This is a genomic window from Arthrobacter sp. sptzw42 (genome assembly GCF_059089685.1).
Genome location: NZ_JBNHEX010000001.1, coordinates 114,419 through 345,104, shown reverse-complemented (window position 1 = coordinate 345,104; position 230,686 = coordinate 114,419). Strand labels below are relative to the sequence as shown.

Sequence of the window (230,686 nt, the reverse complement as noted above, 5' to 3'; positions counted from 1 at the left end):
GGCTTCGCTCACGGACTTGACCGAATCAACGATGACGGCGAGTTCTCCGGCCATCCTGTCCAGCTCTTGGGCACTCATCTCAATGTGAGCGAGCCGCGCGAGGTGCGCGACGTCGTCACGGTTGATCGCAGCCATGGATCTCCCCTGCAAAGTTTGAATTGATTTTCCGGTCCATTCTAGTGGGGAAACGATGATGCCCGTCTGACATCCCCCAGCGGGCGTCAGACGGGCACCTTCAGGCCGGGGCTTCCAGCCCCCTTGGGCAGGACCGCGGCAGCTACAGACTAACCGATTCCAATGGCTCCGGTCAGCACGCCGATTCCGAGCATGACCAGGGAGACTACAGCGCTGCGCCACAGGACTTTCTTGTGGTGGTCACCGAGGTCCACCTTGGCCAGCGAGACCAGGAGCAGGATGGCGGGCACCAGCGGGCTCTGCATGTGGAACGGCTGGCCGGTGATGGAGGCGCGGGCCATTTCAGCGGCGCTGATTCCGTAGTGGCCTGCCGTCTCGCTCAGGACAGGCAGGACGCCGAAGTAGAAGGCGTCATTGCTCATGAAAAACGTCATGGGGATGCTGAGGACGCCGGTGATGATCGCCATGAACGGGCCCATGCTGGACGGGATGATCTGTACCAGCCACGCAGACATTGCTTCCACCATGCCGGTGCCGGTGAGGACGCCGGTCAGGACAGCGGCGGCCATGACCATGCTGACCACGGCAACCACCGACGGCGCGTGGGCAACGATTTGTGCCGCCTGGTCTTTGACGTGGGGGAAGTTCACCAGCAGGGCGATGGCGGAACCCACCATAAAGACGTACGGCAGGGGCACGAGGTCGGCAATGAGCATGCCCATGACGGCAACGGTCAGACCCAGGTTGAACCACTGCAGCCTGGGACGCAGGGTGCTGCGGTTGGGATCCAGCGCGGTGTCAGCCATGGCGGTATCGCTGTCATCGACGAGGGTTTCAGGGCGTTCCAGGACTGCAACAGATGAACCGCCGACGGCGGGGGCTGCTCCGCCGGGGTTGTTCCCCTCGCGGCCCGAACCACTGCGGCCGGTTCCGGAGCCGCCGGCGGAGGTGCCGCCGTCGAACCCTCCTGCAGTAAAGGGCTCTGCGGTGGACGGCGCACCCCAGATCTCCGGCTGGGTGGTGCGGAGGCGGTTGCGCTCCTGCAGGCCGAGCAGCCAGGCGAAGGCCAGGACGACGGCGATGCCGGCGAGGAGGGACGGAAGCATGGGCACAAAGACGTCGTTGACATCGATGTTGAGGGCACTGGCGGCGCGGGCGGTGGGACCGCCCCACGGGACGATGTTCATGGTGCCGTTGGCGAGGCCGGCCACGCAGGTGAGGACCACGGGGCTCATCTTCAGGCGGAGGTAGATCGGCAGCATGGCGGCGGTGGTAAGGATGAAGGTGGTGGAGCCGTCACCGTCCAGGGACACAGCCGCGGCCAGGATGGCGGTTCCCAGCACCACCTTGGCGGGGTCGTTGCCCAGCTTACGAAGGATGAACCGGACCAGCGGGTCAAAAAGCCCCACGTCGATCATCAGTCCGAAGTAGATGATCGCGAACATCAGCAGGGCTGCTGTGGAGGTCATGGCCTTCATGGAGTCCATCACCATGTCGCCGATGCCAAGGCCGGCACCGGCAAAAAGACCAAAAACTGTGGGGACGATGATCAACGCCAGCACTGGCGTCAACTTCTTCGTCATGATCAGCACCATGAATACCGCGATCATTGCGAATCCAAGTATTACCAGCACGGCCGGCTCCTTCTTGTGAACAGCGGCACAGCGGTGTGACGCGTGCTACAGACTGTAGGGTGGCCGCCGTCACGGCCGTGCCTTTGGTTCAATTGATTGGCATACTGCTTGTTGCGAGCATTCTGCTCATTCTGCTCATCGCCCCGATGAGTGCCCGCCCATCCGGATCAAGGAGGACCGTGCCGCGTTCCAGCTCCCGTGCGCCGCTGCGGTTCTCCACCCAGACGCTCCTGCTGCAACTGGCAGTGGTACTTCTGGTGGTTCTGCTCAGCGCCGCCGTGCACGCCTGGCTGACGTACGACAGGGTGGGCCGCGAGGCGGAGAACCAGGCACTCACCCTCGCCCGGACCGTAGCCTCCGACCCCTCCGTGCGGGCGGATGTCCTGGCCATCAGCCAGCAGGCCGGTACTCCCCCGCCCGCCGAACTCGCCGCCGGGCCGCTGATGGCATCCGCGGAGGCTGTACGGGCCCGGACCGGCGCCCTGTTTGTGGTCATCACCGACGAAACAGGGCTTCGGCTGGCCCATCCCGATCCACAGCGTCTCGGGGAAAGGGTGAGCACTGATCCGTCAGAGGCCTTGTCCGGCCAGGAGGTCACCACCCGGAACACCGGAACACTAGGCCCGTCCGCCGGCGCAAAGGTCCCCGTCTACGCCCCGGGCAGCACCACCGTGGTGGGCGAGGTCAGCGTGGGCTATTCCATGGAGACCGTAGGCCAGAGCGTGGCACGCGACACCGGTCCCGTTGCCCTGACGGCCGCGTGCGCACTGCTCGCCGGCGTCCTGGGGTCCTTCCTGCTGCGCCGCCGCCTCCAGCGCCTCACGCTGGGCCTGGAGCCGGAGGAGATCAGCACCCTCGTCCACGACCAGGTGGCGGTCCTGCAGGGCGTGGACGACGGCGTTGTCGGCGTTTCGGCCGACGGACGGATCACTGTCTTTAACGCCTCAGCACAGCGGCTGCTGGGGTTGGCCGACCTGGCCGGAACCCGCTGGGAGGATGCACCCGTACCGGATCAGCTGAAGTCCCTGACCCGCCCCGGCTCGGCTCCCGCCGTTGAGCTGGTGGCCGGGGGCCGGGTCCTGGTTGCCAATGCGCGCAAGGCACTTCACCGGCGTGAGGATCTGGGCTGGGTGGTAATGCTTCGTGACCGCACGGAACTGCAGCAGCTCACCCGCCAGCTGGACGCCGTCGGGACCATGTCTACCGCCCTGCGGGCACAACGGCATGAGTTCGCCAACCAGCTGCACACCATCGCCGGCTTCATGAGTATCGGGCAGCACCACCAGGCCCGCGAGTACCTTGCCCGGCTGGCCGCGACGGGACCGCTGAAGTTCCCCGTGGACCAGGCCGAGCTGCTTCAGGACCCTTATCTCCAGGCGTTTGTGGGAGCCAAGGGCGTGGAGGCCGACGAGCGGGGCGTCGCCCTCCGCATCGGGCCGGAGACCCTGGTCCGCGGGCAGGTGACCGATGCCCAGGACGTCACCACCGTGCTGGGAAACCTGATCGACAATGCAGTTAACGCCGCGGTGGCCGGTTCGGCTCCTGACCGCTGGGTTGAAGTGGAAGTGATGGATGAGCCGGACAACGACGGCGGCACGCTCCATGTGGTGGTGGCTGATTCAGGTGACGGGCTGGCCGAGGGAGCGGACGCCGAGGCTGTTTTCGCCGAAGGTTTCACCACCGCGTCCGGTCCTGTCCGCGCCGGTGGCGGCCAGGGCTTTGGGCTTGCGCTTGCTCGCCAGCTGGCCAGGCGCCGCGGCGGTGACGTGACGTTGCTGGACCCCGGAACACGCGGCGGCCCGGGTGCCGTCTTTATGGCCACGCTTCCCGGCACCACCGCGGGCACCAGGAACTCCGGGAGTTCGGGAGCAGGGCTGAAGGACGCAGGGCTAAGGGATACAGGTGGAGAGGAAAAGGATGCCTGAGGACTTTCGGGTGCTGATCGTCGACGACGACTTCCACGTAGCGAAGCTGCACGCCGCCTATGTGGATTCGGTGGCGGGCTTTTTGGCTCTGGCGCCGGTGGGGTCGGCATCGCTCGCGCTGCAGGCCATCCACAGCCTTCGGCCGGATCTGGTGTTGCTGGACGTTTACCTGCCGGACGCCTCCGGGCTTGACCTGCTGCAGCAACTGGATGTGGACACCGTGATCCTCAGCGCCGCCTCCGACGCCGCGTCCATCCGTGTTGCTTTCCGCCGCGGCGCCCTGGGCTACCTGCTGAAGCCGTTTACCGCCGAGTCGCTCTCGCAGCAGCTCCGGTCCTACGCCCGGTACCGGCGCCTGTTGTCCCAGCCTGGCGCGCTGGACCAGGACAGCGTGGAGCGCGCCAAGCGGGCGCTGATCCCCGGCGATGTCACGCCGTCGTCGAAGCCCCGCTCGGCCACGGAGGCAGCAGTGCTGGAGTCACTGGTTCCCGGCGAACAGTATTCCGCCGCCGAGGTGGCGGGCCGGGTGGGTGTTTCGCGCGCCACCGCGCAGCGGTACCTTTCCTCGCTGGCCGACGACGGCGCCGTGGACATCCAGCTGCGCTACGGAACCACCGGCAGGCCGGAGCACCGCTACGGCCTGCCGGCGGGCCGGTAATCCGGTCGGGCCGCTAGCTGGCGCTTTTCCGCGCCACGAGCTCGATTTCGACCAGCATCTCCGGATCCAGGAAGGGCAGGACGTGCACCAGTGACAGGGTGGGCCGGATCTCGCCGAACACCTCGCCGTGGGCGCGGCCGGCTTCTTCCCATTTGCTGATGTCCGTCAGGTACAGCTTGGACTGGACCACGTCCTCAAAGCTGAAGCCGGCGTCCGCGAGGACTTTGCCGAGCTTTTGAAGGATGAACTGCGTCTGGGTGTAAAAGTCGTTACCGACCATGCCGTCCTCGCCGCTCGCGGCGGTGGCGGAAATGTAGAGGGTGTTGTCCACCTGGACGGCCCGGGAGTAGCCGAGGGTCTGTTCCCAGACGGAGCCGGTGCCGAAGGTTTTGCGCATGGTGGGCCTTTCAATGCTGGATTGGGTCGGCACCACTTTAGGGCGGCTACAGGTCCAGCCGGTAAACCAGCAGTTTTATGTCCGTTCCGGGCACCAGCCAGTCCCTCTCCGGAACCCTGGCGAAGCCGGTCTTGTTGTACAGCCCGCGCGCGCTAACCCAGGTGCTTCCGGTAGTCAGCGACACTGCGCTGACTCCGTCCAGGGCCTTAGCGTGCTGAAGGATGGCCGCCATCATCGCTTTGCCGGCGCCGCTGCGCTGCACGGCCGGGTCCACCACCAGCATGCGGAACTCCAGCTCATCGTGGAGGGCGATGTCTGCGTAGGGCTCCCCTGCCCGGGCCAGCGTCACCGACCCGATCACCTGTCCTGCCCGCTCGGCTACCCAGACGGTGGCCTCACCCGCCCGCACTGCTACGTCCTGGATCTTGCGCATATAGGGATGGTCGGCGTCATCAAAGTACCCGGCAGCAAGGTAGGAGTCCCTGGTGATGCGGGCAACGTCGTCGAAATCGGATTCGACGGCTGGACGGACTGTTATCTGGGAATGCACCCGTCAATGGTAGTGCTACCAGCCGGTAGCAGCGCCCAAAACCGGGGTTTCCGTGACTGAACTATCAGTCCTCCTTGGGCAGTTGGCCGGCACTAGGCCAGGAGCCAGGGTTAGAGCGGGAACTTGCCGGACAGTTCCAGGGACGCTGCGCAGGTCCAGGCATCCAGCCGTTCCTGGTCCGTCGGGCCGCCGTCTAGCGGGCTGGTGAGCCGGGGCCGGCGGACCCAGCAGCCGGCTTCCTCCGCAATCAAAGCCCCGGCCGAGAAATCGTGCTCGTTCAGCCCGCGCTCGCCGAAGGCGTCATGGGTGCCGTCCGCCACCAGGCACAGGTCCAGCGCAGCGGAGCCGAGCCGGCGGACATCAGCGAAGTCCTTAAGCAGTTCGGCGAACTGGGCGGCCTGCTCCGAGCGGACCCGGGGATCGTAGTTGAATCCCGTGGCAAGGATCTGCCCCTTGCGTCCCGGCACTGGCCCTTCAAGCCGGGTCAGCATTCCGTTCTCCTCCAGCCACGCGCCCTGGCCTCGAGCGGCGTAGTAGACGCGGCCCAGTGCAGGGGCGTTGACGACGCCGGCCAGCCACGCGCCGCCGGCATCGGCTACTGCCACGGAGGTGCCGTAGTAGACGATGTTGCGGATGAAGTTGGTGGTGCCGTCCAGCGGGTCGATGGACCACCGGTAGCCGGTAGGCTGTTCCGGCCTGGTGGTTCCGTGTTCCTCCCCGGTGATGGTGTCACCGGGCCGCGCTGCTGCGATGACGTCGCGGACCGCGTGCTCCGCGGCGACGTCGAACGCCGTGACCCAATCGCCGGCGTCGCCCTTGTTGCTGGCCTGAAGTCCCTCGGCACTCCGGCCGGAGAGCACCTTCGCCCCGGCCGCAGCTGCTTCCCTGGCCACCTCCAGCAATTCCTCAACAGAAACCTCGCTGGTCCTGTCGTCGCTGCTCACGCCGATACCTCCGCCGGTGCCGGCGGGCCCTCGGCCAGAAGCCTGCGGAAGCCGTCCTCATCCAGCACGGGAATTCCCAGCTGCTCGGCCTTGTCCAGCTTGGTTCCGGCGTTCTCGCCTGCCACCACGAAGCTGGTGTTTTTCGAGACTGAGCCGGAAGCCTTGCCGCCCCGCAGGAGGATGGCCTCCTTGGCCTCGTCGCGGCTGAAGTTCGGCAGCGAACCCGTGACCACCACGGTGAGCCCCTCAAGGGTCCGCGGCATGGACTCGTCCCGCTCGTCCTCCATCCTGACTCCCGCAGCAGCCCACCTGTCCACGATCTCCACGTGCCAGTCTTCGGCGAACCATTCCTTCAGTGCAGCGGCGATGGTGGGTCCCACCCCGTCCACGTGGGCCAGTTCATCCTCCGAGGCCTTCCGGATGGCATCCATGGTGCCGAAGGCCGTGGCCAGGGCGCGGGAAGCCCGTGGTCCGACGTGCCGGATGGACAGTGCCACCAGCACCCGCCACAGCGGCTGGGTTTTGGCCTTCTCCAGTTCGCGGAACAGTTTTTCAGTGGTGGCGGTGGGTTTCGAGGGCGACTTCGCGGTGCCCTTGCTGTAGAAGTACGGCACCAGTTCGAATTCCCCGGTAGCCACACCCTTCGTGCGTTTTTCACGACGGATTTTGACCTCTGACAGCAGTTCCGGCGTGAGATCGAACAGGGCAGCCTCGGTGGTGAGCGGCGGCACGTCGGGTTCCGCTGGCTGGGTGAGGGCAATGGCTGCTTCCCACCCGAGCGCTTCGATGTCGAACGCGCCGCGGCCTGCCAGGTGGAACACCCGTTCGCGCAGCTGGGACGGGCAGGATTTCGCGTTGGGGCAGCGGATGTCCACATCGCCCTCCTTGGCCGGGGCAAGGGGCGTGCCGCAGGAGGGGCACTCGGCGGGCATCACAAAGTCCCGGACCGGCGGATCCTGCTGGTCCCGCAGCGCCAGGACCGGGCCAACGATTTCGGGGATGACGTCGCCGGCCTTGCGCAGCACCACAATGTCGCCAATTTTCACCCCCTTGGCCTTGACGACTTCCTGGTTGTGCAGGGTGGCCATTTCCACCGTGGACCCAGCCACCTTCACCGGCTCCATCATCCCGAAAGGTGTGACCCGTCCGGTCCGGCCCACATTGACCTGGATGTCCAGGAGCTTGGTGTGGACTTCCTCGGGCGGATACTTGTAGGCCACTGCCCAGCGCGGTACACGGGTGGTGTAGCCGAGTGCCCGCTGGGTGGCGAAGTCATCGACCTTGACCACAATGCCGTCAATCTCATGGAGCAGCTTGTGCCGCTGGTCCCCGTACCGCTTGATGAAGTCCAGGACCTCATCCAGGCTCCCCAGCACCTCGGAGTAGGGGCTGACGGGCAATCCCCAGTCCTTTAGCAGGCCGTAGGTTTCGGACTGGCTGCGCGCCTGGAGCCCTTCGCGGGCGCCGATTCCGTGGACGAACATCTTGAGGGGGCGTTTGGCTGTTTCCGCCGGGTCCTTCTGCCGCAGGGAACCGGCGGCAGCGTTGCGGGGGTTGGCCAGGGGCGCCTTTCCGGCTTCGATGAGTGCTTCGTTGAATTCGGCGAAAGCCTTGGAAGGGATGAACACTTCCCCGCGGATTTCCACTTCTTCCGGAAACCCTTCGCCGCTGAGCTCCTGCGGGATCTCCTTGATGGTGAGGACATTGTGGGTGATGTCCTCACCGGTGGTGCCGTCGCCGCGGGTGGCCGCGCGTACGAGTTTCCCGTCGCGGTACAGCAGGTTGACCGCCAGACCGTCGATTTTGAGTTCGGTCAGCCACGCAGGCTGCTGAGTTCCGTCGCCAAGTTTTGCAATGCCCGCTGATGCTTTTGTCAGCCAGGCCTCGAGTTCCTCAAGGGAGAAGACATCCTCGAGACTGTACATCCGCTGCAGGTGCTCCACGGCGGCGAACGCGGCCGAAACTTCGCCGCCGACTTCCTGGGTCGGCGAATCGTTGGACACAAGCTCCGGATGGAGCGCCTCGATCTCCTCCAGCCGCCGGAAAAGTTCGTCGAATTCCGCGTCGGAGACCAGGGGTGTGTCTTCCTGGTAGTACGCAAACCTGTACTTCCGGACCAGGTCAACAAGGTTTTCGTATTCCTCGCGGACCGGGTCGGAAGGGGTGGTTTCCGGCTCGGCGGGTGCGGTGGTCCGGGTGGCGGTCTGTTCTGCGGGGCCTGGTCCTGTGCTCACAGACCTATCTTGCCTTACCGCTGGAGCCGGGCGCTGGCACATGTGCGGCCGGGGTAGGGGCTCCGTCAACGATCAGCCCCGGGAGCAGCCTATGGCGCCGTCATTGTTTGCTTTCCACGGCATCCACAACGATGACCGTGATGTTGTCCCGTCCACCGCTGCGCAGCGCGGCCTTGATAAGCTCATCCGCTGCCCGCTGGGGATGCTGCACCTTGCTGACGATCTGGTAGATGTCTTCGTCGGCGAGCTCCCCGGTAAGCCCATCGGAACAGACCAAAACGCGGTCACCGTCCCTGACCTGCAGCAACCAGTAATCCGCTTCGGTTTCGTCGCCGGTTCCGAGGGCGCGTGTGACCACGTGCCGCCGCGGATGGGTCCTTGCCTGCCCAGGCGTGATTTCTCCGGCGTCCACAAGCTCCTGGACCTCAGAGTGGTCCACGCTGATCTGTTCGAACTTTCCCTGGCTGAGGCGGTAGGTGCGGGAATCCCCGATGTTCACCACCAGCCAGTACGGCATGCCCAGGTGCTCGACGACAACCGCCCCCGCCAGCGTGGTACCGGCACGTGCACCGGTGGCCTCACGGATGGAGTAGTCGGCCTGGACTAAATACTGCTGGAGGATCGCAGCTGTCACGCTGCGTTCACCCGTTGCAAGCTGGGGTATCGCGGCAAGGGCACGGACGCACATGCCGCTGGCAACCTCGCCGGCCTCATGCCCACCCATACCGTCAGCCACAGCGAAAACCGGATCGGCCGCGATGTAGGAATCCTCGTTCAGCTCCCTGTGGAGTCCCCGGTCCGTCCCGCAGCCCACGACAAGGCCAAGCTTTGGCCTCGGTGCGACGCTGGAGGGAACGCTTGCGGGCTGCTGTTTCATGCTCTCCTAAAATTAGTGGCTCGGATGACGGGAACCATGAATTCCGGGCAGCAATCCCCTGCCCCCCACGCCAACGGTAAAGATGCTAGTCCAGGACCAGCCCCTTGCCGAGGCCCCGGGTCAGGCGCACCGGCCGGATTTCGCCAAAGCCGCGCACGTTCTCCGGAGGCTGGGGCAGCATCACGAAGCGTTCATCGTGCTCCAGCGCAGATGCCGTCATGGAGTCAATCAGCACGGTTCCCGGGTCGGCCAGGGTGGTCAGCCGGGCCGCGAGGTTCACGGTGGGACCGTAGATATCACCGAGCCGGGACAGGATCCTGCCCCAGACCATCGCCACCCTGGCCTCAGGCAGGATCTCGTCTTCGGTGAAGGCCTGGGCCAGCGCCAGGGAGATTTCCGCACCGGCCGCGGGGGTTTCCGCGATGTAAAGCACTTCGTCCCCCACGGTTTTGACCAGGCGGCCGCCGCCAACGGAGATGATTTCGGCGCACTTGTTTTCGAACCGCTGGACCAGCCGCGCCAGCGTTTTTTCGTTCATCCGCCTGGACAGGCTGGTGTAGGAGACAAGGTCGGCGAAGCCGACGGCGCGCGCCAGGGGCAGCGGGGCGTCGTCCTCGTCGCCTTCCCTGCCTTCTTCACTGGCCTGCAGTCCTGCTTCGGCACGGACCGCGAGCCGCTGGACACCTGCATTGAGCTGGCGGCGCCAGGAGTAGACCAGTACTTCCTCCAGCGCATCCACAAGTGCGGGAAGTTCGTTCACCAGGCGTTTGCGGGCAACGGCATCGGTGACGCCCTGTTCGTGGACCATGTCCTCCACGAGGGCTTCGATCTGCCAGACCACCATGCGGTCCGTCATCTGGCCGATGGAGCGGGTGACGGAGATGGCGGCTTCCTCCGTCAGCTTTCCGGACCTCACAAGGTCCACCACGGTGGAGAGGGCTGCCTGGTCGCGCTCGGTGAAGGCCACGTCCTCGTCACCAAAGTTCGGGAACCCGAGGGCACGCCAAAGTTTGCGCGCGGAGAGCAGGGAGAGGCCTGCGCCGGCGGCCACTTCACGACGGCGGAGCTTGCGTTCCCCACCCAACAGCCGGGACTCCAGGGCCTTCATTGCCAGCCTCTCGGCGGACATGGTGCCGGTGGCGGGATGGGCGTCGGCGGCCGGAGCGGGCGGCACGGTGGACTCGATACTTTCCTGCTGGTGCTCATCGTTCATTTGGTCCACCTTCTCTCATTTCCCACGGCAAAGCCCCGGCGGGGTAGTCCGCTGTTCGGTCCGGCTGGGCATCGTACCCGTCGGGCAGGTCCCCGATGGCGTCGAGGATGAAGTCCCGGAACGTGGCGACTTCGGGCACGTCGGGGAACGTGACCACTCCCTCATATCCGGTTTCCAAGGATATATTCCCGGAGCGGAAGAGACGTTGCAGGACCGACTCATGGACAGTCAGGTTACGGATGGAAGCGAGGTTGACCTGCTGGTCCTGCCGCCGCCATCTTCCGGACCTGGCCACCAGCCTCCGGCTGGTCAGCGTATAGCGGGTACCGTGCCAACGCAGCAGCCGGGGCAGGCAGTAACCCAGCCACACCGACGCAGCTGCGAGGACACACCCGGTCACGAGCCAGGGAGTCCAGCGGCCGGAGAGAGCCGGCACAGCCCGCCCCGCTTCTCCGCGGATTATCCAGGCGGAGCAATAGGCAGCAACGGCCGGGGCAAAAATGAAGGCAACCATCGCACCGGCAAGCTTCCTCGGCTGCGGACGGGTGGTGACAATCACCTGCTCCCCCGGAACAAGGCTCTTACGCATAACCGCCTTGGCCGGAGGCATCCGGAGCGGTCCACGGACGCAGGTGCACCACGTCTCCGGCGGTAACCACGTGCTCCCGGGAGTCGCGGTCCACCACCAGCAACGACCCGTAGTCATCAAGGCGGGACGCGTGGCCGATGATCTCGTGGTCCCCCGGAAGCTGTGCCCGCACCTGCTTGCCCAGGGTGACCATGACCGCCTCAACCCGCTTGTGCAGCGACGCCCCGCCCGCCATGCCTGCCGCCGGGTCGCCGTCGGCATTGCAGAAGCTGCGGTACAGCACGGAAAACTTCAAAAGATAGCTCTTCAGGAGCAGGGTACGGTCCGCCGTCCTGGCGTCCTCGAGCACCACCGAGGTGGCAGTGGGGACAGGCAGCTCCGCGGCCCCAAGGGTAACGTTCAGGCCGGTTCCCACAATGACAGGCGGCACGGAGCCGTCCGCCATGGGGCCCAGCTGGGCCAGGATGCCCGCAATTTTCTTTCCACGCACCAGGACGTCGTTGGGCCATTTCAGCTCGGCCGGTATTCCTGCGGTTTCGAGCAGGGTTTCCCTCAGGGCAAGCGCGGCAATCAGGGACAACCACGAATAGCTTTGCGTGGGCAGCGGGCGGCCTTCAGCGTTGGCCGGACGCAGGACCACCGAGACCGAGATCGAACTCAGCGGCGGAGCTTCCCAGTGCCGGTCCAGCCGCCCGCGCGCGGCTGTCTGGTACTCGGCAGTGAGCACGGACAGATCGGGCCAGGCGCGGGGGTCCACCGTGACGGACCGAAGGAGGTCGGCATTGGTGGATCCGGTGGAGTCCACCACTTCCAGCCGCGGGATGCCGGCGTCGGACAGAAAGTTCGAGTCCGCCAGGTCCCCCCGGTTCAAGGGCGTACCGGGGGTATGTGCGTCATCCATAACTAAATCCTACCGACCCGGGCAGGAGGTCCCGCCTACAGGAAGATGTCCGGAACCAGCCGGTCCTCCGGTGCTCCGAGGCTGTACGGACGAAAGTCGGCCACCCCGGCTGCGGTGAGGACTTCCTCATCCGTATGGAAGTTGCCGCTGGACGTACCCCCGGCACGACGGTTGGCTCCGGTGAGGATGGCATGCGCCGCATCGGCCATGATCCGGGGGCCGCGCGCTGCCTGCACTATCTGCTCGCCGTGGGGCATGTTCCGGATGGCTGCGGTGTCGATCAGGGTGCAGGGCCACAGCGAATTGACGCTGATTCCGTCCGCTTTCAGTTCCTCCGCGAGCCCCAGGGTTGTCAGGCTCATTCCGTACTTGGCCATGGTGTAGGCCAAATGCTTGCCGGCCCAGTACGGATCGAGGTTCAGCGGTGGTGAAAGGGTGAGGATGTGCCCGCCGGCGGAGGCGCGCAGCGCCGGCAGCGCCAGCTTGGACAGCAGGAAGGTTCCGCGGACATTGATGTCCTGCATCAGGTCGTACTTTTTCATGTCGACGGCGTCCGTGCCTGACAGGTCGATGGCGGAGGCGTTGTTGATGACGACGTCGATGCCTCCGAAGCGCTGCACCGCCGCCGAGACTGCCCGCTGCACGTCCTCGTCGCTGCGGACATCGCCGACCAGCGGAAGTGACTGGCCGCCGGCCGCCTCCAGCTGTTCGGCGGCGGTGTACACCGTGCCTTCCAGTTTCGGATGCGGCTCCCCGGTCTTCGCCATCAGCACCACGTTCGCACCGTCCTCGGCGGCCCGGACGGCTATTGCCAGCCCGATCCCGCGGCTTCCGCCGGACATGAGGACAGTGCGGCCGCGAAGGGAGCCAGTGGGCCGGTACGGGCTGGCAAAGGAGCCCGAAGCATCGTTGCTCGAAGTCATAAAAATCACTGTAACCCAATTATATTACTGACGAGTAACATCTGGTCTCTGGTTGTGGCACGGCAGAAAATTGTAGGTTCCCTACAGCGGTGGGCGCCAGAAGCGTCATTAGACTAGCCAGCAGGGCTGGTTCTTTGTGTGGATGCTACTTAACTCCCGCGGGAGACCTGCCGCCTAGGACAGCGCCACAGGACCAATCTGCTACAGAGCCGGAGATATTTGATGAGCCACGATCTGACAACGACAGCGGGAAAGATCGCCGATTTCCGCGACCGCCAGGCCCGTGCCGAACAGCCCTCCGGCCCCGAAGCGATCGAGAAGCAGCACGCGCGCGGCAAGAACACTGCCCGGGAGCGTATCGCCCTCCTGCTGGACGAAGACTCGTTCGTGGAATTCGACGCCCTGGCTGTCCACCGCTCCACCGCGTTCGGCATGGAGAAAAAGAAGCCGCTGGGCGACGGCCTGGTTTCCGGCTACGGCACCGTGGACGGGCGCCCCGTAGCCGTTTACAGCCAGGACTTTTCCGTGTACGGCGGCTCCCTGAGCCAGGTCAACGGCGAAAAAATTGTCAAGGTGCAGGAATTCGCGTTGCGCAACGGCTGTCCCGTCGTCGGCATCCTCGATGGCGGCGGGGCCCGCATCCAGGAGGGTGTGGCATCGCTGGCCATGTTCGCCGATATCTTTCGCAACAACGTCCACGCCTCAGGGGTGGTGCCGCAGATCTCCCTGATCATGGGTCCTTCCGCCGGCGGCGCCGCCTACTCCCCCGCGCTCACCGATTACGTGGTGATGGTGGACAAGACCTCACACATGTTCATTACCGGCCCGGACGTCATCAAGACTGTCACCGGCGAGGACGTGGACATGGAAACCCTGGGTGGTGCCCGCCAGCACAACGCCACCACCGGAACGTCCACGTATTTGGCTTCTGACGAAGCCGACGCCATCGAGTTTGTCCGCGAACTGCTGGACTTCCTGCCCTCGAACAACCTCTCGGAAGCTCCGGTGCTGGAGCACCAGCAGGAGCAGGAGGTCGACGACGACGACCTTGCCCTGGACACGCTGATCCCCGACTCGGCCAACCAGCCCTACGACATGCGCAGCGTTGTGGAGCAGATCGTGGACGACGGCCACTTCCTCGAAATGCAGGCCCTGTACGCCCCCAACGTGATGATCGGCTATGGCCGGGTGGAGGGCCACACGGTGGGCATCGTGGCTAACCAGCCCCTCCAGTTCGCCGGCACACTGGACATTGCCGCCTCCGAAAAGGCAGCGCGCTTTGTCCGCCACTGCGACGCGTTCAACATCCCCATCATCACCCTGGTGGACGTTCCGGGCTTCCTGCCGGGCAAGGACCAGGAGTTCCAGGGCATCATCCGCCGCGGCGCAAAACTCCTCTATGCCTACGCGGAAGCCACCGTTCCCAAACTCACCGTGATCACCCGCAAGGCCTACGGCGGCGCGTACATCGTGATGGGTTCCAAGAAGCTCGGTGCCGACCTGAACCTTGCCTGGCCCACGGCGCAGATCGGTGTGATGGGGGCACAGGGCGCCGTCAACATCCTGTACCGCCGGGACCTCGCAGCGGTGGCCGAGGCAGGTGGAGACGTCGAGGCGCGCCGGGCTGAAGTCATCCGCCAGTACGAGGAAGAGCTGCTGAACCCCTACCAGGCAGCCGAACTGGGTTACGTTGACGCCGTGATCGCGCCGTGCGAAACCAGGACCCAGATCATCAAGGGCCTGCGGGCGCTGCGCGACAAGCGGGCCAGCCTTCCCACCAAGAAGCATGGGAACATCCCGCTGTGAACCCCGCCCAGCCCGTCACGCCGCAAGCCCAGCCCGAAGAGCCGGCGGTTGATCCTGGCGCGGCGCCCGCAGACGGTGCGCCGTTGTTCTCTGTTGTCAAAGGCCAGCCGACGGCTGAGGAACTGGCTGCGCTGACCGCCGTCGTGCTCTCCCTGGGAGGCGCAGAACCGGCACTTACGGACAAGCCCCCGGTGCGTCACTGGGTTCGGCGGCAGCAGCTGCGCCTGGCGCCCGCGCCCGGGCCAGGGGCGTGGAAACGCAGCCGGGGTTAATCCTCCCCATCGGCTCCCAAATCTCGCTTCGCCCGACTTGGGCCCCTCGCCGGAATGGGCCCCCGTTCCGGCAGCCGTGCGGTTAGTCTCGGAGGGTGACTACAGAGACTGCTCCTGCCGCCCGCCCGAAAACCCGCATCGACGCCGTCGCGGACACCTACACGGATACGCTCATCAGGCTCAATCCGTCCTTCGCCACCACCCTGGGCGTTCCCGGACACGAGACCGAATACCAGGACTTCTCCCCCGCCGGCATCGCTGAGTTCGCGGAGGAGGCCCGGAAGGCCCTCACGGACCTTGAAGGGCTCGAACCTGAGGACGAGGTCGACGCCGTCACACTCGATGCCATGCAGGAGCGGCTTGGCCTGCAGTTGCTGATACACGCGTCCGGCTGGGATTATGCGGACCTGAACAATATCGCCTCCCCTGCCCAGGACATCCGCTCCATCTTCGACCTCATGCCCACGGAGACAGAGCAGGACTGGCAGCACATCGCCGGCCGGGCCCTGAACGTTCCGGCGGCCATCGGCGGCTACATCGAATCCCTGCGGCTGGCCCGTGACGCCGGCCGGGTTGCTGCTGCCCGGCAGGTGAACATCGTCGTTGAGCAAACCACGAAGTACGCCGCAGAGGACGGGTTCTTCGCGAAGCTTGCGGCAGGAGCCGCCACCGCCGCCGGGCCCCTGTCGGCCGCGGTGCAGGAAGAGCTCGACGCCGGCGCCGCCGCCGCGCGCAGGGCTTATGCAGGGCTGGCAGCATTCCTTCGGACGGAGCTGCTGCCGGCCGCGCCGGAAAAGGACGCGGTGGGCCGGGCCCGCTATGCACTCGCCTCCCGTTCCTTCCTCGGCGCCACCGTGGACCTGGAAGAGACTTATGCCTGGGGCGTGGAGGAACTCGACCGGCTGATCGCCCAGCAGGAAAAGGTGGCGGACACCATCAAGGCCGGTGCCACCATCGAAGAAGCCAAGGACATCCTGAACAGCGATCCCGCGCGCCAGCTAAAAGGCAAAGAGGCGCTGCGGGAGTGGATGCAGGAGCTTTCGGACAAAGCCGTTGCCGAACTTGCCGACGTCCACTTTGAGATCCCGGAGGTCATGAGGAAACTTGAGTGCCTCATCGCTCCCACTGACGAGGGCGGCATCTACTACACCGGCCCGTCCGATGACTTCAGCCGTCCCGGCCGCATGTGGTGGTCCGTCCCGGCCGGCGAGGACACGTTCACCACCTGGGCTGAAACCACCACGGTCTTCCACGAAGGAGTTCCGGGACACCACCTCCAGGTGGCCACTGCCACCTACCGCCGGGAACTGCTGAACAAGTGGCGCCGTAACGTGTGCTGGACCTCCGGCCACGGCGAAGGGTGGGCCCTTTATGCCGAGAAACTGATGCAGGAACTGGGCTACCTCAAGGATCCGGGCGACTACATGGGCATGCTGGACATGCAGCGGATGCGGGCCGCCCGCGTGGTGTTCGACATCGGCGTCCACCTCGAACTCGAGGTTCCCGAACGCTGGGGCTCCGGCACCTGGACCCCGGACAAGGGGTACGGGTTTCTGAAGCAGAACCTGCCCATCAGTGAGGGACAGCTCAGCTTCGAGTTCACCCGCTACCTCGGCTGGCCGGGACAGGCACCGTCCTACAAAGTCGGCCAGCGGCTCTGGGAACAGATCCGGGCCGAACTCCAGGCACGGCCCGGCTTCGACCTGAAGGAGTTCCACACCCGCGCCCTGAACATCGGCTCCGTCGGACTCGACACACTCCGGCGCGCGCTGCTCCGGTGATGGAGATGGCAGGTTGTGGTCAGACCCGTTCCGCTCATCCTTCGACTGCCACAGCCGTTGGAACGGGTCTGACGCTGCCCTCAACAGCCCACCGGGTTTCCTCTTCAATGAGGTCCGCGTTGATCCCCGCCCCAGCCATGACACCCTCGGCAGCTGCGGTGATTACCTGAGCCATCAGGTTGGAGACGTTGCCCGCTGCGTATACGCCCGGGACGCCTGTAGCACCCATGGGATCGGTCCCGATGAAACGGCCCGCGCCTGACGGGTGCACCTGGGTGGCCAGCCCCAGCGATTTCAGAAAGGTGGACCTGGCCTCCATCCGTGTGCCGACAGCCAGTGCTGCTACCTGGAACGAGGTACCTTCCCGTAGCGTGACTCCTTTGAGGACACCATCCGCAGCGTCAACGGAAGCCACGGGCCCGGGAACCACGGTGACGGACCGGGCAGCGAGCTTGACCCGTTCCGCGTCAGTTGGCTCCACCGCGTCATTCAGGAACAGGGTGACATCACTGGACCACTGCCGGAACAGCAGTGCCTGATGGACGGACAGCGGGCCAGTGCCCAGCACCCCAATGCGCTGCCCGCGGATTTCCCAACCGTGGCAGTAGGGGCAGTGCACAACGCCCTTTCCCCATTGCTCCCGCAGCCCCTGGATCGGAGGCAGTTCGTCCGTCAAGCCGGTGGTCACGAGGAGGCGCCTGCCGGTGAACCGGCGGGCATCTTCGGTGACCACCTCGAAGCCGTCGGCTGTTCTCCGTGCCGAAACAGCTTCCGCGTCAATGACGGTGCCGCCGTAGGAGAGCACTTCGGTGCGTCCCGTGGCCAGCAGGTCCGAGGGTTTCATTCCGTCCCTGGAAAGATAGCCGTGAATTCCGGCCGCAGGCGCGTTCCGCGGCATTCCGGAATCGATGACCAGCACCGTGCGCAGCGCGCGGGCCAATGTTGTCGCCGCGCTGAGCCCGGCGGCCCCGCCGCCAATAATTACAACGTCATACCGTGTGGTGTCCATGCCGCATTCGTCCTTCCCTGCGTTTTTCAGATCCGCCGCTAATGTCACCGGGCGGTGATAACAGCCTTCCCCGCATCTGGAGGCAGTGGCAAGTATCGTTGCTGATCTGGCAAAGTGGCAGTATGGACAGCGACTTGGACGACGTTCTCGGGGCGGTTGGCCCCCGGCTTCGCGCAATCCGTGCCGAGCGGAACTTCACCTTGGGGGAAGTTTCCACGGCCTCGGGCATATCGGTGAGCACCCTTTCCCGCCTGGAGTCCGGCCAGCGCAGGCCCAACCTCGACATCCTGCTGCCCCTCGCGCAGTTGTATGGCGTTCCCCTGGATGACCTCGTGGGTGCCCCGCCCACCGGAGATCCGCGGATCCACCTGCGCCCCATCACCCACGCAGGGATGACGGCTGTCCCGCTCACCCGCCGTCCGGGCGGGCTGCAGGCCTTCAAGATGGTGCTGGCCGGCGAGGCCCGCGGAGCGGAGCCTGACCCGCGGGTGCATGAAGGTTATGAATGGCTCTACATCCTCAACGGGCGGCTGCGCCTGGTGCTGGGCAACAAGGACTTTGAACTCCGGCCTGGCGAGGCCGCGGAATTCGACACCCGCACCCCGCACTGGTTTGCAAGTGCCGACGGCAAGCCCGTCGAGTTCATTAGCCTGTTCGGGCAGCAGGGGGAGCGGATGCACGTCCGGGCGCGGCCTAAGGCCGGCCAACGATGACCCAAAGAGCGAGACCTTAAGCACTACGGCGAAGGGAATAACTTCATAAAAGCGCGGAAAACCGCTGATTTATGGGCTTTTTCTAAGTCTGGTACTTCGCGGGACGCCGTAACATTTCTCAACATCCGTTCGTCGTGATATGGAAGCGCGCCCTAACGTAATCGGGTGAGCACATCAACCCGCCCCTCAGAATCCGCAGGAAAGACCGGCTTCCAGCTGCCCAAATGGGCTGGCTCGTTCGGCTTCCAGATTATCGCCGCCCTCATCGTCGGGCTTGGCCTCGGTCTCCTGGCCAAGTACACCGGCAGCACCAAAGCCAGCCCCAACGGTCTCGGCGCCACACTCCAGACCATCGGCTCCAGCTATGTATCGCTGCTGCAGACCGCCGTCGTACCGCTGATCTTCACGGCCGTCGTCAGCTCCATCTCCAACCTCCGCCAGGTGTCCAACGCCGCCAAACTGGCGTGGAACACCCTGCTGTGGTTCGCCATCACCTCCCTGATCTCGGTGCTGATCGGCATCGGCCTCGGCGTGCTCCTGCAGCCCGGCGCCAACACGGGCATCACCGAAGAGGCAAAGTACTCCGGCAAGTCCGGTGACTGGTGGTCCTTCCTCATTGGTCTCTTCCCCAAGAACTTCCTGGGCCTGGGCGCCAGCTCCACCGTTGCCGAATCCGGCGCCGTCACCACCTCCGTCAGCTTCAACGTGCTCCAGATCCTGGTGATCGCCATTGCCGTCGGTGTTGCCGCTCTCAAGGTGGGTAAAGCTGCCGAGCCGTTCCTTACCTTGAACGCCTCCGCGCTGGCCGTCATCCAAAAGGTTTTGTGGTGGATCATCCGCATCGCCCCGCTGGGTACCGTGGGCCTTATCGGCAACGCCGTCGCCGTCTACGGCTGGGACACCATCGGTTCCCTGGGCAAGTTCACCTTCGCCATCTACGTCGGCCTGGCACTTGTGCTCTTCGCCGTCTACCCCGTCCTGGTCCGTACCCACGGCCTGTCGGTCAAGCAGTACTTTTCCGGTGTATGGCCCGCCGTCCAGCTGGCCTTCGTTTCCCGCTCCTCGGTGGGCACCCTGCCCCTGACCCAGCGGGTTACCGAACGCAGCCTCGGCGTACCCCGCGGCTACGCCTCCTTCGCCGTACCGCTGGGCGCCACCACCAAAATGGACGGCTGCGCTGCCATCTATCCGGCCATCTCAGCTATTTTCGTGGCACAGTTCTTCGGCATCCAGCTCGACTTCAGCCAGTACCTGCTGATCGCACTGGTTTCCGTCCTGGGCTCCGCGGCAACCGCCGGCACCACCGGCGCCGTGGTGATGCTCACGCTGACGCTGTCCACGCTGGGTCTGCCGCTTGCCGGCGTCGGCCTGCTCCTGGCCATCGATCCCATCCTGGACATGGGACGCACCGCGGTGAATGTTGCCGGCCAGGCGCTCGTCCCCACCATCGTGGCCAAGCGCCAGGGCATCCTCGATGAGGCCCTGTACAACGCACCCCGCAACGGCACACCGTTTGTTGAGGACACTGTGGACGCCGCTGAGGCCCCGTCCGATGGAACCTCCACGGACACCACAACGCGCCAACTGGCGGACGTGAAGGCCTAAGGGTCCCTGCTCACCCCTGCTGTAAAAAGAAGTCCCCGGGAAGATTCCCGGGGACTTCTTTTCTTGCTCACTAGTAACCGTCATCGGCGGGAATTCCCGAAAACTTGCCCGCAGTGCAAAGTTGCACGTAGTGTAAGAGCGTGACAATTTCCGCAGGCCGAGCCCCCGCGCCCGTTTCAGCCGTCCCGTCGCGGCGTGAGCTGAACAAGGCCGCTACCCGCCTGGCCATCACTGATGCCGCTTTGGCACTCCTGCGCACCAAGGGTCCGGGAAACTTCACCGCCGAGGACATTGCAGAGGCGGCAGGGATCTCCCGCCGGACCTTCTTCAACTACTTCAGCAGCACTGATGCCGCCCTGGCATCCATCGTCCACAACTTCCTGGACAACGCCATTCAGCAGCTTCGGCTGCGGCCCGCTGACGAACCGATGCTGGAGTCGGCCCAGGCCGCACTGGTTGCCCTCGCCGACCCGAAAGCCGTAGCTCCGCTGGCAGAACTTTTTACCCTGACCCGCCAGAGTCCGCTGATGTCGCACACCGAACTTGAGGCCTGGGATCACTGCAGGGCCCAGGTCTTCGCCGTGGCACGCGAACGCATGGCGGGAACCGCCGGCGGGCAGGACGAACTGTACGTCCACGCCCTGGCCGGCTCAGTGATGTCCTGCGGCAAGGCTGCCATGGAGGTCTGGTTCAGCCGCCGCGGCCCCGATCTCTCACCGGATTCCCTCGCGGAGCTGCGTCAGCTGCTCATCGACTCGATGGCGCTGCTGGGCGCCGGTTTCAACGGCGCCGGCCGCTCCGCTGCTGCCCGGCACACCACCCCCTCTTCTTCAGACTCCCGTTCCTCCTGATCAGATCGGTTACCCTTCATGGCACTGCTCCTTTACCGCCTGGGCAAGTTTTCCTACCGCCGGCGCTGGCTGGTGATTTCGCTGTGGCTGGCTGCCCTGGTGGCCGTGGGCGGCTCTGCCGCCGCGTTCCACGGCACCCTGTCCAACAATTTCCAGATCCCGGGCACTGAAACACAGCGGATCGCGGACAAGCTGAGGGAAGAGCTTCCGTCAGCATCCGGCGGCACCGCCACCATTGTGTTCGAAGCGCCCGACGGCGGCTTCACGCCCGAGAGCCGCACCGCCGTCACCGATGCCCTCAAAAAGCTGGAATCCGTGTCCGATGTCCGGGGCACCATAGATCCGTTCGCCACGCAGGCGCAGGTGGACCAGGCCGGACAGGCCATCACCGATGGCGAGCAGCAGCTTGCCGCCGGCCAGGCACAACTTGAAGGATCCCGCGCCGAGCTGGAGGCCGGCGAGGCACGGCTCGCGGCGGCCGAACAGCAACTCTCAGCAGCCGGCGCGCCGGCGGCGCTTATCGAGGCCCAGCTCGGCCAGCAAAAAGCCGCCCTCGCGGAGGGCCAGGCGAAGCTCGACGCCGGCGCCCGGGAACTTGAAGCCAGCAAAGCCAAACTGGAACTGGGCAAGCGGCAGGCAGAGGCATCCTCAGCCATCCGCTTCGTCTCCGAAGACGGCCGCGCCGCCGTCGCACAGGTACAGTTCAGTACCTCCATCAACGGCCTCAGCCCCGAGGTCCGCCAGCAAGTCCAGGACATCGCCCACGAAACCTCCGCTGCCGGCGTCACCGCCTACGCAAGCAAGGAAATCACCGAGGACATCTCCGAACTCTTCGGCGCCGCCGAGGTCATCGGCATCGCAGTGGCCGCCCTGGTCCTGATCATCATGCTGGGCACACTCATCGCCGCCGGGCTGCCCCTGCTGATGGCAGTGATCGGCGTAGGTGTAGGCGTTGGCATCACCTTTGCCCTCTCCGGCCTCTTCGACATGAGCTCCATCTCCCCCATGCTCGCCCTGATGCTGGGCCTGGCCGTGGGAATCGACTACTCGCTGTTCATCGTCAACCGGCACCGGACACAGCTCCTTGCCGGCATGGACCACGAGGAATCGGTTGCCCGTGCCACCGGCACCTCCGGCAACGCAGTGGTTTTCGCCGGCCTGACCGTGATCATCGCCCTCGCCGCACTCGTGGTGCCGGGTCTGCCCTTCCTCGCCGTGATGGGCCTGGCCGCTGCAGGAACGGTGGCGGTGGCGGTGCTGGTGGCCATCACCCTCACCCCGGCCATGCTGTCCCTGATTGGACGGCGGATCATCTCGCGGCGTGCCTGGAAAAAGGCGGAGACCCACAACGCTGAACCCGGCCATGAAGCGGCTGACGAAGCGCAGGACCGCGAGCGCAGCACCCATGGCTGGGGCGGTCTGGTCACCCGGCACCCCGTACTGGCGCTCCTGGCCGGCGTGCTCCTCCTGGGCACCCTCGCGCTGCCCGCCACACAGCTGCAGCTTGCACTGCCCGACGGCGGGTCAGAACCAGTGGAATCCGAGGCCTACCAGGCCTACGATCTGACCGCCCGGAGCTTCGGCGAAGGGGTCACCGGCCCCATCGTGGCCGTGGGCGAATTCCCCGCCAACCTCGATGAGGCCCAGGCGCAGACCCTGCAGTACGACATCGCGGACAAGCTCCGCGATGTCGACAACGTGGTGGCCGCCGTGCCTGTTGCCCTCAGTGAGGACCGGCGCACCGCTGTCTTCCAGGTCATCCCCCGGGAAGGCCCGGCCAGCGCCAGCACCGTGCAGGTGGTTTCTGAACTCCGCGGCCTCAACGACGACATCCAGGCCGAATACGACGTCGCCATGGGCCTGACCGGCCAGACCGCCGGCAACATTGATGTCTCCACGAAGCTCGGCGACGCCCTGCCGCCTTACCTGGCGATCGTCGTCGGCCTCTCCCTCATCCTGCTGCTGCTGGTGTTCCGCTCCATCGTGGTGCCGCTGCTCGCAACCGGCGGGTTCCTGCTCTCGCTCGCCGCCGCGTTCGGGGCCGTGGTGGCCGTGTACCAGTGGGGCTGGCTGGGCGGCGTGTTCGACGTCGCCAACCCGGGCGCCGTCCTGAGCTTCCTGCCCATCATCCTGATCGGTGTGCTGTTCGGTCTGGCCATGGACTACCAGGTGTTCATCGCCTCCGGGATGCGCGAGGCGTACATGCACGGTTCCCCGGCAAAGCAGGCGGTCCGGGTGGGCTTCCGGCACGCCGCCGCAGTGGTGACCGCCGCGGCGATCATCATGGTCAGCGTCTTTGCCGGCTTCATCTTCAGCCACCTCACCATGGTGCGGCCGCTCGGATTCGCGATGGCCTTCGGTGTGCTGCTTGATGCCTTCGTGGTCCGGATGACCATCGTGCCTGCCGTGATGTACCTGTTGGGCGAAAAATCATGGTGGCTCCCCCGCTGGCTGGACCGGATCCTGCCGGACGTCGACGTGGAGGGCGCCAAGCTCAGCAGTCCTGAGGCGGCACCCGCACCAGGGGCGCTGGTGCACTGACACAGGTGTACCGCGGCCGGTCCTGCCCTTGGGCAGGACCGGCTAGGCTGGAGCCGTGGTCCGCCTGATTCTTGCCTCCCAGTCCCCCGCCCGCACCAAGCTCCTGGCCGAGGCCGGCATCCGGCACTCAGTCCTCGTATCGGACGTTGACGAGGATGCGGTCCAGGCACGGTACGGCGTTACCGACCCGCACGATACCGCCCTGCTGCTGGCACGGGCGAAGGCTGAGGCGGTGGCGGCGCTGCCGGAAGCGGAAGGTGCGCTGGTACTCGGGTGCGACTCCGTCTTCGAATTCGACGGCGAAGCGCACGGCAAACCGTACACCGCCGCCGTCGCCCGCGAGCGGATGCTGCGGATGAGCGGCAGCACCGGGGTGCTGCATACGGGACATTGGCTGGTGGACTGCCGGGACACAGACCCTGACGACGGCGCCGCCCCCGGCACGGGTGCCACCCTCGGGACTGTTGCCTCCGCGGAGGTCTCCTTCCTTGAAATGGAGCCGGAGGAGATTGACGCCTACATCGCCACCGGCGAGCCGCTGCACTGCGCCGGGTCCTTCACCATCGACGGCCTCGGTGGGGCCTTCATCCGCAAGGTCGACGGCGACCCGCACGCCGTCGTCGGCCTGTCCGTCTCCACGCTCCGCAGCCTGCTGGCTCAGGCGCAGGTACGCATCACCGACCTGTGGCCGGCGGCGTAAGCTGCCCGATTTCCACGAGTCTTGTAGCTTCCCTACAAAGCCTGGGCGCTTTACACGCGGAATCCGCAAGTAATATCGGCGGAACCTCCAAAACCGCGCTAGGCTCCCTGAAGGAAAGAAGGAGACGCCTTGTCAGCAAATTTGGAGCAGTCCGCACGTCCCACGCAGTCGACCCTCACAAAGGTGCTGATCGCCAATCGCGGTGAGATCGCTGTGCGCATCATCCGCGCCGCCCGTGATGAAGGCATCGCCTCCGTTGCTGTCTATGCCGACGCAGACCGCGACGCCCTGCACGTGCGCCTGGCTGACGAGGCCTACGCGCTCGGTGGCAGCACCGCCGCCGAGTCCTACCTCGTCATGGACAAGATCATCGAGGCAGCACGCCAGTCCGGCGCGGACGCCATTCACCCCGGCTACGGTTTCCTGGCTGAAAACGCCCAGTTCGCCGCCCGCGTGATCGAGGCCGGCATCACCTGGATCGGTCCGTCCCCGGAAGCCATTTCCGCCCTCGGCGACAAGGTCCAGGCCCGGCACATCGCCGAGAAGGTGGGCGCACCCCAGGTTCCCGGCACCGCCGACCCCGTCAAGACCGCCGACGAAATCCTGGACTTCGTGGACCAGTACGGGCTGCCCGTAGCCATCAAGGCCGCCTTCGGCGGTGGCGGACGCGGCATCAAGGTCGCCCGCAGCCGCGACGAAATCCCCGAACTTTTTGAATCCGCTGTCCGTGAAGCCACCGCTGCCTTCGGCCGCGGCGAGTGCTTCATCGAACGCTTCCTGGATGCACCCCGCCACGTTGAGACCCAGTGCCTGGCGGACGCATACGGCAACGTGGTGGTGGTTTCCACGCGAGACTGCTCGCTGCAGCGCCGCAACCAGAAGCTTGTGGAGGAAGCCCCTGCTCCGTTCCTGACCGAAGAACAGAACCGCCGGCTGTACGAGTCCTCCAAGGCCATCCTGAAAGAGGCCGGCTACCTGGGCGCCGGCACCTGTGAATTCCTGGTGGGCCAGGACGGCACCATCTCCTTCCTTGAGGTGAACACCCGCCTGCAGGTGGAGCACTGCGTCTCTGAAGAAGTCACCGGCATCGACCTGGTCCGCGAGCAGTTCCGGCTGGCCCGCGGCGAAGAACTGGGCTACGGCGATCCAGAGATCCGCGGCCACTCCTTCGAGTTCCGTATTACCGGCGAAGACCCGGGCCGGAACTTCCTGCCCGCCCCCGGCACCCTCCGGGTCCTGAAAAACCCCACCGGCCCCGGCATCCGCATTGATTCCGGCGTCGAAGAGGGCGACGTCATCAGCGGCAATTTCGATTCGATGCTGTCCAAGCTGATCGTGACAGGAGCCACCCGGCCGCAGGCCCTGCAGCGCGCCCGCCGCGCCCTCGAAGAGATGGTGGTCGAGGGCATCCCGACGGTGATCCCCTTCGATCTCGCCGTGGTTTCCGACCCCGCGTTTGCACCCGCGGAGGGCCCCTTCAGCGTCCACACCCGCTGGATCGAGACCGAGTTCGTCAACAACCTCCCGGCCTGGACCCCCGACGGCGGCGCCGGGACCGACGCTGACCCCGGGGAGCGGCAGCGCGTGGTGGTTGAAGTTGGCGGGAAACGGCTTGAGGTAGTACTGCCCGCTTCCCTCGGCACGCCGGGTACCGGTACGGCAGGCGCCGCGGCGAAGTCCGGCAAATCGAAGAAGCGCTCCCGCTCAGGAGGCACGGCAGCAGCCACCGGCAACGCCCTGACTTCCCCCATGCAGGGCACCATCGTCAAGGTGGCAGTGGTGGACGGCGACGTTGTAGCCGAAGGCGACCTCGTGGTGGTCCTCGAAGCGATGAAGATGGAGCAGCCGCTGACCGCGCACCGCTCCGGAACCATCACCGGCCTGAGCGCTGCACCAGGCGAAACGGTGTCAGCCGGCGCCGTCATCGCCACCATCGAAGACCAGTAAGCGCCGGAGGCTTCCATGCTCGCACCCAGTTTCGAAGAAGAAGTCCACCGCTACCACCTCGCCGTTCCAGAAATCACCCGGGGCAACCCTGGACCCGTCAAGGACCTCTATTCCCGGCTTGACGACGTCACGCTGGCCAATCCGTTCGGCGGCATCGCCCGCGGCTGGGCGCAGGTGGAAGCCCGGCTGGACCAGGCGGCACGGCAGTTCCAGGACGGCGAGATGCTGGGATTCGATACCATCACGTCCTACACGGCACGTGACACCGCTTTCCTGGTGGAGACCGAACACTTCCGCGCGCGGCTTGACGGGGCGGCCGTCGCCGAGGAGTTCGCGCTCCGCGTGACCAGCGTCTTCCGCCGCGAGGAAGGCTACTGGAAACTCCTGCACCGCCACGCCGATCCGGCCGCCCGGCCGCAGTCCCGCCGTTCCCTGAGCCAGCCCGCCACAAGCTGACACGCTGACAGTTTCCGCCGGAGAGGGCACACTTAGCAGATGTTGCCTTTCCTGCTCCTGGCGTCACGGGCCGAAGACGCAGCGGCCGAAGACGAGTATGCCGCCTACCTGCGGTACGGCGGACTGGAACCCGCAGAGCTCGTGCGCCTCAGGCTGGAGGCCGCTCCCCTGCCTGATCTAAACCTGGACAGCTACTCGGGCGTGATCGTGGGCGGCAGCCCGTTCACGTCCAGCGACCCGCCGGAACTGAAGACTGCGACGCAACTCCGCGTGGAGCGCGAGCTGTCGGGCCTCCTGGACCAGCTGGTGGCGCGGGATTTCCCGTTTCTTGGTGCCTGCTATGGCGTTGGCACCCTCGGTACGCATCAGGGCGCCGTGATCGACAGAACTTTCGGCGAACCGCTCGGTGCCGCGGAAATCCAGCTGACCGACGCAGGCCTGAAGGATCCCTTGCTCAGCGGAATGCCCAGGACCTTCACCGCCTATACGGGGCACAAGGAAGCGTGCACCGTCCTCCCCGCGCACGCCGTGCTGCTGGCGAGGTCCGCCGCCTGCCCGGTCCAGATGTTCCGGATTCAAAACAACCTCTACGCCACCCAGTTCCACCCCGAACTGGACACCGAAGGCCTCTGCACCCGCATCGACATCTACCGCAACGCCGGCTACTTTCCGCCGGAATCGGCCGGGCAACTGATGGACGACGCCCGTCGGTTTACAGTCACCGAACCCATGAACATCCTCAAGAACTTTGTGGCCCGCTACGCCTCGGGGACATAAAAATGCCCGGCTGGTCCGCAGACCAGCCGGGCATTCCGCTTAGCGATGCGGCGTCATCAGGCCACGTTGTTCTCGTAGTCCACGTCGCGGGTTTCCTTGCTGACAAACAGCGCGATCAGGGTCAGTACGGCCATGGCGGTCAGGTAGATCCCCACCAGTACCGGGCTGCCGTCTGCACGTTCCCACAGTGCCACGGCGATGAACGGAGCCACCGCTGCGCCCAGGATGCTGGAGAAGTTGTAGCTCACGGCCGACCCTGTGTAGCGGACGTTCGTGGGGAACAGTTCCGGCAGCAGCGCACCCATCGGACCGAAGGTCAGGCCCATCAGGGAGAACCCGATGATCAGCAGGGCCATGGTGCCAACGAAGCCGCCGCTGAACAGCGGAACAAAGAGCAGGCCGAAGATGAAGATTCCGCCGGTTACCGCGAGCAGCATCTTGCGGCGCCCGTACTTCTCGGCCAGCGGGCCGGAGACCAACGTGAAAATGCCGAAGAAAACGACACCGGCAATCAGCATCCACAGGAAGTCGTTGCGCGTGTAGCCCAGGCCGGGCACAAAGGCTGCGGCGGCGGCCTCGGACATCGGCTTTCCGGCCTTTTCGGCAGCAGCCCGGGCAGCGTCCAGGCTGGCGGGGCGGGTGCCGTAGGTCAGGGTGAAGGTGGTCATCAGGTAGAAAAGCACGTAGGTGGCAAGCATGATGAACGTTCCGAGGATCAGCTGGCGCCAGCTGGTCTTGAAGACCCGGCCCAGTGGCAGCTTGGCCACCTCGTTGGACTCGAGCACCTTGGTGAAGGCCGGGGTTTCGATCAGTTTGAGCCGGACATAGAGGCCGATGATGACCATGACGGCACTGAGCAGGAACGGCACACGCCAGCCCCAGGACTGGAAGTCAGCCGGCGACAGAGCGTAGCTGAAGGCCAGGAAGATCACGTTGGCGATGATGAAGCCGATAGGGGCGCCCAACTGGGGGAAAGTACCGTAGATGGCGCGCTTGTTGGCCGGAGCGTTCTCCGTGGCCAGCAGGGCGGCGCCGCTCCATTCGCCGCCCAGGGCCAGGCCCTGGGCAAAACGCATGACAACCAGCAGGGCCGGAGCCCAGAAGCCCCAGCCCGGGACCAGTGCGGTGGGCAGGCAGCCAATCAGGAACGTGGCGATACCCATGGTAAGCAGGGATGCCACCAGGGTGCCCTTGCGGCCGAACTTGTCGCCGAAGTGGCCGAAAACAATGGAGCCCAGCGGGCGGGCGACAAACGCCACGCCGAAAACGGCGAAGGAGCTCAGCAGCTGCGTCGTTTCGTTCTGGTTGGGGAAGAACAGCTGCGGGAAAACCAGAACGGCTGCGGTGGCGTAGACGTAGAAATCGTAAAACTCAACCGTCGTGCCGATCAGGCTGGCTACGATCACGCGGCCGCGTGAGTTCACCGGCTGCGGGGATCCCGGCACCTTGGAAGTATCAATGGAGGACATAGGTAAACGCTTTCATGAGAACCGGCCGGGCCGTGCGTTATCGCCAGGCTCGGAATAGTTAGAGTTCAATATTAGTTCCCGCGGTCCAGTCAATGGACGAAAGGTCCACTATCCGGACGTGTGTCGTACGTTCCATTCTTTGGCCCGCTGCCCGCGCCTCACGCCCCTTCAGGGCCAACGATAGGCAAATGTCACAGCGCGTTAACAAACCTCGTCGGTGCGTGAAACGCGGCGTCCCTACCTTGGGAGGACAACAACCCCCAAAGGAGGTACCCCGTGACTGTTGACCGCACCGCTGATGCCGGCCCCGGGAATTCCCTGGATCTGGACGAAGCCGCAAGGCCCGGAACCGCCGCATCCGCCAGCGCACAGCCCGGCCCTACCCGCACCACAGAAGCCCCTGCCCTCGAGTTCCGCCCCGGCCGCTGGATCGCCAACTGGGACGCCGAAAACAAGGAACAGTGGGAATCCGCCGGCCGCTCCATCGCCCGCCGCAACCTCAACTGGTCCATCTTCGCCGAATTCCTCGGGTTCGTTGTATGGCAGCTCTGGTCCATCGTGGTGGTCCAGCTGCCCGGCGCCGGCTTCAACTTCTCCACCTCCGAAATCTTCTGGCTGATCTCCATGCCGAGCCTCGTAGGTGCAACCCTGCGCATCCCCTACACCTTCATGGTCCCCCGCTTCGGCGGCCGCAACTGGACCATCGTGTCCGCCCTGCTGCTGCTGATCCCCTCCATCGGCCTGGCCTTGTGCGTCTCAAACCCGGGAACTCCGTTCGGTGTCATGCTGCTGGTGGCGGCCCTCGCAGGCTTCGGCGGCGGAAACTTTGCCAGCTCCATGGCCAACATCACCTTCTTTTACCCCGCCCGGGAGAAGGGATGGGCGCTCGGCCTGAACGCCGCGGGCGGCAACATGGGTGCCGCCGTCGCACAGCTCGCCGTCCCGATTGTGATCACCCTGCTCGCCGTGGGCACGGTCAACCTGCCCATGGCAGGCTGGATGTGGGTGCCGTTCATCCTTGTAGCCGCCTTCGGCGCCTGGAAGTTCATGGACAACCTCACCAGCGCCAAGGGCGACATCGCGGGTTCAGTGGCAGCACTGAAGGAACCGCACCTGTGGATCATGGCGCTGTTGTACATCGGCACCTTTGGTTCCTTCATCGGCTTCGCGGGTGTCTTTCCCAAGCTGATCAAGGACTACTTCCCGGCCTTTTCCTCCATCGGCGTGGGTACGGTGGCACTCTCACTGGCGTTCCTCGGACCGCTGGTGGGCTCGCTGGCACGCCCGTACGGCGGACGCATGGCCGACCGCATGGGCGGTGCCCGGATGACTGTGGCTGCCTTCGCTTCGATGGCCGTCATCACCCTCACTATGGTTTGGACCCTGCCGCTGAAGAACTTCTGGCTCTTCCTGGTCCTCTTCCTGATGCTCTTCACCGCCAGCGGCTTCGGAAACGGCGCCACCTACCGCATGATCCCGGTCATCTTCGCCACCTCCAGCCGGGCGGCCCGGAACGGTGCTAGCTCGGTGGCCACCCAGCGCCTCGCGTCCTCCGCACTCGGCCTGATCTCCGCCATCGGCGCCTACGGCGGCTTTGTGATCCCGCAGGTCCTGAACGCCTCCAACAGTGCCAGCGGATCCTACACTCCGGCCTTCTACGGCTTCGTTGGGGCTTACGTCCTGATGCTGGTTGTCTGCTGGGCCTTCTACATCCGCAACGCCAACCGAAATGCGATGGGACACGTCTAACATGACCAAAAGCGCCGACACGCACTGCCCTTACTGCGCCCTGCAGTGCGCCATGACGCTCACGTCTCCAGCGGAACTGGCCCCGGCTTCCCTGCCGGGGCCAGTCCCCGTGGCTGTACTGCCCCTTCCGGAATCCCCCGCCCGGGACCTGCCCGTCCTCGAAGTGGGCGGCCGGAACTTCCCCACCAACCGCGGCGGTCTCTGCCGCAAAGGCTGGACGTCCGCCTCGCTGCTGAACCACCCCGGCCGGATCACCGAGCCCCTCCTGAAGGGGCCCGACGGCGTCCACCGGCCCATCAGCTGGGACCAGGCCCTCCAAGTCGCCGCGGACGCCGTAAAGGCATCCCGCTCCTCTTACGGGGCGGATTCAGTGGGCGTGTTCGGCGGCGGCGGCCTCACCAACGAAAAGGCCTACATGCTGGGCAAGTTCGCCCGGCTCGCCCTGGGGACCTCCCGGATCGATTACAACGGCCGGTTCTGCATGTCCTCCGCCGCCGCTGCCGGGATGCGGGCCTTCGGCGTCGACCGCGGCCTGCCGTTCCCGCTCGAGGCCCTGGACACCGCCGATACCATCCTGATGCTGGGCTCCAACGTAGCCGAAACCATGCCCCCTTTCGTGCAGCACCTGAAGGGAACACGCGACGCCGGCGGGCTGATTGTGGTGGATCCCCGCCGCTCAGCCACGGCTGCTTTCACGTCCGACGGCGGCGGCCTCCACCTCCAGCCCCTCCCCGGAACAGACCTTGCCCTCCTGCTGGGCATCTCCCACGTGGTCATCCACGAAAACCTGGTGGACTCCGCCTTCATCGAGGAACGCACCTCGGGCTACAGTGCCGTGGTCCGCAGCGTGAACTCCTTCTGGCCCGAACGGGTGCAATCCATCACCGGCGTCCCGGCCGGACTGATCCGGGAGACCGCACGCCGGCTGGCCGAGGGGGCACACCGGGGCGGCAGCTACATCCTCACCGGCCGGGGCGTAGAGCAGCACGTGGATGGCACTGACACCGCAACGGCCGCGATCAACCTCAGCCTGCTGCTGGGACTGCCGGGCTCGGCCCGCAGCGGCTACGGCACCCTCACCGGCCAGGGCAACGGCCAGGGCGGCCGGGAGCACGGGCAAAAGGCGGACCAGCTCCCCGGCTACCGCAAGATCACTGATCCCGCCGCCCGCGCCCACGTTGCCAAGGTCTGGGGCGTACCGGAAGGCCTTATCCCCGGCCCCGGTCTCCCGGCCGTTCAACTGCTGAAGTCACTGGGAAAGCCTGACGGCGTCCGTTGCCTTTTTGTCCACGCATCCAACATTGCGGTCGCCTCACCTGACGCCAACGCGGTCATCAGGGGCCTGCGCAGCCTGGACTTCCTGGTGGTCTGCGATTTCTTCATGTCCGAGACCGCCGCCGAAGCGGACCTGGTTTTGCCCGTCCTCCAATGGGCGGAGGAGGAAGGCACACTGACAAACCTCGAAGGCCGGGTGCTGCGCCGCCGCCGTGCCTTGACTCCGCCGGCCGGTGCCCGCAGTGAGCTCTGGATCATGGCACGGCTCGCTGAAGCGCTGGATGCTCCCTCCACCTACAGCGAGGACCCGGAAACGGTGTTCGAGGAGCTCCGGCTCGCTTCAGCCGGCGGGCCCGCCGACTACTCCGGCATTGACTACGCCATGCTGGACCGCGGCGAAGCCGCCTACTGGCCCTACCCGGCCGGCAGCACCGGAACGCCGCGGCTGTTCCGGGACCGGTTCGCCCAGGCCGACGGCAAAGCAGTGATGACCCCGGTGGCGCCCCGCCGCCGTCGTCCTCCCCCAGGGGACCCCTTGAGGAGCGGCACCGCCCCGGCAGCCAAACAAATGACCCTCATTACCGGCCGGCTCCTGGAACACTACCAGTCCGGCGCGCAGACCCGCCGGGTATCCGAACTGTTGGAAGCCCGGCCAGAAGCGAAGCTGCAACTGCACCCGGCGGCCGCGGCAGCTCTGGGCATCACCGAAGGCGCGTTCGTCTCGGTGGCCAATGAGCGCGGCGAAGTGCTGTGCCGGGCTGAATTGAGCACCGCCATCAGAACGGACACCGTGTTCCTGCCCTTCCACTTCCCCGAACTTGAGAGCGCCAACCAGCTGACGGAGGCTGCCACGGACCCCATCTCCGGGATGCCCGAGTTCAAGTTCAACAAGGTCTGGGTGCGGCCGGCTGCCCAACCGGTTCCAACCAGCGTGCTTCAAACGACGGAGGCCTCATGAACGAGCAAGTAGTCATAGTGGGATTCGGGCCGGTCGCGGCCCGGCTGGTCGATGAGCTCCTGCCCGCTGTCCGCAGCGGCCACCTGGGCCTCACCGTGGTGGGAGCGGAGGCGGAAGCGGCGTACAACCGCGTGCTGGTCGCCGACCTCGGCGTCGGGCGGACCACTGCCGCTGCCCTGGCACTTTCCGATCCCGGCGCCCTAGCTGCAGAGGGCGTCGACGTCCGCCTTGGCGTCCGCGTCCGCCGCGTGGACCGGGCGCGCCAGCAGGTCCTCCTGACCGACGGCGGGGTGGCCCACTACGACCGCCTGGTCTTCGCCACCGGCTCCCGTCCGGTCATCCCCAACCTGACCGGCATCAACCCGGACCCCACGTCACCTGTTCTTCCGGCCGGAGTCACGGCCCTCCGCGATCTTCGTGACGCGGAAATGCTGCGCCAGGCGGTGGACGGCGGCAAACGGGTGGTGGTGCTGGGCGGCGGCGTCCTGGGGCTTGAGACTGCCCTGGCCGCGGCGGAAGAAGGAGCCACCGTCACCGTGGTCCACAACGGCCCCTACCCGCTGGGCCGCAACATCGACCGCGGCGGGGGCGCCGTGCTGGCTGCCGGCCTTCGGCGCTGCGGCGTGCGGATGGCCGGCAATGCCCGCTCCACCGCTGTGGAGCACAACGCGCCCGACGGCGGGTTCTCGGCCCTGCTGCTGGACGACGGGTCAGCGATCGACGGCGACCTCCTGGTCCTCTCGTGCGGCGTCCGTCCCCGCACGGAACTGGCAGAAGGCTGTGGGCTCTCCACCTCGGCCGGGATCCTGGTGGACCACCGGCTCCGGGCGCACCACGAGCCGCACATTTTTGCCATTGGCGATTGTGCCGAAGTCCGTTGCCCTGACCCCGCCTGTGCATCGTGCCGGAACGCCAAAGGCCCGTCCGGGCTTGTCGGACCAGGATGGCGGCAGGCCGAGTGGCTCGCTGAATATTTGACTTTGCTCGCCTCTGCCGCTCCGGGAGAAGCGGAACTGCTGCCGGAACTGCCCCCCGAGCAGGCCGGAGTCGTTGTCCTCAAGGCCCGGGGCATGAACATGGCGGTGGCCGGCGAGAACGCTGCTGAGCCCTGGGACGAGGAAGTCCTTACCGCCGGTGCAGTCGGCGGCAGGCCGCGCCTGCAGATCGCCCAGTGGGCCGACCCCGAACACGGCCGCTACGTGAAGATGACCACCCGCGGCGGCGTGCTTGAGGGCCTGGTGGCGGTAGGTATGCCGCGCACCGCAGCCGAACTGGTGGGGCTGTTCGAGCGCGGAGCGGAACTGCCCGCCGACAGGTCCTTGCTGCTCCGCCTGGACGGGCCGGACCAACTACCGGGCACGGCCGCCGACCCGCAGGGAACCGTCTGCCGGTGCGCGGGTGTCAGCGGAGCCGCCATTGCCGGCGCCGTGGAGGAAGGCTGCTCAACCGTGGCTCAAGTATCCAAGGCAACCCGGGCCGGCACCGGCTGCGGCGGCTGCCATGAGGACATCAAGGGAGTCATCGAAAAACACTTCTCCCCGGCCGCCCCCTAAACCCTAGCCCTGCTCTTTGGGGATCAGGATCCAAAGCGCGATGTAGACCAGTTCGCCGATCCCCACCAGGCCGAAAATTACGAAGCCCAGCCGGACCAGGAATTTCGAAAGCCCGAACCGGGCTGCCAGGGCGGCGCAGACGCCGCCGATGACCTTGCCGCTGCGGGGACGGACCAGGGCTGCTGACACGGCCTGTTCCCTAACCTTCCTTGCCGGTGTCGGTTGAGCCGAAGTCCCCGTTGGCCACAGCCTCCGCGTACTGGGTGAGGTCCGGCCCCGGCTGGAAATCCACGAACTGGTCCTTCAGCTTTTCAAACAGGAACTTGTACACCTCGTCCTTGTCCGCGCTGGACAACGTGGAGGCTGCCTCCCGGACCGCTTCCTGCAGGGCCTTGTCAGCGTCGAGCAGGATCTTCTCCCGGGCCTGCTCATTCCATGTGACGTCCTTCAGTTCCACGAACTTCTCCTTGCGTCGTTGGCTGATGCAGGGACGGCCGGGAAATTCCCGGCCGGTCCTTGAAGGAGTCTATGCAGGTCACGCGGAGGGGTCCAGACTCCCGCATGCGGTACCTACAGGTGCACGTGGAGCCGGCGCGCCGCCTCGGAGATGGATCCGGTCAATGACGGGTACACCGTGAAGGTGCTGGCGACGTCGTCCACGTGCAGTTTCTGCTTCACCGCGATGGAGATGGGAAAGATCAGTTCGGAGGCGTTGGGCCCCACCACCACGCCGCCGATCACCGTTCCGGAGCCCTTCCGGGCGAAGATCTTCACGAAGCCGTCCTTGTGGTTGCGCATCTTGGCGCGGGCGTTGCTGCGCAGCGAAAGCTTGACGACGTCGCCCTGGTACTTGCCGGAGTCGATCTCTGCCTCGGAGACGCCCACGTTGGCGATTTCGGGCGAGGTGAAAATATTGGACGCCACCTGGTGCAGCTTGAGCGGGGTGACGCTGTCGCCCATGAAGTGGGCTACGGCGATGCGGCCCTGCATGGCCGCCACCGAGGCAAGCGGCAGCACACCGGTGCAGTCGCCGGCGGCGTAGATGTTGGGGGCCGTGGTGCGGGAGACGCCGTCCACTTTGATGTGGCCGCTTTCGCTGACCGCTACGCCGGCTTCTTCCAGGCCGATGCCTGCGGTATTGGGAATGGAGCCCAGGCAGAGGAGGCAGTGGCTGCCCGTGACCTTGGAGCCGTCACTGAGGGTCACCACCACGCCGTCGTCGGTGCGCTCCACGGTCTCGGCACGGGAGCGGGACAGGACCCGGACGCCGCGGCGCTCGAAGACTTCCTCAAGCACCACTGCTGCGTCCACGTCTGACCCCGGAAGAACCCGGTCACGGCTGGAAATCAGTGTCACCTTGGAACCCAGGCCGTTGTAGGCGGAGGCAAACTCGGCCCCGGTCACACCCGAACCCACCACAATCAGGTCTTCGGGCAGTTCGTCGAGATCGTAAATCTGTGTCCAGTTCAGGATCCGCTCGCCGTCCGGCCGTGCCGTGGGCAGCTCGCGCGGATGGGCGCCCAACGCGAGCAGGACGGTGTCCGCCTCGACGGTTTCCGTTCCTTCAGCCGTGAGGACCTCAATGGTGTGGTCGTCCACGAGCCGGCCCGATCCGCTCAGGATGCGGACGCCCAGGTTGCTCAGGCCGTCATGAATGTCCTTGGACTGGCTGCGCGCAAGGTTCAGGAGGCGGTGGTTAATGTGCTTGAGGTCCGCCCGCATCACCGGCACGAAGTCGCCGCCGTCGACGTCGAACTTCACACCCAGCTCCCCTGCCTCGGCGACGCGCGTCATCAGGTCCGCCGTGGCGATCAGCGTCTTGGAAGGGACAACGTCAGTCAGCACAGCCGAACCGCCCAGCCCGGACCGCTCAATGATTGTGACCTGCGCCCCGAGCGAGGCGGCCACCATGGCAGCTTCATATCCGCCGGGACCACCTCCAAGGATTGCGATCCGGGGTGAGCTGAAATCTGGATGCGTAGTCACAATCACTCATTGTCCTGCATCCTCCCCAGACGTCCAAAGAAAACGGTCTCTGAAGAAACCGGCGGCGGGGTGGGCGCAGGCGGAACGGCAGGATAGCTTGTACCAGTGAGTACAACAGACTTCCTGAAGACCAATCCCTTCGCTGCCGCCAGCGCCGCCGCCGAGTACATCGCCGAGGAGACCGGGGTGGACAGCCACGACATCGCCCTGGTGCTTGGCTCGGGCTGGGGTGAGGCAGCCGACCTCATCGGTGAAACCACCGCCACCCTTTCAGCAGAGGAAGTGCCCGGCTTCCACGCCCCTGCAGTGGTTGGGCACGTGGGCACCATCCGCTCGGTGCTTACCAAGGAGGGCAAGCGTGCGCTGGTCCTGGGCGCCCGGACCCATTACTACGAAGGCAAGGGCGTCCGCGCAGTAGTCCATGGCATCAGGACTGCAGCGGCAGCAGGCTGCAGCACCCTGGTCCTCACCAACGGCTGCGGCGGGCTCAACGAAAACTGGTCCCCCGGCACGCCGGTGTTGATCAGCGATCACATCAACCTCACCGCGGCCTCCCCATTGGAAGGTGCCACATTCGTTGACCTGACAGATCTTTACTCTGCGCGGATCCGGGGGCTCGCCCGTGAAGTCGACGCATCCCTGGACGAAGGCGTCTACGCCCAGTTCCCCGGCCCGCACTACGAAACGCCTGCGGAAGTGCAGTACGCCAAACGGATAGGCGCCGACCTGGTGGGGATGTCCACCGCCCTTGAAGCCATCGCCGGGCGCCACGCCGGAATGGAAGTATTCGGCATCTCACTGGTGACCAATCTTGCCGCCGGCATTAGCCCCCAGCCGCTTAGCCACGAGGAAGTTCTTGAGTCAGGACAGGCCGCCGGCCCGCGGATTTCCAAACTGCTCGCCGGAATCATCGCCAAGCTTTAGGGGCCCGTGGAGGCCCCCACCGGGCGGGGGATTGCCACCGTCTACGCGGCGGGCAGCAGGGGTTCGGGGCCCAATGACGATAGCGTTAGGGCCATGACGTCTTCCGATGCCGATTCCCGCCTGCTCAACGAGGCCCGCGAATGGGCCGCCCAAGACCCGGACCCCAAGACTTCAGCTTCACTCCTGGAACTCGTCCGGCTTGTCGAAGAGGGCGCACCGGCCGCCCGGCAGGAACTCGAGGACAGCTTCCGCGGGACACTGCAGTTCGGCACGGCAGGTTTGCGGGCGGCCCTGGGTCCCGGACCCAACCGGATGAACCGGGCGGTGGTCCGCCGGGCCGCCGCGGGTCTGTCGGACTTCCTGCTCCAAGCCGTGGGCAGGACATCTCCGGGAACCCGGCCGCGCGCCGTCGTCGGTTATGACGCCCGGTACAACTCGGACATCTTCGCGGAAGAAACCGCCGCTATCTTCACCGCAGCCGGGATAGAAACCTTCCTGATGCCGGCCGCGCTGCCCACTCCCCTGCTGGCTTACGCCGTGCGGGCACTGGAATGCGACGGCGGCGTTATGGTCACCGCCAGCCACAACCCGCCCCAGGACAACGGCTACAAGGTCTACCTGGGCCGCCACGCCGTCCCGGAAAGCGGCAACGGCGCCCAGATCGTCGCTCCCTATGACGCCGAGATCGCGGCCTGCATCGACGCCGTGGGGCCACTGGAGTCCGTGGTTCTTGCCCCCGGCGGATGGACGGTACTCGACGGCTCCCTGGCTGCGGGGTACGAGCAGGCCACGGCCGCGCTGGCCCTGCCCGGGCGCTTCCCGGCACGGGACCTGCGCATTGTACTCACCCCGATGCACGGCGTCGGCGGCGAAACGGCGCAGGCTGTGCTGAAGGCCGCCGGCTTTACCGACGTGACCCTGGTGGCCGAACAGGCAGAACCGGACCCGGACTTTCCCACCGTGAGCTTCCCGAACCCTGAGGAGCCCGGGGCACTGGACCTGGCCCTTGAAACGGCTGAACGGCTGAACGCTGACATCGTCATCGCCAATGATCCCGATGCCGACAGGGCGGCAGTTGCGGCCAAGGATCCGGATACCGGCGCCTGGCGCATGCTGCGTGGAGACGAAGTCGGTGCCTTGCTGGGCGCCCACATCGCAGCGCGGCTGGCGGCAGCTGACGGGAACGACGCCGAAACCGGCCGGCAAGGTGTCTTCGCGAACTCGATCGTGTCCTCACGGCTCCTGGCCCGGATCGCAACGGCCGCAGGCTACGCGCATGAGGAGACGCTGACCGGGTTCAAGTGGATTTCCCGCGTGCCGGGCCTGCTGTACGGCTACGAGGAAGCCCTGGGCTACTGTGTGGCACCTGACGTGGTCAAGGACAAGGACGGGATTTCCGCAGCAGTGCTGATTGCCGAACTCGCTGCCGCCGCGAAGGCTGACGGTAAAACGGTTTTCGACACCCTGGACGAGCTATACCTCCAGCACGGCCTGCACGCGAGCGACCAGCTCAGCATCCGCGTGGCGGACCTCGGCCTCCTGGACGCCATGATGAACCGCCTCCGGGTCACTCCGCCGGAATCCTTCGGATCATCCGCGGTGGAGGTCTTCACCGATTTGGCCGAGGGCAGCGAACATCTCCCTCCCACCGACGGGCTCGTCTACCTCACACGGGACCTCACCCGCGTCATCATCCGGCCCAGCGGCACCGAGCCCAAGCTCAAGTGCTACCTCGAAGTCATCCAGCATGTAGGCACCGCAGCCGAACTGCCGGAGGCCCGGCAGGCCGCCCGGGCGGCGCTGGACGAGGTACTGCAGGACGTCAGCGAGGCGCTGGGGCTTTAGGGCCGGGCCATGCGGCTGAAAGGCTTAGAGTTCGACTTCGACGAAACCGTCACAGATGCGGGTGCTGAACGTTGCCAGGCCCAGGCCCGGGGTGCTGAAGCACTCGCCCGTCTCCAGGTCGTAGACCTCTTTGTGCAGCGGTGAAGCGATGGTGGGACGGGTGCCCCTTGATCCCAGGATCCCCCGTGCCATAACGTGCGCTCCGGTGGCCGGGTCCTCATGGGCCACTGCGAAAACTTCGCCGGGTCCGGCGCGGAAGAGGGCAATCTGGCGTCCCGCGACGAGGGCTGCTTCACCCCAGGCAGGTTCCAGGTCATCCACCGGGCAGACGCGGTGCCAGCCGGCGGCAGCGCCCGTCACGGGTCCGTCGATGCCGGCCGCGAGTGCCCCAAGTTCCAGTGTTGCCGTCATATCGGCTTCTCTCCTCTGCTGAGCTTCCTGCGTCTGGCCGCCTCTGCAGCCGCGTTCCACGCTAGGCCGAAGGTGTTTCAAAGGGGTGCAGAGAATGTGTCCGGCGCGTAAAAGACACCTCACGCCGCCGGAAACCCGTTCGTGATGCAGAAGTTAAGTTGGCGAAACAATCGGGAAACTGAAGCGAAACTGCGGCTCCCTAGTCTGGACGGACAGCTCGACACCGGAAGGCCGCAGAAAACCGTCTGCCGCCCATGCGAAAGGCCCACAGTGACCGAACAGACTTCCAGCACAGAGACTCCGCGCCGCATCGTCGTCGCCGGCGGCGGCCCTGCGGCCCACCGTTTCGTGGACGCCATGCATGCCCGCGGGCTCGACGGCTGGCATGTCACGGTCCTCACCGAGGAAACCCACCTGCCCTACGACCGTGTGGCCCTGTCCAAGGCCCTCACCCAAATGGACTACGACCTCACCCTGGGTGAGGCGTCCATGTGGGACCACGAGGGACTGTCGCTGAAGACCGGCGAGCGCGTGGTCAAGATCAATTCCGAAGCCAGGACAGTGGAAACCGCGGCCGGCAGCGTCTTCGAATACGACGAGCTGGTGGTTGCCACGGGTTCCAATGCCGCCCGCCTGCCGATTCCCGGCGCCGAACACACACACGTATACCGCACGCTCGAAGACGTCTGGGCCATCAACAAGGCCATTGCCGGTCTCACCGCAAAGCTGGGCCGCAAGGTTAACGCCGTCACGATCGGCGGCGGCCTCCTCGGGCTCGAATCAGCCGCCGGCACCGAGCAGCTGGGCGCCAACCCGATCGTTATCGACGGATCACAGTGGCTGATGGCCACACAGCTGGACGAAGGCGCCGGCCAGGCCATGGGTCGGCTCATCAAATCCAAGGGCTTCGAAGTCCACGGCGGGGTCTTCCCCTCGGAAGTACTGTCCGACGACGACGGCCAGGTCACCGGCGTGCTCATGGCTGACGGCCGCACCATCGGTGCCGACCTCGTGATCGTCGCCATCGGCGTCCGGCCGCGCGACGAACTCTTCCGCGCCGCAGAAGGGGAAGAGCAGCTGTTCTCCCTGGGCCAACGCGGCGGCGTGGTCATCAATGAATACTGCGCCACCGAGGTGGACGGCATCTGGGCCATCGGCGAAGTGGCGAACTACGGCGGGATGTGCCTGGGCCTGGTTGCGCCCGCCAACACCATGGCAGAGATCGTGGCCGACCGCCTGCATGGCGGGAATGCCACCTTCCCGGGTTTCGACACCGCGACCAAGCTGAAGCTCTCCGGCGTCGATGTGGCCAGCTTCGGCGATGCGTTCGCGAAGACCGAGCACGCACTCGAGATTGTGTACGCCGATCCCGCCCGCGGCGTCTACCAGAAGATTGTCACCACTGATGATGCCAAGACCCTCCTGGGCGGCATCTTCGTTGGCGACGCGTCCCCGTACATGAGCCTGCGGCCGCTCCTGGGCCGCGAACTTCCCGCCGAGCCCGGCGCGTTCCTCTCCGCGGCCGGCGGGGGCGAAGCTCCGGAAACCGAACTGCCGGACGACGCCACCCTCTGCTCGTGCAACAACGTCACCGCCGGCAGCATCCGCGACGCCATCAACGGCTGCGGCGCCTGTGAAGGCAACGCTCCCGTCCAGGAACTGGGTGAACTGAAGGGCTGTACCCGCGCCGGCACCCAGTGCGGTTCCTGCGTGCCCATGCTGAAGAAGCTGCTCGAGACCGAACTGACCAAGTCCGGCGTCGAGGTTTCCAAGGCCCTCTGCGAGCACATTGACCTGTCCCGCCAGGAACTGTTCGACGCCATCCGCGTCCTCGGGCTGACCTCTTTCGAGGAAATCATGGCCAAGTACGGCACCGGCTCCGGCTGCGACATCTGCAAGCCCACCATCGCCAACATCCTGGCCAGCCAGAACAGCGCCTACGTCCTGGACGCCGGCCGCGGCACCCTGCAGGACACCAACGACCGCGCCCTGGCCAATATGCAAAAGGACGGAACCTACTCGGTGGTGCCGCGCATCGCAGGTGGTGAGATCACGCCGAAAAAACTGGGCGTCATCGCAGCAGTGGCCGAAAAGTACAACCTTTACACCAAGATCACCGGCGGCCAGCGGATCGACATGTTCGGGGCACGGCTTGAGCAGCTCCCGGAAATCTGGAAGGAACTCGTGGACGCCGGTTTCGAGTCCGGCCAGGCCTACGGCAAGAGCCTGCGCACGGTGAAGTCCTGCGTTGGGTCCACCTGGTGCCGCTTTGGTGTCCAGGACTCGGTGGCCATGGCCATCCAGCTGGAGCTGCGGTACCGCGGCCTCCGGAGCCCGCACAAGCTGAAGATGGGTGTCTCCGGCTGCGCCCGGGAATGCGCCGAGGCCCGCGGCAAGGACGTGGGCGTGATCGCCACCGCTGACGGCTGGAACCTGTACGTTGGCGGCAACGGCGGCGCCACCCCGGCCCACGCCCAGCTGCTGGCCAAGGACCTCGACGACGAAACGCTGATCAAGTACATCGACCGCTACTTCATGTACTACATCCGCACCGCGGACCGCCTCCAGCGCACAGCCCGCTGGCAGGAAGAGCTCGACGGCGGCATCAAGCACGTTGAGGACGTGGTGGTCAAGGACACCCTGGGCATCGCCGAGGACCTCGAGGCTGCCATGGCCAAACACGTGGACACCTACGTCGACGAGTGGGCCGATACCCTCAAGGATCCCGAGCGCCTGCGCCGGTTCCGCTCCTTCGTCAACGCCCCCGACCAGAAGGACGACTCCATCACCTTCGTCCCCGACGAGCGTGGCCAGATGCGCCCCGCCACCCGGGAAGAAAAGGGCAAAGTCCTCCTCGGAGCGTCGATCGCGGTCCGTCCCGGCACACCGGAACCCATCAGGAACGAGGCATAACCATGCAGCTCAGCATCGATCTCACCGGCCGTAAAGTCCTGGTCACAGGCTCGGACCACGCCGCCCGCCAGGCGGTCCGCCGCTACGAAGCCGCCGGCGCGGTCGTCTCCCGCCTCAGCACCCCCCGCGGTGCCGGCCACGACGGCCCGCTGCCCGAGCACCCCTTCCTTGTTGCCGCCGTCGACGACGGCCAGCCGGGCTGGGAGTCCCTGCTGGACCGCTGCCGTGCCGTTGGAATTCCCGTGGCCACCGAGCCTGCGGCCGGGCCGGCCGGCCACGTCACCCTTGTGGGCGGCGGCCCCGGAACAACAGAGCTGCTCACGGTCGGTGCCGTCAAGGCCCTCCGTGATGCCGACGTCGTTTTTTATGACCGGCTGGCCCCCTGTCAGGACCTGCCGCACCTGACCTCGGCCGAACTGGTGGATGTGGGCAAGAAACCCGGCCACCATAAGGTCAGCCAGGGCGACATTGAAAGGCTCATGGTGGAAAGCGCCCTCGCCGGCAACAATGTGGTCCGGCTCAAGGGCGGTGATCCGTACGTGTTTGGCCGCGGCGGTGAAGAAGTGGCCTCCTGCGTTGCAGCCGGCGTTCCCGTACATGTCATTTCCGGCGTCACCAGCGCCATCTCCGTTCCGGCGGCAGCCGGGATCCCGGTCACCCACCGGGAAGTCAGCCACATGTTCACCGTGGTCTCCGGCCACGCCCCGCTGACCGACAAGGAGCACCACCACCTTGCCGGCCTGGGCGGAACCATTGTTGTCCTGATGGGCATCGGCACCCTCCACCAACTGGCCGCCGGACTGCGGCGGGCCGGGATGCGCCCTGACATGCCCATGGCCGTTGTTGAGCGCGGCTACCGGCCCGGGCAGCGAACCACCATTGCGGACCTCGGCACCATCACCGGGGCAGCTGCGGGCTGCAGCAACCCGGCGGTACTCGTCATCGGCGAGGTTGTTCGCGTGGCGGAAGCCAACCGCGGGCACGCTGAGGCCGCCGCCGACCTCGACAGGCTGGCGGCCTCGCTGCTGGGCTCGTGAAAGGATTGACCTCCATGACTGCACTTGCACCGGCTGATGTTCCGCGGGTTGAAGAAGCGCCCGACGCCGCCGAGGCCCCGCTGGAGGGTTTCCGCATCGGTGTTACCTCGCACCGGCGTTCCCAGGACCTGATCGAGGCCCTGGAACGCCGTGGAGCGGAAGTGCTGCATGCGCCCGCCCTGAAAATTGCCCCCGTGCAGGAGGATATGCGCCTCATCGAGGACACCCGTGCCATCATCGCGGCCAAACCTGACCTCTGCATCGCCACCACTGCCTACGGGATGCGCCGCTGGTGCGAGGCCGCGGACTCCTTCGGCATCGGCGATGAACTGCTGGAGACCCTCGGCGCCTGCCGGATGTTCGTCCGGGGGCCCAAAGCCCGCGGCGCCGTGCGCGCGGCCGGACTTGCCGACGTCGGAATCAGCAGCGACGAAACCACCGCCACCCTGGTGGACATGCTGCTCGCCGAGGGTGTCCGGGGCACGACCGTTGCCGTGCAGCTGCACGGATATACCGATGTGCGGCAGCTGGAGCGCCTGCGCATGTCCGGCGCCACAGTCCTGACCGTGACGCCGTACCGCTGGGTGAAACCTGACGGGGCGGACCGGCTTCCCCGCCTCATCGAGGCCGCGTGCAGCGGAAACCTGGACGTCCTGACGTTCACCAGCGCGCCCGCCGTCGACGCCATGTGGAGCACCGCCCACGAGATGGGCGTTTACAAACAGCTGATCGAAAGCCTGAAGACCAACGTCACCACCGCGGTGGTGGGCCCGGTCACGGCGCAGCCCCTGCTCGACGCCGGCGTGACGCCCCTGGTCCCGGAACGGTTCCGGATGGGTGCGCTCATCAGGCTGGTGTGTGAGCACCTCGCCCTGAACCACATCCGGCGCCTGGACACCAGGTCCGGGAACATCGAACTCCGGGGACGCAGCCTGCGCATCGACGGCCAGGCCGTGGAACTGGCCCCGGCTCCGCTGCTGCTCCTGCGCGCCCTGCTGGGTGCCGGCGGCGCCGTGCTGTCGCGCGAATCGCTGTCGGAACTGCTGGAACTGCGCGGATCGGTGCACGCACTGGACATGACGGTCAGCCGCCTGCGGTCCTCGCTGCCCGACGGCCGCCTGGTGGAGACAGTGGTGAAACGGGGCTACCGCATCCGCGTCTAGCCGCAGGGGTGCCGAAATGTGTCTACTGGCGGAGTAATGAGAGCCACATCACCGGTTCTGTTACCGGCCGGTAAATACTGGCGAACACGGGCACCATAAACGGCAACTGCGGAGAAACACTCCGGAAAAAGCGCGGGCCTACGCTGGGTTCCATCATGAAGTTCCGGCCGGATCCCCCGGCCGCCAGCGAAAGGGCCAGCACATGTCCGCTCCGGCACCCTCCACCTCCACCGTTTCCGCCACCCGCATTGTCATCGCGGGCGCGGGCCCTGCCGCCCAGGCCCTGGTCAGCCAGCTCCACCGGGCCCGGTTCGCCGGCACCATCACCGTACTGAGCAACCGGGACGACGCCCCGGAGGAGTTGCTGGAACTGGCGCTGCTCCCCCAGGTCTCCGTCCGCTTCGGGCAGCCGGCAAGCCACATCGATGCGGAGAACCGGACGGTTGCGACGGCAGACGGCATGGAATTCAGCTATGACCAGCTGGTCATAGCCACCGGATCCGCACCGGTGGCCAGCCCGGTGGAAGGCGCCGGCCGCTGCCTGAGCTACTCCACCATTGACGACGCCGCCCGCGTCGGAGAGGCCGTCAGCGAAGTCACGAGGGAACTGGGCAGGCGTCCATTGGGGATCCTGGTGGGTACCGGCGCCGCGGCGGGCCAGGCGGAAGCAGTGCTCCGGGCAAGGGGCGTACGCCCCATCCGCACCACCGCCAGGCCTGCCGCCGTCATGCCCGCTGGATCAGCGTCAAGCTTCGCCGCTTCCGGTGTGATCTTCGAGGACGGCAGCAGCATGTACGGCGACCTGGTGGTCCTTGCCGAGGAACGGGTGTCCCGGGACGGCCTCGCCGCCAGTGCCGGCCTTCGGACGGAGGCCGGCGGCGGGATTGTCATCACCGGGGACTTCCGGACGTCGGTCCCGGGCATCTGGGCCATCGGTGACGCCGCTGCGTACGACGGCGTCCGGCTGGGTCTGCTCGTTGCCGCTGCTTCCGCAGCCGGCGCGTGCGCGACGCAGCTCCTGACGGCTTCTGCTCCTGCTGCCTTGCCGGCGGCTGCCTGACCGCCGCCTGCACCCGCCGGCTGCCCGATGCCGGCAACAGCGGCTGTGGCAAGATGGTTCCCGAAGCGAGCCACGGGCGCCACAGCGCCCGGTCACACGGGCCTTGGAGAGGACCATCATGAGCAACGAAGCCACCCCTTCCGTTCAAACTGCTGTCGCCGGATCCGGCAACATCGCATCCTTCATCGACCACACCCTGCTGAAGCCGGAGGCGGGAGAAGCTGACGTTCTCAAGGTCTGCGCCGAAGCCGTGGAATACCATTTCAAGTCAGTGTGCGTTAACCCGATCTGGGTGAAGACCGTGAAGAAGGCCCTCAAGGGTTCGGGTGTCCTGACCTGCTCCGTGGTGGGCTTCCCCCTGGGTGCCACCCCCACCGACGTCAAGGCTTTCGAAGCCCGTGGCGCAGTGCTGGACGGCGCGGACGAGGTGGACATGGTGATCAACATCGCCGCTGGCCGGGCCGGAGACAAGGGGGCGCTGGTTGAGGACATCTCCGCGGTGGCGGAGGCCGTCCATGCCGGCGGGGCCATCCTGAAGGTCATCATCGAAACTGCCCTGCTTGATGACGGCGGGAAAGTTCTGGCCTGTGAAGCCGCCGTGGAGGCCGGCGCCGATTTTGTGAAGACCTCAACGGGCTTCAATGGAGGCGGCGCCACCGCCGGGGATATCGCCCTCATGCGGAAGACGGTAGGCCCGGACCTCGGTGTGAAGGCTTCGGGCGGGGTGCGTTCCCTCGAAGACGCGCAGGCTATGATTGCTGCAGGTGCAACACGTATTGGTGCCAGCTCCGGCATTGCCATCGTCAAGGGCGAACAGGGTTCATCGTCCTACTGACGGCGGGCCGGGCCGCCACAGATTGAGGCCCGCGGGCCAAGGAGGAACGAATGTCCAGCAGTATCACGGCTTCCAACCAGGGCTCAGAGTCCCGCCAGGGCGGCGCTCTGCAGACCCCCCAGAACGAGAACAAGCTCGGCACGAGCATCGTCCTGTTCGTGGTGTGCATGGCACTGTTCTTCGGCGCCATCTACTCGCTGTCCTTCCTCACCCTGGACAACGCCTGGCCCATGGCCGCATGCGTGGGTCTGTTCGCCCTGGCGTACTGGATCCCGCAGACCATCCTCGGCCGCTCGGACTCCGCCGGCGAGCACTGACCTTAGGCAAGTACCGCGCAGAAACCCCCGGGACGCGTCCCGGGGGTTTCTGCGCGTTTAAAGCCAGAGTTTGATCCAGGCTCCGGCTGCCGCCGCAACCCTGGCCCATTGGCCCTGCGCGATGGACCAGCCGGCCACGCACAGCCCCACCATCGCATAGGCGCTCACAGGGATCAGCAGCAGCCACTCACGCTTCGACCCGGCACGGCCCAGCAGCGGCAGGGACAGGGCGCCGTTGGGCCGCCAGACCTGGCGCAGCAGCGGCACCTTGCGCATAAGTTTGGGCGGCCGGATGACGACAGGCCACAGCAGTGGCACGCCTCCCGTGGTGATCAGGTCGCCCACGATGTGCACCACCACCCCGGTCAGCATCGAAACCGGAAGCCAGGTCCACTGCTCCGGCGCGTACCAGGTGACCAGCCCGGCCATGGTGAGCGCGAAAATCCAGTTGCTGATGAAGCCGGACTTGGGGAACAGCTTGAGTGCTTTGGCCGCGATGTTGATCATGAACATGCACAGCAGCCCCGCGCCCACGGACAGCAGCCCCCAGTCCGTCTGCACCTGGACCTGGCCTGCCAGGGTGGCCAGCAGCACAAAGAAAGCCGCGCCGAGTACTGAGTGCGTGCCCTGCCGGTGCCCGCCGCTGGCGTTCTCGATTCCCACGGCGATCACATTGGACAGCGGCGGCAGGCAGTTCGCTACCGTGCTGTGCCGGTGGTCCCAGTCGCACACCAGGGCGGTGCCCGCCGTCGCCATTCCGCCGATCAGGATGCCGGTGGCGTCCAGCGGATACCAGCCCAGCGTGTACGGCCCCGTTGAGGCAATAGCTACCCACGCCGCGGCTCCCGACGCGGCGTGGTGTCCTCCCATCAACTGCTAACCGCTGACTGCCGGAGCAGCGAGTGGCTGGTCCGAGAAGATGTTCCGGATGACGCCGTTGGCCCATTCCAGGATTTCCGCGTCCTGCAGGTCCCGGCCGCCGATCTTTGCGGTCTTCGGCTTGGGGATCAGCACGGCATCCAGGGCAGGCTTGGACTGGGATCCGGGGTACATCCGGTTCAGGCGCATGACCTTGGACTCCGGCAGCGTGGCTGGAGAGAATTTGATGAAGTTGCCCTGCAGCGCCACATCGGACAGGCCCGCTTCCCGGGCACCCACCCGGAACCGCGCGACGGCCACCAGGTTCTGCGCCGGGAGCGGAGGTTCGCCGTACCTGTCCACAAGCTCGGCCAGGACTTCGTCGATGGCTTCGTTGGTGAGCGCGGAGGCCAGCTTGCGGTAGGCCTCCAGGCGCAGCCGCTCCCCCGGCACGTAGTCGTGCGGCAGGTGCGCGTTGACCGGCAGTTCAATCTTCATCTCCGCGGCCTTTTCCTCGGCCTCGCCCCGGAAGTCTGCTACCGCCTCGCCCACCAGCCGGATGTAGAGGTCGAAGCCCACGCCCTGGATATGGCCTGACTGTTCGCCGCCGAGCAGGTTGCCGGCACCGCGGATCTCCAGGTCCTTCATGGCCAGCTGCATGCCGGCGCCGAGTTCGTTGTGCGTGGCCACCGCCTTCAGCCGCTCCAGCGCCACTTCACCCAACGGCTTTTCAGAAGGATAGAGGAAGTAGGCGTAGGCGCGTTCCCGGCCGCGGCCCACACGGCCGCGGAGCTGGTGAAGCTGGGACAGGCCATACTTGTCCGCCCCGTCCACAATCAGGGTGTTGGCATTGGAAATGTCCAGGCCGGTTTCGATGATGGTGGTGCACACCAGCACATCAAAGCGGCGCTCCCAGAAGTCCACGATGATCTGCTCCAGTCGGCTTTCGGACATCTTGCCGTGCGCCACCTCCACCCGGGCCTCCGGAACCAGTTCGCGGATCTTCGCCGCGGTCCGTTCGATGGTGGACACGCGGTTGTGGACCAGGAACACCTGCCCTTCGCGCATCAGTTCACGCCGGATGGCGGCGGACGTCTGCTTGTCCGTATAGGGACCCACGTAGGTCAGCACCGGGTGCCGCTCCTCCGGGGGCGTGGCCAGTGTGGACGTCTCGCGGATACCCGTCAGGGACATCTCAAGGGTGCGCGGAATGGGCGTGGCGCTCATCGCAAGCACGTCCACGTTGGTGCGCATCTTCTTGAGGGCTTCCTTATGCTCCACCCCGAACCGCTGTTCCTCGTCCACGATCACCAGGCCCAGGTCCTTGAACTCGAAGTCCTTGGACAACAGCCGGTGGGTTCCGATGACCACGTCAACGGCACCGTTCTTGACGCCCTCCGCCGTCTCCTTCGCTTCCTTGGCTGCCTGGAAGCGGGACAGGGGCTTGACGCGGAGGGGGAAGCCGGAGAAGCGTTCGGTGAAGGTTTCGTAGTGCTGCTGGGCCAGCAGGGTGGTGGGTACCAGCACGGCCACCTGTTTGCCGTCCTGCACCGCCTTGAAGGCCGCGCGCACGGCGATCTCCGTCTTGCCGTAACCCACATCGCCGGAGACCAGCCGGTCCATGGGTATCTCGCGCTCCATGTCCGCCTTGACCTCGTTGATGGTGGTCAGCTGGTCCGGGGTCTCCACGTACGGGAAGGCTTCCTCGAGTTCACGCTGCCAGGGGGTGTCCGGCCCGAAGGCGTGTCCGCGCGAGGCCATGCGGGCCGAGTACAGCCGGATCAGCTCACCGGCGATCTCCTTGACGGCTTTGCGGGCCTTTGACTTGGTGCTGGCCCAATCGGCGCCGCCCATCTTGCTCAGAACGGGGGTGTCGCCCCCAACATAACGCGTCACCTGGTCCAGCTGGTCGGTGGGCACAAACAGCCGGTCACCCGGGGCACCGCGCTTGGACGGTGCATATTCCAGGACCAGGTACTCACGCACGCCGTCCCCGCCGCCTGCCACCTTGCGCTGGATCAGCTCCACGAACCGCCCGATGCCGTGCTGTTCATGCACCACGTGGTCCCCCGCCACCAGCTGCAGCGGGTCCACGGCGTTGCGGCGCTTGGACGGCATGCGGCGCATGTCCTTGGTGGATCCCGCGGACGTCCGGCCCAGGAGATCGGCCTCGGTGAGCAGGCCGAGCTTGAGACCGTCCAGGACAAAACCGCGTCCGACGGCGGCAGTGGTCACCTCGATGATGCCCGCCTGGGGCTCGTGGTCCAGGCTGTCCACGCGGGCGCACGGGATGTCGGCGTCGTGGAACAGCTCAGCCAGCCGCTGGGCGGGTCCGGGACCCTCTGTGGCCACAACGATCCGCCACTGGTCGCGCACGTGGGAGCCGATGAACTCCATCATTTCCGCGACATCGCCCTGGTAACCCCGCGGTTCGCGTGCGTGCAGGTTCAGTACGTCGATGTCCGGCAGCAGCTCCTCGTCCTGGGCCAGGGAGGTGATGGACCACCATGAAACGCCATGCTCCAGCGAGGAGCTCCGCGTTTCGGTCAGCGAACGGAAGCTGGCGGAATGGAGTGCAGCGCTTGCCTGTGAGCTGAGGTCCAGCGGTGCGGTCCCGCCGTCGGAGGCCGTGGACCAGGCTGCTTCCAGGAACTCCTCGTTGGTGGCGGCGAGGTCGTGGGCGCGGGTGCGGACCTTTTCAGGCTCGATGATTACCGAGATGGAACCGGCCGGGAGCTGTTCCACAAACGGGACCATGGCGTCCACCAGTACCGGCGCCAGGGATTCCATCCCCTCCACGGTGATGCCGCCGGCGATCTTTTCCAGCATGTCCGCGGCAGCCGGCAGCTGGGACTTCAGGGTGGCCGCCCGCGACATCACGGACGGGGTGATCAGGATTTCCCGGCACGGCGGGGCGTGCAGTTCCGTGGGGTGGTGCAGCCCGGGTGAGGACAGCGAGCGCTGGTCGGCGACGGCAAACCAGCGCATCTGGTCCACCTCGTCGCCGAAAAACTCAACCCGGATGGGGTGGTCCTCGGTGGGTGGAAAAACATCGAGGATGCCGCCGCGGACAGCGAACTCCCCGCGGTGCGTCACCATGTCCACACGGGCGTACGCGGCGTCCGCCAAACTCCGCACCACTTCGGTGAACGGCATCTCCTGGCCCACTTTCAAGGTGACCGGAACCAGCTCGCCCAGGCCGGCCACCACGGGCTGTACCACGGCACGGACGGGCGCCACGACTACACGGAGCGGCCCCGCCGTCGAACTTTCCGGGTGCGCCAGGCGGCGCAGCACGGAAAGGCGGCGTCCCACTGTGTCCGACCGCGGGGAGAGCCGCTCGTGCGGAAGGGTTTCCCAGCTGGGGAATTCAGCCACGGCGTCCGCGGGGAGGTAGGCGCGCAGCGCGGCCGTCAGATCCTCTGCTTCCCGGCCGGTGGCGGTGACTGCGAGCACCACCCCCGGGCTGGCGTCGCGGGGCGCTCCGCCTGCCGGGGCAGTGGCCGCTATGCCGTCAGCCATCTCGGCAAGAAGCACCGGCCGCAGTCCGGCAGGCGCACTGATCTGGTAGTCCTGGCCCCGGACGTCGAAGCCGCGGGCAGCCTCTGCCCGGACACGGGCGAAGGTCTGGTCCGGGGCGAGGGCGCGGCGCAGTCCGTCCAGCGACGGGCCCGCGCTGGTATGGCCGGCGATGGACGGGCCGGGATGGCTCATGGCAGAAGCTCCTGTGGTATTCAGCGAAAAAGCGCAACGCGAAAACCCGAAATTCGTTTCGAATCCCGGGTAAACCCAGCCTACCCCTCCGCACCGACATGGCGGGCGGGGCTGGTCCGGCTAGGCTGGCAACGCGCAGCAGGCCGCTATCCACCCGTCCAGGCGCACCGCGGCTCCGAACACCTTAAGGACGAAGAGGAGACAGCATGACCGGAACCAGCAGCACCCATCGCCCGGCAAAGACCGTCCTGGTCACCGGGGCCACAGGCTACATCGGCGGCCGGCTGGTGCCTAAGCTCCTGGAAGAGGGCTTCATCGTCAAGGTCCTGGTGCGCTCCCCTGCAAAGATCGCCGGTGTCCCGTGGCGGGACAAGGTGGACGTCGTGGAGGGCAGCCTGGACGACGGCGGCGGGCTGCGGGCTGCGCTGACCGGCGTCGACGTCCTGTACTACCTGGTGCACTCCATGGCCGCCGGGGCGGGATTTGAAGCCAAGGAACAGGCCATGGCGCTGGCTGTGGCCGAAGCTGCCGCGGGCGCCGGCGTGGACCGCATCATTTACCTGGGCGGGCTCCACCCCCAGGGCGTGGAGCTGTCCACCCACATGCGCTCCCGCGAGGCCGTGGGCAAAGTCTTCCTGGACAGCCCGGTGGATGCGATCGTGTTCCAGGCGGGCGTGGTGATCGGTTCCGGGTCCGCTTCGTTCGAGATGATCAGGCACCTTTCCGAGACGTTGCCGCTGATGCCCGCGCCCAGCTGGGTCCGGAACCGCATCGAAGCCATCGCCGTGCGGGATGTCCTCTACTACCTGGTGTCCGCGGCTTCCCTGGACGGCCCAATCAACCGCACCTTCGACATCGGCTGCCGCCAGGTGCTCACGTATGCCGGGATGATGAAGGAGTACGCCGCGGAAGCCGGGCTGCCCTACCGGATGGTGCTGGCGCTGCCCGTCCCCGCGCCCAAACTGGCCGGCATGTGGGTTGCCCTGACCACGCCCATCCCACTGTCCATGGCCGTGCCCCTGGTCCAGTCCCTCCAGCACGACGCCGTGGCCAACGAGCACGACATCGACCAGGTCATCCCGCAGCCCGACGGCGGCCTCACCGCCTACCGTACCGCGGTCGCCCTGGCCCTCGGGAAGGAGCGCGACGGGCAGGTGCAGACCACGTGGGCCAACGCCGGTGTGGCTGCCGACCCCCTGCCAAGCGACCCCGACTGGGCGGGTCACAAGGTCTACATCGATGAAAGGACCTTCCACGGCGAGGTGGATCCCGCCCATGTGTGGACGGTCATCGAGGGAATCGGCGGCCGCAACGGCTGGTACTCACTGCCGCTCGCCTGGCAGGCGCGCGGCTGGCTGGACAAACTCACAGGCGGCGCCGGCCTGCTGCGCGGGCGGCGGCATCCCCACACGCTCGCCGCCGGTGAAGTCGTGGACTGGTGGCGGGTGGAACGGATCGACCACGGAAAACTGCTGCGGCTCCGGGCAGAAATGCGCGCCCCGGGCCGGGCGTGGCTTGAACTGTCCGTCGAGCCGGACGGAAGCGGCAGCCGGTACCGGCAGCGTGCCATCTTCTTTCCCAAAGGCCTGAGCGGGCGGCTGTACTGGCTCGCTGTCCTTCCGTTCCACGGCCTGATCTTTCCAGCGATGGCAAGGAACATCACCGCGGCGGCGCGGAAACTGTCGGATGCGGAGCGGACTGCGCGTACCCCGTAGGATGTTTGGAGCTTAATCCGTTCCCCACGTCCCAGGAGGACCCATGGCCCTGAGCGCAACCACCACCCTTCCGCACTCCGTCCCCAGCGTCGCAGCTGTCCTGGTGAACGAGGATTTCCAGCGCCACGTCAGCCAGCTGGTGGGCGGCAGCCTTGAGTCCTTCACCGTTGACGGCGACATCGCCGGCGCCTTCAGCGCCACGTCCGTCCGCACCCTCCCCACCACCAGGCTTCCCGAGTTCGCCCGCAAGTTCGTGGGCGAACACCTCAAGGTGACGCAGGTGGAGAGCTGGGATGCCCCCGCAGCGGACGGCTCCCGCCAAAGCAACATCTCGCTGAAGGTGGCCGGCGCCCCGGTGGACGTCACCGCAGTGCAGCGGCTGGTTGCGGCCGACGGCGGCACGCGCGTTGAGCTCGAAGGTGCCGTCAAGTCCTCGGTTCCGTTCCTCGGCGGGAAAATTGCCGACGCCGCCGAGCCCATGGTTGCCAAGGCGCTGAACCTGCAGGCCAAGCAGGCGCAGGCCTGGCTGGAAAGCCACTAGTTCGTGGAGCTGCCCGTCTTCCCCGCGCTGGTCCTGATTATCGCCGGAGTATGGTCCCTGGTGGTATGGCCGCAGTTCCTGCGCCGGGTTCTCAAGGATCCCCGCGCCCGGGACGCCGCCGGCAAGGCCACGAAGTTCCTCACGGTCCACGTGGTGCTGGTGAGCGTCTCCATGGTGCTCGGGGCGGCTACCGCCATCATCGGCATCATGGCGCTGTTTTAGCCAGGTCCCACTGAGGATGAATTGAAGAAAGTCCGGGCCTCCTTCCGATTGGAAGGGGGCCCGGACTTCTTTGCTGTCAGGCTGCCTGGTTGAGCGCATCCTCTGCAGCAACCCAGGAAATCATGGCGCACTTCACCCGGGCTGCGTAGCGGGCCACTCCTTCGAACGCTGCCGCATCGCCCAGCAGTTCCGGATCTGCGGGTATCTTGCCCCGGGACCGGAGGACTTCGCGGAAGCTGTCAATCACCTCATGCAGCTCGGCCACCGTCATACCCTCGGCCAAGTCCGAGAGGACGGAGGCCGACGCCATGGAGATGGAGCAGCCCGCGCCGTCCCAGGCGATCTGCGCCACTTTGCCGTCGGTGACGGCCAGGCGCACGGTTACTTCGTCGCCGCACACCGGGTTGAGCTGGTGCGACTGCCCTGTCGTGGCGCCGTCCGGCGCCTCGGTTACGACCAGTCCGCTGCCGTGCCTGGCCTTGGAGTGGTCGAGGATAATCTGCTGGTACAGGTGGTCAAGGCTCATGTCATACCTTCGATGGGCGTCTGCGTTAATGTCTAGGCGTGGAAGTAGGCCCGCACGCCTGCAACGGCATCCAGGAACTGATCAACGTCGTCAGTGGTGTTGTACAGGTAGGCGCTTGCCCTGGTGGTGGCCGTCAGTCCCAGCCTGCGGTGCAGCGGCTGGGCGCAGTGGTGCCCAACCCGGACGGCAATTCCCCGCGAATCAAGGAACTGGCCCACATCATGGGCATGGACTCCTTCGACGTCGAACGCGGCCAGCCCTATCCGGTCCTGGCCGGCGGCGGGACCAAGGACCCGAATCCCCGGGATGGACTCCAGCCCGGTAATCATCCGCTGGCCGAGTTCAGCTTCCCACCGGTGGATCCGGTCCAGCCCTGTTTCCGTCAGGTAGTTGGCTGCGGCCGCGAGGGCCACGGCCTGGGAGATCCGCTGGGTTCCGGCTTCGAAACGCTGGGGGGCGGGGAGGTAGTCGGCGCGTTCCATGGTCACGGTGGTGATCATGGACCCGCCCGTCAGGAACGGCGGCAGGATGTCCAGGATGTCCTGCTTCCCGTACAGCACCCCGATGCCCGTGGGGGCAAGCATTTTGTGGCCGGAAAAGACTGCGAAGTCAACGTCCAGCTCCTTGACGTCCAAGGGCATGTGCGGTGCGGACTGGCAGGCATCCAGAACCACCAGTGCGCCGACGTTCCTGGCCAGGGCGGTGAGTTCCCGGACCGGGTTGATGGTGCCCAGGACGTTGGAGGCATGGCTGAAAGCCAACACCCTGGTCCGCCCGCTGATGATGTCCCCCGCCACGTCCATGCGAAGGCTGCCGGCGTCGTCAACAGGGATGTAGCGGAGGGTTGCCCCGGTGCGGAACGCAAGTTCCTGCCACGGTATGAGGTTCGCGTGGTGCTCCATCTCGGTTACCACGATCTCATCGCCCGGGTTCAATGCCAGGTCCTTCAGCCGGGCGTCGCCCCGCCCCTGGGCGGCCCACAGGCCGGCGTTGGACAGGGCGTAGCTGAGCAGGTTGAGGCCCTCGGTGGCGTTAGAGGTCCAGATGATCTCGGAGTAGTCAGCGCTGACAAAGTCGGCCACGGTCTGCCGGGCGTCCTCGAACGCCTCGGTGGCTTCAACGGCGAGGTGGTGTGCGCCGCGGTGCACGGCGGCATTGCGCTGTTCATAGAATTCCTGCTCCGCCTCGATGACACTGAGCGGATTCTGCGACGTAGCCCCGGAATCGAGATAAATCAGGGGGCGTCCGTTGACCAGCTGGTCCAGGACCGGAAAGTCGTTCCGGATGCGCTGCACCTCTGCGTTATCCATGACCGGCAAGGCGCGTTCCAGCGTGGCTGGCGTTGATACTACGGCCAAAACTAACTCCTTGAGATGCCAACGGATGACACTCAATTGTCCCACAGCACGGCTGTGGCGGCCGCCCCGGGGACAGCCGCCACAGTCGTTCCGGGCTTCAGCCCGCGGAAACAGAGGGCCGGCAACGGCTGGGGGGAGAGCCTCGGTCTCAGAAGACTCTGACGTTGCCGGCCCCGTTCAACCCGGCCCGGGTGGGCCGGCAGATTGGGACGAGGACCTTGTTCGCTGCTGGCAACTCTTGGCGGCCGCTTCCGGCCGTATTCCTTTTGCCTTCTTAAGTAGACACTTTGGGGCCACCGCGATGCACGAGTACGGTGTACTCGAATTCCGTGGTCAGGGACTACCGTGATCGCCTGCAGTACCCATACGGCCGCCTTGGGCAGCCGGGCGGCGGGCGCGCAGGACCGCCCCGCTGGTGGCGGGGCGTGTTCCGGCAGCGCCTATTTGGGAAGGGCCGACTCCAGCTCGTCGCGGCTGCGCACGCCCAGCTTTACGTAGGTGCGGTAGAGGTGCCCCTCCACGGTCCGGACAGATACCATCAGCCGCTGGGCGATTTCGCGGTCCGTCAGACCCTGCACCGCCAGCCCCACGATGTCCTGCTCCCGGCGGGTGAGGTGGACGGCGGGAGCCGCAGCAATGAAACGGCCCTCCCGGAACCGCTCCCCCAGCTCGTGGTCGCACTTTTCGCGCAGCGCCACCGCCTGCCTGGAGCGCCTGCGTTCTCCTGCGTGCTCCAGAACGGTGCTGGCCCGGGCATAGGCCTCACGCGCGAGGTTCGCAAAGCCTGATTCCTCGAGTGCCGCTGCCGTCTCCATCAGGGCGTCCCCGTCAGCTGCTTCCCAGACCTTGGCCAGTGTCAGCATCGCCTCGGCCCAGCGGCCTTCGACGGTCTTTGCCACCGACTGCACCATGGGGATGACTGAAGGGTCCCCCAGGTCCCAGCAGATTGCCAGGATTTCGAGCAGGCTTCCCGCCCTGGCGGTGGCATCATGTGTGGTGGCCAGGGTATGCAGGGCGGCCAGCCCTTTGCCGTCACGGGTGAGGTATTCGGCGGCGGCGGCACCATATGCTGCGGCCAGCAGCTCGTGGGCCGGACCACCGGCCACTGCGTCAGTGAAGTCCTGTTCGAGCCGTTTCGCCTGTGCTGCATCCCCCAGCCTGGCGGCAGCGTAGAAGCCCAGGGAGGAACCGAAGCGGAACAGTTGCAGGGGATCGTTCAGCCGCAGTGCCTCAACGGCAGGCAGCAGCACCTGGTAGGCCCGTTCCATGCGGCCTTGCCGCAGGAGTGAGTAGCCGCGGAGCATTTGCAGGCTTCCGTTGAAGGTTTCGGATCCGGGTGTGTGTCCGGCGGCGTAGTTGTCCAGTTCCCGCTCGGCCGATTCCCACTCCCCCATGGCCAGGTAGGCGGTCACAAGCCGTCCCAGCACAAACTCGGGAAAGAAGAACAGACTGTCCTCCAGCGGCGGCAGGTCCGAGGCGGCGAGGAGCGCGAAGTCCAGTCCTTCACCGGCGCGGCCGGTGGCAGCAAGGGCATGGGCTAACAGCGCCTCTCCGAGCACCCTGACCGCTTCGCCTCCGGTTTCCGCGGAGGCGTTGCTCCGGATTTCCCGGACCTCAGTGGCCAGCGCTCCGGCATCCACAGCGGCACCGAGCTGCAGGAAGCGCATGGCCTGCAGGAGCCGCTCATGGGGACGGCCGTTCCTTTCGGCATGCTCCTGGACGTGTTTACGCAGGTCATCGGCCAGGGCGCTCACAGATTGGCCGCTGGCCTGGTGTGCTGCTGCCCGGAGCAGGAGCACACCAGGAGCGTCGGAGTCGCCGGAAAGCTGGCGCCAGCAGGCATCAAGCAGGTGGGCAGCCTGGGTATAGTCCCCCTGGTTGTAGAGTGCTCGTGCCTGGATGGCCTGGGCCAGGGGCACGAGATCAGTGTCCTGGATTTTGGCGGCTATGGTGCGCGCGCTGGCGTTGCGGAACCGCCTCAGGGCCTCGCGGGCGGCGTCGAGCATTGCGGGATCCGGTACACGGAGCCCGCATTCAAAAGCCCACTCCACGGACCGCAGCATCCCCTCCCCATGCAACACGGTGCCGTTTTGGTGGGCCCGGATCTTTTCGAGCAACTGCAGGCTCCGGGACACGGACAGGGTGCTTCGGATGGCGCCGGCGAAAAGGGCGTTCCACAGGGAGAGCTCGGCCGGGACTCCCGAACTCTCGATGATCATTTGCTGGTCAAGGAGGGACCGCACTACCGCGGCGCCGCTGATGTCCTCGATCACCTTGCGGCTTACAGGCCCGGCAAGTGCGATGAGTTTCAGGGCTTCCTGCTCCTCCGGACCGCGCCTGATGTGGTCCTTGGTCACCACTGCTGTCAGCTGGGCGCCGTCCACCGGCACCGGCCCCAGCAACATCCAGATGCCGTTCCGCTTGGCCAGCACCCCGGTTTCGGCTGCATCGTGCAGCAGGGCGTCGAGGATGCGCGGATTTCCACCCGAGGCGGTCCACATGGAATTCACCGTGGCCGGTGGCACTGTCCCGTCGAGGACGTGGGCAAGGACCTCCTCAATCTGTTCCCTGTTGAGGGGCCGAAGGTCCACCCGCTCGGCAAGGCCGTCGTACCACAGCTGCTCCAGCGGCTGCGGCAGCCCGGGCCGGGGCCTGGCAGCAGCCACCACTGTTGCCCAACCTGCGGAGATCAGGTCGGCGACTACTCCGGCAGAGGCGTCGTCCAGGTGGTGTGCGTCATCCACGACCAAAAGGACAGGCGCACCCTGGCCGGCCTTCAGCTTTTCAAAATACGTCCACATCGAACGCAGGACCGCCACGGGCGACACCGACTCTTCAGCGGTCAACTCTCCGGTGTAGGGGGTCAGGACGCCGAACGGAACAACGGCCAGTGCGGAGCTGCCGTGGATCTGCACGATGTTCAGGTCCCCCGCGAGCCGCTCGGTGATGGCCTCTGTCAGGGACGTTTTGCCGATCCCTGGCCCTGCCATCACGAATACCGCCTGGCTGGTCCCGTTCCGGACGATGTTGCAGATCCGGTCCAGGGGCTCGCGCCGGCCGGTAACGGGGCGGTGGGCGGCTGCCGGTTTGTGGCCGTTAGACGAGTCCAGTCAGATCACCCCTGGAAGTTACGCCGAGCTTTGTGAAGACCTGGTACAAGTGGCCTTCCACCGTTCGGACGGAGACACCCATTTCCAGGGCGATGTCCCGGTTGGACGCGCCGCGGCCGGCCAACCGTGCGATCTGGCGCTCCCGCGCCGTCAGCAGCGGACTGCCGCTGGTGGGCACGATGGGAAGGTTTGCCACAGTTGCAGCCAGGATGTCCAGCCGTGCCTGCGCGGTCCGGGCGGAGATGGAATCTCCGTCCTGCCTCGCAAAATCGACTGCGAGGGCCATGCAGCGGGCCTCCATGGTGTCCAGTTCGAGGGTGGCGGCGATTTCCCCCGCGCCGAGCAGGGTCTTGGCATCCTTGCTGCGGCTTCCCACCGCGACCAGCCGGGCGATCTGCGCAAGGGGGCCTTGCCGGTGAGCCGTGATCTCCTCCAGGAGGCGGAAATCGGCGTCGCTGCCGTTGACGGTTGCTGCCAGCAGGCTGATCCCGGCCAATGTGTATAGACCTGCTCCCAGGTTCCGCCGGGCAGACTGCTTCAGCCCGGCAACGGCCTCGGCGTCGCCCAGCCAGCGTCCCGCCAGCAGAGCACAGAACTCGATGATGCTTTCCGTGGCGAAGCTCGACGTGCCCGTTGTCCGTTGGAGTTTGGTGAGGAACTTGCGTGCCTGGGCCGTGTTGCCAGTTTGCGCGTAGGCAAGTGCTGTAGCCGCATAGGCACAGCGGAGGGCAGTCTGGAGCGGTTGGAGCTCCAGTTGCGCCACTGCGGAAATCAGCGGGTCCAGGGCAGCTCCGCCCCTGCCCGAGTAGACGTAGGCGAGGCCGGCAGCAAGTTCAGTGGAAGCACTCCGATACGGGAGGCGGTCGTATTCTCCGCCGCCGGCCGGACCCAGAAGGTCGATGCACCGCCGCCATTGCCCGGCCGTCAGCAGCACCAGATAAGCCTCCCTGGTGTACTGCTCACGCAGCCCCACTACGTGTGAGGCGTCCGTAATCTGCCCTCCGAGCTGCCGCATCAGGCTCAGGGCGTCCATCTCGCGCCCCGTCAGGGCCAATGCCGTCATCAGGACGACGGCGGACTGCATCCGGTAGGCAACATCCGGGTTCCGGGCCGGGTCTGCTGCTTCTTCCAGCTCCGGAACCATGGCCGCGTAGTCGCCGACGAAGGCGCGGTATTCGAACCCGCTGAGGGCTACGCGGTTCGCCGCAGCCACTGCAGGGTGGGGCCAGGCGGCGGTACTTGCCGCGGCATCCAGGCGTTTCCGGGCTTCACCCAGCAGGGCCGGAACCTTGCCTGCTTGTTCCGGATGCGCCACCATCACCTTGGCTTTTGCCGCTACGACGCGGGCGTATTCTTCGACACCCACACTGTCCAGCTCCGGCTGCGAGATGTCGTCCAAGGCAGCAAGGGCCTGGACTGGCAGGTCCAACTGAAGATAGGCGGCCGCCTTCTGACGCTGGGCGGGTACCCACTCCTGGTCCGACCGCTTCAGCATCTCCGCATAGGCCAGGGCAAAACGTGGATCGAAAAGCTGGACGGCCGCTTCGGCCGCTGCCAGGGCCAGCGCGGGGCTCAGCTCTGCCTCACACTCGTGCGTCCATGCGGCGAAGGCCATGAGCTCCTCGACCGTCATGTCCGCAGGGTCCGGTTCCCTACCGCCGAGGAGGGTGCTCCGCAGTTCCCGGCGCCGGGCAATGCTTAGCCACGACCGTACGACGTCGCCAATGTACTTCTCACGCAGGGAAACCCAGCGGTGGTCCGAGTCGTCGATCTCCAGCAGGCCGGCGTCCTCCATATCCGCCACTACTTCTGAGCGGTACACGGCCGTGAGCCTGGAGAGTTCCACCCGCCTGGCGCAGGACAGCATTTCGATGACTTCCCGTGTCTCCGGCGTTTCCCGGGACCAGCGGGACCGGACGATGTCATCAAGGCTTGCAGCGCCGTCGAGCACCACTTTGTCGCGGAGGGTCCAGACAGAGTCTGAGAGGACGAGGTTGCCCGAGAGCCGCTGTTCGGTGACGAGCGCTTTCAGCAGCAACGGGTTTCCGCCCACCATGTGGTGATAGGTGCTGACCAGCGACGCCGAGACCCGGTGGCCGAGCAGGGATAACAGAACCTGGCGGGTCTGCAGCTCGTTGAGGTTGCTGAGCCGGACCTCGGTCAGGCGCCTGTCCGTGAGCAGCCAGTGGAAGTCGGCGGGAAGATCGCTGATCTTTGGCGCGACTGCGATGATCTTGGCGGTACCGGTCAGGAGTACATTCAAGAGCACGCCCGCGCTCATGTCGTCAATGCTTCCGGACGTGTCCAGGGTGATGACGCAGCTTCTGCCGGCCGCGTCACTGCGGATCAGTGACGTAATTCCGCGGAGGATTGCAGTGGGAGATCCCATGTAGGCCTGCGGCAGGCGGGCCAGCAGGAAGGAAAGGCAGCCATAGGGCGTGTTGGCGCCGGCAGGCCCGCTTCGCAGCTGCAGGGACCAGACGTCCGCTCCGAGGTCGGAGACTGCGGCGCGGGCGAGGGAAGACTTCCCCACGCCCCTGCCGCCGGTGATGACAGCGCCCAGTGAGTCCTCGCTGACCAGCGCTGCGCGGACGGCTTCGAGGTTCGCGCTCCGGGCCGGCGCCGACCACGGTTGCGCTCCGGGCACGCCGGAGCTTTCACTACTGTGCAGCCCAACGTCGTGAGAAGTTGACCCACGTCCCCAGCTAAGTGGCTCGATTGACATGAACTTATCCCCTACGTCCCGCGATAGCGGGATGTAGCCCCATTGCTCCCCCGCATACGAAAAAGACTACCTCGTGGCACAGACAAGGAAACAGGTACCGGGACTTAAAGTTTTTTTGTTGCTAGCGCTCTGACTTCGCTGGATGGAACTTTTGCTGGGCAGCGGTAAGCCCTTCCCGCAGCAGCAGTTCCACCGCATCGGCTGCCTCGTCCAGCAGGAAAGGCAGTTCCTTCAGCTCCGCCGTCCCGAAATCCTTCAGCACGTAATCCGCCGTGTCCATCCGGCCCGGCGGCCTTCCAACCCCCACCCGGACGCGGAGGTAGTCCTTGGTGCCAAGCGCTTTGGAAATATCCCGCAGCCCGTTGTGGCCGCCTTCTCCCCCGCCGGTCTTGAGTTTCACCGTGTTAAAGGGGATGTCGATTTCGTCGTGTACCGCCACCACGCGGTCCGGGGCGATGCCGTAAAAGCCTGCAAGTGCAGATACGGGGCCGCCCGAGACATTCATGTAGCTCATGGGCTTGGCCAGCACAACGCGGGGACCGCCGATGCCGAGACGGCCCTCCACCACCTGGGCGCGTGCCTTGTGGGTTTTGAATCCTGCTCCCACGCGTCCGGCGAGTTCGTCAAGGACCATCTGTCCGACGTTATGCCTGTTGCCCTGGTACTGGGCTCCCGGGTTTCCAAGGCCAACAATCAACCAGGTGTCAGTCATAAATCAATCCTAAGGTGGGGGCGAAGGGCGCTCTGGGCGGGGGTTTCGCGGCGGATGCGGCAGTGGCCGGACCCCAGGAGGATCCGGCCACTGTTGCAGAGTGCAGGCTGATTACTCGGCTGCGGTCTCGGAAGCAGCTTCGGCAGCTTCCTCCGTGCCTTCTTCGTCGCCGGACTCAGTTGCCTCGGAGATGTTCACTACGAGGGCATCGGCATCGGCCAGGAGGACGGCGCCCTTGGGCAGGACCAGGTCGGACGCGTGGATGTGCTCGCCGGCCGTGCGGCCCTCAATGCTGACCTCGACGGCGGTGGGCAGGTGGGTTGCCTCAGCCTCAAGGGAGATGACGGTGAGTTCTTGGTTGAAGACGTTGCCCGGAGCAAGCTCACCGACGACGTGGACCGGGATGTCAACGGTGACCTTCTCGCCCTGGCGTACGGTCAGGAGGTCGATGTGCTCGATGATCTGCTTGATCGGGTCGCGCTGGACATCCTTGACCAGGGCCAGGTGGCCTTCGCCGTTGATGTCCAGGGACAGCAGGGCGTTGGCGGTGCGGACAGCCAGGGTGGTGGCCTTGGCCGGGAGGGTAACGTGGATGGGCTCTGCGCCGTGGCCGTAGATGACGGCGGGGATCAGGTTGGCCATCCGGGCACGGCGGGCGTAGCCCTTGCCGAATTCGGTGCGCAGTTCTGCTGCGAGCTTCTGCTCAGACATGGATATCTCCTTGATAACTAAACGGTGTTCAGCAAGGGCGGAGGTCTGTTGCGACCTTCAACGCCGGGCGGCCGTGGCCGGACCCATCTTCGAAGGGAGATTCAGACCCAGTCGATAACGGAGACCGCGGACCGGTACCCGTGGGGGTTACCGGCGCTCTCCCTCGCCAAGGTATCGCTGATGAGTCTATCAGCGCTGAACCAACTTATTGAAACCGGGTCCGGTCCGCACGCGGTCAGGCCTTGCCGTCGAACAGGCTGGTGACCGAGCCGTCGTCGAACACTTCCCTGACCGCACGCGCGATCAGCGGAGCGATGGACAGCACCGTCAACTGCGGGAACCGCTGTGAGGCGGTGAGCGGCAGCGTGTTGGTGACCACCACTTCCCGGGCGCCGGACTCTGAGAGGCGCTGGGCAGCCGGTTCGGAGAAGACGGCGTGCGTGGCGGCGATGATGACGTCCTTGGCCCCGGCGTTCTTCAGCACGTTCACCGCACCGGAGATGGTTCCGCCGGTGTCGATCATGTCGTCGATCAGGACGCAGGTCCGTCCCTCGATCTGGCCCACCACTGTTTTGGAGACAGCCTGGTTGGGAACGGTGAGGTCCCGGCTTTTGTGCACAAACGCCAGCGGGGCGCCGCCCAGGCGTTCTGCCCACTGCTCCGCGACGCGCACTCGGCCGGTGTCCGGCGAAACCACCGTGATGTTCTCGGCATCAACGCGGGTGCGGATGTAGTCGGCGAGCAGCGGGATGGCCATCAGGTGGTCCACGGGGCCGTCAAAAAAGCCCTGGATCTGGGAGGTGTGCAGGTCCACGCTCATGATGCGGTCGGCGCCGGCGGTTTTGTAGAGGTCTGCCACCAGGCGCGCCGAGATGGGTTCGCGGCCGCGGCCCTTCTTGTCCTGCCGGGCGTACGGGTAAAAGGGTGAGACCACGGTGATGCGCTTGGCGGAGGCCCGCTTCAGCGAATCGATCATGATCAGCTGTTCCATGAGCCAGTTGTTCAGCGGCGCGGGGTGCGCCTGGATGACAAAAGCGTCGGTTCCGCGGACGCTCTCGCCGGCACGGACGTAGATCTCGCCGTTGGCGAAGTCGTAGGCGTCCACCGGAAGGAGGTCGGTGCCGAGCTCCTTGGCGATTTCCCGGGCCAGTTCGGGGTGGGCACGCCCTGTGGCCAGCACCAGCTTCTTTTCGCCGCGCGCCGTAATTTCGCTCATTATCGCTTGCCCTCTTCTGTAGGTGCCGGGGTACTTGAGGAATCCTGGGTGGCTGCCTGGGCCAGTTCAGCGGAGCGGCTGCCGGGGCGGTTCGCGGCCACCCAGCCCTCGGTGTTGCGCTGGGCGGCAACCGACAGCACGAGCGCGCCGGCCGGCACGTCCTTCCGGATCACCGCGCCGGCGCCGCTGTAGGCGCCGTCCCCCACGGTGACCGGGGCAACGAAGACTGTGTTGGAGCCTGTCCTGACGCCCGAGCCGATGACCGTCCGGTGCTTCTTCTCGCCGTCGTAATTGGCAGTGATATTCCCGCAGCCAATGTTGGTGTCCTCGCCGATTTCGGCGTCGCCGGCGTAGCCCAGGTGGGACAGCTTGGAGCCGCGGCCGATGGTGACGTTCTTGGTCTCATAGAAGGCACCAATTTTGCCGCTTTCGCCCAGGACGGTGCCGGGGCGCAAGTAGGTGAAGGGCCCGACGGCGGCGTCCGGGCCGATGACCGCCCCTGAACCGTGGGTCCGTACTACTTTGGCACCCTCACCAATGGTGACGTCGGTCAGTGTCGTGTCGGGGCCGACGACGGCGTCCCTCGCCACCGTGGTGGCACCGTGCAGCTGGGTGTTGGGCAGGATCCGGACGTCCTCGTCGAGGGTCACGGATGAGTCGATCCAGGTGGTCGCCGGGTCCACCACGGTGACGCCTGCGCGCATCCAGGCCTCCACGACCCGGCGGTTCAGCTCGGCGCCCAGGGCGGAAAGCTGGACGCGGTCATTGGCGCCTTCAACCTGCCAGCGGTCGGCGGTGACGACGGCCGCGACCCGGCCGCCTGCCTGCCGGGCCAGTCCGAGGACGTCGGTGAGGTACTTCTCGCCCTGGGAGTTGTCGGTGGTGACGTGTGCCAGTGCGTCGCGGAGGACGGCGGCGTCGAAGGCGTAAATGCCCGAGTTGACCTCGCGGATGAGCCGCTCGGCGTCGGAAGCGTCCTTGTGTTCGACGATGCCGGTGACCGTCCCGTCGTCTCCGCGCAGGATGCGGCCGTAACCGGCGGCGTCGTCCAGGACCGCCGTGAGGACGGTGACTGCGTTGGCCTCACGTTCGTGGGTGGCCACAAGCTCGGCCAGCAGGTCTCCGGAGAGGAGGGGAACGTCACCGTAGGTCACGACAACGGTTCCCGTGAGGCGGTCGTGGCCGTCCAGGGCTTCGAGGGCCACCTCCACTGCACGCCCGGTGCCCGGAATGTCGTCCTGGTCCACGATGACTGCGGCGGGATCAAGCTCTGAAAGGTGGCGTGCCACCAGATCACGTTCATGGCGGACCACGACGGCGAGCTGCCGCGGATTGACGCTGCGTGCAGCCAGGAGAGCGTGGCCCACCATGGACCGGCCGCCAATCTCATGAAGGATCTTGGGAGTGCGCGATTTCATCCGCGTACCGGCGCCTGCCGCCAGAACGATGACCGCGGCCGGTCCGGTATTCTCGGGGATCACGTAAGGCTCTCCTTGCTAAGTGACGCTGGCGTTTGCGGTGCCCGCGCGGCCCTAGGCCGTCCCGGCACCGAATGTCATCCTACTGAACGCTCCTCGCACAGCAGTTCCGCCCATAGGATTCGAACCTATACTCCACGGCTCCAAAGGCCGGGGTGCTGCCATTACACCAGAGCGGACCGTGCCGCGGCGCTTTGCCTGGGCACAAGTAGTTATTTTGCCACGGGTTCGGGGCGCCGCGCGACACGGGCCGTTCATCCCCCGGTCCTGCCGCGTTCCGGCCCCGTTCCGGCCCCCGCCTGCCCTCCTGCGGGCGCGGCCGGGCCACTGCAGTTCGGCCGGGGACGCGTAGTGCATGATGGAAATGTGAGCAACAACCCTCCGCGGACACGGATGACCGGCCTTCAGCGGCGGAGCCAGCTGATCGACGTCGGACGGGGCCTTTTCGCAGTCCGGGGACTTGACGGCACCACCATCGAGGAAATCGCAGCCTACGCGGGAGTATCCAAACCGGTCATCTACGAGCACTTTGGATCCAAGGAGGGGCTGTACACCCAGGTGGTGGACTTCGAGTTCCGCATCCTTTTGGACGCCATCACCACAGCCCTTACCCAGGAGGCAAAGCCGCGGGTCCTGGTGGAACGCGCCGCCCTTGCGCTACTGACCTACATCGAGGACCGCACTGAAGGGTTCCGGATCCTGATGCGCGACGCCCCGCCGTCACAGCCCGAGGGCGCCTTCTCCACCCTGCTCTCCCACGTCACCGCCCGCGTGGAACATATCCTTTCCGACGAGTTCGACCGCCGCGGCTTCAGCGCCCAGGACGGGGCGATGTACGCCCAGATGCTGGTCGGCATGGTTGCGATGACCGGCCAGTGGTGGCAGGACAGCCGCCAGCCCGACAAACAGACCGTCGCGGCACACCTCGTGAACCTCGCCTGGAACGGCCTCACCGGCCTCAAAAAGGACCCGGAGCTCATGTCCGGGAGCTGACTGGCCCGGCTTCTCTTGCGCGACTGCACGAAGGCCTCCTGCACCACTACTGCCGCGCGTCCCGTTTGGCTTATTCGCCGAGGACTTCCAGGGCTTCCAGCCATTCGAGTTCGAGGGCTTCGCGTTCGCCGGCGAGGTCCTTGAGCTTTTTGTTTTGTTCGGCCAGGGCGTCGAAGTCGTTGTCGGCGGTGCTCTTGACCATCTGGTCGTGAAGCTTCTTTTCCTGCTGTTCGAGTTTGCCGAGCTGGCGTTCGATGCGGTTCTTGGCCTTGCGGGCGTCGCGCTTTTCGGCTTCGGACGGGCCGGCAGGAGCGGCGGCCGGGGAAGCTGACCCGCTGCTGGTGACGGGGTTGCCGCCGCCGGTAATGGTGGAACCGGCCAGGGCTGCTTCCCGCAGTTCCAGGTACTGGTCGACGCCGCGCGGCAGGGCGCGGATCCTGCCGTCACCCAGCAGCGCCATCTGGTGGTCGGTCACGCGTTCCAGCAGGTAGCGGTCGTGGCTCACGACGACGAGCGTGCCCGGCCAGCCGTCAAGGACGTCCTCGACGGCGGCGAGGGTGTCAGTGTCGAGGTCGTTGGTGGGCTCATCGAGCATCAGCACGTTGGGCTCCCCAACCAGCAGGCGCAGCAGCTGGAGGCGGCGGCGCTCGCCGCCGGAGAGATCCTTGACCGGGGTCCACTGCTTCTCGTTGGTGAAGCCGAGCTGTTCCACGAGCTGGCCGGCCGTGAACTCCTTGCCGCCCACGCTAAAGGAACGCTTTTCACGCTCGATCACTTCGATGACTCGCAGGTCCGAGACGTCGTCGAGCTCTTTGACTTCCTGGGTGAGCACGGCGGTGACCACGGTCTTGCCGCGCTTGAGCTTGCCGGAGGTGGGTTCGATCTGGCCGTTGAGCAGCTTCAGGAGGGTGGTCTTGCCGGCGCCGTTGACGCCCACCAGGCCGAGCCGCTCGCCTGGGGCGAGGCGAAGGGTGATGTTGTCGAAGAGCTTTTGTCCTTTTTCACCGCCGAGGAAGTCCAGCGAGACGTTTTCCAGGTCCAGCACGTCCTTGCCCAGGCGTGCGGTGGCCATTTTGCTCAGGGCCGTGGAGTCCCGGGGTTCAGGCACGTCGGCGATGAGGGCGTTGGCCGCCTCGATGCGGAACTTGGGCTTGGCGGTGCGTGCCGGCGCGCCGCGGCGAAGCCAGGCGAGTTCCTTTTTAACCAGCTGTTGGCGCTTGCTTTCCATGACGGCCGCTGACCGGTCACGCTCAGCGCGGGCCAGCACGTATGCTGCATAACCGCCTTCGAAGGGGTCCACAATGCCGTCGTGGACTTCCCAGGTCTTGTTGCAGACCTCGTCCAGGAACCAGCGGTCGTGGGTGACCACCAGGAAAGCGCCCTGGTTCGCCCGCCAGCGCGTCTTCAGGTGCCGGGAGAGCCAGGCGACACCTTCGACGTCGAGGTGGTTGGTGGGCTCGTCGAGCATGATGACGTCGTGGTCCTCGATGAGCAGCTTGGCCAGGGCAACGCGCCGTTTTTGCCCGCCCGACAGGGCGTGGACGTTGGCGTGCCAGTCGACGTCGGACACCAGCCCGCCCATGATCTCCCGGATCTGCGGGTTCCGTGCCCACTCGTAGTCCGCCTGGTCCCCTACGATCGCCGCGCCAACTGTAAGGTCGCCGTCGAGCACGTCACTTTGGTCCAGGTAGCCGACATTAACGTCGCCGCGTTTGGTAACGCGGCCGGAGTCGGGGGTGGACCGGAGCGCCAGCAGGCGCATCAGGGTGGACTTACCGTCACCGTTCCGGCCTACCATGCCGATCCGGTCGCCCTCTTCGAGTCCGAGGGTGATGCCGTCAAGGACGGTGCGGGTTGCGTAGGAGACCGTCAGGTTCTCGCCGCCAAGAAGGTGTGCCAAAGGGAACTGCTTTCTGCTGCTGAGTAGGAACTGAACGTCTTAGAGAAGGGTGTCGGACATGATGCGGGCCCCCGGGACGGGGCCGTGGACGGCGAGTGCGGTCAGGCCGTAGCGCCGCAGGTTCTCCGCCAGGCCTTCGGCAGCCACGGGGTCGTCGGCCAGCAGCGCCACAGTGGGGCCTGAGCCGGAGACGATGCCTGCAATGGCTCCGTGCGCTTCGCCAATTCCCAGCGTTTCGCGCAGTGAGGGAGCCAGTTCGATGGACGCCCGCTGGAGGTCATTGACCAGGACCCGGCTCAGGGCTTCGGCATCCCCGCTGCGCAAGGCTGTGAGGATCTGCGGATCCACCCCTGTGGGTTCGGCAACGTCGATGCCCTCTGCTGCCCGCAGGCGGTCCAGCGTCCTGTACACCTCGGGCGTGGACAGCCCGTAATCCGCCGTGACCAGCACCCAGTCGGTCTGCGCCTTGGCCAGGGCCGGGGACAGCTCATCGCCGAGGCCCAGGCCCACGGCAGTTCCGCCAAGCAGGGAAAAGGGGACGTCGGCGCCAAGCTCCGCGGCAAGGTGCGCGAGTTCTTCACGGGACAGCCCGCTGTTCCATAAGGCATCACAGGCCAGGAGCGTGGCGGCAGCGTCAGCAGAGCCGCCACCCATGCCGCCTGCCACCGGCACCCGTTTGGTGATTTCCAGATGGACCCCGGTGGCACGCTCTGAGACGTCCGCCATGATGGCTGCCGCCTTGTACGCCAGGTTGTTGCGGTCCAGCGGAATATCGACGTCGTCAAGGTCCAGCGTGCTGTCCGGGCTGAGGCTGACCGTAATGCCGGGGGCCTCGGTGCTGGTGGCCGCCACCTCCTCATACAGGGATACGGCAAGGTAGACGCTGGCCACGGAGTGGTAGCCGTCGGGCCGGAGTGGCCCGACGTCGAGGGAGACGTTGACCTTCCCAGGAGCCTTGGCGCGGACGGTTCTGGCGGTAAACCGTCCCGCCGGTGCCTTCACGGCCGCGCCCCGCGGGCTTCCGCGATCTTGGCGAAGGCTGAAATGTCGATCACTTCACCCCTGGCTGTGGGGTCGACGCCGGCGGCCAGCAGGCAGCGCTCGGCTTCTGCCGCGCTTCCGGCCCAGCCGGCGAGTGCGGCGCGGAGCGTCTTGCGGCGCTGCGCGAAAGCGGCATCTACCACGGCGAAAACCTGCTCACGGGTTGCTGTGGTGGCCGGAGGGTCGTGGCGGGTGAAGGACACCAGCCCGGAGTGGATCTTGGGTGCGGGCCAGAAGACATTCATTCCAATGACGCCGGCTTTGCGCATCCGGCTGTACCAGGCAGCCTTTACCGAGGGCACGCCGTAGGTTTTGGAGCCGGGGCCGGCAGCAAGGCGGTCAGCCACCTCGTCCTGAACCATCACCAGCCCATGCTGCAGGCTGGGGAAGTGCTGCAGCAGGTGCAGCACCACGGGCACGGCTACGTTGTAGGGCAGGTTGGCCACCAGGGCGGTGGGCTGGACCGGGAGTTCTGTGACCTTCATGGCGTCGGCCTGCACCAGGTGGAAGGTTCCAGCTGCAGCCGGGCGCCACTCCTTGACGGTGGCCGGAAGCTTTGCTGCCAGTACGGGGTCGATCTCCACCGCGACCACCGAGGCGGCCGCGTCCAGCAGCCCCAAAGTCAGCGATCCCAGGCCGGGCCCCACTTCCAGGACTGTCTCGTCCGGGCCGACACCCGCCGCGGCCACAATCCTGCGGATCGTATTGCCGTCAATGACGAAGTTCTGGCCCAGTGTCTTTGTTGGCCGGACGCCTATCTCTTCCGCCAGCCGGCGTATGTCGGAAGCACCAAACAACGGTGCGGGCGCGGCGGGGATGGGTTCAGTCACCTAGGTATCCTATCCCGCGCGCCACTTGCGCCCGGCGTCGTTAAGTGCTGCGGCCGGCCCCGGAAGATCCGGAACCGGCCGCTTTGCCCCGCAGGCGCCTGGGTCAGGTGGCGTCAGCTGGTGGCAGCCCAGCCGCAGCCCCACGGCTGCAGGCCGCGCTGGGCGTAAACGCGGTTGGCAATATCGATCTGCTGTGCTTTGGTGGCGAGGCTGGCGTTGGGGGCGTAGGCGCCGCCGCCGGATCCAAGCCAGGTCCGGATATCGAACTGCAGGCCACCGTAGTAGCCGTTGCCGGTGTTGATGGACCAGTTTCCGCCTGATTCGCACTTGGCGATCTTGTCCCACATGGCCTCGTTCATCATCGCCGGGGCGGCGGCACCGGTGTTGGCAGCTGCACTGGCCGCCGGAGCGGGGGCCGGCGCTGCCGGAGCCGCAGCTGCCGGAGCCGCAGGTTTGGCCTTGGTGCCCACGGTGATCTTCTCGGTCACGGGCTGCACGGTGACAGCTTCGGACACGAGCGTGCGTGACGCTTCGCGGCCGTCAACCAGCACCAGTTTGTAGGTCTTCTCCATCTTGCCGGCAGTACCAGCCTGGGTAACTTCCTTTTCGCCCTTCAGCAGCTCAGCGCTTTCCTTGGCCTCCGACGGGAAGGCGACGTCCTCGGTGGTGACCGCAGTCTGGCTGGTGTCCACGCGGGAGACCTTGATGACCATGTTGTTCACTACGTGCGCATTCGCAGGCTGGGAAATCCGGTCATTGGCGCCAAGGGTAAGCCCTGCATCTTCCAGTACCTTGCCGACGTTGGCGGCAGTTGTCGTGGCGGTCTGCACGTTGCCGTCAGCAACAATGCTCACGGACTTGGGGGTGGAAATTGAAACGAAGGACCCTGCTACCGAGAGCTGGGCGTCCTTGGGAACGGAAACCAATGATGCACTTGCGACACCAAGCTCCGTCACGAGTCCGGCGACATTCTGGGCCGTGGTGTTCACTGTTTTTTCAGAGCCGTCCAGGCTGACCTTGACTTCCTTGGCCATGTTGACGTTGATGACCGTCCCGTTCTGGACGGTTGCATCCACGGCCGGCGAGACCCTGTCGGCCGGCTTCAGCTCGACGTTGGCGCTCTTGACCACCTGGCCGACTGTTCCACCAAAGGTCTGAACGGACGTTACCTTGCCGTCGACGTTCAGCGTGATGGTTTTGTTATTGCCCACGAAGGCTACGAGACCCACCACCAGTGCGCACAGCACCAGGAGCTGGGTCCCAACCTTGATGTAGCTGAATTTGCCGTCCGTTGTGAAGAACTTGACCACGATTGCCCGTTACTTTAGGTCCTTCCGGGCACGGGGATAGCGCAATAAAAGGCCCGGCACTATCCCAAAAGGGCGGGTCCGGGCATCATTGCGGCGCCACACTACGGCATCAGGCAGGCTGGAACCAGGATCGGCAGAAACTTGCTGCGAATCGAGTGCATTTACCCGGCGGCCTTCCCCGACCCCGGCTAATGAATTCCTACTGTAACCGTAGCGTTATAAAGGGACCAATATTTGTGAATACCCGGTATGCAACTCCGGTTCCGCCGCGTTGTGATCTTAATCCCAGGATCCGTAGGCCCGCAGCGTGTTCTGCTGGATTCGGTTGCACAGCTCTGCCAGGTCCGTACCTGTCAATTCGGCCATGGAACGGACTGTGTACGGGACCATGTAGCTGGCGTTGGGGCGGCCCCGGTGGGGATGGGGTGTCAGGAAGGGGGCGTCTGTTTCCACCAGGACCAGGTCGGGATCCGCCACGGCGAGCGCGGCCCGCAGGTTGGTTGCGTTCTTGAAGGTCACGGTGCCGGCGAAGGACATCCACCAGCCCTCTTTATTACAGACAGCTGCCAGCTCCTCATCGCCGGAAAAGCAGTGGAAAACCACCCGTTCCGGAGCTCCTTCTTCCGTCAGCACCTGCACCACGTCGCGGTGTGCATCCCGGTCGTGAATTTGCAGCGTCAGGTCCAGCCGCTTGGCGATGTCGATATGCCGGCGGAAGGAATTCCGCTGGTGTGCCAGGCCTTCCCCTTCGGTGCGGAAAAAATCGAGCCCGGTCTCACCGATGGCCCTGACCCTGGGGTGGGCGGCGAGCCGCTCAATTTCCGCCAGGGCCGCTTCCAGCTCACCGCGCTCGGCGTAGCGTGGAGCGTCATTGGGATGCAGCGCCACAGCTCCCAGCAGCCGCGGATCCAGATCCAGCGCCTGCACCGTAAACCGTGAGGACTCGAGATCGCAGCCCACCTGTACCGCACCCTGGACCCCCACGGCCGCCGCCGCGTCAAGCGCCTCCTTGATGCCCACCGGAGCCTTCCCGTCCGGGAAATCCAGATGCGTGTGGTTGTCCATTACAGGCACCGGCAAAGGCTCGGGCGCGGGCGGATATTCCCGTTTGGGGGAAGTTCCGGCTTCCTGGCCGCCGTCTCCGGCGTTAGCCCGGTAAGCGGCGGGGATCAGCGGATTGCACATCCATCCACCCTAACCGGGAACAGTCCCCCAGATTTATTGGAACTCTCTGTCAGCCGAAGCAGTTGTGTTAGTAGTCTGGTACGAACACATGCGGTCGCCCACCGACGGGCGAAGGCAGGGCTTGCTGTCCGTCCAGGTGAATGCCTGGCTGAAAGGTTGCCGATGGAATCCCACCGACGCACTGCCAACGATGTGAGCGCTGCGAACCGCAGTCTGGCGGGGTTCGCAGACCCGGTCAGCCCCCTCAACGGGCACCGGCAAACGGCAATGGACCCCTCATCATTCCACGCCGCCAGCGAGCGGATCCTGACCACCATCAACACAGTGATCGACGGTAAGTCCGACGCCGCGAAGCTGGCGCTGACCGTCCTGCTGGCCCAGGGGCACCTGCTCCTGGAGGATGTTCCGGGCGTGGGAAAGACGCTGTTGGCCAAAACTCTCGCCAGGACCATCGATTGCACCGTCAACCGGATCCAGTTCACGCCGGACCTGCTGCCCTCCGATGTGACCGGCGTTTCCATCTACAACCAGTCGTCCCGGCTCTTCGAGTTCAGGCCGGGTGCGGTATTCGCCAACATCGTCATTGGTGATGAAATCAACCGTGCCTCAGCCAAAACCCAGTCCGCCCTGCTCGAATGCATGGAAGAGCACCAGGTGACGGTGGACGGTACTTCCTACCGGCTGGATGAACCCTTCATGGTGGTGGCAACACAGAATCCGATCGAGATGGAGGGCACGTATCCGTTGCCCGAAGCCCAGCGGGACCGCTTCATGGCACGCATCTCGATGGGTTATCCGGACAAGGACTCTGAGATCGAGATGCTTGAGACCCATCAGGCAACGTCGCCGCTGGCAAAGGTCTCGGCCGTGGTAACCAGTGCCGATGTCGCTGCCATGATCGCCACCGTCCAGCAGGTCTACGTCTCGCAGGCCGTGAAGGAGTACACGGTATCCGTGGGCAGGGCCACCCGCGAGAGTCCGCTGCTCCGCCTGGGCGCGAGCCCCCGTTCCATGCTGCAGCTCCTGCGGGCTGCCAAGGCCACCGCGGCCCTTGACGGCCGTGACTTTGTGCTCCCTGACGACGTCGTGCAGGTTGCGGAAGCTGTCCTGGCCCATCGGATTATCCTGGACCGCAAGGCCGCCGGAGCCGGAGAGACCCCGCACAGCGTCCTTCGCGGCATCCTGTCCAGGCTGCCGATCACGCAAAGGCCCGCTGATACAGGGACCAGGACTTCGGGGTCAATGAACCGGAACACCCCCGTCCCGGGCCTGAGCCGGAACCACTAGGCGGTTTTCCATGGTGCTGCCGGACAAACTGCCCCGACACCTCTTCACCCGGCGGGGCTGGGGAATGCTGGTGGCAGGCGCGGCGGCACTTGCCGCGGCACAGGTGATGGGCCGCAGGGACCTGCTGAGCCTGGCTGTACTGCTGCTCGTCCTTCCGCTGGTTTCCCTTGCCGGGATCCGCCTGGTGAAACCGCGTTTCCAGGTGTACCGGGAGTTCAACCCGTCACCGGTGGAAACCTCGGCCCCCACCACCGTGCGGCTTGCAGTTGCGCGGACGGGCGCAGCCACCGGCAGGGCGACGATGGAGGAAAGGCTGCCGGCACGGTTCGGGGAGTCGCCCGCCTTCCGTTTTCCGTCCCGTTCGGCTACCGGCGGCACCAGCCGGTATGAGTACCACCTGCGCTCCACGCAGCGCGGCCAGTTCCTTATCGGTCCAGTGACGGCGGAGTTCACCGATCCCTTCGGGCTGTCACTGCACCGGCAGGCGATAGACGACGGCGACACCCTCACCGTGACGCCCGCCGCCGTCGCGCTCCCTTTGACAGGGCTCGCCGGTGCCCGCGGCAACGACGGGGTCACCGCGACCAGGATCCGGGCAAACCCCAGCGACGACGACGTCATGACGCGCGAGTACCGCCACGGTGACCCGATGCGCCGGGTGCATTGGGCAGCCACAGCGCGCCACGGTTCCCTGATGGTCCGGCAGGAAGAATCGGTCACGACGCCCGAGGCCACCATCATCCTGGACCAGAGGTTTACCGCTTTCTCCGGCGGGTCAGGGGCAGTACCGTCCGGAAGCGCAGCACTGGGCGGCCACTCCATGGTCAGCAGCGCAACCTTCGAGTGGGCTGTGGTTGCCGCCATGTCCATCAGTGCCCACCTCGCTGAGCGCAACTACGGCCTGCGCGTGCTGGACGTCCGCGGGGAACCGGCGTTTTTGCGTTCGCCCTCGGCCCCGGAACCCGGCGTGGAGGAATACAGGGGGGCATCCGGGCTTCAGTCCATCGCCGAAAGCCTCGCGGCAATCCAGCTCACAGGGCCGCATTCCCGCCGCGAGGCCGGGCGGAAGGACATTCCCGGCCCCCGGGATTTCCATGGGCACCAGGACTCCGGTCCGGCACCCTTTGATGACAACCTGATGGACAAGTTGTCAGCGCACCGCATGCGGGGACCGGTAATCGCTGTCCTGGGAAGGATCTCACCCTTGGAAGCCCTGTCCCTCGCCCCGGCCGCCGGTTACGGCACCAATGCGTTCGCCATCATTGCCACCGACCGCCCCGCGGATTTCGAGGACGCACTCGAAAAGCTCCGGCAGGGAGGCTGGCGGGCGGCTGCCGTGCCGCCGTCGGTATCCGTTGCAGCAGCCTGGAGCCACTTCGACCAGGACCCGGCCCTGCCGGAAACCCAGTCCGCAGAGGTCCGCCGCGGAGCGGAGGTGGCAGGATGACCATTGCGCCGCCCCGGAACACCGGAATGGACCAGCAACCGGCAGCGCCGGCAGTAAACGCAGCAGGACGTCCCCCGGTTGGGCCCTACCCGTGGATGATGGCAGGTTCCATTGCCGTGGGCGTGGCCGGGGCTGCCCTGTCCTTGAACGGGGTTCTGCGGGGCTGGGGCTGGTACTGGCCCGTGCTCACCACGGTGCTGATGGTCTGTCTTGCCCTGGCCGCCTTGCGTGCGGTGCGGGCGCAGCCCCTGCTGGTCACCGCCGGCGGGTTCCTTGCGCTGGGCACCGTCCTGACCCTGACGTTTTTCCGCGGCTCCAGCTTTGCCGGCATCATCCCCACCGGGGCGAGCCTGGCTGAACTTAATCGGCTGATCCGCCGGGCCAGCGAAACCGTGCTGTCAGAAACTGCCCCCGTAGCCCCCAACGTGGGCATCGTGATGGTGATCTGCGCCGTTTTGGGCCTGGCAGTGATCCTTGTGGACGCGCTCGCGGTGCCGCTGGGCATGCCTGCCGCCACGGGTGCGGGGTTGCTGGCCATCCTCGTGGTGCCGGCCATGATCAAGCCCCAGAGCGTTGGGTTCTGGGGCTTCACTGCCGCCGTGGCCGGATACCTGATGATCCTGGCCTGCAGCCAGTGGTTTGTCCCGGACCCCCGGATTGCGGCTGATTCCGCCCGCAACCCGGGCCAGGTCCGGCGGGCTGTTCTGACAGGGTCGGTTGCCCTGGTTGCCACCCTGCTGGTGCCGCTGGCAATTCCGGGCTTTGACCAGGGCACTTTCCCGCAGGGTTCCCGCCTTAATCCCTGGGGCACGTCAACGGGCCTGAACCCGATGATCACCCTGGGCAACAGCCTGCGGACTCCTGCCGGCACCGGACGGATCACGTACGCCACCAATTCCACGAAACCGCTGTACCTGCGCTCAGTCACCGTGGACCATTTTGACGGCGACTCGTGGGGCCCGGATGACCGCAACGCCTCCCGGCGCTCCCTTAGCAGCCAGATCGACCCCGGCTATGTGGTCCTTGCGGACGAACAGCAGCCGGTGGTGACCGCGATTGATGCCGGAACATTCACAAGCCCCTACCTGCCGGCCCCATATCCCCCGGAATCCGTGCGCGGCCTTAACGGCCGGTGGACCTGGGATCCGGCCACCCTGAGCATCAAGGGAACGGACACCACCTCCCGGCGGCAGGAATACCTGGTCCGGTCCTCAGTTCCGAAGCTCACTGCCGGGCAGTTGGCCCGGTCTTCGGCGGCGGTGCAGGGCATCGAGGACGACTTCACCAGGATCCCGGGGAATATTCCCGAGATTGTCCGGGCTACGGCGGGCACGGTGGCCGGTTCCCGCGCCACGCCGTATGAAAAGGCCATGGCGATCCAGAGGTACCTCCGCTCCGCGGAGTTCACCTATTCCCTGCAGTCGCCCGTGCAGGGCGGCTATGACGGAAACGGCCTGTCGGTCCTTGCGGATTTCCTGGATGAGAAAAGCGGGTACTGCATCCACTACGCGTCGGCCATGGCCGTAATGGCAAGGCTGGAAGGAATTCCCAGCCGCGTCGCCGTTGGCTATGCCCCCGGCAGGTTAACGGGTGCCACCGTCTCCGTGGCAGGCGAGGGCGCGTTGCCCGAGTACGAGGTGGACGCCCGGGACGCCCACGCCTGGCCGGAACTGTACTTCCAGGGTTTGGGATGGGTGCCGTTTGAGCCCACGCCCTCCCGCGGGTTCGTTCCCGACTACGCCTCGGAGGCATCAGCCCCTTCAGCGCCGGGTGCTCTTGAGAACAATGACGATCTGGTCCCTGACGCGATCCCTGCTCCTGCGCCGGCACCAAGCGCCGCTCCCCTGCCCGCTCCCGGGGGAGGCGACGGCGGCACAGATACCGGCGTGCAGTTGCTGCCCCTGCTCCTGGGCCTGGGCGGTGCCTTGGGAGTTGCCCTTCTGGCAGTTGCGCCACGCCTGGCCCGGCAGGGCATTAGGGCACGCCGGCTTCGGGCGGTGGATCCAGGCACGGCCGCGGTTCTGGCGTGGAGCGAGATGGTGGACCTGGGGACTGATTACGGCCTGCCACCGCAGCCCAGCGAAACCCCGCGCGCCTACAGCGCCCGCCTCCGGGAGTCCGCGCTGCTCGGGGAACAGGGCGGAATGGACGATGCTGCCCACCGGGCCGCTGCAGCACTGACCGCAAACTTCGAACGCCGCGAGTACGGTCCCCCGCCGGCAGTGGCAGATGCGCCGGCGGGCAACGGCAAAGCCGGCCGGGCCTCAAATGATGGCCAGGACGTGACCGGCGCCCGGATCGCAGCACTTGAATCAGCCTTGCGCGCCCATGCCCCCACCCTGCGAAGGCTTCGTGCATTGTGGGTGCCGCCGTCGGTGATCGGGCTACTGGGACGCCTGCTCGTGGCGCCGTTCCGTGGTGCCCAAGCAGCAGCGGTCCAGGCAGCAAGAGCCGCCGCACGCTTCTGGTCAGCCCGCTGGTCTGCGCGTTCCTGACCCCGGCGTGCGGCGGCTTTGCCAGCTGGCGGAAAAGGACTACCCGGCGTAGGGGTCGGCGATGCCGATGTACTGGGTGTAGAGGTATTCCTCAATGCCTTCGAGGCCGCCTTCGCGCCCCAGTCCTGACTGCTTGACCCCGCCGAACGGTGCCGCTGCGTTGGAAATGACTCCCGCGTTCAGGCCAAGCATGCCGGTTTCCAGCCGTTCGCCCATCCGGATGCCGCGGTTGAGGTCCTTGGTGAAGACGTAGGCCACCAGCCCGTATTCGGTGTTGTTGGCCAGCCGGACCGCGTCATCTTCGCTGCTGAAGGTGATGATCGGGGCAACCGGGCCGAAGATCTCTTCCGACAGTATGCGGGTACCTTCGCTGACGCCGGAGAGGATGGTGGGCTGGTAGAAGTAACCCGGGCCCTCCACGGGCCCCCCGCCCAGCACTGCTTTGGCGCCCGAGGAGACGGCGTCGGACACCAGTTCGTGGACCTTGTCCCGGCTTTTCGCGTCAATCAGCGGGCCCACCTTGGACTCCGGTTCGGTTCCGCGCGCGGTGGTCATCTCCTTCATCTTCGCGGCGAACTTCTCCGCGAATTCCGCTGCGACGGACTCGTGCACGATAAACCGGTTGGCAGCGGTGCAGGCCTCGCCCATGTTCCGCAGCTTCGCCAGCATGGCGCCTGCAACGGCGGCATCCAGGTCGGCGTCCTCGAAGACCACGAACGGCGCGTTGCCGCCAAGCTCCATGGACGTGCGCAGGACAGTTTCGGAGGCATCGGCGAGCAGACGGCGCCCAACCTCGGTGGAACCGGTGAAGGAGAGCTTGCGCAGCCGGGAGTCCTTGATCAGCGGGCCTGTAGTGGCACCCGCTGTTGAAGTGGGGATGACGTTCAGGACACCGGCGGGCAGGCCCGCCTCCATCATGACGGCGGCGAACAGCTGGGAGGTCAGCGGGGTCAGGTTCGCGGACTTCAGCACCATGGTGCAGCCCGCGGCAACAGCGGGAGCGATCTTTCGGGTAGCCATGGCCAGCGGGAAGTTCCACGGGGTGATTAGCAGGCAGGGGCCAACCGGTTTCTTGGTGACCAGCAGGCGGGACTTGCCGTCCGGGGACACGGAGTAGCGGCCAAAGGCACGGACGGCTTCCTCGGAGAACCAGCGCAGGAACTCTGCGCCGTAGGTGACTTCACCGCGGGCCTCTGCCAGCGGCTTGCCCATCTCCATGGTCATCAGCAGGGCAAAGTCCTCGGCACGCCCGGTCACGAGCTCAAACGCGCGCCGCAGGATCTCGCCGCGCTCGCGCGGCGGGACCTTTGCCCAGGACTCCTGGGCGGCAACGGCGGCATCCAGCGCCGCGGCACCGTCCTCGGGGCTGGCGTCGGCAATGCTCAGCAGCACTTTGCCGGTAGCCGGATCCTCGACATTAAAGGTTTTACCTGTTGCGGCGGCCCGCCACTCACCATTGATGAGCAGGCCGGTAGGAACAGAGGCCAAAAGGGCGCTTTCGCGTTCTGCGGAAACGGCCGGCTGTGCAGTGACAGTCACGATGACTCCCTCGTCGGTGGGGTGTTGCAGCCCCGGCGGCGGCCGGAGTAGCCGCCGTCGTCCTGGCTGATTAGTTGCCAGACTACTGCTGCGCCACCAGCCGGTCTACGCCTTCACGCACTGCAGAACCACTGAAGGGCTGTGCACCTGCACAGCCCCGGCGGGCTGTTGGGGCCGGCTACCGGGCGGCCAGAACAGCGGAGTAAAGCTCCCGCTTGCTCACCCGGACGTCTTCCGCGACGGCTGCAACAGCCTCCTTCAGGCGGATTCCCTGGGCCACCAGTTCATTGACGGCAGCCACGTGGTCCTCCGGCGTTCCAGCTTCCTGTTCCGGTGCGCCTGCCAGGACGACGGCAATTTCACCACGGACCTCGGTGGTTTCTGCCCACTGCAGGAGCTCGTTAAGGGAGCCCCGGATCACTTCCTCGTAGGTTTTGGTCAGTTCCCGGCACACGGCCACGCGGCGGTCGGGGCCGAAACGCTCGCGCAGCGCCCGCAGCATCACCTCCAGCCGGTGCGGCGCTTCGAAGAACACCATCGTCCGGCGCTCCCCCGCCAGGTCCGCCAGGCGGGACGCGCGCTCGCCTGCCTTCCGCGGGAGGAATCCTTCAAAGCAAAAGCGGTCCGTGGGCAGGCCGGACAGCGCGAGCGCCGTCAGTACAGCTGACGGGCCGGGGACGGCAGTGACCTTGAGCCCGGCGTCGACGGCACCCTCCACCAGCCTGAACCCCGGATCGGACACCGAGGGCATCCCTGCGTCGGTAACCATCAGCAGTGTCTTGCCTGCCCGCACCTGGTCAAGAAGCTCGGCGGTCCTGGCTGCTTCGTTGTGCTCGTGATAGCTGATCACCCGCCCCGCTACGGTGACGCCCAGGCTCTGCACCAGCCGGTGCAGGCGGCGGGTGTCCTCGGCGGCGACGATGTCCGCGGTGCCCAGCAGCTCCACGAGGCGGGCAGAAGCATCGCCCGTGTTTCCTATCGGTGTGGCCGCCAGCACGATCCGCCCATCCGCCGGCGCCGCAGCTCCTGCATCCGCCACCCTTACCGGCTGTTCTCCGGTTTCCTCATCGTGGGTGGGAGTGCCGGAATCAGGGAAGGGGCTGGGGTTAGTTTCCACGCCACCAGCCTACTGCTGAGGAGCGCGGCCAGCCGCAAAAGGTAGCATGGGGCTCGTGACGCAGACCTCGACGCGGCCGGCCGGGGCCGGGTACCCCACGCCCCCGGCGTCCGGCTGTTCCACCCCCGACGTTGAGGGCCGGCCCGCAACCTTTCCTGCCCGCCCGTGGGTCAGCCGTCCCGTTGATGCCTTCACCGCTGAGTCCCTGCAGGCGCGGCTCCTGGGATCTGTCCAGAGCTGGCGGGACTACCCGCCGTCGCTGCGGCTTTGGTTTTTTCTGGTCCCTGTCCTGACTGCCGCAGCCGGCGGGGTCCTGAGGTTCTTCCGGCTTGAGACGCCGCACAAGCTGGTTTTTGACGAAACGTACTACGTCAAGGATGCCTACTCCTACCTCGTCAGCGGTTATGAGCGCAGTTGGCCGGACAAAGCCAATGATTCATTCAACGCCGGTAACCCCGCGCTGCTTCTGGATACTCCCGAGTACGTCGTCCACCCCCCGGTGGGAAAGTGGATGATCGCCGCGGGCATGTGGCTCTTCGGCGCGGACAATTCCTTCGGGTGGCGTTTCGCTGCTGCCCTGACCGGAACCCTGTCCGTCCTGCTCCTGTCGCTCATAGCGCTGAAACTCTTCCATTCGCTTCCCCTGGCCGGCGCGGCAGGACTCCTCCTGGCCGTGGACGGCCACCACCTGGTGATGTCCCGGACTTCACTGCTGGATATCTTCCTGATGTTCTGGATCCTCGCAGCGTTTGGCGCCCTGCTGATGGACCGGGATGACGGCCGACGCCGGCTTGCGGCGCGGCTGGGCAATGTTGCCTCGGCCAACGGTGGGCTTCCCGGCACCGCCGCGTTGCTCTCCGGACCCTGGCTGGGCATCCGCTGGTGGCGGCTGGCGAGTGGCGTATTCCTGGGGCTTGCCGTGGGAACGAAGTGGTCGGGGCTGTTCTTCCTGGCCGTTTTCGGAATCCTTACCGTCCTGTGGGACCTGAACGCACGGCGGGTAGCGGGAATCCGCGGCTGGATCAGCGGCGGCGTGATCAAGGACGGCATCCCGGCATTCCTGGCTATGGTTCCGGTTGCCGCGCTGGCCTACACCGCCACCTGGACCGGCTGGTTCCGCTCCGACGACGCCTACTTCCGCCGCTGGGCACAGAGCAATCCGTCCGCTGAATGGGGCTGGCTGCCGGAATCGGTCCGGTCCCTGGCGCACTACCACCTCGAAGCCTACAAGTTCCACCAGGGCCTGGGGTCAGAGCATCCGTACGAGGCCAGCGCCTGGAGCTGGCTGGTGATGGGCAGGCCAACGTCGTTCTTTTATGAGTCGCCCCAGCGCGGCACCCCGGGCTGCGACGTGGACAAGTGCACCTCCGCCATACTTTCTGTTGGTAATCCCATTATTTGGTGGGCGGCAGCCATATCGCTGGTGGTGCTCCTGTTCTGGTGGGCCGGGCGCCGTGACTGGCGGGCCGGAGCCGTGCTGGCCGGAGTGGCCGCAGGCTACCTTCCGTGGTTCATGTACCCGGAGCGGACCATGTTCTACTTCTATGCGGTGTCCTTTGAACCGTTCCTGGTACTGGCCCTCGCGTACTGCCTGGGGCTGGTCCTGGGCAGGACGACGGACCCGCCGTGGCGCCGCCGGTCCGGCCTGTACCTGGTGGCCCTGTTCGTGGCCGCAGCAGTCATGTTGACAGCCTTTTTCTATCCTGTTTGGGCGGCTGAGGTCATCCCGTACCAGGAGTGGCGGCTCCGGATGTGGATGCCTTCCTGGATCTAGGGCAGGATGGCAGGAGACCCCGACGGAGCCGCTGCCGCGGCATGGCAGCGGAACGGAGACCTGCTGTGAGAGAAGCGAGCACCGAACTGCTGGTTGAGCTTGATGCCGCCAGCAACGTCACGGATCTGTTGCTGGAGCAGCACGCGGCCAACCCTGCCCACGCCCTGTACCGGCGCAAGGGGCCCAACGGCTGGTATGACGTGACGGCGGAGAAGTTTCTGCAGGACGTCAGCGCGCTGGCCAAGGGCCTCATCGCCGGCGGGCTCGAACCCGGCGACACTGTGGCGGTCATGTCCGCCACCTCCTATGAATGGACCCTGGTGGATTTCGCCATTTGGTTCGCCGGCGGTGTGACCGTTCCCATTTATGAAACGTTTTCAGCCAGCCAGGTGGAATGGATCCTCCATGACGCCGGCGTGCGGCGCGTCTTCGCCGAGGACCATGCGAAGGTGAAGCTGGTGGCAGATGTCCTGACCGGCTCCGAGCTCCTGCGGGACCGGCTCATCCACGTGGGCCGGATGGACTTCAAGGGTGAAGCCCCGGACCTCGCGAGCCTGGCCGCCGCTGGAACGGGGGTCACCGACGCGGAGCTGGAACGGCATAGGAGCCGGGCAGGACTGGACGACATCGCCTCCCTGGTCTACACCTCGGGTACCACCGGCAATCCCAGAGGCTGCGAAATCACCCACGGCAACTTTGCCCTGGTGGCCCGCAACATCGTTGCGTTCCTTCCGGAGCTGCTCCTTCAGGACAAGGCCCGAACGCTGATGTTCCTGCCGCTCGCACACGTCCTCGCCCGGGCGGTCCAGGTTGTGTGCCTGACCGCCGGGGCCACGCTCGGGCACACAGGAGCGGCGCAGCTGGCCGATGACATGGGATCGTTCCGGCCCACCTTCCTGCTGGTGGTTCCGCGGATTTTCGAGAAGCTCCGCGCCACCGCAGCACACAAAGCCGCAGCGGCCGGAAAAGCCCGGCTTTTCGACGCTGCGTCGGCTACCGCCATTGAGTACTCGCAGGAACAGGACAAGCGCAGCCGCGGCGAGGGCAGCGGTCCCGGGATGTTTTGCCGCATCCGCCACGGAATTTTCGACAGGCTGCTCTACCCGCGGCTCCGCCAGGCATTCGGCGGCCAGGTGGGCTACACGGTGTCCGGGGCCAGTGCCCTGTCACCGGAGGACGCCCACTTCTTCCACGGGGCCGGGATTCCTGTCCTTGAAGGCTATGGCCTCACCGAGACCACGGCGCCGTGCACCGTCAACACCCCCTCCCGTACCCGGCTGGGTTCAGTAGGCGTCCCCATCCCCGGCACCACCATCCGGGTAGCGGAAGACGGCGAGGTCCTGGTCAAGGGCATTGGCGTCTTCCGGGGCTACCACGCCAACCAGGCCGCGAACGCAGAGGCCTTCGTGGACGGATTCTTCCGTACCGGCGACCTCGGGGAACTTGACCCCCAGGGGTTCCTCACCATCACAGGGCGGAAAAAGGACCTGCTGGTCACCGCCGGTGGCGAAAATGTTGCGCCCGGGCCGCTGGAAGAAAAAATCCGCGCGCATCAGCTGGTGGCCCACGCCGTGGTGCTCGGCGACGGCAGGCCTTATGTGTCCGCGCTGGTGAGCCTGGACCCCGAAGGCCTCACGCACTGGTGTTCCGGGCAGGGACTGCCCACACTTGCTGTCCGGGACGCCGTCGCGGATCAGCGGGTGATTGAGGCGGTTCAGGAGGCGGTTGACCAGGCCAACCGGCAGGTGTCCAAAGCCGAATCCATCCGCAGGTTTGCCCTTCTGGACGCCCAGTTCACTGTCGAGTCAGGGCACCTGACGCCGTCCCTCAAAGTGAAGCGCGCCGCCGTCGTGCATGACTATGAAAGCGAGATCGCCGGACTCTATTCCTGAGCCGCCGCATGGCGCGCCGCCGGCTCGGCCGAGTGGTTGGCTGACTGGCGGGTGCCGTCAGGCCGTTCCTTGACGAGGCCGCGGCGCCGGCGCGTAGGCCAGGTGAGGATCAGGGTAATCAGCGCGGTCAGCAGCACCAGGGCTGCGATCACAATTCCTGCGTCGACCCAGAACTGGCCGGGAAACAGCCGGATGAGGGTGTCATCAAGGCTGAACGTCCACGTGCCGTCGGCAAAGAAGATCCGATGGAACTCGGTGAAGAACTGCTGCCATCCCAGCACTGCGAGGGAACCCAGGCCCAGGATAAGGACCAAGGTGATGATGGAGCCGGCGAACAATCCCCTGCGGACTCCCCCGTTGGTTTTCTTCCGCAGGTAGAGGACAGCGACGATGCTGACCAGGGCCAGCAGCACGCCGGCGCCATAGGTGGAGAGGATCACCAGCTTGACGTCCGCCATATGGCTGACTTCGCCGTCCTTGAACAGTTTGTCGCCGCTGCGGTGCACCAGGTCGCCCAGGTAGCGCGGTCCGGACCAGTTACTGAGATAGTCGACCGCGTAGGAGCCGTAAGTCATCCTGTCGTCGGTGCTGAATCCGTAGCCGTCACCCGGAAATCCGGGGCGGTTGTACTCCACCCAGAGGAACAGCGGACTGGTCACCGCACGTACCGCAAGGATGAGCAGGATCAGGGGGAAGAAGATGGCAAGCAGGACCTGCATCACCCGCGGAGCCACCGGCTTGGCGTTGGCTGCGCTCTCGCGTTGGGCGTTGCGGCGCTCCACCTCCTCCTCCGGAGGACGGACCTGCAGTGCGGAGGTGGGAAGCGGCTCCTTGAAAACAGGCGAGCTGCCGCGCCCGGGTGCAGGATCCGCATCGTCAGCGGCGGCCTCCGCGGCTTTGCGGCCCGCCCGGCTCTCCGGTTGGACGGCTTTGCGGTCCGCGGGGGCGGCGGCAGCATCGGTGATACCAGTAGCGGACGAACCGCCGGCGACTGCTGCGGCTGCACCGCTGCCGGTTACGGAGGAACCGGTACCTGTTGCAGTTGAGCCTGCGGCTGTTAAGGTTGAGCCCGCGCTTGTTGCCACGTCGTCCGCGCCGGAGCTGCCGGATGACTCTCCGGACGTTTCATAGCCCGGGTCATTAGACCCGTGCGTTGCAGAACTGCCGGCGCCTGTACCGGCGGACGTCATCCAGGAAAAGGCCGGTTCGTCGGAGTCCCCTGACGTGTCCAGGACAGGTTCCGGCCGGGGCTCGGTGCGCCTGGCGCGGGCAGGAGTTTCGTCTTTCACAGCAGCGTCGCTTCCCTTGGGCTTCCGCGCCAGGTTGTGGTCCCCCGGCGCGCTTGGTCTGTTGACGAGCCTACCGTCATGGCTCCGCCGCGGGCGCGGAACCACCCCGGAAGGATTACAACGATTCAGGCAACGGTTCAGGCAGCGACTTCCGAATAGCCTGCGTCCTCGCGGCGCAGGTCGCCGCGCTCCCCGGCCAGGTAGGCTGGCCGTCCGCAGGCGAGGACATACAGCCAGTAGCCGGCGAGCACCGCCGCCCCAATGGTGATCTTTGCCCAGACCGGAAGCGCGCTTGGTGTGACAAACCCTTCCACCAGGCCGGAGACAAACAGCACAAGAACCAGGCCCAGGGCTACCGTAATGAGGGATCTGCCCTCCTCCGCTACCGCCCGGCCCCGGGTGCGCGGTCCCGGCGATACCATCGCCCAAAAGATCCGAAGACCGGCTGCGCAGGCGATGAACACGGCAGTGAGTTCCATCAGGCCATGCGGCAGGATGTAGCTGTAAAAAACGTCTGTCTTCCCCGCGGCCGCGAAAATGCCGGCCGCGATACCCACCCCCTGCGCATTGCTGAACAGGATCATGGGCACCCATACTCCGGTGATGCCCAAGGCCACTGCCTGCGCGCTGATCCAGGCGTTGTTGGTCCAGACGGCACCGGCGAAGGACGCGGCGGGGTTCTCCGAGTAATAGTTGATGAAGTCTTCCTCGACGTATTGTTCTGCCGCCGCCTCGGAAGCCACCGCCCGCAACGCTTCGGGGGATGTGCCAATCCAGAACGCGTAGGCTGCGCCGATGAGGACAAAGGCCGCCCCGCAGGCAAGGGTAAGCCACGTGAGCCGGTAGAAAGCGGCCGGAAGGGCCACCACAAAAAACCTTGCCAGGTCCTCCATCACGTTGGAGCGGGCACCGGTAAAACGGGTCCGCGCCTGGGCAAGTGTGGCGGACAAGGAGGCGGACAGGCCGCTCTCCGGAGCCACCGACCGGATGAGCGAAAGGTGGGATGACGCGGACTGGTACAGGGCCAGCAGTTCATCTGCTTCCGGCCCGCTGAGCCTGCGTTTGTGGGCGAGTTCGTGCAGCCGGGACCACTTGTCCGCGTTGACGGCGGAGAACGCGTCCATATCCACGGAACCAGCCTAGCGGGCCGCAATAGACTGTGAATATCCCATCAGCAGCAAGGACAGGAACAGCGTGAGTTCGATCATCACCGGTGAGGCAGTGGTCCTGGAATTACGCCCCGCATCGTTTGCAGCGCGCGCGCTGGGCCTGCTGCTGGATATGGCCTTGAGCATTGTCCTGTTGGCGGTGATCCTGATTCAAGTAGCGGGCGCGGCTGAAGAACTCGACGAAGCCGCCGTGCGGGCCTTGGTGGTGTCCAGCGTGGTGTTCTGCCTGGTGGCTGTTCCGGTGGCTGTTGAGACTCTTAGCCGAGGGCTGTCGCTGGGCAAGCTCGCAGCCGGGCTGAGGGTGGTGCGGGAGGACGGCGGTGCCATCCGCTTCCGCCACGCCCTGATCCGCGGGCTGACCGGATTCCTTGAGATCTACCTGACGCTGGGCGGGGTGGCCATTGCCGTGGCGCTGTTCAACCACAGGTCCCGCAGGCTGGGCGACCTGATGGCCGGGACATATGCCATCCGCCGCCGGGTACCGCTGGAAGAAGTTTCGCCGGTGCCCGTTCCGCCCCGGCTCCAGTCCTGGGCCTCGGCGGCGGATATCGGCAGGATTCCGGATGCGACGGCCCGCCGGGCTTCCCAGTTCCTCCGCCAGGCCAACCGGATGGCCCCGCTGTCCAGGGCCGGCATGGCCGGGTCGATCGCCACCGAACTCGCGGCGCACGTGGCCCCGCCGCCGCCTGCCGGAACAACTCCCGGTGACTACCTTGCCGCGGTGGTGGCCGAGCGGCGGAGCAGGGACCTGGCGAGGTTGTCCGGGGCACGACGGCGGAGCGCTGAGACAGCCGAGCGCCTGCACCGGCTGCCTTTCAGCGGCTGAGCGCCTAGTTGGCGTATTCGCTCCACGGAATATTCCAGTCGCCAAAACCGTCGTCGTTGGCCGCGTAATCGCCCTCGGTGTTGACGATGTGGACAACGTCGCCGGTGCCCATGTTGTCAAAGACCCACGCGGCACCGTCGGGGGCAAATCCAATGCAGCCGTGTGAGACGTTGGTATTGCCGATAAAGGGGTAAGCAGATTCCAGTGCCTGGTGGATATAAGCACCGCTGAGGGTGAGCCGGATGGTGTATTCGACGTCAACGTCCCCGTAGTAGGCCGGATCGTCGGGCTTCAGCCCGATGCTCGAGGCCCGGAAGTGGTCATAGCGCTTCTTCTCCATCAGCACCCCGTACCCGCGCGCGGACGGGAACCGCTTATCCCCCATGCTCACCGGCAGCGTCTTGACCACCTGGTCGTTGACGCTGAGCGTGAAGGTGTGGGCTGCTGCATCCGCCACTGCCACCTTCTTGTCACCAATGGCGACGTTCACCTTCTTGTTGAAGTTGGCGATCTGGCCGTTGCCGAGGTCCACGCCGAACAGCTGCATGTCCATGGTGATCGTGGAGTTTGCCGCCCAGAAATTTTCCGCGCGGTACCGGACCATGGTGTCGCTGTGCCAGTGGAAGTCACCCACCTGGCCTGCGCTGCTGGTGATGCTGATGGCCTTTTCCACCGCCTCACGGTTAAGCACGGGTTCGCTGAAGATAACCTGCAGCGGCTGCCCGACACCCACCTTCATGCCATCCAGCGGGTAGATAGCGGCATCGGCCTCGTGGGAACTGGAAACGGTGCTGAAGGCCTGGGTGGTGCTGGTCTCGCGGCCGGCCCCGTCCTTCACGACGTAGGTGTAGCTGTAGTCCGTATTGAATTTCAGCGGCCCGGAGGCCGTCCAGCCTGTGCCGGCGGCGTCGATGCGGCCCTCCACCGTCTCTCCGGAGGTGCTGGTGAGGGTGACGCGTTCTATGGTGCCGTTGGACACCTTCAGGGACACCGGGGCTGCCGGGTTCACCTGCTTGGCGCCGTTAACCGGCACGGCGTCGAACTTGACCGGGGCAATCACCGGCGCTGCGATGCCGGGTGATGTCCTGGCAGCGGACCCCGACTCCGACTCGATGGCTCCGCGGGCAATTCCCGGTGCCACTGCAGCGAACACCCCGCCGACGGCGGCGAGGAGGCAGACGGCCACCACCACAAGTATCTTCTTCACACGACCCGGCCGGCGGGACTGGACTTCGGGCTCCATATTTTGATCCTAGGCGCAGAAAGTAACAGCCCGGGTGCTCGGGGCACCCGGGCAGTTCACTTCTTAGTAACGATAGTGCTCGGGCTTGTACGGACCGGCGACGTCCAGATCCAGGTACTCCGCCTGGTCCTTGGTCAATTCGGTCAGCTCCACGCCCAGCGCACCCAGGTGCAGGCGGGCAACTTTTTCGTCCAGGACTTTGGGCAGGACATAAACCTGGTTTTCGTACTCGCGCTCCCCCTCGGGCTGGTCCTTCTTGGTCCACAGCTCGATCTGGGCGATGGTCTGGTTGGCGAAGGAGTTGCTCATCACAAAGGACGGGTGCCCGGTGGCGTTGCCCAGGTTCAGCAGGCGTCCTTCAGACAGGACGATGATGGAACGCTCGGCTTCGGTGCCGGCCTCGAAAACCCATTCGTGGACCTGCGGCTTGATTTCCACCTTTTTGATGCCCGGGATTCGGGCGAGTCCGGCAATGTCGATTTCGTTATCGAAGTGGCCAATGTTGCCCACAATCGCCTTGTTCTTCATGCCGGCCATGTGCTCGGCCATGATGACGTCCTTGTTGCCGGTGGTGGTGATGAAGATATCGCCCTGGGCCAGGACGGACTCCAGCTTGGCCACCTGGTAGCCGTCCATGGCGGCTTGCAAGGCGCAAATGGGGTCGATCTCCGTGACAATCACGCGGGAACCCTGGCCCCGCAGCGCTTCCGCGGCGCCCTTGCCGACGTCGCCATAGCCGCAGACGACGGCGACCTTGCCGCCCATGAGGACGTCCGTTGCGCGGTTGATGCCGTCCGGAAGGGAGTGCCGGATGCCGTACTTGTTGTCGAACTTGCTCTTGGTGACGGAGTCGTTGACGTTGATTGCGGGGAAGAGGAGCTTGCCCTGTTCAGCCAGCTGGTACAGGCGGTGGACGCCGGTGGTGGTTTCTTCGGTGACTCCCTTGATGGCGGCGGCCGTGCGGGTCCACTTCTGCGGGTCTGCGGCGAGGGAGCGGCGCAGCACGTCAAGGAAGATGCCGTATTCTTCGGAATCCGTGGGGTCGTTGGACGGAACGTTACCCACGGCCTCTAACTCGGCGCCCTTGTGCACCAGCATGGTGGCGTCTCCGCCGTCGTCAAGGATCATGTTGGGGCCGAGCTCCGGGTTGGTCTCCGCGCCGGGCCAGGTGAGGATCTGCTCCGCGGTCCACCAGTATTCCTCGAGCGTCTCGCCCTTCCATGCAAACACCGGGACACCCTGTGGGTCCTCCACGGTGCCCTTACCCACCACCACGGCAGCCGCGGCTTCATCCTGGGTGGAGAAGATATTGCAGGAAGCCCAGCGGACCTCGGCGCCCAGGGCGGTAAGGGTTTCGATCAGCACCGCAGTCTGCACCGTCATGTGCAGCGACCCGGCGATCCGCGCGCCCTTAAGCGGCTGGGTGGGGCCGAATTCCTCGCGGAGGGACATTAGGCCGGGCATCTCGTGCTCCGCCAGGCGGATCTGGTGCCTGCCTGCCTCTGCCAGCGAGATGTCGGCAACCCTGTAATCAAAAGCCATGGTGAATCCTTTACTCTGTCCGGCCAGGAGCCGGATGCTGCTGCGGTGCCGGGCCGGGGAGCCGCGGCGTGTGCGCCGGTGGTTTGTACTGGCGGGGGGTTAAACGGCCCGGCGTCTGCCGGCGGCTGAATCGTGCTGGTCCGAATCGTGCTGGTCCGAACCAGCTGCCGCCGCTGCCGCCAGGAGTTCGGGCGGCAGGAGGAGGGGAATCCCGTCCTCGATGGCATAGCGGGGCCTCACGCCGGACTCGCCCGCGACGGCTGCAACAAGTTCCCCGCCTTCCTGCACCAGGGCGGACCCTGTTACCGGGCAACGCAGAACGGACAGGAGTTCAGGACTGATATTCGGCATTGTTTTTTCATGCTCCTGGCGGGCGCGCCGGCGCCGGTAGCGGACGGAAGTGCAACTTCCAGCCTACCGCCAGATGCCGCTCAGGACGGTTCCCGCAGGGCGCGGAGGTGGCCCCTGCGGGTTCCTTCAGCGCCGGCCGGGGCTTCAAGCGCCGAATGGGAGCCGCGCTGACCGGACGGCGGCGGCGCCTGGGCAGGCAGGGCAGCGGCGTCCCGGACCGCGTTGGCCAGTGCCAGGAGGTCATCCGGGCCGGGCTGCTGCGGCGTGGAGGGCATGGCCAGGCGCAGAACCTCCCAGCCCCGCGGGACAGTCAGAGAATCAGCGTGCTGCTCACACAGATCGTAACAATGGGGTTCGGCGTAGGTGGCCAGCGGACCAAGGACCGCCGTGGAATCCGCGTAGACGTACGTCAGAGTGGCTACCGCTGACTGGCGGCACGCAGATCTTGAACACTGACGGATAGCTCCCACGACATCACAGACTACTCCGTGCAGGCGGTAAAACACGGTATTGCCGCCCCGGGTCGACGCGCACCGGTGCATGCAGCCCATGTGTCGCGTAAATCCGCCCCCGGGTTTACAGTCGATATATGCAGTCATCGAACCATGAATCAGGCTTTTCGGTCCGGTTGGCTGATCCGGATGCCCACACTGACCCAGGCAGCGCGGCGCCGGGCAAGAGCTTTATGATGCGCCGCCGCAACCGCCACGGACGGGGCCTTCGCGGGGAAGTGATGCTCCCGACCCATCCCGGTTACCGCACCCGTTCGGACCGCTTCGATGACATGGTGCTGGACTCCGCGCAGCGCCTGCATGACATCTGGGGCAAGACCCTTGACGGTGTCCGTTTCGGCGTCGATGAAATCCCGCCGGACCTTGAGCAATTGGCGGCAAATGGCACCACCGCCCCCATGGGTTCCTACACCCCGGCGACCGACGGGGACGGGCCGATGATCACGGTGTACCGCCGGGTGGTTGAGCAGGCGTGCGGGAGTGTGGACGAACTCCACGACCTGGTCCATGACGTGGTGGTGGAGCATACGGCTGAAATGCTGGGTGTTGCCCCGGAGACCCTTGACCCCGTCTACCGCCGCCGGTACTGATCCCGCTGCATCCGCACCAGTCACTGCTTTTATCAGGCATCGGCTCTGACAGGCATCGGCGGATCTTCAGTAACTCAGCGTGACAGGCACCGTTTCCTGTCCCGCCGCTGCCGGCAGGAAGGCAAGCGTCGACACATCGTCACGCCCGTCCTGCTGCAGCAACAGAGCTCCATACACAGCGTCGCCGGAAGCCGACACCACATAGCCGACGACGGCGGAATCCTCGGCATTTTCCGGAATGGCGATGGAGGCGGTGGTTCCGCCGGCAATGTCTGCGGTGGACGGCGCCCGGACCTTCCCGTCGGCAGTGATGGCGGAATAGGTGATGGTGGCCCGGTTGTCCAGGGCACCGAAAACAAGGTGGCGCTGGCCTCCCTGGGGAACGGGGACCACGTGCTGGCTGCCGAGTCTTACTCCCGATGCTGCCCACGCGACGTCTGCGGCCTTGCCGTCCTGGAGGCCCCGGGTCACCCGGGTGGCAGCGACAAAGGTGACATCCGACGATGCCTCCACCGTGTAGTGGCCTGCCGGGACGCCGGCCAGCGGAATTTCCGTGGCGGTGCCCGCCTTGGCTGTGATGACTCCCCCATTGGGCAGTGCCCTCTGGCCGTCGCGCCCGTAGAGCTTGACCTCCACCACGGCGTCTGAGGGGCCGGGGACGGTGAGCTGCAGGGCTGGCCCGGCGTCCTCGTACCCTGGCCTTCCGGTCAGCGCAGCTGATTGGCCAGGGTCCTGGATATCGACTCCGGTCATCACCTGCCGGACCGCCGGCGCCGCTCCCGGGGTTATGAAGTCCACGCCGCCAGGAGTCAGCCCGCGCAGGGCGCTCTGCTGGATGATGGCTGCGACGGGGCCTCCGGCGCTGCGTACGTGCACGCTGAGCTGCGCCTCTCCGGGAGCCAGCCCGGCGAGGACTACCGGCCGCGATGTCCCTGGTGCCACGAGCAGCCCCCGGCTGCCGGGTGCCTGGATCTGCCCCGAGGACCCGAAAAGTTCGAGGCTGACGGTGGCCGGAGTGGAAGACCCGTTGGTCAAGACCAGCACCGACGTTCGGCCCACGGTGGTGCTGGCACCCGCGAGCCATTGGTCATTCGCCGGCTGCAGGCAGTTGGCTGCAGCAATTCCCTGCAGGTCGCCGTCGGTTGCCGTGAACTTCATGGCCGCTGCCGCCGAGGCCTGCTGGTTTACCACGGCATCGGCGCTAAGCACGCTGATTTGGTCCACCCGTTGGCCGGCCACCACGCCGGCGAGGAGCTCCTGCGCACCTCCTGCGATGGCAGCTGCCGGGGCCTGCTCTTTTCCGATCTCAACCGCTGTTGCTCCGCTGAGTTCCGACAGCCGGCTTGCCGGCAGCACCCCTCCTGCGCTGAGTACTGCTCCGGTGACCGAGCTTGCGGCCGTTGCCGACTCCGGGCTGAATTGCGGATCGGTGCCCGCTTCAGTACCTTCCAGCAGCCTGGCCGGACCGGGACAGACCCCAACACTGGTGCCCGCCGGCACTGCCGATTCACCCGCGGGTACGGCTCGGCTGGACACGGGCTGCGGAAGGATTGATCCGGCCGCCACTACGGCGCCGGCACTGGCGATGACGACGGCGGCAGACGCCAGGCTGGTCACCAGCGCCTTCCTGCGCCAGGCCGCCGGGCGCCGGGCAGGTTCAGAGCTTTTCGCGGGTTCGACGGCCGTCGCACCGCCTGGCCCCGATGCTTCCGCGGACGTGGAGGTTCTATGCATTCTGGTGTTCCTTACGCAGCGATCCTTCGTTCCGTGAAAGACCTGTCCTCTGGCGCGGGGCAGGCATCGGGATGGCAAGCATGATGGTCAGACCAATAACGGTGCACTGCGCGATTCCAGACCACAGGGCCCACGGGTTCTCGTACCGCACCGTGAGGTGGCCAGCCGAAGCCGGGAGGGTAAAGGCTTGCGACCATCCGGAAGTTGTTGAGGTCAGCCTGCGGCCGTCCAGCCATGCACTCCAGCCGGGATCCGCCCGTTCCGCCAGTACCAACAGACGGCCCTCCGGCCCTTCGGGAACAGCGGCATCGACGTCGTCATACCCTGACGGGACGAGGGCGGTGGTGGCGCCTTCTGCGTCAACAACCCGTACCCGGTGGGCCACGTCCGCCGCATGGAGGGCCGGCTGGTTCAGTGGAGTGATCCGCCACAGCCATCCGGTGTCTGTCTGCCCCACCGCGATGAGCCCGGGGACGGCATCCATCCTGCTGGCGGTGAGCTGGGCTGCCGTATCTGCTGCCCGGAGAACCACAAATCCGGCCCCCAGCTGTTCGAGGTCGGTCCGCGGGTCCACGCCTTTGCCAGCTACCAGCGTTGCCACCACGCGGCGGACCGCGGAGGTGACGTCGTCGTCGTCGCGCACTGTTTCTGATCCCGGCGCGCCCAGGATGTTACGCACTGAGGCGATGGTTGAAAGGCTGTCCAGGGTTGTGCCCGCGCCCCTCATGAGGGAAGCATCATACGTGCCGTTCTCGCCGGTGCTGATGGACAGGGTGCGTGTCTGTTCAGGCCCGGTTCCGCGGTCCGTGGCTGTCGCCGGAAGGGTGCGCACGCCGGTTGCCTCGACAAGCCGGGGCGTGCCCAATGCGGTGGAGGCCGTGGGCATTTGGGCCGTGGCTGCAGCTGGACGGAGAAGGTTCTGCGCCGACCATGCAGCCATTCCTGCCAGGGGGCCGGCAAGCAGAAGCACCATGGCGCATGCCGCCGCGGACTGCAGTGCCCTCCTGGGTTTCGCAGTGCCCGCCGCTGCCCGGTCCGCGAAGTCCAGCAGCCGCTCGGCTCCCAGGACCGCGGCAGCGAGCAGGGCAAACGCCGCTGCGGAAACCGCCGCTCCAGGGAAGGGTGTGACCATGGTGTCGGCATTTATGCCGGTAGCCACATGCCCGGCCAACCAGCCTCCGGCGAGCGCGATAGTGGCAACCACCCACAGGGACCTGGCCATTCCGGCCCGTTTACCGGGCATGCCGGTGGCAGCCACTGCCAGGAGCACCACGGGGACACCAGCAAGGAGGGCCAGCAACAGGGCCCACGGCACCGTGCTGCCCGCGAAGTACGGCAGTCCGGCCAGCCCGCTGTTGGGACCGAACTCGAGCGGCTGGCCGAGCAGTTGCTGCCACAGCGGGGCGGCATCAAAACCCAGCGGCAGGCCGGGATCGGCCAGCAGGGCCCGCGGCCTGTCAAGCGCTGAAAGCCCGAACGGGATAAACAGGGCCGCAGTGGGCAGCAATGCCCACCATACTGTCCGGCCCCGGCGCCCGCGGAGAAGCCAGCAAAGAATTATGACCACTGTCGCAGGTATCAGCAGTGACGGCGCGGACGCCGTCACAACAGCCAGCACCAGGCCGGCCGCCGCTGCAGCCGTCCACGACGGCACTCCATTGATTCCGGGCTTCACCGGCGTCGGCCCGGTGAAGCGGCGGTCACCGGCAGCCGGCTGCTGGAATCGTCCCTGTCCCACAGCGGAGCCAGTCGCCCGCAGCAAGGCCAGGACCAGCAGCGGAATCATGATGTGCGCAACAAGGGCTCCAACCCGGCCCTGGTTGAGGGCCACCTGCAGGGCCGGGGCCGCGGCCCAGAATAAAGCTGCTGCCAGGCGCAGGCGGCGGCGGACGGTCAGGCCGCCTGCAGCAAACCATGCGGTGAGGCCGGACAGCGGCATGCCGAGCAGCAGCAGCCAGGCCATGGCGGCATTGGCGTCACCGCCCCCCAGCACACCCAGGACCCAGAGGACATACCCAAAGGGATCCCCGCGTCCGGGAAGCCCGGCACCCAGGGAAATCCACCAGCTGGACGCGTGGTGCCAGATGTCGTCAAGGCCGGCTGAGACCGGAATCAGCGCCCCGCCGGTAACGGCAGGGGCGCCGAAAAGTCCGGCTAAGCCCAGCAGCGAGGTAATGGACGCGATAATGACCGTGGCCAGGGCTCCGTTGCCCACCCAGCCGCGCTTGCTGGTGGCAAGCGCTGCGAAGTCGTCCTCGGCGTCGCCGGTGGGCTGGTTCGCCAGCGGGTCCTGTTCGAGGTAATCCGCCGGGCTCCCGTCCGAACCAAGCGCCTCCATGAGGGAACGCCGGTGGCTCCAGACCTCACGGCGGGGTGTCTGAAGCTTACGGATTACCGACCGGCGGATGCGGCGGCTGTTCCTGGCGTTCGCCCTTGCCCTCATCACTGCGCGCGGGCGGCCGAGCGCTGCGAACGTTGCTGCCAGCTGTGTAATGCCGTGCCCGGGATCCTTTACGGCAATGCTCAGCACCAGTTTGAAGATGCTGCCCAGGAGGGCGGCGACGCCGTGGACGGGGACCATCCACGGCGTCGCGTGCTTCAGCCTCAAATGGACCTGCGCTTTACGGGCCGCGGCGGCGTTGCCCAGCGCATGGGGCCGGTGCACTACGTGGAACATCCTGGCCGCGGGGACGACCACCACGCGGTGCCCGGCCAAGCGGTTGCGCCAGCAGAAATCGACGTCGTCGCCGCTGCCGGGGAGTGCGGGGTCAAAGCCGCCAAGCTGCTCCCAGACGTCGCGGCGGATAAGCATGCCGGCGGAATTGACGGCGAAGGTATCGCTGCGGCCGTCGTATTGCCCCTGGTCAAGTTCATCGGCGTCAATGAGGGTCAGCCGCTCCGCCCAACGGCTGGTGGAGAGGCCCACGTCCACCAGCTTGCGTCCGGCGTGCCAGTCCAGCTGCTTGCAGCCGGCAACTGTTACGGAGGGGGCGCGCTCGACGGCGAGGAGCAGTTCGGCGAGGGCCTGCGGCGCGGGTGCGGCGTCATCGTGAAGCAGCCAGATCCACTCAGAACTGCCGTTGCCGTGATCGGCCCGCCAAGGGGCGAGTTCGGCGAGGCCCGCGGATACCGCAGCACCCATGCCGTTCTTTCCGCGATGGCTTACTACGCGCGCCGCGCCCAGGGCCTGTTCAAGGAGGGCTTTGGAATTATCGCGGGAGCCGGTGTCGACGCCGATGACGGCGTCAGCAGCCCGGGTCTGATCCGCCAAAGCTGCCAGGGTTCTGGGGAGATAGGCACTGCCGTTGTGGGCAACCACAACGGCAGTGACGTGGACATCCTGAAGAATTAGATTGCTCGCTTCCTTAGCCGCCGGCGCTCACGCTCGGAAAGGCCTCCCCAGATGCCGAACCGTTCGTCATTGGCCAGGGCGTATTCGAGGCACTGGGACCGCACGTTGCAGGCACCGCAAACCTTCTTGGCATCCCGGGTGGACCCTCCCTTTTCAGGAAAAAAGGCCTCGGGGTCGGTTTGGGCGCAGAGGGCGTCCGTCTGCCACCCAAGTTCGCCTTCATCACCCAGGTCCTGCTGGAAGGGCAGTCCAATCCATACAGGCTGTGCCGTTCCGGCCGCAGCCAGCTCCATGGGCGGGTCGAGCTCATCCTCGGGGTCCTGCCCGCCATTCAGAAGTGCCTCATGTGCGGCAAGGAAAGCTGTGGCCTGGTCCTCCTGGGAGTCCCTGTTGCTTGTGTTGTACCGCTCCGCGGCGTCAGGATCGGCCGGATCGACATACCAATCGCTGGGAACGCCCCGCGCACGGTACTTTGCCGTTGCCTGACCGGCCACGACGGCATCTTCCTGGATACGCTCTGCTTGCCCCACGGCGACCCTCCTGATGTTGCAACCCTTGCCTGGATACGTGGACACTCGGTTGTGTGCCGGTATTTACGCAGGTGCCTTTAGACATCTAATTACACGCGTGTAACTTGGGTGAGTCAAGCCGCTGCCCGGATAATAATCACCAACAGCCCCCAACATGGTGCACGCCACGCCCGAACTTTTGGCGGGTTACCCATTCCCGCACCGTTTATGCAGCGCTTCCGCTCCGGAAACACCGCCGTAAGCCCGGTTCCCGGCCCCTGTACGGCAAAGTGCCCCATCTGCTGACGAGACGAAGATCACCTGAGCGGCCTCACGTTTTTGTCGGGGTGACGCACCGGTGACCGCGCTCCTCTGCGGTGGCAGGATTAGGGCATGACTACCCCGGCAATCGATCTGATGACCAGCCTCCGCTCAGGCAACTCCACCGCCCCGCGCCTTACCTGGTACGGCCCGGACTCGGAGCGCGTAGAGCTCTCCGGGAAGGTGCTGGACAACTGGGTGGCCAAAACCAGCAACCTGCTCCAGGACGAGCTGGACGCCGAACCCGGCATGCGGCTGGCGCTGGACCTGCCCGCGCACTGGAAAGGCCTGGTCTGGGCCCTGGCCGCCTGGCAGCTGGGCATGGAGACGGTCCTCAGCGGTGATGCGGCGGACCTTTTGGCCACGGCCACTCCGGAAGCGGCAGCAGGGAAGTACGGCGCCGTCGTGGCCGTGGCACTGCCGGCCCTGGCTATGCGCTGGGCCGGTGAACTGCCCGCCGGCTGCCTTGATTACGCGGCGGACGTGCGCTCCCACGGTGACGTTTTTATGCAGCACACCGAAGCCGACCCCCTGGCCTGTGCGATCGTTGCCCAGGACGGCCGCCGGCACTCCCACCAGGATCTGCTGGACGGCTTCGCAGTGTCCCACGGGGAGGCCGTGCGGCTGCACATTCCGGGGCGGGACGGGCTGGAGGCGGCGCTGGCCAATGCCTTGGGCGCGTGGCGGCACGGGGGCTCAGTGGTGATGACACATCCCGACGTGGAGCCCACTGAGAAGCTGCTCGCCGCGGAACGCATCCACGGCACCTGATATCGGCTTCTGAGCAACATCCCTGATTGGGGGCTGGCCCGGCTTTCCGGGCCGGCCCCGCTTTCAGGCCGGTCTAGTTTTTGGGCCGGGCGGGGTCTTCTGTTACAGGCTCCCGCTCCGGAACGCCGGCGCCGGCATCCGCGGAATGGTGGTGGAGTTCGATGAGTTCGTGGTCGTGGGAGAACTCCGGCTCCTGGTCCAGTTCCTTGTTGAACACCAGGAACCGGTAGGCGAAGAAGCGGACCACCGTGGCCACCAGGATTCCTGCCACTCCCGCGAAGAAGAGCATGTTCTTGTCTGTTATGCCGAGTCCGTACTTCGCCAGGGCAGTGAAGCCGGTGGAGATGCCGATGCCGATGCCGTTGATAAGGATGAACATCAGGAATTCACGGAGCACGTTGTCCTGCCTGCGGTGCCGGAAGGTCCAGAGGCGGTTGGCAATCCAGGAAAATATGGTGGCTACGGAGGCGCCAACAAACCTGGCTTTGGCCTCGCTGTCCGTCATGGGGCCGTGCATGAGGTAATACGTGAGGCCGTTGTCGATGACGAATGCCACACCGCCTACGGCTCCGAATTTGGCCACCTCACGCCAAAAAAGTGAGGCGAGCCCCCGGATGCGATCTGTAAGCGTGTTAAACATGACCCTCCATGGCCGTTGAAACAATGGGCCACACGGCCGGAGGCCCATTTTAGCCCCTGAAGCTGGAGGGCAGCCCCCTAACGTGGGGCAGGAACGGACCGGCGGAGTCAAAACTGCTTCCCCGCCGCGTCCCAAAAAGCGGGATACCCTGCGGTCTTCGGTAGGCTGGCACATGTGACTTTTCCAGTAATAGGTGTAGTTGGCGGCGGCCAGCTCGCGAGAATGATGGCCCCAGCCGCAACTGCGCTCGGCTTTGAACTGCGTGTCCTTGCCGAAGGCGACGACGTCTCCGCCGTCTCGGCGGTGGCCTTATCACCAGTGGGTGATTACAAGGACCTGCAGACCCTTTTGGAGTTCTCCCGGGGCCTGGACGTCATGACCTTCGATCACGAGCACGTCCCCACGGCCCATCTGCGGGCCCTGCAGGAGGCCGGGGTCAACGTCCAGCCCGGCCCCGACGCCTTGGTCCACGCCCAGGACAAACTGGTGATGCGGGCCGCCATTGAGCGGCTGGAGCTTCCCAACCCCGCGTGGGCTTCGGTTGCCGATGTGGCCGGGCTCATCAACTTTGGCGAGGACACGGGATGGCCGGTAGTCCTGAAAACGCCCCGCGGCGGCTATGACGGCAAGGGCGTACGGATCATCTCCTCAGCTGAAGAGGCTGCCGAAACCACAGAATGGTTTGAGGCCATGAGCCCGCTTCTCGCGGAGGCGAAGGTCGACTTCACCCGGGAACTTTCCGCGCTTGTGGCCAGGACCCCCGACGGCGAAGCCCGCGCCTGGCCCGTGGTCCACACCATCCAGGTTGACGGGGTGTGCGACGAAGTCATTGCCCCCGCCCTGGACATCCCGGTGGAGGTTGCCGCGGCCGCCGAGGATGCCGCCCTGCGGATAGCCCATGAACTTGGAGTGACAGGGGTCCTTGCCGTGGAGCTCTTCGAAACTCCTGGTACAGGTGCGGGGTTCCTCATCAATGAACTGGCCATGCGCCCCCACAACACCGGGCACTGGACCCAGGACGGGTCCGTCACCAGCCAGTTTGAACAACACCTCCGTGCGGTCCTGAACCTGCCGCTGGGGGCAACGGACGTCCTGGCTCCGGTAGTGGTGATGAAGAACTTCCTGGGCGGCGAGAACCAGGACCTGTTTTCCGCCTTCCCGCTGGCGCTGGCCAGCGAGCCGGCGGCCAAGGTGCACTGCTACGGCAAATCGGTACGGCCGGGCCGGAAGATCGGCCATGTGAACCTGGTGGGGTCATCCACGGACGAGGTTGACGCCGTCCGGCGCCGTGCAGGAACCGTGGCAGGCATCATCCGCGACGGGCGGGTACCCGCAGAAGAACCCCCGGCAATTTTTGAGGAGAAGGCATGAGCGCCGAAACCAGCCCCGCCCGGGGTTCCGCCGGCAACCCGCTGGTAGGGCTAGTGATGGGTTCGGATTCGGACTGGCCGGTCATGGAGGCTGCCGCTGACGCCCTCGCGGAGTTCGGCATCCCCTTTGAAGCCGACGTTGTGTCCGCCCACCGGATGCCCACTGAGATGATCCGCTACGGCCAGACCGCGCACGAGCGCGGGCTGCGGGTGATTATTGCCGGCGCCGGCGGTGCCGCCCACCTGCCCGGGATGCTGGCCAGCGTCACTCCGCTCCCCGTGATCGGAGTGCCGGTCCCGCTCAAGACGCTGGATGGCATGGACTCGCTGCTCTCCATTGTGCAGATGCCCGCCGGTGTTCCCGTGGCCACCGTTTCCATCGCCGGTGCACGCAATGCCGGCCTCCTGGCGGTCCGGATGCTTGCAGCAGGCACGGACGAGCTCGCGGCGTCGCTGCGCGCCGACCTACTGGAGTTCGCCGCAGACCTGAATGCCGTAGCGTCGCGCAAGGGGGCAAACCTGCGGCAGAAGGTCAGCGAGGTCTTCGCCGAAGGCAACGGCCCGCTCCGGGGCAGCCGTTAGGAAGGCGGCCGTGTCCAGCAGAAAGCTCCCGCCGCCCGCTTCTGACGCGACGCTGACCGATCCGGTCCGCTACCCGGTGAGCGCCTCCTCCCCGGTCAGGACCAAGCGGGGCTTCGTGCTTGTGCTCCTGACTCTTTTGGTGCCGGGCAGCGCTCAGCTCGTCGCGGGCGACCGCAAACTGGGGCGCGCTGCGCTTCGGGTCACGCTGTGCGTCTGGGCGGCCCTGGTGCTGGCCGTGCTCCTGCTGGTGTTCAACCGGCCGCTGCTCATCAACATCGTGACCCACCCGATTGCCTCGCTGGTCATCGTGATCCTGCTGGCGGCACTCGCCGCCGGGTGGGCACTCCTGTTCATCAATACGCTGCGGCTCATCCGCCCGGTCCTGCTGGCACCACCGGCACGGCCCGCCGTCGTGATCTCGCTGGTTGTGGCGATGGTCCTGGGCAGCGGAACCCTGGGTTACACGGCCTACCTGCTCAACGTGGGGCGCAACGCGATCGGCAGCATCTTTTCCGCCGGCCCCGCTATCGACCCCGTGGAGGGCCGCTACAACTTCCTGATGATGGGCGGTGACGCCGGCGACGACCGCACCGGCAGGCGCACCGACAGCCTCTCGGTCCTGAGCGTGGATGCCGAAACCGGCCAAACCGCCATCATCTCCGTGCCCCGGAACCTCCAAAACGCCCAGTTCAGCGAGGACTCCCCCATGCGGGCGATCTACCCTGACGGGTACGACTGCGGTGACGCCTGCCTGATCAACGCCATCAACACCGAAGTAAACAACTCGCACGCCGACCTCTACCCCGGCGTTGCAGATCCCGGGGCGCAGGCCACGCTCGAGGCGGTGTCCGGAACGCTGGGAATCACGGTGCAGGCGTACGTGCTGGTGGATATGGAGGGGTTTTCCAAGCTGATTGACGCCATGGGCGGCATCAGGATCAAGGCCGGCGGCTGGGTGCCCATCAGCGGCGAAACCATTGATGAGGCCAACGGCATCCATGGGATGCCCCTGGGCTGGATCCCCGCCGGGGATCAGACGCTGGATGGCTACCATGCACTCTGGTACGGGCGGTCGCGCGAATTCGTTGATGACTACGCCCGTATCCAGCGCCAGCAGTGTGTTCAGCAGGCGATGCTCAAGCAGTTGGACCCCGCTACCCTGCTGAGCAAGTTCGAGGAAATCGCCAACGCCGGAACAAAGGTGGTGGACTCCAATATCTCCTCCTCGCAGCTGGGAAGCTTTGTGGACCTGGCCATGAAGGCAAAAGGCCAGGAGATCAAACGCCTCACCATCGGCCCGCCGGATTTTGACGCGTCATTCTCCACCGTGCCCGACTTCGACGTCATCCATGAGCGGGTGGACCAGCTCTTGGCTCCCGCTCCGGAAGCCCAGTCCGCCGGGCTGCCGGATGACGCCATGGTGGTGCCGCGCACTGTCGGCGGAGGGCTGCAGGCTGCACCGGCACGTTTGGACACCGCGCTGCCCGTTGCCGGCGGAATCCGGACCCAGCAGTCTCCCCCGGCTGCGGACTTCACTCCTGTGACCACCACTCCTGACGGCGAGCCGATCACCGAAGAGATGCTCAACGAGCTCAAGAGCCAGGGCGAAGAGCAGGCCATCCGGGAACTTGTGGCAACCAACGGCCAGTGCGCCCCGTTGTAGCCGCCGCCACCACATTCACCTACGGAACGGACACCGCCTTGTACGAGATTGAGAACGTCCTCCGGGACTATGCCTGGGGATCGACGACGGCGATCGCCGCCCTGCTGGGGCGTCCAGAGTCGGGCGGCCCGGAAGCCGAGTTGTGGATCGGAGCGCACCCGGACTCACCGTCCCTGGCCCACCTGCCCGAGGACGGCTCCACGGCTCCCCTGGACGCCCTGATCAAAAGGGACCCGGAACATTTCCTGGGTGTGGACTCCGTGGCGCGTTTCGGTCCCCGGCTGCCCTTCCTCACCAAGATCCTGGCGGCTGCCCAGCCGCTGTCCCTCCAGGTGCACCCAAGCCTTGAGCAGGCGAAGGCGGGCTTTGCCCGGGAAAACGCCGAGGGCGTCGCAGCCGATGCCCCCGACAGGAACTACCGGGACGATAACCACAAACCCGAGATGATTTTTGCCCTGACACCGTTTGAGGCGCTGTGTGGTTTCCGGCCGGCCGCCGCCAGCCGGGCAGTCCTGCAGCACGTGGCCGCCGCCTGTGATGCAGGCGGGCGCGGGGTGCCGGCACTGATCACCGCCCTGCTGGCGGATCTTGACGACAAGGATGAACGCGCCGCCCTGCGTACGGCCTTTGAGCGGCTGATCTCCGGCGGCCAGGCCGTGGCTGAGGGTACAGCGCTGGTGGTGGCGGCCTTGCATTCCGGAGCTTCGCTGGCTCCCTTCGACGCCGAATTCTCAACCGCGATCAGCCTCAACGAGAAGTACCCCGGCGATCCCGGCGTGCTGATCTCGCTGCTGCTGAACCGCATCTCCCTTGAGCCCGGTGAGGCGGTCTACCTTCCTGCCGGCAACGTCCACGCCTACCTGCACGGCCTCGGTGTTGAGGTCATGGCGTCCTCCGACAACGTCCTGCGCGGAGGGCTCACCCCCAAGTACGTGGACGTCCCCGAACTGCTGAAAACCATCGACTTCCAGCCCGTGGCAGTGCCGATGCTCGAGGCTGAGCGGACCGTGATGGACCAGGAGCTTTTCCGCCCGCCCTTTGAAGAATTCCAACTGCAGCGCATCGAACTCGCCCCCGGCGCCGGGCCCGTCCCGCTGGCCCAGTCCGGCGCCGCTGTGGTGATCGTGGTTGCCGGAGATGTCTATCTGGACTCGCCCAAGGGCGATCTTCAGCTTTCCCGCGGCGGCAGCGCCTTCCTGGCGGCCGCCGAAGCCCCGGTCAACGTTCACGCGGTGGCAGCCAGCACCGGGCCGGCGCTGGCATTTGCCGTCACCACAGGACTGCAGCATACTGCTGTGCGCAGCTGACCGACAACCCCAAAGGGCGACGGCGGCACCCGCGCGGGTGCCGCCGTCGCCCTTTGTTGTAACAGGAGGCGTCCATGCAGGGTCAGTTGCCCGGGCGCAGCTTCCGAATCAGGGGCCGGACCCGGCCGGCTGCGGTCTTCAGCAGGCGCCGACCTGTCTGGAGCCCCCGGCGGGCCAGCGGCATGGCCTGTGCGTAGGCGGGGTAGAACGGCGACAGCGGCTTTTCCCACGTGCCCAGGAGCATGTTTTCGTGCTTGGCGAACTGCTTCTTGAAGTCGGAGATGCCGTCGTTGAGCAGGCCGTTGAAGTCGTACCGGGAACAGCCATCTTCCCGCATGGCCTGCAGCGCTGCCCATTTCACGCCATAATTCACGCGCTGCTTTTGCCCTTCGGCGGAGACCCCGCCGTACAGCTCAAAGGCGGTGGAGCCGCTCCTTGCGAGCCAGACGAAAGCAAGCATCTCCTCGCCGTCAAACGCGGCAACAATAGGCGAGCCGTCGCCCATGTTTTTGAAGATGTCCCGGTAATACTGGTCTTCGTGGATGCCAAACCCGGCACGATCGGCGGTCTCGTGGTAGATCGCCAAAACCTGCTCAAGCTCGGCGTCATTCTTGACCTTGCGGAACTCCACATCGCTGCGCATCGCCTTGCGGATGTTCGCCCTGGTGGACTTGGACATGTCCGACATCAGTTCGTCGTCAGTGCGGGTGAGGTCCAGGATGAGCGTCCGCGGAATCAGGACGGTGTTGGTGGTTGCCCGGAAGCCGGCCGAGGCGACGGCACCGGCGAAGTCCGAGTCCTGGTCCCAGTCCGGTTCAATGCTCAAGGCAACGCCGCGGTAGCGGACGGCCGCATACTCTGCCAGGTGGCCAAGCACGGCAGGGGCGTTCTCCACCGAACACATCGGACCCCGTGGAATGTAGACCAGGGCGCGGAAGGGGAACGGCAGCCGGCGGATGAGCAGCTGGGCGCAGCCTGCCGTTTTGCCGCCGTCGTTGACCAGCACCCGGTCCACGGACCAGCCGTGCATGGCCTTGGTTTCGCCCCAGCCCCACAGCTGCTGCGGATGTCCCTGGAACTGGTCAACGTGTTCGTCCCAAAGGGCGCGGTCAGTACAGGGCACAACAGCAGGAATCATGGCTTCAACCCTATACCAACGCCTCAGACGGCAGATCCCCGGAGCAGCCGTTCAGGGCTCCGGGGATCTGGCTCAAGCAGGAAGGAAATCAGCTTTTGCGGGCGTACCCTTCCCACTTGCTGGCCTGGTGCTCCCCGTCCACAAAGCGGATGGTGCCGGACTTGGAGCGCATCACGATTGACTGGGTCAGGACCTTGTCCTTGGAGTACCTGACGCCCTTGAGAAGGTCGCCGTCAGTAATACCTGTTGCTGCGAAGTAGCAGTTGTCGCTGGAGACGAGATCGTTGGTGGACAGGACGCGATCCAGGTCGTGGCCGGCGTCGAGCGCCTTCTGCTTCTCGTCATCGCTGGTGGGCCACAGCCGGCCCTGGATAACGCCGCCCAGGGACTTGATGGCGCAGGCAGCAACGATGCCTTCGGGGGTTCCGCCGATGCCCATCAGCGCGTCCACCCCGGTACCGGAGCGGGCAGCAGCGATGGCGCCGGCAACGTCTCCGTCCATGATGAACTTGGTGCGCGCGCCGGCCTCGCGGATTTCCTCCACCAGCGGGCGGTGGCGGTCGCGGTCCAGGATCATGACGTTGAGCTGGTTGACCTTGACGCCCTTGGCCTTGGCAATCAGGTGCAGGTTCTGCTTCACGGGAAGGCGGAGGTCCACCATGTCCGCCGCTTCCGGGCCGGTGACAAGCTTCTCCATGTAAAACACCGCGGAAGGGTCGAACATGGAGCCGCGCTCAGCCACAGCCAGCACGGCCAGGGCGTTGTTGATGCCCAGGGCGGTGAGCCGGGTTCCGTCGATGGGGTCAACCGCCACATCGCACTCCGGGCCGGTACCGTCGCCGACGCGTTCGCCGTTGAACAGCATGGGCGCTTCGTCTTTTTCGCCTTCGCCGATGACCACAACGCCATTGAAGTGGACGGTCTGGAGGAAGGAGCGCATGGCGTCTACGGCAGCACCGTCGGCCGTGTTCTTGTCGCCGAAACCAACCCAGTGCCCGCCGGCGATTGCTGCTGCTTCGGTAACGCGGACTAGCTCGAGGGCAAGGTTGCGGTCCGGCTCATCGTTGCCCACCGCCAGGGACGGGGAGATCGTGGAGTACTTCTGGGTCATGGACGCTTGTGACACGTGAACCTCTTCTTCGAGTGGCGATCATTGAACCCGCCGGCCGGAACAGCCGGGCGGTGATTCCTCTGATACCGATCATAGTCGCGGCACCGCTTTCCGGCGGCGGGATGACGCCACCGCGCAATGTACGCGAAGGTGACGTTCATTGGCGGGCCTGCTCCGCCCGGGCCGGGTGTGAGTTGCACACCGGAATGGGCGACTATAGAGGGGTGAAAGAATCGCAGGAAAAGACCACCCCTTCCCCCGCACCAGCAGGATCCGGAAGCAACAGCGGGCCGGGCGGGGCTCACGGACAGGGCCCGGTTAAGCCTGTTATTCCGGCGGCAGCAGCCAAGCGGGCCAACGCTTCGGTGATCGGCATGATCATTGCCCTGGTGGTGAGCATTGCGGCCTTCCTGCCCATCGTCCTGATGAACCCCTCCCCCAAGAGCGACGGCTACCGCCCGAACGTCGATGTCAGTGCAGCGGCCCGGAACGCCACAGACGTGGCAGGATTCACACCGGCGGCGCCCGATACCGGCAACTCCTTCCGGGCCAACTACGCCCGGTGGGAAGCCGGCACGGCCAGCGGTGTGCCGGCCTGGGAGGTGGGTTACATTACGCCCAAGGAGTCCTTCATCGGACTGGTCCAGACCCGTGCCGCCAACCCCACCTGGCTCCTTCAGGAGACCGGGAACGCCCCGGTCACCGGTTCCCGGAACGCAGGCGGCCAGCAATGGCAGCTGCGGGACACGGGAAAGGGCGAAAAGTCGATGGTGCTTGAGTACCGCGGGACCACCGTCATCCTCGCCGGGGCTGCCCAACTGGACGAATTCGCCACCCTGGCAGACGCCGTCGTGAAGTCCATGGAAAGCAGCCCCGCCGTCACAGTTTCACCATCGGCGGCTACTGCACCGTAACGTAGTCGCGTGGCTACTTACCTGACTCCTGCACTTGCCTGGCGCCGTCTGCGCGAAGGAAACGAACGTTTTGTCAGCGGCGAGACGTCGCACCCCAACCAGGACGCCTCGCGCAGGTCCTCCCTGGTGGAAAACCAGCACCCCTTCGCCGTGATTTTCGGTTGTTCCGACTCACGGCTGGCCGCCGAGATTATTTTCGACGTCGGACTGGGCGATGTTTTTGTGGTGCGCACCGCAGGGCAAGTCATCGACGACGCCGTCCTGGGATCTCTGGAGTACAGCGTCGGTGTCCTCGGGGTGCCGCTGATCGCTGTCCTCGGGCATGACAGCTGCGGCGCCGTCAGCGCAACCAAGGCAGCCGTGGACACCGGAGAGATGCCGCCGGGCTTCATCCGCGACCTGGTGGAGCGCATCACCCCTTCGGTGCTGACCTCCATCCGCCAGGACAAGCATGAGGTCAACGACATGGTGGTGGAGCACGTCAAGCAGACGGCCCAGCGACTGGCGGACAGCTCCCGTGTGATTTCCGACGCAATTGAAAGCGGACGCACTGCCGTCATTGGCCTTTCCTACAGCCTGGCGGAGGGGCGCGCCAACGTGGTTTCGGGGATCGGCGAGCTCTAGAGACCGGCGCGGGAGGCCGCCCGTAGCATGCTCTTCACGGTTTTCGATGGGGCGCCGGATCGCCCTAAGCTAGCCCCATGACTTCCACTGAAGAGTTCCGCATTGAACATGACACGATGGGCGAAGTCCGCGTCCCCGTGAACGCACTGTACCGCGCGCAGACGCAGCGGGCAGTGGAGAACTTCCCCATTTCCGGCAAGACACTGGAACGCGCCCACATCGAAGCGCTGGCCCGGGTCAAGAAGGCTGCGGCCCAGGCCAACGCTGAACTGGGTGTGCTCGACGGCGAGCTTGCCAAGGCCATTGCTGACGCGGCAGATGAGGTGGCCGCCGGCAAGTACGACGGCGACTTCCCCATCGACGTCTTCCAAACCGGCTCCGGCACGTCCTCGAACATGAACACCAACGAGGTCATCGCCGAACTTGCTTCGCGGGCCTTGAAGGCTGCCGGCAGCGAGAAGGTTGTCCACCCGAACGACCACGTCAACGCCTCCCAGTCGTCCAACGACGTCTTCCCCACGTCGGTGCACGTTGCTGCCACATCAGCCCTGATCAACGACCTCATCCCGGCCCTCGGCTACCTGGCCGAATCCCTGGAGCGCAAGGCCGTGGAGTTCAAGGACGTGGTCAAGTCCGGCCGCACCCACCTCATGGACGCGACGCCGGTAACGCTCGGCCAGGAATTTGGCGGTTACGCAGCGCAGGTCCGCTACGGCATCGAGCGCATCAACGCCTCACTCCCCCGCGTCGCCGAAGTTCCCCTGGGCGGCACCGCTGTGGGCACGGGCATCAACACCCCGGCCGGCTTCCCGGAGCGCGTTATCGAACTCCTGGCCACGGACACCGGGCTTCCCCTGACCGAAGCCCGTGACCACTTCGAAGCGCAGGCCAACCGCGACGGCCTCATCGAGGCGTCCAGCCAGCTGCGCAATATCGCGATCTCGTTCATGAAGATCAACAACGACCTCCGCTGGATGGGCTCCGGTCCCAACACCGGCCTCGGCGAGATCGCCATTCCGGACCTGCAGCCCGGGTCATCGATCATGCCCGGCAAGGTCAACCCGGTCATCTGTGAGGCGTCCATCATGGTGGCCGCGCAGGTCATCGGCAATGACACCGCCATTGCCTGGTCCGGAACCAACGGCGCCTTCGAGCTGAACGTCGGCATCCCCGTGATGGCCGCGAACCTGCTGGAGTCTGTGCGCCTGCTGGCCAACACCAGCCGCGTGATGGCGGACAAAATGATCGACGGCATCACCGCCAACGTGGAGCGCGCCCGTTTCCTCGCTGAGGCTTCGCCGTCCATCGTGACCCCGCTGAACAAGTACATCGGCTATGAAAACGCCGCAAAGATCGCAAAGAAGGCAGTGGCCGAGGGGCTTACCATCCGTGAGACCGTCGTCGCCATGGGCTTCCTGGAGCGCGGCGAGGTCACCGAAGAACAGCTGGACACGGCACTGGACGTCATGTCCATGACGCGCCCGCCGCACAAGGCATAACACTTCCCAGCACGACGGCGGCCGCTCACCTTCCAGCGAAGGTGGGCGGCCGCCGTCGTTCTGCAGGAAGGATTGAGCCTGAGCTACTCTGGGGCACCTGAAGCAAAGGGGAGCCCCATGGGCAGGCCCCTGTTCGACTGGTTGTCCAGCGGTGAGGTGCCGTTGGACGACAGCGGCGAGTTGAAGGTGTCACAGACTTCCTATGACTACACCAGGCCGTACTGGGACCAGATTGGAGCGACCATCGTCGGGCGCCACGTCTTCGACATGACGGACGGCTGGGACGGGAAGCCTCCGGGCGGGGTCGACCACGTGGTGGTCGTAACGCACCGGCCGGAGCCTGAGGGCTGGAACCCCGAAACACCGTTTCACTTCGTCGACGGCGTGGAGGCAGCCGTGACCAAGGCGCAGGAGCTTGCGGGTGACCGCCTGGTGGAGGTTGCTGCTGGCGACGTCGGTGGCCAGGTGTTTGCCGCGGGCCTGGTCGACGAGGTGCGCATGGACGTCGTGCCCGTCGTGTTTGGGTCCGGCAAGCGCTACTTCGGGTCGGTTTACACCCAGCAACTGTTGGAGGATCCTGACGTGGTGATCCAGGGCAACCGGGTGCTTCACCTGCGCTGCCGGGTGCGCCGTTGACCGACCTGGGAGGGTACGGGTGTCCGGAGCGGGGGTCAGGGTTCGAAGTGGGCGGCGTCGGCCGGCGCCAGGGCGCGGTGGATGCTGGTGAGGTGACCGGGCATCAGCTCAGGGAGTTCGTCGAGGGCGAACCAGCCGACGGCCAGTGATTCGTTGTCGTTAACCCTGGCATCGCCGGAGACATAGCGGCAGCGGAATATGACGTCCAGGAACTCGCAGACGTCGCCGTTGGGATACGTAAACGGACCTACTGCCCCCACGGAGACAACGCGTTCCGGTTCAGCCACTACCGCCGTTTCCTCGAAAATTTCCCGCACCAGGCCGCGCGCCGGCTGCTCCCCTGGCTCAAGCATTCCGCTGACCAGCGCCCATTGCCTGTTGTCGGCCCTCTGGGCGAGCAGCACCCTTCCCGCGTCATCAAGCACCACACCGCGGACCCCGGGAACCCAGAGCGGATCGTTGCCGATTTTCTTGCGGAGTTTCAGGACATAGTCAGGGGCAGGCATTCCGCCAGCTACCGAACTGGCTGCCACGGCCGGATATCCGGGATCAGGCAGGCAGCAGCATTGCAGCCGCTGCCCCGGCGAGCATGAACGGGCCGAACGGGATGGATGATTTCAGTGTCCCCCTGCGGGCGGCCAGGAGCGCGATGGACCACAGGCCGCCCAGGAGGAAGGCCAGGAAGGTGCCGGCAAAGAGGTGTCCCCACCCAAGATAGCCGAGGTAGATCCCCAGCACACCTGCGAGTTTTACGTCCCCAAAGCCCATGCCCGGCGGGTACGCAAACCGCAGTATGAAGTAGAAGAGCCACAGGATCGCGGCCCCTGCCACCACGCGCAGCGCCGGCACAGCCAGCAGGCCGGGGATGGCACCGTCATGACGCTGCAGGGCGCCGGGAACGGCGCCGGCAATGACTGCGGCAGTAAGGAGCAATAGGCCGGCCACGGCATAGGACGGAAATACGATCCGGTTGGGCAGGAGGTGATGCCGGACGTCGATTACGGTGAGACGTACGGCCATCACGGCGAAGTAGGCGCAGGCCGCAAGCACCAGCCAGAAGGCCGGCGGGGAATGCTGCCAGAGTTCGCCCAGTCGTTGGATCACCCTCGGATGCTACTGGAATCCCGCTCGACGACCCACCGCCCGCGCGTAAACTGTGGATATGTCGACGTGGGGCTCCCGGCACCGGTTGAACCCGGAAAGCGATCCAGCCGCTGCCGATCCGGCGCTGTTCCGCAACCTTTGCAGGTCCTCCCCCTGGAAATGGCAGTCCCTGCGTTTCGAGTACTGGGACGAGCCCTTCAGCACTGCCCCCAGCCCGGCAACACCCCTAGTCCGTGCGTGGTTGCGACGCCCCGGCGCCCTGCGCCTTGAGACCGCCGATGGTCGTGTCCTGCACAGCACAACGGGGATCAACGATTCCAAGGACGGCCTCTACGTCAGTGCCACGCGTACATCGTGGCTGCTCCCCCCGCACCTGGTAACCCCCGTCTACGACGGCCATGGCCTGGTGCGGCGGCGGCCTGAGGCGGCCTATGGCGAGCCCGGGTTCGGCAACGGGCGGTTCTCCGCGGCCCTCGACCCGGTGGAACTGGCTGGAAACGCCCCCGTGCCCCTGGAGTTTCCCAGCAGCAACACGGTGGACATCCAGGAGGTCCGGCAGCAGGAGCACGAGGGACGCCCTGTTCTTGAAGCAGTTGTGGCGCCCACAACTGCCTACCGTCCCCTGCATCCGTCAGCGCCGCTGTGCCTGCCCGGCAGATCCCGGATCCGCGTGGACCTCGGCACCGGCGTGTGCGTGGCCAGCCAGTCACTGGAAGCGGGAACTAAAGAGTACGGCCACTGGCTCCGCATCATCGCCGTGGATGAGTACATGCTGGACGACCTGTTCCTGGCCCAGTCAATGAGCCTGACCGACGTCCGGCAGCACATCCCCTGGTATGTCCCGGCCTGACGTTGGCACACCGCAACGATGCCCGTCCGCTAGGCTTCGCAAATGACTTCACTGATCGACGTGTGGCCACTTTTCGGTCTTCGGCTCGCCACGCCCCGGCTGGAACTCCGCCTCATCCAGGACCAGGACATCCCGGCAGCTGTTGCTGCCGCCCAAAGCGGGATCCACGAGGCCGGCAAAAGCCCGTTCAGCACTCCCTGGACGGAGCTCCCGGCAGGCGAACTGGGACCAAACATGGCCCGCTGGTACTGGCACTGCCGCGCCGAGTGCTCCCCGGAGGCCTGGACCCTGCTCCTGGGCATCTGGTACGAGGGCAACTTGATCGGTTGCCAGGATGTGGGAGCCAAGGATTTCGTCAAGCTCAGGACCGTCACCACCGGGTCCTGGCTTCGGCAGTCCGCGCAGGGCCGCGGCCTGGGCAAGGAGATGCGCGCCGCCGTCGCCCTGTATGCGTTCGACTGGCTGGGCGCAGAAGTAGCCGAGTCAGAAGCAGCCGGCTGGAACAAAGCCTCGCTCGGCGTCTCCCGCTCCCTGGGCTACGAACTGAATGGCACCACCAGGAATGCCTGGGGCACCAAAGTCGAAACAGTCCAGCACGTCCGCCTCACCCCCGAAACCTTCAAGAGGCCGGACTGGGAGCTGCAGGTTGAGGGCCACCAAGCAGCAGCGGACTTCCTGAAGGTGACCTGACCACGAGGCGGGTTACGGTCCTTTGCGTAGGAGCGCATCGCCGACCAGCGATGCGCAGGTCGCCCAGCGACCGCAGCGGCGCGCCGGGAGGTGTCTAAGCGACGGCAAAGGGCCGTGGCCCGCCGAACGGAACCACGGCCCTTCAAGCGCACTCCGGCTTAGCCTTCGAGCAGTTCCGTCACCAGGGCTGCGATCGGTGAACGTTCTGAGCGGGTCAGGGTGATGTGGCCGAAGAGCGGGTGTCCTTTCAATGTTTCGACGACGGCGGCAATTCCGTCGTGGCGCCCGACGCGGAGGTTGTCGCGCTGGGCGACGTCGTGCGTGAGGACGATCTTCGAGTTCTGGCCGATGCGGCTCATGACCGTCAGCAGGACGTTCTTTTCCAGCGACTGGGCCTCATCAACGATGACGAAGGCGTCGTGCAGGGAGCGTCCGCGGATGTGGGTGAGGGGCATGACTTCGAGCATGCCGCGGTCCATGACCTCTTCCACCACTTCCTGGCTTACCAGTGCCCCGAGGGTGTCGAAGACTGCCTGTGCCCAGGGATTCATCTTCTCGGACTCGGACCCGGGGAGGTAGCCCAGTTCCTGTCCACCCACTGCGTAGAGGGGCCGGAACACTATCACTTTGCGGTGCTCACGACGCTCCAGGACCGCTTCAAGGCCCGCGCACAAGGCCAGGGCCGACTTGCCCGTGCCCGCCCGGCCGCCGATGGAGACGATGCCGACGGCGGGATCCATCAGCATGTCAATGGCGAGCCGTTGTTCCGCGGACCGCCCATGCAGGCCGAACACATCGCGGTCACCCCTGACCAGGCGGACCTGCTTGTCCGGCCCCACCCGGCCCAGCGCGGACCCGCGGTTGGAAAGCAGGACCAGTCCGGTGTTCACCGGCATTTCCGCCGCTGCCGGAATGAACACAGGTTCGTGCCCGTACAGGGCAGTGATCTCCTGCTCGCCGGCTTCCACTTCGGCGACACCCGTCCAGCCGGAGTCTTTGACCAGCTCGTTGCGGTATTCGTCGGCCGTCAGCCCCATGGCGGACGCCTTGACCCGCATGGGAAGGTCCTTCGACACCACGGTGACGTCCCGTCCCTCGTTGGCGAGGTTCTTGGCGACGGCGAGGATGCGGCTGTCATTGTCGCCGCTTCGGAACCCCAGCGGCAGCACCTCGGCGGAGATGTGGTTCAGTTCCACCATGAGGCTGCCGCCGTCGTCGCCGATGGGAATGGATTTGCTGAGGCCGCCGTGTTTGACCCGGAGGTCATCGAGGAGCCGGAGCGCTTTCCGCGCGAAGTAGCCAAGCTCGGGGTCGTGCCGCTTGGCCTCGAGTTCGGTGATGACCACCACCGGCACAATGACCTCATGTTCCGCGAAGCGCAGCAGCGCACGGGGGTCGGACAGCAGGACGGAGGTGTCGATCACGAACGTGTGGATGGCGGCTTTCCTTCCGGAGACAGCAAAACCGGCCGCAGCATCTTTTGCTCTGCCGGTCTCTGGATTGGCTCGCACGGCGCGAGAGGCAGCTTTCTGTCCCTGGTCCGAAGGGACCGCGGGCAGTTGTTCAGAAGTAGCCACATCGACTCCAGCCCCGGGCACATGCCCGGAATTGTTAGTGGTGAGGCGGCTCGGCCACGAGGCCGGGTCCGGCCTCCCATACAACCGGTGCGATGTATCGCTCCATGTACTGGCCTCCCCGATCAGCCGGCGGTTTGCCTGCTGATGGATATAACGTAAATCCATCGGAAGTAATTTCCGCAACCATTACACGGCGATTCCTGTTGCCGCCGCGTGAACTGTCGGTGAACCCGGACGGTCAGGAGCCGAAGCGCCGCTGCCGGCCGGCGTAGTCCCGGAGGGCGCGCAGGAAATCCACTTTGCGGAAGGCCGGCCACAGGGCCTCACAGAAGTAGAACTCGCTGTAAGCGCTCTGCCACATCAGGAACCCGGAGAGCCGCTGTTCGCCGGAGGTGCGGATTACCAGGTCCGGATCCGGCTGGCCCCGGGTGTAGAGGAACCGGGAGATGTCGTCCACGCAAAGATCATCCGCGAGCTTGCCGATGTCCGTGCCCTTGGCGACGGCATCGTGCAGGAGTTCACGGACGGCGTCCACGATTTCCCGCCGCCCACCGTAACCCACCGCCACGTTGACGTGGATTTTTTCGCGGACCGGCGTCCGCGCCGTGAGCTTGTTGAGCCGCTCCGCAAGGTAGTCCGGCAGCAGCTCGGGCGCGCCCATGGCGTGCACCGAGATGTTGGCGTCCTCGTCCAGCCGGTCCAGGGTGTTGGCAATGATGCCCATGAGGAGGTCGAGTTCTTCACTGGACCTGTTCATGTTGTCCGTGGAGAGCATGTACAGCGTGACTACCTTGACGCCGAGTTCCTGGCACCAGCCAAGGAATTCATGGATTTTGTCCGCTCCGGCCTGGTGGCCCTGGCTGGTGGGCGCGTTGAACTGCTTCGCCCAGCGCCGGTTGCCGTCCACCATGACGCCGATATGGCGGGGAATGCGGTCGCGCGCGAGATCCCTGAGCAGCCGTCGCTCATAAAAGCCGTAGAGGAACCCGGGCAACTCCACGCGGTCTCTCACCTGACTTCCTTGCTGTACGTTCAGCTTGCACATCCTAGGCTACCGTCAGCCGCGGATGGTGAAGCTCCTCCCCGCCCGGGGCTCAGGCCAATACGCTGTTACTGGGCAGTAACTTACTGGCCCGTAAGTTATTCTGGAGCCATGAACAGCGACACCCCGGACGCTTTCCGGACCCCGCAGCCCCAGGACAAACCCGGAGCGGAAACCGGCGCGGGAACGAGCGCCGATACGGGTGCCATGGACGATGCGGCCGTGCGCCTTGCCGAGCTCCTGATGATCAAGCCGAAGTGGCGCGGCTGGATCCACACGGTGACTGCACCACTGGCACTTGCGGCGGGGATGGTCCTGGTGCTGCTGGCTCCGACGGTCGACCGGAAGCTGACTTCGGCCATCTACGCGGCCACCGGCGTTCTGCTGTTCGGCGTCAGTGCTGTGTACCACCGTGGCAACTGGTCCCCGCGGGTGAAGATGGTACTCAAGCGGCTGGACCACACAAACATCATGCTGGTCATCGCCGGCACCTACACCCCGCTGGCGTGGACCCTCCTGGAACGGCCCCAGGCGGTCCTGCTGCTGTGGGTCATCTGGTCAGGCGCCATCCTGGGCGTGCTGTTCCGGCTGCTGTGGACTGAGGCGCCCCGCTGGCTCTACGTTCCGATCTACATCGCGCTGGGCTGCGGTGCGCTCTTCTACCTCCCGCAGTTCTTCCAGGCCAGCGCCCCCGCCGCCGTCCTCATCTGCGCGGGCGGCGTCCTCTACATCACCGGCGCCGTCTTCTACGCCATGAAGAAGCCCAACTTCAGCTACCACCACTTTGGCTTCCACGAGCTCTTCCACGCCTTGACCGTGGTGGCCTTCGCTGCGCACTTCACAGCCATAGCCCTGGCGGTGCTGAGCTAGGAAGCGGGCAGCCCCTGCTGCCTCTAGTGCCGGCGTTTTCCCGGGTCGGCTTCCGCTCCGCCGTCGGTCGGGCCCGGGTAAGACCTCCCTGCAGCAGGACCTGCCACCCCCGGGCCTGCCTCTGCGGCTTCGGCCGCTTCAACGTCAGCGGCCGCTGCTGCGGCAATGCGCTCCTCCTCCACCTGGGCCCGGTAGCGGACCCGCCTGATCCGGCGGACCATGTCCACAATCAGCAAAGCAGTGGCCACCACAAAAAACGCCGTCATGATAAATCCCAGCAGACCCGGTGTGACCTGGTCCTCGGAGATCCCCTCACGCAGGGAAGGTGTGGGCAGGGGCGAGGGGGTGGTAGCCAGGCTGAGGAGCAGACGTTGCACGTTGAATACCTTCTGTGGAGCGGTGTCAGCAGGCAGCAGATACGGCGGCCCGAGTCCGGGCACCTCTTCTACGCGGCATAGAAATTGCCTGCCGGTTCTATCTTAGCCCTGCGAAGAGGTCCTTCTCGGGGAGCTCTGAGGGCACCCTGGACTTGATCAGCGAGTAGTCCTCCCAAGGCCACGCCCGGCGCTGCATTTCAGGGGATACGGCAAAGAAGAACCCCAACGGGTCCACCTGCGTGCGGTGGGCCCGCAACGCGTCGTCGCGCACTTCAAAAAAGTCCCCGCAGTCAATCTGCGTGGTGGTGGGGTGGGGTGCCGGCGGTGGGGTGTGGCCCTCGGCGTCCGACTCCAGCCACGCGGCGAGCCGCTCGGCGTAAGGGGACTGCAGTCCCGCTTCCTCCAGGGCGAAGTGCAGGGCACGGAACCGCTCCGGGCTGAAAGCCCGGTCGTAGTACAGCTTGCCCGGTTCCCAGGGCTCGCCGGCTTCCGGATAACGCGCTGGATCACCGGCAGCCTCGAAGGCCTCAACGGCAACCCGGTGGGCCATGATGTGGTCTGGATGCGGATATCCGCCATTTTCGTCATAGCTGAGGATGACGTGTGGCTTGAAGGAGCGCACCAGCCGGACCAGCGGGGCGGCTGCCTGATGAAGCGGCAGGGTGGCGAAGGACCCGGCCGGCAGCGGCGGAAGGGGTTCCCCTTCGGGCAGGCCCGAATCCACGAAGCCCAGCCACTGCTGCTTGATGCCCAAAATCCGGGCAGCGCTTTCCATTTCCAGGCGCCGGGCGCCGGCCATGTCCCGTTTGGGATGGGGCTCACCTTCCACTGCCGGGTTCTGGATGTCCCCCCGTGAACCGTCCGTGCAGGTGGCAACCATAACGTCCACCCCCGACGCTGCGTACATGGCCATGGTCGCGGCACCCTTGCTGGACTCGTCGTCGGGGTGGGCATGGACGGCGAGCAGCCGGAGCGGCGCGTGGGAGTTGCTGGACGCTGTCATTGAAAGGACGGCTCCTTATTCTTACTTGCGGCTTGATCGCTGCTGAACGGTTCACTGTACGGGCGGGCGCTTGGGATCCTGTTGCCCCGGTTGGCCGGGAAAGCTCCGGCGGAAGGGGCACTAAACTGGTCTGGTGACTTCTCCGGAACAGTCGGCCCATTCCGAGCCCGCGAACACTAGCCTAGCCAATCGTTATGGTGCTAAGAAGCGGCGGCTCTCCCCTGTCGCCAAGCGCATTGGCGGAGGCGTTGCACTGGCCGCCGGCATCGGTTTTATGGCCTGGGTTTCCACGTCGAATTCCTTGAATGACATCAGCTTCAAGGACATCGGCTACGTCACCACGGACGCCACGCTCGCCGAAGTGGACTTCCAGGTGACCCGGGAACACGGGATATCCGTGAAGTGCGCCGTCAAGGCCCTGGATTCGAAATACGCCGTGGTGGGGTGGAAGGTCGTGGACATTCCTCCCTCGGAACCTGATGGAACAGCCGACGGCGGACGTACAGTTTCGCAGCGGGTGCCGGTCAGGACTGAGTCACTGTCCGTGTCCGGCGTGGTGGACAGCTGCTGGATTCCCGGGGAGTCCGGCGCGAAGATGTGATGCGCGCCGCTTGCTCGTTGGGTTAAATCCACTGGGTTGACTACAATGGAGCAATACCTTTACCCCGCTGAGCTGGTTGCTGTTCCACAAGTGGCCACCGTGGCGGGGTCTTTTGCATGTAGGACCATTAGAGGAGAAGTCCGTGTCTACCACCAACAGCGCAGCTGCAGCCTGGCTTACCCGGGAAGCTTTTGACCGCCTGAAGGCAGAGCTGGACCACCTTTCCGGCGCTGGCCGGGCGGAGATCGTCCAGAAGATCGAGGCAGCCCGGCAAGAGGGTGACCTCAAGGAAAACGGCGGCTACCACGCGGCAAAGGAAGAGCAGGGCAAGATCGAGGCCCGCATCCGCCAGCTCACCGCCCTGCTTCGGGACGCCCACGTCGGCGAGGCCCCGGCCGACGACGGAATTGTGGAGCCCGGAATGATTGTTGTGGCCAGGATTGCCGGGGACGAAGAGACCTTCCTCCTCGGCTCCCGGGAAATCGCAGGCGATTCCGATCTTGATGTGTTCAGCGAGAAGTCGCCGCTGGGTGCGGCCATCCTGGGCCACAAGGAAGGCGACAGCCTGAGCTATACAGCACCTAACGGCAAGGACATCAAAGTCGAGATCCTTTCGGCCAAGCCATACGCCGCGTAGTCGTCAGCCTGACATGAATGCTGGCCGCCCCAAACGGGCGGCCAGCATTTTGTTTTAAGGCCCCGGCTTCAAGCCCGGCTGCCTGCTGATCCTTTGCGCGGTCTTAGCAGCAGGGCGGCCACCACCCCGCCGGCAGCACCGCCAAGGTGGGCCTGCCAGGAGACGTATCCCGCAACGAAGGGCAGCAGTCCCAACAGGATGCTGCCGTAGCCCATGAACAGGACAACGGCAAGCAGGATCTGCCGCCAGCTGTGGTTGAAGAACCCACGAACCAGCAGGAAGGCGAACAGTCCGAATACCAGGCCGGATGCCCCCACGGTGATGCCGCCGTTCCCGATCAGCCAGACCGTGACCCCGGACCCGAGCCAACTGAAGGCCAGTGCTGTCAGGAAGACCCGGAGCCCGGAAAGAAACACCAGGAAGCCGAAAATGATCAGCGGCAGGCTGTTGGACAGCAGGTGGTTCAGGTTGGCATGCAGGAGCGGGAACGTGAAGATGTCCAGCAGCCCGTCCGCGCTCCGTGGGCGCAGGCCGAACGTCCGGTTAAGCGAGCGCAGCATCAGAGCGTTGAACAGTTCGATGGCGAACAACAAGGCAACGAAGCCGCCGAGCACCAGCAAGCCGCCTTTTGCCCGGGCGGCAATGGTCTGCCGTTCCCCATAGCCTCCGCTGCCCATCAGTCCGGCCATGTTTCTCCTAATGCACCACGATGGGCTGGAAACCCTCGGCGCGGAGTGCGCTGAGGACCTGCTCCCCGTGCTGGTGGCCCTTAGTTTCCAGGTTCACGGTGATCGAGACGTCACCCATGCTGATGGACCCGCCCACCCGCGTGTGGTCCAGACCTGTGACGTTGGCGTCGTTCTCGGCAATGATCCGGGCAATGGTTGCAAGGGAACCCGGACGGTCGTCCAGCATCATGCGGACGGTCATGTAGCGCCCCGCAGCGGAGAGGCCACGCTGGATGACTTTGAGCATCAGCATCGGGTCGATGTTGCCGCCGGAGAGGACCACGGCGGTAGTCCCCGGATTTTCGATCTTGCCGTCCATGAGGGCAGCCACACCCACAGCGCCGGCAGGCTCAACCACCATCTTTGCCCGCTCCAGCAGGAAAATCAGCGCCCGTGCCAGGGAATCTTCGCTGACCGTGACGACGTCATCCACGAGCTCGCGGATGATGCTGAAGGGAAGCTGCCCCGGGCGGCCCACGGCAATGCCGTCGGCCATGGTGGACACCTTCTTCAACGGCACGAGCGCATCAGCAGCTAATGAGGGCGGGTACGCCGCGGCGTTCTCCGCCTGCACGCCGATGATGCGGATCTCCCGGCCCAGTTCCCTGGCCCGGGCTTTGATGGCGACGGCGACACCCGCCAGGAGTCCGCCGCCCCCAACGCCCATGAGGACGGTGTCAACGTTGGGCACCTGTTCCAGGATTTCGAGCCCCAGCGTGCCTTGGCCCGCGACGACGTCCACATTGTCGAACGGGTGGACGAAGACGGTGCCGGTCTCGTCGCTGTACCGCTGTGCTTCTGCGAGCGCTTCGTCGACGTTGTGCCCGTGCAGGATGACTTCTGCCCCGTGTCCGCGGGTGGCAGCGAGTTTGGGCAGTGCCACGCCCAGCGGCATGTAGATCCTGGCTTTGATGCCCAGGCTCTTGGCAGCTACGGCGACACCCTGGGCGTGGTTGCCTGCGGAGGCAGCCACAACGCCCCGCTGTTTTTCTTCCCCGGACAAACGAGCCATGCGCACGTAGGCGCCGCGGACCTTGAACGACCCTGCCCGCTGCAGGTTTTCGCACTTGAGGTAGACATCGCCGCCAATAATGGCGCCCAGTGCCCGGGATGATTCCACCGGCGTCCGCGCAATAATCCCATCGAGCAACTTCTGCGCCTCCAGGACATCGTCCAGCGTGACGGGAAGGGTTTCAAGGATGTTCACGGACTAATCTCCTCTGGATTTCGGTCCCGGCGCCGCGTCCTTGGGACGGGCGTCAGGTTGTTCTGCTTCGGTGCTGGCTGCGGCGTCCTTGCCGCCCTTAAGGGCGTCCGGCGGGTCAACACGCGTAATGGTGTTGTCCGGGCCGGCGCCGGCAGTCACCAGGCTTTCAGGCGTTGCCAGCACCTGTTCATGTTCCCACGTTCTGGCTGCTATGTAGCGAACGGCAGAATTTGCGACGGCGAGGACCGGCACTGAGAACAGCGCGCCAGGAATTCCTGCGAGGTAGGAGCCGGCCGCTACGGACAGGATCACAGCTACTGGATGCAAGGCAACGGCCTTGCCCATCACCAGGGGCTGGAGGATGTGGCTTTCCAGTTGCTGCACCAGCAGCACTATGCCGAGCATGATCAGGGCGTTGATGGGGCCGTTGGCGACCAAAGCCAGCAGTACTGCGATGGCGCCGGTAACCAGTGCACCCACGATGGGGATAAACGAACCGATGAACACCAGCACACTCAGGGGCAGGGCAAGGGGGACGCCGATGATGGCCGCACCCACGCCGATGCCCACTGCATCGACAAAGGCGACGAACATCTGGATGCGCGCATAGCTCACCATTGACGTCCAGCCCTTCCGCCCCGCACCGAAGGTCGCCGCCCGCGCCTTCCGCGGCAGCAGCCGGACGAGGAAGGCCCAGATCCGGTCGCCTTCGAGCAGGAAAAAGATGAGGACGAAGAGAGCGAGCACCAGTCCGGCCGCGAAATGCCCGGCGGTACTGCCAAAGGACAGGGCACCGCTGAGGATGCTGCTGGTGTTGTCCTGGAGAGCGGTACTGGCTTCCTGCAGGTACTTGTCGATCTGGTCGGCCGTCAGGTGGAGGGGTCCTTCGGACAACCAGTTCTGGATCTGCCTGATGCCGGTCAGCGCTTCGGACCAAAGCTCACCGAAGCCGGCAACGAGCTGCCTGCCCACCAGCGCCAGTGATCCGCCGATCAGGCCGAGGAAACCAACCACAGTGATGGCCACGGCAGCGCCGGCGGGCACTTTGCTCAGTTTCAGCCAGCTCACAACCGGGCTCAGGAGCCCGGCCAGGAGAGCGGCCACCATCACCGGGATGATGAGGAAACTGATCCCCCGCAGCAGCCATACCAGCACACCACCGACAAGGAGGATGAGCCCCACACGCCACGCCCAGGACGCGGCGATGCGCACCCCATAGGGAATGTCCTGGTCCAGTTCGCGGTCCGTGAGGACCCGCAGTGGCGTAGTTCCGGTTGCCGGTGCAGCAAGTGGTTGCCGCAGCGGGGTTTGAGGGTCGGGCGAAACGGGATCCTCGGCTGGCGTCATAGCCTAATAATTCACCAGCCGCGGGCTAATGGGAAACTTAGCCGCCGGCGGCCGGGCGGTAGTCGATGCCCCAGGACATAGTGAAGGATTCGCCCGGCTGAACCCAACGGAGGCCGTCGCCGGAGTTAAAGGCGTTGGCCGGACCGGTCATCGGTTCAACTGCCACCGCCCGCCTGCGCCCCGGGTACTGGGTGCTGACATAGATGTGGACGTACTGGCAGGACTCGTCCTGCCAGAGGCTCACCTCACGGCCATCGGGCGCCGCCAGGACATGCCGGGCCTTGCCGTCCTCGAAGCGCAGTCCGGTAAGGGCAACGTCCACGCTGAGCGGCGCAATGCGCCGGCCGTCCCGGAAATCGGTCTCGCCCTGGACGGGAGCGCTGCTGCGCGGAATGAGGCGCTCGTCGGCCAGCAGTTGCGTGTCAGCGGAGACGGTCAGCACCAACTCCTCGATATCGGCGTCCCCCAGACGCAGGTACGGGTGTGCCCCCAGGACGAACGGCGCAGGTGCCTTGGCATCATTAGCCAGGGTCTGGCGGACCACCAGGCCGAGATCCTCGGTGAGAAAGTACTGCACACGGTGCCGCGCCAGGAACGGATAACCATGCTGGGGAAAAATGGTGGCTTCAAGGGTTACCGAATGCTCGGCCTCGTCAACCAGTGCATAGGAGGCGTTGCGAAGGAGGCCGTGGCTGGCGTTGTGGCGGGCCACTTCCGTGATGGCCAGCTGCTGCTTTTTGCCGTCAAGGAACCATTGCCCGTCTTCCACCCGGTTGGCCCAGGGAGCCAGCGTAATCCCGCATCCCCCGGGCGGGATCTCATCGTCGCCGTAAGACTCCGTGAGCTGGACCCCCGCCCTGCTGAACAGGCGAAGCCCGGCGGCCAGTTCGGTAACCACTGCGAGGGCGTCTCCCCGCCGGAGTTCATACTGCCGGCCGGTGGCATATGCCCGGTAGCCTGAAGCGGCACTGGTTTCGAGGGGTGATTCGGTAGTCATGTGCAATACCGTACAGCTCGTCCGTTGCTCCCGCACCCGCGAGAAATGTTCTGTTTTGTTTGCTTCTATTCTTTTTTGAGCGTCCTATGACAGAATGAAACCAGTTGCAGCTACGCCATAAGGACGGGATCCATGACGGGAATCACCAGCACCAGGCTCTCCGATGGGAGGGAGCTGATCTACTTTGACGACGCGCACGCTCCCAAAGCGCGGACCGCGGACACCATCATGGACCACCGCGGTCTGCCTCCGCGGGGCGAGCCGGGCGAGGTCCGTTTCGATGCGCTCACCGGCGAATGGGTCGCGATTGCCGCCCACCGACAAAGCCGGACCCATTTGCCGCCCGCGGACCAGTGCCCGATTTGCCCCACAACCGCCGGCAATCCTTCGGAGATACCGGCTGACGACTACGACGTCGTGGTGTTTGAAAACCGTTTTCCATCGTTGGGCCCGGCTCTGGGGGCGGTCCCGGCGGAAGGGGCCTGGGGAACAACGGGACCGGCTTACGGCCGCTGCGAAGTGGTGGCGTTCACCCCGGCCCATGCCGGGTCCTTCAGCGGCCTGAGCGAAGCGCGCTCCCGCACTGTCATTGAGGCATGGGCGCAGCGCACTGAAGCCCTGAGCACGCTTCCCGGAATCAGACAGGTTTTCCCCTTCGAAAACCGGGGCGCCGACATCGGTGTAACCCTCCACCATCCCCACGGCCAAATTTATGCTTACCCGTTTGTCACTCCGCGCGCGGGTGTCCTGGGAGCCGCTGCCCGCAGGTTCTATGATGCGGCGGACGGCCGAAAGACCCTCACGGGCTCGCTGCTGCGCTCCGAACGCGAGGACGGCAGCCGGATGGTCGTGGAAGGAGAGAACTTCAGCGCCTACGTTCCCTTCGCTGCCCGCTGGCCGCTTGAAATCCATCTGGTTCCCCACCGCCAGGTGCCCGACCTGGCGGCGCTGAGCGGGGAGGAAAGGGATGAACTGGCCCACGTCTACCTTGACCTGCTCAAACGGCTGGACGCGCTGTACCCCACACCCACTCCCTACATTTCCGCGTGGCATCAGGCCCCGCTGGACTCACTGTTGCGTCCCGCCAGCTATCTTCACCTCCAGCTGACCTCGCCGCGGCGCGCCGCCGACAAGCTGAAGTTCCTCGCCGGTTCTGAGGCTGCCATGGGCGCCTTCATCAATGACACCACCCCGGAAAGCGTGGCCGAGCGCCTTCGCGGCGTTACTGTTCCAGCTTCACCACCCTCCCCCGCTGCCTTCCAGGCTGCCCTGCCCGAAGGAGCGTCCGCTTGAGCGCCGCATCTGACCCCTTGTCCACTCCGGAAGCCGCCGGAGCCGGGGAGCTGGCCGCCCGTTTCGGCCGGGAGTTCGGCGGGGTTCCCGACGGCGTCTGGCAGGCGCCGGGACGCGTGAACCTGATCGGGGAGCATACGGACTACAACGAGGGGTTTGTCCTGCCCTTCGCGATTGACCGGACCGCCCGCGTGGCGGTCGCGGTCCGCCGCGACAGTTCCGTGCGTCTGTTGTCCACCTACGGCGACCAGGGCGTGGTGACCACCTCGCTGGATGCCCTGCAGCCCGGTTCGGCCAAGGGCTGGACCAAGTATCCGCTGGGCGTCATGTGGGCGCTTCGCCAGCGGGGCATCGATGTGCCCGGCGTTGACCTGCTGCTGGACTCAAATGTCCCGCTCGGCGCCGGACTGTCCTCCTCCCACGCGATCGAATGCGCCGTCATCTCTGCCCTGAACGACCTGACGGGGGCAGGGCTGCAGGCGGAGGACATGGTCCTGGCCACCCAGCGGGCCGAGAACGACTTCGTTGGGGCGCCCACCGGGATCATGGACCAGTCCGCCTCGTTGCGCGGGTCGAAGGGCCACGCCGTCTTCCTGGACTGCAGGGACCAGACCGTCAGCCTGGTTCCGTTCGAGACGGAACCGGCGGACCTGGTCATGCTGGTCATCGACACCAAGGTGTCGCATTCGCACGCCGACGGCGGATACGCCTCGCGCCGTGCGTCCTGCGAGCTGGGCGCCGAGGCCCTCGGCGTCAAGGCGTTGCGCGACGTGCAGGTGGGCAGACTCGAGGAAGCAGCGGGACTTATGGACGAAGTGACGTTCCGCCGGGTGCGCCACGTGGTCACCGAGAATGACCGTGTCCTCCAGACTGTGGACCTCCTTTCGGACCAGGGGCCGGCGGCCATCGGATCCCTCCTGGACGCAAGCCACGCTTCAATGCGCGACGACTTCGAAATCTCCTGCCCCGAACTGGACCTGGCGGTAGAGGCCTCCCGCGCCAATGGGGCCCTTGGCGCCCGGATGACCGGCGGCGGGTTCGGCGGCGCTGCCATTGCCCTGACTCCGGCGGGGGCGGAACAAAAGGTGCGCGACGCCGTGGTCAAAGCCTTCGCTGGCGCCGGTTTCGCTGTGCCGGACATCTTCACGGTGACCCCGGCAGACGGCGCCCTGCGGATCGCTTAAACCTCGTACAAACAGTTGGGGGCCCCACCTTTCGGTAGGGCCCCCAACTGGTTTCGGGCTAATGCACCGGATCAAGCGGCAGATTGCCGCTTAGGCGGTTAGTCGTCCCCGCGGAGGATGGCCAGCAGGCGGATGATTTCCACATACAGCCACACGAGGGTGACGGTGAGGCCGAACGCGGCGGTCCAGGAGAAGCGCTGCGGGGCGCCGCTGCGGACGCCCGCCTCGATGCTGGTGAAGTCCATGATCAACGAGAAGGCAGCCAGGCCGATGGCGAGCAGGCCGATCAGGACACCCAGCGGGATACCGAAGATCTCTACGCTGGTGCGCAGGCCGAAGGGCTCCTGCACCGCACCGGTCATCATCATGACCATGTTGATCAGCGCAAAGACCGCGTAGCCGATGATCGCGATCATAAAGAACCGCATGGCCTTGGGTGTGGCCCGGACCTTGCCGCTCTTGAACAGCACAAGGGTCACCGCGAACACGGACAGTGTGCCGATCACTGCCTGCAGGCCGACGCCCGGGAACTGCGCGTCGAGAATACGGGTGAGGCCGCCGAGGAAGAGGCCCTCCAGTCCTGCATAGGCCAGGATAAGCGCCGGCGAGGGCTGCTTTTTGAAAGTGTTCACCAGGGCAAGAACGAAGCCGCCGAGTGCCCCGACAATCATCAGGAGCGCCGCAAGCCCCATGCTGACGAACATGGTAACGGCAGCGCCGGCTACCACGACGCCAAGGCAGGCAGCGGTCTTGACGATGACGTCGTCGAAGGTCATCCGGCCGGTGTCTGCCGGACCGGCTGCAGGCTGGTTGTACATCTGCTGCAGCTGTGCGTCAGTCATGGGCTGCTGTGCGTTCCAGCCCTGCTGACCATAGGGAGCCTGGCCGTACGGCTGCTGGCCGTAGGGAGCCTGGCCATACGGCTGCCGGCCGTAGGGAGCCTGGCCATAGGGAGCCTGCGGGACAGGCGGTGCCTGGGTGGCTCCACGGAAGCTTTTTCCGTTGAAGATCGGGTTGCCGCCAAGTGCCATTGCGGGATTCCTCCAATAGGGATGTGTTGTGAACCTTATGGTTTACGCTACCAATTTTCACGTGTTCGCACCGCTAAAAGTTCCCTCGACCGGCGGGTGCAACCCAACCGTGACGTCATCCGCCGCCCATGGTGCCGCACCGGCGTGTTCTGCCTCCGTGCTGCCGGCAAGGACACACCTCTGCTCAACAAAGGTTTTCCAACGCTTCCCCACCGCTCGGGCTCCCCAACAAAGCCCAGTTGTTACCTGATCGCTATCCTGACGCCGCTGATCACGGCATTTACAGGTACTTTCGGGCTGTAGCATAAGCCAAGCAGGGTGACGGACCTCACATACGTGACGGGTGCAAGGCCTTATGGCATCATCCCAGCCCTGCATCCGTTCGCAGCGGCTGCAATGGCGCAGCCGAGACCGCCCCCCAAGTGGAGGTTTATAATTTGAGAAGTACATCCCAAGGCCTGCCCGGCCGAGGACGCCGCAGGTTGCTGAGACTGATGGGAGCCATCAGCGCATCCATCCTGGCAATCCTCCTCGTGGCGGCCCCGGCATCCCAGGCCACTTCCCCCTCGCCGACACCATCCCCGTCGAATCAAACCTTCCAAAACAACATCAGCGGCTTCCTCCGGGATGATACCCGCGCTCCCCTGGCTGACGTAACCATCACCGCCAAGAGCGGTGACTTCACCGGCACCGCCAAGTCGTCCGCGAACGGGTCCTGGAGCATCGGCGTGCCGGAGCAGGGCACCTACACCGTGGAACTGGACGAATCCACCCTGCCGGAGGGCATCACTCTTGCCGAGGGCCAGGAAAATCCCCGCGAGGTCACCTTCAGCCAGACTTCCAACCTCTCGGTGATCTTTGCGTTCGGCAAAGGCATTGTGGTCCAGGAGCAGGACTTCGGGCAGAACCTCCTCAACCGCCTCGTCGCCGGCCTGAGCTTTGGCCTGCTCCTGGCACTGGCATCCGTAGGACTGTCACTCATCTTCGGCACGACGGGCCTGACAAACTTCGCCCACGGTGAGATGGTCACCCTCGGCGCCGTGCTGGTGTTTGCCTTCAACGCAATCGGACTTCCCTTCTGGCTGGCCGTCATCCTCTCACTGCTGGGCGGCGCGTTGTTCGGCTATGTCCAGGACCGCGGCCTGTGGCGGCCGCTGCGCCGCCGTGGCACGAGCCTGGTGCCGATGATGATCGTCAGCATCGGTCTCGCCCTTGCTGTCCGGTACGTCATCCAGTTCTTCTTCGGCGGCGCCACCCAGCAGCTGCCGTACGCCCAGAGCCCGGAAATCCAGCTCGGCCCGGTGTCCATCTCGCCCAATAACCTGTGGTCTCTCGGGATCAGCGCCGTGGTGATCGCCTTGATCGGCATCGTCCTGCTGAAAACGCGGCTGGGCAAAGCCACCCGTGCAGTAGCGGACAACCCCGCCCTCGCAGCTGCTTCAGGCATCGACGTCGACGGCGTGATCCGGCTCGTCTGGATCACCGGCGGCATGCTTGCCGCTCTTGGCGGCATCCTCTGGGCCTACTACCGCCCGGGCGTCACTTTCGACATGGGCTCGGCGATCCTGCTGCTGATCTTCGCCGGCGTCACCCTCGGCGGCCTTGGGACCGTCTTTGGTGCCCTGATCGGTTCGATCATTGTGGGCATCTTCGTGGAGCTGACCACCGTGTTTGGCCTCGCTGCCGACCTCAAGTACGTGGGAGCCCTGTTCATTATGATCGTTGTCCTCTTGTTCCGGCCGCAGGGAATCCTGGGCCGACGCGAGCGCGTGGGTTAGGAGACAGCCATGGACTTTGGATTTATTCTTGCCAGCGCCGCCGCGGAGATTTTCAGCCCGACGACGGCGGCCTACGCCCTGGCCGCGCTCGGCCTCGCCGTCCACTTCGGCTACTCCGGGCTGCTTAACTTCGGCCAAGCGGGTTTCATGGCCGTCGGGGCCTACGGCTTCGCGATCTCAACCCTTACCTTTGGCGTCCCGTTTTTTGTGGGCCTGCTGATCGCCGTCGTCGCCTCCGCCATCTTCGCGCTGCTGCTGGGCATCCCCACGCTGCGGCTGCGGGCCGACTACCTCGCCATCGTCACCATTGCAGCGGCAGAAATTGTCCGGTACATCGTGACCACCAACCAGCTCACTTCGGTCACCGGGTCCGCCAACGGCCTGGCAGCCTTCGAAGGAGGGTTCTACTCCATGAACCCCTTCCCTGAAGGCTCCTATTTCGGGATGAACAGCCGCGACTTCTTCATCCGCGTGGTGGCATGGGCGCTGGTCATCCTGTGCTGCACGCTCGTATGGCTGCTCATGCGCAGCCCCTGGGGCCGGGTACTCAAAGGCATCCGCGAAGACGAAAACGCCGTACGCTCACTGGGCAAGAACGTCTACGCCTACAAGATGCAGGCCCTCATTATCGGTGGTGTGCTGGGCGCCCTCGCCGGCATGGTCTTCACCCTCCCCCGCGGATCGGTGCAGCCGGCAAACTACGGAACGGAACTGACGTTCTTCCTCTACACCTGCCTCCTGCTCGGCGGCATGGCCACCGTCCTCGGGCCTGTGATTGGCGCCATGATTTTCTGGGTGGTCCTTTCCCTGACCCAGGGCATCCTGTACGGCCTGATCGAGTCAGGAGCCGTCACGTGGCTGAACACTGTTCAGGCGGGGCAGCTGCGGTACATCCTGGTTGGCATAGCCCTCATGCTGTTGATGATCTTCAGGCCGCAGGGCGTCTTCGGAAACAAAAAGGAGCTGGCGTTCGCATGAGCAAGCACAGCGAAAAAACCACCACCACCGGTGCCGGTGAACATGACTACATGACCGATACCCGTCCCATAGCCGCCGGTGAAACCGGCCCCGGCTGCAAGAAGCGGGACCCTATCGTCGTCGCCGAGAACGTGACCCGGAGCTTTGGCGGCATCAATGCAGTGGACGTCGACTACCTGGAGATTCCCCGCCATAAGATCACGGCCCTGATCGGTCCCAACGGAGCCGGCAAGACCACTTTGTTCAACCTGCTGACCGGTTTCGATTCGCCGAACAGCGGCAAATGGCAGTTCGAAGGCCAAAGCCTGGCCGGGGTGTCCCCCTACAAGGTTGCCCGGATGGGGATGGTGCGCACGTTCCAGCTCACCAAGGTCATGGGCAAACTCACGGTCATGGAGAACATGCGGTTGGGAGCGGCGAACCAGCCCGGTGAGAGCCTCGCCAAGGCACTCTTCAAAGGCATCTGGGGCGGCCGGGAGAAACAGATCACCCAGGAGGCGAACGTCCTGCTGGAGAAATTCAAGCTCGACGCCAAGAAGGACGACTACGCCGCTTCCCTTTCCGGAGGCCAGCGCAAGCTCCTGGAGATGGCCCGGTCCCTGATGGTGCGACCCAAACTGGTGATGCTTGATGAACCCATGGCCGGCGTCAACCCGGCGTTGACGCAGTCCCTGCTCGATCACATCAAGAACCTCAAAGCCGAGGGCATGACGGTATTGTTCGTTGAACACGACATGCACATGGTCCGGCACATTGCCGACTGGGTAGTGGTCATGGCCGAGGGCAAGGTGGTTGCGGAAGGACCGCCAGGGGAAGTGATGAAGAACCCCGCGGTCATCGACGCTTACCTCGGTGCGCACCATGACGTGGACCTGGGTGACTCCGAAGGCTTCAAGGAACTCGCGGCCGAACTGGTGGCCGACGAAGAATCCATTGTCGGAACAGAGAACGCGGGCATCATCTCCGTCGACGTTCTGGCCGCCGAGGGCAGCAACCCTGCCCGCAGCGGGGAAGGCCAGCCCCAGCGCGACGAACCCCACGGCCGCCACGGAAGCACCGAGACCGGCACCACAGAGAAGGACACCCAATGAGCAGCACCAGCGCGGCACCGGCCGCCCAGCCCGTGACGGAAGGCGACTCGGTGGTCAAGGTCACCGACCTGGTGGCCGGTTACCTCCCCGGGGTCAACATCCTGAACGGCTGCAGCATCGAGGCCCGCAAAGGCGAACTGATCGGCATCATCGGCCCCAACGGAGCCGGCAAGTCCACGCTGCTGAAAGCAATGTTTGGGCTGGTCAAGGTCCATTCGGGCACCGTGGTTGTCCGAGGCCAGGACATCACCGGGCTGAAGGCGAACAAGCTGGTGAGCCGTGGTGTTGGTTTCGTCCCGCAAACCAACAACGTGTTCGCCACCCTTACCATCGAGGAAAACCTGCAGATGGGCATGTTCCAGCGACCCAAGGACTTCGCCCAGCGGTTCGACTTCGTCACCAGCCTTTTTCCTGAGCTCGGGAAGCGCCGCGCCCAGCGCGCCGGATCCCTCTCGGGCGGCGAGCGGCAGATGGTGGCGATGGGACGGGCACTGATGATGGATCCGGCGGTGCTGTTGCTTGACGAGCCGTCCGCGGGACTTTCCCCCGTCAAGCAGGATGAAACCTTCCTGCGCGTCCACGAGATTAACCGGGCCGGAGTCTCCGTAATCATGGTGGAACAGAACGCCCGCCGTTGCCTTCAGATCTGCGACCGCGGCTACGTCCTGGACCAAGGCCGGGATGCCTACACCGGCACCGGCCGTGAACTGATGAAGGACCCGAAGGTCATCCAGCTCTACCTGGGCACGCTGGCCGATACCGTCGAATAACAGCAAGCCAACAAAGAGCCCCTGTCCGGCAGGACAGGGGCTCTTTGGTGTTTACGAGTGGGGCATTACAGCTTGCCGAACTCCGACTGGAGGGGCTTGAGCTTGTTCTCATTGGTGTACTCGTAGATGCCGATGTAGGCCTCGGTGGGGTCACCGGCGTCCGAGAACGTTACGGGGCCGGACTGGCCGTCGTAATCGATATCCTTGCCTTCGCGAAGCAGGGTAACGCAGGAGGCGAAGCTGGTGCATTTCTCACCCGACTCCGAAACTGCCTTGAGCTGCTTGGAAATTTCAACACCACTGGTGCTGCCTGCTGCCTCGGATGCCAGTGCGATCAGGTTCACGGCGTCATAGGATTCGCCGCCGTAGGTGAAGTCCTTCAGCGCCGGATCGATTTCGAGCAGCTTCTTGGTGAAGCTTTCATTGGCGAAGGTTCCCGGGAAGGTGCCATGGGCGCCTTCCATGGTGCCGGGCTGGAAGTCCTTGCTGTAGTCCGAGGTGTTGCCGTCCACCAGGAACATCTGGTTGGCCTTCACACCCTTGCCCGTCATTAGCGGCACGATGCTCTTGGCCTGGTCAAAGGTGATCAGGGCGATGGCATCCGGCTTTGCCGCAATAACTTTGTCCACCTGGCTGCTGAACTGGGTGTCGCCCTCGTTGAAGAGCTCCTCCGCCACCACCTTGCCGCCGGCCGACTCGAAAGCTGCCTTGATGTTGGTCGCCAGCCCTGTGCCGTAGGCGTCGTTCAGGACGATCATGCCCACGGTCTGGGCACCGCAGGTGGCCATGTAATTGCCCAGGACCTTGCCTTGGAGGACATCCGAGGGTGCGGTGCGCCAGTACAGGCCCTTGTCGTCCCAGGTGGTGAAGTCCGGTGAAGTGTTGGCGGGTGAGAACTGGAGCACGCCGGCGCCCGTGATCTGGTTGATGACCGTCTTGGAAACACCGGAGGAGGCTGCACCGATGATGGCGTTGACCCCTTGGCCGAGCAAGGCGGAGGTGGACTGGGTTGCGATATCCGTCTTGGTGTCGCCCGAGTCGCGGTGGATCACTTCCACAGGCTTGCCGAGGACGCCGCCGGCATCATTGACTTCCTTGACGCCGAGGTTGACACCGGCAATTTCAGGTGGGCCAAGGTACGCCAGCGAACCGGTGGTGGGCAGCAGGGAACCGAGTTTGAGTGGGGTTTCGGTTGTGCCTTTGGACGGCGGGACGGCGCCACCGGCGCCGGTGGCCTGGGCGGTGCTTCCGCCGGTGGAGCCGGGTGCCGGGCACGCAATTCCTGCCGCTGACCCGGTGGCGGTCTCGGACGCCGTGGGTGTGGACGAACCGCCGCAAGCCGTTGCCATAAAGGCGACGCCGATGCCAAGCGCTGTCAGCTTGGCAACACGGGTTCCCGCCTGGGGGAATGAAGTCATTTACAAGCTCCTCGATCTAAAGGTGCAAACGGCCTTTGACACGAAAAATCAGGTGTTCCTGATTTAGTTTTCAAGCTAATGCATATGCACAGGGAAGATAAGTGAGAGAGGTCACATCCTTATAACAGTCGTTGCATATGTGGAATTAAACGGAAGAAGCCGCCCGCAGTGCGGACGGCTTCTTCTTCTGACGGCTGCTGCGGCCGGTTTCGCCACGTACCCCAGGTGGGACTCGAACCCACAACACGCGGATTTTAAGTCCGCTGCCTCTGCCAATTGGGCTACTGGGGCAACGGCTCAATGGTATCCCGTCAGAGGCGCGAGAACGGTGCGGCATACCGGAACGTCCCGCGGACGCCGCCCGGCCACAGCGCGAGCGGCAGCAGCTGGAAGTTGTCGCCCCATTCGTCCTCGGGCGGAAGCACGCCCAGCGATGCGGCCGGGACAAAGCCGAAGCGGGAGTAGTAGTCAGGGCTTCCGAGCAAGGCGATGCCGACCTCCCCCGCTGCGTTTGCCCTGACGATGCTCTCCGTGATCAGGGCCGAACCAATGCCGTGCCTCTGGAGCCGCGGAGTGACTCCGATGGGGCCAAGGCCCAGGAGTTCCTGGCGGCCCACCCATCCGCGGGTGCTGATGACGTGCCCCACCACCTCGCCGTCAAGCACCGCCACCACACTAAGAGCCGGGAGGTACTCTTCGGCGTCAAAAAGCGCCCGGAGCACACTGACCTCAACCGGCTCCCCTTCCGCCGGCAGGCCGGTGGCAGGCGGGACGGCGAACGCCTCCGCTGTCAGTGCAAGGATCGCATCCCGGTCCTCCGGTGTCTCCCCGCGCAGCAGGAGTTCGGGACGCGGCATCTGCCCGCCCTCCCCCACTTGGGCGCTTTGCCCGGCGAGTTCCGACAGCACCTCAAGGGCGCGGGGCGCATCGCCAACCGGCACGAGCAGGTGGTCATGGTGCAGGCCGGCAAGGACATTGCAGCTGATCCTGGCATCCGTGAGGGCCTTACTGACGGCGGCAGTGAGTCCCACGGCTTCCAGTGAGGAGTGGATCTGCAAGGTGATCCAGGCGGCCACGAACCCGTAGGACAAGCCTTCACGGTCCGCCAGCTCCCGGGGCAGAACCACGGCGAGGCCTTCAGCTTCCCGCACCGCAGCTTCGATCGCGGGCACGAGCGGCCGGTTGTGCGGCCACAGCACGTAGACATACTCACCCGGGCGCTGGTTTGGCTGCATCCCGGACAACAGGGCCTGGAGATTCTTCTCGCCAGTCATGCTGCCCAGTCTAGAAGCCCACCTCCGGCGCTGCAGGCGTCCGCCGGGCTGGCGCTCGAGGCTGACGCTGCCGGGAAAACGCCAACGGCGGCCATCCCCCAAAGGGACAGCCGCCGTCGTGCGCGCTAGGGCAGGGCCGGCCTACTTGATGCTGGCCGGGACCGCTTCCGTCTTGGTGGTGGCGGTGGAACCCGAGCCGCGGGTTACCGGGGCAGGAGCGTCCGCAGCGGGCGCGGCAGCTGGCTTGGGGGCCGGGGTGGCCGCTGCCACGAAGGCACCGCGCGGGTTGTCCAGGTCCATCAGCTGCGTGGTGTCGCGGCCTGCGAAGAAGCTCAAAATCCAGTTAAGGATCACGCGGAACTTGCGCTCGAACGTGGGCATCGCCAGGCCGTGGTAGCCGCGGTGCGCCAGCCAGGCGAGACCGCCCTTGAGTCCGATGCTGCCAACAAGGTTGATGTTGGCAACACCCTTCCACTGACCGAAGCCTGCAACAGCACCGAGGTTCTTGTGCTTGTAGTCCTTCAGCGGCTTGTCCCAGCGGGAGGCCCACAGGTTCTTGGCGAGGCGCTTGGCCTGGCGGAGCGCGTGCTGGGCGTTGGGGACGCAGGTACCGTCCGGCAGGCCCTTGCCGGTGAGGTCCGGCACCGCGGCGATGTCGCCGGCTGCCCAGGCATTGTCGATGATGCCTTCATCGCCGGCCACGCGGAGGTCCGGGAGGACGCGGACGCGGCCGCGGGGCTCCAGCGGGAAGTCGGTGGAGCGGACAATGGGGTTGGCCTGCACGCCGGCGGTCCACACGAGGGTGTCCGTTTCGAACTCCTGGGCAGGGGTCTTGTCCGGCAGGTTGATGAGCTTAAGGCTGCCCTCGGCGTTGTCCAGGGAGGTGTTGAGGAGTACCTCGATGCCGCGGCTGCGGAGGTGCTCCACAACCCACTCCGCCTGCTTGGCGGTGACTTCGGGCATGATCCGGCCCATGGCTTCAACCAGGACGAAGCGGACTTCCTCCTGCTTGATGCGCGGGTTGTCCCGGACTGCGGCGCGGGCGAGGTCTTCCATCTCCGTGATGCACTCGATGCCGGCGAATCCGCCACCCACCACTACGAAGGTGAGGGCCTTGGCGCGGGCAGCGGGATCGGTCATGGTGGAGGCAACTTCAATGCGCTCCAGGACCTTGTTGCGGAGGGCAACAGCTTCCTCGATGGTCTTCAGGCCGATGCCCTTGTCCGCGAGGCCCTTGATGGGGAACGTACGGGTGATGGCACCTGCGGCCATGACGACGTCGAAGTAGGGCACCTCAAAGTGCGCGCCGCCGCCCGCGGGAGCCACCACGGCCGTGCGGTTGGTGTGGTCGATCGAGGTCACGCGGCCCTGGATCAGTTCGGTCTGCTTGAGGTGCTGGCGGTGGGAGACCACAGCGTGGCGCGCCTCGATGTTGCCGCCGGCCACCTCGGGCAGGAACGGCTGGTAGGTCATGTAGGGCAGTGGATCCACGAGGGTGACGATGCCACCGGCATTCGCGATCTTCTTCTGCAGTTTGAGTGCTACGTACAGGCCGACGTACCCGCCGCCGACGACGAGTACCCTGGGACGGTCCTGGAGCTCTGGGGTGGTTGCCATAGCACAAGGATACAGCAGTTTGTGAAAATCTTCACTAACTGCCCGGACGTTGCAATGTTCAGGTTTTCCGGCCGGAGTCCACCGTGTCCATCGCATCTGTGTCCGGTTCCTCCGCCGGCCCCGCCGGCCTTCCCGCCGCCCGGCGAAGCTGGATGACCGCCGCCGCGATGATCGCCACGAACAACAGGCTGAAACCGATCACGACGGCGCCGCCGAGTGCACTGTCCCGCCGGGAAGGCGGCTCGGCCGCAGGTACAGTTGCCTCCGGCAAGGTGGGCACTGCACTTGGTGCTTCAGTGGTGGGAAGCGGCGCGGGGGTGGCAAAGTTGCCACGCCGGTGGACACGGATCCATTCGGCGATGGAGCCGAGCGGGTTTGCCTCCGCCTCGGGCACGTCGTCCTTCAGGGCCGCCTCCGCGTTGAGCACCCCGTAGCCGTAGAGCGGGTCTCTGCCCGGTGCTCCGGCGTCCTTTGCGGTGGTAACAATCCGGTTGATGACCTGTTCGGCGCTCATAGCCGGCCATTTGGAACGGATCAGTGCCGCAACGCCGGCAACGATGGGCGTCGAGCCCGAGGTTCCCGCCCACTCGGCGTAGCTGCCTCCGGGCACCCCGCCCAGCAGGTTTTCCGCCGGCGCCGCGACGCCGATGCTGATGCCCTGGGAGGATGCGTCAACGCTGGCCGCACCCTTGCGGTCCAGGCCTGCGACCGTCAGGACGCCAGGGATGGTAGCCGGCGCGCCCACTTGAATGTTGCCGCCCACCCGGTTGCCGGCGGCGGCCACAATGACCACGTCTTTCTGCTCGGCGTAGAGGAAGGCCGCGTCCCAGCTTTGCGGCCACTGCGGAGTGGTGCTGCCCAGGGAGATGTTGATGACCCTCGCCCCGTTGTCTACCGCCCAGCGGACGGCTTCAGGGATCTGGTCCTGGTCGCTTTTGCCCGAAGGGTTCGGCGAGCCCAGCCAGGTGGAGACAGCGAGGATTTGGGCTTCGGGGGCCACACCCACGATTCCATCCGGGGGAAGGGCTGCGGGACCGGGCGACGGCGAGGCGGTGGCGTCGGCAGGCTGGTGGCCGCGTCCTGCAAGCATGGTGGCCACCAGTGTGCCGTGTTCCGTCTTGGAGCCCACGCCTTTCTGGCCGTTGGGCTGTCCGGAACCGGAGGCGTCATAGCCGCTAGCGACGGCTCCCTTGAGGTCCGGATGCTGGGCGTCAACCCCGCTGTCGATCACCGCCACCTTGACCCCGGCGCCCTTGGAGACCTCCCAGGCCTTGGTGATGCCGGACTCGGCGAGCCAGTACTGTTTGTCGCGCCATTCGTCGGCTTGTGCGGCTGGGGCAGTGGCGAGGCCGGCGGCGAGGCAACCGCCGGCAAGGACCAGGGCGAGCAGGGCTGCCCCGGCCCGTCCGAGCGGCAGCCTCATTACGGCAGTGTGGATCCGCATGGGCCGTCAGCCAATGCTCAGGGCTATGCCGTCGAGGATGTCGTGTTCGCTTGCTGTGGCTGTTGCAATGCGTCCGCCGGTTAGCCCGGCCAGCTGTTCGAGAATCCGGCCCCAAACCAGTCCCCCTGCGCCGATGACGTCCACCCGGCCCGGGTGCATGTAGGGCAGGGCGGCGCGGTCCGAACGCGTCATATTCAGGAGGTCGGCCGAAGCCGCGCGGACGGTGTCCAGGGACAGCTCGGTGCCGTGGATGGCGTCCGGCGAATATTCCGGCAGGCGGAGGGCATGGGCGGTGATGGTGGTGATGGAACCAGCAACGCCGACGACGGCGGTGGCCCGTTCCAGGGGCACGTCCTGGCGGGCGCGGGCGATGGCTGAGTCCACGTCGGCTATCGCGGCGGCTATCTGTTCAGCGGTGGGCGGGTCCTGCCGCAGGTGCCGTTCGGTCAGGCGCACGCACCCGATGTCCACTGACCTGGCTGCGGTCACGCCGGCGGCCGTGCCGAGGACGAACTCGGTGCTTCCGCCGCCCAGGTCAATCACCAACACCTCCTGGCCATCAAGGACAGGCAGCACGCTGCTGGCTCCGGCAAAAGACAGCGCGGCTTCCTCGTCGCCGGAGATCACCTCAGGTTCCACGCCCAGCAGGTCCCGGACGCCGTCCACGAAGACGTCCCGGTTCTTCGCGTCCCGGCTCGCGGAGGTGGCAACAAAGCGCACCTTCCCGGCGCAGTGTTCCTGGATGAGGCGGGCGTAGTCAGCGGTGGCCGCAAACGTGCGTTCCAGGGCTTCCGGGGCCAACTCACCGGTGGCGTCCACCCCCTGGCCCAGCCGAACCACCCGCATCTCGCGCACGATGTCTTTGAGCCCGGCAGTTGGGTTGCTGCGGTCGATATCCGCGATCAGGAGGCGGATGGAGTTAGTACCGCAATCGATGGCGGCAACGCGCGTCATTTCCCAGCTCCTGCGGTCCCGGAGGTCTTCCGGACGGGTGCGGGCCGGCCCACGATGTCCGGCAGGCCCTGCGGTCCGTGCCGGCTGAGGTCCCTGGACGGGGCTTCCCCTGTGGTGTCCCAGGCGCCGTCGCAGTAGCACCTGTCCGCGGTCCACCACTCGCTGATTGCATTGATGGCGCGGTCCCCCAGCGGATTCACTCCCGGACCGGCCGCGAGGGACTGGCCCACCAGAACATGCAGGCACTTGACGCGGGTGGGCATGCCGCCGGCGGATATCCCGTCGATCTCGGGGACAGCTCCGATGCCGGAGCGTTCACCGATGGCCGCACGCGCAGCCAGGTAGGCCTCGTGGGCTGAGCGGTAGGCAGCGGCCAGGTCCTCGTCACCTGCCAGTTGCTCATTCATTTCGTTCATCACTCCGGCTGCTTCCAGACGGGAAACCGCAGAGGTAATGACCGGATGGGTCAAGTAGAAGGTGGTGGGAAACGGGGTCCCGTTGCCGAGCCGTGGAGCGGTGGCGGCCACCAGGGGGTTGCCGCAGACGCAGCGGGCGGGAATCTCGACGACGTCCCGGACCGGCCGGCCCAGCTGGCGGCTCAGTACTTCCAGGTCTCGTGCTGATGGCTGGCGGGATTCGTCCCGGGCGGCTGCCGTGTTAAGTTCCACTGTCGCGGGCCGTCCTTCCTTTTGCGGTTCAGTCTGTGGCCGCGCGCGTGATCGACTCCCACAGGGAATCCACCCACGGCAGATCGGCGGGGTCTTGTGCTGCTGCACCGGTGTGGCCGCTGTTGTCTCCGGCCGGCAAATCGCTGCCGAAGACCCAGTAGCCGGTTTCGCCCGGCATAACCATGTTAATGCGGTCGCGGGCCTGCTGTTTCACGTAGTTGGGGTCCTTCCAGCGGGAAACCTGCTGCCGCAGGCTGTCGCCTTCGGCCTCACGGGCGGCGATGTCCGCATTGAGGGCTTCGATCTCAGCCCTTTTGTCGAAGAAGATCTTGACGGTGGGCGCCAGCATGATGGTGATGGCAATCATGACCACTGCCAGCGCGAGCATCCGTCCGGAAAACGCCTTCGCTGGTACTGGCTGCTGGTCTTCACCTGTTTCAGTGCCGGCAGCCGGGGACTTGCTTCGGGCGCTGCTGCCCTTCCCGCCGCCCGCAGGCGCAGTTCCGCCGTGTGGCCCCGGGGCATCCCTGGAGCCGGATGTATGGCCGGCCGCTGCCTTGCCTGGTCCAGGGGTTGCGGCTTTCGGCCCGGCGGCGCCGGTGGCAGGCTTTTCCTTGGCGGAACCGAAGGGCGCCCGAATGACGTCGGCGTCGGCCATTTCCTGGCTCGACAGCGCTCCCGGGCGGGAAGAGGCGACCTTTGGAACTTTGGGACGGCGGGTAGCCATGACACTCCTGAAACGCGCAGCCTGCCGGGGCCGCCACTAGCTGGGCTGAAACTAATACTGCCGAAACAACAACGGTGGCTATGGTCTTTCAACCATAGCCACCGCCTCGTCGGTTATGCGGCTACTAGCCCTTGAAACGCGGGAAGGCGCTGCGGCCGGCGTAGCGTGCGGCGTCATCGAGTTCCTCTTCGATGCGCAGCAGCTGGTTGTACTTGGCAACACGCTCGGAGCGGGCCGGGGCGCCGGTCTTGATCTGGCCGGCGTTGGTGGCCACCGAGATGTCGGCGATGGTGGTGTCCTCGGTTTCGCCGGAGCGGTGCGAGGTGATGGTGGTGTAGCCGGCGCGCTGGGCCAGGCTGACGGCGTCGAGCGTTTCGGTGAGCGAACCGATCTGGTTCACCTTGACCAGCAGGGAGTTGGCGGTCTTGGTGTCGATGCCGCGCTGCAGGATGGCCGGGTTGGTGACGAAGAGGTCATCACCCACCAGCTGGACCTTGTCGCCGATGGAGTCGGTGAGGGTCTTCCAGCCGTCCCAGTCGTTTTCGTCCAGCGGGTCTTCGATGGAAACCAGCGGGTAGTCGGCCACGAGTTCGGTGTAGTAGGCGCTCATCTCGGCGGAGGTCAGTGCCTTGCCTTCGAACTGGTAGGCGCCGTCGGTGAAGAACTCGGAGGAGGCGACGTCCAGGGCCAGTGCGATGTCCTTGCCCGGGGTGTAGCCGGCGTTCTTGATGGCTTCCTGGATCAGGTCAAGTGCTGCCCGGTTGGAGGGCAGGTTCGGGGCGAAGCCGCCTTCGTCGCCCAGGCCGGTGGCGAGGCCCTTTTCCTTCAGGACGGCCTTGAGGGCGTGGTAGACCTCAACGCCCCAGCGCAGGCCCTCGGAGAAGGTTTCGGCACCCAGCGGGACAACCATGAATTCCTGGATGTCGACGTCGGAATCGGCGTGCGAGCCGCCGTTGAGGATGTTCATCAGCGGGACCGGCAGTACGTGAGCGTTCGGGCCGCCCAGGTACTTGTACAGCGGCAGGTCAGCGGAGGCGGCGGCTGCGTTGGCGACGGCGAGGGAGACGCCCAGGATGGCGTTGGCGCCCAGCTTGCCCTTGTTCGGCGTGCCGTCCAGGTCCAGCATGGCCTGGTCGATGCTGCGCTGGTCCGTGGCGTCGAAGCCGGTCAGGGCCGGTGCGATCTGGTCGATGATGGCGTCAACAGCCTTCTGGACGCCCTTGCCAAGGTAACGGCCCTTGTCACCGTCACGCAGCTCAACGGCTTCGTGCTCGCCGGTGGAAGCACCGGAGGGAACTGCTGCGCGGCCGATCTGGCCGTCTGAGAGCAGTACTTCAACTTCTACTGTGGGGTTGCCGCGGGAATCGAGGATTTCGCGGGCGTGGATGGCATCGATAAGCGCCATGAATTTGCTCCTTATGGGCGATTAACGGGGAAAATGCAGCTGAAAACTCGACGTACTCGTCACGGACCAGCGTAGTCGAGAGTGCTCCGGGTTACGGAAACCTATCCAGCCCCCGGACGTCATGATGGTGCGGTTATAACTCCTGCTGCTGCCCGGGGACGCGTTGCTGGTAGTTCCGCACCGCACCGCGCAGGGCACGCTCGGCGTCCAACCCGCCGGCATGGGCGGACTGTACGACGGCGAGCAGCAGCTCGCCCAGCTCGTCCTCGGACGCGAAGGCGGGAACTTCCACGGATGGTTGAGCCTGTGGAAGCCCTGCCCGCGCGGCCCGGTCGATGGACTTTTGCGTCCGGGCCAGCGCGGGGAGCGCCAACGGGATGCCCTCGAACGGGTCATGCCGGTCCGGCCGCTCTGCCCGCTTCACCGCGTCCCACTTCTGCACGATCTCTTCAACCGTGGCCGGAAAGCTGTCCTGCAGGGAGCCGTCGGGGCGGAAGACATGCGGGTTCCGGCGGATCATCTTGGCGCTCAGGCCGCGTGCGACGTCCTCGAAGGTGAAGGATCCGCGCTCCTCGGCAAGCCGGGCGTGCAGGACCACCTGAAGCAGTACGTCGCCCAGCTCGCCGCGGAGTTCGGCGTCGTCAATGTCTTTGCCCGTCCCGGCTTCAATGGTTTCCGCCACCTCGTAGGCCTCCTCAAGGAGGTACTCCACCAGGGATTCATGGGTCAGCGCGCCCATCCACGGGCAGTGCTCGCGCAGGGCGGCAATCTGCCCCAGCAGCTTCCCCAGTGGCTCCCCGGTCGGGGCGCTGCCCGAATCCGGGCTGTCAGCCAAGGTTTGCGTAGGCGTCGTTGATGTACTCCACCAATGCTTCCTTTTCCTCAAGGGGCAGGAAGGATGCTTCGGCGGCGTTCAGGGTCAGCTCCAGCAGGTCATCGAGGTCGTAGTCGAAGGTTTCCACCAGGAGGTCGAACTCGTCGGTCAGGGTGACACCGCTCATCAGCCGGTTGTCGGTGTTGATGGTGACGTTGAAGCCGAGCTGGTAGAGCATGTCCAGCGGGTGGCTCTCGATGCCCTCGCCGAACCCGGCGATGGCACCGGTTTGAAGGTTGGACGACGGGCAGACCTCGAGGGCGATGCCACGGTCACGGACCCAGCTGGACAGGTCCCCGAGGGTCACCAGTCCGATGGTGTCCTCGGTCCCGTCATCGTCGTCGAACTCCACGGTGATGTCCTCGGCGATCCTGACGCCGTGTCCCAGCCGCAGCGCCCGGCCGTCCACCAGGGCGGACTGGATGCTCTCCAGTCCGGCCGCCTCCCCGGCGTGCACCGTGGCCGGGAAGTTCTGCTGGGCGAGGTAGGTGAAGGCGTCCTTGAAGCGGGAGGGCAGGAAGCCGTCTTCGGCTCCGGCGATGTCGAAGCCCACTGCGCCCTTGTTGCGGTGGCGGACGGCGAGTTCGGCGATTTCCTGGCCGCGGTCCGCGTGGCGCATGGCGGTGATCAGCTGGCCCACCTGGATTTCGCGGCCCGTCTCCCCCACGGCCTCGACTCCTGCCTCAAGGCCTTCCTGCACCGCTTCAACGGCTTCGTCCAGGGTGAGGCCCTTCTGCAGGTGCTGTTCGGGCGCCCACCGCACTTCGCCGTACACCACGCCGTCGTCAGCGAGGTCCTCGACGAACTCCTTGGCCACGCGGAAGAGCCCTTCCGCGGTCTGCATGACGGCAACAGTGTGGTCAAAGGTCTCAAGATAACGGACCAGGGATCCGGAGTCCGCGGACTCCCGGAACCATTGGCCGAGCGCGACGGGGTCAGTCGACGGGAGGGTGTGGCCGACTGCCTCGGCCAGTTCGATGATGGTGGCCGGACGGAGTCCTCCGTCCATGTGGTCGTGAAGTGAAACCTTGGGCAGGTTCTTCAGGTCAAAATCGATGGCAGGGGCAGCGTCAACAATAGGCTCAGTCACGTACCCCACCTTAGGGTGGGCGGCAGTTCATTGCCAGCGGCTAGGTGGCCGCCGGTTCGCCCTCTCCTGCTGCCGGTGCCAGGGCGGCGGTGCCGCCGGCCTGGTTGTCCCGTGCCCCGTTGGGACCGCCGTCGAGCCACCCGTCCACTTCCTGGGCGTCGTTACGGGCGAGGTGCCTGTGCCACAACCTGAGCAGGTGGTCGATGAGGATCCCCAGCAGAATCGCGAACACCACCGCGATGCCCGCGCTGAGCAGGGGGTTGTGGTGCAGCCAGGGGAAGGAGCTGGCCAGCAGGCCGATGCCGATGGAATACCCAACCCAGGTGATGCAGGCAAAGGCGTCCAGCAGGAAGAAGCGGCGGTGGGAGAAGCCGGTGCTTCCGGCGACATAGTTGACGGCTACCCGGCCCCAGGGAATGTAACGGGCAGTGAAGACCAGCACGGCACCACGCTTGTCCAGCTCGTAGCGCGCCCAGCCGAAGGCCTTCTGCACCCTGGGCCGGCGCATCCACTTCCACCGGTTCAGCCCGATCTTGCGTCCGAGCATAAAGGCCATGTTGTCCCCGGCAATGGCCCCTATCAGTGCGGTGAGGCCGAGGATCCAGAGATTGGGTTCCCCGCTGTGCCGGGAGAATGCGGCGAGGGCCACGATGAGGGTCTCGCTGGGGACCACCATGGCGAAGCCGTCCACAAAGAAAAACAGGAGCAGGATTGGGTATATCCACCACTGACCAGCTGCATGGAGCACGGCCTCATTAATAAACTCCACGCGGTCTTGCTCCTATGCAAAATGGCACCGGCCGGAAGTGGCGCAGCCGAAGCGGAAATCGTTCCTAAGTGTCCCACGGCCGCGGCGCACTTCGCTACGCCCCGTCCTGCCCGGACAACGGTTCAACTACGCTTCCGGTTCCTTCATCCGTTCCATCATGGGAGACCTGCGCCGGACCCTGTTGATGATGATGTCCACCACGATCCCGAGCGCCACCGCACAGATGATGGCGATGACGGCACCCAGGAGGTGGTTGTCTTCAAACCATTGGCCAAAGAACAGGCCGATTCCCACCGAATAGGCAGCCCAGAGGCTGGCCGACAGGACGGTCAGTCCTACGAAGCGCAGGTGCGGATAGCGTGTGACGCCGGCGGTGAGGTTTACCGCAACCCGCCCGATGGGGACGAACCGTGCCACGAGGATGAGTGAGGCGGGGCGCTTGCGCAGCTCCCGGCCCGCCCACCGGAAGGCACTTTGCATGCGTGGACCCCGCATCCAGGCCCAGCGCCGTGTGCCCACCCTGCGCCCGATCAGGTAGGCGATGTTGTCCCCCGAAAAGGCCCCCAGGGCAGCCACCATCATCAGGAGCCAGGGATTGGGAACATCTGCGGTGGCAGCGACCGCGGACAGGCCAACCACCACGGACTCGCTGGGGATGGGCGGGAAGAAGCCGTCAATGATGCAGCATGCCAGGACGAGGAGCAGCACCCAAGGCTGTCCGGCCGCGGCGAGAATGAAGTCATTGATGGCCTGCATGGGTCCCTATGCTATGCGGTCGATGATCAGGCGCTGTGCCGGCCGTGATCCCTCGGGCGCAATGGCTACTGCGTTCTCCAGCGCTTCCTTGGCGCGGGCGAACCTTTCCGGGGTGTCGGTGAGCAGTGTCATCAGGGGCTCGCCCGCCCGGACCATGGCGCCCGGCTTGGCGTGCATCCGGACGCCGGCGCCTGCCTGCACCACGTCCTCCTTGCGGGCCCTCCCGGCGCCCAGGCGCCAGGCTGCCATGCCCACCGCAAGGGCATCGAGTTCCACCAGCACTCCGTCGGCCGGCGCGTAGACCACCTCGGATTCCCGGGCCACCGGAAGCTTCGCGCGGGGGTCGCCGCCCTGGGCCTCGATCATCCGGTTCCAGACGTCCATGGCGCGGCCGTCTTTCAGGGCAGCTGCGGGATCGGCGTCGTGGACCCCTGCAGCGGCGAGCATCTCCTCGGCGAGCCGGACCGTCAACTCCACCACGTCGTCGGGACCCCCGCCCGCCAGCACCTCGACGGATTCCTCCACCTCGATGGCGTTGCCCGCGGTCAGGCCCAGGGGGGTGCTCATGTTGGTGAGAAGGGCAACGGTGTTGACCCCTGCATCCTTGCCGAGCGCCACCATGGTTTCGGCAAGTTCGCGGGCAGTGGCCTCATCCTTCATGAAGGCGCCGCTTCCCACCTTCACGTCCAAAACCAGGGCTCCGGTCCCCTCGGCAATTTTCTTGCTCATGATGGACGAGGCGATGAGCGGGATGGCCTCAACGGTGCCGGTGACGTCGCGGAGGGCGTAAAGCTTCTTGTCCGCCGGGGCCAGGCCCGCGCCGGCCGCGCAGATGACGGCGCCGACGTCCTGCAGCTGGGCGAGCATTTCCTCATTGGTGAGCGAGGCCCGCCAGCCCGGGATCGCTTCCAGCTTGTCCAGCGTGCCGCCGGTGTGGCCGAGTCCGCGGCCGGAGAGCTGCGGGACGGCCACGCCGAAGACTGCCACCAGTGGCGCCAGGGGCAGGGTGATCTTGTCCCCGACGCCTCCGGTGGAATGCTTGTCGGAGGTGTACTTCAGCCCGCCGTCAGGGCGGCGCAGGCTGGAGAAGTCCATCCGCTCGCCTGAAGCGATCATTGCGGCCGTCCACCGCGCGATTTCACTGCGGTTCATGCCGTTGAGCAGGATGGCCATGTTGAGGGCGGCCATCTGCTCATCCGCGATGACTCCCCGGGTGTAAGCGTCGATGGTCCAATCGATCTGTTCCGGGCTCAGTGTGCCCTTGTCCCGCTTTGTCCGGATGATGTCGACGGCGTCGAACGCCTCGGCCTTGTTGATCGCTGCGCGGTTGTCTGTCACCGGGTTTCCTCCAGGTGTTCGGGACCAAAGGCGTCTGGCAGCACCTGGTCCATGGTCTTGATGCCTTGGGTGGTCATGAGCTCCATGCCGGGGGCGCGGAATTCGTACAACAGCTGGCGGCAGCGCCCGCACGGCATCAGGACGTTGCCCCCGCCGTCCACACAATAAAAGGCGCGCAGCAGGCCGCCGCCGGTCATGTGCAGGTTGCCCACCAGCGCACATTCAGCGCAGAGCGTCAGGCCGTAGCTGGCGTTTTCCACGTTGCAGCCGCTGACGATCCTGCCGTCCTCGGTAAGAGCTGCCGCGCCCACCGGGAACTTCGAGTAAGGCGTGTACGCCTTGGCCATGGCGTCGACGGCGGCAGCCTCCAGTGCAGCCCAGTCCACGCCGCTTCCGGATCCCACGCCGCCGTCAACCCTTGACATAGGGAATACCGCTCGCTGCCGGGCCCCGGGATTTGCCTACCAGTCCGGCGACGGCGAGGACCGTTACCAGGTAGGGCAGCATGGCCATGAACTGGCTGGGCACCGGGGTGCCGATAATCGTGACGATACTCTGCAGGTTGTCTGCGAAGCCGAACAGGAGCGCGGCGAAGAACGCGCCGATGGGGTTCCACCGGCCAAAGATCAGCGCGGCCAGGGCGATGAAGCCGCGTCCGCCGGAGATTTCCTTGGTGAAGCTGTCGATCGCGACGAGGGTGAAGAAGGATCCGCCGATGCCGGCAACTGCCCCGCCAAGCGTGACGTTCCAGAAGCGGGTGGCATTTACGTTGATGCCCAGGGTGTCGGCCGCCTGCGGGTGCTCGCCCACAGCACGGACCCGCAGGCCCCAGCGGGTCTTGAAGAGGCCTACCCAGACCACCAGGACCGCAACGTACATCAGGTATCCCACCACGGACTGGCGGAAAAGGATGGGCCCGATGATGGGGATGCTGGACAGGACGGGGATCTCGATGATGTCCAGCCCGGGAGGTGAGTTGAACTGCGCCTTGTTGGCCTGCATAACGGTGCTGAACAGGAAGCCCGTGACGCCGGAGACCAGGACGTTGAGCACCACGCCCACGATGATCTGGTTCACGAGGTACTTGATGCTGAACAGCGCCAGCACCATGGAAACCGCTGCCCCGGCCACGGCGGCGGCAAGCAGCCCGATGAAGGGGTTCTGGGTCATGCTGGCCACGATGGCGGCAGTGAACGCGCCGCCCAGGAGCTGGCCCTCGATGGCGATGTTGACCACGCCCACCCGCTCACACAGGACGCCGGACAGGGAACCGAACACCAGCGGGACGGCGAGGGTGACGGACCCGGCGATGAGACCTGCCAGCGAGATGCTCGGGGTACGCGCACCGCCCACCACCCAGATGAGGAAAGCGGCCACGAACAGGACGATGAAGGTGACGGTCAGCCAGCCGGGCGCGGGCCGGTCCTTGGTCTTGAGGTAGACCGCGTAGGCTGCCAGGCCCAGCAGGAGGACGGACAACACCATGCCGCCAGTGAACGCGTTCACCGCCAGGGCCGGCAGCTGGAAAAAGTCCTCTCCGGTGGAGATGCCGAAACTCGCGGTCTGGTTTGGCGCCATCAAACCGAAGAAAACCAGGGCGATCAGGCCGAAGACCGTGAGCAGGACGGGCGTCCGCCAAGTCACCGGCTTGGCGGAGACGGCGCTGGGGCCGGTGTCTTTCGGAGTGTGATCCGGCTGCGGTTGTCCCGGGCGGGGTGACGATACTTTTGTGCTCATGCGGCACCTCCGGTTGTGGCTGCCTGGCGGGACTTGGCCGCGCGGGCAGGCTTCCTGCGGCGGGGGTTCAGGCCAAAGATTGCCCGGACCAGCGGCGGGGCCGCAATAAAGAGGACGATCAGGGACTGGACCACCAGGACGATGTCGATGGGGGTTCCGGTCTGGATCTGCATTTGGACCGCCCCGGCGCGGAAGGCGCCGAACAGCAGGCCGGCGGCAAAGGTTCCCCACGGCGTCGAACGCCCCAGGAGGGCCACGGTGATGGCGTCGAACCCATAGGTGGCGGCCACGCCGTCGGTAAGGACTTTTTCCGTTCCCGCCACCTGGGCGACGCCGGACATTCCCGCCAGCCCGCCCGCAATCGCCATCACCAGGATGGTGGAGCGGGAGACGTTGATGCCGGCCGTCTGGGCAGCCTTGGGGTTGGCGCCCACGGCACGGAACTCGAAGCCCACGGTGGACCGGTTCAGCAGCCACCACACCAGGACGGTGGCGGCGATGGCCAGGAGGAAACCAAGGTGCAGCCGGTACTGGGTGCCGAAAATCTGCGGGTATACGGCCGTGGGATCCAGGATGGGCGAGATGGGGTTCGTCTCCCCTGGCCGCTGGAAGGCCGGGGTGTTCAGCAGGTACCGCAGGAAGTACAGCGCGATGTAGTTGAACATGATGGTGAGGATGACCTCATGGGCGCCCGTCCGGGCTTTCAGCAGCCCCACCAGGCCTCCCCAGAAGGCACCGCCGATGATGCCGGCCACCAGGACCAGCAGCAGGTGCAGCCCCAGGGGCAGGTGCAGCGCGAAGCCCACCCAGGCGGCCAGGATGCCGGCCACGATGATCTGCCCCTGCCCGCCGATGTTGAAGAGTCCGGCACGGAACGCAAGTGCCACGCCCAGGCCGGCCGTGATGAGCGGCGTGGCAATGGTGAGTGTTTCCATGAACGGTGCGAACTGGGCCGCCACGCTGTTGCCGCGCGGGTTGAAGACCGAGCCCTGGAACAGGGCAATGTAGGAGCGGGTGGCAGCGTTCCACACGGCTGTCAGGAAGTCGGTGGGACGCGCGAAGAGGTAGGTGGACGTGGTGGCCACCTGTTTGTCAGTGCTGGCGATAAGGAGCCCGCCGATGATGAGCGCCAGCAGGACCGCGAGGACCGAAACCATGCCGCTGCCGGTAAAGATCTTCCGGAGCAGCGTCTCGGGACCGCCGGGAAGCTGTCCGCTTTGGGCAGTGGCCGGAACCGCCGAGGGTTCCATGGCGCCGCCGGCGGTATCTACGGATACGACGGCGGCTGTCTCCTCCTCGGCAGGGGTGGCCGGGTGGGCTTTGCTGCCGCCCGCTTCGGCAGCGTGTTTGGGGGGATGCTTCTCAGACAAGGTCGCCTCCTTCGGCGTCGGACGTGGAGGCCGTTGCGGCGGTGGGCGGGTGCCCCGCGGAGTGTGCGTGTTCCTCGGGCGGAATGCCTGCCATCATGAGGCCCAGGACGTCCCGGCTGGTGCCGGCCGGGACCACGCCCACCAGCTTGCCCTTGTAGAGCACCGCGATGCGGTCCGCCAGTTCCATGACCTCGTCAAGCTCGGTGGAGATGATCATCACCGGTGTGCCCTGGTCCCGCTCGGCAACGATTCTGCGGTGGAGGAACTCGATGGAGCCCACGTCCACGCCGCGGGTGGGCTGCGAGGCGATGAACAGGCGCAGCGGCCGGGAGAGTTCGCGCGCCATCACCACTTTCTGCTGGTTGCCGCCGGAAAGCGTGCCTGCCGCGGCCGCGGCTGAGGGCGTCCGCACGTCGAACTCGCCGATGCGGGCCTTGGCGTTCTCCAGGATCTTCGCGGGGCTCATGCTGATGCCCTTGGCGAAGGGAGGCTTGTCGTAGAGGTCCAGGACCAGGTTTTCGGCCACCGAAAATGTACCCACCAGTCCGTCCACCTTGCGGTCTTCCGGGACGAATCCGACGCCGGCGTGCAGGACTTCCTTGACGGACCTGCCCAGCAACTCCTTGCCGTCCAGCTTGATGGAGCCGAAGACCCGGTCCTGGAGGCCGAGGATGGCTTCGGTGAGTTCTGTCTGGCCGTTCCCCTGCACGCCTGCCACGGCCAGGATTTCCCCACGGGCAATGCTGAAGCTGAGCCCGTCCACCACGTGGTGGCCGTTGGGGGCGATGACCGTCAAATCCCGGACTTCGAAGGTCGTCTCCTTCGGCTGGGCGGGTGCCTTGTCCAGGTTCAGGCTGACGGCGCGTCCCACCATCATTGAGGCAAGCTCGGTTGTGGGGGCGGCGGGGTCCGCGGTCCCCACCACCTTGCCGCGCCTGATCACGGTGATGGTGTCCGAAACTTCCTTCACCTCCCGCAGCTTGTGGGAGATGAACACGATGGACGTGCCCGCGGCCCTTAGCTGGCGCATGATATCCAGCAGCTCGTCGGTTTCCTGGGGTGTCAGAACGGCAGTGGGTTCGTCGAGGATCAGGACCTTGGCGTTGCGGACCAGGGCCTTGATGATTTCGACGCGCTGCTGGACACCCACCGGCAGGTCCTCCACCAGGGCGTCCGGATCGACGTCGAAGCCGTACTGATCCGAGATTTCCTTGATCCGGCGGCGCGTCTCCTCCAGGTTGAGGAAGCCGGCAGCCTTGGTCGGTTCGGCACCGAGCGCCACGTTCTCGGCCACAGTGAAGACGGGGACAAGCATGAAGTGCTGGTGAACCATCCCGATCCCCGCCGCCATCGCATCGCCGGGTCCGCGGAAGGACACGGCCTTGCCATCAATGAGGATTTCGCCTTCGGACGGCTCATAAAGGCCGTACAGCACGTTCATCAGGGTGGATTTTCCGGCCCCGTTTTCGCCCAGCAGACAGTGTATTTGTCCGGGTTCAACCACCACGTCGATGTGGTCGTTGGCGAGCAGGGTTCCGAAGCGTTTAGTGATCCCTCTGAGTTCAAGTTTCAAAACTCTGACCAATCTCGAAGCGTCCAGTGATCGACCGGACGGGATATGTGGCTGCAGCACCAGCCTAGTGGGTGCAGTCCTGGGATGAGCGGGCGGTGGCCCGAAAGCGGAAGGCCACAGCAAAAAGCGCCACCGCCCGGCCAGTCATTGACCAACCGGGGGTGGCGCTTCAGATGCAGGTCAGGCCTTGGGGCTGGCGGCGGACTCGACCTTCAGCTTGCCGTCAACGATGTCCTTCTTGATCTGGTCCAGCTCGCTCTTCAGCTCGGCGGGAACCTGGGATTCGAGGTCGTGGAACGGTGCCAGCTGCACACCTTCGTTGGCGAGGGTGCCCACGTACGGGGTGTTGTCGAAGCTGCCTTCCTTGTCCTCCTTGACCACGGTCTCCACGGCGTCGCCCATCTGCTTCATGACAGAGGACAGCATGATGTCCTTGTAGTCAGGGGCCGTGAGGTAGCCGTCGGAATCCACCCAGATCAGCTTGACGTCCTTGCCGGCGTCCTTGGCTTCCTTCAAGGCAGCACCGGCGCCCTTGCCGACGGGCCCGGCCACCGGCATCACGATGTCGGCACCCTGGTCCAGGAAGTTCTGGGTGAGCTGCTTGCCCACATCCTGTTTCTCGAAGTCGCCGGTGAAGCTGCCGTCCTGGGCGTCCTTGTTCCAGCCAAGGAGCTTGACGTCCTTGCCCTTCTGCTCGTTGTAGTACTTCACGCCGTCGGCATAGCCGTCCATGAAGATGGTCACGGTGGGGATCTTGATGCCGCCGAAGGTGGCCACCGTTCCGGTCTTGGTGGTTCCGGCGGCAAGGTAGCCGGCGAGGAACGCAGCCTGGGCGGTGTCGTAGATGATTGGCTTGACGTTGGCAATCGGCGTCTCGTAGCCGAAGTCGACAATCGCGAAGTGGCTGTCCGGGTTGGCCTCAGCCTGCGCCTTGGTGGCGTCGCCGAGCAGGAAGCCAACGGTGACGGTGAGGTCGCATCCGGCCGTGACCATGGCGCGCAGGTTGGGCTCAAAGTCGTTGTTGGTCTTGGACTCCACCTGGTTGACCTTGATGCCGAGGTCGGTTTCGGCCTTCTTCAGGCCCTCGTAGGAGGACTGGTTGAAGGACTGGTCATCAAATCCGCCGGAGTCGGAGACGATGCAGCCGGTGTAGTCGCTGGCCCCGGCGGTCGAGGTGCTTCCGGCTTCGGGGGCTGCGCCGCAGGCGGTCAACAGAAGGGCGGAGGCGCTGACGGTAGCCAGGCCGGCCATTGAACCGCGCTTGAATTGTGCACGCAGTGATGTCTTCAATTTTCCTCCAGGATGAAGAGAGTGGCGCTACGGCTCGAATTCAATGAGTGTCCGTTTCTGCACTGAAATTCTGTTTTCACTGAGGTCCGCAGCACTGCGCCGGAGCGCACTGATGCCACTACTTTAGTGGCCTGCGCCACGTCCCAATAGCACAGTGGCTCCGGATCGCGGAGATTGTTGACAAGTTGTTACCAACCAGTAGGGGCGCCGCCTCCGGCGCGGCACCCCTCGCTGAAGCCCGGCCTGTTACAGCGCGGGCTGGAGGCGGACCAGCATCTTGCCGGTGTTGGCTCCGTCAAGCAGGTCCATAAAAGCCTGCGGCGCATTTTCCAGCCCGTCAACGATGGTTTCGTCGTACTGCACGGTGCCGTCAGCCAGCCAGCCGGCCATCCTCCCGGCGAACTCAGCCGCGTGCTCGCGCTGGCCGCCCACCAGGAAGCCCTTGAGTGTGAGCTGCTTGCCGATGGCCAGCATCAGGTTGTGCGGAGCAGGAGTCGGCTTGGTTGAGTTGTACTGGGCGATGGCTCCGCACATTGCCACGCGGCCGCCAACGTTGAGGGCGGCCAAGGCTGCCTCAAGGTGCTCACCGCCGACGTTATCGAAATAGACGTCGATGCCGCCGGGGCCGGCTGCTTCGTTCAACTGCCCTCGCACTGGGCCGTTGTGGTAGTCGAAGGCGGCGTCAAAGCCGAGCTCAAGGAGCCGGGCCACTTTGGCTGGCGAGCCCGCGGATCCGACCACCCGCGAGGCGCCCATCGCTTTGGCAATCTGGCCAACCAGTGAACCCACAGCTCCCGCGGCACCAGAGACAAACACCGCGTCACCCGCTTTAAATTCGGCCACCTTCAGCAATCCGGCGTAGGCGGTCAGCCCTGTCATGCCCAGGGCACCCAGAAAGGCGGACGCCGGAGCAAGGTCTGTGCGGACCTGCTGCGCCGTACCTGCGTCCACCACTGCATACTCGCGCCAGCCCAGGTTGTGCACCACAACATCCCCTTCCTGGTGTTCGGTGGAACGGGACGCGACCACCTCACCTACGGCGCCGCCGTCGAGCGCTTTGTCCAGCGCGAAGGGCGCAGAGTAGGACTTAACGTCGTTCATGCGTCCCCGCATGTAGGGGTCGACAGACATGTAGAGATTCCGGACCAGGATCTGGCCCTCCTGGAGCCCGGGCAGCGGCGACTCGGCAAGTTCGAAGTTGCCGGCGTCGGGGCGGCCCACGGGACGGGAAGCCAGGCGGATTTCGCGGGTCGTTGCCGGAAGGGTTCCGAGGCTCATGCAGCGAATTCCATGATCCTGATGTCCACGCTGATGTTTCCCCGCGTGGCATTGGAGTACGGGCAGATCTCATGGGCCTTGGCCACCAACGCCTCTGCGGTGGCAAGATCCAGCGCCGGCAGCGCAATCTCCAGCTCCGCGGCGAGGCCGAAGCCGGCGTCGTCCAGCTTGCCGAGGTGGACCTTGGCAGCCACCGCAGAGTCTGTCAGGTCGGCCCGTTCCTGGCGGCCCACCAGGCGGAGTGCGGAGTGGAAGCAGGCTGCGTAGCCGGCTGCGAAGAGTTGCTCGGGATTGGTGCCCTGGCCGTTTCCGCCCAGCTCCACGGGGCTGGACAATGTGACGTCCAGCTTGCCGTCGTTGGTCCGGGCATTCCCGTCGCGCCCTTCGCCCGAGGCGAGTGCTTCTGCAGTGTAGAGAGGTTTCACGGTGATCCGTCCTGTTTTGGTGGTTGAAAAACGTGGCGGCTGATGCTGTCAGCGGCTGCGCTGGAGGGCGGCCGTCAAACGGCCCAGGGTGTTGTGGAGCTGATCCAGTTCCGCGGGCGTAAGACCTGCAGCCTCGGCCAGGCGCTTGGGGATGGCACCGGCCTTGCCGCTGAGCTCCCGCCCGGCGGCCGTCAGGTGGATGGCGACACGGCGCTCATCTTCCCCGGACCTGCGGCGCTCCACCAGGCCCAGTGACTCCAGGCGCTTCAGCAGGGGCGAGAGAGTACCGGAATCCAGGCCGAGCTCCTGGCCCAGTTCCTTCACGCCGCGCGGTTCGTCCTCCCAGAGCACCAGCATGACCAGGTACTGGGGATAGGTCAGGCCGAGCTCTTCCAGGACGGGCCGGTAGACCGCGGTTGCTGCGCGGGACGCCGAGTAGAGCGCAAAACACACTTGGCGGTCCAGCCGTGGAGCATCAGTCATGGTAACAGCCTAGTGGGCAATTGAATTGTGCACAACTTAGTAGCGGGCGACATGGCAAGTGCCGGGCGGCCGGGCTAAGTGCGCGGATTGCGACTGCGCTTGCGCCTGCGCCTTGGTTTTTAGAGGTCGCGGATAGTGCGCAGCGCGGCAGCCGTGAGAACGCGGATGCCGAGGCCCAGCGCACGCTCGTCCAGGATGTAGTCGCCGCGGTGGAGGTCATATTCCTCGCCGCCGGGCGTCTTGGTGCCAAGGCGCATCATGGCGCCGGGCAGTTCGGCGAGGAACCAGGCGAAGTCCTCCCCGCCCATGGACTGCGGGGTAAGCACTACGGCGCTTTCGCCAATTTCCGCCCGCGCCGATGCTTCGATGATGGCCGTCTCGTGTTCGGAGTTGACTACCGGAGGCACTCCCCTGGTGTGCTCCAGGCGCACGTCAACACCGTAGGGGGCAGCTACCTGGTGCACCACCTCATCCAGCAGCTCCCCGGCGGCGTGCCACGCCTCGCGGTCCAGGCAGCGCATTGTCCCGGCCATATAGCCGGTCCCCGGGATGGCATTGGGCGCCGAGCCGGCGGAAATCTGGCCCCACACCACCGAGACCCCGCTTCGGACATCCACGCGGCGGGACAGGACGGCGGGAACATTGACGGCGATCTGGGCCAGGGCGAACACAAGGTCCTCGGTCAGGTGCGGACGGGACGTGTGGCCCCCGCGGCCGGAAAGTTCAATACGGATGGTGTCCGACGCCGAGGTGATGGCACCGATGCGGGTACCGATCTTGCCCGCTTCGATGCGGGGATCGCAGTGCAGGGCCAGGATCCTGGGTACGCCGTCCAGGACGCCCTGCTCGATGCACGAGTGGGCACCTCCAGGCATGGTTTCCTCCGCGGGCTGGAAGATGATGCGGACGGTGGCGCCGAGGGGCTCCTCCAGGTGCATCCGGTGCAGCACCAGGGCGATGCCCAGCATGGTGGTGGTGTGGACGTCATGGCCGCACGCGTGCGTGACACCATGGTTTTTCGAGGCAAAGGGCAGGCCCGTTTCCTCGATGATGGGCAAGGCATCGATATCGCCCCGCAGCGCAGTGGCGATAGGGCCTTCGCCCACGTCCACGGTGAGTCCGGTGCCCTCCAGGCGGCGCGGGTTCAGGCCGGCGGCCTCGAGCCGGTCTGCCAGCTTGTCCGTGGTCCGGAACTCCTTGAAGGACAGTTCCGGGTGCGCATGCAGGTCCCTGCGGAAGTCGATCAGTTCCGGCAGGAGCGGCTCAAGCCATGGAGCCACCAGTGCGGTGGGCTCGGCTTCCGTAGTGTAATTGCGCACTGGTTCACTCTAGCGAGGGACACCGGAATACGGGTTATCGCGGTCCCCGCGTTACATCCGGGAACCGCGATGCCGCAACAACCGCCTTAGAGAACGTCGGTATCCCCGCTGGCCTTGAGGGCGTCGACCGCCGCCTTGACCCGCTGCGAGTTGGCCATGGTGGTCACAAGCAGGGCATCCGGGGTGTCCACGATGACAACGTCCTCAATGCCGATGAGGGCAATCACGCGCTTAGTGTCGCTGACCACCACACCGCTGGAGTTCTCGGTGAAGACGCGGGCGCCCTCCCCCAGCACCGTGACATCGTCCACTTCCCGTGCGCTGTTCAGCCGGCCCACGGATGCAAAGTCACCGACGTCGTCCCAGCGGAAGGAACCGGGCACGACGGCGACGTCCCCGGCCTCGGCGGCAGGTTCGGCAACGGCGTAGTCAATGGCGATCTTGGGCAGCGTGGGCCACACGCGGGCCGTGACCTCATCCCGGGCAGGAGTGTCCCAGGCGCGCGCAATTTCCTGCAGTCCCTGGAACAGTTCGGGCTGGTTCGCTTCGAGGTGCTTGAGCAGCAAAGCAACCGGAGCGACGAACATGCCGGCATTCCATACGTAGTTGCCGCTGTCCACGTACTGCTGGGCCACTTCCTCGTTCGGCTTTTCAACGAACTCCACGACGTCCTGGGCGCTGGGTGCACCCTCGATGCGCAGGTCCTGGCCGGAGCGGATGTAGCCGAACCCGGTGGACGGGTGGGTGGGTTTGATGCCGATGGTCACAATCTTGCCTGCGGCGGCAGTGTGGATCGCCTCTTGCACCGCCTGCTGGAACAGGCTGTCCGGGCTGATCACCTGGTCCGCGGCAAAGGAGCCCATGATGGTGTCCGGATCGCGCTCATGGAGGATGGCAGCAGCAAGGCCGATCGCCGCCCCTGAATCCTTTGGCTCCGACTCCAGGACAAGGTCGGCATCCTGGACCTCGGGAAGCTGCCGGCATACCGCTTCACGGTGGGCCTGGCCGGTAACCACCAGGACCCGGTGGCCCGCAAGCGGGTGCAGCCGGTCGTAGGTGGCGCGCAGCAGTGTGCTGCCTGAACCGGTGAGATCGTGCAGGAACTTGGGAGCTGCGGCTCGCGACAGGGGCCAAAGGCGGGTCCCCACTCCGCCTGCCGGGATCACCGCGATGAAGCGGTCAAGGGGTGAAACCGGGCTTGTCACTTTGTCTGTACTCATCAAGGCCTACTTTAGCCGACCCGCTTCCGGCGGCCCGTCCGGCTCCACAGCCCGCCCCACTTAAGCACGGCGGGGAGGTGAATGTGGTATTTGTCTCATAAATTGGGGGATTCCTTGCCGCCAGCGGGCACCAAGGCCTCCCTAAATTGAATAAGCTGGTGCCTGAGCCTAAATTTAGGCTCCGAGCTACGAGTGCTCTCGCAGCAGGCGTTCCCCCCGCGTGGATCCCATGCCAGCGCCGCTGTGTTGCAGGGAGGTTTATCAGTGCCGACAAAACCAGCTGGCACCTTGTACCGCGGCCGTGAAGGCATGTGGTCCTGGGTAGGACACCGAATCACCGGTGTAGTGATCTTTTTCTTCTTGTTGGTCCATGTCCTGGACACCTCCCTGGTGCGGGTGTCTCCGGAGGCCTACACCGCGGTGATCGGTGCTTACAAGAACCCGCTGATGGCCCTGGGTGAAACTGGCCTGGTTGCCGCCATCGTTTTCCACGCTTTCAACGGCCTGCGCATCATCGCGGTGGACTTCTGGAAGAAGGGCGCCAAGTACCAGCGCCAGATGCTCTGGGCAGTCCTTGGCCTCTGGGTAGTCACCATGGTCGCCTTCTCCATCCGCCACCTGTCCCTCGCGCTCGGAGGTCACTAAGCCATGTCCGCAACCATCGAGAGCCCGCGCAGCGGGCGCATTGCCCCCCAGTACCGCCGCACCGGCGGCAGCCGGGGCAACTTCGAAATGATCGCCTGGCTGTTCATGCGGCTCTCCGGGGTAGTGCTTGTAGTCCTCATCTTCGGCCACCTCTTCGTGAACCTCCTGGTGGGTGAAGGCATCCACGCCATCGACTTCGGTTTTGTTGCCGGCAAGTGGGCCGACCCGTTCTGGCAGTTCTGGGACCTCACCATGCTCTGGTTGGCCATGCTGCACGGCACCAACGGTGTCCGCACCATCATCAACGATTACGCGGAAAAGGATTCAACCCGCCGCTGGCTGAAGACCGTCCTCTACTCGGCCACTGTGGTCATCATCGTGCTGGGCACCCTGGTGATCTTCACCTTCGACCCGTGTCCCGTGGTTGACGGCGTTCCCCTGCCGGGCGGATTCTGCCCTGCCTAGTATCGGCGGCATCCCGGGCCCGCGGGTTTAACCGCGGGCCCTGTTTTGCGGAGCGGGCAACGCCCGCCCCTTGTTTTATTGCGAATTTTGAGAGAAAGAGCGTCTGGTATGCAGGTCCATAAGTACGACGTCGTCATCGTCGGTGCCGGCGGCGCTGGCATGCGCGCCGCGATCGAATCCGGTCAACGCGCCCGCACAGCAGTACTGACCAAGCTCTACCCCACCCGCTCGCACACTGGTGCGGCGCAGGGTGGCATGTGTGCAGCCCTTGCAAATGTCGAGGAAGACAACTGGGAGTGGCACACGTTCGACACCGTCAAGGGCGGCGATTACCTGGTGGACCAGGACGCGGCAGAGGTCATGGCCAAGGAAGCCATCGACGCTGTGCTGGACCTGGAAAAGATGGGCCTGCCGTTCAACCGCACGCCGGAGGGACGGATCGACCAGCGCCGGTTCGGCGGCCACACCCGCGACCACGGAAAGGCTCCTGTCCGCAGGGCGTGCTACGCCGCGGACCGCACCGGCCACATGATCCTGCAGACGCTGTACCAAAACTGCGTCAAGCACAACGTCGAGTTCTACAACGAGTACTACGTCCTGGACCTGCTGACGGTGGACGAGGACGCAGTCCGCGCGGACGGCACGCCGTACAAGCAGAAGCGCGTTGCCGGTGTGGTCTCCTACGACCTCGCATCAGGCGAGCTCCACGTCTTCCAGGCCAAGTCCGTGGTCTTTGCTTCCGGCGGCGCCGGCAAGGTCTTCAAGACCACCTCCAACGCCCACACCCTCACCGGTGACGGCATGGGCATCGCGTTCCGCCGCGGCATCCCCCTGGAGGACATGGAGTTCTTCCAGTTCCACCCGACCGGCCTCGCCGGCCTGGGCATCCTCCTGTCCGAAGCCGCCCGCGGTGAAGGGGCAATCCTGCGCAACTCCGAGGGTGAGCGCTTCATGGAGCGCTACGCCCCCACCATCAAGGACCTGGCGCCCCGTGACATCGTGGCCCGTTCCATGGCCAACGAGGTCCGCGAAGGCCGCGGCTGCGGCCCGAACAAGGACTACGTCCTCCTGGACCTCACGCACCTGGAACCGGCGCACATCGATGCCAAGCTTCCGGACATCACCGAGTTTGCCCGCACCTACCTCGGCGTGGAGCCCTACACGGAGCCAGTTCCCGTGTTCCCCACCGCGCACTACGCCATGGGCGGCATCCCCACCAACATCACCACCGAAGTCCTGCAGGACAACGACACCGTGGTTCCCGGCCTGTACGCAGCCGGCGAGGTTGCGTGCGTCTCCGTCCACGGCTCCAACCGTTTGGGCACCAACTCGCTGCTGGACATCAACGTGTTCGGCAAGCGTGCCGGTATCGCCGCGGCTGAATACGCCAGGACGGCCGATTTTGTGGAACTGCCGGAGAACCCGGTGGCTTACACCACCGAACTGCTGGACATTGCCCGCAACGGCGTCGGCGAAGAAAAGGTGGCCGTGATCCGCAAGGAACTCCAGGACACCATGGACGCCAACATGCAGGTGTTCCGCACCGCGGAGACCCTGAACCAGGTGCTGCGCGATATCGCCTCCTTCGAGGAGCGGTACAAGCGCATTAACGTCCAGGACAAGGGCAAGCGCTTCAACCTTGACCTGCTTGAGGCCGTTGAACTCGGCTTCCTGCTGGAGCTCGCCAAGGTGATGACCGTGGCGGCCCTGCACCGCGAGGAGTCCCGCGGCGGACATTTCCGCGAGGACTTCCCGGAACGCAACGACGAGAAATTCATGAAGCACTCCATGGCGTACAAGGACGACCTCGCCCCGGCGGACGGAACGGTTGCAGCAGACGCTGCAGTAACGGCCGGCATCCGCCTGGACACCAAGCCGGTTGTCTTTACCCGCTACGAGCCGATGGTGAGGAAGTACTAAGATGACCGCTGAAACCGCTGAGCCAGCCTCAAAAATTGAACTGCCTGCCGGCGTTGGCGGTGGCGGGGAGATCCCCACGTTCGATGTGCACATGCGCGTGCGCCGCTACAACCCGGAAGTTTCCGGGGAAGCCACGTGGGATGACTTCCACCTCACCATGTACGGCACTGACCGAGTCCTCGACGCCCTTCACAAGGTCAAGTGGGAAATGGACGGCAGCCTGTCCTTCCGCCGCTCCTGCGCGCACGGCGTTTGCGGTTCGGATGCCATGCGCATCAACGGCCGCAACCGTCTCGCCTGCAAGACGCTCCTGAAGGACCTGGACACGTCCAAGCCCATCACCGTGGAGCCCATCAAGGGCCTGCCGGTTGAGAAGGACCTCATTGTGGACATGGAGCCGTTCTTCCAGTCCTACCGGGAGGTCATGCCGTTCCTCATCAACAAGGGCCACGAGCCCACCAAGGAACGCCTTCAGTCCGCCGAGGACCGGGAACGCTTCGATGACACCACCAAGTGCATCCTTTGCGCCGCGTGCACGTCCTCCTGTCCCGTGTTCTGGACCGACGGCCAGTACTTCGGACCGGCGGCGATCGTCAACGCGCACCGCTTCATCTTCGATTCGCGCGACGATGCCGGCGACATGCGCCTTGAGATCCTCAATGACAAGGAAGGCGTGTGGCGCTGCCGCACCACCTTCAACTGCTCGGAAGCATGCCCCCGCGGCATCCAGGTGACCCAGGCCATCCAGGAAGTTAAGCAGGCCATCCTCTCCCGCAAGATCTGACTTAGGATCCAGCAGACGACGGCGCTGTCCCCCACCTGAGGGGTCAGCGCCGTCGTCGTTTCTCCCCACCCGCTCCCTGACCCCGCAAGCTCGGCCAGGGAACCCGGTGGCGTGGGCCCACAGCCATTCGTACCAAACCGAAAGGGGACGGGAGTGTCCCGCTCTGAAAAAGTTACCTTTGCAGGTTCCACCGGCGAAATGCTCTCCGGCATCATCGACGTCCCCGACGGACCGGTGAAAGGGTGGGGCGTCTTCTCCCACGGTTTCACGCTGGGCAAGGACGCGCCCTCCGCTTCACGAATGTGCAAGGCGCTGGCAGACAGCGGGGTGGGCATGCTGCGGTTCGACAACCTGGGCCTGGGCGGCTCAGCCGGCGAATGGTCCGCGGGTTCCTTCAGCCACAAGGTGGCCGACACGGTGAAGGCGGCGGAATTCATGCGCAGCGAGGGGAAGCAAATCTCCCTGCTGGTGGGGCACTCCTTTGGCGGCGCCGCCGTACTGGCTGCTGCGCGGGAAATCCCCGAGCTCGACGCCGTCGCTACCGTTGGCGCCCCCTTCTCGCCCAAGCACGTGGCGCACGTTTTCGACGTCGCCCTGGATAAGATCCTGAACGAAGGCAGCGCGGAAGTGGACCTCGGCGGAAAGCGCGTGGAGATCCGCAAGCATTTTGTGGATGACCTGGAGAACGCCGATCTGACTGACTGCATCAAGCAGCTTCACAAGCCGCTGATGGTGCTGCACTCCCCCACGGACAACACCGTGGGCATCGAAAATGCGAGCACCATCTTCCAGACCGCCCGGCACCCCCGGAACTTCGTGTCCCTTGAAGGCAGCGACCACCTCTTGACAGGGAAGGGACAGGCGGCACGGGCCGCCCGGATCATCGCTGCCTGGGCCGACCAGTACCTCGACGCCGGCCAGTAGCCGGGACCGCACTGTCAGCCTGCACAAGTGCCTTGCCGGGCGGGACAGGCACCTTCCCGGGCTGGACCTGGCGGGATCCCCAGATGCCCTTCTCCTGCGCCGAAGGCTGGTGCCTGAGGTCGGCTTCCCGGACGGCGGCCCAGCCCGCCGAGACGAGGTAGACCTGGCTCACCAGGTTGAACCAGATCAGCAGGCCGATGATGATGGCGAACGGCGCCAGGATGGGATTGCGGCTGGCGCCGGCCAGCAGTTCGGTGCTGAAAATCTGAAGCACCCCGGTGCCGACTGCCGCCAGGATGGTCCCTTCCAGCAGCGCACGGCGTGAGAGCTTCAGTCCGGCGGCGAACCTGTACATGATGACAGCTGTTGCCCAGCTCAGCACCAGCGGCACGGAGATTTTGACAGACGTGGCCAGGGGCCCGGCCAAGGCGTCGCCGAGCCGCAGGACATCGGAGACCCATCCTGCAGCGGTTCCGAACACCAGGGAGGCGCCGGCACTGATCACCAGCGCCACCCCCAGCAACAGCAGCGTCCCGGCGTCCCGCAGCTTCAGGAGGATGGGGTTGACCAGCAGCGGCGGCAGTTCCAGCACGCCGCGCAGGCCGTCACGGATACCGGAGATCCAGCGCAACGAGGTGATGACGGTGACCAGCGAGCCGATTACCGCTGTCCAGCCCAGTCCGTCCGGATTCAGCATTTCCTGCGGATCCACCAGTCCCGGGCCGCCGTTCAGCTTCAGGAGCCCGGGAGCGCTGGAGGCGGCACTGCTGATGACTATGTCCAGGAGCGCGGGCTGTCCGCGCAGCACCAGTCCGGCAATGGAGAAGCCTGTGGTGAGAAGTCCGGTGATGGAAAAAAACATGTTGAAGCCGATTCCGGCGCTCATCAGCGGCCCGCGCTGCAGGCTGTAGTGCCGGAACGCGCGCATCGGCCGGAGGGCGTTGAGCCTGGCAAGGATCCATTGGAACATGGCCATCAGTGCCGGGAAGGAGCCCCCGCCTGCCCTGCGGGCCTTGCCCCATTCCATCCGCTTCCGGATGACGGCGAGCTTCAGCCTGGCCTGTTCAGTGGGAAGTGGCTGTTCTTCCGCTTGCTTGGGCTGCTGCGCCCGGGGCGTCGTCCGCGGGTCCGGTGCCGGCGTCGTTGTCAGTTTCGGTCCCAAAGTCCAGCTCTTCCCGTAGCTGCCAGATGCCGTCAGCATCATGCTCGTAAAGTCCCATGCTAACTACGGGGAAGGTGGCCCTGTAGCTCTTCAGCACCGTTTCGGCTTCGTCGAGGCTTTCCGGGGCGACGTCGTGGGCGATGGTGACGTGCGGGTGGTAGGCGAAGGGCAGATCCCGCTGGAGCGGGCCCTGCTGGAGCTTTTCGTGCAGGTCCACGCAGTCCGAGAAACCGTCTTCCACGTTGATGTACACCACGGGTGAAACCGGACGGAACGACCCGGTGCCGGCGATGGTGACCATGAAGGGGCTTTGGTTCCGGGCCACTTCCCGGACATGCTCCCGCGTGGCTTCCCAGTCCTGCGTCGGAGTGGTGGTGACCAGCGTGATGTGGGCCGGGACCACGTCCGCGAGCGGGTCCCCGAAGGAAGCGCGCCAGCGCTGCAGCTCTTCAGCCACCTCCGGAGGGAAACCCAGGATGACGCCCACGCTGACGTCTTCCGTGCGGTTGGTGGTGGCAATCCTCCCACCGGGGGCCTCCGCTGGGTCGCCTTGAGGGTTAGCGGACATTCCCGCCGCCTTGGCGGAGCGGGATCCTTCCCTTGCGGTGACTTTGCTGGACGGCATGGCGCTAGCGGACTCCTGCGAGGGAGAAGGACGGGAGGAACCCCATGCGCTCGTAAACCTGGCCGAGGGTTACCGACGCAATTTCGCGGGCGCGCTCGGCCCCGAGCGCCAACAGCCGGTCCAGTTCCGCCGGGTCTGACATCAGCTCGTTGGTCCGGTCACGGAGCGGGGTAACGAACTCCACCACCACCTCTGCGAGGTCCACCTTCAGGTGGCCGTACATCTTCCCCTGGTACTCGGTCTCGAGTTCCGCAACGGACTTGCCCGTCAGGGACGAGTAGATGGTCAGCAGGTTCGAGACACCGGGCTTTTCTTCGGTGTCGAACCGGATCTCCGTCCCGGCGTCGGTCACTGCGGACTTTATGCGTTTGGCGGCGATCTTTGGATCCTCCAGCAGCTGGATTGCTCCGTTGGGCGACTCCCCGGTCTTGGACATCTTGGCGCTGGGGTTCTGGAGGTCGTAGATCTTGGCGCGTTCCTTGACGATCGTGGCCTCCGGCACTGTGAACGTGGGACCGAACCTTGTGTTGAAGCGCTGGGCCAGGTTCCGGGTCAGCTCCAGGTGCTGGCGCTGGTCCTCCCCCACCGGCACCAGGTCAGTCTGGTACAGCAGGATATCCGCGGCCATGAGGGTGGGATAGGCGAACAGTCCCAGGGTTGCGGCGTCGGCGCCGGACTTCTGCGTTTTGTCCTTGAACTGGGTCATGCGGGAGGCTTCACCGAAACCGGTGATGCAGTTCAACGCCCAGGCCAGCTGGGCGTGCTCGGGCACATGCGACTGGACAAAGAAGATGCTCTTGTCCGGATCAATGCCGGCGGCAATGTACTGGGCAGCGACAATGCGGGTGCGCCTGGCCAGCTCAGCGGGGTCGAAGTCCACGGTGATGGCGTGCAGGTCCGGGATGAAGAACACGGCGTCGTACTCCGCCTGCATGTCCACCCAGTTGCGGACCGCGCCGATGTAGTTGCCAAGATGCAGCGAATCCGCGGTGGGCTTGGCGCCGGAAAGGATGCGCTTTTTGGTTGCCGGGGAAGTCTGGCTAGTCATGGGGAGGAAACCTTCGGGCTCAGAGCTGGTAATCGACTACCAGCGGGGCATGGTCGGAGAAGCGGGTGTCCCACGAAGCGGCCCGGTCCACAACCGCCGAGATGGCGGCCGAAGCCAGTGCAGGGGTGGCCAGGTGGTAGTCGATGCGCCAGCCGGTGTCGTTGTCGAACGCCTTTCCGCGCTGCGACCACCAGGTATAGGGTCCGTCAACCTCGCCGGCCAGGTTGCGGTGGACGTCCTGCCAGCCGATCTCCTCGCCGAAGAACCGGTCAAAGTAGGCGCGTTCTTCGGGCAGGTGGCCCGCCTTCTTGACGTTGCCCTTGGAGTTCCGGATGTCCAAAGGCGTGTGGGCCACGTTGAGGTCCCCCACCACCAGGGCGTGGTCGCTGTGCTTGGTCAGTTCCGGCAGGCGGGTGCTCATGGCATCCAGGAACCGGAACTTGTCGTCCTGTTTGGCGGTGCCCACCTCGCCGGAGTGGACGTAGGCGCTTGCAACCGTGAGCTGGACCGGGCGCCCGGCGGCATCAGCGAACCGGAAGTCAGCCTCTACCCAGCGGCCGGCGGCGGCGAAATAATCGTCACCGATGCCGTTCCGAGTGTCGAGGGGCTCTTCGCGGGAAGCGATTGCGACGCCGGCACGGCCTTTGGCTTCAGCCTCGGCATGCAGGATGTGCCAGCCGTCACCCAGCAGCTGCCGGACGATGGCGTCGGGCGCGCGGACTTCCTGCAGGCAGAGGATGTCCACTTCGCGCGGCTCAAGCCACGCCGCCATGCCGTTTTTGTAAGCGGCACGAAGGCCGTTGACGTTAACGGATGCGATGCGAAGGTGGTCCTTCTTCAATGCCGAGATCACCCGCTCCACTCTAGTCGATGATGGTTCCGGTGACCGGCTCTCCGCCTCCGCCGGAGGACTTGATCATGTCCCTGGCATTCGTGGCTGTGATCTCAATGGTTTCAAGGGCCCGGTTGATGGTGTCCTGGTTGGCGGCCGCACCCTTGGCACGCTCCTCCTCCACCACGCGGATCTGCACCTGGACGATTTTGAAGGAGTGGTCCAGCTTGAGGTCCCGGACCTCTTCGGCCTGGCTCCGCTCGGCAACAACCCGGGTCCCGCCCTGGTCCACGTAGGAGGACGGTCCGCGTCCGGCGGCTGTGGTGAACGCGTTCTGGGCTTCGGTCAGCTTGGCTCCGGCTTTCTTGGCGGCCTTCTGGATACTGAAGACAACAAAGCATGCGAGCGCGAGCCAGAAGGCGGCGATGATGGCAACAACCCAGCCCACGACGTCGTTCTGGTTGGCGGCGAAGATCACTGCCACAACGAACGCGGTGACGAGGACCATCAGCCCCGGTCCGCTGATCCGGAACATGGAAAACCCGCCCCTGGCGGGTTTGGAGGATGATGTGGAGCTGCCCAGAGATTGCATGCACCCATTCTCTCAAACACCGGAGTATGCTTCCGCCGCCTTCCACCCCCGGCGAACACCCCCATCCAAGTAGCAGTAACTGTCGTTTTGAGGGCTGAAAACGACAGTTACTGCTACCTGGTTAGGCCCAGCTACTTCAGGAACAGCGCCCGCAGCCGCACGGTGGTCAGCAGCATTCCGACGGCGGTCATCACCAGGTAGTAGCCGATGTGGAGGGGCGTCGCCGGGGTGAAGATGCCAACGCTGATCTGGCGCAGCAGTTCCACCCCGTGCCACAGCGGCATGGCCTGGATCAGCCATTGAACCACCTGCGGGTAGACGCTGAGCGGGTAGAACGTGGCGCTGAACAGGAACATGGGCAGCATGATGAAGTTGATCCAATCCATCTGCTGGAACGTTTTCAGGAAGCTGGTGATCCCCATACCGATGCTGGCGAACCCGAAGGCAATCAGCACAGAGGCCGGAACCATTAGCAGCGCCCACGGCGTGGTAATCAGCCCCATCACGCCCATCACCGCGGTGAACCCCATCGCGTAGAGAAGTCCGCGCAGAAGGGCCAGGAAGATCTCACCCAGTGCAACATCCAGCGGCCCCAGAGACGTGTACAGCATGCCCTGGTACAGCTTCGCGAAGTTCATCTTGAAGAACACGTTCCAGGTTGAGTCGTAGACGGCGCCGTTCATGGCGGAGACTGCCAGCAGGGCCGGGGCAATGTACGCTGCGTAGCTGATCTCCCCGCCACCCGGACCCTGGACGGAACCCACAATGGCGCCGAGCCCCACTCCCATCGAGATCAGGAACAGGACCGGTTCAAAGAAGCCGGAAAGCATCACCAGCCAGTTGGTGCTCTTCGTAGCCAGCAGGCCGCGGGAAATCACCGCCCTGGCGTTACGGGAATACAGCGGCCCGAACGTCCTGTTGCGGGCTATGTCCGCCGGGCTCTCCATGTGCGTGCCTGCGCTCATCGGCCCATCCTTGCCGCGAACTGCCGCCGCGTCAGGAACCAGCCAAGCACTGCCAGGCCCGCAAGCACCACGGCGTGCAGGAGAGTCAGCAGCGGCGGCTCCTGGTACCCGTAGCTGAAGACACGGCCCAGTTCGGTGCCATGCCAGATCGGCGAGATCCAGCCAATCCACCGCACCATCACCGGGAGGCTGTCCAGCGGAAAGAAGGTGCCGGAGAACAGGAAGAGCGGCATCACGATGAAACGCATCACCAGCGCGAACTGGCCCTTATCCTCGGTGATGGACGCCGAGTAGGCCATCAGCGGCAGCCCAAAGGAGAGCCCTGCCAGGGTGGCAACCAGGATGGTGGCCCAGCCCCAGCCGCCGGGCGCAGCACCGAAAAGGGCAACGGCCGCAAAATAGACGGCGGACTGCAGCAGGAACCGCAGGGTCACTGCCATGATGTGGCCGGCAGCTATCTGCTGGGGCGTCAGCGGCGAGGCGTGCGGGCCGTAGTACGTCCGGCGCCACTTGAAGCCGTCCATCACGGGAAAGGTGAATTCGTTCGCGGCCGTCATGACTGCTGCCGAGACCACAAGGGCCGGCGCCACGAACGTCACGTAACCCACTCCCCCAAAGGCTCCCGCCCCCTGGGCGTCAACAAGTGTGGCCAGCCCCACGCCCATGGCAAACAGGTAGGCCACCGGGTGGGCCACGCTGTACATGATGATGGACCAGCTGTACCCCTTCATCACCCGGAGCACCTGCTCGGCGTAGTAGAAGGCGCCCCAGCGCCTCGCCTTCGCCGCCGCTGCCTCCGGGCTGTGCGCGCGGGCCGGCGCACCCGCCCGGCCTGCCCTTACCCCTGGCCCGGTCTTTTCACTCAACGAGGCTCCTGCCCGTGAGCCGGAGGAACACGTCTTCCAGCGATGACCTCCGGACCAGCGAGGTCAACGGCCGCAGGCCGCGGGACGCTACCTGTTCGAGGGCGGCCTCGCCGTCGTGCACGTAAATCAGCACCCGGTCCGGCAGCACCTCAAGCCGCTCCCCGATGCCGTCCAGCTCGGCGGAGATGGTGGCGTTCCGTTCGGACCCGAACCGCAGCTCAACCACTTCCCGGGTGGAGTGGTCGCGGATCAGCTGTGCCGGTGACCCCTCGGCCATGATCCGGCCCTTGTCCACCACGATGAGCCGGTCGCACAGCTGCTCGGCCTCATCCATGTAGTGGGTGGTGAGGATCAGCGTGACGCCCTGCTCCTTGAGCCGGAACAGCCGGTCCCAGAGGATGTGCCGGGCCTGCGGGTCCAGCCCGGTGGTGGGTTCGTCCAGCAGCAGGATCCGCGGTTCGTTAATCAGCGAGCGGGCGATGGTCAGCCGCCGCTTCATGCCTCCGGAAAGTGCATCCACCTTGGACTTTGCCTTGTCCGTCAGCTGGGCAAACTCCAGCAGCTCATCGGCCTTCGGTTTCAGGTAGCTCATGGGCAGCCCGAAGTAGCGCCCGTACACCAGCAGGTTGTCCCGGACGCGCAGCTCCTCGTCCAGGTTGTCCTGCTGCGGCACTACGCCCAGGTGCGCGCGTACTTCCGGCCCGTGGGAATCCGGGTCCAGGCCCATGATGCGGAGGCTGCCGGAGGAGCGGCGCGTGACCCCGCCGATCATCTTCATGGTGGTGGACTTGCCGGCGCCGTTGGGTCCCAGCAAACCGAAGGACTCGCCCGCCGGAACGCTGAAGGAGATGCCGTCGACGGCGGCTACCTCGCCGTAGGTCTTGGTCAGGTTCTCCGCGGTGATGACGGGGCGGCGGGCTTCAGTGGAGTGTTCCGCGGCTGGTTCGACGGCGCCGGCGGCGGCGCTGGAGGAAACGCTGGCTTTGTTGTGCACCCTCCGCAGACTAGTAGAGCTGCCGGGCAGGTGGAAGGGGACTTCCACCTCCCCGGGTTAAAGTACGACGGCGGACCGCCCCCGGGTGCACAGGGAGCGGACCGCCGTCGTTGAGAAGTCCGGACTACCGGGCGTTCGCTGCCTGGCGTTCCGCGGCTTCCACCACGTTGGTCATCAGCAGCGCCACGGTCATCGGGCCGACACCGCCGGGGTTGGGCGAGATCCAGCCCGCCACCTCGGCCGCGGCGGGCTCAATGTCGCCGTGGACCTTGCTCTTGCCCGTTTCGGGATCGGTTTCGCGGGTGACCCCGACGTCGAGCACTGCTGCGCCCGGCTTCACGTCCGCAGCCTTGACGACGTGCTTGGCACCCGCCGCGCCCACAATGACGTCGGCCTGCCGCAGCAGTTCCGAAAGGTTTTCCGTGCCGGTATGCGTCAGGGTCACGGTGGCGTTTACAGCGCGCCGCGTGAGCAGCAGGCCGATGGAACGGCCGATGGTGACTCCACGGCCCACCACCACCACATGCTTGCCGGCGAGGCTGTACCCGTTGCGTTCCAGCAGTTCGATGACGCCGCGGGGCGTGCACGGCAGCGGCGATGTGATTTCGCCGTTGACGTTGAGCACCAGCCGGCCAAGGTTGGTGGGGTGCAGGCCGTCGGCGTCCTTGGCGGGGTCGATGCGCTCAAGGATGGCGTCCGTGTCCAGGTGCTTGGGCAGCGGCAGCTGCACGATGTAACCGTGGCAGGCCGGGTCCACATTGAGTTCGTCAATCAGGGCTTCAACCTGGGCCTGGGTGGCGTCCCCCGGAAGCTCACGCTGGATCGAGTTCATCCCGATCTCTTCGGACTGCTTGTGCTTCATCGACACATACAGCTGCGATGCCGGATCCGCGCCAACGAGCACGGTGGCGATGCCGGGTGTGACACCGCGGGACTTCAGGGCTGCGACGCGCTCGGTCAGCTCCGACTTGATGGCCGCCGCGGCTGCCTTGCCGTCAAGGATCCTCGCGGTCTGGGTGGTCTTAGTCATGGATTTACCACTCCTCGTGCGTCGGGTAGAGCGGGAAGTCGGCGGCCAGCTTGTCCACGCGGGACTGCAGGGCCTCGACGTCGGCACTGGTGCCGGCCTTCAGCGCGGTGGCGATGATTTCGGCCACCTCCGTGAACTCTGCGGCGCCGAAGCCCCTAGTGGCGAGGGCGGGGGTGCCGATCCGCAGGCCGGAGGTGACCATCGGCGGGCGGGGGTCGAACGGGACGGCGTTGCGGTTGACCGTGATGCCCACGGAGTGCAGGAGGTCTTCAGCCTGCTGGCCGTCCAGCTTTGAGTTGCGGAGGTCAACCAGGACCAGGTGCACGTCGGTGCCCCCGGTCAGGACGGAGACGCCGGCCTCGGCGACGTCGCCCTGGTTGAGGCGGTCGGCGATGATGCGGGCGCCTTCAAGGACGCGCTCCTGGCGCTCCTTGAATTCCTGGGTGCCGGCAATCTTGAAGGCAACTGCCTTGGCTGCGATGACGTGCATAAGCGGACCGCCCTGCTGGCCCGGGAAGACGTTGGAGTTGAGCTTCTTTGCCCACTCCTGCTTGGCCAGGATCACACCCGAGCGCGGACCGGCAAGGGTCTTGTGCACGGTGGAGGTGACGACGTCGGAGTAGGGCACCGGGCTCGGGTGCAGTCCGGCCGCAACGAGGCCGGCGAAGTGTGCCATGTCGGTCCAGAGCAGCGCGCCAACCTCATCGGCGATGGAGCGGAAGGCAGCAAAGTCAAGGTGGCGCGGGTAGGCGGACCAGCCGGCGATGATGACCTGGGGCTTCTCGGAGATGGCCTGCTCGCGGAGCTTGTCCATGTCCACGCGGAAGTTGTCTTCCTCCACCTGGTACGCAGCCACGTTGTAGAGCTTGCCGGAGAAGTTCAGCTTCATGCCATGGGTCAGGTGGCCGCCGTGGGCCAGTGACAGGCCGAGGATCTTGTCACCGGGGGTGATCATGGCGGACAGCGCGGCGGCGTTGGCCTGGGCGCCCGAGTGCGGCTGCACGTTGGCGTACTCGGCGCCGAAGAGGGCCTTGACCCTGTCGATCGCCAGCTGCTCGGCGACGTCGACGTACTCGCAGCCGCCGTAGTAGCGGCGGCCCGGGTAGCCCTCGGCGTACTTGTTGGTGAGTACCGAGCCCTGGGCTTCCATCACGGCGCGGGGGGCGAAGTTCTCGGAAGCAATCATCTCCAGGGTGCCGCGCTGGCGGCCGAGCTCCTGGTTCAGGACTGCTGCGATTTCGGGGTCGAGCTCAGCCAGCGGCTGGTTGCTCACGGCGGTTGTTGAGGTGGCTGTAGTAGTCACGAAGAACTCCTGGCTGGGGATACGGGCACTGCTTAGGTCAGGCTACCGGCTGGCGCACCTTCACAGTGCCTTATGACAGGGTGTGAAAGCGCGGGCATGGCGCTGCGGTACTGACGGGGTGCAGCCCCAATTCCGGCAAGACATGACCCTCGGCCCAGGCGTACGATCCGTGGTCTTCGTGATTGCCGCTCCCTGGTGGTTAGCCACCCAACGCCAGTTGCGACCCTTTCAGCGTACCAAATCCGGGCGTCAACGCGCGGGTAGGCTTGTAGGCGTGAGTGAAGAGCAGCTGAACCAAGCGTACGTAGTAACCCTGTCCTGCCCGGACCGCCCGGGAATCGTCCATGCGGTGACCGGCGCCCTGCTGGCGGCGGGGTGCAATATTACGGATTCGCAGCAGTACGGCAGCCCCGCCACGGGCAATTTCTTCATGCGGGTCGAGGTGACCACGGCGGTCCCCGCGTCAGAGCTTCGTGTTGCCTTGGAGCCGGTGGCTGAAACGTTCGGCATGCAGTGGAGCCTCAACACCGTGGGGCAAAAGGTCCGGACCCTGCTGATGGCCAGCACTGCGGCGCACTGCCTCAACGACCTCCTGTTCCAGCAGCGCTCCGGGACGCTGCCCATTGAGATTCCCGCCATCGTGTCCAACCATCAGGACCTGGCCGGGCTCGCCGGGTTTTACGGCATCCCGTTCCATCACATTCCTGTCACCAGGGACACCAAGGGCCAGGCGGAGGATAAGCTCCGGGCCATCATGGCTGAGCACGATATCGAACTCACGGTCCTGGCCCGCTACATGCAGATCCTCTCCGACGAGCTCTGCACGGACCTCACCGGCAAGGCCATCAACATCCACCACTCCTTCCTGCCGTCCTTCAAGGGCGCCAAGCCGTACCACCAGGCGCACGCCCGGGGTGTGAAGCTGATCGGCGCCACCGCCCACTACGTAACGGCTGCTTTGGACGAGGGCCCCATCATCGAGCAGGAAGTCATCCGTGTGGACCACGCCCGCACGCCGGAACAGTTCGTCCAGATGGGCCGCAACGTCGAGGGCCGCACTCTGGTCCAGGCAGTGCAGTGGCACGCAGAGCACCGGGTGCTGCTGGACGGCAACAGGACTGTCGTCTTCAACTGACGGCCGGGCCTCTGCGAGGTGTGCGCTGCGCCATTTGAACGCCCAAATCGACACATCGCACTACCCGGTTGGGCTGGGGCGGATGTCCTAGGCTTGGCGCATGGCTCCTCTTTACCCTTTCGCCGGCAATTCCCCGGCCATCCACGAATCCGCCTTCGTTGCCCCTACGGCCTCGATCATCGGCAACGCCACCCTGGCTGAGGATGCCAGCGCGTTCTACGGCGTTTCGGTCCGCGCCGACACCGCCGCGATCGCCGTCGGCGCGGGCAGCAACCTGCAGGACAACGTGGTGCTGCACGCGGACCCCGGCTTCCCCTGCACCGTGGGCGAACGCGTGAGCGTGGGGCACGCCGCCGTCGTGCATGGCTGCACGGTGGAAGACGACTGCCTGATTGGCATGGGCGCAACAGTGCTCAACGGGGCGGTGATCGGCGCCGGCTCGCTGGTGGCGGCCGGCGCCGTGGTGCTGGAGGGAACCGTCGTCCCGCCCCGCTCACTCGTGGCGGGCGTCCCGGGCAAGGTCCGGCGCGAACTTACGGATGAGGAGTACGACGGCGTCCGGGCCAACGCTGCCCGGTACGTCGAGCTCGCGGCGCAGCACCGGGAAATGCACGCCTGAATCAGTCCAGGCTGATGGGGCCGATCTCCTCGAGCAATTCGCCCGGCCCCGGATTGCCCGGCGCGGAGGAACCACCCAGATGGTTCACCACGCCCCATACGGCGTTGAGCCCGGTGGTCACAGCGCCTTCGGCCCAGCCCGCCGTGAACGAGACGTCGTCGCCCGCCAGGAAAATCCCCCGCTGGGATTCGGGCAGGGTGTCCTGTTTGAAGTGCGTGAACAGCCGCTGCTGGTAGCGGTAGTGCCCGGGCAGGTTCGCCTTGAACGCGCCCATGAAGTTCGGATCGGCTTCCCAGGAGACAGTGATCGGCTGGCCCACGATGTGCCCGGCGATGTCCACTCCCGGGTAGATCTGCTCCAGCGAGTGCAGCATCAGTTCAACGCGCTCGTCGGCGTCCAGCGCCAGCCACTTCAGGGCATCATCGTTCCAGGTGTAGGACAGCAGGATAACGGCAGGCTGGTCCGGTCCGTTGTCCAGGAGGTACGTGGCGCGGTTGAGCCGGTCCGTGAGGGTCATGGAGAGTACCTCGTTGCCCGTGTCCGGATCGATGTCCTTCCAGAACGGCCGGTCCACCATGACAAAGGTCTTGGAGGACTGCATGTAGTGCGAGCGCTCGATGGCGGTCCAGAGTTCCGCCGGGAACAGGGCCTCCTCGGTGTGGATGCGGGTGGAGAGCAGCCAGGACTGGCAAGTGGTGACCACTGCGGGGTAGCTGGCTTCACGGCCCCAGCGTTCACGGATCCGCAGGTTCCCGTCCGGGTCCCGGCCGATCCTCCCCACGGCGCCGCGCGGCGAGCCGGAGTGAAGTGACGCCAGCGAAGTGCCTTCCGGCCAGTGGGCCATGCCCGACGGCGCGTGCTGCCATAGTGCCTCAGGCAACCGCTGCGCTCCCCCGCGGATAAGCCGGTGCTGGTCGTCCGCGTCCGTGTACACCACCCGGAGGATTTCCAGGATGGAGTTGGGAAAGTCGGTGTCCCAGCCGCCGGTGCCGAAGCCCACCTGGCCAAAGGCCTCGCGGTGTGCGAAGCCGGCCTTTTTGAAGGACTCGCTGGCGGCGATGAAGCCGTAGAAGGTCTGCTCGTCCATCAGCGGCAGCAGCGCGTTCCACAGCTCCTTGATCCGTGCCGTGTCCCGGGAACGGATGGCCTGCTGCATCTCGGCAAACCGGGCGCCGTCATTTACGGCTGCCTTCCAGGCGTCCGCCACTTCGCGGAAGAACGGCGGAAGGTCACTCGGCTTTTCCGCATAGTGCTTTTGGCCGGCCAGCTCAATGACTGTGCTGGAGGTGGCCGGGGACAGCGGGTTGGGGAACTCTTCGGTTTCCAGGCCGAGCAGGTCCACGTAGTGGTAGAACGCCTTGCCGGATTCCGGGAAGCGCATGCCGCCGAGGTCGGCCACAACGCCGGGCGCGGCGGGAAAAGAAGCAGTGCGCAGGCGTCCGCCGATCCGGTCGGCCTCGTACACTACCGGCCGCAGCCCCAGCTTCATCAGCTCATACGCGGTGACCAGGCCGGAAAGGCCCGCTCCGATGACGGCCACTTCCGTGCCCAGCAGTTCGGGCGGCACGGAGCCCAGGCCCTCCGGGTGGGCCAGGTAGTGGTCGTAGCTGAACGGGAAGTCCGGGTTCAGCATGGTGATGGGTCCTGCGGGGGCGCCGCCGGGAGCGGGGGCTGCTGCCGGTGTGGCTGAGGTGCTGGACGGGTCTGAAGCCGGCAGTTCGGTGGCGATGGTCATGGAAGTTCCGCCTTGGTTGGTTCGGTGGTTGATTCTGTTGACAGCGCGCGGTACTCCTCGTTGCTGAGGGCAGCCACCCTTGAGTTCCGGCGTCCGTAACCGAAGTAGGCGGCCACGCCCACGAGCATCCAGAGGGCGAAGACAACCCAGGTGTCCGCGCCGAGGTTGGCCATGAGGTAGGCGCACATGGCAGCGCCCAGGATGGGTGTGAGCGGGAAGAGGGGCACGCGGAAGGTACGCTCCAGCTCCGGGCGCGCACGGCGCAGGTAGATGACGGCGACATTCACCAGGGCGAACGCAAACAAGGTGCCGATGCTGGTGGCATCCGCCAGCGCCCCCAGCGGTACGAGCCCGGCGGTCAGGGCGACGGCGGTTCCCACCAGGAGCGTCCCGGCCACGGGAGTGCCGGTGCGGCGGGAGACGCGGCTGAACACTTTTGGTATGAGCCCGTCACGGGACATCGACAGCAGGATGCGGGTTTGCCCGTAGAGCACTGTCAGGACAATGCTGGCGATGGCCAGCACGGCGCCCACCGCGAAGACCAGGGCAATCCAGGGCTGGCCGGTGGTCTCTTCGAGGATCTTCACCAGCGCGGCTTCTGTGCCGTCGAACCAGCCCCAGGGCCGGGCCCCGATGGCGGCAACCGCCACCAGGACGTAGATGGTGGTGACAATCAGCATGGACCACATGATGGCCCGGGGCAGGTCGCGCTTGGGGTTCCGCGCTTCCTCGCCCGCGGTGGACGCGGCATCGAAGCCGATGTAGGAGAAGAAGACGCGGGAAGCTGCGGCGGAGACACCGGCGGCGCCCATGGGCAGCAGCGGCTCAAAGTTGCCCGCATTGAAGGCTGTGAAAGCAACCGCGCAGAAGAACAGCAGGATGCCCACCTTCACCACCACGATGGAGGTGTTGATCCAGGCGCTTTCCTTGGCGCCGCGGACCAGAAGGATGGTTGCCAGCACCACAATGATCATGGCGGGGATGTTGACAACGCCGCCATCGCCGGGCGGCTGCGACACCGCATCCGGCAGGACGGAACCGAAGACAGCGAGGGTCTCGTTGACGTACTGTCCGGCGCCCACGGCGACGGCGGCCACTGACACGGCGTACTCCAGCACCAGGCACCAGCCGCAGATCCACGCCATCCCTTCGCCCATGGTGGCGTAGGTGTAGGAGTAGCTGGAACCGGCCACGGGCACCAGACCGGCCATCTCGGCGTAGGACACCGCGGACAGCAGCGCGGCCAGGCCTGCGATGGCGAACGAAATCCAAATAGCGGGGCCCGCGAGCGGAACCGATTCGCCCAGGATCACCAGGATGCCTGTACCCAGGGTTGCCCCGACGGAGATCATGGTCAGCTGCAGGACACCGAAGCTGCGGACCAGCCGCGGCCCACCGTCGTTGCTTTCGGCTTCGCTGACCATCTGCGCGATGGGCTTGCGGCGCAGCAGCTGGGCTCCCAGGGCGGGACGGGCCGCTGATCCGGGCGCGCCGCCCGGGGCCCGGCCGGAAAGTGTAGGCACAGTCATCGTTGACGTCCGTTCGTGTCGTTGGCTGGTTGAACTGGTTTTCCCCTCACCCAGACTAGGGGTGTGAGCCTCATCTCAAAGAGGTGCAAAGTGCCCTATAGTTTTCACCCATGAGACGTAATGCACCAGCCATCCATGGTAGCCCGGACCAGTTGGACGCCGTCACGCTGGGACAGTTCCTCGCAGCCCTGCCGGCAGCGGTGCGGGTGGTGCATGACGCCGGCAACGGCCAGGTGCCCCTGCGGTGGGTGGAACCAAGCGAGTTGGAGGACCCCACCCCGTACCTCCTGGACGGCGAGTTTGTCCTCACCGCCGGCCTGCCGTTCCGCGAAGGCGTCAACGCCGACGGCGGCTGGAGCCAAAGCACGGCCCGGGCGGAGGAGTATGTCCGCCGCCTGGTGAATGCCGGCGTCGCAGCCCTGGGCTTCGGACTGGAGCCCTACTACGACGCGGTGCCGGACCACGTGGCGGCTGCCTGCCGGGAGCAGGGACTCACCCTGGTGGAGGTGCCTGCCAGCGTGCCCTTTGCCGCCCTGGGCCTGGAATTTTCCAAGCTCCTGGAGTCCGGCAACGCCCAGGTGTTCCGGCAGCTGGCGGAGACCAACCGCCACCTCATGCGGGCCGTACTTTCGGCCCGGCCGGAGCATGAGCTCCTGGCGGCACTGACCCAGCGCGTTCCCGTCTGGGCGGTCCTTTTTGGCGCCGACGGCCGCGTGCGCGCCAAAGCAGGTGCCGGCGTCGACCTCTCCCTGCTCCAGCCCCTGCTCAAAAAACTCCTCACCGGAAGCGGACCACGGGTGGAAACGGAAACGCTCGACTCCCCCGGCTCCGCACTGATTTTCGGCCACCCCCTCCGCAGCAGCAAGGATGCGACCTTGGGCAGCCTGATCCTGGGCGCGGACAAAGCACTGACCCCCGCACAAAACAGCGTGGTCTCGTCCGTCGTGGGGCTCCTGGAACTGCTGGTCCGCCAACGGACCAGCGGGTCCCTGGCACCCAGCCAGCTGGCCACTGCCCTGCTGCTGCACCCGGAGAGCCCGGGCGGGGGCAGCAGCCGGCAGCAGAACGTCTTGAAGGATCTGCTGGCGCAAAGCGTCTCGGGAACACGGTCCAGCCCGGTCCGGGTGGTCCAGGGCGTGCGGGTGGACAGCCTTCCGACGGCGGAGGACGGGCCCGTCCGGGAGCTGCTGCAGTGGCGCCGGATCTTCGACAGCAAAATGGTTGAGCTGACCGATTACGGCTTCGCGGCAGTTACGCGGCTGAAGGTGGATGACCAGCTGGTGGCCGAGGTGGAGCAGCTCGGCTGGCGCCTGGTGGTGGGTGAGCCCGCTGAGCTGTCCGGCCTGCCGGAGGCCTACCGCCGCGCCGCGTCGCTCCGGCCCCGGGTGCTGGCAACGGGCAAAAGCGTGCGAGTGGAGGAGGTCACCTGGTCCGTTGCCGGACTGCTGGGCAGGGAGGCCGGCAGCATGCTGGCTGCCCGGCTCCTGGCACCGATCCTTGAGTTGGAGCCTGAACGCCGGACGGCCCAGCTTCGGGTTCTGCGGTCCTGGCTTGCTGCCAACGGAAGCTGGGATGCCACGGCCAAGGACCTGGGACTGCACCGCAACAGCGTGCGGCGCCAAATTACCGCCATTGGGGAATTGCTGGACCTGGACCTCCGGCTTGCGCAGTCCCGGGCCGAGCTGTGGATTGCGCTGCAGTATGAGGACGATCCGGATCCCGGTTCTCAGGCACCCCAGGAACGGTAGACATCAGGGCGGCGTTCTTCAAGGTAGGGCACCTCGGTGCGTGCCTTTGCGGCAGCGCCTTCCTTCAACGCCGCGATAAGGAGCTGCGGCTCCCCGCCGGCCGCAGCCAGCAACCTGCCGTCCGGCCCGGTGATGACGCTGCCGCCAAGGAACCGGAAGCCTTCCTCCACCCCTGAATGGTTGGCGTAGGCAATGGTCATTTGGCTTTCCAGCGAGCGGGCCCGCAGCAACACTTGCGGGACGTCATCGAACCCGTGCCCCAGCGCAGTGGGCACGAGGAGCAGCTCGGCGCCGGCTACGGCCGCCGCCCGGACCGCTTCGGGGAATTCCACGTCGTAGCAGATGACCATCGAGGTGGGGATCCCGTTGAAGTCCACGACGGCGGGAGGCTGGGCGGCCGGGGTGAAGGCTGCACGCTCGTCAGGGCCAAAAAGGTGCACCTTTGCGTAACTGAGCAGGGTGCCGCCGTCGGCGTCCAGGAGGGTTGCACCTATGTGCCACTCCCCCTGCCCAGTGACTTCGGGAAGGCTGTAGACCAGTCCGATGCGGTGGCGGCGGGCGATGGCTTCGAATTGCCGGTGCAGGGCCGGCAGGCGGGCGGGGTCCAATTCACCGCGGACCCGGCGGGGCGCGTAGCCAACCGGGAAGAGCTCGGGGGTCACCAGCACTGCCGCGCCGGCAGCAGCAGCGGCCTCTGCGGCTGCCTCGATGGTGGCGCAGTTGGCGTCAACATCCATCACCACAGCATTGGCCTGCAGGAGTGCCAGCAACACGGCGCCGCCTTTCCATCGTCGGATCAGCCTCCACGGGAGGCCTTCGACTCCAGACTAGCTTCGACCTCAACCGGATTTGCGGGTCTTTTGCACCTCTTCGCACTCGATGGAGGGCAATTCGCCCAGCCGCCCCGGAGGCCACTCAAGCGCATCCATGCGTTAACTTCTTGACTACAAGAGTGCCATGAGGCAATCTTTCAAGCATGCCCGCAACTTCGCGCTCAACGAGGAGCAAGCCCAAAAATCCCGGCTCACAATCTGCCCTGCGGCAATTGAACCAGCAGCGGATCATCGAGTCGCTGATGGGCGGGCCTTCCACCCAGGCCGAACTGGCCCGGCAGACCGGGCTCTCCACCGCAACGGTGTCAAACATCGTCAGGATCATGCTCGATTCAGGCATGGCTTCAACTGAGCCCATCACCAGTTCCGGCCGCAGGGCACTCAACGTCAGGCTCAACAGCAATGGTGCAGTGGCAGTGGGAATCGACTTCGGGCGCAGGCATCTCCGGGTGGTGCTGGCTTCCCTGAGCTATCACGTCATTGCCGAGGAATCCGTCACGCTGCCGCTTGGCCACCAGGCCGAGGAAGGCATCCAGGCGGCAGTGGTCCTGCTCGACAAACTCCTGGACGAAAGCGGGGTGGCCCGGAACGCCGTGGTGGGTGCCGGCGTCGGAATTCCCGGACCAATCGACCGGCGCTCAGGCACAGTGGCCCAGGGCGCCATCCTTCCTGAGTGGGTGGGCATCAACATCCTCCAGCACCTGGAAGAACGGCTGAACATCCCCGTCTTCGTTGACAATGACGCCAATCTGGGCGCGTGGTCGGAGGTGACATGGGGCCAGCACACGGGGGTCAGCAACCTGCTGTTTTTGAAGATTGGCTCAGGCATTGGGGCAGGCCTCATCCTGAACGGCGCGCCCTACTACGGCAACGTCGGGATCACTGGCGAGATCGGCCATGCCACCATCCACGAACAGGGCCTGGTGTGCCGCTGCGGCAACCGCGGCTGCCTCGAGACAATAGCCTCCACCACCACCATGATCGAACTGCTGAGCCGCGGCGGGGACCGGCCACTGACGCCTGCAGATATCGTGCGCAAGGCCCTGGCCCGGGACTCGGCAACCCTCCGCGTCCTTGATGACGCAGGGCTCGCCGTCGGCCGTGCGCTCGGCAACGTCGCGAACCTGATCAACCCCGAAGTAATCGTGGTTGGCGGTCCGCTGGCAGGCCTGGGTGAGCTCTTCCTGGATCCCATCCGGAGGGGCCTGGTAAGGCATGCGGTTCCCGTCATCGGCGAGACAACAGCGCTGGCCATGTCCTCCCTGGGCGACCGTGCGGAGGCGCTCGGAGCGGCAGCGCTGGTGTTCCAGCACGCGGGAATCCGGAAGAACTAGACCGTTTCGTTATTCGGGATATGCGTTAAAGACTTGACGACAACCCGCGTGATCCAGTTTACTTTTGCATCAGACGGCCCTGCGCTTTGCCCGGCCGGACAAAGAAGTCATCGCATTGGAGGGTTAGGGCATATGACGTCCCAGACCACGCATTCGGACCCGATCATCCTCGAGATGCGGTCCATCACCAAGGAATTCCCCGGCGTTAAAGCGTTGGCCGATGTGAACCTGCGGGTGAAGGCCGGCGAGATCCACGCCATCTGCGGCGAGAACGGTGCAGGCAAGTCCACCCTGATGAAGGTTCTCTCGGGCGTATACCCCTACGGCAGCTACGACGGCGACATCGTCTACCAGGGCCAGGTGCAGCAGTTCCGCGACATCCGGGCCAGCGAGCACGCCGGCATCGTGATCATCCACCAGGAACTTGCGCTGATTCCGGAACTCTCCATCACGGAGAACATCTTCCTGGGCAACGAGCCCACCAAGCGCGGCGTCATCGACTGGGGCGAAGCCCGGCTGCGCTCCCTGGACCTGCTGGCCCGCGTCGGCCTACAGGAGGACCCGGACACCCCCATCAAGGAAATCGGCGTCGGCAAGCAGCAACTGGTAGAAATCGCCAAGGCCCTGAACAAGTCCGTCAAGATCCTCATCCTTGATGAACCCACGGCGGCCCTGAATGAGTCCGACTCCCAGCACCTGCTGGACCTGATGCTCGGCCTGAAGGCAAAGGGCATTACCAGCATCATCATCTCCCACAAGCTCAACGAGATTGAGCAGATCGCCGACTCCATCACCATCATCCGCGACGGCAAGTCGATCGAAACGCTGGACGTGAAAGCGGACGGCGTGGACGAGGATCGGATCATCAAGGGCATGGTGGGCCGGACCCTGGAATCCCGCTTCCCGGAGCACACCCCGAAAATCGGTGAGGTGTTCTTCGAGGTCAAGAACTGGACCGTGGGCCACCCGAACGTCCAGGACAGGCTGGTCTGCAAGAACTCAAGCTTCTTCGTCCGCCGCGGTGAGATCGTTGGCTTCGCCGGACTGATGGGCGCGGGCCGTACCGAACTTGCCAGGTCAGTGTTCGGCCGTTCCTACGGCCGGTTCATCAACGGCCAGATCTACAAGGACGGCCGTGAGATCACCCTGAAATCAGTCCGGCAGGCCATTGACGCCGGACTGGGATACGTCACCGAGGACCGCAAATCCCTGGGCCTGAACCTGCTGGACGACATCAAAACCACCACGGTGGCCGCCAACCTGCGGAAAATCAGCCACAACTCCGTGGTGGACCCGAACCAGGAGTTCACCGTGGCAGAGCAGTACCGCAAGTCACTGCGGACCAAGACCCCATCGGTGGAGGAAGGCGTAGCCAAACTCTCCGGCGGCAACCAGCAGAAAGTGGTCCTCGCCAAGTGGATGTTCACCGACCCCGACCTGCTGATCCTGGACGAACCGACCCGCGGCATTGACGTTGGCGCGAAGTACGAGATCTACGGCATCATCCAGCAACTGGCCAACCAGGGGAAGGGAGTCATCGTCATTTCCTCGGAGCTGCCCGAGCTCCTGGGCCTTTCGGACCGTATCTACACAATTTTCGAAGGCGCCATCACCGGTGTCCTGGACAAAGACGAGGCCAGTCAGGAAAGCCTGATGAAACTGATGACCTCCGCCCGCAAAGCCGCCTGACCCCTGGACCAGCCCAGAACATTCCGGACACAAGGACTGACACAATGAACGCCCTCAAGAAGCTCTTTGGCGGAAACACCCGCCAATTCGGCATGATCTTCGCCCTCGTGGCACTGATCATCTTCTTCCAAATTGCCACCGACGGCCGGACCCTCACTCCCGGCAACGTCATCAACCTCTTCAACGGCAACTCCTACATCCTGATCCTGGCGATCGGTATGGTGCTGGTGATCATCGCCGGGCACATCGACCTTTCAGTCGGTTCCGTGGCCGCCTTTGTGGGAGTCACCGTGGCCCTGGCCATCCGTGACTGGGGAATCCCCTGGTACGCCGGCGTCCTCCTGGGCCTGGTGCTCGGTGCGGTGATCGGCGCCTGGCAGGGCTGGTGGACGGCCTACGTGGGCATACCGGCGTTTATCGTCACCCTTGCCGGCATGCTCCTGTTCCGCGGCTTCAACCAGTTCGTGGGCAAGTCCAACACCATTCCGGTCCCCAGCGACTTCCAGTACCTCGGCGCAGGCTACCTTCCCGAGGTGGGCCCGGACACCGGATTCAACAACCTGACCCTGCTGCTGGGCATCGCGGCCGCGGCATTCGTTGTATGGGGCGAACTGCGCTCCCGGGCCCGCGCAAAGGCACTGGGTGCTGAAGTTCCGGAAATGTGGGTCACCGCCCTGAAGCTGGTCCTGATCAGCGGCGCCATCCTTTACGCCACCTACCTGTTCGCCACCGGCCGCCCGGGCACTTCCTTCCCCATTCCCGGCCTGATCCTCGCGGTCCTGGTCCTGCTGTACGGTTTCATCTCCTCCCGCACCATCCTCGGCCGGCACGTCTACGCAGTGGGCGGCAACCGCCACGCTGCTGAACTCTCCGGTGTCCAGTCCAAGAAGGTCAACTTCCTGGTCATGATGAACATGTCCATCCTGGCCGGTTTGGCGGGCATGATCTTCGTGGGCCGTTCCACCGCCTCGGGCCCGTTCGACGGCGTGGGCTGGGAACTGGACGCCATCGCGGCCGTGTTCATCGGCGGCGCCGCAGTTACCGGCGGCGTGGGCACCGTGGTCGGGTCCATCATCGGTGGCCTGGTCATGGCCGTGCTGAACAACGGCCTGCAACTCCTCGGCGTCGGGGCGGACCTTACCCAGATCATCAAGGGCCTGGTGCTCCTGATTGCCGTCGCGTTCGATGTCTACAACAAGAGCCAGGGCAAGAAGTCGATCATCGGCATGCTGACGAGGAACTTCAACCGCCCCTCCGGCGGCGGCCCCAGCAACCCACTCCAGCCGGACGAGACCACCTCCACCAAGGAAGCGATCGCCAGGGAAGCCTGAGCGTTGGCCTGAACAGCGTTACACCAACACAGAAAGAGAACCAACAATGCGAATGATTGGTAAAGCAGGAAAGGCCGCAGCGGTTGCTGCCATCGCAGCACTGGCGCTGACGGGCTGCGGACGCTCCGAGCCCAGCACAGGCGGCGGAACCGAAGGCGCAGGAGGGTTCGAACAGAGCTCCTCCATCGGCGTCGCACTCCCCCAGAAGACCAGTGAAAACTGGGTCCTGGCGGAGAAGCTGTTCAATGACGGCCTCAACGGGGCGGGGTTCAAGGCTGACGTGCAGTTCGCCAACGGCGGCGTGTCCGAGCAGCAGAACCAGATCAGCGCCATGGTCACCAAGGGCGCCAAGGTCATCATCGTCGGCGCCATCGACGGCTCGCAGCTGGGCACCCAGCTGAAGCAGGCCAAGGATGCCGGCGCCACGGTCATCGCCTATGACCGCCTGCTGCTGAACACCGAGAACGTGGACTACTACGTGGCCTACGACAACTTCAAGGTGGGCGAGCTCCAGGGCCAGGCACTGCTGGACGGCCTCAAGGCCAAGAAGCCGGAGGGACCGTACAACATCGAACTGTTCGCCGGCTCCCCCGACGATGCCAACGCCAAGGTCTTCTTCGACGGCGCCATGAGTGTCCTGCAGCCGAAGATCGACGACGGCACCCTCAAGGTAGTGTCCGGGCAGACCAGCTTCGAACAGGCTGTGACCCAGGGCTGGAAGGCTGAGAACGCCCAGCGACGCGCTGATACGCTGCTCACCGGCAGCTACACCAACGAGTCACTGGACGGCGTCCTCTCCCCCAACGACACCCTGGCCCGCGCAGTCCTGACCTCGGTCAAGGCCGCCGGCAAGCCGACACCCGTCATCACCGGGCAGGACTCCGAAGTTGAGTCGGTCAAGTCCATCATGGCCGGCGAACAGTACTCCACCATCAACAAGGACACCCGGAAGCTCGTTGAGCACGCCATCACCATGGTGAAGGACCTCCAGGCCGGCAAGGAACTGGAGATCAACGACAAGGACTCCTACAACAACGGCGTCAAGACCGTTCCCGCATACCTGCTGGAGCCGGTCATCGTCACCGCTGAAAACGTGAAGACCGCCTACGCAGGCGACCCGGTCCTCGAACCGATCACCAAGTAAGCAGTTTGACCACTGAAAGGCCCGGTCCCGCGTTGCGGGGCCGGGCTTTTCGTTGCCTGCCCAACAACGCTCCCGGTTTCCAGCACCGCGGTGAGAGGATGGCACCATGAGTGCGCCTATCGCCAAGCCATGGTTGTCCACGCAGTCCGACCAGGATCCCCGTACCGCCACCGGGACTCCCCTCCGCTGGGGCGTTATCGCCACGGGCGGGATAGCAAGGTCGGTATCACAGGATCTTGCCTTGTTGACCGATGCCGAGCTCTATGCCGTCAGCTCGCGCGCGCAGGACACGGGCGACGCCTTCGCCTTCGCCTACGGGTTCGGCCGGGCATACGGGGACGACGCCGGGGCCCGCGGTTACGAACGCTTGCTCGCCGATGATGCGGTGGACGTGGTGTACGTGGCGACGCCGCACGCCCAGCACCATGAGATCGTGCTGGCTGCGCTCAACGCCGGCAAACACGTCCTCTGCGAAAAGGCCTTCACCATCAATGCCCGGGAGGCCGCCGAGCTGATCGAAGTGGCCCGAAGCCGGGACCTCTTCCTCATGGAGGCCGTGTGGAGCCGGTTCCTGCCGGCCATGCAGCGGGCCTTCGACATCGCAGCCTCCGGAGAAATCGGGGACATCCACTGGGTTACCGCGGACCTTGGCTTCCCCGCCCCCTACTCCCCCACCGCCAGGCTCTGGGCCAGGCAGGATGGCGGCGGCGCACTGCTCGACATCTCCGTTTACCCCCTGCTCTGGGCCCTGGGAACGCTCGGTTTTCCGCAGACAGTCAGCGCCACAGGACATGTAAATGACGACGGCGTAGACGCCCAGAATGCCTTGACCCTCGGCTACAACCACGGCGCACAGGTGCAGCTCACATCGTCGCTGCTCGCCCACGGCCCGCGCACAGCCACCGTCGCGGGCAGCAAAGGCTTCCTGCAGAGCATCGGATCCATCAACAATCCGCGGGAGCTGATCATTGGAACCGGGTGGGACGAACGCCGCGTTGAAACCTTCGATCCGGTGGGTCGCGGATACACCTACGAACTGCGCGAGGTAACGCGCTGCATCCAGCAGGGCCTCACCGAAAGCCCGGTGATGCCGCTGGAGGACACCTTGAACACCATGCGTCTGTTCGATGGAGTCCGGGCGCAATTGGGGGTCAGCTACCCCAACGACGAATGGATTGTGACAAAAGCGTCGTCAGCATAAAACGGCACCGCCGCCGAGGAAGTGGCTCCGGACAGGCTGAATGCCCTGCCCCTGCCAACCTTTCCGGCATCAAGGCGGACCCCCGGCGTGTCGCAGAACATAAGCCGGCAGCTAAGCGTCCGTTTACTCCACCGCCCGTATAATTTGATCTACGACAGTGCCGCAGCGCACCGGGAGGAACGGGTCATGGTGGCGGAATCGCCTAGCTCCATCAAGAATGAAGTGGTTGGCGGACGTTATCGGTTGGGCGAGGTTATTGGCCGCGGCGGGATGTCATCGGTTTACTGTGCCCGGGATGAAAACCTGGGACGCGACGTCGCCCTGAAGCTCTTTGCCCCGCAGGCTCCGGACGCCGATGAACTGAAGCGGCAGGAAGCGGAAATACAGCTTCTGGCCACGCTCAACCATCCCGGGCTCGTCACGCTTTTCGACGCCGGAATTGATGACCGGATCCCGGATGAGCCCAGGCCCTTCCTCACCATGGAACTCGTCGACGGGCAGGACCTGCGGGCCCGCATCCGGCACAGCCAGGTACCACTGGAGGAACTCGCAGTGATCGGCGCTGGTATCGCCGATGCGCTGGCGTATGTCCACGGCCTCGGGATCATCCACCGGGACATCAAGCCGGCCAATATCCTGCTGGTCCAGATCCGGCCCGGGGAGCCGCTGCGTCCCAAGCTCACAGATTTCGGCATTGCCCGGATCGCTGACTCCACCCGGCTGACGGCCACGGGAACAATGGTGGGCACTGCCGCCTACCTCAGCCCGGAACAAGCCCTGGGCCAGCCCCTGTCCTCCGCCTCTGACATCTACTCCTTTGGGCTTGTACTGCTTGAATGCATCAAGGGGACTGTGGAATACCCGGGCGGCGCCGTTGAATCTGCCGTGGCACGCCTGCACCGGGCGCCGGAGATCCCCGAGGACCTGCCGGCCGAGTGGGCTGACCTGATCCGCTCCATGACAGCCATCGAGCCACTTGAGCGCCCGGCCGCCGCGGACATCGAGACGTCCCTCAGGCAGGCACTGGTTTCGCCGGCGTCCACCCCGGGACAGCTGATTCCCGAGACCACCAGGGTCCTGCCGGCAATGCCGTTTCACCCGCCCTCCATCACCGCTGAGGAGTCCGTGGATGAGCTCCGCGAGGCAGCCGGCCCCATAGAGCCGGCTCAAGCGGTCTCCCGCGCCGTCGGGGTTAACGGGAAACAGTCTAAGAAGGAGCGGTCACCCGGGCCCCGGCGCGGACGGTTGTGGCTGGCAGTGCTCCTTGGCCTCGTGGTGGTGGCTGCAGCCGTAGCAGCAGTGCTCGCGAGCCTGTCCGCCCAGTCCGCGCCCGACGTCGTGCCCTATCCCACGGTGACCGGCGTCCTTGGCGAGCACCTGGAGGAACTCCAGAAGAGCGTGGAGCCGTGAGCTTGAAGCTGACGGTAAGGCACGTCCGGGTTGCCGCGGCGTGCACGGCGGCCGGACTCCTGGCGGGCTGCAGTCCCAGCGACACCGGCCTGCAGGTTGCCGCTGCACGGCAACTCCAGGCACGGGTCCTGGAAGTAAGCGAGGCGTCCTCCAGGAATGATCCCGCAACGGCGATCAAGGCACTGGAGGGCCTGGAAGCGGAGCTGGCCGCAGCCCACGGCAAGGGCCAAATTTCAGAGGAACGGCGCCAAACCATCACCACCGTCGCCGCGGCAGTCCGCGCCGACCTCGATGAGGCCGTTGCGTCAGCGGCCAAGGCAGTGGAAGACGCGAGGATTGCCGAGGACCAGGCGGCCGCCCCGGCTTCATCGCCGTCCCCCGGGATGCCCGCACCGGCGCCGGAACCGGCGCCTGAGCTTACCCAAGCCCCGGCGCCCGAGCTTACCCAGGCCCCGGCGCCTGAGCTTACCCAGGCCCCGGCGCCTGAGCCCGCTCCGGCCCCCGCGCCTGAAACCGGAAATGACAATGACAAAAAGGACAACGAGGGCAAGGGTAAAGACAAAGACTGACCGCCGGGCCTCTGCGCCCGACGGCGTCGCGTCAGGTGCCGGCAACCGCCGGGTACGCTGAGCCGCTGCCACACATAAAAGAGGCGGTGCACCGGGAACGAACCCCGGGGCACCGCCTCTTTTGTATTGGCAGTCGGTTGAAGCAGCCGCCCTAGCTGAGGGTGGCGAGAACCTTGTTCAGCGTCGCGGACGGGCGCATCACGGCGGAAGCCTTCGCGTCATCCGGGTTGTAGTAGCCCCCGATGTCCACCGGGGAGCCCTGGACCTCAGCCAGCTCGCCCACGATGGTTTCCTCCTTGGAGGAGAGCTCCTCGGCGACGGGGCCGAACGCGGCGGCCAGGTCGGCGTCGTCCGTCTGCTTGGCCAGTTCCTCGGCCCAGTAGCGGGCAAGGAAGTAGTGGCTGCCACGGTTGTCCAGTTCCCCTGCGCGGCGGCTGGGCGACTTGTTCTCCAACAGGAAGGTGCCGGTGGCACGGTCCAGGGTATCGGCCAGGACCTGGGCCCGGGCGTTGCCCGTGGTGGTGGCCAGGTGTTCGAAGCTCACCGCCAGGGCCAGGAACTCACCCAGGCTGTCCCAGCGCAGGTGGTTTTCCTTGAGCAGCTGCTGGACGTGCTTCGGGGCGGATCCGCCGGCGCCGGTCTCGAAGAGCCCGCCGCCGTTCATTAGCGGAACAACGGAGAGCATCTTGGCGCTGGTGCCCAGCTCCAGGATGGGGAACAGGTCGGTGAGGTAATCGCGCAGGACGTTGCCGGAGACCGAGATGGTGTCCTCGCCCTTGCGGATGCGGTCCAGGGTGAACGCGATGGCCTTCACCGGGGACATGATCCGGATGTCCAGGCCCTCGGTGTCGTGGTCCTTCAGGTACTCGTTGACCTTGGTGATGAGGTTGGCGTCGTGCGGGCGTTCCTCGTCCAGCCAGAACACGGCCGGCGTCTGGGAGGCACGGGCACGGGTGACGGCCAGCTTGACCCAGTCGCGGATAGGCAGGTCCTTGGTCTGGCAGGCGCGCCAAATGTCACCCTCGGAGACCTGGTGTTCAATCAGGACGTTGCCGGAGCCGTCCACGATTTGAACGGTGCCGGCTTCTTGGATTTCGAAGGTCTTGTCGTGGCTGCCGTATTCCTCGGCTGCCTGGGCCATCAGGCCCACGTTGGGTACGGTTCCCATGGTGGTGGGATCGTAGGCGCCGTTCGCACGGCAATCGTCGAGGACCACCTGGTAGATGCCGGCGTAGGAGCTGTCCGGCAGCACCGCGAGGGTGTCCGCTTCCTTGCCGTCCGGGCCCCACATGTGGCCGGAGCTGCGGATCATGGCGGGCATGGACGCGTCCACGATGACATCGCTGGGGACGTTGAGGGTGGTGATTCCCTTGTCCGAGTCCACCATGGCAAGGGCGGGACCCTCTTCGAGGCCCTTCTTGATGAGGGACTGGACGCCTTCACGGACGTCTTCCGGCAGGTCCTCAAGGCTGCTGAGGATGGCGGCCAGGCCGTTGTTCGGGCTGATTCCTGCGGCTGCGAGCTGCTTGCCGTAGGTGTCAAAGAGCTCGGCGAAGTAGGCCTTGACCACGTGGCCGAAGATGATGGGGTCCGAGACCTTCATCATGGTGGCCTTGAGGTGGGCGGAGAACAGGACGCCCTCTTCCTTGGCGCGGGCAACCTGGGCCTTCAGGAACTCGTCCAGGGCCGCAGCGCGCATCACGGTACCGTCGATGACCTCGCCGGCCTGCACCGGGAAGGCCTTCTTCAGGACCTTGACCGAGCCGTCTTTCCGGACGAGCTGGATGGCGATGGTGCCCTCGGACTCGATGACAACGGACTTCTCGTTGGAGCGGAAGTCATCCTTGCCCATGGTGGCAACGTTGGTCTTCGAATCGGCGGTCCAGGCACCCATGGAGTGCGGGTTCTGGCGCGCGTAGTTCTTGACGGACAGGGGTGCGCGGCGGTCCGAGTTTCCCTCGCGCAGGACCGGGTTCACGGCGGAGCCCTTGATCTTGTCGTAGCGGGAGCGGACGGCAGTTTCCTCATCCGAGGACGGGTTGTCCGGGTAGTCCGGGAGGGCGTAGCCCTGGCCCTGCAGTTCGGCAATTGCTGCCTTCAATTGGGGGATGGAAGCGCTGATGTTGGGCAGCTTGATGATGTTGGCTTCCGGCGTCTTCGCCAGCTCACCGAGTTCAGCAAGGGCGTCACCGATCTGCTGCTCGGGCGTCAGGTAGTCACCGAAGACGGCGATGATGCGGCCGGCGAGCGAAATGTCGCGGGTCTCCACCTCCACACCTGCTGTCGAGGCGAACGCCTCGATGATGGGCAGGAACGAATAGGTAGCCAGCATCGGCGCTTCGTCGGTGTGGGTGTAGATGATCTTGGACATGCGCGGGCGTCTCCCTGTGGGTCGGCTTGGGTTGTGAAATTTGTTCAGTTTCACCATGTATAACCTACCCGAGGACAAGGGTTTGAACCCTACTGGAGCTTCTGGGTTACCCTGCCCGGGCGCAGGATTACAGCGATGGAAAACGTACGACGGCGTCCCGCACCCGGGTGCCCGCCCTGCCGAAATGTCCCAGCGCTTTCCCTCCAGCCGAAACCGGCCAGCCGGACCGCGTTGTGAGCTGGTCAAAGTACATTTACAAAAATTGACTGAGAGGATACATTCACATCGTCACTCTCGGCGCTTCCCACGTTTTCCCAGTTCAGACAGGACAACCATGACTCGCACAAGGTCCGCGGCCTTAGGCTTCCTGACCCTCTCGGCAGCCGCCGTTTTGGCACTCGGCGCAGCGGGCGGAGCAAGCGCAGCACCTGCCGGTTCCGACAAAAAGGACACCACCGCCTCCGTGGGCGGGGCGCTTGAGAGCACGGGCGCTGCCGAGTACTGGACCGAAGAGCGGATGCGGAACGCGATCCCGGGTGAGGTGTTGGCAGCCAAGGCATTCGAACGCAGCAACCCCGCCAACCCCGATACTGTCGAAAAAGGCCAGGATAAGAAGCCGAAGCCGGCCAAGGGCAAGCTGACCATCGCTGTGCGTGAGGCCCCTGTTAAGCACGTTGGCAAGGTGTTTGTTTCCCTGGGCAGTGGCGACTACGTCTGCTCCGGCAACGCCCTGTCGTCAGCTAACGGAAGCGTTGTGGCCACTGCCGCGCACTGCCTCAGTGACGGTCCCAACTCGAAACCCACAAGGTTCGTCTTCGTCCCGGCGTATGAGAACGGCCCGGCGCAGTACGGGGAATGGGTTGGAACGTCGTACCACCTGCCGAAAGAGTGGAACGAGACGGGCAGCATGAAGTACGACACCGGCTTCGTGGTGGTCACCCAGGACAAGAATCCTGAGCCCCTCACGGCGGTGGTGGGCGGTTCAGAGCCCCTCTTCGTCGGGCCCAGGGACGGCCTGACCATCGAGGCTTTCGGCTACCCGTCCTCCAAACCGTTCGACGGGCAGGCACTTTGGAGCTGTTCCGGAACCACCAGCCCGGATACCACCAACACCCAGTTTGAAAGCCGCGGCATTCCCTGCGACATGACCGGCGGCTCCTCCGGCGGGCCGTGGCTCGTCCAAGGCACCGACCCGTTTATGGCCGGGTATCAGAACTCAGTCAACAGCTACGGCTACAAGGGCGCCGGCGTTATGTACGGCCCGTACTGGGGGACGGAAATCCAGACGGCGTTCACCAGCGCCTCCCTTGCACCGGCCCTTGTTCCAGTCCCGTAGAACCTCTTTAAACAACGACGGCGCCTGCCCCCTTCGCGGGGACAGGCGCCGTCGGTGTTTATCCCACCGGGGCCCACGCCGTCATGGCGGCGGTGCGGCCTAGTGGAAGAAGTGTCGGGCTCCCGTAAAGTACATGGTGACGCCGGCCGCGTTCGCAGCAGCAATGACTTCCTCGTCGCGCACCGAACCGCCGGGCTGGACCACCGCGCGGACCCCGGCGTCGACCAGGATCTGCAGTCCGTCCGCAAACGGGAAGAAGGCGTCCGAGGCTGCAACGGCGCCGCGGGCTCGCTCGGGTGCTCCGCTCGCGCCTGAGCCTGCCGTCCCGACGTTGGTGGCACCGCCGGCACCGTCGACGTCGGACTCCACCGTCACGCCCAGCGTGTTCGCCCGCTCGACGGCCAGGCGGCAGGAATCCAGGCGGTTGACCTGGCCCATGCCGATGCCCACGGCTGCGCCGTCCTGGGCCAGCAGGATGGCGTTGGACTTGGCGGCACGGCAGGCGGTCCAGGCGAAGGCAAGGTCTGCGAGGGTCTTCTCGTCCGCGGCTTCACCGGCGGCCAGGGTCCAGTTGGCGGGGTTGTCGCCGTCGGCATCCACCTTGTCAGTGACCTGGACCAGGACGCCGCCGGAAACCTGGCGGATCTCCGACGGGTAGCGGCCGTAACCTTCCGGCAGGGCAAGCAGGCGGATGTTCTTTTTCTTGGACAGGATCTCCACGGCTTCGGGTTCGAAACCAGGCGCAATGACAACCTCGGTGAAGATGTCCTTGACGGTGTTGGCCATGCCGGCGGTCACCGTGCGGTTGGCTGCGATGACGCCGCCGAACGCGGACACAGGGTCACAGGCGTGTGCCTTGGTGTGGGCATCGGCAATCGGATCAGCGGCATCCGCGGAACCGACGGCAACGCCGCAGGGGTTGGCGTGCTTGATGATGGCCACTGCCGGCTCGGCGAAGTCGTAGGCGGCACGGAGGGCGGCGTCGGCGTCCACGAAGTTGTTGTAGCTCATGGCCTTGCCGTGCAGCTGGTCAGCCTGCGCGATGCCCGCCGGAGCGGCCTTGTCCACGTAGAGCGCGGCCTGCTGGTGCGGGTTCTCGCCATAGCGAAGGACCTCGGAGCGTTCCAGGGAGAGGCCGGCGTAGGCGGGCCAATCAATCACTCCGTCGCCGTCTTCGTCCAGGAACTGGCTCGCGGTCCAGGTGGCCACGGAGTTGTCGTAGGAGGCCGTGTGGGCGAACGCCTTGGCGGCCAGCCGCCGTCGGGTGTTCAGGTCAAAGCCGCCCTCCGCGGCCGCGGTGACCACCTGGCCGTAGAAGGAGGGGTCCACCACGATGGCGACGGCAGCATGGTTCTTCGCCGCGGACCGCACCATGGCGGGGCCGCCGATATCGATCTGTTCGACCACGTCGTCCTGGGCAGCGCCGGATTTGACGGTTTCCACGAACGGGTAGAGGTTCACTACCACCAAATCGAAAGGCTCGATCTCCATGTTGACCAGCGTTTCCATGTGCGCCTCAACGCGGCGGTCGGCCAGGATGCCGCCGTGAACCCGCGGGTGCAGGGTCTTGACGCGGCCGTCCAGCATCTCCGGTGAACCGGTGACTTCCTCAACCTCCTGCACAGGGATGCCCGCGGCAGCAATCTTCTTGGCCGTGGACCCGGTGGATACCAGCTTCACTCCCGCGGCATGCAGGCCCTGGGCGAGCTCCTCCAGACCGGTCTTGTCGTAAACCGAGATCAGCGCCCGGCGGATGGGAACACGGTCAATGGATACGCGCTCATGCTGCGTGAAGCTCACAAATGTCTCCGTCTTATGTCGCGGAACAGTGCCGCGGTTGGTGGGGATAGGGCCAGTTTATCGCGAAGTGCACTTTGCCCCGCGTGAAGGCTCCGTGCACGCCGAAGTGTGAACGCCACCGGGCCCGGCTAGAGTTCTTTCAGGAGGCGGCGATGAATACTTACACCACTGTGCCGAGCGGCGAACAGGTGGTCCAGGAACTGCCCTGGCGATGGAAAGTCCAGGGCAGGATTTTTTTGATCGGGGGCCTCGGGTTCATGTTCGATGCCTGGGACGTGACCTTGAACGGCATCCTCATTCCGCTGCTTTCCAAGCACTGGGCACTCACCCCGGGCGAGGTGGCGTGGGTGGGGACGTCCAACCTGATCGGAATGGCTCTTGGCGCTTTCGTCTGGGGCACCATCGCGGACACCATCGGGCGGAAAAAGGCGTTTACTGCCACGCTGCTGATCTTTTCCCTCTTTACGGTGCTGGGCGCCTTCTCCCCCGACTTCATCTGGTTCTGCATTTTCCGGTTCATGGCCGGGTTCGGGTTGGGCGGCTGCATTCCGGTGGACTACGCCCTGGTGGGTGAGTTCACTCCCCGCAAACAGCGCGGCAAAGTGCTGACGGCCATGGACGGATGGTGGCCCGTAGGTGCCGCTTTGGCCGGCTTTGTGTCCGCCGGGCTCGTGGCCCTGTACGGCGACTGGCGGTTGACCATGCTGGTGATGGTGCTGCCGGCGCTCCTCGTCTTCTGGGTCCGCCGGAGCGTTCCGGAGTCCCCGCTGTTCCTGATCCGTAAGGGCCGGCGTGAGGAAGCGGCCAGGGTCATTGATGAGCTGGTGGCGGCAACCGGTGCGGAAGCCCGGGCCTACAGCCTCCCCGACGCCAAGGAAGTGCCGCGGCTTTCCGCCGGCAGCGCCTGGCATCAGTTGCGGCTCGTGTGGCAGTACAACTGGAAAATCACCGCTGCTGCCTGGTCGCTGTTCTTCTCCATCCTGCTGGTGTACTACCTGTCCCTGACCTGGATGCCGCGCATTTTGATTGGTGCCGGCTTTGCCGAGTACAAGGCGTTCGTCACCACCGCGTCCATGGCCGCCGTCGGGCTCCTTGGTGTGATCGTGGCGGCCCTGCTGGTGGAGCGGGTGGGCCGCAAGTGGATCCTCGCCATCACCGGGCCGCTGTCCGCACTGACCCTGGTGATCGTGGCCATCGTGGTGGACATCCCGACGGCGGCAGTGTTCTGGCTGCTGGTGTTCGGGTTCGTGGTGCAGGTGGCCATCCCGGTGCTCTACGCCTACGTCTCAGAGCTCTACCCCACTGAGCTGCGGGGAACGGGCTTTGGCTGGGCCTCCACGTTTTCGCGGCTCGGCGCGGGTTTTGGGCCGTTGATTTTCGCGAACTACTTCTGGCCGGAACTGGGCCTGGCCACATCCTTCGCCCTCGCGGGGGGCTTGGTGCTGCTGGCCGTTTTGTGGATGGCGTTCTTCTCCCCGGAAACCAAGCAGCGCCGCCTCGAATAACCCGCTCCCCTCCTCCCCCCTCCCCTCCCAACTGACTCGCAGTTGTTGTCGTTTTGAGCCCTCAAAACGACAACAACTGCGAGCTACTTTTCCGGCCAGCCCCGGGCGACGAGTGCGCAGCGGACCTTGCGGACCGCGGCCTTCGCCTCGAGCTGCATGTGGCGCTTGGATATCCTCACCAGCAGCCAGCCGGCACGGCTGAAGTCCTCTTCGCGGGCAATGTCCCGGTCAATCTGCGCCGCCTCCGAGTGTCCCTCGCCGTCGTACTCCACTGCTACCTTCTGTTCCGGATAACTCAAGTCGGGTTGCCGTACGACGCCGGCACTCAGTTCCGTGGGCGTGTTCAGCAGGGGTTCGGGCAGGCCATTGTCCTCCAACGCAAGCCGCAGCCTCGTTTCCGGGGCGGAGTCTGACCCCACTTTCGCCTGATCCAGCGCCACCCTGGCCTTCCTGATGCCCGGAGTTCCCTTGTGCCGGTCCAGCATGTCAGCCAGTCTTTCCCGGGTGGCGTATGGCTCCTTCCGGCCCTCAAAGTCGAGCCGCGGAATCCGGAGCAGGTGGTCCGCCACCACTGTCAGCTCCGTGATGCTCATTCGCCGCGAGCAGTCCAGCCAGGTCCGCAGCCTGCTGGTCACCAACAGCCCGTCGACGGACACAATCTCGTCGTCGAAGAACTGTCCCACATGGCCCACTACGCCCCTGCGACGTGGGATGGCCATCGTGTCGGGCCGCGAAATGTGGATGAGCGGATCCGTTGCTGCGGGCAGAAACCCGGGAAACTGCCAGAACGTAAATGCTGTGGCATGGGACGCGGCTGAAAACTCGGTCACGCGCGAAAACGGACGGATGGCTTCCGGTGTGAACCGCTCCGCCGGAGCGGGTGGGTCATGAGGCTCCCGTATGCCACGGCTGGGTGAGTACAGCGCCCGGTGCCGTAACCGCCTGAGGCTCACGCCGGCGTCGACCGCCTCCTGGAACGTGAAAGGTGCTACGGCCAGCTGCTCGGGCAGGGGACGAGGGGTCTTCACCACTCAATGCTGGCACCCCTGCAGTGCGCTTTCGCGGTTGTCCACAGGCTGAAGCGCAGCCCGCCATCTGACTCGCAATAGTTGTCGTTTTGCGGGTTCAAAACGACAACAAATGCGAGCTAGTTGGGGAGGCCGGAGCGGGGGGTTGCAGCGAAGGAGGCCAGGGTGGACACCAGCAGCCGGCGTTCCACCACCTTGATGCGCTCGTGCAGGCTTTCCTCGGTGTCTGACTCTTCGATGGCCACGGCCTCCTGGGCGATGATGGGGCCCGTGTCCACCCCGGCGTCCGCCCAATGCACGGTGCAGCCGGTCACCTTCACGCCATAGGCCATGGCGTCGCGCACGCCGTGGGCCCCGGGAAAGGACGGGAGAAGGGCGGGATGGGTGTTGAGGTATCTGCCGCCGAACGCGTCGATGAACCCCGGGCTCACAATCCGCATGAACCCCGAGGAAACCACCACATCGGGCTCGAACCCCGCGACGGCCTCGGTCAGGGCAGCGTTCCACTCAGCCCGGTCCGGGTAGGCCTTGAAGTCAACCACGAACGTCGGGATGCCGGCCGCCGCAGCCCGCTCCACCCCGAAAGTGCCTGGCCGGTCGGCACCGACGGCGGCGATCTCGATGTCCAGTTCCCCTGCCTTAACCGCGTCGATAACTGCCTGGAGGTTGGACCCGGTTCCGGAAACGAGGACGACGATACGCATGGCACTAGCTTATGGGCAGCCTCGCGTAGGCTGGAAAACATGAACAGCACACCGGAACCGGCTGGATGGCAGCGCACAAAACAGCCGCTCAGCGAGGCAGCGAAGGCCTCGCTTGCCAAGACTCATACTCTGTTCCGGATCTTCGTGGTGACGGTGCTGGGAGCGTTCTTCGTCTACCAGCTGGACGTCAACTACCTTTGGCTTACAGCACTCCTGACGGCCGCGAGCATTGCCCTTGGCGTGGTTCTGCTGGTCCGGGCAGCACGGTTGAAGGAGTCCCGGCTGGTCCTCATTGGTACGATTTCCGGCCTGGTGGTGTCCGCCATCATGGTGCTGCTGATCCTGGTCACGTCGCTGTTTCTCAACGAAATAAGTGAGTATCAGGCGTGTGTCGGACGGGCCCTGACTGACCAGGCGCAGTCGGCATGCCGCGTGCAGCTGGAACAATCCTTGCCCTCGCAGCTCCCCTAGAGCCGCCTCCCCCGGAAGGCAGCCCACAACCTATCGGACCAATTCAGCGTCCTGTTCCACTGCCGGGTGCTCACGTTCCAGCCACGGTCCGGCCGCGTAGCCAATGACGACGCCGGCTCCCACCTCCGCCGCCACCCAGACTCCCGTCCATAACGGGTCGGGTCCGATATCCGTGAGGCGTCCAATCCCCGCGGAGCCACGCGCCAGCCAGGCCAGAGCGGCAGTCAGCAACCCGGCCGCCAGTCCGCAAAGAATCCCGAGAACCAGGGTTGAAACGGCGGCCGTGAACCAGCGCACCCGGACCTTGATGGCAAGCCATTCGTCGAAGTGGTTCTCCCCTTCCCGGAGGAACCACCAGCCCGCCAGGACACCGGCCAGCACCGGGACGATCAAGGCAACAAACGCGTACTCCAGGGGACCGGACGGGATGGCGGCGAGCACCGGAATCGAAGGCAGCGGACCGACGGCGGTCCCCAGCGGGCCCACCTGGGAACCGGCGCCCATGGCAAAGCCGGAACCCGACGTCCAGGCCAGGGCAAAAACGACGAGGTTTGGCAGGAAGCCCAGCTGCGCGATGGTGAGTGCGGCACCTCCCACCGCGCCGGCGTCGAGCGCTTCGTACACCGCGACCACGAGGTTCCAGTGGATCAAAAGGTCAACGGCCAGCAGCACCGCGGCCAGTACCAGGGCAGAAAGCACCGCAACAAAACCGGCCTTCGCGGCCGAGGCGAGATAGGACCCGGCCCAGCGGGAGTGCTGGCTGGTGCGGGAAATCCAGTCCACCGCGTCGACGCCGATCAGCCGGCTCCAGGAGCCGGCCTCGCGCCGTGCGCCGACCACCATGCCCAGGGCGAAAGGAATAAGGGGGATGAACATTGCGTGCCACGCATTGATCCCGACGTCAGGCGTGCGGCAAATGAAGCCGGTCGCCGCTCCGAAGGCCGAGTACACCACCCAGGACCCGAGGAGTGCCTGCCACAGCTGGTCCGTATAGGAGGCACGGGCCAGCCGGCGGCCGGCGCGCCAGGCAAGCAGGAAAGGGATCAGGGTCAAACCAAGCGGAACGAGCGCGAGCAGTCCGGCACCGGAAGCGGCGGCGGACTCCGAACCAGCAGCAGTCAGTTCCAGGGGCACGCCATGGACCAGCAACCAGGACTGCCCGGCCAGGCGCGCCAGGAAATCGAAGGCTCCGTCCTGGAAACCGGCGGTAGCCCAGACAGCGAGGATTGGCGCCAGCACCACCAGTGCCGAGATGAAGGCTGCCTGGGCCGTTTCAACGGCGCCCTGCAGCCACAAGGGCATGGGAAGGCCACGGTTTCCGGTCTGATCAGCGCGCAGTTTCATCGATGTCCATGGTGTCACGGGCACGTGTCTTGGCCCGTGACCGACAGGCGCAACGCCGCGGCCGACTGGATGTTCAATGGGGCTCGTGCCGGCGCTTTTCGCAGTGGTCCGCCGTAAAATTGAAGCGTCCACTATTAGTGGTTGGAGGCAAGAAAATGACTACCGCATCCCACCATGCGCACGGCGTTCACTTTGGACGGGCAGACGTCCAGAACGTGGGCATGGGAGTGGGGATCGTTTTGATGCTGGTGGGCGTCCTGGGGTTCATCCCCGGCGTCACCACCCAGTACAGCGAACTGATGTTCCTCGGACCGGCTTCGCACGCCATGTTCCTCGGGCTGTTCCAGGTGTCCATGCTGCTCAACATTGTGCAGCTGGCCATCGGTGCAACCGGCTGGGCGATGTCCCGTACAGAACATGGAGCACGGAACTTCCTTCTGGGAGCGGGTGCGCTGTACATCGTCCTGGCCATTTTCGGGCTCATTGTCGGAGTCGATTCAGCGGCCAACTTCCTGTCGCTGAACGTGATGGACAACTGGACCCACCTGGTGCTGGGCGTTGCAATGATCGCTGCCGGCTGGCTGTTCTCGAGGAACATGACCGCCGACAGGAGGTAGCCCGGAATCCGTAACCCGGGAAACAGGAGCCGCGAATGAGAGAAGAACCCTAAGTTCTGAAGATATTCGTCCTACTGGCTGGTGCAGTCGCCGCTTTCCGGGCGGCTGCACCAGCATCTCCGCGGCCGGCAGGCACCAGCAGCAGGCCGACCCGGCACAAGAGAAATACCGCATGCACAACGACGCCGGAAGCCCCCAAGTGGACTCCCGGCGTCGTTTGCTGTGGCTGCCTGGCGCCGGTCCGTTCAGCGGCGCGTCAACAGTACTTTTATGCGGGGATCAGAGCCGCCGGTCGTCATCGCGGCGCAGGTCGCGGTCGATGCCGTCGCCGTCGGCTTCGATGTGCTCCTTGCGGACTTCCTCGTTGACCGTGACGTTCTCCTGGACAACGTCCTTGTCGAGGCGCACGCGCTCCACCGGGACCGTTTCCTTCTGAACCACGGGGCGTTCCTCGTGCAGGATCACTTCGTGTTCCTCTTCGCTGATGTCCGGGCCGTCGAGGGCCGCTCCGCGATTGGCGTCCGTGATGGGCTCGCGCTCCAGGCGGACTTCTTCACGCTGCACCGGGACGGTCGTGGTGACGTTTTCCGTGGTGACGTACTTCCGGAGCCTTGCCCTGCCGGCAGCCTGCCGCTCGGTGCCCACGCGGAGCTGTTCCTCTGAGCGGGTCATGGCGTCATCGGTGGTGGGGCCGGACGTGTCGTGGCCTACGGTGTCTCGGTCGGATGCGTAGCCTGCGGTCCCGGCGTTGGGAGTGCCGGCGTTCAGGTCTGCATCACCTTGCAGGTCCACATCGCCACGGGTGGTGTCCGAGTAGGTCCGGGCACCACGCTCGTAGTAGGTGTACAGCCGGTCCTCTTCCTCAGGGGTGAGGTGTCCGTCGACGTCGACGCGCGGGGCGTCCTTGACGTGTTCCTTGCTGTAGGGAACCACGAGGTCATCACCCTGGGTGTGGGCGCCTTCAACGGGGACGAAGGACTGGGAAGTGCCGAAAAGTCCCGTCTTGACGGTGACCCATGTCGGCTCGCCCGTGTCGTCGTCCGCGTACAGCTGACCGATCGAGCCGATCTTCTCGCCGTCGGAACCGACGACGTTGCCGCCCTTGTGGAGCAGGCTTTCAATGTTTTCCCTGTTGAGCATGACGTCTCCTTGGATTTGTCGTTGCGCTGGGCATAGCTGGCCATGGATGTCCCGGCACCGGTTATCCCGGCACTCGGCCTCCGCCCTCTCTGCTGAAGGCTGTGCGCTAGCTGCCCCCCTACCGTAAGCATGCTTAGCATCAAAAGGGAAGTCTGCTTAGTAATTTATTTCGTGTTGGCCTCTGTAACCAGGACTGACCAGCACCTTTCCGGGCAAAAAGTCTGGCGCCTCATGGCAGCGACACATGCCGGTGTTCGAGTCCCAACAGCGAGGCCGCGGCCTTGATGTCCGCGGCCCGGTGCCCAAGGCACAGGGCCCAGTGGTGACCGATCCCGGTCTGGCTCCACCGGTCCACCCAGATCCCTGGATCCCCGCCGAAGTTCACGCGCGAAGTAGTGTTTCCGATGGCCAGCAGCGGACCCGGAACCACCGTCCCTTCCGACGTCACGAAAACGTACTTGCCATCCGGGTCCTGGCCCAGGCCGAGGGTGGTGACAGGACCGGGCTGGACGTCGAACTCGACCGAAACTCCCCACCCGCGCTTGCCGTGATAAACGCCCAGACCACGCAGGAGTGGATCCTTTGAGGAGACAGCCAGGTGTGCGGGGCCGTCATGCCCCATCTCCACCACGTTGTCGAAAAAGTTCAGGGCTTGGATCTCGGTGAAGGAACCGCCGGCGCCGATGGCTTGGGCAGCGAGCATGGCAATGGAGGTCCGCAGCTCGTACTCCCCTGCCATGGGAATTCCACGGGCCGTCAGGATCGAGGAGCCCAGGATCATGCCGGCGCCCAGCCGCTCATGCTGCTCCCCCGCGAGTCCGCGGTGGTAATAAGCAACAGAGTCCAGGTCAAAGTCTTCCACCAGCCGGTCCAGCCCGACTGAAACCCTGGCACCCCAGGCGAAGTCGTCGTCGTTGACGGACTCATCGAGGACGAACAGCTCACGGGCCAGGGAGAGCCGCTCGGACACCTCGGCGTCGGTCACGGCCTTCACCCGTTCCCGCAGGTCATCAAATTCGAGCACTTCCACGTGGGATCCGAAGCTCGTCGAGACGGTGGTGAGGTCGGTGGCGACGTCCAGCATGCCCGGATACAGGTGCCCCATCAATCCGTGCCGTGCGTTTCTGAGCCTGGCCCGGACGCCTGCTGCGTGGACCCACTGGTTGATCCGTTCCCAGGCCGAGTCCTGCTTCAAATGCCCTGAGACGGACCTGAAATCGATCCCCGCCCGGCGGAAAACGTTAGCTACCTCAGGCACCGGGCATTGGCCGCAGTAGGCCAGCCATGCACCGGTGTCGAAATTTGCGTGGTCCATCGCTTCGGTGGGCTGAAGGTCGATGACCAGCACCGGGCTCCCGGAGCGCTGGGCTACGGGCAGAACCATGGAGGACGTCAGGTAGGTGGCGAGGAAGATGACGATCAGGTCGCAGTCAGCCTGCCGGAGCTTCTCCCCCGCCGTAACGGCCTGGGTGGCATCGGAGATGAAGCCCGCGTCCACCACCTCCGCGTCCAGCTCTCGAAAGCGGGAGGTGACGTACCGGGCTGAATCCTCAAGCTGGGGCAGGAGGTCCGGGAACTGGGGCCAGTACGCACCCAGTCCCCCGGATACCAGGCCGATCCGGGTGGGCCGCCGCCGGTGGGGCTCCAGCAGTTCCGCAGCGTTCCTTTTGGTGGGCGACATGGCAGCCTTCCCTTCCGGGGAATTTCTTGCTCAACACGAGGCCGCGGAACGCCGGGCGGGCCATGGGAGCCCGCCCGGTGTGCACCCCGCAGCGCTAGAAGTTGTACTGGTCGATGTTCTCGGTGTTGAAGACGGTTGGCGGGCCAACAATGACCACGCCGCCTTCTTCGATCGTCCGGTCGCCCAGTTCCCCGGCCGTGAACTTGTCGCCTGCGGCGCCGGTGATCTTCCCTTCCACGAGGGCCTTGCCGGCGAACGCCGCGACGTATCCGAGCTGGGCGGGATCCCAGAGGGCGAACTCCTTGACGGTGCCGTCCTTGACGAATGGCCGCATCTCGTTGGGCAGCCCCAGCCCGGTCAGCGCGACTTTGCCCTTGTAGGCCGAGGTGGAGAGGTACCTGGCCGTGGCGGCGATCCCCACGGTGGTGGGCGAAATGATGCCCTTCAGGTTCGGGTGTGCCTGCAGCAGGCCCTGGGCTTCCTGGAACGACTTGGTGTCGTCGTCATCGCCGTAAACCTTGGCCACCAGTTTGATGTCCTTGTAGGCAGGGTTCGATGCCAGGTCCTCCTCCATGAACTTGATCCACTCGTTCTGGTTGGTGGCGTTCGCCGTGGCGGAGAGGATGGCGATTTCGCCGGAGCCGCCAATCTGTTCGGCGATCAGCTTCGTTTGGATCAGGGCCACTTCCTTGGCTACAACCTGGCTGATGAAAACGTCACGGCAGTCAGGGTTGGCGTCCGAGTCGAAAGCGACAATCTTGGCACCGGCGGAACGGGCCTCGCCCAAGGCCGTACAGACGGCGTCGGGATCGTTGGCGGCGATAACGATGACGTTGGTGCCCGCCTGGGTTTCAGCGTTGATGAACGAGACCTGGCTGGACGCCGAGGCTTCCAGGGGACCCACCACCTGGGAGGAGGCGAAGCCCGCTTCCTGCGCGCCGTCCTTGCCGCCGCCGAGGACAACGTCCGTATACGGGTTGTTCAGCTGCTTGGGGATGAAGGTGATCTTTTGCTCCTCAACCGCGGCGGAGGTCTCCCCCGTGGTCCCCGTTCCGCCGCTGCATGCCGTCAGGGCCATGGCTGCCGCCACCGTGACGGCCACCAGCGGGGCCAACCTCGGGCGGCTGCCTGTCTTTTTTCGGTTCAACATCATTGTTTTTCCTTTTCCCTTGTTTGGTCGTTGCTGGTGGCGGAGGTGCCCCGGCTGAAGCTCTGGCGGACCCGCCGGTTGTGCTGCCATTCCCGGACGGCGGAGCCTATGCTCGGCGCCACCACGGAGAAGATGAGCAGCAGGCCCGTTACGGTGATGAGGACGACGTCGGACACCCGCCCGAGCCGCAGTGCATAGTTCAGGCTGCCGATCAGCAGCACACCGGCGATCACGCCTGGGATGGTGCCCTTGCCCCCGAAGATCGAGACACCACCGAGGAGCACGGCGGCGATAACGGCCAGTTCCAGCCCCGAGGCGTTGTCGCTCCGCGCACTGGTGTAGCGCAATGTCCAGTAGATTCCGGCCAGGGCTGAGACCGCACCGGAGGCAACGTACAGCCAGAACTTGCTGCGCGCGACGTTGATGCCCACGAAGTTGGCCGCTTCCTTGCTGTACCCCATGGCGTAGAGCCCCCGCCCAAAGGGCGTGAAGTGGAGCAGGACGCCGAAGATCACCATGATGAGTACGACGCCGATCATCACCGTGGGGATGCCGGTGGCCCCGAGCTTGGAGGTGAAGAAGGCTGTCAGGGGGCGGGGGAAGTTGGCTACGGCATTGTCCCCGATGACTACCAGGGCAAGGCCGCGGAAGAGTGCCAGCGTGCCGATAGTGACCGCGAGCGAGGGCAGTCCCAGGACAGCGATCAGGAAGCCGTTGAACATTCCCGCGCCAATTCCGGCCAGCAGGCACAGCGCCAGCACCAGCCAGATGTCCAGTCCGGCCGCCCACAGCACGCCCATCAGGGCGCTCGTCAGCCCTGCGATGCTGGCCACCGAAAGGTCGATTTCGCCGGTGACGATGATGAGCGTCATGGGCATCGCGATCAGGAGGACGGGAATGACGTCCAGGAGCAGGAAGCCGGTGGTCACCGGTGAGGCGAAGCGCGGGATGGCGATTGCGGCGTATATCAGGAATGCCAGGAGTACGTAGATGGTGATGGCGTCACGGCTGGCAAGGATGCGGGCAGCGCCCGTTTTTCCCTTGGGTTCGGTGGCCAGCGGCTTGGTGCTGTCGGCAATGGGCGCAGCCGCAGTGGTGCTGCTGGGCGTAGTGGTCTCAGACATTCCGGGCCTCGCTTATCCGCAGTTTCCGGGCCGTCCGCAGGCTGGCCAGGCGGTCGATGACAATGGCCGTGAGGATCAGGATGCCCACGATGGCCTGCTGCCAGAACTTGTCCACCCGGAGCGCGGTCAGGGAGCTGGTGATGGTGGTCAGGAGCACGGCTCCGAGGGCCGCGCCGGCCACGGTTCCGCTGCCGCCGAAGATGGCCACGCCGCCCACCACCGCGGCTGCCACCACATCCAGTTCCATTCCCGTCCCGGTGGTTGCTCCGACGGAGTTGAAGCGGCTGGCGTAGAGCACTCCGGCCAGGCCGGCGAGCGCTCCGTTGGCGAGGAAGGCGAGGAATACGCGTTTGGACACCTTGATGCCGAGGACCTTCGCCGCTTCCGGGTCCGAGCCAATGGCGTAGAGGTCGCGGCCGGGACGGGTGCCGGCCATGTACACGGCCACCGCCGCCACCACTGCAATGGCAAGGAGGGTGATGATCGGAAAGCCGAGCACTGTGTCCACGGACAGTGCCCCGAATGCCTCCGGCCGGTCCCCGGCGAAGTACTGCTTGCCGCCGGCCCAGGCGTTGTTGAGCCCGCGGAACACGTAAAGGGTTCCCAGGGTGATCACCAGCGCCGGCACTTTGGCCACCGTGACCATGAAGCCGTTGAACATACCGAGCAGCGCGCCGAAGGCCATGCCCAGGAGCAGGACGGCCAGGATGGGAAGGTCCGGCATGGCGGCGAAAATTGAACCGGTGCCGAACGCCACCAGCCCCAGCATGGAGCCGACGGACAGGTCGATGTTCCGCGTAATGATGAGCAGGGTCTGTCCGGCTGCCAGGATGATGATGATGGTGGCGTTGAGCAGCAGGTCCTTGATTCCCTGCGGGGACAGGAACAGCGGGTTATTCAGGAAGGTGATAAGCACCAGCAGCGCCAGCGCAACCAGGACGGGGAGCTCACGCAGCCTCAGGAGCGGGCCGATCCCGCCGCTGCCGCCGCCGGTGCGGTCCGCCGTCGTGCCTTTCTCCTGGTGCTTGAGGGTTGAACTCATTCCGGAACTCCTGCCGTGGAGGTTGCCGCGTGCATTACCGATTCGGGGTCCGCATCTGCCCTGTCCAGCTGGGCGGTGATCCGGCCCTCCCGCATCACCAGGACGCGGTCTGCCATGCCAAGGACCTCGGGAAGCTCGGAGGAGATCATCAGGATGGCGATTCCGCGTCCGGCGAGATCGGAAATAAGCCGGTGGACTTCGCTTTTGGTGCCCACGTCGATACCGCGGGTGGGCTCGTCGATGATGAGCAGCTTGGGATCGGTTGCCAGCCACTTGGCCAGCACCACCTTTTGCTGGTTGCCGCCGGAGAGCGTGGAGACGGCGTGCTCCTGGGAGCCGGCCTTGACCTGCAGGCGTTTGCTCCATTCCTTCGCCGCCGCACGTTCCTTGCCGCCGTTGATGAGCCCTGCCGTCGCGAACTTGTTCCGAAGGGTGAGCGTCACGTTCCGGGCAACCGACAGGTTCATCACCAGCCCCTGCTTGCGCCTGTCCTCCGGCACGAAGCCCAGCCCGGCGGCGATGGCCGCCTGGGGGTTGCGGGCCTTCAGCGGCTTGCCCTCCACAGAGACCTGTCCGGCGTCGTACGGGTCGATGCCGAACACCGCACGGGCCACCTCGGTCCGCCCGGCACCTACCAGGCCCGCCAGGGCAACGATTTCACCGGCCCGGACTTCGAAGCTGATGTCCCGGAATACCCCGGATCTGCTGAGGCCCTCGACTTTAAGTACTGTGTGTCCGATGTCCGCTTCGGCTTTGGGGAACAGCGTTCCGATGTCCCGGCCCACCATCTCGCGGACGATCTTTTCCACGGTGACCTCGGCAGTCCGGTGGGTTGCGATGTAGCGGCCGTCCCGCATCACGGTGATCCGGTCGCACAGGTCAAAAACCTCGTCAAAACGGTGTGAGATGAACAGGATGCCGGTTCCCTTGTCCCTCAGCCCGCGGGCCACTGCAAAGAGCCGGTCCACTTCCACCCCGCTGAGCGCCGCCGTGGGTTCGTCCATCACCAGCACCTTGGCCTCAAGCGAGATGGCCTTGGCAATTTCGATGATCTGCTGGTCCGCAATGGACAGCCCCTCCGCCACCCGGGAGGGATCGATGGGCACGCCCAACCGGTCGAACAGTTCGGCGGCCTGCCGCCGCATCTCGGCGCGGCTGATCAGCCGGGACCGCCCCTTGGGCTGCCGGCCGATGAAAATGTTTTCCGCCACGGTGAGGTCCGGGAACAGGGTGGGTTCCTGGTAGATGACGGAGATGCCGGCGGCCTTGCTCTCCGCCACGTTGCGGAAGTGGACAGGCTGACCGCTGAGCCGGAAATCCCCCGAGTCCGGATGGTAGAGGCCTGCGAGGATCTTCACCAGGGTGGACTTCCCGGCGCCGTTCTCGCCCACCAGCGCATGGATTTCCCCGGCGCGGATCTCCACTGTGCCGTCCGCGAGGGCCACGACTGGACCGAAGGTTTTGGCGGCGCCGGTCAGCGAGAGCACGGGTCCGCCTTGCTGGACGCCCGGTGCGTGCCCGGGAGGATTGCTGCGATCGTGCTGCATAAATTGAACCGCGTCTCTGAGGTCTTTGCTACAACAATGAATCGTTTCATAACGTTCAGGTGATTGAATCATAAAGCCGCTGAAACAGCACGGTCAATAGAGTTTGCCGCTGCCGCTGCATTCGTGACTCATCCGTGTTCCAACAGGTCCCCGGGGGTCCTGTTGTTTCCCCAACCTTTCCCGCGGCGTCACATCCGATCCCCCGCGCGGCAACGCAGCCCGCCCACGGTGGAGGGGTGAGGATCGCAATAGTTGCTGAGTCATTCCTGCCGCTGATGAACGGCGTAACGCATTCCATCCTGCAGGTGCTGGAGCACCTCGAGGACCGGGGCGATGACGTCCTGGTCATCGCGCCCTCCACCCTGGACGGGGAAGCGCCGGCCCGTGTCAGGGGCGCCGAAATCCACCGGCTGCCGGCGGTTCCGCTGGTGGGCTATACGAACGTTCGGGTGGCGATGGGCGGTGTGTACCGGGTCAAGCGAATCCTTGCCGACTACGCACCGGACGTCGTCCACCTTGCCTCGCCGTTCGTCCTCGGCTGGCGGGCGGCACAGGCCGCGCGGCAGCTGGGCATCCCCACCGTTGCCATCTACCAAACCGAGGTTCCCAGCTATGCGGCGCGGTACGGGGTGCCGTTCCTGGAGAACTGGGCCTGGAACCGCGTGGAAAACATCCACCTGCTCGCCACCCGCACCCTGGTGCCCTCAACGTTCGCGCTGAACCAGTTGCGCGGCCGCGGCATCCCCAGGGTGGAGATGTGGCGCAGGGGCGTTGATACGGCGCGGTTTTCGCCGGAAAGGCGCGACGACGGCTGGCGGGCTTCCGTGGCCCCCGGCGGCGAGCGGATCATCGGCTACGTAGGGCGGCTGGCCGTGGAGAAGCAGGTGGAGGACCTGGCTGCCCTGGCCGGCATCCCCAACACGCTGCTGGTGGTTGTGGGCGACGGACCCCAGCGGGCGGCCCTGGAAGGCGCCTTACCGGACGCCGTTTTCACCGGGTTCCTGGGCGGGGATGAATTGGCACGCGCTGTGGCGACCTTCGACCTGTTCGTCCATCCCGGCGAACTGGAGACGTTCTGCCAGACCATCCAGGAGGCCATGGCATCGGGTGTGCCGGTGGTGGCCACGGGCCGCGGCGGGCCCTTGGACCTGGTGGAGAACTCCCGGACGGGCTGGCTTTACGAACCCGGGGACCTCGCCGGCATGCGGGCCCGCGTGATGGACCTGATGGGCGACGACGCCAAGCGCCGCGCGTTCGCCGCGGCGGCCCACGCGTCGGTACAGGACAGGACGTGGCCGGCGCTTTGCGGACAGCTGGTCCGCCATTACGAGCAGGTCCTGGCGCTGGGACAACGCCCGCCGGGTTCCATAGCCGAGCCTGCGGCATCAGGGCGAGGGTGGGAATCATGAGAATTTCCGTGATTGGCTGCGGCTACCTGGGCGCGGTGCACGCAGCCACGCTCGCATCAATGGGCCACACAGTGGTGGGCATCGACGTTGACCCCGGGAAGGTGGCGCAGCTGGCACGCGGCGCGGCACCGTTCCACGAACCCGGGCTGGACGAACTGCTGCAGGAGGGTCTGGCCACCGGCCGGCTGACTTTCTCCACCGCAGCGGCCGCCGCAGGCGGCGCGCAGGTGCACTTCCTGTGTGTGGGTACTCCGCAGCACAAAACGTCCGACGCCGCTGACCTCACCTACCTGGTCTCCGCGGCGGAGGCGCTGCTCCCGCACCTAGCGGCAGGCGCCGTCGTCGTTGGAAAATCCACAGTGCCGGTGGGAACTGTGGACATGCTCCGCGGTGTACTGGCCGCACGGCCGGACGTGCTGCTGGGCTGGAACCCCGAGTTCCTCCGGCAGGGCACCGCAGTGAAGGATTCACTGGTACCGGACCGGCTGGTCTACGGCGTGGACGGCGGCAGGGCCGGCGCGTTCAATGCCCGGACCGGGGCGCCCCTCGGCGTGACGGCCGCTCTGGACGCCGTCTACGAATCCCTGCTCGCAGGCGGGATTCCCCGCCTGGTCTGCAACTTCGCCACCGCGGAGCTGATCAAGTCGGCGGCGAACGCGTATCTGGCCACCAAAGTCAGCTTCATCAACGCCATGGCCGAGCTCTGCGATGCATCGGGTGCGGACGTGGCGGAGCTGGGTGAGGCGATGGGCATGGACCCGAGGATCGGCGGGCGGTACCTGCATGCCGGGCTGGGGTTCGGCGGGGGCTGCCTGCCGAAGGACATCCGGAGCTTCCGTTCCCAGGCCTCGGCCCTCGGGGTTGCTGCCGTGGACGACTGGATGCGGCTGGTGGACAACGTGAACCTGGGTCAGCGGGAGCGGACTGCCAGCCTCGCCGCGGAGCTCTGCGGCGGAAGCCTGGCAGGGCGTTCCCTGACCGTGCTGGGCGCGTCATTCAAGCCGGACACGGACGACATCCGCGACTCGCCCGCCCTTGATGTTGCCGACCGCCTGGCGGCTGCCGGCGCACACGTGACCGTCACCGATCCCAAGGCGGTGAACCATGCCTGGCGGCGCTACCCGCGCCTCCGGTTCGAGGCTTCCGTGGAGCGGGCGCTCGAGGGCGCTGAGCTGGTGTTGCTCCTGACCGAATGGGAAGAGTACCGCCGCCTGTCACCTGCCGTGGCGGGCAGGCTGGTACGACGCCGGGTGGTGCTGGATGCGCGGAATGCCTTGGACGCTGCCGCCTGGCAGGCAGAAGGCTGGGTGCTGCGCGGACTGGGGACAGGAAGCGTGGAGGTGCCCGCTTTGGAGCGGGCCGTCCCTCTGCTTTAGCTCAGTAGCACAGCCCGGTTCAGGGGTCCCGGCGCAGGTCGTGGGGGCTGCCTGGCTTGGAGTTGTGAGCTCAGCCCAGGAGGCCGAGCTCGGCAAAGGCGAGCGCCACTCCGTTTCCGGACGGGCCGGGAGTAGTCCTGTCCGCCACTGCCAGCACGGCGGGATGGCCATCCTCGACGGCGATACCGGTTCCTGCGTACTCGAGCATCTCGATGTCATTGGCGCTGTCGCCGATGGCCACAATGTCCGCCCGGTCCAGGTCCAGGTGGGCTTCCACCGCCTGGATGCCCACCGCCTTGTGTGTGCCGGCCATGAAGATCTCGCCGGCGCGGTCGCCAAGCGCTGACAGGGAACTGGGGATCAGTCCCACGTCCGGGCCGAGACCGGCCATGAGTTCCGTCAGCGGCACGGGCGAGTCGAAGCACGAGATTTTGGCGAAGGACGCACCGCGCAGGTCGTCGCTGTACTGCATGGGCCCCAGGATGTCCTCGAGTGGATCAACGTCAGTACTCAGGACGCCATCGTGCCCGGACCGGCCAGCGAACACGGGGCCAAGCACCTGCCTGAGCCGCTGGTCCACGCCGGTGCGGCCGTACAGCGCCTCCGGTGCTTCCAGGATGTACGCTGCGTCCACGGCGTCGAGCGTTTGCACGATGAGGGCTGCCAGGCCGGGTTGAAACCGCGTGTCCTTGAGGACTTGCCCGTTGAGCTCCACCCGGGCGCCGGCGCCGGTGATGATGCCATCGAACCCAGTTTCCAGGATGTGGCCGGGGACCATGGACAGCGGGCGCCCGGTGCAGACGAAGACCAAATGGCCCCGCCCGCGTGCTGCGCGGACCGCCTCAACGTGTGCCTGGGGAGCCAATCCGTGGTCCGCGTAGGTGCCGTCGATATCGAGGAAGACGGCGCGAGGCCGGAAGGACTGCTGCCTGGACATGCCGGAGCTCCTAGGTAGGTGGGGGACAGTTCAACTCTATCGAAAGCCCGCCGGGTCCCCGACGGGCCGCTGGCCCCTCACCTGCTGAAACATGCATTCCCGCCGGCGAAACTGACAGCCATCCCGTGATATTTGAAGTCTTGAAGTGCAGTAGGCACACTGCTTGAATTATGGAACCGGAAAATGGGGGCCCGGCACAACTTAACTAATTTAAGGAGTGACAACATGGGCATTCTAGGATTTCTCATTTTGGGCCTGATCGCCGGAGCTATTGCAAAGGCTATCCTCCCGGGCCGTCAGGGCGGAGGCTGGGTGATCACCCTGGTCCTCGGCGTCGTCGGCGCTATCCTGGGCGGTTGGATCGGCTCGCTGGTTTTCGGTGGCGGTCTGGCTGAATTCTTCGATATCCGCACCTGGCTCCTGGCAATTCTGGGGTCGATTATCGTCCTGCTGGTTTACGGGGCAGTCACCAACCGCAGCCACCGCCGCGTGTAACTTCCGAAACCAATTTTTTCAAAGGGCGGGCGCCGTTCTCCGCGTGCGGAGAACGGCGCTTTTGCTTGCCCTGGCGTCCGGAATGGCCTCCGGCACGAATGCCGGCTGCAGGACCTGCCGGTGGACACGGTTAAAACCGCCAAGACCTGCGTCGATGGTACGCATGGGCGCGGGGAGGCTGCCGATCCTGCCGCGGGCAAATAGAGCCGGGGCTTAGCAGGATGAAAGCGTTCCGGGAGCCCGCGCTAAGCTGCTTTCTTGGAGCCGGACTTCTTCTGGCCCGGGTTCTTCTGCATGGGCTTCTTCTTGGCGGCCGGCTGCTGCTGGGCAGGCTGGTCCTGGACCGGCCGTTGCTGTGCAGTCTGGCGCTGTGCAGCGGGTTGGGCCGCGGCTTCAGCAGCGTATTCCGGTTCCGCTGCCGGAGTTTGCTGACTGCCTGCTTCTGCCTGGATACCGGCTGCTTCTGCGGCCCGGTGTCGCCTCCACCGCCGGAGCAGGTCCGCGGCAGCCCAGGCGCCTGCCAGGGGGGTGAGGACCGCCGCGCCGTAGACGAAGAGTATCCAGGTGAGGGTTGTCAGCGGGGACTGGCTGTTGTTCAGGAGGGACAGGCCGCCCAGAAGGCCCACGGCCCAGAAAAGGACCACTGCGGTGAGCACCGCGGCGGCCGGGAAATACTGGTTGGACACGATTCTTTTCAGGGTTTCCATGCACTTCCTCCTGCCTGGCCGGGGCACGGCAAAAGCCGCTCAAAACCAGTATGGCGTTCCCCGGTGGGGAAACCCGGCAACACGCAGGGGGTGGTGACGAACCTAACGCCTGGCCCAGGCACGCCTCCGCCCGTCGGCCCTCTTCCCTCCCGCCGGCGCACCTAATACGGTGGACCTGTCCGGCCACGCGGAGCCGGCGTGCCCGCACCAATGGTGCCATCCTGGAGGTCCTCATGCGCAAAGTCACTGCCGGCCTGTTCCACTCCGTGGACGGCGTGGTGTCCGATCCCTACAAGTTCCAGTTCGACAGCTTTGACGACGAACTGGGCGTTGGCATGACGCGGATGATGGAAACCGTCCACACTGTGGTGCTGGGCCGGGTGAGCTACCAGGAGTGGGCGGCCTACTGGCCGAACGCTTCGGTGGATGAGGACTTTGCGGCATTCATCAACCCCGTGGAAAAGTTCGTGGTATCCCGGACGCTGAAGGACCCGTTGGAATGGCAAAACTCGCAGCTGATGGACTCCCCGCTGGAGGAGTTCGTGGCCAAGCTGAAGGAGCGCGACGGCGGCGAAATCGCCGTGTGCGGCAGCATCTCGGTGACGCGGCAGCTGTTGTTCGCCGGGCTGCTTGATTCCCTCACGCTGATGACCCACCCCGTGGTGGCCGGCAGTGGCCGCCGCCTCTTTGAGGACGGCGACCCCACCACGCGCCTTGTCCTTCAGGACCAGTACCGCACCAGCAAGGGCAACGTCATCAGCACCTACGGCCGGCTCGAAGGCTAAGCGGGCGGGATAGCAGCTGCGACAGCGACGATGTCGGCGGGCGTGGTCCGGCAGCAACCACCAATGATGCGGGCCCCGGCCTTCTGCCAGGCAGCAGTCCCCTCCGCCAGGGTGCGGGGCTGCGTCTTCTGGTCCGTTCCAGGACCCGATCCGGTGTTCCCGCTTGCTTCGGCAGGTCCCCAGGTCTTGGTCACGGGATCGTAGGCCTCCCCGGAGTTGGGATAGGCCACCAGCGGTTTGCCGGTGGCCTGGCCCAGCGCGGCCAGCGCGGGGCTGACCAGTCCCAGCGGCACGCAGTTCACGCCAATGGCTGCAATATGGGGCTTCGTGTCCAGGAGTCCGGCCACGGCTGCCAGCGGAGTGCCGTCACTGATGTGCGTCCCATCCTGCAGGGAGAAGGAAAACCAGGCTTCGACGTCGTATTCCTGGCTCAGGGCCAGGAGTGCCTCGGCTTCTGCGAACGAGGGCAGGGTTTCGCAGGCGAGGAAATCGACGCCTGCATCCACCAGCGCCGCTAAGCGGGGACGGTGGAAGTCCCGGAATTCGCGCGGTGTCAGGACATAGTCCCCGCGGTATTCCGAGCCGTCCGCGAGGTAGGCACCGTACGGGCCGACGGATCCGGCAATCAGCAAAGGTCCGTCTTCGGGGGCGGCGGCCAGATGCTCGCGGCGGGCCTCATCCGCCAACCTGACCGACAACGCCACCAGCTCCAACGCCTCCTGCTCCCCCATCCCCCGCCCGGCAAACCCCTGGGGCGTGGCCTGGTAGCTGGCCGTTGTCGCAATCCTGGCACCTGCTGCAAAGTAGTCGGCGTGGACGGCCTTGATTACTTGGGGTTGCTCAAGCAAAACCTTCGCCGACCACAAGGGATCGTCGAGGTTGCAGCCGCGGGCCTCCAGCTCGGTGGCCAGGGCGCCGTCGGCGGGCAGGTGCCTGCCTGATTCCAGCAGGGATGACAGCATCGCATTGACAGGCATGCAGTCATAATACGCATCTTCTTATGCTTGTAATGATTATTTCTTTCTGTCACGATGGCAGGCAACCGTCAGCCCGGCGGGAGGAAAAGAGGACAGGTTCTTGGACGTTCAACTTCACCCGGTACGCAAGCTGCGCGTGCATTGGCCCATCAGCGGCACCACCTTCGCGCAGCTCGCCAAAGGCAAAGCGAGCGCCTTCCGCGACGATCCCGGCATCGCGCATCTCCTTCAGGCTCTCGCGCAGTTCCAGGAGTTGGGCGACTTTGGCAGCTACAAGCATGTATTCGAATCCGGCCTGGGTTTCGAGGGCTTCACCACGTCCGAGGGCGCCAATCCGACATTAGGCCGCGTGGGCGAGCAGACCCTGTCTCCAACGTTTGTGTTCACTACCTACTTTGATGCCTCCCTGGAGGATGCCGCCGTGGAACGCTTCATGCGCCAGATCGTGGAGATCCACCCGTGGGAAGTACCCGTCATCGAACTCACCGGCCCGATCAGTGTGTCCAGCAGTGCACTGGCGCCCCAGGGAGTTGCTGCATCATGACGGACACCACCATCACCGCTTCCCTGTGGGAGAACCTGCAGCAGCTGCTCGCAGGCAGGCAGTTCGTCGACCTCACGCACGCCTTCCACCCCGGGCAGCCACACTTTGCCGCCTTCCCGGATGAGGAACGCGAAGCGCTCTTCGACCTGGAGAAGGGTGACGGGTTCACCGCGCACCGCTATTCGATCGTGGGCCAGTGGGGAACCCATGTGGACCCGCCCTCGCACTTCATCCGCGGCGGCAGGACCCTGGATCAAATCCCCGTCCGGGAGATGATCCTTCCGCTCGTGGTCCTGGACATCTCAGCGCGGGTGTCCGGCAACCCGGATGCCGTCCCTACCCTGAAGGACGTGCAGGACTGGGAAAACCGGAACGGCGCCATCCCCGCAGGCGCTTTTGTGGCCCTGCGCACCGGCTGGAGCAGCCGCTGGCCGGATCCGGACGCCATGGCCAACCGCGACAAGGACGGGTTGAGCCACACGCCAGGCTGGTCCTTTGAGGTGCTGTCCTTCCTGGTCAACGAGCGGTCGATTGCAGCCGTAGGCCACGAGCAGACGGACACAGACCCCGGCCTGGCCACCTCCCGGCAGGATTTCAGCCTGGAAACCTACGTCCTGGCACAGGACCGCTGGCAGATTGAACTGCTGGCCAACCTGGACGGGCTTCCGGAGTCCGGCGCCGCCATCATGGCAACCTGGGCCAAACCGCTGAGCGGCAGCGGCTTCCCGGCGCGCGTCATTGCCATCTGCTGAGTCCGCCCACCGCGGGCCGGCGGCGGGCCCGGACGCCCTCCACTAAACTCAGTCCATGCCTAAAACCTCCAGCATGGGCCGCGGAATCATGGCCGTCCTTGCTGTTGGCGCACGCCACGCAGCAGGACACCCCGGCGGGACAGTGGCAGACATCGCCGTGGACCTGGGCAAGGACCGCAGCCAAGTGTCGCGCAACCTGCGCAGCGCGGAGCAGGAGGGCTTCCTCACCCGCACCAGCCAGCGCACCTACACCCTGGACTGGTCCGTCCTCACCGATGCGCAACTGCTGACGGAACGCCGTTTACAGTCCGACGGCGGCAGTGCCTTGGAAGCGCTGGCCCTTGAAACTGACGAAGCATGCTTCCTCGGGGTCCTCAGTGGCGACAGCACGGTGACCATCGCCGAAAGCGTCCCGGCCAGCAGCAACCTGGTGGGCTCCTGGCTGGGCAGGCCCTACCCCGCCTACTGCAGCGACGCCGGGCAGGCAGTGCTGTGGGAAGCATCGGAGGCAGAGGTGCGGACTGTCTTCGCGGACGTCGACTTCGTGCGCCACGGCCCCAACACGCCCGCCGGCGTTGAAGACTTCCTGGCGCGCCGTGATGCCGCCCGGGCACGGGGTTACACCATCGTGGACGAGGAGGCCGAACCGGGCCTCTACTCCCTGGCCGTCCCCATTCGGGATTTCAAGGGGGACGTGGTGGCGGCGCTGCAGATCGTGGGCATCAAGGAACGTCTGGAACCGCGCCGGGAAGCATGCGCGGCGGCTTTGGCCGCACAGGGACGGTGGCTCGAGAGCAGGCTCGGCCACCAGCCGCAGGACTAGCCGGGCGCCGAAAAGGATCCGAGCCGTTCCGCTGCACTGGTGAGCGCCGCGCCGGCGTCCGTCCGGGAGCCGATCCCGGCCGGGCTTCCCAGCACGCTCAGCGAGGCCAGGATGGCCCCGCCGGCGTCTCGGACAGGCACCGCGAATTCCACCACGTTGTGCTCGAATTCCTCATCAGCCGAAATGAAGCCGGCGGCGTGGTCCCGGACCATCCGGTCCCACACCCCAGAAGTGGAATGGGCAGCCCCCGGGCCACCGATGCCGACGTAATTCACGTCCCGGAGCAGGGCCTCCAGGGCGGGACGGTCATGGTCCCACAGCAGCGCCCGGCCGGCACCGGTGCACCATACCGGAGTCACCATGCCCGGCTTCACGAAGCTTCCGGGAACGGCATCGTTGCTTGAACTCCTGACCAGGATCACGCGGTAGCCGTCCCGGACCGAGAGCCGGGCCCGCAGCCCCAATGAGGCCACCAGCGCCTCCAGCACGGTTTTCGCTTCCCTGACCCAGCCCGTATTCAGCGAGGCGGCGAGGGTGAAGAATCGTCGGCCGGTCCGGAACGGGCCGCGGTCCACGCGCTCAAGCAGCCCGAGGTCACACAACTCCTGGGTGAGCCGGGAGACGCGGCTTTGCTCCATGTCCAGCTCGGCCGCCAGCTGGGAAACCCCCAGCAGTTGCCGGCCCCGCTTCTCGCGGTCGGCCACCAGCCGTACGATCCGGAGGCCCTGCGCCATTGACGACGCCTCAGCGGAAGGATCCACGCTCATTTGCCCTCCCCGCCGGAAACCTCGCCCTATTCTGCCACGGCAGCATCGATCCAACAGGAAGGCCGGAAAGAACGACGGCGGCCGGCGGGAAGGTGCCAATAACCGCCCGGCCCGGCAGCCGCCGTCGTCCGTTTCCTTTTACTTAGTGGGCTGGGCCTTGCGTCCGTGCCGGAAGTGGAACCAGGCGTAGCAGGCGGCCACGAAGGGGATGCCGAAGTAGAGCGCGGCGGCCTGGGTGGGGTCCAAAGCGATGCCGATCAGGGAGACGACGCACAGCGTGAAGGCGAGGATGGGTACCAGCGGGAACAGGGGGGCCTTGTAGGCGAGCGCGGCGACGTCGCCGCCGTTGCGGACGAAGGCGCGGCGGTGGAAGAAGTGCGAGGCGGTGATGGACATCCATACCCCCACCACGGCGAAACCGGCCACTGACACCAGGACAAGGTAGACCGTCTCCGGGGCAACCACGCTGCTGATCAGCGAGGCGACGCCGCCCACCATGCTCACCGCGAGCGCAGTCAAGGGGATCCCGCGGCGTGTCAGCTTTTTGAACGCGCGGGGCGCGTGGCCTTCGTCCGCGAGGGAGTAAAGCATGCGGGCGCAGGAGAAAAGTCCGCTGTTTCCGGCGGAGAGGAGTGCGGTGATGATGACGAAGTTCATGATGTCGGCGGCGAACGGCAGGCCGATGGATGAGAAGACCGTCACGAACGGGCTCTCGTCCAGGCCCACCTCGGTGTACGGGATGGTGGCGGCAATAACAGCGATCGCGCCGACGAAGAAGATCAGCAGGCGGAGCACGGTAGTGCGCATGGCCTTGGGGATGCTGGTGGCGGGATCCTTGGTTTCCCCTGCTGCCACGCCGATCAGTTCGGAACCGGAGAAGGCGTAGAAGACGGCGAGGACGGTAACCAGGACGCCGGTGAAGCCGTTGGGGAACAGTCCGGCCTCCGTGGCGAAGTTCTCGAACAGGAACGGGTGCTCTCCCCCGCTGCTGAGCGGGCGGAAACCGAAGAGGGCCGCGCCGCCCAAAACGATGAGGCCGATAATGGCGGCCACCTTCACGATGGCGAACCAGAACTCGGACTCGCCGAAGAACTTTGAGGACACAGCGTTGAAGCCGAAGAGGATCGCGGCGAAGACCAGGCACCAGACCCAAACCTCGACGTCCGGGAACCACCGTTGCATGAGCAGCCCGGAAGCGGTGAACTCCGAACCGATGGCCACGGCCCAGCACAGCCAGTACAACCAGGCGGTAGCGAAACCGGTGGCAGGGCCGATGGAGCGGGCGGCGTAGATGTGGAACGCGCCGGAAACCGGGTAGGCGATGGCGAGTTCGCCCAGGCAGGCCATGACCAGGTACACCACGAACGCGCCCACCAGGTAGGCAATCACCGCGCCGAGCGGGCCGGCCTGGGAAATGGTGTAGCCGGAGCTGAGGAACAGGCCGGAGCCAATCACCCCGCCCATGGCGATCATCACCAGGTGGCGCGGGCCCATGGACCGGCGGAGCCCTGACTCCTGCCGTTGCCTTGCCAAACCGGCTGGCTGTTCATCCAGGGTTAGCGGAGCTGAGGGATCCACGGGCGTCTCCAATGCGGGGGTCGGGCGGTGCGGAAGGGGGTGCGCGCAGTCCCCTGGCCCCGGCACCGGGAAACGAAGGAATGCACGTTATCAGTGCTGAAAGTAGCACGAGCGCCGAATATTTAGTCATCAAAGACATGGATTCATGCTTATATTGCACGCTGTTACTCCCAGCGACCGGCTCGGTGCATGCAGGACGGCGCCGCTCGCCCACAATTGGGGGCGGGCGAGCGGCGCCGCACTTCCCTACCGGGGTCAGCGGCGCACGCGTTCCACGGCTGCAGCGCTGGCTTCCTGCCCGCTCGCCCGAAGTCCTTCGACCACGCCCGCGGCATCCGCTGCGGAGCGGTTCTGGCTGAGCTTTTCCTTGGCCTCGATACGCGTGATCACCAGCTCGACGCCCACGATGGCGCGCAGCTGCCCTGCGATAAACGGCTTCGGGGCGTCGTCGACGGACCAGGGGTGTTCCCGGCCGTCCTCATGCAGCCGTGTCAGGCGGCGGACGTGGCGGCCCAGCCAGTCGACGTCGTCATGAATGATCAATTCGCCGTAGACGTGGGCGGTTGAGTAGTTCCAGGTGGGCACCACGCGGCCGTGCTCGAGCTTGGAGGGGTACCACGACGGCGAGATGTAGGCATCCGTGCCCTCGATGATAGCGAGGGCTTCCCCCTTGGGCAGGCAGGAAAATTGCGGGTTGTTTCTCGCCGCGTGTGCGTGCAGTGCACCGCGCTCCCCCACGGTGGGCTCGTAGATGTAGGGCAGCATGGTCGCCAGCAGGCCCTGGTCCGTCATGGTGACCAGATTCGCCGCAGCGGGCCAGGTGAGGAGGTGCTGAACGGCGTCGGCGCCGGCTCCAAAGTGGGCGGGGATGTACATGATGTGGTCCTTTCGGTTCAGGAGATAGGGGCGGCCCGGCGGAACCGGACACGAACCGCGGCACCGGCGCACGCGATCACGGCCAGGCCGCCGAGGATGGTGGTCCAGGTCAGCGCCTCGCCCAGCAGGAGCGCGGCCCAGCAGATACTGAGAACGGGCTGGAGGAGCTGGATCTGACTGACCCGTGCGATGGGTCCGATGGCGAGTCCGCGGTACCAGGCGAAGAAGCCGAGGAACATGCTGACGACGGCGAGGTAGGCGAACGCGGCCCACTCGGCAGGTGTGGCTGACGGCGGCTGGGCTGCAACCGAAAGGACGGCGAGGACCAGCATCAGCGGCAAGGCGAGGATGAGTGCCCAGGCGATTGTCTGCCAGGAGCCGAGTTCCCTGGCCAGCAGGCCGCCCTCGGCGTACCCGACGGCGGCGCAGATGACGGCCCCCAGCAGCAGCAGGTCTGCCCAGTGCAGGTGCCCGAACCCGCCGGACTGCAGGAACGCGAAGCTGATGGCTGCCAGCGAGCCGAGCATCATGACTGCCCAAAAAGCTGCGGGCGGGCGTTCCCGGGCGCGGAGCACGGCGGCCGTTGCCGTCGCAGCGGGCAGGAGTGCGATGACCACGGCGCCGTGCGCGGCTGGAACGGCAGTGAGGGCGTAGGAGGTGAGTAGCGGAAATCCGACGACGACGCCGCAGGCCACGAGTGCCAGCCTCGCCCAGGTGAAGGCGGACGGGAGTCCCTGCCGGGTCAACAAGAGGGCTGCGGCGGCGAGGGTTGCTGCGATGACAGCCCGGCCCGAGCCGATGAAAAGCGGGGACAGGCCGGCTACCGCCACGCGGGTGAAGGGCACCGTGAACGAGAAGGCCGCCACGCCCAGAAGTCCCCACCAGATTCCGGTCGGGGTGCTGGGCAGTATCACTGGCCGTTTTACGACAGTAGCGCTACAGTGTTGTCTCATGAACAACGATAGCAGTTCCCGCATTGTTCTGGCATTAAGGCAGTGGATTTCCGCAGCCGCCCCGGGTGCCCGGCTGCCGTCAACCCGGTCACTGGTGGCCGAGTACCAGGCGAGCCCCGTAACGGTGCAGAAGGCGCTGCAAGCCTTGACGGTTCAGGGGCTGATTGAGAGCCGGCCCGGAGTGGGGACCTTCGTGCGGGCGGTCCGGACTGCCCGGCCGGCCGACTACGGCTGGCAGACGGCAGCTTTGGGGGCCCCGCCGTCGGCCCTGCCCTCCGCTTCCGGCACCATGCGGGATGTTCCCAACAGCGTCATCCCGTTCCACTCGGGATACCCTGACCGGGAGCTGCTGCCCGAGCGCCTTGTCCGCGCGGCCCTGGCGCGCGCCGCACGGGGTGATGCTGCGCTGTCGCGGCCGCCGGCGGCAGGCATGCCGGAACTGCAGCAGTGGTTCGCCCAGGAGCTGGGGTCGGCCACGCCGGTTGGGGTCTCTCCCCCGACGCCAAGCGACGTGATTGTGCTGCCGGGCAGCCAGAGCGGACTCAGTTCGATTTTCCGGGCGCTGGTGGGTGCGGGCCAGCCTCTGCTGATGGAGTCGCCCACGTACTGGGGCGCCATTTTGGCCGCGGCGCAGACGGGGGTCCGGGTTGTCCCGGTGCCCAGCGGGCCGGACGGCCCTGATCCTTTGGCTTTAGCCCGCGCCTTTGAGGAGACCGGCGCCCGGGGTTTCTATGCGCAGCCCAACTACGCGAATCCCACGGGAGCGCAGTGGGCTCCGGGGCGCGGCGAGGAGGTCCTCGAGGTGGTCCGCCGGCACGGCGCGTTCCTGGTGGAGGACGACTGGGCGCATGATTTCGGGATCACGTCCGATCCTGTCCCTGTGGCCACGCGGGACGACTCCGGGCATGTCATCTACGTCCGGTCCCTGACCAAGAGCGTTTCCACCGCCATCAGGATCGCCGCGGTAATTGCGCGCGGCCCGGCACGGGAACGGATCCTGGGCCAGCGGGCGGCGGAGTCGATGTACGTCAGCGGTCTGCTGCAGGCCGCTGCGCTGGACGTGGTGAGGCAGCCAGGGTGGCAGACCCACCTGCGGAGCCTCCGGCAGCAGCTGCAGTCGCGGCGGGACCTGCTGGTCACCAGCGTCCGGGAGCATGTTCCGCAGGCCCATGTCGAGCTGTTGCCCAAGGGCGGGCTGAACCTGTGGCTGCGGATGCCGGACGGGACGGACCTGCCGCGGCTGACGAGGGACTGTGAAGACGCAGGCGTGATGATTGCCGCCGGCACCGAATGGTTCCCGGCCGAGCCCGCCGGCCCGTTCGTGCGGCTGAACTACTCCGGCCCGAACCCTGGAGCGTATCCGGAGGGCGCCCGGATTATCGGTGAGGCGCTGGCCAAGCAGTCCTAAGCCTGCACTAGCTCTTCGCTCTTGTCCCACAGCCCGCGCGCCAGCTGGGCGTCGTATGCCTGCGGGTTGGCCTTGGCCAGGGCACGCTTGGTGTAGAAGGCGCCGGAGAACCAGTCCTTGCCGGGTGTGCCGTTGATGAGCCACAGAAGGGTGTCGGCGCCCTGGTCCGGGGTCAGCATGAACCGGTTGAGCACGGTCTTGTACGCGTGCCGGAAAGGGCTGGTGGACTCGGCCGCGAAGTTGGTGCGGACCACGCCCGGGTGGAACGCCGCCGTCGTAATGCCCTGGTTTCCGTAGCGGCGGTCCAGCTCTGCGGTGAAGAGGATGTTGGCCAGTTTGCCCGTGCCGTAGGCGCGGTTGGTGGAGTAGCTGCGCTCCGCCGTCAGGTCGGACAGGTCCAGCCTGCCGAACCCGTTGGCCGCGCTGGAAGTGTTGATCACCTTGGCGTTGCTGGCCGTGAGCGTGTCCATCAGCAGCGTGGTGAGCAGGAACGGCGCGAGGTGGTTGATTTGAAACGTGGATTCATTGCCGTCCACGGTGAGGGTGCGCCTGCCCATGATGCCGCCGGCGTTGTTGGCCAGGACGTCGATCCGGGGGTAGTCGGACTTCAGCTGGGCAGCGAGCGTGCGGACCTGCTCGAGCTCCGAGAAGTCACTGACAAAGTAGTCCGCGTTGAGCTCCTTGGCGATGCTCCGGGTCTTCTCCCCGGACCGGCCGACGATCACCACCTGATCCCCCGCCTCCACCAGCGTCCGGGCCGCTGCTGCCCCAATGCCGTCGCTGGCGCCGGTGATCACGATCGTGCGAGGAGTCAAGGGGTGTCCTTTGGTCGGGGAAGTTTCAGGGCTCGGGATGGAGCGCACTGCCTTTGGCACAACGACGGCGGCACGGTCCGTGTTCCCTGCTTCACCCGTCCGCCAGGCAGACTGCTTTCCCGACATCTGAACCTGCCGTCTTGAATCCGGTAGGTGCGCCCATTAGCCTCGCTGCATGGGCCAGCCGCATCTTGGGCCAGAGAACTTGCCGGACCAGCTGGCACACCGGGGGCGAACGTCGTCGTCGGCAGAAGCTTTGCGCCTCGCGCAAGCGAAAACCCATCGCACGAACCTGGTGCTGCTGGCCGTCATCCTGGTGACCGTGGCCTTCTTCTTCCGGACGTTGATGCCCTCTTCCACCGCCGGCATCGAAGGCGCGGCCCGGGACTTTTTCACGCTCTCCATCAGCGTAATAATCGAGTCGCTGCCGTTCCTCTTCCTCGGCATCCTGGTGTCCATCCTCGTCCAGATCTGGCTGCCGGAAAACTTCCTGCTTCGCAGGCTTCCGGGGAACCCGATCCTTCGCCGGGTCTGCCTCTCGGTCCTGGGCATGCTGATGCCGGTCTGCGAGTGCGGCAACATCCCCATGGCCCGCGCCCTTATGACAAGGGGCCTGACGGTGGCTGAATCCATGACCTTCCTTTTCGCCGCACCCATCATCAATCCGGTCACGATCATCACCACCCACCAGGCGTTCGGCTGGGACAACAACATCCTCCTGGCCCGGATAGCGGGAGGCTTCCTCATCGCCAACCTCATCGGATGGATCTACAGCCGTCACCGCCGCCCCCAGGACCTGCTGACGCCCCGCTTCGAAGCCACGTGCGCCGCGGCGGACCATCCAGACCCGGGCGGAAAACTTGGGCGCAGCGTGACGCTGTTCGCCCGCGAGACCAACGCCATGATGCCCGCACTGTTCATCGGCGCCGGGCTCGCCGGCCTCATCCAGGTGGGCGCACCCCGCAACCTGCTGATTGCAGTGGGGAATGATCCCGTATGGTCCGTGCTCGCGCTGATGCTGCTGGGTTTTGTGGTGGCCGTCTGTTCGACCGTGGACGCCTTTCTGATCCTCTCGTTCGGCTCCACGTTTATGCCCGGCGCCATCGTCGCGTTCCTCGTCTTCGGCCCCATGATCGACGTCAGGATGCTCGCTCTGCTGCGCACCACGTTCACAGCCCGTACCTTGCTGCAGCTCACCCTGCTGATAGCACTGTGCTCCGCCATACTCGGATGGGCGGTGAACTTCCTTGCTTAGGGGAATCACGGAACGGTCCGGTTTCACGCTGGGGCTCATCGGCATCATCTCCACCCTCTGGCTCGGGGCCACCGGAAAGCTCGAGCTTTACATCCATCCCCGCTACGTCGTATTCACCATTGCCATGTCCCTCATTGCCGCCGTACTGGCACTGGCGGCATTGGTCCTTCAGCGCGGCGGGCACTCCCATGACGACGGCGGTGATCACCACGACGACGACGGCGGGCGGCGGCCGTTGCGGGTCGCCGGGAGCCTGCTCACGGTGTCCGCGGCCGTCGTCGGACTGCTGGTCCTGCCGCCATCAGCGCTGACCTCCGCCACGGCCAACCAGCGCGACCTCAACAGTTCGGGTACGCTCAGCCGCCACCAGACCACGCAGCTGATCAACGGTGGTGAAAAGGACTTTGACGTCAGAGAGTGGGCATCACTGCTCCGCCATGATCCGGAGCTCCAATACCTCAACGGAAGGACCGCCAGCATCACCGGGTTCGTCACGATGGACAAAACCAATCCCGCTGCCGTGTTTTACGTGACGCGCTTTGTCACCACGTGCTGCACTGTGGATGCCCAGCCTGTCGGTGTCCCGGTGCACCAACCCGGCTGGCAGAAGGACTACAAAACCGACACCTGGGTCACTGTGACGGGGACCTTCCGCCGCAACCCCGAATCCGATGCCAAGGTACCGACCATCTTCGTGCCTGACGCCATCACCCCCACCAGCGAGCCGGACCGGCCCTACCTGCACTAGCCCGTCACGGCATATCCTGCACAGACCAGCCAAGCCCGGGGAGGAACACCATGGAGATGCCAAAGGCTACGGACGAGGACAAGGAACGTTTCCGGTCATTGGTTCCGGACCACCCGGACGTCACCGTCAAGCCCATGTTCGGGAACCTGGGCGCCTTCGTCAACGGCAACATGTTCGCCGGGCTGTTCGGGCCCACCATCGGCATCAAGCTCTCCCCCGGGGACCGGGAGGAACTCGAAAGCGCCGAACGGACCGTCCCGTTCGGGCCCGCAGAGCGCCCCATGGGTGGCTACACCGGCCTTCCGGAGATGTGGAATGAGGAAGGCGATGGCGATGACGCGCGGGCGAAAGCCTGGATCCACAAAGCCTTCGAGTACATGGCGCAGCTCCCGCCGAAGGAGCCAAAAGCCTCAAAGCCGCGGACAGCGGGCCGGTAGGGCCAAGGACAGACGGCGCAGCGCCGGCGTTGATTCAAGCGGCGAACCGCTTGAGACAAAAACTCGCCGGTGACGTCCTGAAATAGCGTTTTTCAGGACGTCACCGGCGAGTCAGCGGCGGGGAAAGCTAGCCCGCCAGCCCGGCGAGCAGGAAGATCACGGCGGCGATGGCGAAGCCCATCACGCCGATGAGGGTTTCCATGACGGTCCAGGTCTTCAGCGTGGTCTTGACGTCCATGCCGAAGAAGCGGCCCACCAGCCAGAAGCCGGAGTCGTTGACGTGGGAGACCACCACGGAGCCGGCGGCCACCGCGATGACCAGGGAGGCCACCTGCATGCCGTTCAGTCCGGTCAAGGCCACGGCCGGGGCGATCAGGCCTGCGGTGGTGGTCAGTGCCACGGTGGCTGAACCCTGGGCGATGCGGAGGATGGCAGAAATGATGAAGCCGGCCAGGATGAGCGGGATGCCCAGGTTCCCCAGCACGTCAGCCAATGCCGCGCCGATGCCGGAGGTGCGGAGGACGCCGCCGAACATGCCGCCGGCGCCGGTGATCAGGATGACTGAGCAGACCGGCCCCAGGGAGGATTCGAGCAGTTTCTCCAGCGCGCCGGCGTCCTTGCCTCGCTTGGTGCCCAGGACGAACATGGCCACGATCACGGCGATCAGCAGCGCCACCGGGGTTTCACCAATGGTGCGCAGGACCTGGTACCACTGCTCATCCTTGACACCTTCGGGCAGGACGTTGGACGAGGCCAACGTGTTCAGGCCGGTGTTCATGAAGATCAGGACCAGGGGAAGGAGCAGCAGCCCCACGATGGTGCGGAAGCGCGGCGGGTTGGTCTCGGCGTCGGCGCTTGCGTGCCCCAGAATCTCCGGAACCGGGAGGACGAGTTTCCTGCCGGTGTACAGGCCGAAGAGGTAGGCGGTGACGTACCAGGTGGGGATGGCGACGATGAGGCCGGCGATGGTTACCAGGCCAACGTTGGCGTCAAAGAAAGCGGAGGCGGACACCGGGCCCGGGTGGGGCGGCAGGAAGATGTGCATTACGGAGAACGCGCCGGCTGCCGGCAGGCCGTAGCGGAGCACTCCCCCGCCCAGGCGGTGGGCAACGGCGAAGACGACGGGCAGCATGACCACCAGGCCGGCGTCGAAGAAAATGGGGAAGCCGAAGATCAGGGAGGCAAGACCCAGCGCGAAGGGGGCGCGTTTCTCGCCGAAGATGCCGATGAGGTAGTCGGCCAGGACCTTGGCGCCGCCGCTGGTTTCGACGATGCGGCCCAGCATTGCGCCCAGGCCCACGAGGAGGGCCACCGTGCCCAGCGTCGTGCCGAAGCCGTTGACCAGGACTGGCACCACCTGGTTGGCCGGGATGCCGGTGGCGAAGGCCGTGGCCAGGCTGATCACAATCAGGGCGAGCAGCGCGTGCATGCGCAGCTTGATGATCAGAAACAGCAGCGCGGCGATCGCTGCCGCAGCGATGAGCAGCAGGGGGCCTGCGCCCATCGTTTGAGTCCATCCTTCGATGGTCATGGTTCTCCTTTGAAACAGAACTGATTGGGGTGGGGGAAAGTTCTAAGACGCGTTATCTGCGGGAAGCTGCAGGGCTGCGGTGATGGTTTTGACCAGCTCTTCAGGGGACTTTGAGATGTCAAGCCGCAAGCTTCCGGCGGCCAGTTCGTCCTCGCTCAGCGGCTCGAGGGTGGCCAGCTGGCTGGGGAGTAGTGTGGGCGGCATGAAGTGGCCTTCCCGGCCCTGCATGCGCTGGCCGATGAGATCTGCTTCGCCGTGCAGGTGGAGGAACAGGACGCGGCCTTCGGCTTTGGCCAGCAGTTGCCGGTAGCTTTGCTTCAGAGCGGAGCAGGTGAGGACGGTGCTCTGGCCGGCCTTCGCCTTGGCGGTCATCCAGTTCTGGATCTCCTGCAGCCACGGCCAGCGGTCCTCGTCCTGCAGCGGCGTGCCCTGGCTCATTTTTTGGATATTGGACTGCGGGTGGAATTCGTCCGCTTCGGCGCAGGCCCAGCCCAGTTGCCGGGACAGAGCTGCCGCAATGGTGGATTTGCCGGAACCGGCAACGCCCATCACCACCAGGTGCGTGGCGGGATACTGCATGTTTTACCTCCGAGAAGACGCCGTTGGCTTAGGAAAGCGGGTTAGCGCCGCCCTGTAGAAGAGGTGCGCTGGAGATAAGGTATCACCTTTTGGCGGCACTGATACTACTTTTCAGTGTCACAAGTCATACCTATTAGGGCTTTTTGGGTATGCTGGTGTCGCGCCCAGGCGCAGAGAAAGGCAGGAACGATGTCGATGGCGACACCCCGGGACGCGGATAACGCGCACGACGGCGGGGCCTCCCCCGCCATGCATGAACGCGTTCTGGAGGCAGTTGGCATAGCCATCGCGTCCGGTGATCTTCCGCCCGGAAGCCGCCTCACTTTGGAAGGTCTTCAGCAGGAACACGGCATCTCCCGTACCGTCGCCAGGGACACCATGAAGGTCCTTGAATCCATGAATCTGGTGTACTCGCGCCGGCGGGTGGGCATTGTGGTGCAGGAGCGCCGGTTTTGGAACGTCTTTGATCCCAAGCTGGTGCGCTGGCGGCTCACCTCCGACCGGCGCGAGCTACAGTACAGCAGCCTGACCGAGCTGCGCATCGCCGTGGAACCTATTGCAGCGGCCGGCGCCGCGCGCCGGGCGAGCGCGGCCGAACGGGCAAAGCTGACGTCCCTGGCCGCTGACTTGCGCCGCCTGGGTGAAGCCGGCGAGCTCGAGGCGTTCCTGGCGGCGGACATCGAATTCCACTGCCTGCTGCTGGGGAGCTGCGGCAACGAGATGTTTCTGGCGCTGGAAGGCATGGTGGCTGAGGTGCTCACCAGCCGAACCAAACAGGGGCTGATGCCGTTCAAACCGCGGAACGAGGCCCTCCAGGCCCATGAGGACGTTGCTGCCGCCGTGGCGGGCGGAGACGCGGTCGCGGCTGAAAACGCGATGCACCATATTCTCGATGAGGTGCGGAACGCAATGGGACTGCGGTAAGCCCGGGGCACCTGCCAGGATCCGGTGGTTGAGTTTGTCGAACCCCGGCGCCGGTGGCCTTCTTGCCCATATCTTGAGCAGACTTCCAACCTATTTCCAAGCCCGCGCAACTAAAATCAAGCGACCCGGTGAGAGCATTAACCCTCAAAAGTAGCGCCTGTGCTGCCGGCGATATTTAGGGGTGATCTGGATGCGATGGATGAAGGCAGCACGATCCTGGCTGTGGCTGGCGTTGATCTCCGCCTTCCTGCTCGGCTCGGTCTTTCTTACACAGTTCTCGGCGGCTTCCGGCAAGGACCTCGATGAGGCCTGTGAGGCTGCCGGCCGCGGGTTGGACCGTAACTTCCGGCTTCTGCATCCCCATGACGGGAGCATGTACTTCCCGCTGCACAACAGATGCGACGCCGCGTACGACATTGTTCCCGCCTGGGTCAACCCCTCGATGTCGGCCCTGGCAGCCGTCCTGACTCTGTCCTTGGCGGGTGCACTGCTCAGCCGGAGTATGCGCGCCAGGAACGCACAGCCGGGTTAAGCAAAAGCAGGACCGGTCAATGACCGGCCCTGCTTCAAACTTTGAAACCCTAAGGCCCCAGTTTCTCTAAGAAATTAGAGGGACTGGATGTTTACGGCCTGGGGACCCTTGGGGCCCTGCTCGGTTTCGAAGGAGACCTTCTGGTTCTCTTCGAGTGAGCGGAAGCCGGAGGAAGCGATCGCAGAGTAGTGTGCGAAAACATCCTGTGAGGAGTCATCGGGGGAAATGAAGCCGAAGCCCTTTTCAGCGTTAAACCATTTGACGGTACCAGTAGCCATTATTTTTGTCCTTCGTGAAGGTGGAGGAAAAGTCCCGACTTTCGGGTCCTCCGGTGTGGGGTGTTCAAAACCGCTACTTCAGAAGAACGGGGACTTTCGACCCCGCGTACTGCCTGAACTACCAACTGCATAAACACAACAACAGGAACAACACTACAGGAGATTTCGGACACCGATGACCACAACTCAAGGCTCCTGCTGCGACCAGAACTCCAGGACGTTCCTTATTACCTCGCGGGGTGCAATCAGGAGTGGGGCAACGTGACCGGCGCCGCTAACCTCTGCGAACCTGCCGCCGGGCACAGACTCTGCTGCACGCTTCCCCTCGGCGCGGTCCAGCAACGCGTCGTCGTGGCTGGCCAGCATCAGGACGGGTACCGTCAGCCGGGGCAGCACCGGGCGGAGGTCAGGCCGGTGCAACATCACCGACTGCATGGCCCAGTATTTCCCGCGCCTGTTACCGCGCCCGAAAGCTTTCCTGACCGCATCGGCGGCAGAGGGATACGCCTTGTCTACGCCTTTACCGGCGAGCGCTTCCACGAGGAGCCCGCTGAATGGTCGCGGACCCACCGCCCGGTAGAGGTAGACGAGGAGCGCGTTCTGCCTGCGTTCGGATGTGGTCAGTGGATACGGCGGAGTACCGATGGTGGTCAGCGTTCGGCAACGGGTCGGGAACATGTCGGCGAACACGATCCCCACATGCCCGCCCCAGGCGTTACCCACCCAATCAACCGGGCCCGTGACGCGGAGCGCATCGAGCACCTGTGACGCTGCGGTGGCGCAGTCCTCGAGCGTGTACCGCCTGCGCGGGCCGGAGCTGTCGCCGTGGCCCGGGCCGTCGATGAGGAACAGTTCTCGCTGCGCGCCCAGGTCCTCCACCACGGCCTCGAACGTGCTGGAGTCGACGAACAGGCTGTGCCACAGGACTGCAGGAGGCCCGCCGCCCCTTCGCCGCACCGCAAGGGGCCCGAGGACGGTTTCAACAGTGACCGGGGAATCGTTGGTAACCATAACGGCCTCCAGGTCTTGCCGCTTCAACGTTGCGCTCCATACAGAAGCACTGTGCGATACAGGCTCCTCCCGGCGCCTGTGGCCGTCAAGAAGGATTTGCCGCTTGCGGCTGAACCACCTTGCCGGTGAAGATGGCTTAGCGCACGAGGCGCGACCGGCCACGGGTGGGGGTTCCCTTTGCCGGCGTTGGCGCCCCAGAAAGCCTTCGTTGCTTCATTTTCCTTCCGCCAATTCGGCGGCGCACCGTCCGTCCCCGCGCGATGTCGCAAAGCTGGGTGAGCTGCTGGACGACGACGTGTGGGCGTTCAGCAATTGCCGGGTTGATGCACCCGGCAGGCCGGTGGCCGAGATCGACTGGTTCTTCTACAACACCCGGTTGGGGACTCTGATGGTCAGCGAGTGGAAGGGCTTCCCCCAACGTGTGGTCTCGGCGACCGACACTGGGACCCGGTGGCTGCTTGAGGGCGGGCTGATGGTGGCCAACCCCATCGAGCAGGTATCAAAACAGCTCGACGCGTTGCGGACCGCCCTCCGCCTCGGCATCCTCCCCCAGCACTTTCCTGCCTTTGCTCCCCAGGAACTGAGGTTGATGCAAAGCGTTTATTCGCCGCAAATTGATGATCAGACGGCGGTAGAGCGGATCCGGTGGGGGAAAGTTTATGGCGGCCTTCCGGAACTGGCGGCCGCAGTCTCGAACTGGACCAGCCCGGCACCGCTGCTCCTGCCAGACCCTGACGCGCAGCTTGGCCTGGCGAACGCGCTTTGCGCGCTGTTCCGCACCAGCATGCCTGCCGACGTGAAAACCAAGCTCAGCCTTTCGAGGAAAAAGCCCGCTGCCGACGTCGTACGCCGGATCAGTGAGATCCATCGCGAGATAGCGGCGCTGCATGCGGAACTGGCCGACCTGACGCTGGAGGCAGCAACAGCCGTCAACTCCCGGCCAGCAGAACCAACACCGCAACCATGGGCACCGCCCCCAGCCGCAAAGCCTGCTGCCTCGAAGGCAGTGACCACGAAGGCGCCTGCCCTGACTGAGCACCAGCGGATGAACGCCCATTTGACCCGCAGCTTCAGAGGCATAAACGGAAGTGCAGAGGCTGCCGCAAAGGCGCTCGAACAAGCCTGGATCTCAGTGCTCAATGACCCGCTGCTGCATGGCGCGCCGGGGATCAGCGTCAGTATGTTCGGCTCCCTGAGTACGCCACTGGTAAAGCAGCACCACGGTTCGCTGTCGAAGGTGCTGGGAATGCAGCTGCGGAAATGGTGCGTCCTTCAGGCTGAAGCGGCTGGGATGAAGCCAAGGGACGTTGCCGGTAAGCCGTCCAACATTCGAGTGCGCTGAAGCATATGAATGCGGCAGCGGCCTCAAACACAGTGCAGACCAGCCATGAATCAAAAATTGTTTTAGCAAAGCAACCCATCCGATATGGGATGGGCCCCGAATAGCTGGCATGACCCCTTGGGTCGGAGGCATTCAGCCGATCCATAAATCCATAACGCATTCAGGAGATCACTATGGCAACACACACGAACACCGGCATGGCAACCCGCACCAACGTGCAAAAGGCGTCAATGGCTGTTGGGGCAGTGTTCCTGCTGGTCGGCATCCTGGGCTTCGTCCCGGGAATCACGGGCAACTACGACCAGCTGCACTTCGCCGGCCACCACTCCGAGGCCATGCTGCTCGGCATCTTCCAGGTTTCCGCCTTGCACAACATCGTCCACCTGCTCTTCGGCGTGGCCGGCATCGCTCTTGCCAAAACCGCGTCCGGAGCCCGTTCCTTCCTCCTCTACGGCGGCATCATCTACCTGGTCCTCTTCATCTACGGCCTGGTCATCCCGCAGGACACCGCCGGCAACTTCGTCCCGGTGAACGGGGCCGACAACATCCTGCACCTGCTGCTCGGCGTCGGCATGGTAGCCCTGGCCCTGATCCTCACCAAGGGCCACGCCAAAGCACGCGCTTAAGGCTCTCCCTTGGCGCTAACCCCGCCGAATAACCAGTGGCCCCGATCGGCAGCTTCCGCTGTCGATCGGGGCCACTGTCATGCTGCTGCCTCTCGCCGCGTAGCCCTGCCCCCCTGGGTTCGCGGCAGACCTAAGAACCTCTGGTTCGGGTGCTGTCGCAGAGACGTCCGCACCCGGCGTAGGGTTCTCTGACGGCGGGTGCGGCATAAAGGAAACCCTCACCAGGTTCCGTCAACTCGGCCTGGCGCCCTGACCCTCCTACTCGCCGCGGGCAGTGGCCAAGTGGTTCGACTCAAGGAGCTTATGGCCCGGCGCGGCCGGGAAGTCTACGTCCTGGCCGACTCCTCCAAACTCGGACTGCGGCCCTTCCACGCCTGGGCACGCTTGGCCCTCCCCTGGACCCTCGTGACGGACGACGGCGCC

204 protein-coding genes, 2 tRNA genes, 2 pseudogenes and 1 riboswitch (2 of these 209 cut by a window edge) are annotated in these 230,686 nt (G+C 65.5%); of the genes and pseudogenes, 90 read left to right on the top strand and 118 right to left on the bottom strand.

Annotation, left to right across the window (positions count from 1 at the left end):
* Positions 1–135: the start of an Asp-tRNA(Asn)/Glu-tRNA(Gln) amidotransferase subunit GatC gene (gene gatC / locus AC5RT4_RS01555; RefSeq protein ID WP_307095783.1), read on the bottom strand. Its footprint begins 162 nt before the window's first position; 135 of the gene's 297 nt are visible here — the first part of the coding sequence; its start codon is at positions 133–135; the stop codon falls past the left edge of the window.
* Positions 136–284: 149 nt separating this feature from the next.
* Positions 285–1,769, bottom strand: a complete 1,485-nt coding sequence (locus AC5RT4_RS01550) for a CitMHS family transporter (RefSeq protein WP_494104671.1) — start codon at positions 1,767–1,769, stop codon at positions 285–287.
* A gap of 179 nt (positions 1,770–1,948) precedes the next feature.
* On the opposite strand from AC5RT4_RS01550, the gene AC5RT4_RS01545 reads away from it, so the two are divergent.
* Together AC5RT4_RS01545 and AC5RT4_RS01540 are read left to right on the top strand one after the other, a co-directional pair.
* Positions 1,949–3,694 carry a sensor histidine kinase gene (locus AC5RT4_RS01545; RefSeq protein ID WP_494104670.1) on the top strand — a complete coding sequence of 582 codons (1,746 nt, stop codon included), beginning with the start codon at positions 1,949–1,951 and terminating at the stop codon, positions 3,692–3,694.
* Positions 3,687–4,352 carry a response regulator gene (locus AC5RT4_RS01540; RefSeq protein ID WP_494040959.1) on the top strand — a complete coding sequence of 222 codons (666 nt, stop codon included), beginning with the start codon at positions 3,687–3,689 and terminating at the stop codon, positions 4,350–4,352. The genes AC5RT4_RS01545 and AC5RT4_RS01540 overlap by 8 nt, the downstream gene beginning before the upstream one ends.
* 13 nt (positions 4,353–4,365) lie before the next feature.
* Here AC5RT4_RS01540 and AC5RT4_RS01535 read toward each other — a convergent pair whose 3' ends face one another.
* From AC5RT4_RS01535 to AC5RT4_RS01495, 9 genes are all read right to left on the bottom strand, one after another.
* The gene (locus AC5RT4_RS01535; RefSeq protein WP_494040960.1) at positions 4,366–4,749 is read right to left on the bottom strand and encodes a RidA family protein; all 384 of its coding nucleotides are present in this window, start codon (positions 4,747–4,749) and stop codon (positions 4,366–4,368) included.
* A gap of 46 nt (positions 4,750–4,795) precedes the next feature.
* The gene (locus AC5RT4_RS01530) at positions 4,796–5,299 is read right to left on the bottom strand and encodes a GNAT family N-acetyltransferase (protein ID WP_494104669.1); all 504 of its coding nucleotides are present in this window, start codon (positions 5,297–5,299) and stop codon (positions 4,796–4,798) included.
* Between the two features lie 110 nt (positions 5,300–5,409).
* Positions 5,410–6,243, bottom strand: coding sequence for an inositol monophosphatase family protein (locus AC5RT4_RS01525; RefSeq protein WP_494104668.1), 834 nt, complete (start codon positions 6,241–6,243; stop codon positions 5,410–5,412).
* Positions 6,240–8,477, bottom strand: coding sequence for an NAD-dependent DNA ligase LigA (gene ligA, locus AC5RT4_RS01520; protein ID WP_494104667.1), 2,238 nt, complete (start codon positions 8,475–8,477; stop codon positions 6,240–6,242). The genes AC5RT4_RS01525 and ligA overlap by 4 nt, the downstream gene beginning before the upstream one ends.
* Positions 8,478–8,577: 100 nt before the next feature.
* Positions 8,578–9,354, bottom strand: a complete 777-nt coding sequence (locus AC5RT4_RS01515; RefSeq protein ID WP_494104666.1) for a PP2C family protein-serine/threonine phosphatase — start codon at positions 9,352–9,354, stop codon at positions 8,578–8,580.
* Between the two features lie 85 nt (positions 9,355–9,439).
* Positions 9,440–10,567, bottom strand: coding sequence for an adenylate/guanylate cyclase domain-containing protein (locus tag AC5RT4_RS01510; RefSeq protein ID WP_494040965.1), 1,128 nt, complete (start codon positions 10,565–10,567; stop codon positions 9,440–9,442).
* On the bottom strand, positions 10,557–11,156 hold the full coding sequence (locus AC5RT4_RS01505; RefSeq protein ID WP_494104665.1) for a PH domain-containing protein: 600 nt from the start codon (positions 11,154–11,156) through the stop codon (positions 10,557–10,559). The genes AC5RT4_RS01510 and AC5RT4_RS01505 overlap by 11 nt, the downstream gene beginning before the upstream one ends.
* Complete coding sequence (locus AC5RT4_RS01500) at positions 11,149–12,057, bottom strand: biotin--[acetyl-CoA-carboxylase] ligase (protein WP_494104664.1); 909 nt, start codon at positions 12,055–12,057, stop codon at positions 11,149–11,151. Before AC5RT4_RS01500 ends, AC5RT4_RS01505 begins: the two co-directional genes overlap by 8 nt.
* 35 nt (positions 12,058–12,092) lie before the next feature.
* A complete protein-coding gene (locus tag AC5RT4_RS01495; RefSeq protein ID WP_494104663.1) occupies positions 12,093–12,980 on the bottom strand; it encodes an SDR family oxidoreductase in 888 nt (295 codons plus the stop codon).
* A gap of 222 nt (positions 12,981–13,202) precedes the next feature.
* On the opposite strand from AC5RT4_RS01495, the gene AC5RT4_RS01490 reads away from it, so the two are divergent.
* The 3 genes from AC5RT4_RS01490 (at position 13,203) to AC5RT4_RS01480 (ending at position 16,839) form a co-directional block, all read left to right on the top strand.
* Positions 13,203–14,786, top strand: a complete 1,584-nt coding sequence (locus AC5RT4_RS01490; RefSeq protein WP_494104662.1) for an acyl-CoA carboxylase subunit beta — start codon at positions 13,203–13,205, stop codon at positions 14,784–14,786.
* Entirely contained in the window at positions 14,783–15,058 is a 276-nt protein-coding gene (locus tag AC5RT4_RS01485; RefSeq protein ID WP_494104661.1) for an acyl-CoA carboxylase subunit epsilon, read from the top strand. Before AC5RT4_RS01490 ends, AC5RT4_RS01485 begins: the two co-directional genes overlap by 4 nt.
* A gap of 95 nt (positions 15,059–15,153) precedes the next feature.
* Complete coding sequence (locus AC5RT4_RS01480) at positions 15,154–16,839, top strand: DUF885 domain-containing protein (protein ID WP_494104660.1); 1,686 nt, start codon at positions 15,154–15,156, stop codon at positions 16,837–16,839.
* Between the two features lie 34 nt (positions 16,840–16,873).
* Here AC5RT4_RS01480 and AC5RT4_RS01475 read toward each other — a convergent pair whose 3' ends face one another.
* Positions 16,874–17,848, bottom strand: a complete 975-nt coding sequence (locus tag AC5RT4_RS01475) for an NAD(P)/FAD-dependent oxidoreductase (protein ID WP_494040972.1) — start codon at positions 17,846–17,848, stop codon at positions 16,874–16,876.
* 122 nt (positions 17,849–17,970) lie between these two features.
* Here AC5RT4_RS01475 and AC5RT4_RS01470 point away from each other — a divergent pair, with 122 nt between their 5' ends.
* From AC5RT4_RS01470 to AC5RT4_RS01435, 8 genes are all read left to right on the top strand, one after another.
* A complete protein-coding gene (locus AC5RT4_RS01470; RefSeq protein ID WP_494104659.1) occupies positions 17,971–18,561 on the top strand; it encodes a helix-turn-helix domain-containing protein in 591 nt (196 codons plus the stop codon).
* Positions 18,562–18,726: 165 nt separating this feature from the next.
* Positions 18,727–20,166: a dicarboxylate/amino acid:cation symporter gene (locus tag AC5RT4_RS01465; RefSeq protein WP_494040974.1), complete on the top strand. Its 1,440-nt coding sequence runs from the start codon at positions 18,727–18,729 to the stop codon at positions 20,164–20,166.
* A gap of 140 nt (positions 20,167–20,306) precedes the next feature.
* Positions 20,307–21,017 carry a TetR/AcrR family transcriptional regulator gene (locus AC5RT4_RS01460; RefSeq protein ID WP_494040975.1) on the top strand — a complete coding sequence of 237 codons (711 nt, stop codon included), beginning with the start codon at positions 20,307–20,309 and terminating at the stop codon, positions 21,015–21,017.
* Between the two features lie 18 nt (positions 21,018–21,035).
* On the top strand, positions 21,036–23,558 hold the full coding sequence (locus tag AC5RT4_RS01455) for an MMPL family transporter (RefSeq protein WP_494104658.1): 2,523 nt from the start codon (positions 21,036–21,038) through the stop codon (positions 23,556–23,558).
* A gap of 55 nt (positions 23,559–23,613) precedes the next feature.
* Positions 23,614–24,258 (top strand): Maf family protein, encoded by a 645-nt coding sequence (locus AC5RT4_RS01450; protein ID WP_494040977.1) that lies wholly within the window; start codon positions 23,614–23,616, stop codon positions 24,256–24,258.
* Positions 24,259–24,387: 129 nt separating this feature from the next.
* Positions 24,388–26,205, top strand: coding sequence for an acetyl/propionyl/methylcrotonyl-CoA carboxylase subunit alpha (locus AC5RT4_RS01445; protein WP_494104657.1), 1,818 nt, complete (start codon positions 24,388–24,390; stop codon positions 26,203–26,205).
* A 15-nt stretch (positions 26,206–26,220) separates the two neighbouring features.
* Positions 26,221–26,661 carry a YybH family protein gene (locus tag AC5RT4_RS01440; RefSeq protein ID WP_494040979.1) on the top strand — a complete coding sequence of 147 codons (441 nt, stop codon included), beginning with the start codon at positions 26,221–26,223 and terminating at the stop codon, positions 26,659–26,661.
* Between the two features lie 39 nt (positions 26,662–26,700).
* On the top strand, positions 26,701–27,438 hold the full coding sequence (locus AC5RT4_RS01435) for a glutamine amidotransferase (protein ID WP_494104656.1): 738 nt from the start codon (positions 26,701–26,703) through the stop codon (positions 27,436–27,438).
* Positions 27,439–27,494: 56 nt separating this feature from the next.
* Here the strand turns inward: AC5RT4_RS01435 and AC5RT4_RS01430 are convergent, their stop codons facing one another.
* Positions 27,495–28,907 carry an MFS transporter gene (locus AC5RT4_RS01430; RefSeq protein ID WP_494040981.1) on the bottom strand — a complete coding sequence of 471 codons (1,413 nt, stop codon included), beginning with the start codon at positions 28,905–28,907 and terminating at the stop codon, positions 27,495–27,497.
* A gap of 276 nt (positions 28,908–29,183) precedes the next feature.
* Between AC5RT4_RS01430 and AC5RT4_RS01425 the strand changes: the two genes are divergently transcribed.
* From AC5RT4_RS01425 to AC5RT4_RS01415, 3 genes are read left to right on the top strand one after another with little or no spacing between them, the layout of a single operon-like run.
* Positions 29,184–30,656 carry an MFS transporter gene (locus tag AC5RT4_RS01425; RefSeq protein WP_494040982.1) on the top strand — a complete coding sequence of 491 codons (1,473 nt, stop codon included), beginning with the start codon at positions 29,184–29,186 and terminating at the stop codon, positions 30,654–30,656.
* Between the two features lies 1 nt (position 30,657).
* Entirely contained in the window at positions 30,658–32,889 is a 2,232-nt protein-coding gene (locus AC5RT4_RS01420; protein WP_494040983.1) for a molybdopterin oxidoreductase family protein, read from the top strand.
* Positions 32,886–34,442 carry an FAD-dependent oxidoreductase gene (locus AC5RT4_RS01415; protein ID WP_494104655.1) on the top strand — a complete coding sequence of 519 codons (1,557 nt, stop codon included), beginning with the start codon at positions 32,886–32,888 and terminating at the stop codon, positions 34,440–34,442. The genes AC5RT4_RS01420 and AC5RT4_RS01415 overlap by 4 nt, the downstream gene beginning before the upstream one ends.
* 3 nt (positions 34,443–34,445) lie before the next feature.
* On the opposite strand, the gene AC5RT4_RS01410 is transcribed toward AC5RT4_RS01415, so the two are convergent.
* From AC5RT4_RS01410 to AC5RT4_RS01400, 3 genes are all read right to left on the bottom strand, one after another.
* A complete protein-coding gene (locus AC5RT4_RS01410; RefSeq protein WP_494040985.1) occupies positions 34,446–34,631 on the bottom strand; it encodes a PspC domain-containing protein in 186 nt (61 codons plus the stop codon).
* 10 nt (positions 34,632–34,641) lie between these two features.
* Positions 34,642–34,899 (bottom strand): hypothetical protein, encoded by a 258-nt coding sequence (locus tag AC5RT4_RS01405; protein WP_494104654.1) that lies wholly within the window; start codon positions 34,897–34,899, stop codon positions 34,642–34,644.
* Between the two features lie 113 nt (positions 34,900–35,012).
* Positions 35,013–36,428: an NAD(P)H-quinone dehydrogenase gene (locus AC5RT4_RS01400; RefSeq protein ID WP_494104653.1), complete on the bottom strand. Its 1,416-nt coding sequence runs from the start codon at positions 36,426–36,428 to the stop codon at positions 35,013–35,015.
* A 105-nt stretch (positions 36,429–36,533) separates the two neighbouring features.
* On the opposite strand from AC5RT4_RS01400, the gene AC5RT4_RS01395 reads away from it, so the two are divergent.
* Both AC5RT4_RS01395 and AC5RT4_RS01390 read left to right on the top strand, forming a co-directional pair.
* Positions 36,534–37,352: a purine-nucleoside phosphorylase gene (locus AC5RT4_RS01395; protein WP_494104652.1), complete on the top strand. Its 819-nt coding sequence runs from the start codon at positions 36,534–36,536 to the stop codon at positions 37,350–37,352.
* A 93-nt stretch (positions 37,353–37,445) separates the two neighbouring features.
* On the top strand, positions 37,446–39,197 hold the full coding sequence (locus tag AC5RT4_RS01390) for a phospho-sugar mutase (RefSeq protein ID WP_494104651.1): 1,752 nt from the start codon (positions 37,446–37,448) through the stop codon (positions 39,195–39,197).
* Positions 39,198–39,221: 24 nt separating this feature from the next.
* Here the strand turns inward: AC5RT4_RS01390 and nirD are convergent, their stop codons facing one another.
* Positions 39,222–39,608, bottom strand: a complete 387-nt coding sequence (gene nirD, locus AC5RT4_RS01385; RefSeq protein WP_494040990.1) for a nitrite reductase small subunit NirD — start codon at positions 39,606–39,608, stop codon at positions 39,222–39,224.
* A 270-nt stretch (positions 39,609–39,878) separates the two neighbouring features.
* Here nirD and nirB point away from each other — a divergent pair, with 270 nt between their 5' ends.
* The 6 genes from nirB (at position 39,879) to AC5RT4_RS01355 (ending at position 46,933) form a co-directional block, all read left to right on the top strand.
* Complete coding sequence (gene nirB / locus AC5RT4_RS01380; protein WP_494104650.1) at positions 39,879–42,521, top strand: nitrite reductase large subunit NirB; 2,643 nt, start codon at positions 39,879–39,881, stop codon at positions 42,519–42,521.
* Positions 42,522–42,523: 2 nt separating this feature from the next.
* On the top strand, positions 42,524–43,558 hold the full coding sequence (gene cobA, locus AC5RT4_RS01375) for a uroporphyrinogen-III C-methyltransferase (protein ID WP_494104649.1): 1,035 nt from the start codon (positions 42,524–42,526) through the stop codon (positions 43,556–43,558).
* Positions 43,559–43,572: 14 nt separating this feature from the next.
* The gene (locus AC5RT4_RS01370) at positions 43,573–44,721 is read left to right on the top strand and encodes a uroporphyrinogen-III synthase (protein ID WP_494104648.1); all 1,149 of its coding nucleotides are present in this window, start codon (positions 43,573–43,575) and stop codon (positions 44,719–44,721) included.
* A gap of 202 nt (positions 44,722–44,923) precedes the next feature.
* Positions 44,924–45,781 (top strand): FAD-dependent oxidoreductase, encoded by an 858-nt coding sequence (locus AC5RT4_RS01365; RefSeq protein ID WP_494040994.1) that lies wholly within the window; start codon positions 44,924–44,926, stop codon positions 45,779–45,781.
* 118 nt (positions 45,782–45,899) lie between these two features.
* A complete protein-coding gene (gene deoC / locus AC5RT4_RS01360) occupies positions 45,900–46,616 on the top strand; it encodes a deoxyribose-phosphate aldolase (protein ID WP_494040995.1) in 717 nt (238 codons plus the stop codon).
* Positions 46,617–46,666: 50 nt separating this feature from the next.
* Positions 46,667–46,933 (top strand): hypothetical protein, encoded by a 267-nt coding sequence (locus AC5RT4_RS01355; protein ID WP_494040996.1) that lies wholly within the window; start codon positions 46,667–46,669, stop codon positions 46,931–46,933.
* A gap of 57 nt (positions 46,934–46,990) precedes the next feature.
* Here the strand turns inward: AC5RT4_RS01355 and AC5RT4_RS01350 are convergent, their stop codons facing one another.
* Together AC5RT4_RS01350 and mfd are read right to left on the bottom strand one after the other, a co-directional pair.
* The gene (locus AC5RT4_RS01350; RefSeq protein WP_494104647.1) at positions 46,991–47,803 is read right to left on the bottom strand and encodes a metal-dependent hydrolase; all 813 of its coding nucleotides are present in this window, start codon (positions 47,801–47,803) and stop codon (positions 46,991–46,993) included.
* Positions 47,804–47,809: 6 nt separating this feature from the next.
* The gene (gene mfd / locus AC5RT4_RS01345) at positions 47,810–51,505 is read right to left on the bottom strand and encodes a transcription-repair coupling factor (protein WP_494104646.1); all 3,696 of its coding nucleotides are present in this window, start codon (positions 51,503–51,505) and stop codon (positions 47,810–47,812) included.
* A 206-nt stretch (positions 51,506–51,711) separates the two neighbouring features.
* On the opposite strand from mfd, the gene AC5RT4_RS01340 reads away from it, so the two are divergent.
* From AC5RT4_RS01340 to AC5RT4_RS01330, 3 genes are read left to right on the top strand one after another with little or no spacing between them, the layout of a single operon-like run.
* Positions 51,712–53,220, top strand: coding sequence for an SDR family oxidoreductase (locus tag AC5RT4_RS01340; RefSeq protein WP_494104645.1), 1,509 nt, complete (start codon positions 51,712–51,714; stop codon positions 53,218–53,220).
* A gap of 43 nt (positions 53,221–53,263) precedes the next feature.
* On the top strand, positions 53,264–53,761 hold the full coding sequence (locus tag AC5RT4_RS01335; protein ID WP_494041000.1) for a DUF2505 domain-containing protein: 498 nt from the start codon (positions 53,264–53,266) through the stop codon (positions 53,759–53,761).
* 3 nt (positions 53,762–53,764) lie between these two features.
* A complete protein-coding gene (locus AC5RT4_RS01330) occupies positions 53,765–53,983 on the top strand; it encodes an SCO4848 family membrane protein (protein WP_494041001.1) in 219 nt (72 codons plus the stop codon).
* Between the two features lie 76 nt (positions 53,984–54,059).
* Here the strand turns inward: AC5RT4_RS01330 and sufU are convergent, their stop codons facing one another.
* The 9 genes from sufU to AC5RT4_RS01285 all read right to left on the bottom strand — a co-directional run bounded on the left by sufU (position 54,060) and on the right by AC5RT4_RS01285 (position 65,998).
* The gene (sufU, locus tag AC5RT4_RS01325) at positions 54,060–54,509 is read right to left on the bottom strand and encodes a Fe-S cluster assembly sulfur transfer protein SufU (protein ID WP_494104644.1); all 450 of its coding nucleotides are present in this window, start codon (positions 54,507–54,509) and stop codon (positions 54,060–54,062) included.
* Between the two features lie 32 nt (positions 54,510–54,541).
* The gene (locus AC5RT4_RS01320; protein ID WP_494104643.1) at positions 54,542–55,867 is read right to left on the bottom strand and encodes a SufS family cysteine desulfurase; all 1,326 of its coding nucleotides are present in this window, start codon (positions 55,865–55,867) and stop codon (positions 54,542–54,544) included.
* Between the two features lie 440 nt (positions 55,868–56,307).
* On the bottom strand, positions 56,308–58,911 hold the full coding sequence (locus tag AC5RT4_RS01315; protein WP_494104734.1) for a LuxR C-terminal-related transcriptional regulator: 2,604 nt from the start codon (positions 58,909–58,911) through the stop codon (positions 56,308–56,310).
* Positions 58,912–58,963: 52 nt separating this feature from the next.
* Positions 58,964–61,702, bottom strand: a complete 2,739-nt coding sequence (locus AC5RT4_RS01310; protein WP_494104642.1) for a LuxR C-terminal-related transcriptional regulator — start codon at positions 61,700–61,702, stop codon at positions 58,964–58,966.
* Positions 61,703–61,823: 121 nt separating this feature from the next.
* Positions 61,824–62,414 carry an aminoacyl-tRNA hydrolase gene (gene pth / locus AC5RT4_RS01305; RefSeq protein WP_494104641.1) on the bottom strand — a complete coding sequence of 197 codons (591 nt, stop codon included), beginning with the start codon at positions 62,412–62,414 and terminating at the stop codon, positions 61,824–61,826.
* A gap of 111 nt (positions 62,415–62,525) precedes the next feature.
* A complete protein-coding gene (locus tag AC5RT4_RS01300) occupies positions 62,526–63,125 on the bottom strand; it encodes a 50S ribosomal protein L25/general stress protein Ctc (RefSeq protein WP_494041006.1) in 600 nt (199 codons plus the stop codon).
* Between the two features lie 235 nt (positions 63,126–63,360).
* Positions 63,361–64,341: a ribose-phosphate diphosphokinase gene (locus AC5RT4_RS01295; protein WP_163164303.1), complete on the bottom strand. Its 981-nt coding sequence runs from the start codon at positions 64,339–64,341 to the stop codon at positions 63,361–63,363.
* Positions 64,341–65,822: a bifunctional UDP-N-acetylglucosamine diphosphorylase/glucosamine-1-phosphate N-acetyltransferase GlmU gene (glmU, locus tag AC5RT4_RS01290; protein ID WP_494041007.1), complete on the bottom strand. Its 1,482-nt coding sequence runs from the start codon at positions 65,820–65,822 to the stop codon at positions 64,341–64,343. The genes AC5RT4_RS01295 and glmU overlap by 1 nt, the downstream gene beginning before the upstream one ends.
* A gap of 104 nt (positions 65,823–65,926) precedes the next feature.
* A tRNA-Gln gene (locus tag AC5RT4_RS01285) sits at positions 65,927–65,998 on the bottom strand.
* 187 nt (positions 65,999–66,185) lie between these two features.
* Between AC5RT4_RS01285 and AC5RT4_RS01280 the strand changes: the two genes are divergently transcribed.
* Complete coding sequence (locus AC5RT4_RS01280) at positions 66,186–66,812, top strand: TetR/AcrR family transcriptional regulator (protein WP_494104640.1); 627 nt, start codon at positions 66,186–66,188, stop codon at positions 66,810–66,812.
* 70 nt (positions 66,813–66,882) lie between these two features.
* On the opposite strand, the gene AC5RT4_RS01275 is transcribed toward AC5RT4_RS01280, so the two are convergent.
* The 5 genes from AC5RT4_RS01275 to AC5RT4_RS01255 all read right to left on the bottom strand — a co-directional run bounded on the left by AC5RT4_RS01275 (position 66,883) and on the right by AC5RT4_RS01255 (position 73,078).
* On the bottom strand, positions 66,883–68,712 hold the full coding sequence (locus AC5RT4_RS01275; protein WP_494104639.1) for an ABC-F family ATP-binding cassette domain-containing protein: 1,830 nt from the start codon (positions 68,710–68,712) through the stop codon (positions 66,883–66,885).
* Between the two features lie 39 nt (positions 68,713–68,751).
* Positions 68,752–69,714 (bottom strand): 4-(cytidine 5'-diphospho)-2-C-methyl-D-erythritol kinase, encoded by a 963-nt coding sequence (locus AC5RT4_RS01270; protein WP_494104638.1) that lies wholly within the window; start codon positions 69,712–69,714, stop codon positions 68,752–68,754.
* Positions 69,711–70,583, bottom strand: a complete 873-nt coding sequence (rsmA, locus tag AC5RT4_RS01265) for a 16S rRNA (adenine(1518)-N(6)/adenine(1519)-N(6))-dimethyltransferase RsmA (protein ID WP_494104637.1) — start codon at positions 70,581–70,583, stop codon at positions 69,711–69,713. The genes AC5RT4_RS01270 and rsmA overlap by 4 nt, the downstream gene beginning before the upstream one ends.
* Before the next feature lie 113 nt (positions 70,584–70,696).
* Complete coding sequence (locus AC5RT4_RS01260; RefSeq protein ID WP_494104636.1) at positions 70,697–71,893, bottom strand: resuscitation-promoting factor; 1,197 nt, start codon at positions 71,891–71,893, stop codon at positions 70,697–70,699.
* A 279-nt stretch (positions 71,894–72,172) separates the two neighbouring features.
* Entirely contained in the window at positions 72,173–73,078 is a 906-nt protein-coding gene (locus AC5RT4_RS01255; protein WP_494104635.1) for a TatD family hydrolase, read from the bottom strand.
* Between the two features lie 162 nt (positions 73,079–73,240).
* Between AC5RT4_RS01255 and AC5RT4_RS01250 the strand changes: the two genes are divergently transcribed.
* The 3 genes from AC5RT4_RS01250 to AC5RT4_RS01240 are packed head-to-tail and all read left to right on the top strand — an operon-like array spanning position 73,241 to position 78,307.
* Positions 73,241–74,365, top strand: a complete 1,125-nt coding sequence (locus tag AC5RT4_RS01250) for an AAA family ATPase (protein WP_494104634.1) — start codon at positions 73,241–73,243, stop codon at positions 74,363–74,365.
* Between the two features lie 10 nt (positions 74,366–74,375).
* Positions 74,376–75,812: a DUF58 domain-containing protein gene (locus tag AC5RT4_RS01245; protein ID WP_494041015.1), complete on the top strand. Its 1,437-nt coding sequence runs from the start codon at positions 74,376–74,378 to the stop codon at positions 75,810–75,812.
* A complete protein-coding gene (locus AC5RT4_RS01240; RefSeq protein WP_494104633.1) occupies positions 75,809–78,307 on the top strand; it encodes a transglutaminase TgpA family protein in 2,499 nt (832 codons plus the stop codon). Before AC5RT4_RS01245 ends, AC5RT4_RS01240 begins: the two co-directional genes overlap by 4 nt.
* A gap of 39 nt (positions 78,308–78,346) precedes the next feature.
* On the opposite strand, the gene AC5RT4_RS01235 is transcribed toward AC5RT4_RS01240, so the two are convergent.
* On the bottom strand, positions 78,347–79,846 hold the full coding sequence (locus tag AC5RT4_RS01235) for an NAD-dependent succinate-semialdehyde dehydrogenase (protein WP_494104632.1): 1,500 nt from the start codon (positions 79,844–79,846) through the stop codon (positions 78,347–78,349).
* Positions 79,847–80,024: 178 nt separating this feature from the next.
* Positions 80,025–80,963 (bottom strand): 16S rRNA (cytidine(1402)-2'-O)-methyltransferase, encoded by a 939-nt coding sequence (gene rsmI / locus AC5RT4_RS01230; RefSeq protein ID WP_494041018.1) that lies wholly within the window; start codon positions 80,961–80,963, stop codon positions 80,025–80,027.
* Between the two features lie 46 nt (positions 80,964–81,009).
* On the opposite strand from rsmI, the gene AC5RT4_RS01225 reads away from it, so the two are divergent.
* Together AC5RT4_RS01225 and AC5RT4_RS01220 are read left to right on the top strand one after the other, a co-directional pair.
* A complete protein-coding gene (locus AC5RT4_RS01225; RefSeq protein WP_494104631.1) occupies positions 81,010–82,737 on the top strand; it encodes a dolichyl-phosphate-mannose--protein mannosyltransferase in 1,728 nt (575 codons plus the stop codon).
* Positions 82,738–82,802: 65 nt separating this feature from the next.
* Positions 82,803–84,629 (top strand): AMP-dependent synthetase/ligase, encoded by a 1,827-nt coding sequence (locus tag AC5RT4_RS01220; RefSeq protein WP_494104630.1) that lies wholly within the window; start codon positions 82,803–82,805, stop codon positions 84,627–84,629.
* On the opposite strand, the gene AC5RT4_RS01215 is transcribed toward AC5RT4_RS01220, so the two are convergent.
* Both AC5RT4_RS01215 and AC5RT4_RS01210 read right to left on the bottom strand, forming a co-directional pair.
* A complete protein-coding gene (locus tag AC5RT4_RS01215) occupies positions 84,620–85,918 on the bottom strand; it encodes a TIGR01906 family membrane protein (RefSeq protein WP_494104629.1) in 1,299 nt (432 codons plus the stop codon). The genes AC5RT4_RS01220 and AC5RT4_RS01215 overlap by 10 nt on opposite strands.
* Before the next feature lie 137 nt (positions 85,919–86,055).
* Entirely contained in the window at positions 86,056–87,048 is a 993-nt protein-coding gene (locus AC5RT4_RS01210; RefSeq protein ID WP_494104628.1) for a stage II sporulation protein M, read from the bottom strand.
* Between the two features lie 64 nt (positions 87,049–87,112).
* Between AC5RT4_RS01210 and AC5RT4_RS01205 the strand changes: the two genes are divergently transcribed.
* Positions 87,113–87,913, top strand: coding sequence for an RDD family protein (locus AC5RT4_RS01205; RefSeq protein ID WP_494104627.1), 801 nt, complete (start codon positions 87,113–87,115; stop codon positions 87,911–87,913).
* Between the two features lie 4 nt (positions 87,914–87,917).
* Here AC5RT4_RS01205 and AC5RT4_RS01200 read toward each other — a convergent pair whose 3' ends face one another.
* The 4 genes from AC5RT4_RS01200 to AC5RT4_RS01185 all read right to left on the bottom strand — a co-directional run bounded on the left by AC5RT4_RS01200 (position 87,918) and on the right by AC5RT4_RS01185 (position 91,519).
* Positions 87,918–89,156 (bottom strand): L,D-transpeptidase, encoded by a 1,239-nt coding sequence (locus AC5RT4_RS01200; protein WP_494104626.1) that lies wholly within the window; start codon positions 89,154–89,156, stop codon positions 87,918–87,920.
* A gap of 63 nt (positions 89,157–89,219) precedes the next feature.
* Positions 89,220–90,698, bottom strand: a complete 1,479-nt coding sequence (ahcY, locus tag AC5RT4_RS01195) for an adenosylhomocysteinase (RefSeq protein WP_494104625.1) — start codon at positions 90,696–90,698, stop codon at positions 89,220–89,222.
* A 99-nt stretch (positions 90,699–90,797) separates the two neighbouring features.
* Positions 90,798–91,049 (bottom strand): Trm112 family protein, encoded by a 252-nt coding sequence (locus AC5RT4_RS01190; RefSeq protein WP_494104624.1) that lies wholly within the window; start codon positions 91,047–91,049, stop codon positions 90,798–90,800.
* Positions 91,050–91,129: 80 nt separating this feature from the next.
* Positions 91,130–91,519, bottom strand: a complete 390-nt coding sequence (locus tag AC5RT4_RS01185) for a DUF3499 domain-containing protein (RefSeq protein ID WP_494041027.1) — start codon at positions 91,517–91,519, stop codon at positions 91,130–91,132.
* A gap of 119 nt (positions 91,520–91,638) precedes the next feature.
* Between AC5RT4_RS01185 and AC5RT4_RS01180 the strand changes: the two genes are divergently transcribed.
* A complete protein-coding gene (locus AC5RT4_RS01180) occupies positions 91,639–92,151 on the top strand; it encodes a metallopeptidase family protein (protein ID WP_494041028.1) in 513 nt (170 codons plus the stop codon).
* Between the two features lie 66 nt (positions 92,152–92,217).
* Here the strand turns inward: AC5RT4_RS01180 and AC5RT4_RS01175 are convergent, their stop codons facing one another.
* The 3 genes from AC5RT4_RS01175 to AC5RT4_RS01165 are packed head-to-tail and all read right to left on the bottom strand — an operon-like array spanning position 92,218 to position 97,767.
* Positions 92,218–93,885 carry a DUF5719 family protein gene (locus AC5RT4_RS01175; RefSeq protein WP_494104623.1) on the bottom strand — a complete coding sequence of 556 codons (1,668 nt, stop codon included), beginning with the start codon at positions 93,883–93,885 and terminating at the stop codon, positions 92,218–92,220.
* Complete coding sequence (locus AC5RT4_RS01170) at positions 93,878–97,204, bottom strand: glycosyltransferase family 2 protein (RefSeq protein WP_494041030.1); 3,327 nt, start codon at positions 97,202–97,204, stop codon at positions 93,878–93,880. The genes AC5RT4_RS01175 and AC5RT4_RS01170 overlap by 8 nt, the downstream gene beginning before the upstream one ends.
* A gap of 29 nt (positions 97,205–97,233) precedes the next feature.
* Positions 97,234–97,767, bottom strand: coding sequence for a WhiB family transcriptional regulator (locus AC5RT4_RS01165; RefSeq protein WP_494041031.1), 534 nt, complete (start codon positions 97,765–97,767; stop codon positions 97,234–97,236).
* Positions 97,768–98,139: 372 nt separating this feature from the next.
* On the opposite strand from AC5RT4_RS01165, the gene AC5RT4_RS01160 reads away from it, so the two are divergent.
* Positions 98,140–98,838 carry a TIGR03089 family protein gene (locus AC5RT4_RS01160; protein WP_494041032.1) on the top strand — a complete coding sequence of 233 codons (699 nt, stop codon included), beginning with the start codon at positions 98,140–98,142 and terminating at the stop codon, positions 98,836–98,838.
* A gap of 73 nt (positions 98,839–98,911) precedes the next feature.
* Here the strand turns inward: AC5RT4_RS01160 and AC5RT4_RS01155 are convergent, their stop codons facing one another.
* Positions 98,912–99,478 carry a GtrA family protein gene (locus tag AC5RT4_RS01155; RefSeq protein WP_494041033.1) on the bottom strand — a complete coding sequence of 189 codons (567 nt, stop codon included), beginning with the start codon at positions 99,476–99,478 and terminating at the stop codon, positions 98,912–98,914.
* A 174-nt stretch (positions 99,479–99,652) separates the two neighbouring features.
* On the opposite strand from AC5RT4_RS01155, the gene AC5RT4_RS01150 reads away from it, so the two are divergent.
* The 4 genes from AC5RT4_RS01150 to manA are packed head-to-tail and all read left to right on the top strand — an operon-like array spanning position 99,653 to position 104,400.
* Positions 99,653–100,849 (top strand): 5-(carboxyamino)imidazole ribonucleotide synthase, encoded by a 1,197-nt coding sequence (locus AC5RT4_RS01150; RefSeq protein ID WP_494104622.1) that lies wholly within the window; start codon positions 99,653–99,655, stop codon positions 100,847–100,849.
* Entirely contained in the window at positions 100,846–101,430 is a 585-nt protein-coding gene (gene purE, locus AC5RT4_RS01145) for a 5-(carboxyamino)imidazole ribonucleotide mutase (protein WP_494041035.1), read from the top strand. Before AC5RT4_RS01150 ends, purE begins: the two co-directional genes overlap by 4 nt.
* 10 nt (positions 101,431–101,440) lie before the next feature.
* The gene (locus AC5RT4_RS01140) at positions 101,441–103,093 is read left to right on the top strand and encodes an LCP family protein (protein ID WP_494104621.1); all 1,653 of its coding nucleotides are present in this window, start codon (positions 101,441–101,443) and stop codon (positions 103,091–103,093) included.
* A 38-nt stretch (positions 103,094–103,131) separates the two neighbouring features.
* A complete protein-coding gene (gene manA / locus AC5RT4_RS01135; protein ID WP_494104733.1) occupies positions 103,132–104,400 on the top strand; it encodes a mannose-6-phosphate isomerase, class I in 1,269 nt (422 codons plus the stop codon).
* Positions 104,401–104,482: 82 nt separating this feature from the next.
* On the opposite strand, the gene AC5RT4_RS01130 is transcribed toward manA, so the two are convergent.
* Positions 104,483–105,538 carry a lipid II:glycine glycyltransferase FemX gene (locus AC5RT4_RS01130; protein WP_494104620.1) on the bottom strand — a complete coding sequence of 352 codons (1,056 nt, stop codon included), beginning with the start codon at positions 105,536–105,538 and terminating at the stop codon, positions 104,483–104,485.
* Positions 105,539–105,626: 88 nt separating this feature from the next.
* Positions 105,627–106,649 (bottom strand): class II fructose-bisphosphatase, encoded by a 1,023-nt coding sequence (gene glpX / locus AC5RT4_RS01125; RefSeq protein ID WP_494041339.1) that lies wholly within the window; start codon positions 106,647–106,649, stop codon positions 105,627–105,629.
* 206 nt (positions 106,650–106,855) lie between these two features.
* Here glpX and AC5RT4_RS01120 point away from each other — a divergent pair, with 206 nt between their 5' ends.
* The 4 genes and pseudogenes from AC5RT4_RS01120 to AC5RT4_RS01105 form a co-directional block, all read left to right on the top strand.
* Positions 106,856–107,563: a DUF4245 domain-containing protein gene (locus AC5RT4_RS01120; RefSeq protein ID WP_494104619.1), complete on the top strand. Its 708-nt coding sequence runs from the start codon at positions 106,856–106,858 to the stop codon at positions 107,561–107,563.
* A gap of 9 nt (positions 107,564–107,572) precedes the next feature.
* Positions 107,573–108,187, top strand: coding sequence for a carbonic anhydrase (locus tag AC5RT4_RS01115; protein ID WP_494041039.1), 615 nt, complete (start codon positions 107,573–107,575; stop codon positions 108,185–108,187).
* A 77-nt stretch (positions 108,188–108,264) separates the two neighbouring features.
* On the top strand, positions 108,265–109,686 hold the full coding sequence (locus AC5RT4_RS01110) for a class II fumarate hydratase (RefSeq protein WP_494041040.1): 1,422 nt from the start codon (positions 108,265–108,267) through the stop codon (positions 109,684–109,686).
* Positions 109,687–109,812: 126 nt separating this feature from the next.
* Positions 109,813–110,322 (top strand): annotated as a pseudogene (locus AC5RT4_RS01105) (dihydrofolate reductase family protein); the annotation flags it as partial.
* 35 nt (positions 110,323–110,357) lie between these two features.
* Here AC5RT4_RS01105 and AC5RT4_RS01100 read toward each other — a convergent pair.
* Both AC5RT4_RS01100 and AC5RT4_RS01095 read right to left on the bottom strand, forming a co-directional pair.
* Entirely contained in the window at positions 110,358–110,828 is a 471-nt protein-coding gene (locus AC5RT4_RS01100) for an NUDIX hydrolase (RefSeq protein WP_494041041.1), read from the bottom strand.
* A gap of 43 nt (positions 110,829–110,871) precedes the next feature.
* Positions 110,872–111,426, bottom strand: coding sequence for a prepilin peptidase (locus AC5RT4_RS01095; protein WP_494104618.1), 555 nt, complete (start codon positions 111,424–111,426; stop codon positions 110,872–110,874).
* Between the two features lie 58 nt (positions 111,427–111,484).
* Here AC5RT4_RS01095 and AC5RT4_RS01090 point away from each other — a divergent pair, with 58 nt between their 5' ends.
* The gene (locus AC5RT4_RS01090) at positions 111,485–112,276 is read left to right on the top strand and encodes a hypothetical protein (RefSeq protein ID WP_494104617.1); all 792 of its coding nucleotides are present in this window, start codon (positions 111,485–111,487) and stop codon (positions 112,274–112,276) included.
* Positions 112,277–112,318: 42 nt separating this feature from the next.
* Positions 112,319–112,966, top strand: coding sequence for a GNAT family N-acetyltransferase (locus tag AC5RT4_RS01085; RefSeq protein ID WP_494104616.1), 648 nt, complete (start codon positions 112,319–112,321; stop codon positions 112,964–112,966).
* Between the two features lie 158 nt (positions 112,967–113,124).
* Here the strand turns inward: AC5RT4_RS01085 and phoH2 are convergent, their stop codons facing one another.
* Together phoH2 and AC5RT4_RS01075 are read right to left on the bottom strand one after the other, a co-directional pair.
* Positions 113,125–114,543, bottom strand: coding sequence for an RNA 5'-3' helicase PhoH2 (gene phoH2 / locus AC5RT4_RS01080; protein WP_494104615.1), 1,419 nt, complete (start codon positions 114,541–114,543; stop codon positions 113,125–113,127).
* A gap of 238 nt (positions 114,544–114,781) precedes the next feature.
* Positions 114,782–115,543 (bottom strand): isoprenyl transferase, encoded by a 762-nt coding sequence (locus AC5RT4_RS01075; protein WP_494104732.1) that lies wholly within the window; start codon positions 115,541–115,543, stop codon positions 114,782–114,784.
* A gap of 153 nt (positions 115,544–115,696) precedes the next feature.
* Between AC5RT4_RS01075 and trhA the strand changes: the two genes are divergently transcribed.
* A complete protein-coding gene (gene trhA / locus AC5RT4_RS01070; protein ID WP_494104614.1) occupies positions 115,697–116,455 on the top strand; it encodes a PAQR family membrane homeostasis protein TrhA in 759 nt (252 codons plus the stop codon).
* A gap of 23 nt (positions 116,456–116,478) precedes the next feature.
* On the opposite strand, the gene AC5RT4_RS01065 is transcribed toward trhA, so the two are convergent.
* Positions 116,479–116,832 (bottom strand): hypothetical protein, encoded by a 354-nt coding sequence (locus AC5RT4_RS01065; protein ID WP_494104613.1) that lies wholly within the window; start codon positions 116,830–116,832, stop codon positions 116,479–116,481.
* A 97-nt stretch (positions 116,833–116,929) separates the two neighbouring features.
* The gene (mca, locus tag AC5RT4_RS01060) at positions 116,930–117,835 is read right to left on the bottom strand and encodes a mycothiol conjugate amidase Mca (RefSeq protein ID WP_494041048.1); all 906 of its coding nucleotides are present in this window, start codon (positions 117,833–117,835) and stop codon (positions 116,930–116,932) included.
* A gap of 133 nt (positions 117,836–117,968) precedes the next feature.
* Here mca and AC5RT4_RS01055 point away from each other — a divergent pair, with 133 nt between their 5' ends.
* Both AC5RT4_RS01055 and greA read left to right on the top strand, forming a co-directional pair.
* Positions 117,969–118,436, top strand: coding sequence for a DUF4307 domain-containing protein (locus tag AC5RT4_RS01055; protein ID WP_494104612.1), 468 nt, complete (start codon positions 117,969–117,971; stop codon positions 118,434–118,436).
* Between the two features lie 142 nt (positions 118,437–118,578).
* Positions 118,579–119,073 carry a transcription elongation factor GreA gene (greA, locus tag AC5RT4_RS01050; RefSeq protein WP_494041050.1) on the top strand — a complete coding sequence of 165 codons (495 nt, stop codon included), beginning with the start codon at positions 118,579–118,581 and terminating at the stop codon, positions 119,071–119,073.
* 68 nt (positions 119,074–119,141) lie between these two features.
* Here greA and AC5RT4_RS01045 read toward each other — a convergent pair whose 3' ends face one another.
* Genes AC5RT4_RS01045 through AC5RT4_RS01030 form a run of 4 tightly spaced genes read right to left on the bottom strand, consistent with a single transcriptional unit; the run spans position 119,142 to position 123,352 of the window.
* Positions 119,142–119,762, bottom strand: a complete 621-nt coding sequence (locus tag AC5RT4_RS01045; protein WP_494041051.1) for a rhomboid family intramembrane serine protease — start codon at positions 119,760–119,762, stop codon at positions 119,142–119,144.
* A 7-nt stretch (positions 119,763–119,769) separates the two neighbouring features.
* Entirely contained in the window at positions 119,770–121,008 is a 1,239-nt protein-coding gene (ilvA, locus tag AC5RT4_RS01040; protein ID WP_494104611.1) for a threonine ammonia-lyase, read from the bottom strand.
* A 3-nt stretch (positions 121,009–121,011) separates the two neighbouring features.
* The gene (locus AC5RT4_RS01035) at positions 121,012–122,355 is read right to left on the bottom strand and encodes an AI-2E family transporter (RefSeq protein ID WP_494041053.1); all 1,344 of its coding nucleotides are present in this window, start codon (positions 122,353–122,355) and stop codon (positions 121,012–121,014) included.
* Between the two features lie 37 nt (positions 122,356–122,392).
* Complete coding sequence (locus AC5RT4_RS01030; protein ID WP_494104610.1) at positions 122,393–123,352, bottom strand: aldose 1-epimerase family protein; 960 nt, start codon at positions 123,350–123,352, stop codon at positions 122,393–122,395.
* Positions 123,353–123,484: 132 nt separating this feature from the next.
* Here AC5RT4_RS01030 and galT point away from each other — a divergent pair, with 132 nt between their 5' ends.
* Together galT and galK are read left to right on the top strand one after the other, a co-directional pair.
* Positions 123,485–124,645, top strand: a complete 1,161-nt coding sequence (galT, locus tag AC5RT4_RS01025) for a galactose-1-phosphate uridylyltransferase (protein WP_494104609.1) — start codon at positions 123,485–123,487, stop codon at positions 124,643–124,645.
* Positions 124,642–125,829, top strand: coding sequence for a galactokinase (galK, locus tag AC5RT4_RS01020; protein WP_494041056.1), 1,188 nt, complete (start codon positions 124,642–124,644; stop codon positions 125,827–125,829). The genes galT and galK overlap by 4 nt, the downstream gene beginning before the upstream one ends.
* Positions 125,830–125,927: 98 nt before the next feature.
* On the opposite strand, the gene AC5RT4_RS01015 is transcribed toward galK, so the two are convergent.
* Positions 125,928–126,860 carry a Bax inhibitor-1/YccA family protein gene (locus AC5RT4_RS01015; protein ID WP_494104608.1) on the bottom strand — a complete coding sequence of 311 codons (933 nt, stop codon included), beginning with the start codon at positions 126,858–126,860 and terminating at the stop codon, positions 125,928–125,930.
* 494 nt (positions 126,861–127,354) lie between these two features.
* Between AC5RT4_RS01015 and AC5RT4_RS01010 the strand changes: the two genes are divergently transcribed.
* Genes AC5RT4_RS01010 through AC5RT4_RS00995 form a run of 4 tightly spaced genes read left to right on the top strand, consistent with a single transcriptional unit; the run spans position 127,355 to position 131,477 of the window.
* Positions 127,355–128,638 (top strand): branched-chain amino acid ABC transporter permease, encoded by a 1,284-nt coding sequence (locus tag AC5RT4_RS01010; RefSeq protein ID WP_494041058.1) that lies wholly within the window; start codon positions 127,355–127,357, stop codon positions 128,636–128,638.
* A gap of 9 nt (positions 128,639–128,647) precedes the next feature.
* Entirely contained in the window at positions 128,648–129,616 is a 969-nt protein-coding gene (locus AC5RT4_RS01005) for a branched-chain amino acid ABC transporter permease (RefSeq protein WP_494041059.1), read from the top strand.
* Positions 129,613–130,707: an ABC transporter ATP-binding protein gene (locus AC5RT4_RS01000; protein WP_494104607.1), complete on the top strand. Its 1,095-nt coding sequence runs from the start codon at positions 129,613–129,615 to the stop codon at positions 130,705–130,707. Before AC5RT4_RS01005 ends, AC5RT4_RS01000 begins: the two co-directional genes overlap by 4 nt.
* Complete coding sequence (locus tag AC5RT4_RS00995) at positions 130,704–131,477, top strand: ABC transporter ATP-binding protein (RefSeq protein ID WP_494041061.1); 774 nt, start codon at positions 130,704–130,706, stop codon at positions 131,475–131,477. The genes AC5RT4_RS01000 and AC5RT4_RS00995 overlap by 4 nt, the downstream gene beginning before the upstream one ends.
* A 65-nt stretch (positions 131,478–131,542) precedes the next feature.
* On the opposite strand, the gene AC5RT4_RS00990 is transcribed toward AC5RT4_RS00995, so the two are convergent.
* The 24 genes from AC5RT4_RS00990 to AC5RT4_RS00875 all read right to left on the bottom strand — a co-directional run bounded on the left by AC5RT4_RS00990 (position 131,543) and on the right by AC5RT4_RS00875 (position 156,506).
* On the bottom strand, positions 131,543–132,895 hold the full coding sequence (locus tag AC5RT4_RS00990; RefSeq protein WP_494104606.1) for an ABC transporter substrate-binding protein: 1,353 nt from the start codon (positions 132,893–132,895) through the stop codon (positions 131,543–131,545).
* Between the two features lie 217 nt (positions 132,896–133,112).
* Positions 133,113–133,186, bottom strand: a tRNA-Leu gene (locus AC5RT4_RS00985).
* 20 nt (positions 133,187–133,206) lie between these two features.
* On the bottom strand, positions 133,207–134,169 hold the full coding sequence (locus AC5RT4_RS00980) for an N-acetyltransferase (RefSeq protein ID WP_494104605.1): 963 nt from the start codon (positions 134,167–134,169) through the stop codon (positions 133,207–133,209).
* 141 nt (positions 134,170–134,310) lie between these two features.
* Complete coding sequence (locus AC5RT4_RS00975; protein ID WP_494104604.1) at positions 134,311–135,786, bottom strand: NAD(P)/FAD-dependent oxidoreductase; 1,476 nt, start codon at positions 135,784–135,786, stop codon at positions 134,311–134,313.
* Positions 135,787–135,844: 58 nt separating this feature from the next.
* Positions 135,845–137,209 carry a S8 family serine peptidase gene (locus AC5RT4_RS00970; protein WP_494104603.1) on the bottom strand — a complete coding sequence of 455 codons (1,365 nt, stop codon included), beginning with the start codon at positions 137,207–137,209 and terminating at the stop codon, positions 135,845–135,847.
* A gap of 27 nt (positions 137,210–137,236) precedes the next feature.
* Positions 137,237–138,184, bottom strand: coding sequence for a Ppx/GppA phosphatase family protein (locus AC5RT4_RS00965; RefSeq protein ID WP_494104602.1), 948 nt, complete (start codon positions 138,182–138,184; stop codon positions 137,237–137,239).
* Complete coding sequence (locus AC5RT4_RS00960) at positions 138,181–138,852, bottom strand: DUF501 domain-containing protein (RefSeq protein ID WP_494104601.1); 672 nt, start codon at positions 138,850–138,852, stop codon at positions 138,181–138,183. The genes AC5RT4_RS00965 and AC5RT4_RS00960 overlap by 4 nt, the downstream gene beginning before the upstream one ends.
* A 28-nt stretch (positions 138,853–138,880) precedes the next feature.
* Positions 138,881–139,579, bottom strand: a complete 699-nt coding sequence (locus tag AC5RT4_RS00955; protein WP_494104600.1) for an FtsB family cell division protein — start codon at positions 139,577–139,579, stop codon at positions 138,881–138,883.
* A gap of 124 nt (positions 139,580–139,703) precedes the next feature.
* Positions 139,704–140,984 carry a phosphopyruvate hydratase gene (gene eno, locus AC5RT4_RS00950; RefSeq protein WP_307095956.1) on the bottom strand — a complete coding sequence of 427 codons (1,281 nt, stop codon included), beginning with the start codon at positions 140,982–140,984 and terminating at the stop codon, positions 139,704–139,706.
* Positions 140,985–141,117: 133 nt separating this feature from the next.
* Positions 141,118–141,723 carry a MazG nucleotide pyrophosphohydrolase domain-containing protein gene (locus AC5RT4_RS00945; RefSeq protein ID WP_494104731.1) on the bottom strand — a complete coding sequence of 202 codons (606 nt, stop codon included), beginning with the start codon at positions 141,721–141,723 and terminating at the stop codon, positions 141,118–141,120.
* Between the two features lie 88 nt (positions 141,724–141,811).
* A complete protein-coding gene (locus tag AC5RT4_RS00940) occupies positions 141,812–142,948 on the bottom strand; it encodes an adenosine deaminase (RefSeq protein WP_494104599.1) in 1,137 nt (378 codons plus the stop codon).
* Between the two features lie 40 nt (positions 142,949–142,988).
* Positions 142,989–143,717, bottom strand: coding sequence for a DedA family protein (locus tag AC5RT4_RS00935; RefSeq protein ID WP_494041070.1), 729 nt, complete (start codon positions 143,715–143,717; stop codon positions 142,989–142,991).
* Positions 143,718–143,843: 126 nt separating this feature from the next.
* Positions 143,844–144,473, bottom strand: coding sequence for a DedA family protein (locus AC5RT4_RS00930; RefSeq protein WP_494041071.1), 630 nt, complete (start codon positions 144,471–144,473; stop codon positions 143,844–143,846).
* Between the two features lie 6 nt (positions 144,474–144,479).
* Positions 144,480–145,790 (bottom strand): thymidine phosphorylase, encoded by a 1,311-nt coding sequence (locus tag AC5RT4_RS00925; RefSeq protein ID WP_494104730.1) that lies wholly within the window; start codon positions 145,788–145,790, stop codon positions 144,480–144,482.
* 17 nt (positions 145,791–145,807) lie between these two features.
* Positions 145,808–146,236 carry a cytidine deaminase gene (locus AC5RT4_RS00920; RefSeq protein WP_494041072.1) on the bottom strand — a complete coding sequence of 143 codons (429 nt, stop codon included), beginning with the start codon at positions 146,234–146,236 and terminating at the stop codon, positions 145,808–145,810.
* Entirely contained in the window at positions 146,223–147,548 is a 1,326-nt protein-coding gene (locus AC5RT4_RS00915; protein ID WP_494104598.1) for an ABC transporter permease, read from the bottom strand. The genes AC5RT4_RS00920 and AC5RT4_RS00915 overlap by 14 nt, the downstream gene beginning before the upstream one ends.
* The gene (locus AC5RT4_RS00910; protein ID WP_494104597.1) at positions 147,545–148,918 is read right to left on the bottom strand and encodes an ABC transporter permease; all 1,374 of its coding nucleotides are present in this window, start codon (positions 148,916–148,918) and stop codon (positions 147,545–147,547) included. Before AC5RT4_RS00910 ends, AC5RT4_RS00915 begins: the two co-directional genes overlap by 4 nt.
* Positions 148,911–150,491, bottom strand: a complete 1,581-nt coding sequence (locus tag AC5RT4_RS00905; RefSeq protein ID WP_494104596.1) for an ABC transporter ATP-binding protein — start codon at positions 150,489–150,491, stop codon at positions 148,911–148,913. Before AC5RT4_RS00905 ends, AC5RT4_RS00910 begins: the two co-directional genes overlap by 8 nt.
* A 180-nt stretch (positions 150,492–150,671) precedes the next feature.
* Entirely contained in the window at positions 150,672–151,781 is a 1,110-nt protein-coding gene (locus AC5RT4_RS00900; protein ID WP_494104595.1) for a BMP family lipoprotein, read from the bottom strand.
* 246 nt (positions 151,782–152,027) lie between these two features.
* A complete protein-coding gene (locus AC5RT4_RS00895; RefSeq protein ID WP_494104594.1) occupies positions 152,028–153,059 on the bottom strand; it encodes an NADP-dependent oxidoreductase in 1,032 nt (343 codons plus the stop codon).
* Positions 153,056–153,484: an organic hydroperoxide resistance protein gene (locus AC5RT4_RS00890; RefSeq protein ID WP_494041078.1), complete on the bottom strand. Its 429-nt coding sequence runs from the start codon at positions 153,482–153,484 to the stop codon at positions 153,056–153,058. The genes AC5RT4_RS00895 and AC5RT4_RS00890 overlap by 4 nt, the downstream gene beginning before the upstream one ends.
* A gap of 48 nt (positions 153,485–153,532) precedes the next feature.
* Complete coding sequence (locus AC5RT4_RS00885; RefSeq protein WP_494041079.1) at positions 153,533–153,967, bottom strand: MarR family winged helix-turn-helix transcriptional regulator; 435 nt, start codon at positions 153,965–153,967, stop codon at positions 153,533–153,535.
* A 119-nt stretch (positions 153,968–154,086) separates the two neighbouring features.
* Positions 154,087–155,286, bottom strand: coding sequence for an amidohydrolase (locus AC5RT4_RS00880; protein WP_494041080.1), 1,200 nt, complete (start codon positions 155,284–155,286; stop codon positions 154,087–154,089).
* Between the two features lie 86 nt (positions 155,287–155,372).
* Positions 155,373–156,506, bottom strand: coding sequence for a mannose-1-phosphate guanylyltransferase (locus tag AC5RT4_RS00875; protein ID WP_494041081.1), 1,134 nt, complete (start codon positions 156,504–156,506; stop codon positions 155,373–155,375).
* 264 nt (positions 156,507–156,770) lie between these two features.
* Between AC5RT4_RS00875 and sdhC the strand changes: the two genes are divergently transcribed.
* From sdhC to AC5RT4_RS00850, 5 genes are all read left to right on the top strand, one after another.
* Positions 156,771–157,151: a succinate dehydrogenase, cytochrome b556 subunit gene (gene sdhC / locus AC5RT4_RS00870; protein WP_015936418.1), complete on the top strand. Its 381-nt coding sequence runs from the start codon at positions 156,771–156,773 to the stop codon at positions 157,149–157,151.
* A gap of 3 nt (positions 157,152–157,154) precedes the next feature.
* On the top strand, positions 157,155–157,616 hold the full coding sequence (locus tag AC5RT4_RS00865; RefSeq protein WP_050055919.1) for a succinate dehydrogenase hydrophobic membrane anchor subunit: 462 nt from the start codon (positions 157,155–157,157) through the stop codon (positions 157,614–157,616).
* 108 nt (positions 157,617–157,724) lie between these two features.
* Positions 157,725–159,536, top strand: a complete 1,812-nt coding sequence (gene sdhA / locus AC5RT4_RS00860) for a succinate dehydrogenase flavoprotein subunit (protein WP_494104593.1) — start codon at positions 157,725–157,727, stop codon at positions 159,534–159,536.
* A 1-nt stretch (position 159,537) separates the two neighbouring features.
* Positions 159,538–160,320, top strand: a complete 783-nt coding sequence (locus AC5RT4_RS00855; protein ID WP_494104592.1) for a succinate dehydrogenase iron-sulfur subunit — start codon at positions 159,538–159,540, stop codon at positions 160,318–160,320.
* A 153-nt stretch (positions 160,321–160,473) separates the two neighbouring features.
* Positions 160,474–161,244 carry an alpha/beta hydrolase family protein gene (locus AC5RT4_RS00850; RefSeq protein ID WP_494104591.1) on the top strand — a complete coding sequence of 257 codons (771 nt, stop codon included), beginning with the start codon at positions 160,474–160,476 and terminating at the stop codon, positions 161,242–161,244.
* On the opposite strand, the gene AC5RT4_RS00845 is transcribed toward AC5RT4_RS00850, so the two are convergent.
* The 10 genes from AC5RT4_RS00845 to glyA all read right to left on the bottom strand — a co-directional run bounded on the left by AC5RT4_RS00845 (position 161,201) and on the right by glyA (position 170,661).
* Positions 161,201–162,271 carry a YihY/virulence factor BrkB family protein gene (locus AC5RT4_RS00845; protein WP_494104729.1) on the bottom strand — a complete coding sequence of 357 codons (1,071 nt, stop codon included), beginning with the start codon at positions 162,269–162,271 and terminating at the stop codon, positions 161,201–161,203. The genes AC5RT4_RS00850 and AC5RT4_RS00845 overlap by 44 nt on opposite strands.
* Positions 162,272–162,308: 37 nt before the next feature.
* Complete coding sequence (locus tag AC5RT4_RS00840; protein WP_494104590.1) at positions 162,309–163,031, bottom strand: 2'-5' RNA ligase family protein; 723 nt, start codon at positions 163,029–163,031, stop codon at positions 162,309–162,311.
* A 4-nt stretch (positions 163,032–163,035) separates the two neighbouring features.
* On the bottom strand, positions 163,036–164,079 hold the full coding sequence (gene trpS, locus AC5RT4_RS00835) for a tryptophan--tRNA ligase (RefSeq protein WP_494041086.1): 1,044 nt from the start codon (positions 164,077–164,079) through the stop codon (positions 163,036–163,038).
* A gap of 19 nt (positions 164,080–164,098) precedes the next feature.
* Positions 164,099–164,932 carry an exodeoxyribonuclease III gene (locus tag AC5RT4_RS00830; protein WP_494041087.1) on the bottom strand — a complete coding sequence of 278 codons (834 nt, stop codon included), beginning with the start codon at positions 164,930–164,932 and terminating at the stop codon, positions 164,099–164,101.
* Positions 164,933–164,942: 10 nt separating this feature from the next.
* Entirely contained in the window at positions 164,943–165,503 is a 561-nt protein-coding gene (locus tag AC5RT4_RS00825) for a hypothetical protein (RefSeq protein WP_494041088.1), read from the bottom strand.
* Between the two features lie 131 nt (positions 165,504–165,634).
* Entirely contained in the window at positions 165,635–166,468 is an 834-nt protein-coding gene (locus AC5RT4_RS00820; protein ID WP_494104589.1) for an ABC transporter permease, read from the bottom strand.
* The gene (locus tag AC5RT4_RS00815; protein WP_494104588.1) at positions 166,465–167,334 is read right to left on the bottom strand and encodes an ABC transporter permease; all 870 of its coding nucleotides are present in this window, start codon (positions 167,332–167,334) and stop codon (positions 166,465–166,467) included. The genes AC5RT4_RS00820 and AC5RT4_RS00815 overlap by 4 nt, the downstream gene beginning before the upstream one ends.
* A complete protein-coding gene (locus tag AC5RT4_RS00810) occupies positions 167,327–168,328 on the bottom strand; it encodes an ABC transporter ATP-binding protein (RefSeq protein ID WP_494104587.1) in 1,002 nt (333 codons plus the stop codon). Before AC5RT4_RS00810 ends, AC5RT4_RS00815 begins: the two co-directional genes overlap by 8 nt.
* 124 nt (positions 168,329–168,452) lie before the next feature.
* Positions 168,453–169,358, bottom strand: coding sequence for a bifunctional methylenetetrahydrofolate dehydrogenase/methenyltetrahydrofolate cyclohydrolase (locus AC5RT4_RS00805; RefSeq protein WP_494104586.1), 906 nt, complete (start codon positions 169,356–169,358; stop codon positions 168,453–168,455).
* Between the two features lie 4 nt (positions 169,359–169,362).
* The gene (gene glyA, locus AC5RT4_RS00800; protein WP_494104585.1) at positions 169,363–170,661 is read right to left on the bottom strand and encodes a serine hydroxymethyltransferase; all 1,299 of its coding nucleotides are present in this window, start codon (positions 170,659–170,661) and stop codon (positions 169,363–169,365) included.
* Between the two features lie 145 nt (positions 170,662–170,806).
* Positions 170,807–170,892: riboswitch (ZMP/ZTP riboswitch) on the bottom strand.
* Positions 170,893–170,935: 43 nt separating this feature from the next.
* Between glyA and purU the strand changes: the two genes are divergently transcribed.
* A complete protein-coding gene (gene purU, locus AC5RT4_RS00795; RefSeq protein WP_494041094.1) occupies positions 170,936–171,796 on the top strand; it encodes a formyltetrahydrofolate deformylase in 861 nt (286 codons plus the stop codon).
* Between the two features lie 100 nt (positions 171,797–171,896).
* The gene (locus tag AC5RT4_RS00790) at positions 171,897–172,415 is read left to right on the top strand and encodes a gamma carbonic anhydrase family protein (protein ID WP_494041095.1); all 519 of its coding nucleotides are present in this window, start codon (positions 171,897–171,899) and stop codon (positions 172,413–172,415) included.
* 1 nt (position 172,416) lies between these two features.
* Here the strand turns inward: AC5RT4_RS00790 and AC5RT4_RS00785 are convergent, their stop codons facing one another.
* A complete protein-coding gene (locus AC5RT4_RS00785) occupies positions 172,417–174,150 on the bottom strand; it encodes a flavin monoamine oxidase family protein (RefSeq protein WP_494104584.1) in 1,734 nt (577 codons plus the stop codon).
* Positions 174,147–175,679 carry an amino acid permease gene (locus tag AC5RT4_RS00780; protein WP_494104583.1) on the bottom strand — a complete coding sequence of 511 codons (1,533 nt, stop codon included), beginning with the start codon at positions 175,677–175,679 and terminating at the stop codon, positions 174,147–174,149. The genes AC5RT4_RS00785 and AC5RT4_RS00780 overlap by 4 nt, the downstream gene beginning before the upstream one ends.
* 110 nt (positions 175,680–175,789) lie before the next feature.
* Here AC5RT4_RS00780 and AC5RT4_RS00775 point away from each other — a divergent pair, with 110 nt between their 5' ends.
* Entirely contained in the window at positions 175,790–177,427 is a 1,638-nt protein-coding gene (locus tag AC5RT4_RS00775) for a PucR family transcriptional regulator (RefSeq protein ID WP_494104582.1), read from the top strand.
* Here AC5RT4_RS00775 and AC5RT4_RS00770 read toward each other — a convergent pair.
* On the bottom strand, positions 177,406–178,200 hold the full coding sequence (locus AC5RT4_RS00770; protein WP_494104581.1) for a nitrilase-related carbon-nitrogen hydrolase: 795 nt from the start codon (positions 178,198–178,200) through the stop codon (positions 177,406–177,408). The genes AC5RT4_RS00775 and AC5RT4_RS00770 overlap by 22 nt on opposite strands.
* A 203-nt stretch (positions 178,201–178,403) precedes the next feature.
* Here AC5RT4_RS00770 and AC5RT4_RS00765 point away from each other — a divergent pair, with 203 nt between their 5' ends.
* From AC5RT4_RS00765 to AC5RT4_RS00735, 7 genes are all read left to right on the top strand, one after another.
* Positions 178,404–179,594, top strand: a complete 1,191-nt coding sequence (locus tag AC5RT4_RS00765) for an ROK family transcriptional regulator (protein ID WP_494104580.1) — start codon at positions 178,404–178,406, stop codon at positions 179,592–179,594.
* Between the two features lie 132 nt (positions 179,595–179,726).
* Positions 179,727–181,283: a multiple monosaccharide ABC transporter ATP-binding protein gene (gene mmsA / locus AC5RT4_RS00760; protein ID WP_494104579.1), complete on the top strand. Its 1,557-nt coding sequence runs from the start codon at positions 179,727–179,729 to the stop codon at positions 181,281–181,283.
* Positions 181,284–181,327: 44 nt separating this feature from the next.
* The gene (gene mmsB, locus AC5RT4_RS00755) at positions 181,328–182,614 is read left to right on the top strand and encodes a multiple monosaccharide ABC transporter permease (protein WP_494041102.1); all 1,287 of its coding nucleotides are present in this window, start codon (positions 181,328–181,330) and stop codon (positions 182,612–182,614) included.
* Between the two features lie 46 nt (positions 182,615–182,660).
* Positions 182,661–183,758 carry a substrate-binding domain-containing protein gene (locus AC5RT4_RS00750; protein WP_494041103.1) on the top strand — a complete coding sequence of 366 codons (1,098 nt, stop codon included), beginning with the start codon at positions 182,661–182,663 and terminating at the stop codon, positions 183,756–183,758.
* Positions 183,759–183,864: 106 nt separating this feature from the next.
* A complete protein-coding gene (locus AC5RT4_RS00745) occupies positions 183,865–184,959 on the top strand; it encodes a Gfo/Idh/MocA family protein (protein WP_494104578.1) in 1,095 nt (364 codons plus the stop codon).
* 186 nt (positions 184,960–185,145) lie between these two features.
* A complete protein-coding gene (locus tag AC5RT4_RS00740) occupies positions 185,146–186,369 on the top strand; it encodes a serine/threonine-protein kinase (RefSeq protein ID WP_494104728.1) in 1,224 nt (407 codons plus the stop codon).
* The gene (locus AC5RT4_RS00735) at positions 186,366–186,938 is read left to right on the top strand and encodes an FIMAH domain-containing protein (protein ID WP_494104577.1); all 573 of its coding nucleotides are present in this window, start codon (positions 186,366–186,368) and stop codon (positions 186,936–186,938) included. Before AC5RT4_RS00740 ends, AC5RT4_RS00735 begins: the two co-directional genes overlap by 4 nt.
* Before the next feature lie 151 nt (positions 186,939–187,089).
* Here AC5RT4_RS00735 and AC5RT4_RS00730 read toward each other — a convergent pair whose 3' ends face one another.
* On the bottom strand, positions 187,090–189,309 hold the full coding sequence (locus AC5RT4_RS00730; protein WP_494104576.1) for an NADP-dependent isocitrate dehydrogenase: 2,220 nt from the start codon (positions 189,307–189,309) through the stop codon (positions 187,090–187,092).
* Positions 189,310–189,643: 334 nt separating this feature from the next.
* Here AC5RT4_RS00730 and AC5RT4_RS00725 point away from each other — a divergent pair, with 334 nt between their 5' ends.
* On the top strand, positions 189,644–190,645 hold the full coding sequence (locus AC5RT4_RS00725; RefSeq protein ID WP_494104575.1) for a trypsin-like serine peptidase: 1,002 nt from the start codon (positions 189,644–189,646) through the stop codon (positions 190,643–190,645).
* A 99-nt stretch (positions 190,646–190,744) separates the two neighbouring features.
* Here AC5RT4_RS00725 and purH read toward each other — a convergent pair whose 3' ends face one another.
* A complete protein-coding gene (gene purH, locus AC5RT4_RS00720) occupies positions 190,745–192,445 on the bottom strand; it encodes a bifunctional phosphoribosylaminoimidazolecarboxamide formyltransferase/IMP cyclohydrolase (protein WP_494104574.1) in 1,701 nt (566 codons plus the stop codon).
* A 152-nt stretch (positions 192,446–192,597) separates the two neighbouring features.
* Here purH and AC5RT4_RS00715 point away from each other — a divergent pair, with 152 nt between their 5' ends.
* Positions 192,598–193,950 carry an MFS transporter gene (locus AC5RT4_RS00715; RefSeq protein WP_494041110.1) on the top strand — a complete coding sequence of 451 codons (1,353 nt, stop codon included), beginning with the start codon at positions 192,598–192,600 and terminating at the stop codon, positions 193,948–193,950.
* Between the two features lie 83 nt (positions 193,951–194,033).
* Here AC5RT4_RS00715 and AC5RT4_RS00710 read toward each other — a convergent pair whose 3' ends face one another.
* Both AC5RT4_RS00710 and purN read right to left on the bottom strand, forming a co-directional pair.
* On the bottom strand, positions 194,034–194,978 hold the full coding sequence (locus AC5RT4_RS00710; RefSeq protein WP_494104573.1) for a hypothetical protein: 945 nt from the start codon (positions 194,976–194,978) through the stop codon (positions 194,034–194,036).
* 119 nt (positions 194,979–195,097) lie between these two features.
* Entirely contained in the window at positions 195,098–195,682 is a 585-nt protein-coding gene (purN, locus tag AC5RT4_RS00705; protein WP_494104572.1) for a phosphoribosylglycinamide formyltransferase, read from the bottom strand.
* 39 nt (positions 195,683–195,721) lie between these two features.
* On the opposite strand from purN, the gene AC5RT4_RS00700 reads away from it, so the two are divergent.
* On the top strand, positions 195,722–196,153 hold the full coding sequence (locus AC5RT4_RS00700; RefSeq protein ID WP_494104571.1) for a hypothetical protein: 432 nt from the start codon (positions 195,722–195,724) through the stop codon (positions 196,151–196,153).
* 30 nt (positions 196,154–196,183) lie between these two features.
* Here AC5RT4_RS00700 and AC5RT4_RS00695 read toward each other — a convergent pair whose 3' ends face one another.
* Entirely contained in the window at positions 196,184–197,497 is a 1,314-nt protein-coding gene (locus tag AC5RT4_RS00695; RefSeq protein WP_494104727.1) for a cell division protein PerM, read from the bottom strand.
* Positions 197,498–197,652: 155 nt separating this feature from the next.
* Here AC5RT4_RS00695 and AC5RT4_RS00690 point away from each other — a divergent pair, with 155 nt between their 5' ends.
* Positions 197,653–198,114 carry a DUF4383 domain-containing protein gene (locus AC5RT4_RS00690; protein ID WP_494104570.1) on the top strand — a complete coding sequence of 154 codons (462 nt, stop codon included), beginning with the start codon at positions 197,653–197,655 and terminating at the stop codon, positions 198,112–198,114.
* A gap of 279 nt (positions 198,115–198,393) precedes the next feature.
* On the opposite strand, the gene AC5RT4_RS00685 is transcribed toward AC5RT4_RS00690, so the two are convergent.
* The 6 genes from AC5RT4_RS00685 to AC5RT4_RS00660 all read right to left on the bottom strand — a co-directional run bounded on the left by AC5RT4_RS00685 (position 198,394) and on the right by AC5RT4_RS00660 (position 205,798).
* Entirely contained in the window at positions 198,394–199,254 is an 861-nt protein-coding gene (locus AC5RT4_RS00685) for a DUF2382 domain-containing protein (RefSeq protein WP_494041116.1), read from the bottom strand.
* A gap of 229 nt (positions 199,255–199,483) precedes the next feature.
* Positions 199,484–200,935, bottom strand: a complete 1,452-nt coding sequence (locus AC5RT4_RS00680; RefSeq protein WP_494104569.1) for an arabinose isomerase — start codon at positions 200,933–200,935, stop codon at positions 199,484–199,486.
* A gap of 94 nt (positions 200,936–201,029) precedes the next feature.
* The gene (gene rhaS, locus AC5RT4_RS00675; protein ID WP_494104568.1) at positions 201,030–202,088 is read right to left on the bottom strand and encodes a rhamnose ABC transporter substrate-binding protein; all 1,059 of its coding nucleotides are present in this window, start codon (positions 202,086–202,088) and stop codon (positions 201,030–201,032) included.
* Positions 202,085–203,209, bottom strand: coding sequence for an ABC transporter permease (locus tag AC5RT4_RS00670; RefSeq protein ID WP_494104567.1), 1,125 nt, complete (start codon positions 203,207–203,209; stop codon positions 202,085–202,087). The genes rhaS and AC5RT4_RS00670 overlap by 4 nt, the downstream gene beginning before the upstream one ends.
* The gene (locus AC5RT4_RS00665; RefSeq protein WP_494104566.1) at positions 203,202–204,251 is read right to left on the bottom strand and encodes an ABC transporter permease; all 1,050 of its coding nucleotides are present in this window, start codon (positions 204,249–204,251) and stop codon (positions 203,202–203,204) included. Before AC5RT4_RS00665 ends, AC5RT4_RS00670 begins: the two co-directional genes overlap by 8 nt.
* Entirely contained in the window at positions 204,248–205,798 is a 1,551-nt protein-coding gene (locus AC5RT4_RS00660) for a sugar ABC transporter ATP-binding protein (RefSeq protein WP_494104565.1), read from the bottom strand. Before AC5RT4_RS00660 ends, AC5RT4_RS00665 begins: the two co-directional genes overlap by 4 nt.
* A 236-nt stretch (positions 205,799–206,034) precedes the next feature.
* Here AC5RT4_RS00660 and AC5RT4_RS00655 point away from each other — a divergent pair, with 236 nt between their 5' ends.
* Complete coding sequence (locus AC5RT4_RS00655; RefSeq protein ID WP_494104564.1) at positions 206,035–207,207, top strand: glycosyltransferase family 4 protein; 1,173 nt, start codon at positions 206,035–206,037, stop codon at positions 207,205–207,207.
* Positions 207,204–208,583, top strand: coding sequence for a UDP-glucose dehydrogenase family protein (locus AC5RT4_RS00650; protein ID WP_494104563.1), 1,380 nt, complete (start codon positions 207,204–207,206; stop codon positions 208,581–208,583). The genes AC5RT4_RS00655 and AC5RT4_RS00650 overlap by 4 nt, the downstream gene beginning before the upstream one ends.
* Before the next feature lie 70 nt (positions 208,584–208,653).
* Here the strand turns inward: AC5RT4_RS00650 and AC5RT4_RS00645 are convergent, their stop codons facing one another.
* Positions 208,654–209,520, bottom strand: a complete 867-nt coding sequence (locus tag AC5RT4_RS00645; RefSeq protein ID WP_494104562.1) for an HAD hydrolase family protein — start codon at positions 209,518–209,520, stop codon at positions 208,654–208,656.
* Between the two features lie 225 nt (positions 209,521–209,745).
* Here AC5RT4_RS00645 and AC5RT4_RS00640 point away from each other — a divergent pair, with 225 nt between their 5' ends.
* Positions 209,746–210,015: a GlsB/YeaQ/YmgE family stress response membrane protein gene (locus tag AC5RT4_RS00640; RefSeq protein ID WP_494041125.1), complete on the top strand. Its 270-nt coding sequence runs from the start codon at positions 209,746–209,748 to the stop codon at positions 210,013–210,015.
* Positions 210,016–210,260: 245 nt separating this feature from the next.
* Here the strand turns inward: AC5RT4_RS00640 and AC5RT4_RS00635 are convergent, their stop codons facing one another.
* A complete protein-coding gene (locus AC5RT4_RS00635; protein WP_494104561.1) occupies positions 210,261–210,722 on the bottom strand; it encodes a hypothetical protein in 462 nt (153 codons plus the stop codon).
* A 233-nt stretch (positions 210,723–210,955) separates the two neighbouring features.
* Here AC5RT4_RS00635 and AC5RT4_RS00630 point away from each other — a divergent pair, with 233 nt between their 5' ends.
* Positions 210,956–211,507 carry a dihydrofolate reductase family protein gene (locus AC5RT4_RS00630; RefSeq protein ID WP_494104560.1) on the top strand — a complete coding sequence of 184 codons (552 nt, stop codon included), beginning with the start codon at positions 210,956–210,958 and terminating at the stop codon, positions 211,505–211,507.
* Here AC5RT4_RS00630 and mmuM read toward each other — a convergent pair.
* Positions 211,504–212,484, bottom strand: coding sequence for a homocysteine S-methyltransferase (mmuM, locus tag AC5RT4_RS00625; protein WP_494104559.1), 981 nt, complete (start codon positions 212,482–212,484; stop codon positions 211,504–211,506). The two genes, AC5RT4_RS00630 and mmuM, sit on opposite strands and share 4 nt — an antisense overlap.
* A gap of 100 nt (positions 212,485–212,584) precedes the next feature.
* Here mmuM and AC5RT4_RS00620 point away from each other — a divergent pair, with 100 nt between their 5' ends.
* The 3 genes from AC5RT4_RS00620 to AC5RT4_RS00610 are packed head-to-tail and all read left to right on the top strand — an operon-like array spanning position 212,585 to position 214,603.
* Positions 212,585–213,028, top strand: coding sequence for a hypothetical protein (locus tag AC5RT4_RS00620; protein ID WP_494104558.1), 444 nt, complete (start codon positions 212,585–212,587; stop codon positions 213,026–213,028).
* Positions 213,025–213,780 (top strand): cyclase family protein, encoded by a 756-nt coding sequence (locus AC5RT4_RS00615; RefSeq protein WP_494104557.1) that lies wholly within the window; start codon positions 213,025–213,027, stop codon positions 213,778–213,780. Before AC5RT4_RS00620 ends, AC5RT4_RS00615 begins: the two co-directional genes overlap by 4 nt.
* Before the next feature lie 55 nt (positions 213,781–213,835).
* Positions 213,836–214,603 (top strand): IclR family transcriptional regulator, encoded by a 768-nt coding sequence (locus tag AC5RT4_RS00610; RefSeq protein WP_494104556.1) that lies wholly within the window; start codon positions 213,836–213,838, stop codon positions 214,601–214,603.
* On the opposite strand, the gene AC5RT4_RS00605 is transcribed toward AC5RT4_RS00610, so the two are convergent.
* From AC5RT4_RS00605 to AC5RT4_RS00590, 4 genes are all read right to left on the bottom strand, one after another.
* Positions 214,600–215,364 carry an IclR family transcriptional regulator gene (locus tag AC5RT4_RS00605; protein ID WP_494104726.1) on the bottom strand — a complete coding sequence of 255 codons (765 nt, stop codon included), beginning with the start codon at positions 215,362–215,364 and terminating at the stop codon, positions 214,600–214,602. The genes AC5RT4_RS00610 and AC5RT4_RS00605 overlap by 4 nt on opposite strands.
* A 144-nt stretch (positions 215,365–215,508) precedes the next feature.
* Positions 215,509–216,948 carry an amino acid permease gene (locus tag AC5RT4_RS00600; RefSeq protein WP_494104555.1) on the bottom strand — a complete coding sequence of 480 codons (1,440 nt, stop codon included), beginning with the start codon at positions 216,946–216,948 and terminating at the stop codon, positions 215,509–215,511.
* A 255-nt stretch (positions 216,949–217,203) separates the two neighbouring features.
* A complete protein-coding gene (locus AC5RT4_RS00595; protein ID WP_494104554.1) occupies positions 217,204–217,824 on the bottom strand; it encodes an FMN-binding negative transcriptional regulator in 621 nt (206 codons plus the stop codon).
* Between the two features lie 17 nt (positions 217,825–217,841).
* Complete coding sequence (locus AC5RT4_RS00590; RefSeq protein WP_494104553.1) at positions 217,842–218,777, bottom strand: DMT family transporter; 936 nt, start codon at positions 218,775–218,777, stop codon at positions 217,842–217,844.
* Here AC5RT4_RS00590 and AC5RT4_RS00585 point away from each other — a divergent pair.
* Positions 218,776–220,185 carry an aminotransferase-like domain-containing protein gene (locus AC5RT4_RS00585; protein WP_494104552.1) on the top strand — a complete coding sequence of 470 codons (1,410 nt, stop codon included), beginning with the start codon at positions 218,776–218,778 and terminating at the stop codon, positions 220,183–220,185. The genes AC5RT4_RS00590 and AC5RT4_RS00585 overlap by 2 nt on opposite strands.
* On the opposite strand, the gene AC5RT4_RS00580 is transcribed toward AC5RT4_RS00585, so the two are convergent.
* Positions 220,182–221,000: an SDR family NAD(P)-dependent oxidoreductase gene (locus AC5RT4_RS00580; RefSeq protein WP_494104551.1), complete on the bottom strand. Its 819-nt coding sequence runs from the start codon at positions 220,998–221,000 to the stop codon at positions 220,182–220,184. The two genes, AC5RT4_RS00585 and AC5RT4_RS00580, sit on opposite strands and share 4 nt — an antisense overlap.
* A gap of 175 nt (positions 221,001–221,175) precedes the next feature.
* Between AC5RT4_RS00580 and AC5RT4_RS00575 the strand changes: the two genes are divergently transcribed.
* Genes AC5RT4_RS00575 through AC5RT4_RS00565 form a run of 3 tightly spaced genes read left to right on the top strand, consistent with a single transcriptional unit; the run spans position 221,176 to position 223,440 of the window.
* Positions 221,176–222,255: a permease gene (locus AC5RT4_RS00575; protein WP_494104550.1), complete on the top strand. Its 1,080-nt coding sequence runs from the start codon at positions 221,176–221,178 to the stop codon at positions 222,253–222,255.
* Positions 222,248–223,003 carry a TIGR03943 family putative permease subunit gene (locus AC5RT4_RS00570; RefSeq protein WP_494104549.1) on the top strand — a complete coding sequence of 252 codons (756 nt, stop codon included), beginning with the start codon at positions 222,248–222,250 and terminating at the stop codon, positions 223,001–223,003. The genes AC5RT4_RS00575 and AC5RT4_RS00570 overlap by 8 nt, the downstream gene beginning before the upstream one ends.
* Before the next feature lie 50 nt (positions 223,004–223,053).
* Positions 223,054–223,440 (top strand): TfoX/Sxy family protein, encoded by a 387-nt coding sequence (locus AC5RT4_RS00565; protein ID WP_494104548.1) that lies wholly within the window; start codon positions 223,054–223,056, stop codon positions 223,438–223,440.
* Between the two features lie 127 nt (positions 223,441–223,567).
* On the opposite strand, the gene AC5RT4_RS00560 is transcribed toward AC5RT4_RS00565, so the two are convergent.
* Complete coding sequence (locus AC5RT4_RS00560; RefSeq protein ID WP_494104547.1) at positions 223,568–224,971, bottom strand: GntP family permease; 1,404 nt, start codon at positions 224,969–224,971, stop codon at positions 223,568–223,570.
* 42 nt (positions 224,972–225,013) lie between these two features.
* Complete coding sequence (locus AC5RT4_RS00555; protein WP_494104546.1) at positions 225,014–225,550, bottom strand: gluconokinase; 537 nt, start codon at positions 225,548–225,550, stop codon at positions 225,014–225,016.
* A gap of 189 nt (positions 225,551–225,739) precedes the next feature.
* Between AC5RT4_RS00555 and AC5RT4_RS00550 the strand changes: the two genes are divergently transcribed.
* Both AC5RT4_RS00550 and AC5RT4_RS00545 read left to right on the top strand, forming a co-directional pair.
* Entirely contained in the window at positions 225,740–226,474 is a 735-nt protein-coding gene (locus AC5RT4_RS00550) for a FadR/GntR family transcriptional regulator (RefSeq protein WP_494104545.1), read from the top strand.
* A 199-nt stretch (positions 226,475–226,673) separates the two neighbouring features.
* Entirely contained in the window at positions 226,674–227,006 is a 333-nt protein-coding gene (locus AC5RT4_RS00545; protein ID WP_494104544.1) for a hypothetical protein, read from the top strand.
* Between the two features lie 74 nt (positions 227,007–227,080).
* Here AC5RT4_RS00545 and AC5RT4_RS00540 read toward each other — a convergent pair whose 3' ends face one another.
* Both AC5RT4_RS00540 and AC5RT4_RS00535 read right to left on the bottom strand, forming a co-directional pair.
* Positions 227,081–227,284 (bottom strand): cold-shock protein, encoded by a 204-nt coding sequence (locus AC5RT4_RS00540; RefSeq protein ID WP_066274236.1) that lies wholly within the window; start codon positions 227,282–227,284, stop codon positions 227,081–227,083.
* Positions 227,285–227,470: 186 nt separating this feature from the next.
* A complete protein-coding gene (locus AC5RT4_RS00535; protein WP_494104543.1) occupies positions 227,471–228,295 on the bottom strand; it encodes an alpha/beta fold hydrolase in 825 nt (274 codons plus the stop codon).
* Positions 228,296–228,503: 208 nt separating this feature from the next.
* Here AC5RT4_RS00535 and AC5RT4_RS00530 point away from each other — a divergent pair, with 208 nt between their 5' ends.
* The 3 genes and pseudogenes from AC5RT4_RS00530 to AC5RT4_RS00520 form a co-directional block, all read left to right on the top strand.
* Complete coding sequence (locus tag AC5RT4_RS00530) at positions 228,504–229,637, top strand: hypothetical protein (protein ID WP_494104542.1); 1,134 nt, start codon at positions 228,504–228,506, stop codon at positions 229,635–229,637.
* 173 nt (positions 229,638–229,810) lie between these two features.
* Positions 229,811–230,263, top strand: coding sequence for a DUF4383 domain-containing protein (locus tag AC5RT4_RS00525; RefSeq protein ID WP_494104541.1), 453 nt, complete (start codon positions 229,811–229,813; stop codon positions 230,261–230,263).
* 288 nt (positions 230,264–230,551) lie between these two features.
* A pseudogene (locus tag AC5RT4_RS00520) lies at positions 230,552–230,686 on the top strand (DeoR/GlpR family DNA-binding transcription regulator) (its annotated part continues 69 nt past the right edge of the window); the annotation flags it as partial.

Bases quoted from the DNA above. Each gene is read 5' to 3' on its own strand.
- AC5RT4_RS00875 (WP_494041081.1), bottom strand. From the start codon at position 156,506: ATGAGTACAGACAAAGTGACAAGCCCGGTTTCACCCCTTGACCGCTTC.
- AC5RT4_RS00855 (WP_494104592.1), top strand. From the start codon at position 159,538: ATGACCGCTGAAACCGCTGAGCCAGCCTCAAAAATTGAACTGCCTGCC.
- mfd (WP_494104646.1), bottom strand. From the start codon at position 51,505: ATGAGCCATCCCGGCCCGTCCATCGCCGGCCATACCAGCGCGGGCCCG.
- AC5RT4_RS00780 (WP_494104583.1), bottom strand. From the start codon at position 175,679: ATGACTGTGCCTACACTTTCCGGCCGGGCCCCGGGCGGCGCGCCCGGA.
- mmsA (WP_494104579.1), top strand. From the start codon at position 179,727: ATGACGTCCCAGACCACGCATTCGGACCCGATCATCCTCGAGATGCGG.
- AC5RT4_RS01130 (WP_494104620.1), bottom strand. From the start codon at position 105,538: ATGATTCCTGCTGTTGTGCCCTGTACTGACCGCGCCCTTTGGGACGAA.
- AC5RT4_RS01155 (WP_494041033.1), bottom strand. From the start codon at position 99,478: ATGTTTAACACGCTTACAGATCGCATCCGGGGGCTCGCCTCACTTTTT.
- AC5RT4_RS00550 (WP_494104545.1), top strand. From the start codon at position 225,740: ATGTCGATGGCGACACCCCGGGACGCGGATAACGCGCACGACGGCGGG.
- AC5RT4_RS00845 (WP_494104729.1), bottom strand. From the start codon at position 162,271: ATGGAATGGGGCAAGGCCCGCAGGGCAGGCGGGGGCTCCTTCCCGGCA.
- AC5RT4_RS00765 (WP_494104580.1), top strand. From the start codon at position 178,404: ATGCCCGCAACTTCGCGCTCAACGAGGAGCAAGCCCAAAAATCCCGGC.
- AC5RT4_RS01035 (WP_494041053.1), bottom strand. From the start codon at position 122,355: ATGACGCCAGCCGAGGATCCCGTTTCGCCCGACCCTCAAACCCCGCTG.
- AC5RT4_RS00975 (WP_494104604.1), bottom strand. From the start codon at position 135,786: ATGGCAACCACCCCAGAGCTCCAGGACCGTCCCAGGGTACTCGTCGTC.
- AC5RT4_RS00645 (WP_494104562.1), bottom strand. From the start codon at position 209,520: ATGTCCAGGCAGCAGTCCTTCCGGCCTCGCGCCGTCTTCCTCGATATC.
- AC5RT4_RS00685 (WP_494041116.1), bottom strand. From the start codon at position 199,254: ATGCTCAACAGGGAAAACATTGAAAGCCTGCTCCACAAGGGCGGCAAC.
- AC5RT4_RS01255 (WP_494104635.1), bottom strand. From the start codon at position 73,078: ATGTGCAATCCGCTGATCCCCGCCGCTTACCGGGCTAACGCCGGAGAC.
- AC5RT4_RS01415 (WP_494104655.1), top strand. From the start codon at position 32,886: ATGAACGAGCAAGTAGTCATAGTGGGATTCGGGCCGGTCGCGGCCCGG.
- AC5RT4_RS00745 (WP_494104578.1), top strand. From the start codon at position 183,865: ATGAGTGCGCCTATCGCCAAGCCATGGTTGTCCACGCAGTCCGACCAG.
- deoC (WP_494040995.1), top strand. From the start codon at position 45,900: ATGAGCAACGAAGCCACCCCTTCCGTTCAAACTGCTGTCGCCGGATCC.
- sufU (WP_494104644.1), bottom strand. From the start codon at position 54,509: ATGAGCCTTGACCACCTGTACCAGCAGATTATCCTCGACCACTCCAAG.
- AC5RT4_RS00700 (WP_494104571.1), top strand. From the start codon at position 195,722: ATGAACAGCACACCGGAACCGGCTGGATGGCAGCGCACAAAACAGCCG.
- AC5RT4_RS00945 (WP_494104731.1), bottom strand. From the start codon at position 141,723: ATGGGCGCGCTGACCCATGAATCCCTGGTGGAGTACCTCCTTGAGGAG.
- AC5RT4_RS01175 (WP_494104623.1), bottom strand. From the start codon at position 93,885: ATGCATAGAACCTCCACGTCCGCGGAAGCATCGGGGCCAGGCGGTGCG.
- AC5RT4_RS01495 (WP_494104663.1), bottom strand. From the start codon at position 12,980: ATGACTTCGAGCAACGATGCTTCGGGCTCCTTTGCCAGCCCGTACCGG.
- trhA (WP_494104614.1), top strand. From the start codon at position 115,697: ATGAACAGCGACACCCCGGACGCTTTCCGGACCCCGCAGCCCCAGGAC.
- AC5RT4_RS00970 (WP_494104603.1), bottom strand. From the start codon at position 137,209: ATGAGGCTGCCGCTCGGACGGGCCGGGGCAGCCCTGCTCGCCCTGGTC.
- purN (WP_494104572.1), bottom strand. From the start codon at position 195,682: ATGCGTATCGTCGTCCTCGTTTCCGGAACCGGGTCCAACCTCCAGGCA.
- AC5RT4_RS01420 (WP_494040983.1), top strand. From the start codon at position 30,658: ATGACCAAAAGCGCCGACACGCACTGCCCTTACTGCGCCCTGCAGTGC.
- AC5RT4_RS00555 (WP_494104546.1), bottom strand. From the start codon at position 225,550: ATGCAGTATCCCGCCACGCACCTGGTGGTGATGGGCGTTGCCGGTTCC.
- AC5RT4_RS00665 (WP_494104566.1), bottom strand. From the start codon at position 204,251: ATGAGTTCAACCCTCAAGCACCAGGAGAAAGGCACGACGGCGGACCGC.
- AC5RT4_RS00690 (WP_494104570.1), top strand. From the start codon at position 197,653: ATGACTACCGCATCCCACCATGCGCACGGCGTTCACTTTGGACGGGCA.
- AC5RT4_RS00670 (WP_494104567.1), bottom strand. From the start codon at position 203,209: ATGTCTGAGACCACTACGCCCAGCAGCACCACTGCGGCTGCGCCCATT.
- AC5RT4_RS01430 (WP_494040981.1), bottom strand. From the start codon at position 28,907: ATGTCCTCCATTGATACTTCCAAGGTGCCGGGATCCCCGCAGCCGGTG.
- AC5RT4_RS01365 (WP_494040994.1), top strand. From the start codon at position 44,924: ATGTCCGCTCCGGCACCCTCCACCTCCACCGTTTCCGCCACCCGCATT.
- AC5RT4_RS00715 (WP_494041110.1), top strand. From the start codon at position 192,598: ATGAATACTTACACCACTGTGCCGAGCGGCGAACAGGTGGTCCAGGAA.
- AC5RT4_RS00660 (WP_494104565.1), bottom strand. From the start codon at position 205,798: ATGCAGCACGATCGCAGCAATCCTCCCGGGCACGCACCGGGCGTCCAG.
- AC5RT4_RS00915 (WP_494104598.1), bottom strand. From the start codon at position 147,548: ATGAGCACAAAAGTATCGTCACCCCGCCCGGGACAACCGCAGCCGGAT.
- AC5RT4_RS00615 (WP_494104557.1), top strand. From the start codon at position 213,025: ATGACGGACACCACCATCACCGCTTCCCTGTGGGAGAACCTGCAGCAG.
- AC5RT4_RS00635 (WP_494104561.1), bottom strand. From the start codon at position 210,722: ATGGAAACCCTGAAAAGAATCGTGTCCAACCAGTATTTCCCGGCCGCC.
- AC5RT4_RS00995 (WP_494041061.1), top strand. From the start codon at position 130,704: ATGAGCAGCACCAGCGCGGCACCGGCCGCCCAGCCCGTGACGGAAGGC.
- glpX (WP_494041339.1), bottom strand. From the start codon at position 106,649: ATGACCCAGAAGTACTCCACGATCTCCCCGTCCCTGGCGGTGGGCAAC.
- AC5RT4_RS01180 (WP_494041028.1), top strand. From the start codon at position 91,639: ATGCAGTCATCGAACCATGAATCAGGCTTTTCGGTCCGGTTGGCTGAT.
- AC5RT4_RS01500 (WP_494104664.1), bottom strand. From the start codon at position 12,057: ATGGATGACGCACATACCCCCGGTACGCCCTTGAACCGGGGGGACCTG.
- AC5RT4_RS00790 (WP_494041095.1), top strand. From the start codon at position 171,897: ATGGCTCCTCTTTACCCTTTCGCCGGCAATTCCCCGGCCATCCACGAA.
- AC5RT4_RS00820 (WP_494104589.1), bottom strand. From the start codon at position 166,468: ATGAGCGCAGGCACGCACATGGAGAGCCCGGCGGACATAGCCCGCAAC.
- AC5RT4_RS00895 (WP_494104594.1), bottom strand. From the start codon at position 153,059: ATGAGCCTCGGAACCCTTCCGGCAACGACCCGCGAAATCCGCCTGGCT.
- AC5RT4_RS01455 (WP_494104658.1), top strand. From the start codon at position 21,036: ATGGCACTGCTCCTTTACCGCCTGGGCAAGTTTTCCTACCGCCGGCGC.
- AC5RT4_RS01300 (WP_494041006.1), bottom strand. From the start codon at position 63,125: ATGTCTGAGCAGAAGCTCGCAGCAGAACTGCGCACCGAATTCGGCAAG.
- mmsB (WP_494041102.1), top strand. From the start codon at position 181,328: ATGAACGCCCTCAAGAAGCTCTTTGGCGGAAACACCCGCCAATTCGGC.
- AC5RT4_RS01515 (WP_494104666.1), bottom strand. From the start codon at position 9,354: ATGAAACAGCAGCCCGCAAGCGTTCCCTCCAGCGTCGCACCGAGGCCA.
- AC5RT4_RS01090 (WP_494104617.1), top strand. From the start codon at position 111,485: ATGTCGACGTGGGGCTCCCGGCACCGGTTGAACCCGGAAAGCGATCCA.
- AC5RT4_RS01100 (WP_494041041.1), bottom strand. From the start codon at position 110,828: ATGCCTGCCCCTGACTATGTCCTGAAACTCCGCAAGAAAATCGGCAAC.
- AC5RT4_RS01010 (WP_494041058.1), top strand. From the start codon at position 127,355: ATGGGAGCCATCAGCGCATCCATCCTGGCAATCCTCCTCGTGGCGGCC.
- AC5RT4_RS00930 (WP_494041071.1), bottom strand. From the start codon at position 144,473: ATGCAGGCCATCAATGACTTCATTCTCGCCGCGGCCGGACAGCCTTGG.
- AC5RT4_RS01310 (WP_494104642.1), bottom strand. From the start codon at position 61,702: ATGTCAATCGAGCCACTTAGCTGGGGACGTGGGTCAACTTCTCACGAC.
- AC5RT4_RS00545 (WP_494104544.1), top strand. From the start codon at position 226,674: ATGAAGGCAGCACGATCCTGGCTGTGGCTGGCGTTGATCTCCGCCTTC.
- galT (WP_494104609.1), top strand. From the start codon at position 123,485: ATGACGGGAATCACCAGCACCAGGCTCTCCGATGGGAGGGAGCTGATC.
- nirD (WP_494040990.1), bottom strand. From the start codon at position 39,608: ATGACGGCAACACTGGAACTTGGGGCACTCGCGGCCGGCATCGACGGA.
- AC5RT4_RS00540 (WP_066274236.1), bottom strand. From the start codon at position 227,284: ATGGCTACTGGTACCGTCAAATGGTTTAACGCTGAAAAGGGCTTCGGC.
- AC5RT4_RS00740 (WP_494104728.1), top strand. From the start codon at position 185,146: ATGGTGGCGGAATCGCCTAGCTCCATCAAGAATGAAGTGGTTGGCGGA.
- AC5RT4_RS01245 (WP_494041015.1), top strand. From the start codon at position 74,376: ATGGTGCTGCCGGACAAACTGCCCCGACACCTCTTCACCCGGCGGGGC.
- AC5RT4_RS01340 (WP_494104645.1), top strand. From the start codon at position 51,712: ATGACCGGAACCAGCAGCACCCATCGCCCGGCAAAGACCGTCCTGGTC.
- AC5RT4_RS00595 (WP_494104554.1), bottom strand. From the start codon at position 217,824: ATGTACATCCCCGCCCACTTTGGAGCCGGCGCCGACGCCGTTCAGCAC.
- AC5RT4_RS00965 (WP_494104602.1), bottom strand. From the start codon at position 138,184: ATGACGCGCGTTGCCGCCATCGATTGCGGTACTAACTCCATCCGCCTC.
- AC5RT4_RS01470 (WP_494104659.1), top strand. From the start codon at position 17,971: ATGGACAGCGACTTGGACGACGTTCTCGGGGCGGTTGGCCCCCGGCTT.
- AC5RT4_RS01440 (WP_494040979.1), top strand. From the start codon at position 26,221: ATGCTCGCACCCAGTTTCGAAGAAGAAGTCCACCGCTACCACCTCGCC.
- AC5RT4_RS00650 (WP_494104563.1), top strand. From the start codon at position 207,204: ATGAGAATTTCCGTGATTGGCTGCGGCTACCTGGGCGCGGTGCACGCA.
- AC5RT4_RS00840 (WP_494104590.1), bottom strand. From the start codon at position 163,031: ATGCCGTCCAGCAAAGTCACCGCAAGGGAAGGATCCCGCTCCGCCAAG.
- AC5RT4_RS00805 (WP_494104586.1), bottom strand. From the start codon at position 169,358: ATGACTAAGACCACCCAGACCGCGAGGATCCTTGACGGCAAGGCAGCC.
- AC5RT4_RS01490 (WP_494104662.1), top strand. From the start codon at position 13,203: ATGAGCCACGATCTGACAACGACAGCGGGAAAGATCGCCGATTTCCGC.
- AC5RT4_RS01000 (WP_494104607.1), top strand. From the start codon at position 129,613: ATGAGCAAGCACAGCGAAAAAACCACCACCACCGGTGCCGGTGAACAT.
- AC5RT4_RS00825 (WP_494041088.1), bottom strand. From the start codon at position 165,503: ATGCAATCTCTGGGCAGCTCCACATCATCCTCCAAACCCGCCAGGGGC.
- AC5RT4_RS00610 (WP_494104556.1), top strand. From the start codon at position 213,836: ATGCCTAAAACCTCCAGCATGGGCCGCGGAATCATGGCCGTCCTTGCT.
- trpS (WP_494041086.1), bottom strand. From the start codon at position 164,079: ATGACTAGCCAGACTTCCCCGGCAACCAAAAAGCGCATCCTTTCCGGC.
- AC5RT4_RS00885 (WP_494041079.1), bottom strand. From the start codon at position 153,967: ATGACTGATGCTCCACGGCTGGACCGCCAAGTGTGTTTTGCGCTCTAC.
- AC5RT4_RS01350 (WP_494104647.1), bottom strand. From the start codon at position 47,803: ATGGGAGGACACCACGCCGCGTCGGGAGCCGCGGCGTGGGTAGCTATT.
- AC5RT4_RS00565 (WP_494104548.1), top strand. From the start codon at position 223,054: ATGGAGATGCCAAAGGCTACGGACGAGGACAAGGAACGTTTCCGGTCA.
- mca (WP_494041048.1), bottom strand. From the start codon at position 117,835: ATGACAGCGTCCAGCAACTCCCACGCGCCGCTCCGGCTGCTCGCCGTC.
- AC5RT4_RS01085 (WP_494104616.1), top strand. From the start codon at position 112,319: ATGACTTCACTGATCGACGTGTGGCCACTTTTCGGTCTTCGGCTCGCC.
- AC5RT4_RS01120 (WP_494104619.1), top strand. From the start codon at position 106,856: ATGGGCGACTATAGAGGGGTGAAAGAATCGCAGGAAAAGACCACCCCT.
- ahcY (WP_494104625.1), bottom strand. From the start codon at position 90,698: ATGGCTTTTGATTACAGGGTTGCCGACATCTCGCTGGCAGAGGCAGGC.
- AC5RT4_RS00590 (WP_494104553.1), bottom strand. From the start codon at position 218,777: ATGAGACAACACTGTAGCGCTACTGTCGTAAAACGGCCAGTGATACTG.
- AC5RT4_RS00525 (WP_494104541.1), top strand. From the start codon at position 229,811: ATGGCAACACACACGAACACCGGCATGGCAACCCGCACCAACGTGCAA.
- AC5RT4_RS01295 (WP_163164303.1), bottom strand. From the start codon at position 64,341: ATGAGCGAAATTACGGCGCGCGGCGAAAAGAAGCTGGTGCTGGCCACA.
- AC5RT4_RS00695 (WP_494104727.1), bottom strand. From the start codon at position 197,497: ATGAAACTGCGCGCTGATCAGACCGGAAACCGTGGCCTTCCCATGCCC.
- AC5RT4_RS01435 (WP_494104656.1), top strand. From the start codon at position 26,701: ATGTTGCCTTTCCTGCTCCTGGCGTCACGGGCCGAAGACGCAGCGGCC.
- rhaS (WP_494104568.1), bottom strand. From the start codon at position 202,088: ATGATGTTGAACCGAAAAAAGACAGGCAGCCGCCCGAGGTTGGCCCCG.
- AC5RT4_RS00990 (WP_494104606.1), bottom strand. From the start codon at position 132,895: ATGACTTCATTCCCCCAGGCGGGAACCCGTGTTGCCAAGCTGACAGCG.
- AC5RT4_RS01030 (WP_494104610.1), bottom strand. From the start codon at position 123,352: ATGACTACCGAATCACCCCTCGAAACCAGTGCCGCTTCAGGCTACCGG.
- AC5RT4_RS01225 (WP_494104631.1), top strand. From the start codon at position 81,010: ATGGGGCTCGTGACGCAGACCTCGACGCGGCCGGCCGGGGCCGGGTAC.
- AC5RT4_RS01505 (WP_494104665.1), bottom strand. From the start codon at position 11,156: ATGCGTAAGAGCCTTGTTCCGGGGGAGCAGGTGATTGTCACCACCCGT.
- pth (WP_494104641.1), bottom strand. From the start codon at position 62,414: ATGACTGACACCTGGTTGATTGTTGGCCTTGGAAACCCGGGAGCCCAG.
- AC5RT4_RS01535 (WP_494040960.1), bottom strand. From the start codon at position 4,749: ATGCGCAAAACCTTCGGCACCGGCTCCGTCTGGGAACAGACCCTCGGC.
- AC5RT4_RS01540 (WP_494040959.1), top strand. From the start codon at position 3,687: ATGCCTGAGGACTTTCGGGTGCTGATCGTCGACGACGACTTCCACGTA.
- AC5RT4_RS00680 (WP_494104569.1), bottom strand. From the start codon at position 200,935: ATGTCGCCCACCAAAAGGAACGCTGCGGAACTGCTGGAGCCCCACCGG.
- AC5RT4_RS00920 (WP_494041072.1), bottom strand. From the start codon at position 146,236: ATGTCAAGGGTTGACGGCGGCGTGGGATCCGGAAGCGGCGTGGACTGG.
- AC5RT4_RS00980 (WP_494104605.1), bottom strand. From the start codon at position 134,169: ATGACTGGCGAGAAGAATCTCCAGGCCCTGTTGTCCGGGATGCAGCCA.
- AC5RT4_RS01160 (WP_494041032.1), top strand. From the start codon at position 98,140: ATGACTACCCCGGCAATCGATCTGATGACCAGCCTCCGCTCAGGCAAC.
- AC5RT4_RS01240 (WP_494104633.1), top strand. From the start codon at position 75,809: ATGACCATTGCGCCGCCCCGGAACACCGGAATGGACCAGCAACCGGCA.
- AC5RT4_RS01005 (WP_494041059.1), top strand. From the start codon at position 128,648: ATGGACTTTGGATTTATTCTTGCCAGCGCCGCCGCGGAGATTTTCAGC.
- AC5RT4_RS00955 (WP_494104600.1), bottom strand. From the start codon at position 139,579: ATGGCTACCCGCCGTCCCAAAGTTCCAAAGGTCGCCTCTTCCCGCCCG.
- AC5RT4_RS00630 (WP_494104560.1), top strand. From the start codon at position 210,956: ATGCGCAAAGTCACTGCCGGCCTGTTCCACTCCGTGGACGGCGTGGTG.
- sdhA (WP_494104593.1), top strand. From the start codon at position 157,725: ATGCAGGTCCATAAGTACGACGTCGTCATCGTCGGTGCCGGCGGCGCT.
- AC5RT4_RS01335 (WP_494041000.1), top strand. From the start codon at position 53,264: ATGGCCCTGAGCGCAACCACCACCCTTCCGCACTCCGTCCCCAGCGTC.
- AC5RT4_RS00560 (WP_494104547.1), bottom strand. From the start codon at position 224,971: ATGACCATCGAAGGATGGACTCAAACGATGGGCGCAGGCCCCCTGCTG.
- cobA (WP_494104649.1), top strand. From the start codon at position 42,524: ATGCAGCTCAGCATCGATCTCACCGGCCGTAAAGTCCTGGTCACAGGC.
- AC5RT4_RS01045 (WP_494041051.1), bottom strand. From the start codon at position 119,762: ATGGCCGGACTGATGGGCAGCGGAGGCTATGGGGAACGGCAGACCATT.
- AC5RT4_RS00865 (WP_050055919.1), top strand. From the start codon at position 157,155: ATGTCCGCAACCATCGAGAGCCCGCGCAGCGGGCGCATTGCCCCCCAG.
- AC5RT4_RS00775 (WP_494104582.1), top strand. From the start codon at position 175,790: ATGAGACGTAATGCACCAGCCATCCATGGTAGCCCGGACCAGTTGGAC.
- AC5RT4_RS00535 (WP_494104543.1), bottom strand. From the start codon at position 228,295: ATGGTTACCAACGATTCCCCGGTCACTGTTGAAACCGTCCTCGGGCCC.
- AC5RT4_RS00725 (WP_494104575.1), top strand. From the start codon at position 189,644: ATGACTCGCACAAGGTCCGCGGCCTTAGGCTTCCTGACCCTCTCGGCA.
- purE (WP_494041035.1), top strand. From the start codon at position 100,846: ATGAGCGCCGAAACCAGCCCCGCCCGGGGTTCCGCCGGCAACCCGCTG.
- AC5RT4_RS01015 (WP_494104608.1), bottom strand. From the start codon at position 126,860: ATGGCACTTGGCGGCAACCCGATCTTCAACGGAAAAAGCTTCCGTGGA.
- AC5RT4_RS01190 (WP_494104624.1), bottom strand. From the start codon at position 91,049: ATGCCGAATATCAGTCCTGAACTCCTGTCCGTTCTGCGTTGCCCGGTA.
- AC5RT4_RS00585 (WP_494104552.1), top strand. From the start codon at position 218,776: ATGAACAACGATAGCAGTTCCCGCATTGTTCTGGCATTAAGGCAGTGG.
- AC5RT4_RS01355 (WP_494040996.1), top strand. From the start codon at position 46,667: ATGTCCAGCAGTATCACGGCTTCCAACCAGGGCTCAGAGTCCCGCCAG.
- AC5RT4_RS01250 (WP_494104634.1), top strand. From the start codon at position 73,241: ATGGAATCCCACCGACGCACTGCCAACGATGTGAGCGCTGCGAACCGC.
- AC5RT4_RS00640 (WP_494041125.1), top strand. From the start codon at position 209,746: ATGGGCATTCTAGGATTTCTCATTTTGGGCCTGATCGCCGGAGCTATT.
- AC5RT4_RS01370 (WP_494104648.1), top strand. From the start codon at position 43,573: ATGACTGCACTTGCACCGGCTGATGTTCCGCGGGTTGAAGAAGCGCCC.
- AC5RT4_RS01510 (WP_494040965.1), bottom strand. From the start codon at position 10,567: ATGAACGATGAGCACCAGCAGGAAAGTATCGAGTCCACCGTGCCGCCC.
- AC5RT4_RS01475 (WP_494040972.1), bottom strand. From the start codon at position 17,848: ATGGACACCACACGGTATGACGTTGTAATTATTGGCGGCGGGGCCGCC.
- AC5RT4_RS00750 (WP_494041103.1), top strand. From the start codon at position 182,661: ATGCGAATGATTGGTAAAGCAGGAAAGGCCGCAGCGGTTGCTGCCATC.
- eno (WP_307095956.1), bottom strand. From the start codon at position 140,984: ATGGCGCTTATCGATGCCATCCACGCCCGCGAAATCCTCGATTCCCGC.
- AC5RT4_RS00785 (WP_494104584.1), bottom strand. From the start codon at position 174,150: ATGACCATCGCCACCGAACTGCCGGCTTCAGACCCGTCCAGCACCTCA.
- AC5RT4_RS01200 (WP_494104626.1), bottom strand. From the start codon at position 89,156: ATGGAGCCCGAAGTCCAGTCCCGCCGGCCGGGTCGTGTGAAGAAGATA.
- AC5RT4_RS00730 (WP_494104576.1), bottom strand. From the start codon at position 189,309: ATGTCCAAGATCATCTACACCCACACCGACGAAGCGCCGATGCTGGCT.
- AC5RT4_RS01110 (WP_494041040.1), top strand. From the start codon at position 108,265: ATGACTTCCACTGAAGAGTTCCGCATTGAACATGACACGATGGGCGAA.
- AC5RT4_RS01390 (WP_494104651.1), top strand. From the start codon at position 37,446: ATGACGTCTTCCGATGCCGATTCCCGCCTGCTCAACGAGGCCCGCGAA.
- mmuM (WP_494104559.1), bottom strand. From the start codon at position 212,484: ATGCCTGTCAATGCGATGCTGTCATCCCTGCTGGAATCAGGCAGGCAC.
- AC5RT4_RS00575 (WP_494104550.1), top strand. From the start codon at position 221,176: ATGGGCCAGCCGCATCTTGGGCCAGAGAACTTGCCGGACCAGCTGGCA.